General features: G+C 61.7%; 172 protein-coding genes, 3 tRNA genes and 1 riboswitch (1 of these 176 running past the window's edge). Of the genes, 73 read left to right on the plus strand and 102 right to left on the minus strand.

Translation table 11 applies throughout. The features are described from left to right. Positions 1-871, plus strand: the 3' portion of a protein-coding gene (locus RBH19_RS01920; RefSeq protein ID WP_306727111.1) for a SulP family inorganic anion transporter. Its footprint begins 623 nt before the window's first position; 871 of the gene's 1,494 nt are visible here — the last part of the coding sequence; the start codon falls outside the window, past its left edge; its stop codon occupies positions 869-871. Here RBH19_RS01920 and RBH19_RS01925 read toward each other — a convergent pair. From RBH19_RS01925 to RBH19_RS01950, 6 genes are all read right to left on the minus strand, one after another. Then, positions 868-1,521, minus strand: coding sequence for an NADPH-dependent FMN reductase (locus tag RBH19_RS01925; RefSeq protein WP_306727112.1), 654 nt, complete (start codon positions 1,519-1,521; stop codon positions 868-870). The two genes, RBH19_RS01920 and RBH19_RS01925, sit on opposite strands and share 4 nt — an antisense overlap. A 64-nt stretch (positions 1,522-1,585) precedes the next feature. Next, positions 1,586-2,002 (minus strand): arsenate reductase ArsC, encoded by a 417-nt coding sequence (locus RBH19_RS01930; RefSeq protein WP_306727113.1) that lies wholly within the window; start codon positions 2,000-2,002, stop codon positions 1,586-1,588. Then, a complete protein-coding gene (gene arsB / locus RBH19_RS01935; RefSeq protein ID WP_306727114.1) occupies positions 1,995-3,122 on the minus strand; it encodes an ACR3 family arsenite efflux transporter in 1,128 nt (375 codons plus the stop codon). Before arsB ends, RBH19_RS01930 begins: the two co-directional genes overlap by 8 nt. Before the next feature lie 76 nt (positions 3,123-3,198). After that, complete coding sequence (locus RBH19_RS01940; protein ID WP_306727115.1) at positions 3,199-3,513, minus strand: ArsR/SmtB family transcription factor; 315 nt, start codon at positions 3,511-3,513, stop codon at positions 3,199-3,201. Between the two features lie 102 nt (positions 3,514-3,615). Continuing rightward, complete coding sequence (locus tag RBH19_RS01945) at positions 3,616-4,197, minus strand: sigma-70 family RNA polymerase sigma factor (protein WP_306727116.1); 582 nt, start codon at positions 4,195-4,197, stop codon at positions 3,616-3,618. Positions 4,198-4,204: 7 nt separating this feature from the next. Further along, complete coding sequence (locus RBH19_RS01950; RefSeq protein ID WP_306727117.1) at positions 4,205-4,669, minus strand: ArsI/CadI family heavy metal resistance metalloenzyme; 465 nt, start codon at positions 4,667-4,669, stop codon at positions 4,205-4,207. Positions 4,670-4,923: 254 nt separating this feature from the next. On the opposite strand from RBH19_RS01950, the gene RBH19_RS01955 reads away from it, so the two are divergent. The 5 genes from RBH19_RS01955 to RBH19_RS01975 all read left to right on the plus strand — a co-directional run bounded on the left by RBH19_RS01955 (position 4,924) and on the right by RBH19_RS01975 (position 8,628). Next, a complete protein-coding gene (locus RBH19_RS01955; RefSeq protein ID WP_306727118.1) occupies positions 4,924-5,889 on the plus strand; it encodes a zinc-binding metallopeptidase family protein in 966 nt (321 codons plus the stop codon). Positions 5,890-6,107: 218 nt separating this feature from the next. Further along, positions 6,108-6,482 carry an MbcA/ParS/Xre antitoxin family protein gene (locus tag RBH19_RS01960; protein WP_306727119.1) on the plus strand — a complete coding sequence of 125 codons (375 nt, stop codon included), beginning with the start codon at positions 6,108-6,110 and terminating at the stop codon, positions 6,480-6,482. Further along, positions 6,454-7,197, plus strand: coding sequence for an RES family NAD+ phosphorylase (locus RBH19_RS01965; protein WP_306727120.1), 744 nt, complete (start codon positions 6,454-6,456; stop codon positions 7,195-7,197). The genes RBH19_RS01960 and RBH19_RS01965 overlap by 29 nt, the downstream gene beginning before the upstream one ends. 188 nt (positions 7,198-7,385) lie before the next feature. Then, positions 7,386-8,048 (plus strand): PAQR family membrane homeostasis protein TrhA, encoded by a 663-nt coding sequence (gene trhA, locus RBH19_RS01970; RefSeq protein ID WP_306727121.1) that lies wholly within the window; start codon positions 7,386-7,388, stop codon positions 8,046-8,048. Next, the gene (locus RBH19_RS01975) at positions 8,038-8,628 is read left to right on the plus strand and encodes a DODA-type extradiol aromatic ring-opening family dioxygenase (protein ID WP_306727122.1); all 591 of its coding nucleotides are present in this window, start codon (positions 8,038-8,040) and stop codon (positions 8,626-8,628) included. Before trhA ends, RBH19_RS01975 begins: the two co-directional genes overlap by 11 nt. An 8-nt stretch (positions 8,629-8,636) precedes the next feature. On the opposite strand, the gene RBH19_RS01980 is transcribed toward RBH19_RS01975, so the two are convergent. The 4 genes from RBH19_RS01980 to RBH19_RS01995 all read right to left on the minus strand — a co-directional run bounded on the left by RBH19_RS01980 (position 8,637) and on the right by RBH19_RS01995 (position 11,613). Further along, on the minus strand, positions 8,637-8,996 hold the full coding sequence (locus RBH19_RS01980) for a hypothetical protein (protein WP_306727123.1): 360 nt from the start codon (positions 8,994-8,996) through the stop codon (positions 8,637-8,639). A 516-nt stretch (positions 8,997-9,512) separates the two neighbouring features. Continuing rightward, complete coding sequence (locus RBH19_RS01985; RefSeq protein WP_306727124.1) at positions 9,513-10,151, minus strand: hypothetical protein; 639 nt, start codon at positions 10,149-10,151, stop codon at positions 9,513-9,515. Positions 10,152-10,315: 164 nt separating this feature from the next. Further along, on the minus strand, positions 10,316-10,558 hold the full coding sequence (locus RBH19_RS01990) for a hypothetical protein (protein ID WP_306727125.1): 243 nt from the start codon (positions 10,556-10,558) through the stop codon (positions 10,316-10,318). A 50-nt stretch (positions 10,559-10,608) separates the two neighbouring features. Then, the gene (locus RBH19_RS01995; RefSeq protein WP_306727126.1) at positions 10,609-11,613 is read right to left on the minus strand and encodes a virulence RhuM family protein; all 1,005 of its coding nucleotides are present in this window, start codon (positions 11,611-11,613) and stop codon (positions 10,609-10,611) included. 197 nt (positions 11,614-11,810) lie between these two features. Here RBH19_RS01995 and RBH19_RS02000 point away from each other — a divergent pair, with 197 nt between their 5' ends. Beyond that, complete coding sequence (locus RBH19_RS02000; protein WP_306727127.1) at positions 11,811-12,815, plus strand: transposase; 1,005 nt, start codon at positions 11,811-11,813, stop codon at positions 12,813-12,815. A gap of 366 nt (positions 12,816-13,181) precedes the next feature. Here RBH19_RS02000 and RBH19_RS02005 read toward each other — a convergent pair whose 3' ends face one another. The 6 genes from RBH19_RS02005 to RBH19_RS02030 form a co-directional block, all read right to left on the minus strand. After that, entirely contained in the window at positions 13,182-13,946 is a 765-nt protein-coding gene (locus tag RBH19_RS02005) for a DUF6339 family protein (RefSeq protein WP_306727128.1), read from the minus strand. Next, the gene (locus RBH19_RS02010; RefSeq protein WP_306727129.1) at positions 13,936-14,832 is read right to left on the minus strand and encodes a hypothetical protein; all 897 of its coding nucleotides are present in this window, start codon (positions 14,830-14,832) and stop codon (positions 13,936-13,938) included. Before RBH19_RS02010 ends, RBH19_RS02005 begins: the two co-directional genes overlap by 11 nt. Then, the gene (locus RBH19_RS02015) at positions 14,825-16,657 is read right to left on the minus strand and encodes a hypothetical protein (RefSeq protein ID WP_306727130.1); all 1,833 of its coding nucleotides are present in this window, start codon (positions 16,655-16,657) and stop codon (positions 14,825-14,827) included. The genes RBH19_RS02010 and RBH19_RS02015 overlap by 8 nt, the downstream gene beginning before the upstream one ends. Then, positions 16,650-17,657: a PD-(D/E)XK motif protein gene (locus RBH19_RS02020; RefSeq protein WP_306727131.1), complete on the minus strand. Its 1,008-nt coding sequence runs from the start codon at positions 17,655-17,657 to the stop codon at positions 16,650-16,652. Before RBH19_RS02020 ends, RBH19_RS02015 begins: the two co-directional genes overlap by 8 nt. 31 nt (positions 17,658-17,688) lie before the next feature. Continuing rightward, positions 17,689-20,313 carry a Z1 domain-containing protein gene (locus RBH19_RS02025; protein WP_306727132.1) on the minus strand — a complete coding sequence of 875 codons (2,625 nt, stop codon included), beginning with the start codon at positions 20,311-20,313 and terminating at the stop codon, positions 17,689-17,691. A gap of 122 nt (positions 20,314-20,435) precedes the next feature. Beyond that, the gene (locus RBH19_RS02030) at positions 20,436-20,900 is read right to left on the minus strand and encodes a very short patch repair endonuclease (RefSeq protein ID WP_306727133.1); all 465 of its coding nucleotides are present in this window, start codon (positions 20,898-20,900) and stop codon (positions 20,436-20,438) included. A gap of 65 nt (positions 20,901-20,965) precedes the next feature. On the opposite strand from RBH19_RS02030, the gene RBH19_RS02035 reads away from it, so the two are divergent. Further along, positions 20,966-22,525, plus strand: coding sequence for a DNA cytosine methyltransferase (locus RBH19_RS02035; RefSeq protein WP_306727134.1), 1,560 nt, complete (start codon positions 20,966-20,968; stop codon positions 22,523-22,525). A 149-nt stretch (positions 22,526-22,674) separates the two neighbouring features. Here the strand turns inward: RBH19_RS02035 and RBH19_RS02040 are convergent, their stop codons facing one another. The 7 genes from RBH19_RS02040 to RBH19_RS02070 all read right to left on the minus strand — a co-directional run bounded on the left by RBH19_RS02040 (position 22,675) and on the right by RBH19_RS02070 (position 31,429). Further along, entirely contained in the window at positions 22,675-23,487 is an 813-nt protein-coding gene (locus RBH19_RS02040; RefSeq protein ID WP_306727135.1) for an HNH endonuclease, read from the minus strand. A 77-nt stretch (positions 23,488-23,564) separates the two neighbouring features. After that, positions 23,565-24,413, minus strand: a complete 849-nt coding sequence (locus tag RBH19_RS02045) for a hypothetical protein (RefSeq protein WP_306727136.1) — start codon at positions 24,411-24,413, stop codon at positions 23,565-23,567. 105 nt (positions 24,414-24,518) lie between these two features. Beyond that, entirely contained in the window at positions 24,519-25,253 is a 735-nt protein-coding gene (locus RBH19_RS02050; protein WP_306727137.1) for a hypothetical protein, read from the minus strand. Between the two features lie 87 nt (positions 25,254-25,340). Then, complete coding sequence (locus RBH19_RS02055) at positions 25,341-25,991, minus strand: hypothetical protein (protein WP_306727138.1); 651 nt, start codon at positions 25,989-25,991, stop codon at positions 25,341-25,343. A 345-nt stretch (positions 25,992-26,336) separates the two neighbouring features. Further along, complete coding sequence (locus RBH19_RS02060) at positions 26,337-27,383, minus strand: 2-oxoacid:ferredoxin oxidoreductase subunit beta (RefSeq protein ID WP_306727139.1); 1,047 nt, start codon at positions 27,381-27,383, stop codon at positions 26,337-26,339. Between the two features lie 281 nt (positions 27,384-27,664). Then, positions 27,665-29,476: a 2-oxoacid:acceptor oxidoreductase subunit alpha gene (locus RBH19_RS02065; protein ID WP_306727140.1), complete on the minus strand. Its 1,812-nt coding sequence runs from the start codon at positions 29,474-29,476 to the stop codon at positions 27,665-27,667. A 132-nt stretch (positions 29,477-29,608) separates the two neighbouring features. After that, a complete protein-coding gene (locus tag RBH19_RS02070; protein ID WP_306727141.1) occupies positions 29,609-31,429 on the minus strand; it encodes an FAD-dependent oxidoreductase in 1,821 nt (606 codons plus the stop codon). A gap of 151 nt (positions 31,430-31,580) precedes the next feature. On the opposite strand from RBH19_RS02070, the gene RBH19_RS02075 reads away from it, so the two are divergent. Then, the gene (locus RBH19_RS02075; RefSeq protein ID WP_306727142.1) at positions 31,581-32,186 is read left to right on the plus strand and encodes a hypothetical protein; all 606 of its coding nucleotides are present in this window, start codon (positions 31,581-31,583) and stop codon (positions 32,184-32,186) included. Here RBH19_RS02075 and RBH19_RS02080 read toward each other — a convergent pair. Beyond that, a complete protein-coding gene (locus tag RBH19_RS02080; RefSeq protein ID WP_306727143.1) occupies positions 32,183-33,142 on the minus strand; it encodes a hypothetical protein in 960 nt (319 codons plus the stop codon). The genes RBH19_RS02075 and RBH19_RS02080 overlap by 4 nt on opposite strands. Before the next feature lie 135 nt (positions 33,143-33,277). Between RBH19_RS02080 and RBH19_RS02085 the strand changes: the two genes are divergently transcribed. After that, positions 33,278-34,150: an alpha/beta fold hydrolase gene (locus RBH19_RS02085; protein ID WP_306727144.1), complete on the plus strand. Its 873-nt coding sequence runs from the start codon at positions 33,278-33,280 to the stop codon at positions 34,148-34,150. 8 nt (positions 34,151-34,158) lie between these two features. Here the strand turns inward: RBH19_RS02085 and RBH19_RS02090 are convergent, their stop codons facing one another. Both RBH19_RS02090 and RBH19_RS02095 read right to left on the minus strand, forming a co-directional pair. Next, positions 34,159-34,689, minus strand: coding sequence for a lipocalin family protein (locus RBH19_RS02090; RefSeq protein ID WP_306727145.1), 531 nt, complete (start codon positions 34,687-34,689; stop codon positions 34,159-34,161). An 82-nt stretch (positions 34,690-34,771) separates the two neighbouring features. Next, entirely contained in the window at positions 34,772-35,245 is a 474-nt protein-coding gene (locus RBH19_RS02095) for a YaiI/YqxD family protein (protein ID WP_306727146.1), read from the minus strand. 126 nt (positions 35,246-35,371) lie between these two features. Between RBH19_RS02095 and RBH19_RS02100 the strand changes: the two genes are divergently transcribed. Then, entirely contained in the window at positions 35,372-35,800 is a 429-nt protein-coding gene (locus tag RBH19_RS02100; protein WP_306727147.1) for an OsmC family protein, read from the plus strand. A 91-nt stretch (positions 35,801-35,891) separates the two neighbouring features. On the opposite strand, the gene RBH19_RS02105 is transcribed toward RBH19_RS02100, so the two are convergent. Next, on the minus strand, positions 35,892-37,277 hold the full coding sequence (locus RBH19_RS02105; protein WP_306727148.1) for a S8 family peptidase: 1,386 nt from the start codon (positions 37,275-37,277) through the stop codon (positions 35,892-35,894). A gap of 231 nt (positions 37,278-37,508) precedes the next feature. Between RBH19_RS02105 and RBH19_RS02110 the strand changes: the two genes are divergently transcribed. From RBH19_RS02110 to RBH19_RS02160, 11 genes are all read left to right on the plus strand, one after another. Further along, the gene (locus tag RBH19_RS02110) at positions 37,509-38,069 is read left to right on the plus strand and encodes a hemerythrin domain-containing protein (RefSeq protein ID WP_306727149.1); all 561 of its coding nucleotides are present in this window, start codon (positions 37,509-37,511) and stop codon (positions 38,067-38,069) included. A gap of 23 nt (positions 38,070-38,092) precedes the next feature. Continuing rightward, positions 38,093-38,635: a hemerythrin domain-containing protein gene (locus tag RBH19_RS02115; RefSeq protein ID WP_306727150.1), complete on the plus strand. Its 543-nt coding sequence runs from the start codon at positions 38,093-38,095 to the stop codon at positions 38,633-38,635. Between the two features lie 97 nt (positions 38,636-38,732). Continuing rightward, a riboswitch (molybdenum cofactor riboswitch) is annotated at positions 38,733-38,887 on the plus strand. Positions 38,888-38,958: 71 nt separating this feature from the next. After that, positions 38,959-39,978: a GTP 3',8-cyclase MoaA gene (gene moaA / locus RBH19_RS02120; protein ID WP_306727295.1), complete on the plus strand. Its 1,020-nt coding sequence runs from the start codon at positions 38,959-38,961 to the stop codon at positions 39,976-39,978. A 208-nt stretch (positions 39,979-40,186) separates the two neighbouring features. Further along, positions 40,187-40,678, plus strand: coding sequence for a cyclic pyranopterin monophosphate synthase MoaC (gene moaC / locus RBH19_RS02125; protein WP_306727151.1), 492 nt, complete (start codon positions 40,187-40,189; stop codon positions 40,676-40,678). Then, complete coding sequence (locus RBH19_RS02130; protein WP_306727152.1) at positions 40,675-41,811, plus strand: putative sulfate/molybdate transporter; 1,137 nt, start codon at positions 40,675-40,677, stop codon at positions 41,809-41,811. The genes moaC and RBH19_RS02130 overlap by 4 nt, the downstream gene beginning before the upstream one ends. Positions 41,812-41,828: 17 nt before the next feature. Then, on the plus strand, positions 41,829-42,086 hold the full coding sequence (locus RBH19_RS02135) for a MoaD/ThiS family protein (RefSeq protein WP_306727153.1): 258 nt from the start codon (positions 41,829-41,831) through the stop codon (positions 42,084-42,086). A gap of 219 nt (positions 42,087-42,305) precedes the next feature. Further along, positions 42,306-42,746, plus strand: coding sequence for a molybdenum cofactor biosynthesis protein MoaE (locus RBH19_RS02140; RefSeq protein WP_306727154.1), 441 nt, complete (start codon positions 42,306-42,308; stop codon positions 42,744-42,746). Next, positions 42,724-43,305 (plus strand): molybdenum cofactor guanylyltransferase, encoded by a 582-nt coding sequence (gene mobA, locus RBH19_RS02145; protein WP_306727155.1) that lies wholly within the window; start codon positions 42,724-42,726, stop codon positions 43,303-43,305. The genes RBH19_RS02140 and mobA overlap by 23 nt, the downstream gene beginning before the upstream one ends. Next, on the plus strand, positions 43,302-44,531 hold the full coding sequence (locus RBH19_RS02150) for an MFS transporter (RefSeq protein WP_306727156.1): 1,230 nt from the start codon (positions 43,302-43,304) through the stop codon (positions 44,529-44,531). Before mobA ends, RBH19_RS02150 begins: the two co-directional genes overlap by 4 nt. Before the next feature lie 82 nt (positions 44,532-44,613). Beyond that, a complete protein-coding gene (locus tag RBH19_RS02155) occupies positions 44,614-45,687 on the plus strand; it encodes a HesA/MoeB/ThiF family protein (protein ID WP_306727157.1) in 1,074 nt (357 codons plus the stop codon). 115 nt (positions 45,688-45,802) lie between these two features. Then, a complete protein-coding gene (locus tag RBH19_RS02160; protein ID WP_306727158.1) occupies positions 45,803-46,030 on the plus strand; it encodes a YjfB family protein in 228 nt (75 codons plus the stop codon). Positions 46,031-46,150: 120 nt separating this feature from the next. Here RBH19_RS02160 and RBH19_RS02165 read toward each other — a convergent pair whose 3' ends face one another. Further along, a complete protein-coding gene (locus RBH19_RS02165; RefSeq protein ID WP_306727159.1) occupies positions 46,151-47,338 on the minus strand; it encodes an alginate export family protein in 1,188 nt (395 codons plus the stop codon). Between the two features lie 107 nt (positions 47,339-47,445). Between RBH19_RS02165 and RBH19_RS02170 the strand changes: the two genes are divergently transcribed. Further along, positions 47,446-48,147: a Crp/Fnr family transcriptional regulator gene (locus RBH19_RS02170; protein WP_306727160.1), complete on the plus strand. Its 702-nt coding sequence runs from the start codon at positions 47,446-47,448 to the stop codon at positions 48,145-48,147. A 35-nt stretch (positions 48,148-48,182) separates the two neighbouring features. On the opposite strand, the gene RBH19_RS02175 is transcribed toward RBH19_RS02170, so the two are convergent. After that, positions 48,183-48,794 carry a Crp/Fnr family transcriptional regulator gene (locus RBH19_RS02175; protein ID WP_306727161.1) on the minus strand — a complete coding sequence of 204 codons (612 nt, stop codon included), beginning with the start codon at positions 48,792-48,794 and terminating at the stop codon, positions 48,183-48,185. 309 nt (positions 48,795-49,103) lie between these two features. On the opposite strand from RBH19_RS02175, the gene hrpB reads away from it, so the two are divergent. After that, positions 49,104-51,572 carry an ATP-dependent helicase HrpB gene (gene hrpB / locus RBH19_RS02180; protein ID WP_306727162.1) on the plus strand — a complete coding sequence of 823 codons (2,469 nt, stop codon included), beginning with the start codon at positions 49,104-49,106 and terminating at the stop codon, positions 51,570-51,572. A gap of 37 nt (positions 51,573-51,609) precedes the next feature. Here hrpB and RBH19_RS02185 read toward each other — a convergent pair whose 3' ends face one another. After that, positions 51,610-52,413 carry a TlpA disulfide reductase family protein gene (locus RBH19_RS02185; protein ID WP_306727163.1) on the minus strand — a complete coding sequence of 268 codons (804 nt, stop codon included), beginning with the start codon at positions 52,411-52,413 and terminating at the stop codon, positions 51,610-51,612. 145 nt (positions 52,414-52,558) lie between these two features. Here RBH19_RS02185 and RBH19_RS02190 point away from each other — a divergent pair, with 145 nt between their 5' ends. Next, entirely contained in the window at positions 52,559-53,305 is a 747-nt protein-coding gene (locus RBH19_RS02190; protein ID WP_306727164.1) for a serine aminopeptidase domain-containing protein, read from the plus strand. Between the two features lie 202 nt (positions 53,306-53,507). Beyond that, a complete protein-coding gene (locus RBH19_RS02195) occupies positions 53,508-53,918 on the plus strand; it encodes a DUF4168 domain-containing protein (protein ID WP_306727165.1) in 411 nt (136 codons plus the stop codon). A gap of 532 nt (positions 53,919-54,450) precedes the next feature. On the opposite strand, the gene RBH19_RS02200 is transcribed toward RBH19_RS02195, so the two are convergent. From RBH19_RS02200 to hemN, 5 genes are all read right to left on the minus strand, one after another. Continuing rightward, the gene (locus tag RBH19_RS02200) at positions 54,451-55,767 is read right to left on the minus strand and encodes a DEAD/DEAH box helicase (RefSeq protein ID WP_306727166.1); all 1,317 of its coding nucleotides are present in this window, start codon (positions 55,765-55,767) and stop codon (positions 54,451-54,453) included. Between the two features lie 271 nt (positions 55,768-56,038). Further along, on the minus strand, positions 56,039-58,069 hold the full coding sequence (locus tag RBH19_RS02205; RefSeq protein WP_306727167.1) for an NADPH-dependent 2,4-dienoyl-CoA reductase: 2,031 nt from the start codon (positions 58,067-58,069) through the stop codon (positions 56,039-56,041). A gap of 79 nt (positions 58,070-58,148) precedes the next feature. Continuing rightward, a complete protein-coding gene (gene fnr, locus RBH19_RS02210) occupies positions 58,149-58,895 on the minus strand; it encodes a fumarate/nitrate reduction transcriptional regulator Fnr (RefSeq protein WP_306727168.1) in 747 nt (248 codons plus the stop codon). Positions 58,896-59,088: 193 nt separating this feature from the next. Continuing rightward, entirely contained in the window at positions 59,089-61,080 is a 1,992-nt protein-coding gene (locus RBH19_RS02215; protein ID WP_306727169.1) for a pyridoxal phosphate-dependent decarboxylase family protein, read from the minus strand. A 79-nt stretch (positions 61,081-61,159) separates the two neighbouring features. Continuing rightward, positions 61,160-62,551, minus strand: a complete 1,392-nt coding sequence (hemN, locus tag RBH19_RS02220; protein WP_306727170.1) for an oxygen-independent coproporphyrinogen III oxidase — start codon at positions 62,549-62,551, stop codon at positions 61,160-61,162. Positions 62,552-62,659: 108 nt separating this feature from the next. Here hemN and RBH19_RS02225 point away from each other — a divergent pair, with 108 nt between their 5' ends. From RBH19_RS02225 to RBH19_RS02235, 3 genes are all read left to right on the plus strand, one after another. Then, on the plus strand, positions 62,660-63,580 hold the full coding sequence (locus tag RBH19_RS02225; RefSeq protein WP_306727171.1) for a universal stress protein: 921 nt from the start codon (positions 62,660-62,662) through the stop codon (positions 63,578-63,580). 73 nt (positions 63,581-63,653) lie between these two features. After that, on the plus strand, positions 63,654-64,841 hold the full coding sequence (locus tag RBH19_RS02230; RefSeq protein WP_306727172.1) for an MFS transporter: 1,188 nt from the start codon (positions 63,654-63,656) through the stop codon (positions 64,839-64,841). A 279-nt stretch (positions 64,842-65,120) separates the two neighbouring features. Further along, positions 65,121-67,676: a TonB-dependent receptor gene (locus tag RBH19_RS02235; protein WP_306727173.1), complete on the plus strand. Its 2,556-nt coding sequence runs from the start codon at positions 65,121-65,123 to the stop codon at positions 67,674-67,676. Between the two features lie 87 nt (positions 67,677-67,763). Here the strand turns inward: RBH19_RS02235 and RBH19_RS02240 are convergent, their stop codons facing one another. Both RBH19_RS02240 and RBH19_RS02245 read right to left on the minus strand, forming a co-directional pair. Next, positions 67,764-68,915 carry a PQQ-dependent sugar dehydrogenase gene (locus RBH19_RS02240; protein WP_306727174.1) on the minus strand — a complete coding sequence of 384 codons (1,152 nt, stop codon included), beginning with the start codon at positions 68,913-68,915 and terminating at the stop codon, positions 67,764-67,766. Between the two features lie 696 nt (positions 68,916-69,611). Further along, positions 69,612-69,701: transfer RNA gene (locus tag RBH19_RS02245), tRNA-Ser, on the minus strand. Between the two features lie 262 nt (positions 69,702-69,963). On the opposite strand from RBH19_RS02245, the gene mltF reads away from it, so the two are divergent. Then, complete coding sequence (gene mltF / locus RBH19_RS02250) at positions 69,964-71,361, plus strand: membrane-bound lytic murein transglycosylase MltF (RefSeq protein WP_306727175.1); 1,398 nt, start codon at positions 69,964-69,966, stop codon at positions 71,359-71,361. Here the strand turns inward: mltF and tadA are convergent. The 3 genes from tadA to guaB form a co-directional block, all read right to left on the minus strand. Beyond that, entirely contained in the window at positions 71,349-71,810 is a 462-nt protein-coding gene (gene tadA / locus RBH19_RS02255; protein ID WP_306727296.1) for a tRNA adenosine(34) deaminase TadA, read from the minus strand. The genes mltF and tadA overlap by 13 nt on opposite strands. A 176-nt stretch (positions 71,811-71,986) precedes the next feature. Next, entirely contained in the window at positions 71,987-73,561 is a 1,575-nt protein-coding gene (gene guaA, locus RBH19_RS02260; protein ID WP_306727176.1) for a glutamine-hydrolyzing GMP synthase, read from the minus strand. 122 nt (positions 73,562-73,683) lie between these two features. Further along, positions 73,684-75,150: an IMP dehydrogenase gene (guaB, locus tag RBH19_RS02265; RefSeq protein WP_306727297.1), complete on the minus strand. Its 1,467-nt coding sequence runs from the start codon at positions 75,148-75,150 to the stop codon at positions 73,684-73,686. 186 nt (positions 75,151-75,336) lie between these two features. Here guaB and xseA point away from each other — a divergent pair, with 186 nt between their 5' ends. Both xseA and RBH19_RS02275 read left to right on the plus strand, forming a co-directional pair. Next, positions 75,337-76,716: an exodeoxyribonuclease VII large subunit gene (gene xseA / locus RBH19_RS02270; protein ID WP_306727177.1), complete on the plus strand. Its 1,380-nt coding sequence runs from the start codon at positions 75,337-75,339 to the stop codon at positions 76,714-76,716. After that, entirely contained in the window at positions 76,713-77,582 is an 870-nt protein-coding gene (locus RBH19_RS02275; RefSeq protein WP_306727178.1) for a peptidoglycan DD-metalloendopeptidase family protein, read from the plus strand. The genes xseA and RBH19_RS02275 overlap by 4 nt, the downstream gene beginning before the upstream one ends. A 179-nt stretch (positions 77,583-77,761) precedes the next feature. On the opposite strand, the gene RBH19_RS02280 is transcribed toward RBH19_RS02275, so the two are convergent. Genes RBH19_RS02280 through metX form a run of 4 tightly spaced genes read right to left on the minus strand, consistent with a single transcriptional unit; the run spans position 77,762 to position 80,922 of the window. Continuing rightward, complete coding sequence (locus RBH19_RS02280) at positions 77,762-78,400, minus strand: hypothetical protein (RefSeq protein ID WP_306727179.1); 639 nt, start codon at positions 78,398-78,400, stop codon at positions 77,762-77,764. Between the two features lie 10 nt (positions 78,401-78,410). Continuing rightward, positions 78,411-79,166: a CPBP family intramembrane glutamic endopeptidase gene (locus RBH19_RS02285; RefSeq protein ID WP_306727180.1), complete on the minus strand. Its 756-nt coding sequence runs from the start codon at positions 79,164-79,166 to the stop codon at positions 78,411-78,413. A gap of 32 nt (positions 79,167-79,198) precedes the next feature. Beyond that, positions 79,199-79,804, minus strand: coding sequence for a cysteine dioxygenase family protein (locus tag RBH19_RS02290; protein ID WP_306727181.1), 606 nt, complete (start codon positions 79,802-79,804; stop codon positions 79,199-79,201). Between the two features lie 17 nt (positions 79,805-79,821). After that, positions 79,822-80,922, minus strand: a complete 1,101-nt coding sequence (metX, locus tag RBH19_RS02295) for a homoserine O-acetyltransferase MetX (protein WP_445353958.1) — start codon at positions 80,920-80,922, stop codon at positions 79,822-79,824. A 257-nt stretch (positions 80,923-81,179) separates the two neighbouring features. Here metX and RBH19_RS02300 point away from each other — a divergent pair, with 257 nt between their 5' ends. The 3 genes from RBH19_RS02300 to RBH19_RS02310 all read left to right on the plus strand — a co-directional run bounded on the left by RBH19_RS02300 (position 81,180) and on the right by RBH19_RS02310 (position 83,748). Then, positions 81,180-81,737 (plus strand): nicotinamidase, encoded by a 558-nt coding sequence (locus tag RBH19_RS02300; RefSeq protein ID WP_306727183.1) that lies wholly within the window; start codon positions 81,180-81,182, stop codon positions 81,735-81,737. A 74-nt stretch (positions 81,738-81,811) separates the two neighbouring features. Beyond that, positions 81,812-83,188, plus strand: coding sequence for a nicotinate phosphoribosyltransferase (locus tag RBH19_RS02305; protein ID WP_306727184.1), 1,377 nt, complete (start codon positions 81,812-81,814; stop codon positions 83,186-83,188). A gap of 80 nt (positions 83,189-83,268) precedes the next feature. Further along, on the plus strand, positions 83,269-83,748 hold the full coding sequence (locus tag RBH19_RS02310) for an FKBP-type peptidyl-prolyl cis-trans isomerase (RefSeq protein ID WP_306727185.1): 480 nt from the start codon (positions 83,269-83,271) through the stop codon (positions 83,746-83,748). A gap of 138 nt (positions 83,749-83,886) precedes the next feature. On the opposite strand, the gene RBH19_RS02315 is transcribed toward RBH19_RS02310, so the two are convergent. The 13 genes from RBH19_RS02315 to RBH19_RS02375 form a co-directional block, all read right to left on the minus strand. Further along, positions 83,887-84,108: a hypothetical protein gene (locus RBH19_RS02315; RefSeq protein ID WP_306727186.1), complete on the minus strand. Its 222-nt coding sequence runs from the start codon at positions 84,106-84,108 to the stop codon at positions 83,887-83,889. 74 nt (positions 84,109-84,182) lie between these two features. Further along, positions 84,183-85,784 (minus strand): phytoene desaturase family protein, encoded by a 1,602-nt coding sequence (locus RBH19_RS02320; protein WP_306727187.1) that lies wholly within the window; start codon positions 85,782-85,784, stop codon positions 84,183-84,185. Positions 85,785-85,852: 68 nt separating this feature from the next. Then, positions 85,853-87,241 carry a ribosome biogenesis GTPase Der gene (gene der / locus RBH19_RS02325; RefSeq protein ID WP_306727188.1) on the minus strand — a complete coding sequence of 463 codons (1,389 nt, stop codon included), beginning with the start codon at positions 87,239-87,241 and terminating at the stop codon, positions 85,853-85,855. Between the two features lie 15 nt (positions 87,242-87,256). Then, complete coding sequence (gene bamB, locus RBH19_RS02330; RefSeq protein ID WP_306727189.1) at positions 87,257-88,420, minus strand: outer membrane protein assembly factor BamB; 1,164 nt, start codon at positions 88,418-88,420, stop codon at positions 87,257-87,259. Continuing rightward, on the minus strand, positions 88,420-89,052 hold the full coding sequence (locus tag RBH19_RS02335) for a YfgM family protein (protein WP_306727190.1): 633 nt from the start codon (positions 89,050-89,052) through the stop codon (positions 88,420-88,422). The genes bamB and RBH19_RS02335 overlap by 1 nt, the downstream gene beginning before the upstream one ends. Positions 89,053-89,079: 27 nt before the next feature. Beyond that, positions 89,080-90,354 (minus strand): histidine--tRNA ligase, encoded by a 1,275-nt coding sequence (gene hisS, locus RBH19_RS02340; protein ID WP_306727191.1) that lies wholly within the window; start codon positions 90,352-90,354, stop codon positions 89,080-89,082. 57 nt (positions 90,355-90,411) lie between these two features. Next, positions 90,412-91,476 carry a RodZ domain-containing protein gene (locus RBH19_RS02345; protein WP_306727192.1) on the minus strand — a complete coding sequence of 355 codons (1,065 nt, stop codon included), beginning with the start codon at positions 91,474-91,476 and terminating at the stop codon, positions 90,412-90,414. Continuing rightward, positions 91,469-92,230 carry a type IV pilus biogenesis/stability protein PilW gene (pilW, locus tag RBH19_RS02350; protein WP_306727193.1) on the minus strand — a complete coding sequence of 254 codons (762 nt, stop codon included), beginning with the start codon at positions 92,228-92,230 and terminating at the stop codon, positions 91,469-91,471. Before pilW ends, RBH19_RS02345 begins: the two co-directional genes overlap by 8 nt. After that, complete coding sequence (rlmN, locus tag RBH19_RS02355; protein ID WP_306727194.1) at positions 92,227-93,333, minus strand: dual-specificity RNA methyltransferase RlmN; 1,107 nt, start codon at positions 93,331-93,333, stop codon at positions 92,227-92,229. The genes pilW and rlmN overlap by 4 nt, the downstream gene beginning before the upstream one ends. A 43-nt stretch (positions 93,334-93,376) precedes the next feature. Then, positions 93,377-93,802, minus strand: a complete 426-nt coding sequence (ndk, locus tag RBH19_RS02360) for a nucleoside-diphosphate kinase (protein WP_306727195.1) — start codon at positions 93,800-93,802, stop codon at positions 93,377-93,379. Between the two features lie 196 nt (positions 93,803-93,998). Beyond that, positions 93,999-94,325, minus strand: coding sequence for an iron-sulfur cluster assembly protein IscA (gene iscA / locus RBH19_RS02365; protein WP_306727196.1), 327 nt, complete (start codon positions 94,323-94,325; stop codon positions 93,999-94,001). A gap of 2 nt (positions 94,326-94,327) precedes the next feature. Beyond that, positions 94,328-94,744 (minus strand): hypothetical protein, encoded by a 417-nt coding sequence (locus RBH19_RS02370; RefSeq protein WP_306727197.1) that lies wholly within the window; start codon positions 94,742-94,744, stop codon positions 94,328-94,330. A gap of 33 nt (positions 94,745-94,777) precedes the next feature. Next, positions 94,778-95,983, minus strand: coding sequence for an aminotransferase class V-fold PLP-dependent enzyme (locus tag RBH19_RS02375; protein ID WP_306727198.1), 1,206 nt, complete (start codon positions 95,981-95,983; stop codon positions 94,778-94,780). Positions 95,984-96,173: 190 nt separating this feature from the next. On the opposite strand from RBH19_RS02375, the gene doeA reads away from it, so the two are divergent. Next, complete coding sequence (gene doeA / locus RBH19_RS02380; RefSeq protein WP_306727199.1) at positions 96,174-97,340, plus strand: ectoine hydrolase; 1,167 nt, start codon at positions 96,174-96,176, stop codon at positions 97,338-97,340. A gap of 22 nt (positions 97,341-97,362) precedes the next feature. Here the strand turns inward: doeA and RBH19_RS02385 are convergent, their stop codons facing one another. Next, complete coding sequence (locus tag RBH19_RS02385; protein WP_306727200.1) at positions 97,363-99,387, minus strand: putative bifunctional diguanylate cyclase/phosphodiesterase; 2,025 nt, start codon at positions 99,385-99,387, stop codon at positions 97,363-97,365. Between the two features lie 212 nt (positions 99,388-99,599). Here RBH19_RS02385 and RBH19_RS02390 point away from each other — a divergent pair, with 212 nt between their 5' ends. Together RBH19_RS02390 and RBH19_RS02395 are read left to right on the plus strand one after the other, a co-directional pair. Beyond that, positions 99,600-101,627, plus strand: coding sequence for a S9 family peptidase (locus RBH19_RS02390; protein WP_306727201.1), 2,028 nt, complete (start codon positions 99,600-99,602; stop codon positions 101,625-101,627). A 112-nt stretch (positions 101,628-101,739) separates the two neighbouring features. Continuing rightward, a complete protein-coding gene (locus tag RBH19_RS02395; protein WP_306727202.1) occupies positions 101,740-101,958 on the plus strand; it encodes a hypothetical protein in 219 nt (72 codons plus the stop codon). 10 nt (positions 101,959-101,968) lie between these two features. Here the strand turns inward: RBH19_RS02395 and RBH19_RS02400 are convergent, their stop codons facing one another. From RBH19_RS02400 to RBH19_RS02415, 4 genes are all read right to left on the minus strand, one after another. Continuing rightward, a complete protein-coding gene (locus RBH19_RS02400; RefSeq protein ID WP_306727203.1) occupies positions 101,969-104,518 on the minus strand; it encodes a sensor domain-containing protein in 2,550 nt (849 codons plus the stop codon). 89 nt (positions 104,519-104,607) lie between these two features. Then, positions 104,608-105,525, minus strand: coding sequence for a transporter substrate-binding domain-containing protein (locus tag RBH19_RS02405; RefSeq protein WP_306727204.1), 918 nt, complete (start codon positions 105,523-105,525; stop codon positions 104,608-104,610). Then, positions 105,503-107,905: a bifunctional diguanylate cyclase/phosphodiesterase gene (locus RBH19_RS02410; RefSeq protein WP_306727205.1), complete on the minus strand. Its 2,403-nt coding sequence runs from the start codon at positions 107,903-107,905 to the stop codon at positions 105,503-105,505. The genes RBH19_RS02405 and RBH19_RS02410 overlap by 23 nt, the downstream gene beginning before the upstream one ends. 115 nt (positions 107,906-108,020) lie before the next feature. Continuing rightward, positions 108,021-110,093: a LysM peptidoglycan-binding domain-containing protein gene (locus tag RBH19_RS02415; protein WP_306727206.1), complete on the minus strand. Its 2,073-nt coding sequence runs from the start codon at positions 110,091-110,093 to the stop codon at positions 108,021-108,023. Between the two features lie 242 nt (positions 110,094-110,335). Here RBH19_RS02415 and pepQ point away from each other — a divergent pair, with 242 nt between their 5' ends. From pepQ to RBH19_RS02430, 3 genes are all read left to right on the plus strand, one after another. Further along, positions 110,336-111,667, plus strand: a complete 1,332-nt coding sequence (pepQ, locus tag RBH19_RS02420) for a Xaa-Pro dipeptidase (RefSeq protein ID WP_306727207.1) — start codon at positions 110,336-110,338, stop codon at positions 111,665-111,667. A 24-nt stretch (positions 111,668-111,691) separates the two neighbouring features. Next, positions 111,692-112,675: a DUF4438 family protein gene (locus tag RBH19_RS02425; RefSeq protein WP_306727208.1), complete on the plus strand. Its 984-nt coding sequence runs from the start codon at positions 111,692-111,694 to the stop codon at positions 112,673-112,675. Positions 112,676-112,761: 86 nt separating this feature from the next. Next, complete coding sequence (locus RBH19_RS02430) at positions 112,762-114,117, plus strand: Na+/H+ antiporter NhaC family protein (protein ID WP_306727209.1); 1,356 nt, start codon at positions 112,762-112,764, stop codon at positions 114,115-114,117. A gap of 360 nt (positions 114,118-114,477) precedes the next feature. Here the strand turns inward: RBH19_RS02430 and RBH19_RS02435 are convergent, their stop codons facing one another. From RBH19_RS02435 to RBH19_RS02485, 11 genes are all read right to left on the minus strand, one after another. Continuing rightward, complete coding sequence (locus RBH19_RS02435; protein WP_374728945.1) at positions 114,478-115,164, minus strand: YiaD family glycine zipper/OmpA-like lipoprotein; 687 nt, start codon at positions 115,162-115,164, stop codon at positions 114,478-114,480. A gap of 76 nt (positions 115,165-115,240) precedes the next feature. Next, the gene (locus RBH19_RS02440) at positions 115,241-117,283 is read right to left on the minus strand and encodes a hypothetical protein (protein ID WP_306727211.1); all 2,043 of its coding nucleotides are present in this window, start codon (positions 117,281-117,283) and stop codon (positions 115,241-115,243) included. A 19-nt stretch (positions 117,284-117,302) separates the two neighbouring features. Further along, positions 117,303-117,379, minus strand: a tRNA-Met gene (locus tag RBH19_RS02445). Positions 117,380-117,506: 127 nt separating this feature from the next. Beyond that, entirely contained in the window at positions 117,507-118,598 is a 1,092-nt protein-coding gene (gene ychF, locus RBH19_RS02450) for a redox-regulated ATPase YchF (RefSeq protein WP_306727212.1), read from the minus strand. 24 nt (positions 118,599-118,622) lie between these two features. Further along, positions 118,623-119,201: an aminoacyl-tRNA hydrolase gene (gene pth, locus RBH19_RS02455; RefSeq protein ID WP_306727213.1), complete on the minus strand. Its 579-nt coding sequence runs from the start codon at positions 119,199-119,201 to the stop codon at positions 118,623-118,625. A gap of 84 nt (positions 119,202-119,285) precedes the next feature. Beyond that, the gene (locus RBH19_RS02460; RefSeq protein WP_306727214.1) at positions 119,286-119,954 is read right to left on the minus strand and encodes a 50S ribosomal protein L25/general stress protein Ctc; all 669 of its coding nucleotides are present in this window, start codon (positions 119,952-119,954) and stop codon (positions 119,286-119,288) included. A gap of 113 nt (positions 119,955-120,067) precedes the next feature. Beyond that, entirely contained in the window at positions 120,068-121,024 is a 957-nt protein-coding gene (locus RBH19_RS02465; RefSeq protein WP_306727298.1) for a ribose-phosphate pyrophosphokinase, read from the minus strand. Between the two features lie 99 nt (positions 121,025-121,123). After that, a tRNA-Gln gene (locus tag RBH19_RS02470) sits at positions 121,124-121,198 on the minus strand. A gap of 140 nt (positions 121,199-121,338) precedes the next feature. Continuing rightward, the gene (gene ispE / locus RBH19_RS02475) at positions 121,339-122,208 is read right to left on the minus strand and encodes a 4-(cytidine 5'-diphospho)-2-C-methyl-D-erythritol kinase (RefSeq protein WP_306727215.1); all 870 of its coding nucleotides are present in this window, start codon (positions 122,206-122,208) and stop codon (positions 121,339-121,341) included. Beyond that, positions 122,205-122,861, minus strand: a complete 657-nt coding sequence (gene lolB / locus RBH19_RS02480; protein ID WP_306727216.1) for a lipoprotein insertase outer membrane protein LolB — start codon at positions 122,859-122,861, stop codon at positions 122,205-122,207. Before lolB ends, ispE begins: the two co-directional genes overlap by 4 nt. Continuing rightward, a complete protein-coding gene (locus tag RBH19_RS02485; protein WP_306727217.1) occupies positions 122,840-124,489 on the minus strand; it encodes a tetratricopeptide repeat protein in 1,650 nt (549 codons plus the stop codon). The genes lolB and RBH19_RS02485 overlap by 22 nt, the downstream gene beginning before the upstream one ends. Before the next feature lie 123 nt (positions 124,490-124,612). On the opposite strand from RBH19_RS02485, the gene hemA reads away from it, so the two are divergent. From hemA to RBH19_RS02500, 3 genes are all read left to right on the plus strand, one after another. Beyond that, positions 124,613-125,884, plus strand: a complete 1,272-nt coding sequence (hemA, locus tag RBH19_RS02490; RefSeq protein ID WP_306727218.1) for a glutamyl-tRNA reductase — start codon at positions 124,613-124,615, stop codon at positions 125,882-125,884. After that, a complete protein-coding gene (gene prfA, locus RBH19_RS02495; protein ID WP_306727219.1) occupies positions 125,881-126,966 on the plus strand; it encodes a peptide chain release factor 1 in 1,086 nt (361 codons plus the stop codon). Before hemA ends, prfA begins: the two co-directional genes overlap by 4 nt. A 183-nt stretch (positions 126,967-127,149) precedes the next feature. After that, positions 127,150-128,166 (plus strand): cysteine synthase A, encoded by a 1,017-nt coding sequence (locus tag RBH19_RS02500; protein ID WP_306727220.1) that lies wholly within the window; start codon positions 127,150-127,152, stop codon positions 128,164-128,166. On the opposite strand, the gene RBH19_RS02505 is transcribed toward RBH19_RS02500, so the two are convergent. The 4 genes from RBH19_RS02505 to RBH19_RS02520 are packed head-to-tail and all read right to left on the minus strand — an operon-like array spanning position 128,079 to position 131,840. Further along, the gene (locus RBH19_RS02505; RefSeq protein WP_306727221.1) at positions 128,079-128,786 is read right to left on the minus strand and encodes a 2OG-Fe(II) oxygenase; all 708 of its coding nucleotides are present in this window, start codon (positions 128,784-128,786) and stop codon (positions 128,079-128,081) included. The two genes, RBH19_RS02500 and RBH19_RS02505, sit on opposite strands and share 88 nt — an antisense overlap. Then, positions 128,779-129,261, minus strand: a complete 483-nt coding sequence (locus RBH19_RS02510; RefSeq protein ID WP_306727222.1) for an SseB family protein — start codon at positions 129,259-129,261, stop codon at positions 128,779-128,781. The genes RBH19_RS02505 and RBH19_RS02510 overlap by 8 nt, the downstream gene beginning before the upstream one ends. Before the next feature lie 25 nt (positions 129,262-129,286). Further along, positions 129,287-130,456, minus strand: a complete 1,170-nt coding sequence (locus tag RBH19_RS02515) for a cystathionine gamma-synthase (protein ID WP_306727223.1) — start codon at positions 130,454-130,456, stop codon at positions 129,287-129,289. A gap of 10 nt (positions 130,457-130,466) precedes the next feature. Then, positions 130,467-131,840, minus strand: a complete 1,374-nt coding sequence (locus RBH19_RS02520; protein WP_306727224.1) for a pyridoxal-phosphate dependent enzyme — start codon at positions 131,838-131,840, stop codon at positions 130,467-130,469. Between the two features lie 104 nt (positions 131,841-131,944). Here RBH19_RS02520 and prmC point away from each other — a divergent pair, with 104 nt between their 5' ends. The 4 genes from prmC (at position 131,945) to RBH19_RS02540 (ending at position 136,118) form a co-directional block, all read left to right on the plus strand. Further along, positions 131,945-132,796 (plus strand): peptide chain release factor N(5)-glutamine methyltransferase, encoded by an 852-nt coding sequence (gene prmC / locus RBH19_RS02525; protein WP_306727225.1) that lies wholly within the window; start codon positions 131,945-131,947, stop codon positions 132,794-132,796. A 452-nt stretch (positions 132,797-133,248) separates the two neighbouring features. Further along, a complete protein-coding gene (locus RBH19_RS02530) occupies positions 133,249-133,995 on the plus strand; it encodes a HesA/MoeB/ThiF family protein (protein WP_306727226.1) in 747 nt (248 codons plus the stop codon). Continuing rightward, complete coding sequence (locus RBH19_RS02535) at positions 133,992-134,489, plus strand: YiiD C-terminal domain-containing protein (RefSeq protein ID WP_306727227.1); 498 nt, start codon at positions 133,992-133,994, stop codon at positions 134,487-134,489. Before RBH19_RS02530 ends, RBH19_RS02535 begins: the two co-directional genes overlap by 4 nt. Before the next feature lie 69 nt (positions 134,490-134,558). Next, entirely contained in the window at positions 134,559-136,118 is a 1,560-nt protein-coding gene (locus RBH19_RS02540; RefSeq protein ID WP_306727228.1) for a vWA domain-containing protein, read from the plus strand. A gap of 76 nt (positions 136,119-136,194) precedes the next feature. Here RBH19_RS02540 and hslO read toward each other — a convergent pair whose 3' ends face one another. The 4 genes from hslO to gatC all read right to left on the minus strand — a co-directional run bounded on the left by hslO (position 136,195) and on the right by gatC (position 140,514). Continuing rightward, the gene (gene hslO / locus RBH19_RS02545; protein WP_306727229.1) at positions 136,195-137,079 is read right to left on the minus strand and encodes an Hsp33 family molecular chaperone HslO; all 885 of its coding nucleotides are present in this window, start codon (positions 137,077-137,079) and stop codon (positions 136,195-136,197) included. A 13-nt stretch (positions 137,080-137,092) separates the two neighbouring features. Then, complete coding sequence (gatB, locus tag RBH19_RS02550; RefSeq protein ID WP_306727299.1) at positions 137,093-138,532, minus strand: Asp-tRNA(Asn)/Glu-tRNA(Gln) amidotransferase subunit GatB; 1,440 nt, start codon at positions 138,530-138,532, stop codon at positions 137,093-137,095. A gap of 158 nt (positions 138,533-138,690) precedes the next feature. Next, positions 138,691-140,142 (minus strand): Asp-tRNA(Asn)/Glu-tRNA(Gln) amidotransferase subunit GatA, encoded by a 1,452-nt coding sequence (gene gatA, locus RBH19_RS02555; RefSeq protein WP_306727230.1) that lies wholly within the window; start codon positions 140,140-140,142, stop codon positions 138,691-138,693. A gap of 84 nt (positions 140,143-140,226) precedes the next feature. Then, a complete protein-coding gene (gatC, locus tag RBH19_RS02560; RefSeq protein ID WP_306727231.1) occupies positions 140,227-140,514 on the minus strand; it encodes an Asp-tRNA(Asn)/Glu-tRNA(Gln) amidotransferase subunit GatC in 288 nt (95 codons plus the stop codon). Between the two features lie 238 nt (positions 140,515-140,752). Between gatC and RBH19_RS02565 the strand changes: the two genes are divergently transcribed. From RBH19_RS02565 to lipB, 11 genes are all read left to right on the plus strand, one after another. Continuing rightward, positions 140,753-141,796 carry a rod shape-determining protein gene (locus tag RBH19_RS02565; RefSeq protein WP_306727232.1) on the plus strand — a complete coding sequence of 348 codons (1,044 nt, stop codon included), beginning with the start codon at positions 140,753-140,755 and terminating at the stop codon, positions 141,794-141,796. A 76-nt stretch (positions 141,797-141,872) separates the two neighbouring features. Beyond that, positions 141,873-142,808 (plus strand): rod shape-determining protein MreC, encoded by a 936-nt coding sequence (gene mreC, locus RBH19_RS02570; RefSeq protein ID WP_306727233.1) that lies wholly within the window; start codon positions 141,873-141,875, stop codon positions 142,806-142,808. After that, the gene (mreD, locus tag RBH19_RS02575; protein ID WP_306727234.1) at positions 142,805-143,293 is read left to right on the plus strand and encodes a rod shape-determining protein MreD; all 489 of its coding nucleotides are present in this window, start codon (positions 142,805-142,807) and stop codon (positions 143,291-143,293) included. The genes mreC and mreD overlap by 4 nt, the downstream gene beginning before the upstream one ends. A gap of 1 nt (position 143,294) precedes the next feature. Continuing rightward, a complete protein-coding gene (gene mrdA / locus RBH19_RS02580) occupies positions 143,295-145,175 on the plus strand; it encodes a penicillin-binding protein 2 (protein ID WP_306727235.1) in 1,881 nt (626 codons plus the stop codon). Beyond that, positions 145,165-146,295 (plus strand): rod shape-determining protein RodA, encoded by a 1,131-nt coding sequence (gene rodA, locus RBH19_RS02585; RefSeq protein ID WP_306727236.1) that lies wholly within the window; start codon positions 145,165-145,167, stop codon positions 146,293-146,295. Before mrdA ends, rodA begins: the two co-directional genes overlap by 11 nt. Before the next feature lie 170 nt (positions 146,296-146,465). After that, the gene (gene mltB, locus RBH19_RS02590; RefSeq protein WP_306727237.1) at positions 146,466-147,449 is read left to right on the plus strand and encodes a lytic murein transglycosylase B; all 984 of its coding nucleotides are present in this window, start codon (positions 146,466-146,468) and stop codon (positions 147,447-147,449) included. Further along, the gene (locus RBH19_RS02595; protein ID WP_306727238.1) at positions 147,436-148,227 is read left to right on the plus strand and encodes a septal ring lytic transglycosylase RlpA family protein; all 792 of its coding nucleotides are present in this window, start codon (positions 147,436-147,438) and stop codon (positions 148,225-148,227) included. The genes mltB and RBH19_RS02595 overlap by 14 nt, the downstream gene beginning before the upstream one ends. 106 nt (positions 148,228-148,333) lie before the next feature. Then, the gene (locus RBH19_RS02600) at positions 148,334-149,479 is read left to right on the plus strand and encodes a D-alanyl-D-alanine carboxypeptidase family protein (RefSeq protein WP_306727239.1); all 1,146 of its coding nucleotides are present in this window, start codon (positions 148,334-148,336) and stop codon (positions 149,477-149,479) included. A 2-nt stretch (positions 149,480-149,481) separates the two neighbouring features. Beyond that, positions 149,482-150,363 (plus strand): D-amino acid aminotransferase, encoded by an 882-nt coding sequence (locus RBH19_RS02605; RefSeq protein ID WP_306727240.1) that lies wholly within the window; start codon positions 149,482-149,484, stop codon positions 150,361-150,363. Then, positions 150,360-150,635, plus strand: a complete 276-nt coding sequence (locus RBH19_RS02610) for a YbeD family protein (protein WP_306727241.1) — start codon at positions 150,360-150,362, stop codon at positions 150,633-150,635. Before RBH19_RS02605 ends, RBH19_RS02610 begins: the two co-directional genes overlap by 4 nt. An 11-nt stretch (positions 150,636-150,646) precedes the next feature. After that, the gene (lipB, locus tag RBH19_RS02615) at positions 150,647-151,297 is read left to right on the plus strand and encodes a lipoyl(octanoyl) transferase LipB (protein WP_306727242.1); all 651 of its coding nucleotides are present in this window, start codon (positions 150,647-150,649) and stop codon (positions 151,295-151,297) included. A 188-nt stretch (positions 151,298-151,485) separates the two neighbouring features. Here the strand turns inward: lipB and RBH19_RS02620 are convergent, their stop codons facing one another. From RBH19_RS02620 to RBH19_RS02630, 3 genes are all read right to left on the minus strand, one after another. Further along, a complete protein-coding gene (locus RBH19_RS02620) occupies positions 151,486-152,253 on the minus strand; it encodes a DUF429 domain-containing protein (RefSeq protein ID WP_306727243.1) in 768 nt (255 codons plus the stop codon). Between the two features lie 87 nt (positions 152,254-152,340). Then, the gene (murU, locus tag RBH19_RS02625; RefSeq protein ID WP_306727300.1) at positions 152,341-152,997 is read right to left on the minus strand and encodes an N-acetylmuramate alpha-1-phosphate uridylyltransferase MurU; all 657 of its coding nucleotides are present in this window, start codon (positions 152,995-152,997) and stop codon (positions 152,341-152,343) included. A gap of 11 nt (positions 152,998-153,008) precedes the next feature. Continuing rightward, positions 153,009-154,010 carry an aminoglycoside phosphotransferase family protein gene (locus tag RBH19_RS02630; RefSeq protein ID WP_306727244.1) on the minus strand — a complete coding sequence of 334 codons (1,002 nt, stop codon included), beginning with the start codon at positions 154,008-154,010 and terminating at the stop codon, positions 153,009-153,011. Positions 154,011-154,194: 184 nt separating this feature from the next. Here RBH19_RS02630 and RBH19_RS02635 point away from each other — a divergent pair, with 184 nt between their 5' ends. The 13 genes from RBH19_RS02635 to RBH19_RS02695 all read left to right on the plus strand — a co-directional run bounded on the left by RBH19_RS02635 (position 154,195) and on the right by RBH19_RS02695 (position 167,780). After that, a complete protein-coding gene (locus RBH19_RS02635) occupies positions 154,195-156,495 on the plus strand; it encodes an LPS-assembly protein LptD (RefSeq protein ID WP_306727245.1) in 2,301 nt (766 codons plus the stop codon). A gap of 15 nt (positions 156,496-156,510) precedes the next feature. Beyond that, a complete protein-coding gene (locus tag RBH19_RS02640) occupies positions 156,511-157,800 on the plus strand; it encodes a peptidylprolyl isomerase (RefSeq protein WP_306727246.1) in 1,290 nt (429 codons plus the stop codon). 2 nt (positions 157,801-157,802) lie between these two features. After that, the gene (gene pdxA, locus RBH19_RS02645) at positions 157,803-158,798 is read left to right on the plus strand and encodes a 4-hydroxythreonine-4-phosphate dehydrogenase PdxA (RefSeq protein ID WP_306727247.1); all 996 of its coding nucleotides are present in this window, start codon (positions 157,803-157,805) and stop codon (positions 158,796-158,798) included. Further along, on the plus strand, positions 158,795-159,574 hold the full coding sequence (gene rsmA / locus RBH19_RS02650) for a 16S rRNA (adenine(1518)-N(6)/adenine(1519)-N(6))-dimethyltransferase RsmA (protein WP_306727248.1): 780 nt from the start codon (positions 158,795-158,797) through the stop codon (positions 159,572-159,574). The genes pdxA and rsmA overlap by 4 nt, the downstream gene beginning before the upstream one ends. Before the next feature lie 187 nt (positions 159,575-159,761). After that, positions 159,762-160,220, plus strand: coding sequence for a universal stress protein (locus RBH19_RS02655; protein ID WP_306727249.1), 459 nt, complete (start codon positions 159,762-159,764; stop codon positions 160,218-160,220). A gap of 96 nt (positions 160,221-160,316) precedes the next feature. Beyond that, positions 160,317-160,700 (plus strand): Co2+/Mg2+ efflux facilitator ApaG/CorD, encoded by a 384-nt coding sequence (gene apaG / locus RBH19_RS02660; protein ID WP_445353959.1) that lies wholly within the window; start codon positions 160,317-160,319, stop codon positions 160,698-160,700. A 19-nt stretch (positions 160,701-160,719) separates the two neighbouring features. Then, a complete protein-coding gene (locus RBH19_RS02665; protein WP_306727251.1) occupies positions 160,720-161,571 on the plus strand; it encodes a symmetrical bis(5'-nucleosyl)-tetraphosphatase in 852 nt (283 codons plus the stop codon). 260 nt (positions 161,572-161,831) lie between these two features. Further along, positions 161,832-162,620, plus strand: a complete 789-nt coding sequence (locus RBH19_RS02670) for an SDR family oxidoreductase (protein ID WP_306727252.1) — start codon at positions 161,832-161,834, stop codon at positions 162,618-162,620. Positions 162,621-162,864: 244 nt separating this feature from the next. Next, positions 162,865-164,307 carry an aldehyde dehydrogenase gene (locus tag RBH19_RS02675; RefSeq protein ID WP_306727253.1) on the plus strand — a complete coding sequence of 481 codons (1,443 nt, stop codon included), beginning with the start codon at positions 162,865-162,867 and terminating at the stop codon, positions 164,305-164,307. A gap of 224 nt (positions 164,308-164,531) precedes the next feature. After that, positions 164,532-164,966, plus strand: coding sequence for a RidA family protein (locus tag RBH19_RS02680; protein ID WP_306727254.1), 435 nt, complete (start codon positions 164,532-164,534; stop codon positions 164,964-164,966). A 292-nt stretch (positions 164,967-165,258) separates the two neighbouring features. After that, a complete protein-coding gene (locus tag RBH19_RS02685; protein WP_306727255.1) occupies positions 165,259-165,774 on the plus strand; it encodes a 3-hydroxyanthranilate 3,4-dioxygenase in 516 nt (171 codons plus the stop codon). A 165-nt stretch (positions 165,775-165,939) separates the two neighbouring features. Continuing rightward, positions 165,940-166,959: an amidohydrolase family protein gene (locus RBH19_RS02690; RefSeq protein WP_306727256.1), complete on the plus strand. Its 1,020-nt coding sequence runs from the start codon at positions 165,940-165,942 to the stop codon at positions 166,957-166,959. Next, positions 166,956-167,780: a cyclase family protein gene (locus RBH19_RS02695; protein WP_306727257.1), complete on the plus strand. Its 825-nt coding sequence runs from the start codon at positions 166,956-166,958 to the stop codon at positions 167,778-167,780. Before RBH19_RS02690 ends, RBH19_RS02695 begins: the two co-directional genes overlap by 4 nt. Here RBH19_RS02695 and RBH19_RS02700 read toward each other — a convergent pair. The 7 genes from RBH19_RS02700 to RBH19_RS02730 form a co-directional block, all read right to left on the minus strand. After that, positions 167,777-168,136: a VOC family protein gene (locus tag RBH19_RS02700; protein ID WP_306727258.1), complete on the minus strand. Its 360-nt coding sequence runs from the start codon at positions 168,134-168,136 to the stop codon at positions 167,777-167,779. The genes RBH19_RS02695 and RBH19_RS02700 overlap by 4 nt on opposite strands. Continuing rightward, positions 168,133-168,981: an alpha/beta fold hydrolase gene (locus RBH19_RS02705; protein ID WP_306727301.1), complete on the minus strand. Its 849-nt coding sequence runs from the start codon at positions 168,979-168,981 to the stop codon at positions 168,133-168,135. Before RBH19_RS02705 ends, RBH19_RS02700 begins: the two co-directional genes overlap by 4 nt. Before the next feature lie 68 nt (positions 168,982-169,049). Then, positions 169,050-169,217 carry a VOC family protein gene (locus RBH19_RS02710; protein ID WP_306727259.1) on the minus strand — a complete coding sequence of 56 codons (168 nt, stop codon included), beginning with the start codon at positions 169,215-169,217 and terminating at the stop codon, positions 169,050-169,052. Positions 169,218-169,232: 15 nt separating this feature from the next. Continuing rightward, positions 169,233-169,646 carry a YciI family protein gene (locus RBH19_RS02715; RefSeq protein WP_306727260.1) on the minus strand — a complete coding sequence of 138 codons (414 nt, stop codon included), beginning with the start codon at positions 169,644-169,646 and terminating at the stop codon, positions 169,233-169,235. A gap of 37 nt (positions 169,647-169,683) precedes the next feature. Continuing rightward, on the minus strand, positions 169,684-170,055 hold the full coding sequence (locus RBH19_RS02720) for a nuclear transport factor 2 family protein (RefSeq protein ID WP_306727261.1): 372 nt from the start codon (positions 170,053-170,055) through the stop codon (positions 169,684-169,686). 97 nt (positions 170,056-170,152) lie between these two features. Next, positions 170,153-171,427, minus strand: coding sequence for an RNA polymerase sigma factor (locus RBH19_RS02725; protein ID WP_306727262.1), 1,275 nt, complete (start codon positions 171,425-171,427; stop codon positions 170,153-170,155). Between the two features lie 42 nt (positions 171,428-171,469). Continuing rightward, positions 171,470-171,814, minus strand: a complete 345-nt coding sequence (locus RBH19_RS02730) for a YciI family protein (RefSeq protein ID WP_306727263.1) — start codon at positions 171,812-171,814, stop codon at positions 171,470-171,472. A 147-nt stretch (positions 171,815-171,961) separates the two neighbouring features. Here RBH19_RS02730 and RBH19_RS02735 point away from each other — a divergent pair, with 147 nt between their 5' ends. Next, positions 171,962-172,711: an SOS response-associated peptidase family protein gene (locus RBH19_RS02735; RefSeq protein WP_306727264.1), complete on the plus strand. Its 750-nt coding sequence runs from the start codon at positions 171,962-171,964 to the stop codon at positions 172,709-172,711. Positions 172,712-172,734: 23 nt separating this feature from the next. Here RBH19_RS02735 and RBH19_RS02740 read toward each other — a convergent pair whose 3' ends face one another. The 11 genes from RBH19_RS02740 to RBH19_RS02790 form a co-directional block, all read right to left on the minus strand. Further along, positions 172,735-173,247: a c-type cytochrome gene (locus RBH19_RS02740; protein WP_306727265.1), complete on the minus strand. Its 513-nt coding sequence runs from the start codon at positions 173,245-173,247 to the stop codon at positions 172,735-172,737. 1 nt (position 173,248) lies between these two features. Further along, complete coding sequence (locus RBH19_RS02745; protein ID WP_306727266.1) at positions 173,249-173,782, minus strand: cytochrome b; 534 nt, start codon at positions 173,780-173,782, stop codon at positions 173,249-173,251. A gap of 186 nt (positions 173,783-173,968) precedes the next feature. Continuing rightward, positions 173,969-174,493 (minus strand): DUF2306 domain-containing protein, encoded by a 525-nt coding sequence (locus RBH19_RS02750; RefSeq protein WP_306727267.1) that lies wholly within the window; start codon positions 174,491-174,493, stop codon positions 173,969-173,971. A 149-nt stretch (positions 174,494-174,642) separates the two neighbouring features. After that, a complete protein-coding gene (locus RBH19_RS02755; protein WP_306727268.1) occupies positions 174,643-176,187 on the minus strand; it encodes a glutamate synthase-related protein in 1,545 nt (514 codons plus the stop codon). Positions 176,188-176,556: 369 nt separating this feature from the next. After that, on the minus strand, positions 176,557-177,099 hold the full coding sequence (locus RBH19_RS02760) for a phosphatase PAP2 family protein (RefSeq protein WP_306727269.1): 543 nt from the start codon (positions 177,097-177,099) through the stop codon (positions 176,557-176,559). Next, positions 177,092-178,321: a glycosyltransferase family 4 protein gene (locus tag RBH19_RS02765; protein ID WP_306727270.1), complete on the minus strand. Its 1,230-nt coding sequence runs from the start codon at positions 178,319-178,321 to the stop codon at positions 177,092-177,094. Before RBH19_RS02765 ends, RBH19_RS02760 begins: the two co-directional genes overlap by 8 nt. 56 nt (positions 178,322-178,377) lie before the next feature. Continuing rightward, positions 178,378-179,178 carry a phosphonate ABC transporter, permease protein PhnE gene (gene phnE / locus RBH19_RS02770; protein ID WP_306727271.1) on the minus strand — a complete coding sequence of 267 codons (801 nt, stop codon included), beginning with the start codon at positions 179,176-179,178 and terminating at the stop codon, positions 178,378-178,380. A 10-nt stretch (positions 179,179-179,188) separates the two neighbouring features. Beyond that, complete coding sequence (locus RBH19_RS02775; RefSeq protein WP_306727272.1) at positions 179,189-179,995, minus strand: phosphonate ABC transporter ATP-binding protein; 807 nt, start codon at positions 179,993-179,995, stop codon at positions 179,189-179,191. Between the two features lie 87 nt (positions 179,996-180,082). After that, positions 180,083-180,943 (minus strand): phosphate/phosphite/phosphonate ABC transporter substrate-binding protein, encoded by an 861-nt coding sequence (locus RBH19_RS02780; RefSeq protein ID WP_306727273.1) that lies wholly within the window; start codon positions 180,941-180,943, stop codon positions 180,083-180,085. Positions 180,944-181,171: 228 nt separating this feature from the next. Continuing rightward, on the minus strand, positions 181,172-181,705 hold the full coding sequence (locus RBH19_RS02785; RefSeq protein ID WP_306727274.1) for a putative glycolipid-binding domain-containing protein: 534 nt from the start codon (positions 181,703-181,705) through the stop codon (positions 181,172-181,174). A gap of 161 nt (positions 181,706-181,866) precedes the next feature. Beyond that, positions 181,867-183,075, minus strand: coding sequence for a hypothetical protein (locus RBH19_RS02790; RefSeq protein WP_306727275.1), 1,209 nt, complete (start codon positions 183,073-183,075; stop codon positions 181,867-181,869). Between the last annotated feature and the right edge of the window lie 112 nt (positions 183,076-183,187).

Consider the following 183,187-nt stretch of genomic DNA (forward strand, 5'->3'; position numbering starts at 1 on the left):
CGCGCCCTTCTTCCACCTTCCCAATGTACCCTTCACATTGGAAACCCTGATGATTATCCTGCCCACGGCCCTGACGCTCACCATTGTCGGCCTGCTGGAATCCCTGCTCACGGCCTCCATCGTGGATGACCTGACCGACACCCCCAGCAAGAAGAACAAGGAAAGCCGGGGTCAGGGCATCGGCAACATCGTCAGCGGCTTCTTCGGTGGCATGGCCGGCTGCGCCATGATTGGCCAGTCCATCATCAATGTAAAATCCGGCGGGCGCGGGCGCCTCTCCTCCCTGGCCGCCGGGGTCTATCTGCTTTTCTTTATTCTGGTCCTGGGCGATCTGGTCTCCATGATCCCCATGCCCGCCCTGGTGGCGGTCATGATCATGGTGGCCATCGGCACCTTCGACTGGAGCTCCTTCGGGATGCTGAGAAAGATGCCCCGCACCGACGCCCTGGTGCTCATTGTTACTGTCGCCACGGTGGTCATCACCCATGACCTGGCCAAGGGTGTGTTCGCCGGCGTGCTCATGAGCGCGATCTTCTTCGTTCGCAAACTGGCCCGCCAGATCCAGGTCGAGGCCATCGACAGCGATACCGGACAACACCGCACTTACAAGGTCCGCGGCGTGCTGTTCTTCGTGGCGGTAAACAACTTCATGAAGGGCTTCGACGCCGACAACCCCATCCCGAATGTCACCATCGACCTGAGTACCGCCACCCTCTGGGACAGCTCAGCCGTGGGCGCGGTGGACAAGATCGTCGGCAAGCTTCGCCGCAACGGCAAGACCGTGGAGGTCATCCACCCGGAAGGACAAGGCTCGGAGATGATGGACAAGCTGGCGGCCTATGATCAGGCCGGGGGCGGCAGTGGGCACTAAGGGGCATTGCGCTGGGATGGATTACGCTGGAAAGCCGGTGCATCCGAGGCCGGGTCCCGGCGATCCCACTGGGCCTGGCAGGCCTCGGCCCACCACGCGAGCTGCGAGAACGTCCGGCCAAAGTAGCCGGACCAGGCCTCGCCATCCTCTCCTGCCGCAAAGTCTCCGTCTTCGGTCAGGGCTTCACCCGCCCGGGGCACATGAATCATGGCGGAAACGGGCAGACAGCCCAGCTCCGAGAGAAAGGCGCGCATGGCCACGGCGGCCCGGGTTCCGCCCCATTGGCCCGCCGAGTAACTGACGATCGCGCTAGGCCGGTAGGAGAACAGCGAACTGCCGAAATGATTGAGCAGATCGGCCAACGCCGGGCTCATGGAATGATTGTATTCCGGGCTGATCATTACATAGCCGTCCGCCGAACGAATCTGCCCGGCCAGGGCATCCAGCGCCTCCGGCACCCGCCCCTTGGGATAACTGAAATGGGGTCGGAAGTTTTCCTCTCTCGGCACCGTCAGGGGGTCCACAAGCGTTGTCCTGACACCGCCTTCCTCAAGCAAGCGCAGGCAAGCCTGGGCCACCCGCCACCCCAGGCGAGTCGGTCGCGGCGCGCCTTCCGTGCGGGTGGAACCAAGAAACACCAGATAATGCATCACCTTCTCCCATGATTTTCCAAAACGGTGCCCGGAGACAGCCGCCCCATCAGTGGGCGCCTACTCAAGCGAAAGTCTCGCTGATCCGCTCACGGAGTGCATCCCTCACCGCCCGGAAAGGCGCAAGATCGTCGGGCCCGGCGCGATCGCCGGCCGGGTCGGGAAATGGCCAGTGACGGCGGGTAAAATCACCCATGGCCACCGGGCAGACTTCGTCCGCGCACAGGGTCACCACCTGATCGAAATCGGCCAGGCGTATCTCGTCCACGGACTTGGAATGATGGTGTTGGATGTCGATGCCTTGCTCCGCCATCACCGCAACGGCCCGAGGATCAAGCTGGCCCGGGCTCGATCCTGCCGAGGCAATACGGACTGTCTCGGGTAACAGCGCCCGTGCCAACCCCTCCGCCATTTGGCTGCGGGCGGCATTGGCCACGCAGAGGAAGAGGATGCCCCGAGGCTTGGATTTTGAATCAGGCATTGTCCTGGCCTCCTCCGGTCTCGCTGACCGTCCGGTTTCTATCCACCGCGCCACCGGTCCATTCTTCACCCGTGAACCAGCGACGCTTGAGCCACAATGCCACATTCACCAGGGCAATCAGCACCGGCACCTCCACCAGCGGGCCGATGATGGTTGCAAAGGCCACCGCCGAACCCAGGCCGAACGTGGCAATCGCCACGGCAATGGCCAGTTCGAAATTGTTGGAAGCGGCCGTGAAGGCCACCGCCGTGGTGCGCGGGTAATCCGCTGAGATGAGCCGGCCCATGAAAAAACTCACCATGAACATCACCACGAAATAGATGCCCAGGGGCAAGGCAATGCGCAGGGCATCCAGGGGCAGTTCCAGCACTGCCGAACCCTTGAGGCTGAACATCGCCATGATGGTCAATAACAACGCCACCAGGGTCAGCGGGCTGATGCGGGGAATGAAGCGGGACTCATACCACTCCCGTCCCCGCCGTTTCACCAGCCAGCGACGGGTCAGAAAACCGGCGGCAAAGGGAATGCCCAGATACACCAGCACCGCCTGGGCAATGGTGGCAAAACCCACGTCAATCACCTGGCCTTCCAGGCCCACCCAGCCCGGCAGCACGGCCAGAAAGAACCAGGCATAGACACTGAAGAAAACCAACTGAAAGAGGCTGTTGAAGGCCACCAGGCCGGCCACATACTGATTGTTACCGCCCGCCAACTGATTCCAGACAATCACCATGGCAATGCAGCGGGCCAGGCCGATCAGAATCAGGCCGGTCATGTACTCGGGATAATCCCGCAGGAAAATCACCGCCAGAGCAAACATCAGAACCGGCCCGATGACCCAGTTCTGCACCAGCGACAGGGTGAGCACCCGCCAATCTCGAAACACCTGGGGCAGCTCTTCATAACGCACCCGGGCCAGAGGCGGATACATCATCAGGATCAGCCCGATGGCGATGGGAATATTGGTATTACCCACGCTCATGGCATCCAGTGTCGCGGGCAGATCGCCAAACACCGTCCCCAGAGCCACCCCCACGGCCATGGCCAGGAAGATCCAGACGGTCAGGTAGCGGTCCAGCCACCCCATGCGCTTGCTGACAGACGCTTGACCTTCATCCATCACAACGGTTTCTCCACATTAATTCGTTTATCGTCGATTTACGATTGTCGCTTGATAAAAAAAACAGCCCCGGCTTTCACAGGCTGTTCAACAAATCCCGCAGGCGGGCCATGGCCTCTGGCTTCGGCCGATAACAGGTCCGGGGCGGCTGGGGCTCGGCCTCGATCAACCCGGCCTCGCGCAGAATCCGCAGATGTTCAGAGACCGTGGACTGCGCCAAGCCCACTGATTCCACCAGCTCCGCGCTGATGCACTCCCGGCGTCCGGCAATCTGGCGCAACAGCTTGACCCGGGCCGGATGCCCCAGCGCCCGGGCATATCCGGCCAGGGCCTCGTCCCGACCCTCCGGCGTCAGATCCAGATTGTCCGGGTGCTCACAGCAATCTTTCATGGCGCATTTCCAGGCACGATCCGTTAATCGTCGAATGGCGATTATAATGCAAATGAGCGTTTGCGTAAAACCATGTCAGGGCCATTCCGTGGCGCGCCCGGTCTAGGGCTTTCCGAATCGCCGGCGATACTCGAGGACCTCCCCGTTGGCACTGGCCTCGATGTGGCAGCAATCCAGGATGGCTTCCCGGAGCATGGCGCGGCCCCGGGCCATGCGGCTTTTGATGGCCGAGGGCGTGAGGCCGAGTTCACGACTGAGCTGTGCGCCGGACTTGCCTTCCAGAGTCGTCGCGTACATCACCTGGCGGTACTTGGGCGGCAGACCGTTGATGAAGGGGATCAGGCAGGCGGCCATTTCCTGCTCCGCCTGGTTATGGCCCGGCCCATCGTCGGCCAGATCGACCGGCAGCGCTTCCGTGGGACGGGCCCGGCGATAATGATCCGTCAGGGCGTTGGCCGCAATGGTCCGCAGCCAGGCGGGCAGATTGCTCGGGCGTGCGCCCCGATCCAGGGCGTCGAGAGCCTTCAGGAAAACCTCGTGCAGCAGATCCTCGGCCACGACCGGCTCACTGAGCTTGCTCCTGAGAAACGCCAGCAACCCCTCCCGAAAACGTGGGTAAGCGGCGGCCAGCTCACGGCTGGCCGCCCTGCTTCGGTCTGTCTGCTTCCGGCTTTCATCACTCATGACAGCCTCAGCCACAACCACAACCACAACCCGCCCGGCGGGTCCGGACCTGCTCAGCGCCAGCCGCCTCCCCAATCAACTCCACCGGGCCATGGTCGCCATATTGCTCGGCATCACCAATAGTCAGAAAATGCTCCCAGGCCACCCCCTGGGGATCCACGCTCCAATGCTTCTCACTCTGTGCATAGCAACAGGTCGTCTGCCCCTCGTCAATCAGGCCTTCGGCATTGGCCGCCTCGGCCCGAGCGCGCAGCTCGGCCAGTTCTTCCTCGGAATCCACCTGGATGCCCAGATGGCTGACCCCCGGCTCCCCGCAGCGACTGGAAATCGCGAAGTTGACCCGCGGCTCCTCCAGCATCCACTTGGCGTATCCAGACTCCTCCTTCGTCGGCCCCGAACCGAACAGGGCCGTGTAATAGCGAATACTCTTCTCCAGATCACTGACCCCGACATGGACATGCAGGCGTTTCATGGCGTGCTCCTCTTGCAGTTCAACTTGTATATACCCGATCGCTCGGGCTCTATTCCCAATGACGCAGGAAGGGCTGAATGGTCGCAAAATGATGCACCGCTGGCGGTGGATGGTCTCGCAATAAGGTGGGGGTCTTGGTGCTTTTCTGGCTCGATAGATCGGGATTCTTGTTGACGCCTGACGGCGGGAGGAGGAGCATGAATCGGTGATTGATTCCGCTCCGTACTGCACGATCAATCAGGAGTCCTCGCCAAATGCGTGTCTTTGCCAATCCGGTCGGTGCCGGCCAGCTCTGGTTCGACAATCTCGCCACCAACGACGGAACGCCTGTCGCCTATGATCCCCAGGCCCGTGCCTTCGTGGTCATGCCACCCTTCTGTGCCAACCGGGAGCGCATCGGCTGCAACTGGATCGCACCGGAACAGGGGGCTTTCTGCCGCTCCTGCGCCATGACCGCCCTGGCCCCGGACCCCGGCATCCCCAACGCCATTCCCAACTGGGCCCAAACCGAGGTCGCCAAGCGTTGGGTGCTGGACAATCTTGGTCGCTGGCACTGGTTCCGGCCGGAAGACCCGGGCACCCGCCCGGTTTTTCACCTGCTCGCCGAAGGGCCGACACCGGTCCCCATGGGGCACGCGGAGGGCGTGGTGACCGTCAGTGTCGCCGAGATGGATCCGGTTCTGGTGACGGCTCGCCGCCAGGCACTGGAAGAACCCTATCGCACCATGATCGGGCATATGCGCCATGAAATTGCGCACATGCTGTGGTGGCGCTTGAGTCTGCGAGACGACTTTCTCGACGCTTTCCGTGCCATGTTCGGGGACGAGCGCGCGGACTACCAGACAGCTCTCCAGAACCACTACGAGAACGGCCCACCAGCAGACTGGCGGACGCGCTTCCTGACCACCTACGCCTCTTCACACCCCCATGAGGACTGGGCCGAGACGGCTGCACACCTGCTGCATCTGACAGATATTGTCGATAGTTTCGTTGCGGCGGGCCTGTCTTCACCGGAGCTGCCGGGCCAGAACTGGGATCCCTATTCGGAACCGAACCCCTATCGCCTGATCCATGTTGCGGCCACCCTCACAATCGGGGTCAATCACATCAATCGATCGATGGGCCTCTCGGATCTTTACCCCTTCGTTCACTCAAAGCCGGCGCTTGAGAAACTCGCCTTCGTACACGACTGGTTACGCCGCGGCGCTCAGGGCCTCTGACCGAGCCGGAATGTAATGGGCGCAGCCAAGGGCCCATTCCACCCGTGTTCACATCCAAAGAAACCCACGAACAGGCGCTTGCCGTTGATTCGGGACCTGGGTGTCTGGGTTGTTAAGGCGCCGAGGCCGGGGCCACTACGCCCCGTGAAGAGAGAATTCGCCAAAAGGCGATAAATCGTCTATATTTAGCCAAATGGCGAATATCGCAGGAGTGTCCCATGGGGAACATACGCCATAGCACGGCAAGCGATGGTCGGCTCGTCACAACGGCGTTTCTTCGGGCGGCGAAGATTCTTGGGCTCGATAAAAAACGAATGGCCCAGGTCATTGGCGTGGGCGAACGCACCCTGGACCGAATGAGGTCTGGGGATAAGACCCTAAAGCCGGATTCCAAGGAATGGGAGCTGGCCTTGGCACTCATTCGCCTGTATCGCAGCCTGGATGCTGTATGTGCGTCCGATGAGAAGGTGGTGCGCCAGTGGATGCAGAACCCCAACAAGGACCTGGATGCCGTTCCGGCGGAGCGCATTGTCTCCATTGAAGGTTTGATGTCGACGGTGGATTATGTGGACGCCTACCGAGCTCCGGGCTAATTTCCAGTGGGGGAGTGGGACACTCTGGCGGGCCGTCGAGAATCAATTCAAGGCCAGCACACGCCGGATCACCGACACCCTGGATGAGCAGAGTCGACTGGAAGAACTCGTCGAAGGTAACAAGCCGCCGGTGCCTGAATCGGCCCGGGGCCTGGATTATCTGCTGATGACCCCGTTTCGGTACCGCCCCCCTCATCCAAGAGGCAGCCGCTTTCGTCGGCCCCATGCGCCCTGGGGCCTTTTCTATGCGGCCGAAGCCCGGCGCACGGCGCTGGCGGAGCTGAGCTACCACCGGTATCAATTTTTCCTGGCTTCCGAGGGGACGGAACTGCCGGCCACGGAATCCCTTCTCACCCTGTTTTCGGTGTCCTATGCGGTGAAATATCAGACTGACCTAAGCCGCCCGCCGCTGGATCGAGACAAAGCCAACTGGACCGATCCAAACGATTACAGTGCCACCCAGGCCCTCGCCGAGGCCGCCCGCGAGGCGGGAGCCCAAAGTATTCGCAATGAATCGGTTCGGGATCCGGAACCCGGAAAGAATGTGGCCTTGCTGGATCCGGCCGGGTTTCGGACCCAGGCCCCATCGAAGAAGGAAACCTGGAAGCTTCATTTGGGTGACATCGAGGCGGCCGCCATTCCGGCGATTGAGGGCGAGGTTGAGCCCATTCGGTTCAAAAGGGCGGATTGGGATCTACCCGAACCGCCGGAATAAGGGAATCGAGCAAGTGGATTGGAGCGGCCGGATTGCGCGGGAAGGCAAGCGGGGCGCAATCCCGGAGAATCCGCTGCCCATTCTGGAAACAATGCAAGGTGTCGATTTTTGCCCCAGTGACGAAACACAACTACCCTGAAAGGCAGACTTCATTTTCAGGTTAACGCAAGCACTGGCACCACTGGCTCATGACTCAGGTGACCACAAAGGGAAAACGCCGGCGAAGCCCGGGCGAGGAACGGGCCAACAGCCTGAGTCACGGTGTGGCCCTGCTCGCCATTCTCGCGGCGGCTCCCTACCTCATCGTGCACGCCACGCGGGAAGGGGACGGACTGGTCACACTCGGCGCAAGCATCTTTGCGGGAACGCTGGCTTTCCTCTACGCCGCCTCGACGTTCTACCACGCCCTGCCGGGAGGCCGCTTCAAAGCGATATTCCAGAAGGTCGAGCATGCCGCTATCCTGTTGTTGATTGCAGGCACATATACCCCATTCAGTCTGGGCATTCTTTGGGGCGAGGGCGGCTGGCTCCTGCTCCTCGTGCTCTGGGGCCTGGCCCTCATGGGCATCGCGCTAAAAATCTTCCGTGGCCAGACTCACCCGGCCCTGTTCGTGATCCTCTATGTCGGCATGGGCTGGCTGATGGTCATCGCCTTCAGACCGCTAATGCATCTGCTTCCGATGGAGGACCTCATCTGGCTTCTGGCCGGCGGCATCGCCTACACCGCGGGACTTGTTTTCTTTGTCGCTGACCTGCGCCTCCGGTACGCCCACTTCTTCTGGCATCTTTTCGTGATCGCCGGAAGCACCTGCCACTACCTGGCCGTCCTCTGGTACGCCCATGGCGGATGAGCGCCAGGCTGTCGATCCATCACGAAACCGACCGCGGCGGCGTGTCGCTGGCGGTGGCGGAGACCCATGGACTGCCGAGCTGGCACCCGGGCAGCAGCTCGACCAGGCGGCCCTGCTGCAAGTCTTCCCCCACCAGAAAGTCCGGCTGCAGGATCACGCCATGGTCCCTGAGCGCGGCGACGCGGCCGGTGCCCTTCGCCTGGGCCAGGCGCTCGCGCCTCTGCGCAACCGCGGTGTGCTGGTAATGGGCTCGGGCAGCCTGACCCATAACCTGTACGAATTCCGCCGCCACGTGGACGACCCCGAGTACGCGCAGATCTTTGCCGACTGGATCCATGACGCCGTGGCAGGCGGCGATGTCGATGCCCTTGTGCACTACCGTGACCGCGCCCCGCACGCGGAACGGGCCCACCCCACCGAGGAGCACTACCTGCCGCTGCTGGTCGCCCTGGGCGCGGCCGAGGTGGAAGAGACGGGTGTCTTGCTGGAAGGCGGCATGACCGACGGCACGCTGTCGATGGACTCATTCGTCTGGGGCGCTGCGCCCGGCCGCCGGCCTGACGGCACGCACCAGCGCTGAACCCGGCCTTAGAACTGCCGGCGCCCCAACTTGTCGCGGTGCACGACCTCGTAGTGATTGACCGTCGGCACCAGGGCTTCAAGGAAATCGGCATCACGCGGGTAATAGCGCGCCCGTGTCGTGTCCTCGCCGGCAAAGGCCCGGATCGCGTCCATGTCACGCCACAGCGTCAGGGTGACGAACTCCGTGCGCCCCGCGTCCAGTGGCCGGCACAGCAGCAGCACCCCGGCATTACCCGGCGTGGCCGCGTAGTCCCCAAGCCCGGTTTCATGCAGGTACTCGACATAGGCCTCCCGGTCCGCCGTGCGGGTCACCCCGCGCCACTCCCGCAGGATCAAGACCCCGGGTTGTTTGGACGACTCAGGCATCACGCGGCTCCTGGCAGATAACCAACAAAACGGCTATAGGTAGTAAAAAACATAGACCAGCTGATTCGACCAGAGAATAACCCCAGATATGCCGCTTCCTCTACTGTCGCCCCCTTCCAAGACAATCAAAGGGGCATTCCACCCGGGCTCACGCCCAAAGAAACCCCACGAAAGCGCGCTCGCAGCTAATCCGGGAGGTGGATGTCTCGGTTGTTGCCCATTAGGGAGGTGGGTGTCTGGTTTCTTTCTTGCTCAAAGGGCTGGGCTTCGCCAGAACCCTCTTCCCGGAGCCTGGCTAGCCACTCCAGCCTACCTCAACCGATTCGCTCACTATGCCGCCCAAGACGGCTCGCCCCTGCCCGAGAAACGCCAAATACTACCCTCACCTCGAAAAAGAACAGAGAAACCGGCTGAATCCGCCTCAGAACGGCCTGCACCGAATGCGCAAAGCCAGCAAGAACCCCAGGTCAACCAATTTTGGGTCCTTTAGCGAGGTGAGTGTCTTCGTCCTTTCGCTCAGTAGAAACGAGCCGAGTCCGGGGGAGGCGTTACTCCTGGACATTCTGGCCCGATAATAACGCCTGTGACTCGAAAATCTTCTTTGCCGGGAAGCTCTTCCATTTCCTCCGGCGCAACATCGTCGTAATTCCAGTACCTTGGGTCCGTATTGAGCGCCGGATCGACCTTGAATTGGCGCATTCCCGGACCGTACGGGCTGATAATCCTCATATTGCCCCAGGTTTCTCCTGGCTTGATATAGACGCCCCAGAGCGCCTCGGCAAGCACGCTAATTCCATAATCACCCCTGTCGGCACGTATTATCGCAGGCGTGTAGGCTATTCCGTGCTCTTCGGGTCTTCCAATACCCATGTTTCTTGGGTCGTCATCACGTTGTTCCTGCAAGCCCTGGTCATCGAGTTCCTGGTCGCATTCAAGGTCAACAAACAAAGTAGATACAATGCCTTTGCTGTCCTCAGGATTGCTAATTACATAGTCATACTGATAGAACCCATCGTCGCGCCTAGAATATTCGACATCAACAACGACGCCAGAAATATCTTCGTCACGCTCCCAAGGGTCAGCGCGGTCGTCCACTGCCCACGCGCCGAATGACATGACTGATGCTAATACACATATGCAGACCTGGCTTTTCATAGTTCAGCCCTCTATCCGCGCCGACAATCTAAAATGCATTCCCGCTGGCGGAACCCTGGTAAAACCACTGTTCAGAGCGCGATTCTCTAATGGTCGGGAGCGAGGTGGGTATCTTCGTCTTTTCGTCCTGTTAACCCGGCATATGGATCACTCGGCTTCCGCTGTTAGGAACTCCCGCCCCTGAGATGGGCGGAAAAGCCCTCTCTGGCTTCGCGCGTAATCGGTGCCAGTGCTTTGGCGGGCTCCCGCCGAACCGTGATGCCCATGGCAGTGGCCTGCCGAACAAGGTCATCGGCCACTTGCTCGGAGGCAATGTACAGAAACTCCGGTCGGGCGCCGGCCTTGCCCTGGGCACTGATCAGCAGCCAGGCCTGGTTCGGCGTAAATTGTGTGGGGTCTATCGACAATTTTCACTCCAGTATCATTTTCGGTCACCGGATGCGTGGTGCGCGAAGCGTCAAGGCTCGCTTTCCTTCTTGATCCGCTCCTCCAGCGCCTCCAATTCCCGCAACTCCTCGGCATCGGCCTCCAGCGCCTCATCCCGTCGCCGTTGGGCGTCAAATTGCTCGTAACGCTCGTGCGCAATCTGCTCCATGCGATCGCGGCTGATGCTGCCGGCCCCGTCAAGAATCGGCCGTTCGTTGAATTCCAACAGCCGATCTACATTGTTGCGCCAATAGTTCAGGGTCAGGTCCTTGCGCTCCTTGGCACGCAGCTCGGCCTGTTCCAGGAAGATCACCACCAGACGGTTCAGGGTGTCCACCTCGTCGGCGCTCAGGTAGTTCTTGGCGATGGTGACATCCTGCTTACGCACCCGTGCGCCCTGCCAACTGGTCAACGCCATATTGGGAGAAGCGGCGTCGGCGCGCTGCACCACGATCTCGGCGGCAGTAAGGCGGGTGACCGCATAGAGCAGCTTGTTCTGCACTTCGGCGAAGAAGGTCTGCGCGTCGTGGTCGTCGGGCCGGTAGTCGCTGGACAGAGCGAAGAGATCGCGCACCTTCTGGTAGAAGCGCTTCTCCGAGGCACGGATGTCGCGAATGCGGGCCAGCAGCTCGTCGAAGTAATCCCAGCCACCGGGCTCCTTCAGGCGCTCATCGTCCATGACGAAGCCCTTGACCAGGTATTCCTCCAGATGGGCGGTGGCCCACTGACGGAATTGGGTGCCCCGGGCGGAGCGAACCCGGTAGCCCACGGCCAGGATCATGGGCAGGCTGTACCACTTGACCCGGTAGCGCTTCCCGTCGGCGGCAGTTGTCAAGTTTTCCTTGACAACTGCCGCCTCGGATAACTCCCCTTCTTTCAGGGTGTTACGGATATGTAGGCTGACATTCTGCTTGGTGGTGGCGAACAGCTCCGCCATCTCCGCCTGGGTCAACCAGACGGTCTCCCCCTCCACACGAAGCTGGATTTCGGCCAATCCGTCGTCACTTTGGTAGAGAATCAGTTCGCCCCGGCTCATTCCATCTCCCCGTTGAACCAATCCAAACCGCGCCTTACGACCTTCATCACCTGGAACCCTCCCCATGGTTACCGGGCAAGTTATTTGGCACTGAATTTCCCCCACTGATTCTGACATACCCAATCAGAATACGCCTACACCAAAACACACGCGAATCACAGACACTATCCCCAGGTACCAATCGGAAAGGATCCACCATGCCCACAGCACGAAAGGAACTCGTCTGTCTGGACGCAACGCCCTACTACCATGTGGTCTCACGCTGCGTGCGGCGGGCCTTTCTGTGCGGGGTGGATTCCGTTACAGGCCGATCCTATGAGCATCGCAAGGAATGGATCGTGGAGCGGCTCACCGAACTGTCGGAACTCTTTGCCGTCGATCTGTGCAGCTACGCCGTGATGAGCAACCACACGCATCTCGTGCTGCGCCTGGATCCCGAGACTGCCGAACGATGGTCCGAAGAGGAAATCATGGAGCGCTGGGACCAGCTGTTTTCTCTGCCGGTGCTGGTACAGCGCTACCGCAAGGGGCAAACCACCTGCCGGGCCGAGATTGAAGCCGCTCAGAAGAAGATTGAGGCCTGGCGAGAGCGGCTGTCTGACTTATCGTGGTTCATGCGCTGCCTGAACGAACCCATCGCCCGTCAGGCCAATGCCGAGGATGGCTGTACCGGTCGGTTCTGGGAGGGTCGATTCAAGTCCCAGGCGCTATTAGATGAGGCCGCCCTACTCACCTGCATGGCCTATGTGGATCTCAATCCCATCCGGGCCGCCATTGCCGGCACACCGGAACAGTCCGACTTCACCGCCATTCAGCAACGCGTCCGCGAAGTGATGGCCCTCAAAGACCGAAAACCCCCGGCAAACGGGCCTCGCCTGCTGGATTTCGCCGGCGACGAACGCTGGAACGGCCCGGATGGCCTCCCCTTCTCCCTGGACGATTACATCCAGTTAGTGGACTGGAGCGGCCGAATTGTGCGGGAAGGCAAGCGGGGGGCAATCCCAGAGGACCTGCCGCCCATCCTGGATCGCCTGGAGATTGACGCCAGAACCTGGCTCAGAGCCATTCGTCGGGGCCAGCGTCTCAAATTCCACCATGCCGTGGGCAGAGCCTCGGCCATCAAGGTAGCGGCGGAGCAATTCGGGCGAAGCTTTCTGAAGGGGCTGGGCTTCGCCAGGACGCTATTCCCAGAACCCGGCTAGGCAAACCCTCGTAGCCTCGGAATGACACACAAACTGCCGCCCACGGCGGCCTGCCCCTGTCCGCAATAACTAGAACTGGGCAATATCCCGCCATTTCATCCCGCGAAACGGCTTCTTTTGCCAGCGAAAGGGTCTTTCATCGGTCCTATCCCGCCAAACAAGCTATCGCACGAGTGAATCTACCCGATCAGGGAGATGGCTGTCCTTGTTGTTGTCGTGGTCGCCAGCCCCTTCCAAGCCATCCAAACCGCCATTCCAGCCGTACTCACGCCCAACGAAAACCCACGAAAACGCGCCAGCAGCTAATCCGGGCGATGGATGTCTCGGTTGTTGGCTTTTCTCTTTCTTGTTCTTTCCCCGGACGACTCAGGCTGCGGCCTGACGAGCAGCCACCAGAAACACTTCCTTGAATGTTTGCTCAAGTTCACGCGCTGGAAGCACATCAAAATTGACTACGCGACGGTACGCCAATAAGCTTTTCAATGCCTCCCTCGTTATCTCCTCCATTCGTCCCTGGCCAAATTCATCTGCCAGTTCCACCCACGTCTCTGCCAATAGTCGCGCTACCTGGGGCTCCGCTGAAAGACCGGTCCGGTCCAAAATTTGCACAAACGCATCCTGCGTCAACCTATCGACATATTCCCATCCCGGTGGGCCATCTCCATGGGGCAATCCGATCAAATAACCTCGCCGCCACAGTGTTTCAAAAGTGTTCCTCATTCCGCCTACCCAACGTTCACGCGCCCCGAGCGAAAACCGCCACGCAGTCACATCCGGCAGCAGGATGATGCAAAAATACGACCAGATTTCTCTCCGACAGGCCTCTGGGAACGGAATTCTCGCCTCTTCAGCAAGGTATCTGGCACAAGCAGCATCAAATCGGGTCTTTTGACGATCACCTGCCGGCCCTGGGAATCCATTCTGGCTCGCCAGATCCAGGATCTGCTGTCGTATTCCCTCCAGGCGCGCAGTTTCCACACGACGTCCTCCAGTGGCAGTCCAGGTTACCGCCTCATGGTGCGCACCTTCATACTCCGGCAGCCTCTGACCTTCATTGCCATATTCCTGAAGCTGCTCCCACAATTGCTGAGCTGCAAACCCGGTCAAACGCGGGAATAGTTCAATCGCCATGATGCCCACCAAAGGTGGATGACAGAATTGCTCTGAATTTGGCAGGCGCTCGCTTCCTCATGGCCATGATTTCATCAAGCCCCTCTTCCGGAAACGCCTGATCAAGCCATTGAGATACTGTCCATCCGATGGATTCCTCCTCGTAATCATCGGATTTTCCGCTGTAGTCATCCCAATCCATGACTTGAGAGATCAGATGGTGAACCAGTTCGTTGGTAAGGCGCTCCAAAATTGCAGTATCGGAGTTGTGGATAGCCTCTATAACATCACCCCGGTGACTGTTAAGTCGAACCTGAAAGTGGCCTAGAAAACTCGCGTCCAAGTCTGAAGTTTCGAGATGAAACATCCACGGCGCCTTGCCTAGGCGCGGATCAACAGCTGTAAAATCCGACGCCTCCATTGGCAAACGCCCACCGCCCCCCTCCAGCTGGCAGACCAATCGATCATCCCAGATCCGACTCCCCGGAAACGACGGAGCAAGACGGTTTTTCGGCTCGCCGTCGACCAGGGACACTGACGTCATGAGATCGAGATGACCTTGAAGCTCCTGCCCAGGAAGCTCGATACTGATCTCCCTTTCCAACACCCCCTGACCGCGACTTATCAGCAATTCCTCTTTCCAGAGGGATCGCCTTATACCAACATCGCCCGTCGTCAATCCCACTGAAATAACGAACTTTGCTCCATCACGGAGAGCGCATTCTTCCAGCAGATTGTCAGCATGGACATCAAGGTTCCTGCTGACAACAATATCCGTCGTATAATCCCAATGCGGAATCACACCACCAAGTTCCATGAGTCCTTCGTAACCCCGGTACCGCCATGCTGCTGCTGATATCGTTCCAGCCAGTGGACGCAGAAATGGATATGCAACCGTTTCACTCATCCGGCAGCTCCTCGAGCTTCAAACCAGGAGTGATAGCGACATGTGATGGCAAGCGAATCATCACCTCCCCTTGAACCGTACCGCCTGGAAGCTTTGACCTTATGCCTCTTGACCGGTCTTCCTTCTTTCCTTCTCCCAAGCGCCAGCGGACTACTTCTGGCCTTTCGCCCTCGGGGGTTTTCTCCAGCTTCTCTCTGCCTTCCGTCACGATCAGGGGCTGGGCGGTCACCTGCACTTTCCTGCCCGCAGGACCCGCGATCTCAAATTCAAACCGTGCTACAGGCCGTTCCTCCTCTTCTACAAGCCCTGAAAAAACAATATTCCTCAGCCTTACCTTGCGCTGGCTGCCGGATGTCCGGCCCGCATCCCTGGATTGGGGAACTGCGCGATCTCCGCTGTTGTGCAGCAAAACTCCACCCACCCGATCTGCGCTTGCCGCAAACCCACCCATCTCTTCGCTGCGTGGAAGCCTCGTTTCCGGGCTTATTCTCTCCATTTCCTCACGAATTCTCTTGAGAGCCACATTCACATACGTCTTCTTGCGGCTCCCACCAGGTAGGTGCTGAGGAACCCAGTCGTCGTGAGCTGGAGGCTCTGCTTCTGCAAAAGCCGATTCCACTTCCTCCTCATCACTGCAGATGAACACTCCACCCCATTCCATGCGTCTATCTGCCAGCTGATTACCAGTGAGATACTTTACAACCAACTCAGCCGGCCGCATCAAAGCAATGTGATGACAAACCTCCGGAATCTTGGGCTCGCAGTTTCCTCGCATGAACTGGTACCGCTCCTCTCTGAAGTCTCGCTGGGCGGCCATCCATCCCAGATGCTGCTTCGGTCGCTTCGACCGGATCCTGACTGCTGGATCGCTTTGAGAACGAGCAATTCGCAACGCATCGGCAAACAGAGAAAATGGTGCTGCTTCATCAACCTCTGGAACGTGAACAGGCTCACCCTCACAATGCACCCTGAATTCCATCGGAGTACTAATGCCTTCGCTGCCAACCATTTTCGGCCAGAAATACCACATCAATGCTCTGACCATTCTCTCCGCGGCTTCCCTAAGGGTCGAAACCTCATCACCGAGATCGGGCTCGATGATCATGATACTCGTACCTGGCATATTCTTCCGGACCGGCATTCCAAGGCCACAGGCCAGAAACTCTGCATCCTCGCCAATAATTGGATCCACGACACCATCATCTGCTCGGCAACCCCACCAGTGTCTTCCGGTATAGGCTCTTTCACCATCGTGGAACTCCTCACCAGTCCGCGCAGCCATGAATCTGCGCTCCACCATTCCTTGGTGATTTGTAGCTACGCTGTCTACCACAATGGTTTCACAATTACTGACACTGAATAGCGAAGACTTCCCGTATCCATAAGTGCCACCGGAAAGACTCTGCTCTTCTCTCGGTCCTCCTATATTCCTGAGAAACTTCACAAAACGGGAGGTTTCCCCCTTGCCAAGGGCCGAAGATCGAGTAGGCCCGTCGAGACCAGTAGTCTGGTAGTCGCAGATGTCAAGAACTGTTATTTCATCCTTGCTGAGAATTCTCTTGAGCCGGGATTCTGGATCAGTCGACAGGTCTCTGAAAACCACCTCCTTGAAGAATCTCAATTCCTTCTGGTCAAGCTTTCGAAGATACAGTTCATATTTCGGCGTCTGCCCCTTGTTTCGAGCGTCCCAACTGTTCTGTACGCTCTCCCTGATCGCGGTAACAAGCGGATCTGACGACGGCGCGCCAAGAAGTCGCCGCGCCCCTTGCCCTGAAACGTTGCCAAAATCGCTGTACGGCTCACTTGACCGATCCACCCTAATCATCGCTGACAAACCTCGAAAACACCTGATCCATGTGTTTCGGCGAAACCTGCCATTGCCTTATGGAAGCGAGTGAAATCGAATATCTCACGTCACCAATTCCGGCAGGCAATTCCCCACCTGTGATCTCTGTCTTCGTCAACTTCGGGAATCCCTTGCTGACATCAAAACATGTCATGCTTGAGAGCGAAAACCTGTGGTCTTCCCACCGAACAGGTTCTGATGGGTGAAATCCTGAAGCATTCAATCTCTCAATAAAGCCTGATTCGTCATCAACGATCCTCTGAATACTCGCTGATAGCATTGGGACGCTGACATTTCCTTTCGGATCCGGCACCAGGACCAAATGAAACAGGTAAAGGCCCTTTGCCGGCGGATTCAGTTGATCCAGTCCGTGGATCTCAATACGCGATTCTCCTACATGAGCAGATGCCTTGACCTCGATCGCCTGCTCGCCTGACATGAAGTCATGTGTCTCGCCCAGAGGCCCGTTCCATGCCCTCCATGAACCAGGATCTACCCCGACAAGTTTCTCCAGCACAAGGAGTTCACCTACCAGACCAATCGCTTCTTCCATGCCCACACGGGAGGGCAGATCCCGCTGAAGAAGGTTGCGAAAATCCTCGAGAGCCTGCTCGATCGCGCGTCGGCTCGCCAATCCGTTGGAAATGCGCCGAATAACATCCACCGCAAGTTCGGCGAATACAGGCTCGAGAGCCGATTCCTGACAGACAAGCTCGATCACAGGCAAGGGACGACCATCAACCAGGGGGCTTCGGACTGTCACTCCGATGTTTCGCCCCCCAAGGTCGCGAGACACCGCTTCCCTGGGGTCGATCTCCGCAAGAATCGCAGCTTCCCCGTCAAGCCCCAGAGAAATCAGAACGGTGGTATCTGTCTTTGTGTGGAAGGGCTCCGCCACTTCGCGAGTATCTTCTCCAACGCCAGTCGATTCCCGTCGCAACTTATCCCACCAGGCCAGTACCTCACCTGGCGAGATCATTGCACTAGGGTCATCCCGATACGAGTTCATCTCAATCCTCTTCTACTTCCGCATCAATTGCCAAGGCCCGGAGGTCCACCGAAACATAATCCCCGGTTCGACCTTCCGGGAAAACCAGCCCAAGCCCCATGACATCCATGACGGCATCAAGCTGCACTCGGTCGCGACCGGAAACCCTGGGCGGGGAGTCCCTACGGATTGGATAAAGCAAAAGCAGAGGTCGGTGATTTCGGCTCTGAACTTCCTCTCGGTACTTCTTGAATGCCTTCCAGCTCGTCCCTTGTGAAGGAGTGTCTGACACCTTCTTCTGATCTGGCAGATCCACCAGCACATCCCTCTTCGACATCAACGCCTTGATATCTACGGCGTCATCAGGCGAATCCTTCATTTTCGCGCGAATGACTGTTCGGACCTTTCCAAGTGGCCCCAACGGCAACTCTGATTTTTGGCCGCTTGCTGGGCCTATTACCCCAACATTCCAACGGTCCAAGCCCTTGTCCATGTATTCATCGATGTACTTTCGGATAGCTGAAGTGTTGGTTCTACGCTGTTCGCTGCTCGTCCGATAGTTTGCAAGAAACTCGAGGATTATTGTTACTGGGAGATCGTGAAAAACATGCCCGCCAGGGCGCGCCTCATGCTTCGCGCCTTGGTCGGCCGCCGATTCGATCAGCCGTTCAGCAGCATTCCAATTTGATGCCAGCCATTCACGGTTCTTATGGTAGAAGCGGATAGTCTGTACATGCTCGCCGCCATAGGACAACGCGGCGGTCCGCGCATGCTTCATCGCGGCGCGGCGCGTTACAAGCATCCCTGGAACCTGCCTGATTCGAACAGCCCAATCCAGAGGAGTAATCTTGCTCTGTGCATAAACAGAGATATCTTCTCGGATCTCCGCTTCAATCGTGGCAAGCTCGCGAAAATTCGCAGCCGTCTCTGCCGTCATCCATATTCTAGGAAGATCTTCATACCCGTGCCGATATCCAAACCATCGCCCCATTTGCAGGAGGGTGTCGTATTGCCTCGTGTTGCGCCCAAAGTAACTGACCAGTAGCCCGGGCAGCGTGACGCCACGCGCCAACCGGTTTCCCCCGACAACAATAGTCCATGCGGGCGGCCCTTCATCCGGAAACTCGACACGATCGTCACTTACGTAGTTGTCCTCCAAAACCCTGACGCTCCTTGCCACCTCTTCAACACGACTCCAGATGCTATCGATCGATCTCGGCTCGTGGTCAAACCGGTCAGGTTCCACGCGTTTACTTTCCGTATCGAGAAGCAACGCCATTCTTTGCCTGTTGCCATCCAATCGACCTGACTTCAGGTCATGAACAAAGCTCTTCAAGGCATCAGCGATACTGTCATGAGCATCTACCCGAGCGCTGGTATGCACCAGCATGGTGCAGTGAGACTGCCTTCTTTCTTGAAGGATGGCTGCCGAGACAATGAACCAGAGAACCGCATCCTCCAGCGAGTGCGGAAGAGGCTCGTTGGCTCCTGTCTCACAACGCTCGATCTCCCTGATCCTCTGCAGTTCATCGCCACTTATGTTTCGGACCATGTCCAGACCGGATTCCTCAGGTGGCGCCTCTTCTGCAGAAGTCATGTCCCGGCCAAACAGGCTTTCCGGACCGAAATAATCTGGCGGAGTCGGCAGCGAAACGATGAAATCGTCAGGATAGAGCCCTCGAGCGAGGCGCCCCTCTTGACCGGAATCTGCGGGATCACTGAGCACATTGGCGAAAGGGGTGGCCGTGTAGCCGACATAGGAGAACCTGGAAAATCGCTCGAGAATCTCCCGGATCCGCAGGTTGATCGTACTGGGATCTGACCCTTGACTCGGCCGGCTCACGTCCGGACTTGCCTGGTCGGTTTCGTCATCGATGATCAGGGCTGGTATCTGCGCTCGTGTTCCTGCAGGGGTATTGTCGAGGAGTTCACGAAAGCGGCGAAGGATATTCGTATCCTTTTTGATCACAGCAAGGAATGCCGCCTGTCCGGGCATTGAAAGCCATGGTCTGCTGCCTGCCTGGAAGTCCTGTTCGTCTACAGTCAGAAGCTCCCAGAAATCCTGATTGCCTTGGACAAGGTCAGCTTCGAGGCGGCGTTGAGTCTGAGTACGAAGAGAGTCAGTCATGCCGGCGAAGACGAGAATGAGCCGGTAGCCCCGATCTACTGCCTTGGCGATCACCGCCGTCATGTTTGCGGTTTTTCCGCTCTGAACATGTCCGACAACCAGGCCCCGCACGGATGACGAGTCGAGCCCCGGGGGCGACAAACATCCCACGATGGTGTTCGAGTATTCGTCAATGCTCTCGACAGACGCCCTGGACCAGTTCTTTTCGTTCAGTAGTCGGTCCCGCAGGGAAGGCCATAGCCTGTCGCCTTCCTCGGAGCCGCAGTACCACTGGCGCCTCTGTTCGCACGGCTTGCGGATCGTGGACCAGTCGACGGTGCGAATTCTGGCTGCACCAGCCATGACCTCATCCGCGATCCGATCCGCCAGAGCCTCGGCTTCGTCTGGATCGACGCACAGCAAGTCCTCGACTAACCCCTGAAGGTCCCGCTTCGCGCCGTCGAGCCCCAGACCGCTGGCCAAGCCCTTCCGAAACTCTTTCCGAAATCTCTGCAATTGCCGGTCAGATAGGCCTTCCATGGGATCTCCCTAGGCATGTCTTCGGCTGTAAGCCAGAATCGAATGCAATCCGTCCCTTTGCCCAATACTGCCACCGGCAGGGCGGCGGTGGGAAGCCTGGTAGCAGAGCCCGTGGTCCCGGCTCAGACTCTGGAACGGGGCGGACTCTTAGGAATTTCACATATTCCGGAGCTTTCTTGCAAGAGCAAGGTGGTCAGCCTGTCCAGCACGGCTTCCGGCTGGTGACGGACCCCGCATTCCCAGACCACCAGAACCCGCCAGTTCAGCGCCAGGAGCTCCTGCTGGTGACGGTGATCGCGGGCGATGTTCGACGCGAACTTCTCGTCCCAGAACGACTTGCGGCTGGCAGGGGCGGTCGTGTAGTAACAACCGGCGTGCCGATGCCAGAAGCACCCATGCACGAAGATGACCGTCCGGTACCGCGGCAAAATCAGGTCGGGGGTCCCGGGCAGACGGCGATCGTGCAGCCGGAACCGGAAGCCGGACCGATGCAGGGCGCTTCTAATTACCCGCTCCGGCCTGGTATTCTTCCCTCGGATCGCCGCCATCATGCGCGACCGAGTTTCCGGGTCCACTATGTCCGTCATTTCGTTCTGTCCTGCCTTGTTTGCGGGGCGCTCGTGTCAGATTAGCAGGGAGAGCACACGTAATAATGAATAAAATCAAGGTTGTAGATATATTCGCAGGTCCCGGGGGACTTGGAGAGGGTTTTGCAAGCTTCTCCCCTCCCGGCACCGGCGGGGAGCGCCCATTCCAGATCGCATGCTCAGCCGAAAAGGACCCCGCAGCAGTCCGGACCTTGCGCCTTCGCACCTTCTATCGCCTCTGCCGGGAAGCCGGCGACATTCCGGAATCCTACTACGAATACCTGCGCGACCCGGCATGCCCCCCGTACGACATGCATACAGAGCATCTCTGGGAGGAGGCCGACCAAGAAACCAGGCCGCTGGAACTGGGGACATCGGCCGGCACTAAACGGCTGCGCGAAATGCTTGAGAGCAAGCTGGGCCGTGACGACCAGTGGGTCCTGATAGGCGGCCCTCCCTGCCAGGCATACAGCCTGGTCGGACGATCCAGGAACAGGGGAAACAAAGGGTATCGACCGGAAAAGGACAAGCGCCATTTCCTCTACCGCCAGTATCTGAAAATACTGGCCGAATTCCGACCCGCCGCCTTCGTCATGGAGAATGTCAAGGGAATCCTCTCCTCCCGGGTCGGTAACGAACTGATTTTCCCCCAAATACTGAAGGATCTGAGCGAACCCAACGGCCAACAAGGCGCCAGAAATCCAGTCCGGTATCGAATCCATTCACTTGTGACGGATGAGGCCTATTTTCCGGGCGACGACCCGGATGGGATTGATGCAAACAATTTCATCGTTCGTACTGAAGACTATGGCATACCGCAGGCTCGTCATCGGGTCATTCTGATCGGCATCCGTGACGACGGCGTCCAGACTCCGAAACCACGCATACTGAGAAGAGCATCTCAACCGGTCCCAGTTGAATGGGCTATACGCTCCCTTCCCGACGTCCGGAGCGGCTTGAGCAAAGGCGACAACGGCAGTCAAAAGTGGCTTGACGCAATACAAGATGCCATCCGACAGGCCTCCCGATCCGGCCTTTCAGTGACCGACGCCCGCCGAATGCGATCCGCACTTTCCAGAGCATGCCACCTAGCTCACAACTGGGATCGAGGCGGGCGATTCATACGCCAATATCGGATTCCGCTCGGCCGAACGCCTGGCGAAAAGCGACTCCTGAGGCAACTCCAGTCCTTCGCACTCGAGGGAACCGCCAATCATCAGTCGCGTGGACACATGCCCATGGACCTTGCTCGCTATCTATTCGCGTCTACCTTTGCCGAGGACCATGGCCGATCACCGCGCTCATCCGAATTCCCGAAATCCCTTGCACCTGACCACAAGAATTGGACCTCAGGCTACTTCGCAGACCGGTTTCGAGTTCAGGTTACTGGCCAGCCAGGAAATACCGTAACCAGCCACATCTCAAAGGACGGTCATTACTATATCCACCCCGACCCTACACAATGCCGAAGTTTAACTGTCCGCGAGGCCGCACGAATTCAAACATTTCCTGATGATTACTTCTTTGAAGGCAATAGAACTGAGCAATACATACAAACCGGAAATGCTGTCCCCCCGCTTTTGGCAAAAAAGATCGCAAATATAGTCTACAAATCCATTACTTGATTGCACTTCCGACGGTATCGCCGGGAATTTTTTTGTAATACCGGGTGAGGCAAAAAAGTCCGGACAAGGTATCCACTAGACCCAGGAGCACACCCGCAGCACGGACAAACTGTAGCGCAGCAGCAATTTTGTCCCAGTGCCTTCGCTTTTTAGGCTTCTTTAACCTGAAGCTTCTGTTTTATTTCCGGATATTCCAGCCCCTCTTTCTTCATGTAAATATGTACCGCTCTATGGCAGTTTGGACAAAGCAACGCAAAATCATCCCGCCCTACAACGTAAGAAGAAGAGTAGGTAGATATAGGCACCTTATGGTGCGCCTCTATGTACTCGACGCCATACTGCTCGAAAAAATTCATATGACAAATATCGCAAACCGAGGCGGATCTAGCTTTAAGAGCCTTTACGACCTCTTGGTTGCGCTCAGCCATCAGGTGAGTAACGTACCTTCTTCCACCCTCTTGATAAAGCACTTCTTCCTGCGGTGGAGCTTGTTCTGGCGCGAAACCAGATCCGCGCTGCAGTACAACGTACCCTCTCTCAATTTCAGAGACTGAAAAAGTGCCTTCATAAACCCAAGAGTCACCACTCTCTGTGAATAGCATAACAGGATACTTATACTGAGGTTGATTAATTAGTGCCGCGTTCGCCTTTTCCGAATGCGACACTTTGCCGCTGCGGGCCTTGAACGAGTAGTGAAAAGCTGTCTTGTTTTTGCCTGCCCACCCATCCTCTTCATAAGCACCTGGCCGCGTCTTGATGATTACTCCATGACATGCGGGTGGCTCGCCAATCCAATTAACCCCCTGCTGCGGCGTATTCCTTATTTGAACCTCTTCACCTCCCCAGTACTGAGAGTCAACGACCTTGGAGTACTGAATCAGGTCGAAGAGATTGCGCTTAGGGACCACATCTCCCGCGGCGAGCGAAAACAACTCTTGTGGCCTCGCCAAATTCACATTCATACCCTCTCCCATGTAACTTAACGCATTCCTCACCGCTAAATCAGGAGCGTAGCGAGTAATTTACGTGCAGCAAATTGTTATGATCCGACGCCGGTAATGTGCAATTTATGGACAACTACCCCTCCGAACGGGCTCACTGCTTCTTCTACGAGGCAGTACAACGTCACTTGCGGCTTGAGCAACGTATAAATGTATTCTACGTTATCCTGGTTTCCGAAAATGGTGAAACTATACTCACCAAGTGGTATCGCCTGCCCAGCATCAGAGACGGACAGCTTCCCAGCATTCTTGTATTTGTTAAAATCAAATACTTCACACTTAAGCTCCGTCGTTTCTTTCTGTATTTTTGTCGGAATGTCAAAAGCGTCCCGATCGGCCTCACCAAGGTAAATATCATGTTTTGAGCTGAACCGTTTACCAGCAGACACTTCTGTTAATTTTCTATTACCCAGCAAGTGTGCCAAATCTTGGTAATTTGGAAGTGCGAGTTGAGCGATTTGGAATACGGGGCCATGATAGTGATGATGTTCATCGCCAATTCTAAGATCGACATCGCCATTGTTGTTGAACTCATAGGTAGGCTGATTTCCGCTACGTACCGCACCACAAACAAGTTTCAACATAGAGAAAGTGTCTTTGGTTAAATCCCATATGTTTTGCGGACCAAGGCTTGACACGAGCGGTAGCCCTAGCTGGACGCCTTGCAAAGCAATCTCAAAATACGTTAGCAAAGAACCGTGCTTGAACTCAGTCGCCTTTATGTAAAATTTTTCTCTTTCGGATGCGGTTATACGGCTTTTTTCGGCGGTAACAAGATAGGTTTTGTCGACAATGCTTTGAAAGCTACTCAAAGCAGATATCGCTACGGGAAGCGGAACTCCCCCCTTCAGAATAGGGCCATCAATTTTAAATTGTAGTTCTTCCAACGGTTACTCCCTATCTGATTCTAGTGCCCATAACGCCCGCAGCACGCACGGCTTTGTAGTGGAGGCGCAGCCGGAACGAAAAAGCCGTCGCTGTGCCTGCGATTGTTACAGGGCGCTGCCCGATAGCTCATATTTCTTTGTTCCAAGGTCAGAATCTGAAAGATGAAGAAAATAGCCAATATAGCCTAGGTATCTCCTTACCTCTACTCCAATCTTTCCTATTGTATAAAGCCTGGCGAGCGCTCTCGCAAACCTTTCAAGTCGAGAAACAACTTCATTATTAATTTCTATATGGACTCGATTGCTTGCAGGGTTATTTGTAATTTCATCCATTAGGTCTTTGCGAGCCAAAAGTATCTCAGTCTCAAGCCGTTGCCACGCAGCGTCCGGATCATCCGTTTGCACATTCCGGCCAACGACCACATCCAAATTGTAGTACCGCGCCGCTTGCCCAAAGTCGCTAAGCACAGAAATAAATGACAGAAGCTCCTTTGAATTTAGGTATTCGACGTCTGCCTTTGCTACAGGGATATTGTCTACGTAATCATCTAAAAAGCATTCAGCACGAACTCTTTCGAGCAGGCATTTGAGGTCATGTCCGTTTCGCCCGGATGGTAAAGCTTTGCTGGTCGGAAAACTGCCATGCACCTCAAGCCAACGGAAGCATAACGTAACCTTCATGAACCGCTCGAACCCACTTGCCAAAGTTAATAGCGGTAGGTGATAGAAGTCATTGCCCGCATTGAGCGTCTGAAGCTGCCCAAGACCTGCTTTGATAAGCCTCACCGCATTAAAAAGCTCTTGGTCTAAGGCTAGTGTTTTTTGAAGCTCCGTGGTCATGATCTAGCCCTGTAACGCCCGCAGCACGGGCAAAATTGAAGCGCAGCGAAAATTTTGTCCCTGTGCCTGCGATTGTTAGGTATTTAATCAATACGCCTGCCTGGGATTTCCAATCATCCACAGCACCTTATCTATGATCCTGATGTCGTACGGGTAGGTCACGCCGTATTTGTTTCGAAGATTGTTCAGGAGTTCGCGATGGACGGACAACAGTTGGTGGACCATGGCGTAATAGTTCATGTAATGCCGAACTGCTAGCGCGATATCTGCCTCACTGCCTATCCGCGGTGCTGCTCCGATTCTCGGAAAGTCCGCAAGATCATTATCTAAACATTGCATAACCACCAGTGCACGATGTACGAAAGCGTCATAGATAACAGCCGTCTGTGGATAGAGACACCAAAGGAGTTTTGAACTCGCCGACACCCAACTTCGTGGTACTTGCCGATGAAGAGCAGTAAGAAGCTCTGTGAATAGCGCCTCAATATCAGCGGCAGACGGTTGGCGACCGGTTCGCTCATGCTGCCGCGCAAAGTGCAGGAACTGTTTCACGACTGCATTTCTGTTCTGCGTCGTGATGCCTTGGAAAAGCCCGTAGTCTCTCATCCATGTGCGAACAAGGTCTGCGTCCTGCGGTCCACTCGTGAGCATCACGACCATCTCTTGGTCACGGTAAATCGCCTCCTGCATTACAGAAGCAGTCGTGTATTTATTTTCAAGATATCGTCGAAAACTCATACCAGTCCTAACAGTTGATTATACGGCTCGCGGTGTATCCCATATTATCGGGACTGCAGTATAAGCCGGTGGGCATGGGAGCGCGGATTTGCTTATTTTTCTCGTAGAAACATAAAGTTGGGAAAATCTGCGGATTCGCCGGACGGTGTTATATTGCACGGCGCTTTTTTTTGCGATTTCGATAATGTCCCGGCACGCCAACCGTGTGGCGAGATAGCTAGGTGATTGGATTGGGGGCTGGTTCATGGCGGCCTCGTCCCTGGCTATGGATTTCAGCTTAGCCTACTCTGTGCTTATGTCCAATCCCGCGTTGGCGTTTCGAGCCAGCTTGCAGGATGCGCATTCTCAGCGACTTGTCGACTGAAAGGTTTCCAAAATCTTCTTTGGATCCCTAATCGCAGCCCCACCCGTCAGACTCTTAGGCGGCATAACATCCCCTACCCCACCCCCATGATCCTCATTAACATAAAGCAACCCAGTAACAATCTCCTGAGCCTCCCGATGCCGCTCCAAATACCCAATAGCCGCCGCCCGATTCGTCGGCTCATGATCCACATCAATCTTCCTCAGCACGATGGTCGACCCGTCATGCAACTCAATGGGCATGGCCTTGCCCTTCTCATACTCCACCTTGATTTCTTCCCGGGGCGGGATGAAGTCGGTGTGAATGGCGGGATGGAAGTATTCACGAGTATGGGCATAACTCTTGGTGCTCCCCTCGTGGTCATTGAAGGCCACACAGGGGCTGATGACATCGATGAGGGCGAAGCCGTTGTGCTTGAGGCCCGCCTGAATCAGCGGAATGAGCTGATCCTTGTCGCCGGAGAAGCCTCTTGCGACGAAGCCGCAGCCGAGGGTGATGGCGGTGAGTACGGGGTCGATGGGTGGGTTTTCGTTGACCTGGCCGTACTTGGCCTTGCTGCCGACATCGGCGCTGGCGGAGAACTGGCCTTTGGTGAGGCCGTAGACGCCGTTGTTTTCGATGATGTAGAGCATGTTTACATCGCGGCGGATGGCGTGGGCGAACTGGCCGAAGCCGATGTTGAGGGAGTCGCCGTCGCCGGAGACGCCGATGAAGTGGAGTTCCGGGTTGGCGGCCTGGGCGCCGGTGGCGATGGAGGGCATGCGGCCGTGGACGGCGTTGATGCCGTGGGCTTCGCGCAGGAAGTAGGCCGGGGTTTTGGAGGAGCAGCCGATGCCGCTCATCTTGGCGACCTTGTGGGGTTCGATGTCCAAGGCCCAGACGGCTTCGATCAGGCCGGCGGTGATGGAGTCGTGGCCGCAGCCGGCGCAGAGGGTGGACATGCCGCCCTCGTAGTCGCGGGTGGTGAGGCCCAGTTTGTTTTTGGGGAGGTTCGGGTGGTGGACCTTTGGCTTGGTCATGAAGCTCATGGGTCAGACCTCTACATTCAAAAGATTTTTCTCGCGCAGAGACGCTGAGACGCTGAGAAAACCTGAAGAAGGGCTTGTGGGTTTTGTTTGGGTGGAAGATTGGGGTGGCTGCGGGTCAAGTGCGATTGCCGGGGCAGCTGGCAGATTGTCAAGGCTGAAGCCTCTCCCACCACTAAAACCAGTTCCAGAATGGAATTTTTTCTTTCTCTGCGACTCTGCGTCTCTGCGCGAGAAACAGCCTTTGAATTTCCTGGCGTCTCTGCGCGAGATAGCAATGGTTTTCATGATGCCTCGGCCTCTCGGAAGTGGTCCTCGATGGCGGCTTCGATGTGCATGGAGGCGATGGGGAGGCCGTTGTAGTGGAGGATGGGGACGAGTTTGCGGGCGTCGGCGTCCAGTTCGGCTTGCAGCATGGCTTTTAATTGGGCGTCGCGGTTTTGTTCGATGACGAAGACGGTTTCGTGTTCGTCGATGAACTGGCGGATGTCGTCGGTGAAGGGGAAGGCGCGGATGCGGCAGTAGTCGAATTCGGTGCCCTTACCCTTGAGATTGTGTCTTGCTTCCTTCACGGCCAGGTCGCAGGAGCCGAGGCTGATGATGCCGGCCTTGACGGGTTTGCTGCGGGCGTAGTCGATGTAGGGGGCCGGGACGAATTTCCTGGCGGTGTCGAACTTGCGGCGCAGGCGGTCGAGGACGCGCTGGTACTCGGCCGCGTCTTCGGTGTAGGTACCGTGCTCGGAGTGGCCGGAGCCGCGGGTGAAATAGGCGCCCTTGGGGTGCACGCCGGGCAGGGTGCGCCAGGGAATGCCGTCACGGTCCGGGTCCTGGTAGCGGCCGAAACGGCCTTCCAGTTTGTCTAGATCGCCGGCGGAGAGGACCTTGCCGCGATCCGGGCGGTAGCTCTCGTTCCACTTCAGTTCGGGGACCATCCATTCGTTCATGCCGATGTCGAGATCCGAGACCACGAAGACCGGGGTCTGGAAATGCTCGGCCAGGTCGAAGCTTCTGATGGCGAAGTCAAAGGCCTCGCGGGGGTCGGCCGGGTAGAGGCAGATGTGGCGGGTGTCGCCGTGGCCGGCGTAGGCGCATTCGTTGATGTCGGACTGCTGGGTGCGGGTGGGCATGCCGGTGGAGGGGCCCACGCGCTGGATGTCGAAGATCACGGCCGGGATCTCGGTGTAATAGCCGAAGCTGATGAACTCGTTCATCAGGCTGATGCCGGGGCCGGAGGTGGCGGTGAAGGCGCGGGCGCCCATCCAGCCGGCGCCGAGCACCATGCCGCAGGCGGCCAGCTCGTCCTCGGCCTGGATGATCTTGTACTGGGGTTGGCCCTGGTCGTCGTGGCGGTGCTTGGCGCAGAAGCTGGTGAAGGCGTCCATGACGCTGGTGGACGGGGTGATGGGATACCAGGCGGCCACATTGGCGCCGGCGAGCATGGCGCCCAGCGCAGCTGTGGTGTTGCCGTCGACGATGACATGGCCTTTTGTCATGTCGGCCTTTTTGACATGCAGGGGCAGCGGGCAGTCGTAGTGCTTCTTGGCGTAGTCGTAGCCGATGTGGACGGCTTCCATGTTGGGCTCGACCAGCTTGGCCTTCTTCTCGCCGAAGGTTTCCTTGAGCAGTTGCTCGATGATGTCCAGGTCCAGATCCAGCAGTGCCGCCAGGGCGCCCACATAGGCGACGTTCTTCATCAGGATGCGGGTGCGGGGTTCGACGAAGTGGTGGTTGATCATCTCCGCCAGGGGCACGCCGATGACGGTGATGTCGTCGCGGGTGATCTCGCGGGTACGCGGCCAGGTGCTGTCGTAGAAGAGGTAGCCGCCGGGGGCGATCTCGGCCTGGTCCTTGGCGAAGGTTTCGGCATTCATGGCGACCATGAAGTGGACCTGGCCGGCGCGGGTGAGATGGCCGGGGTCGGTGACGCGGATTTCGTACCAGGTGGGCAGGCCCTGGATGTTGGAGGGGAAGTAGTTCTTGCCCATCACCGGGACACCCATGCGGAAGATCGATTTCATCAAGAGGCCATTGGCGCTGGCGGAGCCGGTGCCGTTGACCGTGGCGATCTTTAGGGTGAAGTCATTGACCTGGGGCATTACTCTTCCTCAAAGGGGATTCTGGTCCGCTGGGGTGTTTGATCCCCCTCTGGCTCCCCCTTCCGAGCGGGGCTCGCAAGGGGGAGGACCTGGTGGCTGGGCTTGGGAGGCCTTTGTGGTTGTTGCTTTTCATCAGGCTCGTTTCTTTTCGGGTGTGCGGGCGGCCACCTCGTCGCCGACTTTGGGGATGAAGACTTCGCCGTGTTTCATGTCCCAGGCGGCGGTGGGGCAGCGTTCGGCGCAGAGGCCGCAGTGCACGCATTGGTCTTCGTCCTTGACCATGTGGCGTTTGGTCTGGGGTAGCTTGGCGGAGACGTAGATGGCCTGGTCGGGGTTTCTGGCCGGGACCTTGAGGCGGGCGCGGACGGATTCCTCGCTCTCCTCGTCTTCAATGTGCAGCATGGTGAGGCATTGCGTCGGGCAGATGTCGATGCAGGCGTCGCACTCGATGCATTTGTCGTTGAAGAAGATGGTCTGGATGTCGCAGTTGAGACAGCGCTCCACTTCCACCGCCCACTCTTCCTGGCCAAAACCCAGTTCCACTTCGATGTTCACATTCTTGAAGCGCTTTTTCATGTCCACATGGGGAACCAGGCGGCGCTCTTCCGGGGCATACTGGTTGGAGTAGGCCCATTCGTGCTGGCCCATCTTGACGGTGTGCACATCCACGGCATTGGGCAGGCGCTGGGTGATGTCTTCGCCGTTGACGTATTTGTGGATGGAGATGGCGGCTTCATGGCCGTGGCGCACGGCCCAGATGATGTTCTCCGGGCCGAAGGCGGCATCGCCACCGAAGAAGACCCCGGGACGGGTGGACTGGTAGGTGATCTTGTCCACCACCGGCACTTCCCAGTCATCGAATTCGATACCGATGTCGCGCTCGATCCAGGGGAAGGCGTTTTCCTGGCCGATGGCGAGGATGACATCGTCGCAGGGCAGAAAGATTTCATCGACGACCTTGCTCTTCTGGCGGCCATCTTTTTCAAAGTATTCCAGCACTTCGAAATGCATGCCCTTGAGCTTGCCGCCTTCCACCACGAAGGCCTTGGGGGAATGGCAGGTCATCAGTTCCACGCCCTCTTCCAGGGCGTCTTCCAGTTCCCATTCCGAGGCCTTGAGCTGGTCGGCGGGTTTTCGCGCCATGACGCGGACGTCATTGGCGCCCAGGCGCAGGGAGGTGCGGCAGCAGTCCATGGCGGTGTTGCCGGCACCGATGATGAGCACCTTTTCGCCAATGGATTCGATGTGCTCGAAGGCCACCGATTCCAGCCAGTTGATGCCGATGTGCACCCGGCCGGTGTTCTGGGCCTCGTCCCGGCCATCGAGTTTCAGGTCCTTGCCGCGGGGGGCGCCGGCGCCGACGAAGACGGCGTCGAAGCCTTCTTCCAGCAGGGCCTGCATGGATTCGATGGGGCTGTTGAGGCGCAGGTCCACATCCATGTCGAGGATGTTGTCGATTTCCTCGTCCAGGACTTTGGGCGGCAGGCGAAAGCGCGGGATGTTGGAGCGCATCAGGCCGCCGGTGACGTCGAGCTTTTCGAAGATGGTGACTTCATAGCCCAGCGGGGCCAGGTCATTGGCCACGGTGAGCGAGGCACAGCCGGCGCCGATGCAGGCAATCTTCTTGCCGTTCTTTTTCTTGGGGGCCCTGGGCAGGCGGTCGCTGATGTCGTCCTTGTAGTCGTCGGTAACGCGCTTGAGTCGGCAGATGGCCACCGGCTTTTCATCGTCCACCCGCCCGCGCCGGCAGGCGGGTTCGCAGGGGCGGTCACAGACGCGACCGAGGATGCCCGGGAAGACGTTGGAGTCCCGGTTGAGCATGTAGGCGTCGGTGTAGCGGCCCTGGGCAATGAGGCGGATGTAGCCCGGGACGTCGGTGTGCGCGGGACAGGCCCACTGACAATCCACGACCTTGTGGAAATAGTCAGGGTGATAGGTGTCGGTCGGTTTCATGCCCTTCTCCGACAAGACGGGCCGTCACGATTGCGGCCCGCTGTACTCATTAAACTAGACCCGCACCGTGCGGCGGTCAAGCGGGCGGCGGCGTGGCAATCCCGCCGCCAAGGGCCTAGGATGGGGGTTTCGTCCACGCCGGAGACCCTGCATGAATCTGCCCCTCAAGCGCCTGACGGCCACCCTGCTCCCCGCCCTTCTGATGGCCAACCCGGCCCTGGCCGGACCAGAGACCCTGCCCGAGGAACAGCGGGCCTTCTGGGAGCGTTTCCAGGCCCTGTGTGGCCAGGCGTTTGCGGGGGAGATTTCGGATGTGACGCATTATTACGCCGACGGGGTCGAGGGCCGTGAGATGCGCATGCAGGTGATGGAGTGCGAAGACGACCGCATCCACGCGCCTTTTCATATCGACGATAACCATTCCCGCAACTGGATCCTGACCATCGTCGACGGCACCATCCGGCTCAAGCACGACCACCGCTATGAGGACGGGACCGAGGAGGCCATCAGCCAGTATGGCGGTGATGCCCCTACTCCTGGCCTGCCGACGCGTCAGATCTTCCCGGCGGACGAGCACACCGCCGAGATCCTGCCCAAGCGGGCGGACAACTTCTGGTTCTTCGACTTCGTGGACGAGGACACCCTGCAGTACGGGGTGCACTGGCCGAAGTACGGCCACTCCATCCGGGTGGAATTCGATCTCTCGGAGACCATCGAGACGCCGCCACGGCCGTGGGGTTATGACGACGAGGACTAGGGACAGGACGCCAGCAGGGAATCGGCCCACTCGCGGGCCTGGAGTTCTTCCTCGGCGGTGAGCAAATGCTGGCTGTCGCGGGCCTGTTCGGCGGGACGACCATCATCATTCAGGCGGGCCGCGGCGTAGCGATGGGCGAAGGCATCCATGTGGCGGGAGGTGTGGTCATCGCGGCCCCAGTCGGTTTGGCGATCCAGCGTGCCGACAATCGCCGAGCCCCGGGCCAGATGCATGCCCGTTGAATGCAGGCTGCGCGCATGACAATTGTCACGTAGTCGTTCGTAGATTGCCTGTTCACGTGCCAATTGTTCTTCGCGGGCATCGTCATTGTCGGGACGCATTCGGCGTACCCCGGCAAACAGGGTGCGATACATGGCCTCGGCATGACCGGCGTCAGCGGCCTTTTCCAGCCAGCGGTCGTTTTCCGTTATCAGCTTTCTCGGGTCTGCCAGACTACTGGCCTGACAGCGTGTCTCCATGGACGCCGCGCGCTGATGCAGTTCAGCCATGTTCGTCCGGCGATCCGGATCCACTTCCTCATCAATGCCTGACCCCATATCCTCAATGGCAAGGGTCAGTATGCACAGCTGCGCGATCTCATACAGCTGATAAGCCGCGTGGACGTCACCCGCTTCAAAGGCACGAATAAGTGCCTCGCGCGTCTCATCCACATCAGCGATGGCATCCCAGTCCGGCGACTCGGAGTTCAGGATCAAGCCGTTGCCTTCTGTCGCGCCAGGGTCTTGCTCGTCGTCGTCACTGGGCCCCGGCTGACTGTCTGCCGTTCGGGCAGGGGCATCGTCTTTCGCGCTGGCGTCGCTGGATGGATGCCCATCCGAGGCGGGTTCAAGGCCATTAACTTCAGGTATCGCGGTTTCTTCGTCAGGCAGCACCCACCACAGCGCGGCGCTCAAGGCGAGGGCGGCGATTGCCAGAACCATCCATCGTGAATTCATTCCCTTCCCCTGGATTGAAGGCCGCTTCCCCTCGGCCATGATGTTTGACGAGCGAGACATAGCCTGTCGGATTCACGCCGGCCGGGTCAAATCTGGCATGCTGTTGCGACGGCCAGGAATCGCGGAGTACAGGCGATGAAGCAGGAATGTACCTTCAGCAGAGGACGCACGCGGCTGTTCTATCGCCGATGGCAGCTGCCCGGTGATCGGCAGACCCTGCTGATGTGCCATGGCCTGGCCAGCAACGGCACCCGCTGGAGCGAGTTCGCCGAAGCGACGGTGACCGAACGGGAATGGAATATTTTCTGCCCGGATCTGCGCGGGCACGGGGGCTCGGCGGTGCGCGGGCGCATCAATCTGGATATCTGGGCCGATGACATTGCCGCTCTGCTGGATGCCGAGGGGGTGGAGCAAGCCGTGGTGGGCGGCCATTGCCTGGGGGCCAATCTGGCCCTGCATTTTGCCCGCCGTTATCCGGATCGCTGCAAGGGCCTGGTGCTGGTCGAGCCCATGTTTGCCCAGGCCCTGGGGGGCGTGCTGGGGCGTGTGCGCAAGGTGCGTTACCTGCTGCCCCTGCTGGCGGGAGTGATCCTGCCCTTCAACAAGCTGGGCCTGTACCGGCGTCAGCTGCCGTCACTGGATCTCACCGAGCTGGACATTCAGTCACGCCGGGCGGTGGAAGAAGCGGGTGACCCCTCGGCCATCACCGGACGCTATGCCAAACCCGGCAAGGACATGTTCTACATGCCGAGTGCCGCCTACCTGCAATCTCTCAATCAGGTGCTCAAGCCCATGAAGGGGCTGGAACAGATTCAGGCACCGGCGCTGGCCCTGCTCTCTTCGGGTGGCTTGTTCGGCGACCCGCCCATGACACGACAGCTTCTCGGCCAGTTACCCCGGGTGACCATTGATGAAATCGACGCCCTGCACTGGATTCCCACCGAGCAGCCGGTGGCCATGCGCCAGCACATCGAGGCCTGGCTGGATGCCCTCGGCGAACGGGGTTGATGCCGGGCTCAGTCCCAGCGATGCGGTACGCGACGCAGCTCCCCGATGTCATAACCCCGATCGGCAATGAACTGCACCAGGCGCTGGTAATCGGCTTCGTCCATCGCCGGCTCACGGGCCATGAGCCAGACGTAGTCGCGTTTCGTGCGGCCGATGATGGTGTGCTGGTAATCCTCGTCGAGATAGATGATGAGAAACTCGCCCTTGAAGGGCCAGATGAAGCGCATGCCCCATTCGGCGTTGTTCTCGCTGCGCACGAAACCGGTGGGGTTGTATTCGCGCACACGCTCATCGAAACCGCCCCGCCGCATGGTGAAGGTGGTGGCGATGGTGCCGTCTTCGTTCAGTTCATATTGTTCCAGGGCGTTGTGGGCATCCCGCTCGATGAACGTGGGGATGTGGGCGATGACGTACCAGTCGCCCATGAAGCGCTCGATATCCACGTAGTCCACGGTCTGCATGGGCGGGTTGCTGGAGCAGGCCGACAGGGCCAGGGCCGCGAGGCCGAGAAGGAGCGATGGCTGGTTTTTCCTGTTCATTGGGCGGGCTCCGCTGTGAGTGTATTGCAGGGTGGAACAGCGGTTTCGAGCCGCCGGGGATAATGAAGGTTCCCCACCCGCCTCAGGCCGATTTTTCGGCCCGGGTCAGATAACGATCGAGGTGATTGGCGAAGGCCTGGCGGTCAGCCTGACTCAGGGCGGGCGGGCCGCCAGTGTGAATGCCGCTGGCGCGCATGCTGTCCATGAAATCCCGCATGTTGAGGCGCTGGCGGATGTTGTCCTTCGAGTACCACTCGCCACGGGGGCTCAGGGCGTGGGCACCTTTTTCGATGACCTCCGCCGCCAGGGGGATGTCGCTGGTGATGACCAGATCACCGGGCTCGGCACGGCGGGCGATTTCATCGTCGGCCACGTCAAAACCGCTGCCCACCTGCATCTGGCGAATCCAGCGCGAGGGGGGCACGCGGATGGGCTGGTTGGCCACCAGGGTGAGTGGTACGCCCCGCCGATCGGCCGCCTTGAAGAGGATTTCCCGCACCACCACCGGGCAGGCATCGGCATCCACCCAGATTCGGGCGCCATTTCCCTCATTCATTCCATGTTCTCCCTCGCCCCGGAATCATTTCCCGAGGCCTGTGTTTTAGTTGATACAGATCAACTCCATCGGACGGCCATCCCCTTAAAGTGTATACCCGAGCCAATAGCGAAATGAGCACAGACCATGCAAGGCATGCCCCATCTCTACAAAGCCTCCGCCAACGGCGGGCCCAACGGTATCATCATCGCCAAGAGCCCCGGGTTGAAGGATCTGGAAACCGATTCCCCGGCCCAGTTCGGTGGCAGCGGTGACTTCTGGTCGCCCGAAACCCTGCTGGTGGCATCCATCAGCAATTGCTTTCTGCTCACCTTCCGGGCCGTCAGCCGCAAGTCCAATCTCGGGTGGACGGATCTCTGGGTGGACACCGAGGGCACCCTGGACAAGACAGAGGACGGCCTTCAGTTTACCCGCTTTGTCATCAGCGCCCGCCTGAGAGCGGACGATGGCGAGGAAGAGGACATTGCCGTGCTGCTGGAAAAGGCCAAGCAGCACTGCCTGATCAGCAATTCCCTCAAGGCGAAATGCGAGCTCAGGATCGAGATCGAGGTCTGACGGCGAGCAGGCAGGACACGGAAAAGGCCCGGCGAATGCCGGGCCTTTCTGTTTGCGGGTCAGACACGAGCCACCCGAAGCAACACCGTGTTCAGTGAATGGCGGCACGGGCATCGACGATGCCACTGCCAAACTCCTGACGGTTCCCGTGAATGCGATCGGCGTCCCGCTGCAGACGATTGACGGCCTGGCGGGCACTCAGATCGGGATTCTCGTCTCGAATGAGACCGACCACACCGGCGGCATGGGGTGAAGCCATGGAGGTGCCGGCCTTCCAGCCGAAACCCAGTCCGCAGGAGGCGGTCTGGGCACAGGCCTCGTTGGGAAAAACAATGGTCGAGAGCACCAGATACTCGAACCAGTCGGCCGGACGGGTCGCCGGGTCACAGATACCGATCTGGCCACAGTCACCACCCGGTGCGGCCACATCAATCGCCGCACCATAATTGCTGTAGAAGGCGCGCACATCGAAGGAAACGCCCGGCTGATAACGCGGAGCGGGCTGGATGCCACTGGCGCCGACGTTGACGATGCCGGGCAGGCCACCGGGCAGGTTGATGAGCGTGCCGTTGAGGTTCAGGCCCGCGTTACCGGCCGACGCCACGATGGAGGTTCCCGCCGAGACCACCGCATTGGCGATGCGGTTGTCCGCCGCCACGAAGGTGGCCAGGCCGTCGGTGCCCTGCCCCTGGCCGTACCGCCCCAGAGCACCAAGACTCATGTTGATGACCTGGAAGCCACGGTCCGCCGCATCCAGCATGGCCAGCCAGCGGGATGAACTGAAGGCGCACAGGCCACAACCCGGGATTATTTCAAAGGTGTTGTAACTGGCGAGCGCCAGATTCGGGCCGACACCCACCGCCCCCGCTCCACCAAAGGCGGCCGCTACCGTACCGGCCACATGGGTGCCGTGGTCTGACTGGCTGGGATAGGGATTGCAGGGTGCGCCCGCCACCCAGAGCCCTTCGTGATAGCCGGCCGAGCTGTAGCAGGCCACATGGGTCACATTGGGCGCCAGGTCCGGATGATTCCAGGCGATACCGGTGTCGATCACCGCCACCGTGGTGTTGTGCGAACCGGTCACGCCGGCGGCCCAGGCTTCGGGGGCATGCACCCGTTCGATGCCCCAGAGCAGGCCATCGTTGAACAGCCAGTCATCGGCGGTCGGGCCACTGTTCGGGAATTCCACCTGACTGACATCCGGCAATGCCATGGCCGGCTCAATGCCCACCGAACGCACACGATTGTCACCGGCCATGAGGTCGCTGAAATTGGCGTTGTCGGATCGGGCTATGGCAATGCCCAGGTGATCGAAGCTGGTCAGCAGCTCACCGCCGGCGGCCTCGATACTGGACACCAGGTTCTGGGGCACGTTGTTCTGTTTGTACAGGATGATGTAGCGCTCGGCCATGGCCGAGCCGGCAAAGGTCAGAAGAATGAAGAAGGCAATCAGGGGAAATAGCAGTTTTTTGCGCATCGTCGAATCCCTCCACTGGAATTTCACACGACTCCCTGCGGGGTGCAGGTCAATGAAATCTAGTTCATGAGCGGGCGGTGACAAGTGGTATTTTCACGACGACGAACGGTCAGTGGCCGGGGGGCGAAAAATGTCATTCGATTGAGCCAGATCAAATCATGGGGCACGGGGCCGGCGCATGCTGAACTCAGGGAAATGGCCGTTCGGCCGAAAGCCGAGGGGGTAATGTGAATGAGCCGTGCCATCGAACAGTTGCAAGCCGATCACAGGGCGTTCACGCGCCTGATCGAGCACATGGAATCCGCCATGGAGCGCTGCCTGCAGGGCGATGACATTGATCTCATGCTCATGAGCGAGTTCGTGGATTACTGCTCCGGTCATGCGGACGATTTCCACCACCCGCTGGAGGATCGCGTCTTTGATCGCCTGCTGGCCAGAGATCCGGGCCTGGGGCCGATCATCCGCCAACTGGAACAGGAACATCTGCACCTGCGCTGGGCAACCCGCGAGCTGCGGGACATGCTGGAAGCGGTGAACTCGGTGGACTATGTGCGTCGCGACCGCTTCCTCGAGGCGCTGGGCGAATACCTCGGGCTGTTCCATCACCACATCAGCACGGAAGAAGAGCGCCTGTTCAGGCGGGCTGACCGGCTTCTGACCGAAGAGGATGTGCGGCAACTGGATGCCTGGCTGGACAGCGCCCCGGTGACTGCCTTTGCGAGACGGGACGGCAATGATTTCCAGCGACTGGATCCACTGCTCCACGCCGTCGAACCCACCACAACGCGCTGAAGCGGCGCCGGGAGCAGGCCGCCATGAACACCGTCATACAGAAACTCAAGAACGATCATCGCCGCTTCGCCCGACTGATCCGCCGCATGGAATGGGAGCTGGATCGCTGCCATCACGGCGAGGGGCTGGACACCGACGCCATGGCCGCCTTCGTGGACTACTGTTCCCGTCACGCCGACGAACACCATCATCCGCTGGAAGACCGGCTGTTCCAGCGCATGCTGGATCGTGACCCCGGCCTGCGTGGAACCATTGAACAGCTGAATGCCGAGCATGTGGAACTGGACGAGGCCACCCGAACTCTCCACCAATTGCTTGAGGCCATCCGGGCCGACAACCACGTCTCCCGGGACGAGTTCCTGGGCGCGCTCGCCCGCTATCTCTTCCTCTATCACGGTCACATGGATGTGGAGGAATCCGAGCTCTTTCGCCGGGCGGACTCCCTGCTGTGGGAGAGCGACTGGCAGGCACTGGAGCGCTGGCTGGCGGAACAGCCACCCTCCCCCTTTGAAGATGCCAGCAGCCATGACTATCAGCGCATCGAGCGCCTGATGACCAGCTTCTAGTGGGTCACCGCGCCCCACGGCGCGATCCCCCGGCCGCTTGACCTCCGTCAAGGTACGCCCGTCGATTCGGCGGCACACTGATTGCGAGGCTGTGGTAACGCAGCCTGACTCCGAGCATCCGATGCCTGCAGCCCCCCGGGTATGGCACGGATGCCGCCGAACGGCGGGGATCTTCCCGCCGGTAGCGGCCAGGGCAGCGCGCGGAAACGCCACTGCCTCCCGGCATTGGAAAGGAGTGCACAATGCAAGCTTCAAACCCGCAACGGCCCGCCCCCGCGCAGGCCGCCGACGCTGACACACCTGCCGAGCCCCTGCCGTGGCCGATGCCCCGCCGGGCGCCCACCGTGGATCGCGGCCAGGTTCCGGATTCCGAACTGGAAGACCGTTTCGGCCGGCGTTTCGCCTATCTGCGGCTTTCCATTACCGATGTCTGCAACTTCCGTTGCGAGTACTGCCTGCCGGACGGCTATCAGGGCCGGCCCACCGGTTTCCTGCACCAGGCCGAAATCGGCCGGCTGGTGCGCAGCTTCGCCGAGCTGGGCATCCGCAAGCTCCGCATTACCGGCGGCGAGCCGCTGGTGCGCAAGGATGCCCTGGCCATCATTGCCGAGGCCGCCGCCACCCCGGGCATCGAGAAGGTGGCCCTGACCACCAATGCCTTCAATCTGGCCCGTCAGGCCGAGGCCCTGCGCGAGGCGGGCCTTTCCGCCATCAATATCAGCCTGGACAGCCTGAACCCGGAAGGCTTCGAGCGCATCACCGGCGACAAGCGTTTCGACAAGGTCATGGCCGGCATCGACGCGGCCATTGCCGCCGGCATTCCCAGTGTGAAGATCAATACCGTGCTGCTGGGCGGGCTCAATGATCATGAAGTGCCTGACTTCATGGAGTTCGTGCGTGAACGCCCGGTGGCGGTGCGCTTCATCGAGCTGATGCAGACCGCCGACAACGGCGAGTATTTCCGCCGCCGCCATGTCAGCGGCCAGACCGTGGCCGACCGCCTTCAGGCCGCCGGCTGGGTTCCGCAGAAGCGCGGCGAAACCGATGGCCCGGCGGTGGAATACACCCACCCGGACTACGCCGGCCGCATCGGCCTGATTGCCCCCTACGCTCCCGGTTTCTGTGACGGCTGCAACCGCCTCCGGGTCACCGCCCGTGGCGGCCTGCGACTGTGCCTGTTCGGCAACGGTACCCACGACCTGCGCCCCCTGCTCCAGGACGACGCCGACATGCCCGCTCTCAAGCGCAGCATCTGCCAGACCCTGGTGGGCAAGGAAGTGTCCCATCATCTGCATGAGGGCGATTTCGGCGATACGCCGCACCTGGCGAGCACGGGCGGGTGAGGGCGAGTGAACAGTGAACAGTTCCCAGTGAACAGAAAACCGGGTCTTTCCTGTTCTCCTGTGGGAGGGGCATTCCTGCCCCGACATAGGCTTCGGCGGAGCCCCAGTCGGGGCAGGAATGCCCCTCCCACAGACAACTGGTACAAGCCCACTGTTCACTGGGAACTGTTCACTGTTCACTTAATTCAATGACGAGGACTCAGAAGCTATGACCGAGCCAAACTACCGCATGGTGGATGTGGGCGAGAAGCCGGTGACCCGCCGGCGTGCCATCGCCACGGGGCGGATTGTGGTGGGCCCTGAGGTGATGGCGCATCTGCGTGAGGGCGAGCTGCCCAAGGGCGACCCCCTGCGGCTGGCCGAGGTGGCGGCCATTCTGGCGGCCAAGCGCACGCCCGACCTGCTGCCCCTGTGCCATCCCCTGATGCTGGATCACGTGGGATTGATCTGTCGCTTGAACGAGGCCGAACAGGCGGTGGATGTCTTTGCCACCGTGGTCACCAGTGCCCGTACCGGGGTGGAGATGGAAGCCCTGGCGGCGGTCAATGCGGCCCTGCTCACCATCTGGGATCTATCCAAGCCGATTGAAGCGGCGCTGGAGATCGGCGGTGTGAAGCTGCTGCTCAAGGAAGGCGGCAAGTCCGGCCGCTGGGAACACCCGGATGGGCTCGCCGGCCTGCCGGCGGAGCTTGCCGCATGAGCATCGCACCGGCCAGGCTGCGGGCCCGGCTGGGCGATGTCAGCGGCGCCTTCGCCGATGGCGCCGTGCTGTTTCCCCTCTTGCTGGCCCTGGCCTGGCAGACCGGCGCCTCGGTGGTGATCATGCTGGCCACCACCGGGGCCGCCTATCTGGTCACCGGCTGGCTGTTTCGCCTGCCCATTCCGGTGCAGCCGCTGAAATCCCTGTCCGTGATGGCCATTGCCGCCGGGGCCAGCGCCCAGGAACTGCAGGCCGCGGGCCTGCTGCTGGGGGCCATCTACTTCAGCATCAGCTTCATGAACGTGAACCGCCTGGCCGGGCGGATTCCCGATGTGCTGATCCATGGCTTTCAGCTCGGCCTCGGCATTCTCCTGCTGATCACCGCGGTCCGGCTCATGGGCGGTACCGTCCAGGAAATGCTGCTGGTGGCCTTCGCCGCCACCCTGGTCATCGGCATCACCCGCTACAGTGGCCTGCCCCTGCTCGGCCTGATCGCCGTGGCGGGGCTGATGTGGGGCATCTGGCATGCCGAAGTGCCCCTTGGCGGTGGCCACGAGGACGGGCTGAGGGCTTCCATCGTTGCCTTGATGGTGCTGCCGCAAATTGCATTGACCCTGACCAACTCCGTGCTCGGCACCCAGCGCGCCGCGCAGGCCTATTACGGCGAGGCCGCCTGGCGGGTCAATCCGCGCCGGCTGCTGACTTCGCTCGGGCTCGGCAATCTCATCGTGGGCGCCGTGGGCGGCATGCCCTACTGCCACGGCTCGGGTGGCGTCACCGCCCATTACCGGGGCGGGGCCCGCAGCTGGCTGTCCAATGTGGTCATGGGCAATGCCCTGCTGCTGCTCGCCGCCCTGTTGCTGATCGGCGGCGGCGGCCTGCCGGAATATCCACCGGCGCTGCAGGCCCTGCTCCTGGGGGTGATTGGCGTGTTTCACATCCAGCTGACCTACGCCAGCTGGCGCAAGCTCGACACCGCCCTGATTCTGGTGGTCATGGGCACTACCGCCCTGCTCGCCCAGAGCATGCTCTGGGTGCTGGTGGCCGGGGTCATTGCACTCACCCTGCGCGCCCTCTACCAGCGACTCACGCCCCGCCGGAACGATACCGGCCGGGCCATTGAAAGCGATTGAACGTGAGGAGAAAGACCATGTCCCGGGAAGTGGAAATCAAGCTGTTCGGTGCCTTTCGCCAATACAGCCCGGAAACCGCCATCGCCGTCAGCCTGCCGGAGTCGGCCGATGTGGCCACCCTGCGCCAGGCCTTTGCCGACAAGCTCGGGGACGACAATGCCCGCGCGCTGCTCCAATCCTCGGCCTTTGCCACCGACGAGGCCGTGTTGAACGAAGGTGACACGGTTCCGGCGGGGGTGCGGATTTCAATTCTGCCGCCGGTCTGCGGTGGGTGAGAGAGTTCTGAGTTCTGAGTTCTGAGTTCTGAGTTCTGAGTGCTGAGTGCTGAGTGCTGAGTGCTGAGTTCTGAGTTCTGAGTGCTGAGTGGGGCGGTGGTTATCGGCAGCGTAGGCGCGGATTCATCCGCGCAATGGCCTGAATCCGGCAAGGATCCTTTTGATGGATGCCCCAGAATTCGTGCGCGGGGCGAATCTGGAAAGAACAGGAATAAATTGATGACAATTCATGTAGCAACGAAAGACAAGGTACTGTCCACCGAGGCGGCGCTGGCGCATTGTTCGGCGCCGGGGCACGGGGCGGCGGATCTGTTCATTGGCCGGGTGCGAGACCTGAATCAGGGGCGGGATGTGAATGCGGTCAGTTACGATCTGCACCCGGTGCTGTGCAAGAACGTCTTTCGCGAAATCTGTGAGGAAGCCCGCAAGGAATGGGGTGAGTCACTGCACTTCTGGCTGGAACATCGCCAGGGTCGCCTTGCCGTGGGCGAGGCCAGCGTGGTGGTGGCGGTGAGTTCACCGCATCGGGACGAATCCTTCCGCGCCTGCCGCTACATCGTCGAGCAGATGAAGCATCGTGCCCCGATCTGGAAGCAGGAGCATTACGTGGATGGCGACAGTGAATGGGTGAAGGGCCATGCCCTCTGCAGCCATGGCTGATTTTGCCGGACTGGTTCTGGCGGGCGGTGCGTCCTCGCGCATGGGCGAGGACAAGGCCCTGCTGCGTCACGGTGAACACAGCCTGCTGGAGCTGGCGGTGCGGCGGCTGACGGCCGCCGGGGCCGATCCGGTGCTGGTGAGCGGTGACCGGCCCGACTATGACTGCGTCCCGGATAGCCGGCCCGGCCTCGGGCCCCTGGGTGGACTGGTCTCGGTGATCAATGAGCGCCCCGGGCTGGGTAATCGCCTGCTGCTGGTCACCGCCGTGGACACGCCCGGCCTGTCCGCGGATAACCTCTTGGCCCTGCTGCGATCCATGCAAGCCGGCGACAGCGGCATCCATTTCGACGACCACCCCTTGCCACTGGTGCTGCGAGTCAGCGACGCCCTGCACCACGCCCTGGATGAACTGCTTGCCGACGGGCAGGGTGCATCCGTGCGTGCCCTGGCCGAACGGCTTGAATGCCGCACGCTTTCGCCCGCCGAATCGGATCTGCGCAACATCAACACCCCCGCCGACTGGACGGCCTTCAACCGGGCCGGGGAGCTGGCTGTTTGAGGGCACCGCTTCCGTCGACGTCGCTGTGGCCCATCGGACTGGCCATCTACCTGCTCATGCTCCCGGTCACCGGTGTGGTGCCGGTACTGGAAGAACTCACCGGCGGCCGCCACCCCGGCCTGAGCGATTTCAGCAAGCACCTGTTCATGGTGGCCAATATGCTGGCAGCCGTGCTGCTGGCGCCGTTGGCAGGCCGGCTCTCCGACCGCCTGGGACGTCGTCAGCCCATCATCGTCAGTGTCATGCTGGCCAATGCCCTGGTGCTGATGGTGCTGAGCCTGGACGCACCCTACGGAGTGCATTTGCTGCTGCGCTTTTTCGATGGGGCCCTGCACATCACCGCGCTCACGCTGCTGATGACCATGGCCATGGACCGGGCCAGGGATGCACGCAAGGGTGCATGGGGACAGCCGGGCCGGATTCCGGGAATGGGACGGGCCATGGGGGTGGCCGGTGCCGGCCTGACACTGGGGACGGCCACCGGCGCACCGCTGGGCGGCTGGATCGGGCAGGACAATGCCCTGCATGTGCTGCAGGCCGGTGCAGTGCTGTCGCTGCTGCTGGCCTTCTGGGTATCCACCCTCCGGGAGCCCGGGCATCAGCCGGCCACTCCATTGCCCCGGCGCGGGACAAAAGACACCGGCCTGCCCCTGCGTGAGCTGGTCGTACCCTATGTCTTTACCTTTGCCGATCGCCTGTCGGTGGGCTTCATCATTTCCACCATGACGCTCTATCTGCGCACGGTACTGGGTGCCGAACCCGGGCAGATCGGTCTGCTGATGGGCAGCTTCATGCTGCCCTTTGCGCTGTTGACCTATGTCTTTGGCCGCCTGGCCAGTCATTTCCGTCCCCTGGCCATGATGATGGCGGGCAGCACCCTGTATGGCCTCGCCCTGCTTGCACTGGCCTTCGCACCCTTGCCATTGTGGTGGTGGCTGATGCCTGCCGGCGGTGTGGCCGCGGCGCTGATGTTTGCCCCCTCCCTGGTGATGACGGCCCGCGCCGCCGGCGACGACAACCGGGCCATGGCCATGGGCGGCTTCCATGCGGCGGGATCGCTGGGCTTTCTGCTGGGCCCGCTGACCGGAGGCACCATCCTGGCCGTGGCCTCGCTGCTGGATCGGGAGGGCTGGCTGGCCGCCTTCCTGATCATGGCCTGCCTGCAGTGGTTCTGCGTGCTGCTGTTCCTGCCACGGCTGCGGGCCGAGATTCGCGCGCGCAATTGATGTTGATCAACTCTATCGCCCTGCGGACACGGCACCCTTTGGAGCTGAACATCCCTGAACAGCCATCGAGACCGTCAATACCATGAGCCGATACGACCGCCAGACCATGCTTCCCGAGATCGGGCCGGAAGGCCAGGAGAAACTGGGCCGTGCCCGGGTGCTCTGCATTGGTGCGGGCGGGCTTGGCTGTGCGGTGCTGCCCTATCTGGCCGGTGCCGGCGTGGGCCACATCACCATCATTGATGATGACGTCATCGAGGCCAGCAACCTGCATCGTCAAGTGCTGTTCGGCGATGATGATCAGGGCCGGGCCAAGGCGGAAATGGCGGCTCTGCGCCTGAAGGAAATCAACCCGGAGATCGGCACCCACGCCATCGTGGACCGCCTGAATGCCGGCAATGCCCAGCGTCTGTTCGAAGATCATGATGTGGTGGTGGAAGGCAGCGACAACTTCGATACCAAGTTTCTTGCGGGTGACGCCGCGGTGAAGTTCGGTGTCCCGCTGGTGTATGGCTCGGCGGTTGGATTCGAGGCCCAGGTTACCGTGCTCGACAGTGATCGCGGGCCCTGCCTGCGTTGCCTGTATCGAAGCCCACCCAGCGGCTGGGTGCCCAACTGCGCCGAGAACGGCGTGCTCGGCCCCCTGGTGGGCGCGGCGGGCTGCGTACAGGCATCGGAGGTCATCAAGCTGATCGTGGCCGAAGGACGCAAAGTTCCGCTGGAGCATCTGATCGGCCGGCTGTGGATGATTGACGGATACGACATGCAGAGTCACAGCCTGCGCTTCGAACGCCGGCCGGACTGCCCCTGCTGCAGCCGCGAGCCGGCCGAGATCAGCTTGCCCAGGCCGGAGAAGGATCCTTCGCTGGGAATCAGTGTCGATGAGGCGAAGCAGCTGGAGAATGCCATTTTCATTGACGTTCGCAGCCATGAAGACTGGGAACGGGGGCATATTCCCGGCGCCCGCCACCTGCCGCTTCCGGCGCTCATGGATGGCGCGACACCGGTCATCGAGAACGGCGAGACCTGCGTCGTCTACTGTGAACGGGGCAATCGTGGCCAAATCGCGGCCAGACTCATTCACGATGCCACCGGGCAGGATGTACGCAATCTGCGCGGTGGCCTGGCGGCCTGGCCGGATCCCCCCGGCGAATAAGCAACCCCACTCATCGGCCACTGCCGACCGGTAATCGCCACAAGGCAGAAAGCTGCTCGCACAGGCCTTCCTCGCCTGCTACGCTCAGGGCAAGTCATTCCTACAGGGAGCCTCCATGGCCGACGTCAGCTCCATCGCCGCGCTCAGCACCGGTCTCAGCCAGATGCAGCTGCGTGCGGAAGCGGACGTGGCCGTGCTGCGCAAGGCCATGGACGCGCAGCAGGCCCAGGCAGCGGCCCTGATCGAAAGCCTTCCCGATGCCAACCCGGTGAGCCCGGCCTCGGCCAGTGGCAGTGCCGACCTGACCCAGCTGCTGGGCAGCCTGGTGGATGTGCGGGCCTGACGGCCTGCGGCAATACCTCAAGACAAGCGAGCGTGAGCCTGGGGCTGAATCCTGCGATTCAGCCCCTTTTTTATGAATGCTTCGCGGACTGGTCGGGTGGCGGCCCGCCAATTTCTGTTCTCAGAACCGGGCGGAGAGGGTCCACCAGACCTTGCTGACATCGACGACACCATCGTCGCCGTCGAAATGGGCCAGCTTGATCTCCGTGGCCCAGGGGCCGGGCAGCTTGTGGCCGGCGGAAATGTTCAGCTCCCGGCCCCAGGCGTCTCCGCCGGTGTCGGCACGAAAGTCGTGCAGTCGAGCCAGCAGATTCCAGCCGTTGAATCGGGTTCCGACACCGATCCAGGTATCGCGCAGGCCGTCATCCGGCGTGACGAGGAAACGGTCGGCCCAGCCGTTGTGGGCGTGCAGCGTGGCAAACGGCGTCTGAAAGGCACGCTCACCATCGCCGCTGAGCCGCTCGTGACCCAGGAACCAGCGCCAACCCTCCAGGGCCTGGCTCAGTGAAAGGTGAAGATAATCCTGCGCATCCAGGTCAGACAGTTCATTGATCGGAGTCTGGCGAGCGTACTCCAGGCGATAGGACAGGCCGGTATCACCCGGCAAGGGGCCGCGCAGGCGCAGGCCGATATTCTCATGGGAGGCCGACCGATCCTCGAATTCGAAGCGATGGGCATAGAGATCCATGTCCATGCCGGCGAAGCGGCGACCAAGCACCACGACCCAGCTGTCCAGATCGGCCGTGCTCATCAGGGGATCGGGATGATGGGGGCCGAACACACGATGCGCGCGGTCAAGATACTGCAGCGACAGGCGCCAGTCCGGCTGTGGACGCCAGGCGACACTGAGTGCGTCGAAGGTCTGTTCCAGCTGACGGAAACCCACATTGCCGATGAAGCGGGCATTGTCATCAATCAGGCGCTGGCGCCCGGCCACGGCTTCGAACTGCTCGCCGGTGGAATAGCGCAGCCAGGCCTGGGAGATACCGGTGTCCGCCGGGTCCGCCACTACCGGCCGATCGGAAGGGGTGACGGTGTCGTTGTACAGGCGGTTGCCGATGACCCGGTTTGCCTGCAGGCCCAGGCCTGCGTCCAGACCCCGCCAGGTCGGGCTGCGCAGCAACAGACGCAGGCTGGCCGTGGAGGCCACTGCATCCCGTTCGATGCCTTCCTGGTCCACGAACTCCAGGCGATAACGGAGATCCAGTTCATCCAGGGCCGGGGCAGCCGCCTCCCCCGTCGTGGCGAACGCGGGGGTACCGGCAATGGCCACCAGTAGACCGGCGGCCAGTGAACAAGACTTGAACATCGCGACACTCCCTTTGCTGAAGGTGTGTGGCCAGTCTGAACAGGATCGACCGAAAAGGACTTGATCCATGTCATGAGTGGCATCGTCACATCGACTAGAATCAAGGCATGAGCCAAAGCAACCGCCCCAGTCCGGAGAACGTGGACAACCATCCCATCTTCTCCGCTTTCACGCCGGCCCAGCGGGAGCGCGTCCTGTCCCGGGCCGAGACCGTTCACGTGGATCGGGGCGAAACACTGTTTCATGAAGGGGATCCGGCCCGCCGCATCTTCCTCTGTGAATCCGGTCAGCTGAAACTCTATCGTCTTGCCCCCAGCGGCAACGAAAAGATCATCGCCCTGATCCAGCCCGGCAGCACCTTTGCCGAGGCCACCATGTTCATGGAAGAGCGCAATTACCCGGTGAACTGCGAGGCGCTCAAGGCCAGCCGGCTGATTGCCTTCGATGCTGATGACTGTGTGGCCATGCTGCGCGAGGACGTGGATTCCTGCTTCAGCCTCATGGCCATGTTCAGCCGCCGCCTGCGCCAGCGCCTGACCGACATCGAGGCCCTTTCGCTCCAGAACGCCACCCTGCGCGTGGCCAATTACATCCTGCAACTGCAACAGGCCCAGGGCGAGAGCGACACCCTGGATCTGCCCACCTCGAAGAAGCACATCGCCGGCCTGCTGGCCCTGCAACCGGAGACGCTTTCCCGCGTCTTTGCGCAGCTGCAGGATACCGGCGCCCTGCGCGTGGAAGCCCGCCGCATCACCATCCTCGACCCTGAACGGTTCCACAACATCGCCTACGGCCTGGAAAACGCCTGAAGCAGGCCGGCCGATGTCATCCGACCGCGTTCGGGTCAGTGAAGTGCAGCCGTGCCCTCAACCGAAACGCTACGCAGCCTGTCCGGATCATGAATGGTGACCGCTCGACGATCGAAACTCACCAGGCCCAGGTGGGTGAGACGGCGCAGACAGCGACTGACCGTTTCCGGTGCCATGCCCAGATAGCTGCCCATGTCACGCCGTGACATGGCCAGCTGGTAGGCAACGGCAGACCAGCCCCGGTCGGCCATGCGCTTGCCGTAGTCCAGCAGAAACTCCGCCATGCGCGATTCCACGCAGCGCTCCAGATCACGGCCCATGGCGTTGGACAGCTCCCGGCTCGCCAGATCCAGCAGGCGGAGCTGAATGCGGTTGGCGCTGGCCGGCAGCATTTCCAGTTGACGCAGCGACAGGCGACAGACACTGGATGATTCAAGCACCGCGGCGCTCTGGCAATGCCGGCCGGGATACATGCCTTCCAGGCCCAGCAGGTCGCCCGGCAGGTAGAAGCCAAGAACCTGACTGCGGCCGTCACCCAGATCCCGATACGTCTTGATCGAACCGGAGTGCACCATGAACAGTGTCCTGAAGGCTTCACCCTGGCGGAACAGGTGATGGCCGGCCGGAAGCGTCGGGGAATGGCGCACGATCGGGTCCAGCGAATCAAGCGCTTCACGATCCATCGAGGCGGGGAGGCAGTGTTGGCGATGACGGCAGGAACTGCAGTGACAATTGAATGATGAAGTTGCCGGGCCAGGCGCTGACAGTTCCGTTTCCGCCATGGGTGTCTCCTGACAAAAAGTGCGCATTCGTTTTGCACAGATGAATCACCGGTAAGGAATAAAGCTAGTTCAACTTCCTTCCCTTTCAAGGGCATTCCCACCCAAAAGCGCTTTCGTCGCCTTACCGCCGCCTTGTGTATCATGCTGGCCGGTTCAGACCAAGCGTGAAATGCAATGCCCGATGCCCCCATCAACAGCCTGCTGCCGGAGTTGCGGGAAACGCTCCGTGCCGGCAACACGGTGATCCTCGAGGCACCACCCGGTGCCGGCAAGACCACCGCTGTTCCACCGGCGCTGCTGGACGCGGACTGGCTTGGCGGGCGCAGGATACTGCTGCTGGAGCCACGACGACTGGCGGCACGGGCAGCGGCACGGTACATGGCCTCGCAAATGGGCGAGGCGGCCGGGCAGACCGTGGGCTACCGCACACGTCTGGACAGCCGGGTATCCGCGGCCACCCGCATCGAAGTCGTGACCGAGGGCATTCTCACGCGCCTGCTGCAGGCCGACCCGGAACTGCCGGCCTATGGGGCCATCCTCTTCGATGAATTCCACGAGCGCTCCCTGCAGGCGGATCTGGGCCTGGCCCTGGCCCGGGAAACCCAGCAGGCCCTTAGGCCGGATCTTCGGCTGCTGGTCATGTCCGCCACCCTGGATACCTCGGGCATTGCCACCTTGCTGAGGGATGCGCCGGTGATTCGCAGCGAGGGGCGAAGCTTTCCCGTGGAGACCCGCTATGCCGGATCACCCGCCAGGGGCGATCTGCTGACTTACTGCGCCCGCACCATCCACCAGGCCCTGACCCATGAAAGCGGCTCACTGCTGGTCTTCCTCCCCGGCGTGGGCGAGATTCGTCGTCTGCAGGGCTTGCTGACCGGGACACTGCCGAAGGATGTCCTGCTGACGCCGCTCTACGGCCAGCTCCCGCCGGAGGAACAGGACCGGGCCATCCAGCCGGCGGCGGACGGCGTTCGGAAAGTGGTGCTGTCCACGGCCATTGCCGAATCCAGTCTGACCATTGATGGCATCCGCGTGGTGGTGGATGCGGGCCTGGAGCGGGCCCCGCGTTTTGATGCCGCCAGTGGCATGAGCCGGCTGCAGACCCGGCGGGTATCGAAAGCCTCCGCCGATCAGCGCCGGGGGCGTGCCGGCCGCACCCAGGCCGGGGTCTGCTATCGCCTGTGGGGGGAAAGTGAACAGGCTGGCCTGGCCGCGCACAGCCCCCCGGAAATACGGGAAGCGGACCTCGCCCCCCTGGTTCTGGAGCTGGCGCAATGGGGTGTCAGTGACCCTGGGGAACTGCTATGGCTGGATGCGCCACCCGCCGCCCACTGGCAACAGGCCCTGGATCTGCTGCAACAGCTGGAGGCCATCGAAGCCGAGGGCCGCATTACCGCACATGGACAGGCCATGCTGCCCCTGGGCCTGCATCCGCGCCTGGCCCACATGATCCTGAGGGCCAGGGAATCCGGGCTGGGGCAACTGGCCGCTGAGCTGGCCGCGCTGCTGGAAGAGCGGGATCTGCTGGATGCCCGTGCCGGCAGCGATGTGGAAACCCGGCTGCAATTGCTGCGGGGTGAGACCCGAGAGGCGGGTCTGTCCCGGAAACGCCTGGATGCCATCCGGCGCCAGGCGAGGAAGCTTCAGACCGGGGACGGTCAGGGCGGCGAAGCGCATCAGGCAGGGCGCCTGCTGGCTCTGGCCTTTCCCGATCGCATTGCGCGTCGCCGCCCCGGGCAACGGCCCCGCTACCAGCTCAGTGGCGGGCGCGGGGCCTGGCTGGCGGAAGATGATCCCCTGTCGCAGCAGGAGTGGCTGGTGGCCGCCAGTCTGGATGGCGAGGCGCGGGAGGCCCGTATCTTCCTGGCCGCGACGGTTTCCCTGCCGGAGCTGGAAGAGGCGCTCCCCCATCATTTCAGTGAGCATGAACAGGTGGGCTGGGATGATCGCCGCGGCACGGTGACCGCCCAGAGGGAACGGCGGCTCGGCGCCATTGTGGTTGCCAGCCAGCCGCTGGCGAAGCCGGCGCCGGAACACATCCAGGCCGGTCTTGTCCAGGCCATCAGGGAACGCGGCCTGGCCGCCCTGCCCTGGTCGGATATGGCCATCCAGTACCGGGCCAGGATGGGGTTGCTGCACAAGCACGAGCCGGAGCAATGGCCGGCGGTGGACGATGCCAGTCTGGAAGAGAATCTGGAGAACTGGCTCGGCCCCTATCTGGCCGGCATGGAACGCTGGCGGGACCTGGATGCGCGCCTGCTGCTGCAGGCCCTGAAGGGCATGCTCGACCATGGCCGGCAGACACGCCTGGAGGCACTGGCACCGGAACGTCTGGCGGTGCCCAGCGGCCACTCACCCCGCCTGGACTACACGGCCGAACAGGGGCCGGTGCTGGCCGTGAAGCTGCAGGCCCTGTTCGGGCTGAAAGCCACGCCGAGGATTCTGGATGGCCGTCTGTCCGTGGTCTGTCATCTGCTCTCCCCGGCCGGACGGCCCCTGGCGGTGACCTCCGACCTGGCCAGTTTCTGGCAGCAGGCCTATCCGGAGGTGCGCAAGGACATGCGCGGTCGCTATCCCAAGCACCCCTGGCCGGAGGATCCCCTGTCAGCCACGCCCAGCATGCGCAGCAAGCGACGCTCCTGAGCGTCTTGCCACCATGGGCAGGACGGGCGGCGACGCTTCAATCGGCCAACAGTCGCGACAGGGCCCGCTGCCCCATGAAACGATCCTGCTGCCGGCCGTCGGCATCAAACAGCACCGTGGTGGGCACGCCCAGAGCCTGCCAGTCGTCCAGCAGGCGGCTGCGGGGATCGAGCAGCCACTCCAGGTTGTCCGGCAAGGGGCCGTGCTGTTCATGCTGCTGCCGGTAGTCGTGCACGGTTCGGGGTGATTCCCCCAGGTTCACCAACAGCCAGCGGCTGTCGGGTTCGCGTCTCGCCGCCTCGATCACATCCGGCATCATCTGGCGGCAGACCCCACACCAGGTGGCCCAGAGGAACACCCCGGTCTTCGCCTCGCCCTGCAGCTCTGTCAGCAGCACCGGCTCGCTGTCCAGGCGCTGCAAGGCCTGCCCTTCCAGCTCGATCCCCTGTGGACGGATCATCTGAAGGGTGATCACGCCGACCACCGCCAGCAACAGGGCCGGCGTCGCGGCGGCGGCGACCCAGCGCAGGGCCAGTTGTCGTCGCGACAGGTACCAGGTGGTCACCGCCAGCAGACCGAGCACCGCACCCCAGAGGGAATAGCCGTCGCGCCAGAGGTAGAGCGCTTGCCAGGGCGCATCCAGATACAGGCCGGCATTCATGCCCACATGCAGCAGGCGACCCCCGACGATGGCGGCAATCAATGACCAGGTGACCCAGTCATTCAGGCGTGGTGCACGCCGCTGCAGCAACCAGGCCGACAGCATCAGGCTGCCGGCCACCAGCAGCACCAGCAGGCGATCCAGGGGCAGGACCAGGGGGCCAAGACTGACAGCGTCCATGATGGGCATCCGAATCAGAGGTGTCCATGACAAATGGAGCGGGATTGCCGCGTGCATTCGCCAGCGCAGGAAGAACATGATATCAAGAGCGGACATGCTACAGCGTGGAACGTAACCATCACCCCGGCGAACAAGGATGACTGACATGCGACTGATCGGCCTGATTGCCGCTTGCAGCGTGTTTTCTGCCTGCATGATCGCCCCGCCTACCGATAACCCCATGCCCGTGGAGTACGCACAGACCGAAAAGAGCGCTGATACGCTGGTCGTGTTCCTGCCCGGTCGCTTCTCTCGCGAGGACGAATTTGGTGCCAACGGTTTCTTCGACCTGGCCCGCGAGGCCGGACTGGATTCGGTCGCCGCCGATGCCCACTTCGGCTATTACCGGGAACAGAGCATTACGGATCGCCTGCATGAGGATGTGATTCAGCCGGCCATTGAGCAGGGTTACGAGCATATCTGGATTGCCGGCATCTCCATGGGCGGCATGGGGGCGGTGCTGTATGTGGACGATTATCCGGATCAGGTGCGTGGGGTCATTCTGTTCGCGCCCTATACCGGAGGCCGAGCGATGGTACGGGCCGTGGATGAGGCCGGCGGCTTGAGCCAGTGGACCGGGGAGACGGAAGCCGGTGAAGTACACGAGCGCCGGACCTGGCGCCGCCTGCAGGCCATGAGCCGGAAAGACCCGGCACCGGTCATTCTCGCCTACGGCCTCAGTGACCGCTTCATGAAGCCCAACACGCTGCTTGCCCGGAGCCTCCCGGAAGATCAGGTCTTCACGATTGAAGGTGGGCACAACTGGGCGGCGTGGCGACCGCTGTGGGAAATGATTCTGGCGGACGACCTGCCACAACGCCTGTCGACCCTGGAAACCACTGTTTCCAAATAGATCATGTCACAGTCTGCAACACGACACTCCGGTCTCGATCTGGAACAGATACGGTCTCGACAATTGTCCGCGAATTGACATCTCCCGCCCCGCGGCCCGTCATGAAGGGCTCCGGGGCTTTTTCCCCGACGGCCGGCAAACCTGGCACGCAAGCTGCACCCTCCAGACCTGAACTTCGATGTTCAATCCAACTGGAGGAATCATGACTATTCGCAAGACGCTGATCGCATTTGCCGCTACCGCTTTCGTGGCCTCCCCCCTGGCCATGGCCCAGGGCCAACCTCCGCAGCAGCAGCAACAGCAGCAGCAGGCCCAGCCGATGCCCCAGGAACAGGAGGCTCCGGAAGTCAGCGACGCACAGGTTGAAGCCTTCGTCGATGCCTATGTGGCGGTGAACGAGGTGCGCGAAGAGTACACCGAGCGACTGCAGAATGCGGCTGATCAGGAACAAGCCCAGCAGCTGCAGCAGGAAGCGAACGAGGAAATGACCGCGGCCATCAACGACAGCGGCATGGATGTCGAGGAGTATCAGGAAGTGGCCATGGCCGTGAACGCGGATGCCGACGTTCGCGAACAGGTCACCGAGATGCTTGAAGAGCGTGGTGCCTTGTAATCACGCGGTATTCCTCAGGAAAGGCATCGGGCTCTCCCCCTGCCCGGTGTGAGAGAGGCCGGGTTCCCCTCCCCGGCCACCCCCGGAAAGCCTCGCCCCCTGGGCGGGGCTTTCTTTTCAAGCAACCCCGCAAAGCCCCAGCACCAAGCATCGTTGTCGTAATCGTAGTCGTAATCGGCTTTTCGATTTTCTAATCGGTGCCTCTAGCCCTCCGAACACCAACCCCAAACACCTCGGCTCCGTTCAGGTCGTTAGTGCTTACACGGAGAACACGGAGCTTGCGAGAGTGTCGGCTTCGTTAAACCTCGCGTGTCGATGTGGGTTAATTGGCATCAGATGGCTTGATCGCGGCTGAAAGCCGCTCCCACAGCTATCTAGAACCGTGATTCCAGAAATTCATCTGTATTTATCCGTGTTCATCTGTGGCCAATAAATCATTCCACGACGAATGCCGTTGAAATCGTCTGTCTTCCACCCCAAAAAAATGGCCGGCTAAAAGCCGGCCATTCTTTCAATCAACATTCACTTGCTTTCAGCTCTTGCGCGACGGCCTGGCCGACGCCGAAGGACGGCGCTTGCGGTTACCACCGGCCGGACGCGGCTTGCGCGAACGGGCGTGCTTGGGCCGCTCCGACTTGTTGTCGTTGTGGCGGTGACCACCCGGACGGCGACGGGCACCCGGCTTCTTGAAGATCGGCTGCGGACGTTCACTCGGGTCGGGTTCAAAACCCTCGACCACCTGGCTCTCGATGCGGTTGCCCAGCAGCTTCTCAATGCCGTGCAGCAGCTTGTTCTCATCCACGCAGACCAGCGAAACAGCGACACCTTCACGTCCGGCACGACCGGTACGCCCGATGCGGTGCACGTAGTCTTCCGGGACGTTGGGAAGCTCGAAATTGACCACATGGGGCAGATGATCGATGTCGATGCCACGGGCCGCGATGTCCGTCGCCACCAGGATGCGAACCGAGCCCTGCTTGAACTGGCGAAGGGCGCGACCACGCGCCGCCTGGGTCTTGTTGCCATGAATGGCCACGGCGGACAGTCCGTCTTCGTCCAGCTGCTTCACCAGGCGATCGGCACCGTGCTTGGTGCGGGTGAACACCAGCACCTGACGCCAGTTGCCATCGGAGATGAGATGGCTCAGGACGGCACGCTTGTCGCCGCGACTGACCGGATGCACACGCTGTTCCACGCGTTCGGCCGCGGTGTTGCGAGCCGCCACTTCGATCTGGGTCGGCGTTTTCAGCATGCCGCCGGCCAGCTTGCGAATCTCGCTGGAGAAGGTGGCCGAGAACAGCAGGGTCTGACGCTGCTCGGGCAGCGTGCGGATGATCTGGCGGATGTCGTGAATGAAGCCCATGTCCAGCATGCGGTCGGCTTCATCCAGGATCAGGGTCTCGACCCGGGACAGGTCGGCATTGCCCTGGCGCAGATGATCCAGCAGACGACCGGGGGTGGCCACCAGAATGTCCACGCCACGGCGCAGGGTCTGGATCTGCGGGTTCATGCCCACCCCGCCGTAAATGGTGGCGGACTTCAGGGGCAGATGCTTGCCGTAGGTGTGCACACTCTGCTGAACCTGCGCCGCCAGCTCACGAGTGGGCGTCAGGATCAGGGCACGCACGGTGCGGCGGCCACCCTTGGGCGGTTCGGCCATGAGCCGTTCCAGCAGGGGCAGGGTGAAACCGGCGGTCTTGCCGGTACCCGTCTGGGCGGCGGCCATGACATCACCGCCGGCGAGAATGGCGGGAATGGCCTGGGCCTGAACGGGCGTAGGGGTATCGTAACCCTGTTCCTGAATGGCACGGGTCAGCGCGGCCGAAAGGCCGAAATCAGAAAAATTCATTATTTGAAAAGCTCCTGGGATGCCTGCCCACGAGCGGCCAATGGCCGTCATGTCGGGGCCCGGTCCAGGCGAAAATTAAAAAAACAAATCGGGGAAGGCCCTTGGGAGGGGAAAACCGCGAATGCCCGACGCAGACCGGATCGCGTCAGTGGCGGGCACTATAACAGAAAACGGCCCAAAGCACGCAATTTTCTGCATGGGGCGTGCCAGCCGAGCAATTGTGATCGCGGATAAATCCGCTCCTACGGTGCCAAAAGCCGGCGAAGCCGGCCTAAAGCCGGGCGGCGAGGCGGGTGCCTTCGTCGATGGCGCGTTTGGCATCCAGTTCGGCGGCCAGGTTGGCGCCGCCGATGAGGTGGGTGGACACGCCCGCTTCCGTCAGCGGCCCATGCAGTTCGCGCTGGGTGAGCTGGCCGGCGCAGAGAATCACATTGTCCACTTTCAGCACCTGTGGCTCTTCATTGACGGTGTAGTGCAGGCCTTCATCGTCAATCCGGTCGTAGCGAACACCGGCGACCATCTTCACACCGTAATGCCGCAGGGATAGGCGGTGGATCCAGCCGGTGGTCTTGCCCAGGTTCTTGCCCGGCTTGCTGGCCTTGCGCTGGAACATCCAGACCTGGCGGGCCGGCTCGTCGAAGCGTGCCTTCATGCCGGCCACGCCACCCCGCCGCTCCAGGCTCATGTCCACGCCCCACTCCCGGAAGAAGTGATCGCGATCCGGGCCGGATTCGGGATCGGGATGGACCAGAAATTCCGACACGTCGAAACCGATGCCACCGGCACCGATTACCGCCACGCGCTGACCCACCGGCTTGTTGTGCAACAGCACATCAAGATAACTCAACACACTCGAGTGATCCTGACCGGGAATGCCGGGATCACGCGGTGTCACGCCGGTTGCCAGGATCACTTCGTCATAACCCCGGGCCAGCTCCTCCGCCGACGCACGATGGCCCAGGCGAAGATCCACGCCGGTCAGCTCGATCTGGCGACTGAAGTAGCGCAGGGTCTCGTGGAATTCTTCCTTGCCGGGGATGCACTTGGCCATGTTGAACTGCCCGCCAATGCGCTCGGCCGATTCAAACAGCGTCACCGCGTGACCCCGACGGGCGGCGGTGGTGGCCGCCGCCAGGCCGGCCGGCCCGGCGCCCACAACGGCGATGCGTTTCTTTTCACTGGCCGGCCTGATCACCACTTCGGTTTCATGGCCGGCACGGGGGTTGACCAGGCAGGACGCCACCTTCTGCTCGAAGACGTGATCCAGGCAGGCCTGGTTGCAGGCGATGCAGGTATTGATTTCGTCCGGGCGCGCTTCGGCCGCCTTGTTGACCCACTCCGGGTCGGCGAGAAAGGGCCGGGCCATGGAGACCATGTCGGCATCACCATCCGCCAGCACCTTCTCCGCTGTTTCCGGCATGTTGATGCGGTTGGTGGTCACAAGGGGAATGGACACGGCCTCCCGCATCTTGCGGGTGACCCAGGTAAAGGCCGCCCGGGGCACCATGGTGGCAATGGTGGGAATGCGGGTTTCATGCCATCCAATGCCGGTGTTGATGATGGTGGCTCCGGCCTCTTCGATGGCCTTGCCCAGAGCAACCACTTCATCCCAGCTGTTGCCATCACCCAGCATGTCGAGCATGGACAGGCGATAGATGATGATGAAGTCCTCACCCACCGCTTCGCGGGTGCGGCGAACGATCTCCACCGGCAGACGCATGCGATTGGCGAAATCGCCGCCCCACTCGTCCTCGCGGGTGTTGGTGCGCGGCACCAGGAACTGATTGATGAAATAGCCTTCCGAACCCATGATCTCGATGCCGTCGTAGCCGCCGGCCCTGGCCAGGCGTGCGCAGCGGACGAAATCACGGATCTGTTTTTCCACGCCGCGGCTGCTGAGGGCCTTGGGCTTGAACGGCGTAATGGGCGAACGGATGGCCGATGGGGCCACCGAAAAGGGATGATAGGCATAGCGCCCGGCATGCAGGATCTGCATGCAGATGCGCCCCCCGGCTTCATGCACGGCACGGGTGAGCTTGCGATGGCGCGGCAGCTCCAGGCGATTCGTGAGCTTGGAGGCGAAAGGCGCCAGGCAGCCACGGCGGTTGGGCGCAATGCCGCCGGTCACCATCAGGCCGGCACCGCCCCTGGCTCGCTCCACGAAATAAGCCGTCAGTCGATCCCAGTGCCAGACCCGGTCTTCCAGGCCGGTGTGCATGGAGCCCATGAGCACACGATTGGGCAGGGTGGTAAAACCGAGATCCAGGGGCTTGAGGAGATTGGGGTACTGTTCGCTGCTCACGTTGAAGGCCTTTCTGGCAAGGTAGGAAATTCAGATTCAGGGTACTGGCCGGCCCATTACCCGTCGGTGTCCAGGCACCTCACTGCGCCTCGCCGTCATCGCCCTTGACCATGGACTTCAATGCGGTGGAATCGACAATCCGGATATCGCGTCGATCCACTTCGATCCAGCCCTCATCCTGGAAACGCCGCAGTACCCGGCTGACGGTCTCGGTGGCCAGCCGCAGGTAGTTGGCCACGTCCTTGCGCGGCATGGACAGGCGCAGATCAGAGGTGGAATAGCCCCGCTCGCCAAGACGGCGGGAGAGATCCAGCAGGAAGCCCGACATGCGCTCCTCGGCCGTGGTATCGGCCGCGCGTGGCACCATGCTGCTGATCTCCTTGCTGAGCAGACGCATGATCTGGCGCTGCAGGCCGGGAATGCTGGCGGCCAGTTCACTCAGTTGCGAAAAGGGCATGATGCAGGCGGAGGCGGTGTCCAGCGCCATGACCGAGCATTGGTGGTGATCCGGGTGGATGGCGTCCAGGCCCACCAGCTCGCCGGGCAGATGAAAGCCGATCACCTGCTCTTCCCCGTCCCGATTGATCACATAGCTCTTGAAGGTACCGGAACGCACGGCGTAGATGCTGCGCATGGGGTCACCCTTGCGAAACAGGTGATCGCCATTGTGCAGGCTGCGTGAAGCTTCAACGACCTTGTCGAGACGCTCCACTTCGCCGCGGTTGAGCCCCATGGGCACACACAGCTCCTTGAGGGAACAATTGCTGCAGACGCGCTTGAGTTCGCGCAGATCCAGTTCCCGGGCCTGTCCGGTCGCAGAAGACATGACACTCCTTCGCTGATATGCCGAGAGTCAGAACGCCGCGGAATCCACTGTGCCGATACTCGAGCGACAGGGGCGGAATCCGGGTTTCGCCTACTTTAAGCCATCCGGCATACGCAAAAAAGCCTTCCGGCCCCGATTGGGGGCCGAAAGGCGGGCTGGGTGGGCCAGAACAGCTCTGACTCCAAGAGGTTGTCTAAAGGCGGGAGAGCAGCAGCCGTTCCAGGTAGCGGCAATAGCGATCCAGGTAATTCATGCCCTCCGACGTGCTGCACAACCAGGGATTCATCAGGGTGTGGCGCAGCAGGAAGATGTAGTTGCTGCTGCGCTCCCCGTCTGCTTCAGCCGTGAAGGTGGCCGCATCCAGACCCAGACGATCGGTCAGGGTGGCCCGGGCTTCCTCACTCAGGGCGTGGTGGAAGACATTGGTGCGGGAACCGAAGTATTCGCGCATCTGGGGCGGCTGGTCGGGCACCACCCGCAGTTCCTCGTAAATTCGCCGGGCATAGCGGTTCATGGCCGGGACACTGTGATTGCCTTCCGGGTTGACGGCAATGCAGATGAGGTTGCTGTCCGGTTCGAAGGGCAGCACCAGCCGCACCTTGCCCTTCAGGCGCTCGGCGGTTTCATGCAGGCGGTCATAGAGGTACTCGGTATTGCGCACGGTGACTTCGGTGAGGCGGCCGAAGTGCTTGTAGTCCAGGGGAAACACCTGGTGCGTGACATAGGTGGCGGCAGCCATGGAACCGGGTTTGGAACCTTCCATGATGTAGCGGCCCAGATTGCGCAGCAGGGTATCGGTATCGGCCTTCTCATCCGCCTCGTCGAATACATAGGCGGCTGACTCACCCAGCAGGGCGGTGATTTCCCGGTTGCGGGCGATGAAGGCGCCCACACCAAAGGGCAGATAACCCAGCTTGTGGGGATCCACCGTGACGGTATCCACATGACGAATGGCGGCAAAGGCCTGGTGGACGTCGCTGGAGGGGAAGTAGCGGAACTGGGCGGCCACCTCCTCGCGCTGTCGCAGCCCGCCGCCGGGCTGGCGGAACAGGGTGGCCATGTAACCACCCCAGGCCGCGTCCAGGTGAATGCCGAAATCCAGCCCCTGCTTGCGCCACTTCTGGCGCAGGGCAACGATGTCGTCGATGGGGTCGATGGTGCCGTATTCGGTGGTTCCCAGAACCCCCACCACGGCCAGTACCGCCCTGCCCTCGGCCTTGAGCTCGGCCAGCTGACGATCCAGGGCCTGGGGATCCAGGCGCATGCGATCGGTGACCGGCACCGAAACCAGCTGGGCGGAGCCGAAGCCCATCAGCTTCATGGCCTTCTTCCAGCTGTAGTGAGCCGTCAGCGGCACCATGACCACCGGCGGCTTGAGCCCGGCATGGCGGCTGTGGAAATCCATCGGCCCCAGGTGCTCGATACGTGCCTGCTCCAGGCGATCCGACAGGGCCTGACGGCGCTCCGCGGGCTGCCCGCTCAGGGCCTCGGCCACGGCCTGTCGAAGCCGGATCACGGCATCCACGTCCAGATTGAACCAGGGCCAGGGATCGGGATCATCCAGGGACAGGGGGCGCCGGGTCACAGCCGCGGGGTCCACGTCCAGTTCGGGCAGGATCTCCCGCGCGGCCAGGGGGTAGTACTTGGCGGCGCGCAGGTTCCAGAGCCCCTCGTAATTGGCCACCGTGCCACCGGAGGTCAGGTGCCCCCAGGCACAGGGATGGCTGCCGGGCTGGGTGTTGAAACCCATCATCTGCGCCAGCTGGCGCCCCGCCGCCAGTTCCAGCCGCACCGTGGCGGGTGCCGCTTCCTCGGTGACGTTGTTGGGGTTGTAGAGGGTGGTGACCAGGTGGGCAATCAGGCCTGGCAGCAGCAGGTCGGACGCCATGTGACCGATGTAGCGCGGGTTGAAGAAGGGCGCGGACGTCTTCAGGCGTGCCGTAAGACGATGCAGCTCGGTCTTGGTGCGATCAACGAAATCCAGATACTCCTCGGAATGCAGCACCCGGGTCGGGATGGGCGGGGCATCCTCCGGATGCAGGTTCCGGCGCCAGTACACATGGTCACGGAAGAATTCCAGGATCAGCTTTTCGAACAGCTCATCATTCTCGCCGTAAGCACCGAGAAAGAAGGGACTGAGAAACGCTTCCAGATCGCTTGCGGGTTTCTGTGCCGGATATTCCACGTTCACTACTCCTGACAGCCGGCCCACTGATCCCGGGGGAGCAGTGGGCCAGACGTTGAATCGGTTGTTTGACGGCCCTTCAGATCACCCGGGAGAAGCGTGATTCACTCCGGCCGGGGCCGTTATAGGCATCAAAGAGCATGGCCACGTGACGCAGCAGGAAGCGCCCGGCGGACGAGACCTGGAATCCGTGACTGTCGAAACTCAGCAGTCCGTCGTCGGCCATCTGGCGCAGCATGGGGATGGTGGCGGCGAAATAACTCCAGAAGTCGATGTGATGACGGCGGGCCACATCGCGGGTGTCCAGATGGCCGTTGCACATGATGTTCTGGATCACCTGCTGCCGAATGCGATCGTCGGCCGACAGTGACAGGCCGCGCGCAATGGGCAGTCGCCCGTCCTCCAGTGTCTGCTGCCATGTGCGGATGTCAGCCAGGTTCTGGCTGAAGCTGTCACCGATCTTGCCGATGGCGCTGGCGCCGAGCCCGATCAGGTCACATTCGGCATGGGTGGAATAGCCCTGGAAATTGCGGTGCAGGCGACCCTGATCCCTCGCCCGGACCAGGGGGTCGTCGGGGCGGGCAAAATGATCCATGCCAATGTGTTCGTAACCCGCTTCCGTGAGTTTTGACACGGCCGTGGCGAACAGATCCAGACGCTCTGCTGCGCCCGGCATGGCGTCTTCATTCATCAGGCGTTGCACCGGGAAACGGTCCGGCATGTGGGCATAGCCATAGATGGAAAGGCGATCCGGCGCCAGCTCGATGACGGTGTCCAGGGTGCGGGCGAAACTCTCCGTATTCTGATGGGGCAAGCCGTAGATCAGGTCAAAACTCAGGCCGCGCGCCCCGGCTTCCCGAACCGCCGCCACCTGTCGCCGCACGCTCTCGACCGGCTGAATGCGGTTGACCGCCTGCTGAACCCTGGGGTCGAAGTCCTGGATGCCCAGCGACATGCGATCAAAGCCGATCGCCACCAGGCCGCGAATATCGTCTTCACTGACGGATCGCGGGTCGATCTCCACCGAAAACTCCCGCTCCGCTGCCGGTGCCATCTGGAAGGCCTGGCCGAGGCTGTTCATCAGCCAGCCCAGCTGTTCCAGGCTGTGGTAAGTGGGGGTTCCGCCGCCCAGGTGCAACTGGCGCAGGGTGCGATCCGGATCGAACAGGGACGACTGGCGATGAATCTCGGTGGCCAGATGGGTCAGGTAGGCATCCGCCCTGTCCTTGCGCTGGGTAATGCTGCGATGGCAGGCACAGTAATAGCAGGCCTTCTCGCAGAAGGGTAGATGCACGTAGATGGATAGATCCCGGGGAATGGGTTCTTCATTGGAGGCCGTGGCGGCTTCGCGATAGGCAGCCTCGTCAAAGGCGTCGCTGAACTGCAGCGCCGTGGGGTAGGATGTGTAACGTGGGCCACGCACATCGTAGCGCCGCATCAGATCCATATCGAACATCATGACTCGCCTCAAGGTTCCCGCAGGGGCCGAATGACAGGGCCTCAGCATAGGCGCAAAGGGCCGCGGGCCCATTGACCTGTGTCAAGGCGGAGGCAGGCTGCGGGGAACGGGAGAACTGGCATGCAAGACAGCCGTATTCACCTGGAACACATTGCCGTGCTGCTTCCGGACAGCCTGCGCCTGTCCAGGGCGGTCGAGACGGCGGTCAAGCTGGCCGAACGGGAAAAGGCCCGCCTCACGGTGCTCGTGCCGGGAAGCGAACTCGAGCGGACCCTGGCCCGGCACACCCTGGACGTGGACACCCTGGATCAGCTGGTCTCCGAGCACGATCTGGCCCGGAACCGGCACCTGGATGAGCTTCTGGCCGGTATTCGCCCGCGGGTCGCTCAGGTCAGCTACCAGGTGGTTTCCGGGCGGCGGCGCCATGAAGCCATTCTGGAGTGGATGCAGGCAAGACGGCCGGATCTGCTCGTCAAGGACATCGGCAAGGGCAGCCGCCGGGTGGCGCATCTGTTCACGCCGCTGGACTGGCATCTGATGCGCGGCAGCCCCTGTCCATTGATGCTGCTGGGGCGCGGTGTGGCGCACGGGCCGGTGGTGGCCGCCCTGGATCTGGTGGGTGCGCGGGAGAAACCGCTGTCACTGGATCAGCAGGTCATGACCTGGGGGCAATGGCTGAGTGACTGGCAGCAATGCCCCCTGCACACGGTGCATGCCTTTGAAACCGTGGAAAACCTGCGCCTGCCCTTTGGCATGGATCGCCTCATGCCGGAGGATGACCTGAAGCGGGTCGAGACGGAACACCGCCAGCTGCTGGATCGAGCGAGTGCATCGGTGAACGTTCCCGAACAGAATCGCCATCTCATTCACTCACCCCCCGGCCGCGCCATTCCCGCCCTGTGTGATGAACTGGATGCCCGAATGCTGGTACTTGGAACCGCCCGCCGGGGTCGCCTGGAAAGGCTGGTGATGGGCAGTACGGCCGAATCCATCATTCACGCTCTCGACGGTGACCTGCTCGCCATTCCCCCAATCGATTGAAGCCGGACCCATCATGCTGAAGGATTATGTCGGCCTGATCCGCCAGCAGCCAGCCTTTCTGCTGTTTGGCCTGTTGGCCGCCGCCCTGTCCAGCTTCGGACAGACTTTCTATATTGGTCTGTTCAGTGGCGAGATTCGTGACGACTTTGATCTCAGCCACGGTCAGTTTGGCCTTTACTATTCACTTGCCACATTGGCCAGTGGTTTTGCCATCCTCTGGGTTGGCCGCCTGGTGGATCGACTCGATCTGAGAGTCATCAGCGCCCTCACAGTGTCCACTTTCGGCATTGCGTCGATCATCATGGCTCTGGTGGTTCACCCGCTGTCCCTTCTCGCCACCCTTTTTCTGCTACGACTGCTGGGACAAGGCATGATGGGGCATATTGCCATAACGGCCATGAGCCGCTACTTCACTCAGGCAAGAGGCCGGGCGATCGCCATCGCTGCCAGTGGATTCCCGCTGGGTGAAGCCGTACTCCCCCTTGTTGCCATCAGCCTTACTGTCACCATCGGCTGGAGAAACACCTGGTTGACGTCGGGCCTGGCTCTTCTGTTCATCGGGCTGCCCCTTCTGTTGGCCCTTTTGCAACATCAACCGCGTCGCGATCGATTATGGCGACTGAAGCAACATCGCCAGCAACGCCCCGGGCACAGGGCTTCACAAAGGCAGTGGGCAGTCTCGGACGTACTCACGGATGCACGCTTCTGGCTACTGATGCCAATCATCCTGAGCCCGGCATTTTATGTCACCGGCTTTTTCTTTCACCAGGTTCATTTGGCGGAGGCAAAAACATGGCCATTGCAGTGGCTGGCGGCATGCTTTGCCGTGTTCGCCGCAACTCAGTTCACCGGTCTCATGACAGCTGGCTATCTCACCGACCGAATCACTGCACGACGCCTGCTGCCTTTCTACCTTCTTCCACTTGCCGGCGGCATGATCGTCATCTGGCTTGGCAACAGCATCTGGTGGATGCCGTTGTATATGGCATTGTTCGGGCTGACAGCAGGTACCAGCGCCACGATTGTTGCGGCAATATGGGCGGAAATGTACGGCACCCGTCACCTGGGCAGCATCCGCTCGATCTACACGTCCTTGATGGTATTCTCCACAGCCGCCTCGCCGTGGCTCATGGGTTCAATGCTGGATGGTGGCCTTCACATGGAAGAGCTGGCGATGCTTTCCTTTTTCTGGTTGCTGGGTGTTTCATCGCTGAGCTTTCTGCTTGGCCCGGCCTTATCGAAACGACAAAGACACGCTTGACCACTCGATTCAAGATATCAAAAAGAACAATGTCTGCCCGATACGATTAAACATAAAACAAGTATCACTGATACGACGACAAGGTATCCCATCATTCCAACTTGCATGCCGGAATTCCTCTGCCATCTTATAGGACTGTTGCCTGAAATTTTGCCCTGTTACGGCCATTACTGAAGGCAACAACTCGCATCAACAATCACTAACATGGACTATTAAGGAGCAGAGGGTATGTACTCGCACCTTGGAGGGAAGCTATTGCTTGCCGCGTCTATTGGGATAGTGTTCGCCGGAACGGGCACATCCACAACGGCGCTTGCAGACGAAACCGAAGCCCGCGACCTGGATCGCGTCATTATCACCGGTACGCGACTGTCACGACTGGAGATGGAGGAGATCAGTCCGATTACGACCATTGATCGGGCACAGATGGAACGAGAAGGCATCCAGACCACACAGGATCTCTTTCAGCGGATCCCTGCCCTGGGGGCGGGCAGTTTCACAGAAACCGGGGATTCCAATGATGATACCGGCCCGGATACCTCAGCCGCAGCACTTCGCGGCCTTGAAGCCAATGCAACGCTTGTTCTCATCAATGGCCGCCGAACGGCCAACTCCCCGTTTGCAAAAGGCATCACCACGTCGGCCGTGGATCTGAACACCATCCCCTTCGCCGCCATCGAACGCGTCGAAGTCATGCGCGATGGCGCCTCGGCGATTTATGGCACGGACGCCATTGCAGGTGTGATCAACATCATCCTGCGCAACGACATGCAGGGCGCGGAGATTCATGCCAATACCGGCATCTCCTCAAGCAGCGACGCCCAGGAAGACCGCATCAGCATGGTGTGGGGTTCAGCCGGCGGGGAGAGTCGCTTTACCACGACTCTGGACTGGTATAGCCGCGGCGCGATCTGGAAGAAGGATCGTGAGTACTCCCAGAGTGCAAACAAGACCACGCTGCATCCGGATGGACTCGATTTCCGTTCGAGCCTCGGCTCCAATCCCGGCGCCTATTTCCTGCTGGATGACGAAGAGTTCCAGCCAGACCCGGATTGCCCTGCTGATCGGCTGAATGCCAGCGGTGAGCTTTGCCTGTTCGATTACTCGCCGGACATGCAGCTGCGTCCCAATTCAGAGCGAACCAGTCTTTTCCACGTCTCTGAGTACGACCTGAGCGCCAATGCCATGATGTATGGCGAGTTCTGGGCCCATCACCGGAATAGCGAGATCGTGGGCGCTGCCACACCGAGCGTGGATGAACTGTTCATCTCGGAAGATCACCCTGACAACCCCTTTGATCAGGACGTGCGCGCCCGCTATCGCTTCACGGATGCCGGCCCGCGAGTCCAGCACCAAAACCATACCAGTCTGCGTGCAGTGATCGGTGTGACCGGCCTGTTTGCCAACCCGGACTGGGATTACGACGTGGCTGCGGGTTATACACGGCATGCTGCCGAACAGCATGGGGTGAGCGGCTTTATCAATCTCCACGATGCCCAGGCAGCGTTGGATGACTTCAGCTACAACCCCTTTGGGGCAGAACCCAATGATCAGGAAGTCATCGACCGGATTTCGACCCGGACCACACGCACCGGTGTTTCACGGCAATCCTTCCTGGATGCCGGCGTCAGTGGCCAGTTCGGTCTGTTGCCGGGTGGACGCATTGGTCTGGCCGCTGGCCTTCAGTACCGGGATGAGTTCATCCGGGACATTCCCGATTACCAGTTCCGGACCGGCCAGATCATCGGCACCGAAGCCACCCAGGCGGAAGGTGGCCGTGATATCACCTCCGCTTACGTGGAGACTGCCCTGCCGGTCATGGAGAACATGAATATCCAGCTGGCCATGCGGCATGATGACTACTCCGATTTCGGTACCACCACGAACCCGAGAATCGGGATCAGCTATCAGCCCACGGAACGCCTTGGCTTCCGTGCCAGTTATTCCGAGGGCTTCCGTGCCCCGAGCATTCCCGAGATCGGGCTGGGAGCCACGGAGGAAAGCCCCATTCTGGTGGACACCACTCGCTGTGAACTGACGGGTGATGACCAGGATTGCGGGCCGACCGAGTATATTGTCCGCTTCGAGGGCAACCCCTTCCTGGAGCCGGAAACCAGCGAAAGCCTCAACTTCGGTATCGTCGCGGAGCCGCTGGACTGGATGTCGGTGAGCCTTGACTACTGGAAAATCCGGCACGAGAACCTGATTGCCTCCGACACCCAGTTCATCCTGGACAACGAGAATCAGTTCCCCGGTCGTGTAGTGCGCCTGGATCCCACGGCCCAGGAGCAGGCCGACGGTATCCCCGGGCGCATCGATTTCATCAACGACACCTTCCTGAACTTCGGCATGCAGGAAACCGATGGTGTGGACCTGGATGTACGCATTCAGTGGGAGCAGTTTGGCGGCGCAATGAGCCTCAACACTTCCGCCACCTATGTGCTCAGCTTCGACCGCCAGCTACGGGAAACGGATCCCGTCCGCGAGTTGGCTGGTACGTTCGAGCGGCCCAAACTGCGCGCTGTGTCACGCCTCAACTGGGACACGTCCCAATGGGGCTGGACCCTGGGTCTCCGCCATGTGGGTTCCTACAGCGAGCGTTTCGATGGATTCGGCCTGCATAATGTCCTTCCGGATCGCAGCGTAAGCTCCTGGACGGTACTCGATGCCTCAGTACGCTGGCGTGTTGCCGAGAATTTCGACGTCATGGGCCGAGTGCATAATCTGCTGGATGAGGATCCGCCCTTCCAGCGTGGCAACATCTGGGGTTATGACCTGAGAAACCACGACCCGCGCGGGCGTTTCATGAGCGTGGCCGCAAGCTATCGCTTCTGAAACCTCGAGACAGTCGGGCAAGCCATTGCCCGAGGTAAAAAAGGGCGCACCCTCGGGGTGCGCCCTTTTCACTTCTGCCCGCCAGGTTTATCGGGCCGGCTCGATCCGGTACAAAGCGGCATCCGACATGTCGTTCACGATGTAGATGTACCCATCCGGGCCCTGCCGGACATCGCGGATGCGACCGATCCGTTCACGCAGCAATTCCTCCGCGTGTACGACGGTTTCATCCTCGATCACCAGGCGCAGGATCTTCTGGGGACGCAGGCCACCGGCCAGCAGATTGCCCTCCCAGTTGGCAAAGCGATCACCATGAACCAGGGCCAGGCCGGACGGTGCCAGAGTGGGGAGGAATTCGAATACCGGGTCCACCATGCCTTCCCGGTGACGGGCTTCAGCGTGGGGGAACTTGTCCTCGGTGCGATAATCCCGTCCAAGGGTGGCGGTGGGCCAACCGTAGTTCTTGCCCGGCTCGATCAGATTCAGCTCGTCACCACCGCGGGGGCCGTGCTCGGTAGCCCAGATCAGCCCCGTCTCCGGGTGCTGGACGATACCCTGGATGTTGCGATGGCCGTAGGACCAGATTTCCGGCGCATAGTCGTCATCGCCGACGAAGGGGTTGTCGTCAGGCACACTGCCATCATCGTTCAGGCGCACAACGGTGCCGGAATGATCCAGGGTGTCCTGTGCCCGTGGCGGCTCAGCCCCCCGATCCCCGATGGTCATCATCAGGGTGCCATCGTCCAGGAACAGGATCCGGGAGCCGTAATGGCGGCCGGGAGAGGTGTATTCATTGGATTCGAACAATGCTTCCACGTCCACGAGTCGATTGCCCTCCAGGCGGCCACGCGCCAGGGCGGGGACGGTGCCGTCCGAATCACCCTTGGAGTAGGTCAGATAGATCCAGCCATTGCTCTCATAATCCGGGTGGACCACCACATCAAGCATGCCGCCCTGATTGGTCGCGAAGAATTCCGGCGTACCTTCCACCCGCGTCTTCTTGCCCTCTTCGATCAGGTACAGGCCGTTGGGACGCTCGGTAACGAGAAAACGGCCATCCGGCAGGAAACCAACAGCCCAGGGATGGCTGAGACCGTCCACCAGCTTGACCAGGCGAATCTGCTCGTATTCGGTTCCAATGCTTGATGCCACCACTTCCCTGGCCTGGGCCTGGCCGGCCGCAAGGGCGATCGCCGTCGACAGGCCCAGCAGCAAGGAACTCCGCAATGCGGTTTTCATGGTGCAACCTCCTGATTTTTATTCTGAAATGGATTCGAGGGGAAAATGCAGGATCGCAAGAACCTGTGAACTGTGACAGACAGCATAGCTGATGGTTCGTATTCCTACCGCCACTGACCGAAGGGGTGGTAGGAATGGCGATTTGTTCGAAAAGGGTTCTCATCGGGCCTCCCTCTCCGCCACACGAAAAAGGTTCTTCGCGGAAAAGCGGGGAGGAAGTTCGGGCGTGGTGGCCGGGGCGGGTCTTGGTGGCCCTGCCCAGAACGCGCCGTGAATACGTCCCTGTAGGCTCGAGGGAAACATCCCTGTTTCCCACGGTTCTGGGCAGGGCCACCAAGACCCTTTCCAGAGCGGTGATTCGGCGGGTTGGTGGGGGCGTGACCGGAAGCGTAAGGGGAACCACTGCCCGCTCCCACCAACCCGACGCCCCTAACCGCTCGGCGCCCCCCCCCGCTTTTCCGCGAAGAACCCAAAAAAAAGCCACCCGGTGCGCCGTACTGGTTATTCACCTGGTGCCTGCTCGACCGTGGGGATTGCCAGGCGCATCCCTGCGCCTGGCCCTCCGCTTCGCTCCGGGCTCCGCGCATGCGCGCTACGCGACAAATCGCTCCCGGCGATTTGTTCGAAAAGGGTTCTCATCGGGCCTCCCTCCCCGCCACACAAAAAAAGCCACCCGATTGGGTGGCTTTCCTTGTGTGGCGGAGAGGGAGGGATTCGAACCCTCGGACCCCGCGAGGGGTCAACGGTTTTCGAGACCGCCCCATTCGGCCGCTCTGGCACCTCTCCGGAAAACATTTGTCCAAAAACCGCAAGTCACCCGCTGGCGTCGCCGTTGGTCGGTGCGCCTGCCCCGACAATCGCGGGAAGTAGCGGGCAGCCCCCGCTTCGGGGGACAATATGGTCATCCTCCCCCAATCAGGGGGTTGAGGACGGCAACCGGAAGCCGCAGATTCTAACAAAGGACCGGGGCTGGCGCGAATGATATCCGTCTCTCCGCCCCTGGGTTATTACATAAGTCCGTATTCGGAAAAGGAGCACTCACACAGGCATGCGCGCCATCATCGCCACCGGACTGGCCCTGATCCTGGGCACCTGCTCCCTGCCTCCATCCCTGCTGGAGCAGGTACAGGCCCGTGGTGAGCTGCATGTCCTGACGCGCAACAGCCCCACCACCTACTACCTGGGCCCGGAGGAGCCCACCGGACTGGAATATGACCTGGTACGCCTGTTCGCGGATCATCTGGGCGTCGAACTGCGGGTGACCGTACCCGATGGCCTCGGGGCGATGTTCAGCCAGCTGGAGCAGGGAAAGGCCGATCTGGCCGCTGCCGGCCTGTCAGTCACCGACGATCGTCAGGAACGGATTCGATTCGGGGCACCCTATCACGAAGTTACCCAGCAGCTGGTCTATCGATTCGGCAATCCGGCTCCCCGGGCTCTGGATGAGCTGGACGGTGTTCTCAAGGTGGTGGCCGGCAGCAGCCACGAGGAGACGCTCAAGAAATTGGCGCAGGACTATCCGGATCTGGCCTGGGAGGCAGTGGACGGCCTGGAAAGCGAGGATCTGCTGATTCAGGTCGCTGACCGGGAACTGGATTACACCATTGCGGATTCGGTGGATCTCAAGATGAACCGCCGCTATTACCCGGAACTGCGCGCTGCCTTTGATTTGGCGGAACCGGAGCCCATCGCCTGGGCCTTTCCACCCGGCATGGATGATTCCCTACGGCGGGCGGCCGACGACTTTCTGGCACGCCTGGAACGACGCGGTACCCTGGCGCAGATTCGGGACCGGCACTTTGGTCATACCGAGCGTTTCGATTACGTGGGCACACGCATCTTCATGCGCCACATCGACAACCGCCTGCCGACCTATCGACACTGGTTCGAGACCGCCGCGGACGACTATGATCTGGACTGGCGCCTGCTGGCGGCCATCGGTTACCAGGAATCCCACTGGAATCCGCGCGCTGTCTCACCCACTGGCGTGCGCGGCATCATGATGCTGACCCAGCGCACGGCTGGCGACATGGGCGTCACCAATCGGATCGATCCTCGCCAGAGCATCTTCGGCGGTGCACGCTACTTCAACCGGGTTCATGATCGCATGCCCGACCATATCGAAGAGCCCGACCGGACCTGGATGGCCCTGGCTGCCTACAATGTGGGCTTCTATCACCTCATGGACGCCCGCATCCTCACCGAACAGCACGGCGCCAACCCGGATCGCTGGCTGGACGTTCGGGATCATCTGCCATTGCTGAGCCAGCGTCAGTACTACACCCAGACGCGCTATGGTTACGCCCGTGGCCGGGAACCGGTCATTTATGTGGACAATATCCGGCGCTACTACGACATCCTGGCCTGGCTGATGCCGCAAAACGGTGAAGCGGAAACGCTGGTGGAAGGCGAGGAAGAAAGTGAAACGGACGATCAGTCCGGCTGATCACTCCCGTTTCGGCCGGCCGCCCGTTTCGCCCGAAAGAATTCACGCAGCACCCGGCCGCATTCCTCGGCCATGACCCCGCCCTCGACTTCGACCCGGTGATTGAGCCGGTCGGTACCCAGTATGTCGAACACACTGCCCGCCGCACCGGTCTTGGGATCCGCTGCCCCGAACACCACCCGGGCAATGCGTGCATGGATGATGGCACCGGCACACATGCTGCAGGGTTCCAGTGTGACGTAGAGCGTGGCACCCCCGAGGCGATAATTGCCCTGCCTCGCGGCCGCTGCCCGGAGTGCCGCAATCTCGGCGTGGGCGGTGGGATCGTGCAGGCTGATGGGGGCATTCCAACCTTCACCGATAACCTCGCCATCCTGGACGATTACCGAACCGACCGGCACTTCGCCCGCGGCCTCGGCATGGCGGGCCAGCTTGAGAGCATGCTGCATCCAGTGCTGGTCGATGGGATCGCCGGGATTCAATCTTCGACTCCGTGACAGAAAATCCGTTGTCGTTGTCGTTGTCGTTGTCGTTGTCGTTGTCGTTGTCGTTGTCGAAAGATTATGGCACCCGTCGATTACGACTACGATTACGAGGGCTGATCGGACAGGCTTGTCCGATCAGCCTACTCCCATTCGATGGTCGCCGGCGGTTTGCCGGAGATATCGTAGGTCACCCGGGAAATGCCCCTGACCTCGTTGATGATGCGGCGTGAGACGTGGTCCAGGAAATCGTAGGGCAGATGGGCCCAGCGGGCGGTCATGAAGTCGATGGTCTCCACGGCACGCAGGGCCACCACCCAGTCATAACGGCGACCGTCCCCCATGACGCCCACGGAACGCACGGGCAGGAAGACGGCAAAGGCCTGGCTGGTCTTGTTGTAGAGGTCGTGATTCCAGAGCTCTTCGATGAAGATGGCATCAGCCTTGCGCAGGATGTCAGCGTATTCCTTCTTCACTTCACCCAGAATGCGCACACCGAGGCCCGGGCCAGGGAAGGGATGCCGGAAGAGCATGTCATGGGGCAGGCCCAGTTCCACGCCCAGGCGCCGGACTTCGTCCTTGAACAGTTCACGCAGGGGCTCGATCAGCTTGAGCTTCATGTGCTCGGGCAGGCCACCCACATTGTGATGGGACTTGATGACCTGGGCCTTGCCGGTCTTGGAGCCGGCGGATTCAATCACGTCCGGATAGATGGTGCCCTGGGCCAGCCATTTCACGTTTTCGATCTTCGCGGCTTCCTCGTCGAAGACTTCGATGAAGGTGCGGCCGATGATCTTGCGCTTCTCTTCCGGGTCTTCAACGCCCTCGAGGGCGGAGAGGAAACGATCCTCGGCATCCACGCGGATGACATGAACCCCCATGTGCTCGGCAAAGGTGGCCATGACCTGATCACCCTCGCCCAGGCGAAGCAGCCCGGTATCCACGAATACGCAAGTGAGCTGATCACCAATGGCCTTGTGCAGCAGAGCGGCCACCACGGAGCTGTCCACGCCGCCGGACAGCCCCAGCAACACGTGATCATGCCCCACCTGTTCACGCACCTGACTGACCTGGGTCTCGATAATGTTGTCGGACTGCCAGTCAGCGGCACAGCCGGCGATGTCGTGCAGGAAACGCTCCAGGATGCGACCGCCCTGGGTGGTGTGGGTCACCTCGGGATGGAACTGAATGCCATAGAAGCATTTTTCTTCGTGGCTGATCACGGCATAGGGGGCATTCTCGGAGCTGGCCACCACCTCGAAGCCCGGCGGCAATTCCGCCACCCGGTCACCATGGCTCATCCAGACGTCCAGACTGGGGATGCCGCCGCTTTCAACATGATCTTCAATCCCTTCCAGCAGACGACTCTTGCCACTCACCCTCACCCGGGCGTAGCCGAACTCCTGTTCATCGCTGGATTCGACACGGCCACCCAACTGGGCGGACATGGTCTGCATGCCGTAACAGATCCCCAGCACAGGCACGCCCAGTTCAAACACCGCCGCCGGTGCGCGCGCCGTATCCTGTTCGGTCACGGAAGCCGGGCCACCGGAAAGAATCACGGCACTGGCGCCAAACTCGCGAATGGCCTCATCACCCATCTCGGGATCATGTATCTCGCAGTACACTCCCAGTTCGCGCACACGACGACCGATAAGCTGGGTGTACTGGGATCCGAAATCGAGAATCAGGACTCGATGGGCATAGATGTCGCGCATGGCTGGATTTCCTTTTGGAAATCAGGAACAAGGAGCAAGGAGCAAGGAGCAAAAGGCCCAACAGTGCCACTTTGGCAAGTCTGTCGGTTTTCGCTCCCTGCTCCCTGCTCCCTGCTCCTGAATTATTCCGTTCTGTAATTCGGGGCTTCTTTGGTGATGGTGACGTCGTGGACATGAGATTCCTTGACGCCGGCACCGGTGATCTTCACAAACTGTGGCTTGGTGCGCATTTCCTCGATGGTGGCGCAACCGGTGTAGCCCATGCTGGCGCGCAGTCCCCCCATCATCTGGTGCACGATGGCTCCCAGCGGGCCCTTGTAGGGCACCCGGCCCTCGATACCTTCCGGCACCAGTTTCTCCACTTCCTCGGTCTTGTCCTGGAAATAACGATCGGAAGAGCCGTGACGGGACGACATGGCTCCCATGGAACCCATGCCGCGGTAGGCCTTGTAGGAACGACCGTGGTAGAGCTCCACCTCGCCCGGTGATTCTTCCGTGCCGGCAAACAGGCCGCCGATCATGATGCTGTGGGCACCGGCCACAATGGCCTTGGCCAGATCGCCGGAGAAGCGCACACCGCCATCGGCAATCAGGGGAACGCCGGTGCCTTCAAGGGCCTTGGCCACATTGGCCACGGCGGTGACTTGGGGCACACCCACACCGGCCACCACGCGGGTGGTGCAGATGGAGCCGGGTCCGATACCCACCTTGACGGCGTCCGCACCGGCCTTGACCAGATCCTTCGCCGCCTCGGCGGTCACGATATTGCCGCCGATGACCTGTACCTCCGGATACTGCTTCTTGATGCTCGCCACCCGATCCAGCACACCCTTGCTGTGACCGTGGGAGGTATCCACCACGATCACGTCCACTCCGGCGGCCACCAGGCGCTCAACACGCTCGTCGGTATCGCCGCCGGTTCCCACGGCCGCGGCACAGCGCAGGCGACCCTGATCGTCCTTGCAGGCGCTGGGGAAATCGGTGGCCTTCTGTATGTCCTTCACGGTGATCATGCCGCGCAGCTTGAAATCGTCACTGACCACAAGAACCTTTTCGATTCGGAACTCGTGCAGTTTCTCAAGGATCTCTTCCCGGCTGGCCCCTTCCTTGACCGTCACCAGTTTGTCCTTGCCGGTCATGATGGTTGTGACCGGAGCGTCGTACCGGGTCTCGAAACGAAGATCGCGACTGGTGACGATGCCCACCAGCTCTTCACCGTCCACCACCGGCACACCGGAGATACCATGCCGACGGGTCAGTTCCATGACCTCGCGGATACTGCGATCGGGGCTGACCGTGATGGGATCCTTGATGACACCGCTTTCGTATTTCTTGACGTGGCGAACCTCGGCGGCCTGCGCCTCCGGCGACATGCTCTTGTGAATCACGCCGATGCCGCCTTCCTGGGCCAGGGCGATGGCAAGACGGCCTTCGGTGACCGTGTCCATGGCCGCGGAAACCAGCGGAATGTTGAGCGTGATGTCGCGGGTGAGCTTCGTGCCCAGGCTGACCTGGTGCGGCAGAACCTCGGAATGTGCGGGCAGCAGCAGAACGTCGTCGTAGGTGAGGGCTTCTTCGGCGATGCGGATCGACATGGGTGCAATTTCCCGAAACTTGTGTCGATTGAACCGGCGGCGGGACCACCAGCGAGAAAGTTAATCGGCGAATTATACGCGTCCTGGCGGCATGGGGTAAAGGCGGCGATCCGCGCTCCCACCGGCCTTGCGCTGGCGGCAGGCGCCGTAGTCCGATCACGGCAATGGTAAACTGACGAAATGAGCCGATCACTGCTGCAACCGCCGGACCCGGCGGAAATCTGGACCGTCTCCCGCCTGAACCGGGAGGTTCGCTTTGCCCTGGAACAGGGCTTTCCGGCCCTGTGGATCGAAGGCGAGATCTCCAATCTGGCCCGCCCCGCTTCAGGCCATCTGTATTTTTCCCTGAAGGATGCCTCGGCCCAGGTTCGCTGCGCCATGTTCCGGCCCCAGCAGCGCAGCATGCGCTTCCGGCCGGAGAACGGGGAAAAGGTTCTGGTTCGGGCCCGCATCGGCCTGTACGAGGCACGTGGTGAGTTCCAGCTCAAGGTGGAAGCCATGGAGCCCGCCGGCCTGGGGGCCTTGCAGCGGGCATTCGAGGAGCTCAAGCAGAAACTGGCCGCCGAAGGCCTGTTTGACGAGGCCATCAAGCGTCCACTGCCGGCCATGCCGGAACGAATCGGCGTTATCACCTCCCCCACCGGCGCGGCCATTCGCGACATTCTCACCACCCTGAAGCGGCGCTTTCCCCTGGCCGAGGTCGTTGTCTACCCCGTCCCCGTGCAAGGCGAGGGTGCCGGGCAGAAGATTGCCCACATGCTTGCCGTGGCCGGAAGACGGGCCGAGTGCGATGTGCTCATTCTGGCCCGTGGCGGGGGCTCGCTTGAGGATCTGTGGGCCTTCAATGAAGAGTGCGTGGCCCGCGCCCTGCGCGCCTGCCCGATCCCCGTGGTGGCCGGGGTGGGCCATGAAGTGGATTTCACCATTGCCGATTTTGCCGCTGATCACCGCGCGCCAACACCCACTGGCGCCGCTGAGGCCGTCAGCCCGGATGCCGGCGAGTGGCGTCAGCGTCTTGATCGTCAGACCCAGCGCATGATGCTGGCGGTGAACGGGCACCTGCAACGGGCCCGCGAACACTATCGCGGCCTCAGGCGTCGTCTTGCCCTGCGCCACCCCGGGCAACAACTGCAGCAACAGGGGCAGCGCCTGGACGAGATGGCCCTGCGCCTGACACGCCTTGTCCGGCGTCAGCTGGATCATCAGGCCCGGCAGTTGAATCACCTCGGTCAGCGATTGCGGGCCGCCAACCCCGGCCAGCATCTCCAACGCCGCCGTGACCGCCTGGCGGAGATTCGTCGCCGACTGGGGCAGGCCATGCAGCACGGGCTGCAGGATCGGCGGCAGCGCCTGCAGAGCAGTGCCCGGGCCCTGAACACCGTCAGCCCGCTGGCCACCCTCGACCGGGGCTATGCCATTGTGCAGCGGCCGGATGGCGGTATCATCCGGAGTGCTGGCGAGGTGATGGCCGGGGACGAGATCACCGCCCGGCTGGCCAGAGGCCGAATCAGCGCCCATGTCATAACCGTGGATCAGGATCAGGACAAGGAAAATTCATGATGATGAAACGGATGTTCTCCGCCGTTACCCTGCTGCTGACGGTGGTCGCGGCCGCGGCCGCCACCGCCCATGAGCTACCCCGCCACAAGCCGGTTCCCGGCGGTGTCGCGGTGATCGACCTGCCCGGTGACCGTGGCGGCCGCCCCGAGGTTCGCTACCGGGATCGCCAGGGCCTGGTGGTGCCCAACGGAGATGATTACCGGGCCATTCTCGGCATCCCCCTGGGCACGTCACCCGGGGAACAGCGCTTCGAGGTTCGCTTCCCCGATGGCGAATCCCTGCAGAAGCGCTTCCATGTCGAGCCCAAGGAATATGCGGAATCCCGTATCACCATTGCCGATGAACGCCTGGTCACACCGGACGCGGAGGCATTGGAGAGAATCAATCAGGAACGGCCCCGGATTCGGCGCGCCCTGGCCACACACAGCGAGGCCGACTCGGTACCACTGGCCTTTGCTTTGCCCGTGGAAAACGTGGAGACCAGTCCCTTCGGCCGCCAGCGCTACATCAATGACCAGCCCCGCAATCCCCACAGCGGCATTGATATCCGCGGCGCCACCGGTACCCCCATCTACGCCCCCGCCCCGGGCCAGGTGATCGAGGCCGGCCATTTCTACTTCAACGGCAAGACCGTCTTCCTCGATCACGGCGAAGGCCTGATCTCCATGTTTGCTCACATGGACGAGATCAAGGTATCGGTCGGCGATGAACTGGACACCGGGGAATTGGTGGGAACCGTCGGCATGACCGGCCGCGTCACCGGCCCGCACCTGCACTGGTCGGTGTCACTGGGCAACACCATGGTCAACCCCCGCTATTTCCTGATCGACGAATCGCCCCTCGATCGCCGGGAAAACGCGGAGTGATGAAAAAAGCGCCGCGAAATGGACGCAAAATAGACGCGAAATAAGGAAATGAAAATGAATTAGCCACAGATAAACACAGATGGACACAGATGATTCGCAATTGAAGTGCCAGGGAACACTTTATCTGTGGCTAATTCGCTTCTTTATCTGCGTGCGTTTTGCGGCTCAGGGTATTGGCGTCAATCCTCGCTGTCGGTGGCGAGGAAGAGGCCGAACCAGCCGGCATCGAGATTGATGATGGCGTAGGCGATATCGTATTCGCCGTCACAGAACCAGCAGGAAAAGCCGGGATCGAGACCGAACAGGAAGACATCCTCGTCGCCGGCTTCTTCGAACAGGGCATCCAGGTATTCGCCGGTCATGCGCTCGGCCTGATCTTCGGCCAGGCCATCCCCCAGAACGCCCCCCTCCTTGAGCGCACGGTAGACGGCGTCTCCGAACTGCTGCCGGGTTTCGGGCCAGACACGTTCATCGGCCAGCCAGGCGATGGAGCAGCCGGCGATGTCACTGGGCAAATCCTGATTGTCGGCCAGGCTCCAGAGCAGGCTGATTACCGTCTCCGGCCCCGGATCATCGGCCGCCTCTGCAACGTCGCTGTCGTCCAGCTCGTAGGCCTGGAAAACGACGCCGCCGGTGACCCAGCTGCGGCGAATCTCCCGATGCACGGCTTCCATGACCTGGCGACGGGGCGTGGGGATGGCGATGGGATCGCCGGTGGACATATCCACTTCATCGATCAGTTCATCATCCACCAGCAGGGTTTCGCCGGGTTCCGAGTGAAAACTGCCGCTGTACTCATGCACGGACCAGATGGCCATTTGCCGCTCCTTAGCCGGGCTTGCCTGACTGCTGCCGGCGAATCAAGAATACCCCGATCACCATGATGGTCAATGCGGGGGGAATCGTCCAGAGGGACAGGGGTTCTGAAAACCCGAGATGGTCCAGCCCCAGTGTGGTGCCATTGTACGCACAATGCAGGGCGATGGCGGGCCAGATACTGCGACCGTGAATGACCAGAAGGGCGCAGGCGAGACCCAGTACGGCCGTGATGGTGGCGTGCACCGGATGGCCGTGCAACATGGCAAACAGCGCCGTACTGATCAGAATCGCCGCCCAGGGCGGAAAGCGCGCCAGCATGCCACGCAGAATCAGGCCGCGAAACAGGAGCTCTTCAGCCAGGGGCGCCAGAATCACCACCACCATGGCCAGACCCAGTGGCCCGATGCGCTGTGTGGTCTCACGCAGGACTTCATCAACGGCACGCGCGTGCTCTTCGGCTTCACCAAGGCGGTAAAGGTGGGCCAGCGTGGCGGCGATCAGTAGCGACAGGGCAAGGCCGATGAGCAGACTGCCGGCCACGGCCCGATGGTGGCAGGCATACAGGCCGAGACTGTGGCGCCAGCCCAGGCTGCCGAGGATGACCACCAGGACGATGGCCAGCAGACTGCCAATCTGCATGCCACCCACGCGACCCAGTGCGGAGGCCACGCCGCCCAGGGCTTCGCCCAGAACCAGCAGAATCAGGCCAAGCACCAGCGCCAGGCAATAGGCAGTCAGGGCATGCAGGGGGCGAACCGCTGTCATGGCACCTCCGGGAAAGTGGCCCGGTCCCGCCGTCAATCGTAGCTCAGGCTGCGGCGTTCCCGCTGATACCAGTCACCACTCCGGGGAAGGAAGACATTGCAGCAATTCATCTCGCCGCCATAGATGTGCAGGGTCACGGCCACATCATCTTCCCGGTCATTGAGGATTCGATGATGATCATGGGGTGGTATCAGGCAACCGGCTCCGCCCACCTCGGACGTCACGACTTCTTCCAGTCGAAAGCGATCCTGGTCACCGCGGCTTTCCCGGTGGGAATACTGTTCAATGCGAATACGGCCGTGACAGACGCCCTCCACGCACCAGAGACCGGAGTGATCATGCAGGGGCGTACCCTGCCCCACGCCCCAGGTCATGGCGACAATGGAGAATCGATCATCGGGAGCGCGGTACACCAGGCGGCGGGCGTAATGATCCTCTTCGGCTTCCAGGAAACTGGCAGGCAACTGGAATTCCGGGGAAGAAATGAGTCGGCACAGCCGATTCTTGACCGCTTCGGTGATGGCATCGGGGTCGTTCAGGGCCGCCGCTTCACTGACGCCATCGATCAGGGCTCGGGCTCCTGGAAAGTCCTCCGCGGGCCGCGGGGCGCGTTGGTCGACGGCGTATTCGGTGGTCATGCTTCACTCCCTGCCTATCAGATACCGGCCAGGTAATCGGCGATCACCGGGCCAAAGCGTTCGTCGTCCACCAGAAAGGCATCGTGCCCCTGAATGGAGGCGAGACCGTGAAAACGTGTCGCCACGCCCACGTCAGCCAGATTGTCGGCCAGTGCGCGCTGCTGCTGCAAGGGAAACAGGATATCGCTCTCCACGCCCACGACCGCGGCGGATTCCAGCTCCGCCAGGGCCTGCAGTGGCGACTGGCCATCACGGACATGGTCGTCCACATCGAACAGATCCATGGCCCGGGACAGATAGATATAGCAGTTGGGATCAAAGCCGCCGACGAAGCGATCCGCCTGGGCCGCCAGATAGGATTCAATCTCGTAACGCGGCCCGAACCCGGGATCGGGTTCCGCCATCTTGCGGCGGCCGAATCGCTCCGTCCATTCCCCGGGGGAGCGATAGGAAATCATGCCCAGCTTGCGGGCCAGCCGCATGCCACTGGCCGGCTGGGCGTCAGAATCGTAGTGGCCACCCTGCCAGGCGGGATCCGAGCGCACGATTTCACGCTGCAGTGAACGCACGGCGATGGCGAAGGGCAGGGCCCGCTCGGCGGAGGAAATGCTCAGCAGATGCCGGGCGCTGCCGGGGTAGCGCAGCAGAAAGGCCAGTGCACTCATCCCGCCCAGGGAAGGGCCAACGATGGCGTGAAGCTGCCGGATGCCCATGACATCCAGTGCCGCCCGAGTGGCCGCCGCAATGTCCTCCACCCGCAACTCGGGAAAATCCAGGCGCCAGGGCTCGTCGCCGCCGGGCCTGGGGCTGGCCGGGCCGGTGGAGCCGAAACAACTGCCCAGGGAATTGAAGCAGAGCACGTGAAAGCGTCTGGTATCGATTGGCTTCCCCGGCCCGACCATGGCTTCCCACCAGCCATCCGACGGATCCTGTTCGCTTGATGCAGCATGGGCGCTGGGTGACAGCCCGGTAAACAGGAGAATGGTGTTGTCGCCATTGCCCCGGCGCTCACCCCAGGATTCACAGACCAGGCGGACACCGGGCAGGGAGTCTCCGCACCAGGTTTCAAGCGGGTCGGGCAATTCAATGACGCGGGATGCGGGCGGCTGGCTGGGCACGTTCACGTGGCTTCCTGCTGTCCTTGACTGGATGAGACGGTCACTGGCGGTGGCCGTCTTACACGCCCACACGCCCTGCAAGCGCAACATTGTCCGGGATGCGCCCGGCGATTGCCACCCCGGCCTGCCCGCGAACGGCCGACGACCCCCAAACCATGGCCGTAAACCGCACCTTGATACACGCCCGTCCCATCCCCACATTCAGGGGTGAGTAAGGCAAGGAACCTCGAATGAGATTCCCTGACAGGAGGGACGCCATGCGACCCGATTATGCGCCAGATGACGCCTTGCTGATCGTGGATGTCCAGAACGACTTCTGCCCCGGCGGTGCCCTGGCCGTGGAGGAAGGTGATCAGATCATCCCCCGGCTCAACGAGGCCATCGAGTCGGCCCGCTCGCAGGGCATCCCCGTGATCGCATCACGGGACTGGCATCCTCGCGGCCATTGCAGCTTCTCCGAACAGGGTGGTCCCTGGCCGGAGCACTGCGTGCAGGACACGCCCGGAGCGGATTTTCACCCGCGGCTGGCGCTGCCGACGGATGCGGAAATCATCTCCAAGGGCCAGTCGCCGGATCGTGACCAGTATTCGGCGCTGGAGGACACCGGTCTCGCTGAGTCGTTGAAGGATCGCGGCATCCGCCGCTTGTGGATCGGTGGCCTGGCACAGGATGTCTGCGTTCATGCCACCGTAATGGACGCACTCAAGGCCGGCTTCGAAGTGAAATTGCTACGAGCCTCCACTCGCCCCGTGGACGCCGCCAAGGGCCGTGAAGCCCTCGAGGAAATGCGTGCCGCCGGTGCCGAGCTGGTCTAGGGAACCTCTACTCAGGCCGAGCTTTCCAAGTTCAGGAGTTTCCGATCCGAAGTCCCCTCAAGAAAGGACACGGCATGCCCGAGCCTGCGCTCTCACCCCACCGACCCGCCAGCGCCCTGCTCACCGACCTGTATGAACTGAGCATGGCGACGGTCTATGATGCCGAGGCCATGGAAGAAGAGGCCGTGTTCGAACTCTTCTTCCGTGAGCTGCCGGCTCATCGCAATTTCGTGCTGACCGCCGGTCAGGATGAATGCATCCGCTTCCTCAGTGGTTTCCATTTCCATGAAGGGGAAATTGACTGGCTGCGCTCGCTGGATCGATTCCCTGAGCACTTTCTTCGCCGCCTGGCATCCCTGCGTTTCACCGGCGATGTCTACGCCCTGCCGGAGGGCAGTGTGGCCTTTCCCATGGAGCCAGCCATCCAGGTGCGCGCGCCCCTGATCGAAGCGCAACTGGTCGAGACCTTCCTGCTCAATCGCATTCACTCCCAGAGCGTGCTGGCAAGCAAGGCGGCCCGCATCGTGCTGGCGGCCGACGGCCGCCCGGTGATGGATTTCGGCGCCCGCAAGGCCCATGGCAGTGATGGCGCCCTGGCACTGGCCCGCTGCAGTTATATCGCCGGGGCTGCCGGCACGTCGAACCTGGAGGCCGGCATGCGCTACGGGATCCCCGTAATGGGCACCATGGCGCACAGTTACGTACAGGCCTTCGAGGATGAAGAGCGGGCCTTCGAACGGTTCTGCCGGCAATGGCCGGAAACCACTCTGCTCGTGGACACCTGGGATACGTTGCGGGGCGTGGAACGGGTAATTGCACTCATCCAGGCCCATCCAGGGCCCGGCAAGCTCCCGGTTTCCGCCATTCGCCTGGATTCGGGCGATCTGGGGAAACTCGCCTGGCAGGCCCGCGAGAAACTCGACGCGGCCGGACTGGAAGATATCCGCATTCTCGCCTCGTCCTCTCTTAACGAGTACCGGATAGCCGAGTTGCTGCGGGAAGGCGCACCCATTGATGGCTTCGGTGTCGGCACCGAATGGGCCGTGAGTCCGGATGCCGCCGACATCGACTTTGCCTACAAGTTGAGCGAATTCGCCGGCGAACCCCGCATGAAGGCCTCGCGTGACAAGGCCACCTGGCCGGGCGCCAAGCAGGTATGGCGTTCCTGGCATCGTGGCAGCATGCAGGGTGACCGGGTATGCGCTGCTGACGAAGCACCGATCAAGGGCAGCGAAGCCCTGCTCAAGCCGGTCATCGAGGGCGGCGAACGCCTGGCCGGGGCGCTCGGCACCCTCGAGGAAACCCGCGAGCACGCGCGCAAGCAGCTGGCTGCCCTGCCGGAAGCGCTGAGGCAGCCTGAACAGGCAGCCAGCCCCTATTCCGTGAGCATCAGCAAGCAGCTCGAGGCCGACAAGGAGGCCATGCTGAGACGCTATCTTGACGAACGGTGAACTCCGGCCTTTACGCAGGCCCTGTGGGGATGAGACCCTATTTGGTCATTCTGAATCAAAGATAATTCCGAGAGGTTTCAATGGAAGTCGCCAACAAGCGCGTGGTCGAGATCGACTACACCCTGAAAGATGCCGAAGGCAATGTCCTGGACAGCTCCGAGGGCCGTGAGCCCCTCGCCTTTGTGCATGGCACCCAGTCCATCATTCCCGGCCTGGAAAAGGCCATCGAAGGCTGGAATGAGGGCCAGGAAGGCGCCGTGACCGTGGAGCCGGCCGAAGGCTACGGTGAGCGCAATGACGAGCTGCAGCAGGAAGTGCCGCGGGACATCTTCCAGGCCGACACCGAGATCGAGCCGGGCATGCGCTTCCAGGCCGTCGGTGAACAGGGTACCCAGATCATCACCGTGATCAAGGTCGAAGACGACAAGGTGCTGATCGATGCCAACCATCCCCTGGCTGGCCAGACCCTGCATTTCGACGTCAAGGTCACCGGCGTCCGTGATGCCACCGATTCCGAACTGGAATCCGGTCAGCCGGACGGCGTGGACGAAGAGCAGTAAGCGCTCCGCCAGTCAGAAGCTGAAATCAAAAAGGCCCCGGTGAAATCACCGGGGCCTTTTTGTTCGTCGCGGAAAAGCGAGGAGGAACTTCGGGCGTGGTTGCCGGGGCGGGTTGGTGAGCAAGCGGCTGCGCCACTCTCAGGGCCCCGGCTCGGCCTCATCCAGCCGCTGCAGCAGCTCGTCGTCGCTCAGGCCGTCGATTTCGCTGTCGGCATCGAGGGCATTGTCCGCGAAAATGTAGGACTTCATGACCCGCTGATCACGGGTGCAACAGAACAGGATCACCATGGCCCCGTAGGATTCATGGCCACGAACCACTTCCCAGGTCTCCCCCGATTGATCCTTGATGGTGCGCAGCATGGACGCCTCCCGCAGCCGCCCGAACGGCGATCGATAGCGTGGCCGATGAGGCCACCGTAACAAGCCCGCCCCGCTCAGACCAGACGCTCGTACCAGCGGCGATCACGCAGGATTTCACGAGCGGCGTTGTGTCCCGGTGCCCCCGTCACGCCACCACCCGGATGCGCCCCGGAACCACAGTGATAGAGCCCCTTGATCGGCCCGCGGTAATCGCCGTAGCCGAGCATCGGGCGGGCGGAATACAGCTGATCCAGCTGCAGCGCACCGTGGAAGATATCGCCACCCACCAGACCGAATCGGGCCTCGAGGTCCGCCGGACTCAGGGCGAGCTGGCCGACAATGCTGTCGCGAAAATTGGGGGCAAACTCGTTCACTGTATCGAGGATGGCATCCACGGCCTGCTGCCGGGCCTGATCGCTCCAGCCACCCGGCGGACCCTCGGGGGCAAAATGCTGGCAGAACAGGCTGGCCACATGCTGGCCCTCCGGCGCAAGGCTGTCATCCAGCGTGCTGGGGATCAGCATCTCCACCACCGGCCGCTTGGCCATGCCCGTCGCGCGGGCATCCAGCCAGGCCTGATCCATGTAGCGCAGCGACGGGGCAATCACGATGCCGGATGACAGGTGCGGACCGGTTTCCGGGCGGGCCGTGAATCGGGGCAGTTCCGACAGGGCCACGTTCATGCGGAACGTACCGGAGGCACAACGGAACCCTTCCATGCGGCGGCGGAAATCCGCCGGCAGGTCATCGGCCTCGATCAATTCCAGATAGAGACGTTTCGGCCCCACATTGGCCGCCACCCGGCGGGCCGGCAGGAAACGCCCGTCCACCAGTTCCACCCCCTGCACAGCCCCCTTCTCGCTGCGCAGTCGCGCCACCGGGGCTTCGATCTCGATGACCACGCCCAGCCGTTCGGCTTCCCTGGCCATGGCCTGGGTAATGGCCCCCATGCCACCGATGGCATGCCCCCAGGCGCCCGGCTTGCCATTCACCTCACCGAAAACATGATGCAGGAGCACATAGGCGGATCCTGGCGTATCCGGGCTGGCGTAATTGCCCACGATGCTGTCGAAGCCAAGAATGGCCTTGACCGCATCGGACTCGAACCATTGATCCAGAATGTCGGTGGCGCTGCGGGTGAACAGGGCGAGCAGGTCACGCCGCGCTTCCGCGTCCATGCGCGCGAACTGGCGACCGTCGCGCAGGGCATGGATCAGGTCGGTCAGGCCGCCGCCCACATTGGGTGGCGTCTGCAGGATCATGTCCCGCAGGGCGGCCGCCGCACCGTCCAGCATGGCCTCGAAGGCCGGCCATTGCCCAGCATCCCGCCTGGAAAAACGTGCCACTTCATTCAGGGTGTCCTGGCGGCCGGGCCCTAGGCACAGGGCATCTCTATTCTCCAGCGGCAGGAAGTTGGACATGGGCCGCTCGACAATCTTCAGGCCGTGCTCATGCAGGTTCAGATCACGAATGACCTTCGGGTTCAGCAGGCTGACGGTGTAGCTGGCGGTGGAGTTGCGAAACCCCGGGTGGAATTCCTCGGTGACCGCGGCACCGCCCACCACGTGACGGGCTTCCAGTACCCGAACCCGCAGGCCGGCCCTGGCCAGGTAGCAGGCACAGGTCAGGCCATTGTGGCCGGCGCCAATGATGATGATGTCGTCGGGCTTGCTCATCGGCGCTTCCAGGGGCTTGTGGTGATGAGAGTGTTCATTGGGATGAAACGATCACGGGGTCATTGGACCTACTTGCCACGGGTGTGGCGCTTGAGCCGCTTGCGCTTCTGGATCTGGCGATCCGTGAGCTTGTTACGCCGGCCCTTGAAGGGATTTTCCGTGCTGCGGAATTCAATCTGGATGGGCGTACCCTGGAGATCGAAGGTCTGGCGGAAGTAGTTCTCCAGATACCGGCGATAGGCCTTCGGGGTGCGTTCCGTCTGGTTTCCGTGGATCACGATCAGGGGTGGATTCTTGCCACCCTGATGGGCATAGCGAAGCTTGATGCGGTGCCCGCGAATCAGGGGTGGCGCGTGGCGACTGACGGCATCTTCCAGTGCGCGGGTGAGTACCGGCGTGGGCAAATCGCGATTGGCGGCTTCCCAGGCCTCATTGACCGATCCCAGCAGTTCGCCCACACCGGTGCCGTGTTTGGCGGAAATGAAGTGCTGTTTGGCAAAACCGAGGAAGGGCAGCTTGAGATCCAGCTCCACCTTGGTGCGCTCACGGCGATCCGGTGCAATGCCATCCCACTTGTTCACGGCCACCACCATGGCGCGCCCGGCTTCCAGTGCCAGCCCCATGATCGAGGCGTCCTGATCGGTGATCCCTTCCGAGCCATCCACCAGGGCCACCACCACATTGGCATCCTCGATGGCCTGAAGGGTCTTCACCACACTCAGCTTTTCGACGTATTCATGCACTCTGGCACGACGACGAACACCCGCCGTGTCCACCAGTACGTAATCCTGGCCGTCCCGGCTGAAGGGAACACGAACCGCATCCCGGGTGGTGCCGGGCTCATCGGAAGCCACCATGCGCTCCTCGCCCAGCCAGCGATTGATGAGTGTGGATTTGCCCACATTGGGGCGGCCGATGACCGCCACGCGGATGCCATCCTCGTTGTAGCCCTGCTCGCCCTCGAGTTCGGGCACATGGGAAAGGGCGTCTTCAATCAGGGGCTGGATGCCGCGTCCGAGGGTGGCGGAAATGGCTCTTGGTTCACCCAGGGCAAGCGCGTGAAATTCGGCGGTGACTTCATCCCGCGACTGGCCCTCGGCCTTGTTCACCGCCAGCAGCACGGTTCTGGATTGCTTGCGAAAGGCGCGCGCCAGCTGCTCGTCGGCCGGTGTCAGGCCCTGGCGACCATCCACCACGAAAATGGCAATATCGGCTTCCTCGAGCGCACGCAGGCTTTGCTGCTCCATCAGCTCCTCGACCGGACGCTCGGCCTCGCCGATGCCTCCCGTGTCGATGACGATGAAGGGGCGCGGCCCCACCCGGCCGATACCGTACTGGCGATCGCGGGTGAGGCCGGGCGAGTCTGCTACCAGGGCGTCACGGCTGCGCGTGAGCTGATTGAAGAGCGTGGACTTGCCCACATTGGGGCGGCCCAGCAGGGCGACGACTGGCAGCATGGCTTTGGCTCTTGCTCAGTTTCTGTCGCGCAGTTGCAGGGCGCGCACACGGCCGTTGCCATCCTGCACGACGATGGAATCACCGACAATGACCGGGGCCACATTGATCCGCTTGCGGGAGACGCGGGTACGGGCCACCAGCTCACCGGTCTCAACATCCAGGAAATGGACATAACCATCCAGATCGCCGACCACGACCGTATCGCGGTAAACCACCGGCGCTGTCACCTGGCGGGCACGTAGCGCATCCTGGATCCACACACTGGCACCACCCGCGAGCCCAAGACCATGGATCTCGGAATTGCGATCACTGAGGTAGAGCATGGACTCATCGATACTGAGACCGGCGAGACTGCCGATGTCCCGATCCCAGCGACGGCTGCCCGTCATGGAGATGGCCGCGAGGCGCCCGTCAGCGGAGGCGGCGTAAACCATATCCTCGCTGGCGGCCATGAGGGGAGCAATATCGGCGATCTGGTCCAGTTCCGTTCGACCGGCCGCCACACCCACGGAGTCGCCCCAGAGGCTCTGGCCGTCACGGAAGCTGATGGCCCGCACCCGCCCATTCTCGAAGCCCACCAGCACGCGATTACCGCGGATGATGGGTTCGGCGTTGCCACGCATTTTCAGCGCGGGGGGATCTTCCGAACGGGACCAGAGTTCGGCACCATCATCGATCGCCAGACCGCGAACGCGGCCATCCGCCGTCTTGACGATGACATAGCCCCGACTCACGGCAGGCGCGGCAAGGATCTCGCCGCCCACCTGGGTGGACCAGCGCTCACGGCCATCTTCGGCATCCAGCGCAAACAGGCGCCCGTCGAGGCTGCCCACGAACACCAGACGTTCACCAAAGCGGGGGCCACCGGCCAGCTCGGCATCCAGATCCACTGACCAGACGGTACGCCCGCGATCCGCGCTCAGCGCCGCAACCCGACCACCGTGTCCGGCCACGTAGACCCGCTCACCATCCGTGTCCGGCCGCAGACCGAGGAACAGGCGTTCCGCCCGGCCCCTGGCGCGGTGGGTCCAGACCGTGTTGACGTCATAACGGGCGTCGAACGATTCCAGTTCGCGAGGCTCCTCGATGGCACCCTTCTGGGCGCAGGCCGCGGCAAACAGAACGATCAGCAATGCGATGAGGGATCGCAGATCCTTTCTACGCTGAGAATTAGGCATCAGTCTTCATAACCCGCCAGGTCGTGGTACTTCATGTCCAGCGCGCTGCTCGCAGCGAACTGCTCATCGTCGGCCGCCAACGCCCGGCCGTAGGCGGCACGTGCCGCGCTACGGTCACCCTTGGCGTAATGCGCATCACCCCGCAATTCATCAAACAGGGGCCCGAAGCGGCCAGGCTCGGGGATATCCAGAACGGCGAGGGCCTCATCAGGACGATCGCCGGCAACCAGAACTCTTGCCAGACGGACACGGGCCAGCTTCTCGAGTTCCCGATCCCGGGTATTGTCGATCACCCAGCGCAGCTGTTCACCGGCAACGTCCAGCTCACTGTTCTGCACGGCCATGGAGGCCACACGGAGGGAAGCCTGGCTGGCATAGGCACTGCGACGGAAGTCGTTCTGCAGCTGTTCGGTGAAGCCCATTACCTGTTCACGGTCTCCGGCCTGGGCGGCGACGGCCACTCGCTGATACAGGCCGGACGCCTCGCGGGCCTCACTTTCCAGGGAGGCCTGCCAGAAACGCCAGCCGGCAATCAGGGCAATACCGATCACCAGACCGGCGATGATGTAACCACCGTTTTCCTTCCACCAGCTTTTTACCGCCTCAAGGGCTTCTTCGTCTGAACTGAACACGACTGACCTCGCCTTTTTTTTTCGATGCTATTGATTCACGTGGCCGGCGAGAAATTCCGCCAATGCCTCGTGGCTACAATGAAACTGTTCGTCGCCGCTGCGCAGGGGCTTGACGGCCACCTCCCCGCTCTCCACCTCGGATTCACCGAGAATCAGCGCAAAGTCCGCGCCGCTTCGGTCCGCCTTCTTCAGCTGCGACTTGAAGCTCCCGCCACCACAATGGGCGAGCAGGCGCAGACCCGCGACCTGATCCCGCAAGCGCTCGCCGAGAACGAAGCCAATGTCCTCGGCGGCCTCGCCCACCATGACCAGATAGGCATGTGGCAGAGTGGCACGCCGTGGCGCCTCATCGAGCGCGAGCAAGGCGATGAGGCGTTCCATGCCAAGCGCCCAGCCCACGGCCGGCACATGCCGCCCGCCCAGCTGCGAAACCAGGAAATCGTAACGTCCGCCACTGCAGACCGCATCCTGAGCGCCAAGGCGGTCGGTTGTCCACTCAAACACCGTCCGGGAATAGTAATCCAGACCCCGAACCAGGCGCGGGTTGACCGTGTAGTCGATGCCCTGGGCATCCAGTCGCTGGCGAAGACCGGCGAAATGCGCCTCTGACTCCGGATCCAGGTGATCGAGAATGCTGGGGGCGCCCGCAATGATGTCCGCCAGATCCGGGTTCTTGCTGTCCAGAATCCGCATGGGATTGCTGTCCAGACGGCGCAGGCTGTCCTCGTCCAGCTGGTCACGGTAACCCTGGAAATAGGCCACCAGCTTTTCCCGATAAGCCTGCCGGGCCTCGGGGTTGCCCAGGGAGTTCAGCTGCAGGCGAACATGGGAAAGCCCGAGCCGCTTCCACAGGCGAGCGGTCAGCAACAGCATCTCGGCATCGATATCCGGCCCGTCCAGGCCATAGGCCTCGACGCCCAGCTGATGGAACTGGCGATACCGCCCTTTCTGGGGGCGTTCGTGCCGGAACATCGGCCCCTGGTACCAGAGACGCTGAATCTGGTTGTGAAACAGGCCATGGCTCATGCCGGCCCGCACGCAGCCGGCGGTGCCTTCCGGACGGAGCGTCAGACTGTCACCGCTGCGGTCCTCGAAGGTGTACATTTCCTTCTCGACCACATCGGTGACCTCACCGATGGAACGCACGAAAAGCTCCGTCCGCTCCACGATCGGCATGCGAATCTCGCTGTAACCGTATTCCTCGAAGACCGACCGAGCCACATCTTCCACATACTGCCAGAACGGGCTTTCTTCCGGCAGGATGTCGTTCATGCCTCTGACGGCCTGAATACCCTTGGACACAACTGCTCCCTCATTCACACCCCGGGGTGTGAAATCCACTGAATGGAATTCCCGTGATCAATCCTGGCCTGGGGACCCTTGGTTGCCTGCGTCGACGCGAATGCGCGCGGTGTTATCGCGCCGGATACGGGCGCTGAAATCGACCGTTTCACCATCGGCCTGAATCGTCACCGCCGGCGCATTGCCCATGAAGACACTGATGGGGGCTCGCCCCTCCACGCGGACATCCTCACCCTGAACCGCCAGACCGTAGTACAACTGGCGGTCATCGGCGTCATGAATTTCCAGCCAGGAGTCGTCGTCCAGTGACAGCAGCAGAATCCGGCGCTCTGCCGGATCCACGTCTTCCAGGGGCGGAATCGGCGCTGGCACGGTTTCAACATCGTCAACCTCCGCCGGCATCGCCACGGCCTGGCGCGAAACGGCATCGGTCTCTTCCGCGGTTTCCGGGGCGGCTTCCCGTGCCACGGGGGGCTCCGGATCCGCATCGTTCCTGCCGGCATCACCCTCGTCAATCAGGCTGGCCGGCTCGTCCGCCAATTCGTCAACGGATGCCCCTTCCGTCTCCGTGACCGCCGCCTCTGCCACTTCACGCTCGACATCACCCTCATCACGCGGCGACGATTGCCGCTGGGTCACCGTTTCCTCGGCAACGGCCGGCGTGGGCCGTTCCTGATCGATGGCGATCGTCTCGCGATGGGGGCCGGCGTACCACCACAGCCCGCCCATGACCAGCATGGTGAGAACCACCAGCCACGCCACCGGCGCAACCCATGCCGGCGTCTGAGCGTCCATGGCCGGCCCACCCTTTCGTCCCAGTCTCAACTCCGGTGTGGAATGGGCGGGCAAAGTGGCATCGTAGGCCGCGACGATCTGATCCACCGGGAGATCGAGCAGCCGGGCATAATTCCTCAGGTGACCGCGCACGAAGATGGGGGCTTCCAGCACCTCGTAACGATTCTCTTCCAGTGCCTGAAGCACGCCCTTGAGGATACGCAGCTCCTGCGCTACCTGCTCCAGGGTCAGGCCCAGTGACTCGCGCTGCTCCCTCAGTCGCTGGCCGGGTCCATGCGGTTGTTCATCCTGATCCGCCCTGTCATTCCGGGTAGGCTCATCAGTCATAACCCAACTCCGCCAGCCTGTGCTTGAATTCGGAATCCGGATACTTGGACTTCAGGCGATTCGCGTGACGTCGGGCTTCCATGCGATCACCCAGTGCGTCCTCGATCCGCACCCCAAGGTACAGCGCGGCCGGTTCAAGCTCGTCCTGTTCCGCCAGGCGCTGGAAAAAGGCACGTGCACTGAGATATTCCTCACGCTCGTACTGCATGTCCGCCATGGACCAGAGTGCGTCGGTGTAATTGGGGCGAACGCGCAGGGCATTGCGGAAATGGGATTCGGCGGCTTCATAATCCGGGATGCGCCGGACACAGCTTCCCGCATTGGTCCATGCCACTTCCGGGGTCTCGTAGAGGCGATTGCGGGCCGCGCGCACCAGCTCTTCTTCCGCTTCCCGGTAATCACCGCGACGGCAGAGGAAGGTGCCGTAATTGTTGCGAATGGAAGGGTCGTCCCCGTCCAGCCGCAGGGCCCGTCGATAATGGCGCTCGGCAAGCCGAAAATCATTGAGCTGCTCGTAGAGCAACGCAATGGTGGCGTGGGTCATCGGGTTGCGGTTATCCAGGCGCAGTGACCGTTCCAGGTTATCCTTGGAGGCGTTCAGACGCCCCTGGCGCATGTAGTGGATACCCAGCTGGAGATGATTGAGGGCCGCTTCCTCGTCGTCGGTTCTTGGCTGCTCCGGGCCGCTACCGGCACACCCCCCCAGCAGGGACAGCAATACCAATACGTACAGCAGTCTTGTCACCACTTTCATGAGGCCACTCCCACCGCGGCAGCCGCCCGTCTTTCCTGACGACGGCTGCGATCCATGACCTGACCTGCCAACTGGCCGCAGGCCGCATCGATATCATCACCCCGGGTCTTGCGGGTGATGGTGTTGAATCCGCGCTGTTGCAGTATCTCCCGGAAGCGGGCAATGCGCTCATCGCTGGAACGACGATAGCGGGCGCCGGGATAGGGATTGAACGGGATGAGATTCACCTTGGATGGAATCCCGGCAAGCAGCCTGGCCACACCTTTCGCATGGGCCTCGCTGTCATTGACGCCATCCAGCATCACGTATTCCCAGGTAATGTGCCGCCCGGGATGTTTCTCAATGTAATAACGGCAGGCCGCCATCAATTCCTTCAGCGGCCACTTGCGGTTGATGGGCACGATCTCGTCCCGCAGCTCGTCGAAGGGTGCATGCAGGGAGACAGCCAGCGCGGCTTCCGACTGATCGGCAAAGCGATACAGATTGGAGACCACACCCGAGGTGCTCAACGTGACGCGGCGCTTGGACAGCCCCAGTGCCAGGTCATCGAGCATGATGTTGATGGCCGGAATGACATTGCGGAAGTTGGCCAGCGGCTCACCCATGCCCATGAGCACCACATTGGTCAGTCGACGGGCGTTGTGCTCGTCACGCCCGAGCAACTGGTTCACGTACCAGACCTGGCCGAGAATCTCGGCCGTGGTCAGGTTGCGGTTGAAGCCCTGTTCTGCGGTGGCACAGAACTGGCAGTCCAGGGCACAACCGACCTGGGAGGAGATGCACAGGGTACCCCGCCCCTCTTCCGGGATGAACACGGTTTCCACGGAGTTGCCTGCGTCCACCCGCATCAGCCACTTGCGGGTGCCGTCACTGGACACGTGATCGGACAGCACCTCGGGCGGGCGCACCTCGGCCGTCTGCATCAGGTGATCACGCAGCTTGACGCTGAGATCCGTCATCCGGGAGAAATCGGTTTCTCCCTGCTGATAGATCCATTTCATGATCTGCCGGGCACGGAAGGGCTTCTCGCCAATACGCTGGAAATACGCTTCCAGACCGGCGCGATCCATCCCGAGCAGATTGTTTCTGAGCAGTTCCGGCACCTTGCTTACGCTCCACCCTCGCCTGCGAGGGGAATGCCCCGCCTTAGCGGGAGTGGATCTCTTCCGGCTTGAAGAAGAAATCGATTTCCGTCCGGGCGGTGTCTTCGCCGTCGGAACCGTGCACCACATTGGCGTCGATGGTCTGGGCGAAGTCGGCACGGATGGTGCCGGCCTCGGCTTCCGCCGGGTTGGTGGCGCCCATCAGATCCCGGTTGCGGGCAATGGCGTCCTCGCCTTCCAGCACCTGCACCATCACCGGCCCGGAGGTCATGAACTCCACCAGGGCGCCGAAGAAGGGACGCTCCTTGTGCACGGCATAGAAGCCCTCGGCCTGAGTCTGGCTCAGATGCATCATGCGGGCGGCAACAATCTTGAGGCCGGCCTTCTCGAATCGGCTGTAGACCTCACCGATGATGTTCTTCTCGACACCGTCGGGCTTGATGATGGAAAGGGTGCGCTGCACGGCCATTCAATATTCTCCTGGGTAACTACCTGTCATGACTGGAAAAAACACCTGAAAAAGCGCTGCCTGCCGCCCGACCGCCGACACGGCGGGAACGGGCGGAGCGGCCCAGCCGGCTATGGTACTCGGCCGACGGGCATCACGGCAACGCAAATACCGGAATGAACAGGGAATCATGGCCCGAAACGGGCCGGTGAGCGGATCACGAGACGGTGAAGCTCTCTCCGCAGCCACACTCGTCCTTCACGTTGGGATTGCGGAACTTGAAGGCCTCGTTGATGCCTTCGCGGACGTAATCCAGCTCGGTGCCGTCCAGATGGCCAAGATGATCCCGATTCACGATCACCTTGACGCCGCGATCTTCGAACACCACGTCGTTCTCGCCCTGCTCGTCGGCATAATCGATGACATAGGCCCAGCCCGAGCAGCCGGTTTTCTTGATCCCCAGGCGCAGCCCGATCCCGTGCCCACGTTTCTCCAGGTGGGAACTCACCCGTCGGGCCGCAGATTCGGTCAGGGAAATGGACATGTCTACACCTCGTTGTTCGCCGTCTGTTGTTGCAGCCTGGCCAGGAGCGCCTGCCAGGCGTCTTCCACGGTAATGAATGCATCCAGGCGATCCGGTGGCGCCCCCAGCCTGTCGCTGAGACCGTGGGCATCGGGCACCGGTTCCCCCGCCTGCCAGCTTTCACAGCAGAGCTCGGCCGCCGCCACCAGCCACGGTCCACCGTGGGCCAGGAACCAGGCGGCCCTGGGCCGGGGCTGGAGCCAGAATCGAACCTCCGCGTCGTCGGCACGCCCGGTGGCTACGGCAGTGACCATGGCCTGGCCCGGCGCGGGCGGACCGACATGCCGGGGCTCGCGGAAACGCCGCCAGCAGGCCGCGCTGTAGGGGCTGTGCGCGGGCAAGGCAGCGCCTTTGCCCCGGTCACGACCATTACGGTCCATCCACACCTCGCCAGCCACCATCAGACCACCATGTTAACCCGAGACCACGCTGGCGGACGAATCCCCCGCCCGCGGCGACAGGGCCCGGAGACGGGGGACGGCCTCGCGGAACACGGCAATGGCCTGCTCCACCTCCGCCTCGGTGGTGAAACGCCCAAGGCTGAGCCGCAGGGAGCGTTCGGCCTCGGCATCACTGCGCCCCAGGGCGCGCAGGACATAGGAGGGCGCCACATGGGCAGAGGTACAGGCCGACCCCCCGGAAACGGCAAGATGCGGTTCCAGCCAGGCCTTCAGCGCCTCCCCGTGCAATCCGCCAAAGTGCAGATTGAGGATGCCGGGTACGCACTGTTCGGTGTGCCCGTTCACGCTCACGTCCGACAGGGCCAACAGGCCGTCCAGCAGGCGTTGACGCAGGCTCTGCAGGCGCGCGTGCTCCCCCGCCTGTTCCTCGCGGGCAATTTCGGCCGCCCTGCCCAGACCCACGATCTGGTGGGTGGCCAGCGTGCCGGAACGCAGGCCGCGCTCGTGCCCGCCCCCGTGCATGAGGGCCTCGACACGGGCCCGGGGCCGACGACGCAGGAAAAGCGCGCCGACCCCCTTGGGTCCGTAGAATTTGTGCGCGGAAAGCGAGAGCAGATCCACCGGCCACTGATCCAGTCGGATGGGCAGCTTGCCGGCCGACTGGGCCGCATCCACATGAAAGAGTACGCCGCGCTCCCGGGCAATGGCGGCGAGGCCGGCAACATCCTGGGTGACGCCGATCTCATTGTTGACGTGCATGAGGCTGACCAGAATGGTGTCATCGCGCAGGGCGGCACGAAGCTGCCCGGCATCCACCAGGCCGCGGCGGTCAGGCTCAAGCCAGGTGATCTCGAAACCTTCCCGTTCCAGAGAGCGGCAGACATCCACGACCGCCTTGTGCTCGGTGGGGCTGGTGACGATATGCCGGCCGCGATCGCGGTGAAAGCGAGCGGCACCGGTAATGGCCAGATTGTTCGATTCGGTGGCGCCCGAGGTGAAAATGACTTCCCTCGGCTCGGCGCCGATCAGCCGCGCCACCTGCTCCCTGGCCTGCTCGACCCGTTCCCGCGCCGCTCGCCCCGCCGGGTGATCCGACGCCGGGTTGGCGTAACAGCCATCCGGCCCCAGGCACTCCATCATGTCCGCCACCACCCTGGGATCGGCCGGTGTGGTAGCGGCATAGTCCAGATAAATGGGTCCAGCGTCCTGATCAGGCATGGCGGGGCGCTCCCTCGGCATATGATCCCCCATCATACCGTGAGCCGGTCGAACCGTCTGTCCCTCCCCGGCCGCCGCCGGACGGAATCAGCGGACGGCGGCCAAAGGGAGAGCGGCCAGGTACTTGACGACATGGCAGACGATTGCGTACTGCTTTTGGCAGAGGCCACCACCATCGAGGATCACCGGCATGCGGGATCATGAAGGGCTGAGTTTTTCCCTGCAGGAGTACGAGCGACGCCTGCGGGCATTGCGGGAACGCATGCAGCGGCGGCGCATTGAAGTCGCCATCATCACCGATCCTGGCAACCTCTTCTATCTAACGGGCTACCAGACCACCGGCTATTCCTATTTCCAGGCACTGGTGGTTCCGCTGGAAGGCGAGCCGTTCATGGTCACCCGCCGCCTGGAGGAAACCAATGTCCGCCCCCGCACCTGCGTGGAGCTCACCCGACCCTACAGCGACACCGGTGACGCCATTGAGACCCTCTGGCACGCCCTGCAGGAATTCAATCTGCACGACTGCTGGATCGGCTACGAACGCAACAGCTATTTCTTCCCCGCCTATCAGCAGGAACGCATGCTGGCGAGCTTTGATGCCAGCCACTTCGTGGATTGCTTCGGCATCGTGGAAGCCGGACGCATAACCAAATCCGAGGAGGAACTCCGGCTCATGCAGCAGGCCGCTCATGCCACGGAAATCGGCATGCAGGCCGGTATCGAGGCGGCCGTGCCGGGGGCCACCGAGAACGATGTGGCGGCCGCGGTTCACGATGCCATGTACCGGGCCGGCGGGGAGTATCCGGCCGTCTCCCCCTACATCGTCTCGGGCCCTCGCTGCATGCTCGGGCATGCCACCTGGGAAGGCCGACGAATCGAGAAGGACGAGGCGGTTTTTCTGGAGATCGGCGGATGCATGCGCCGCTACCACACGGCCATGATGCGCACGGTCTGGACCGGAAAACCACCGCCGGTGATGCGCGAAGCGGAAGCCATCGCCCGGGAGGCCCTGCAGGAAATGCTCAGCATCATCCGGCCCGGGGTCACCTCGGCCGAGGTGGATCATGCTGCCCGTCACGTTATCAGCGCCAACCGTCTGGGTGCCGAACTGATCACCCGTGCCGGTTACAGTATCGGCATCGCCTTCGCACCGAGCTGGGACGAAGGCTACATGCTCAGCCTGAAACCCGGTGACCGCCGCCCACTGGAACCCGGCATGACCATGCACCTGATTCCCTGGCTATACGGGATCGAGGGTGACAAGGTGCTGGGTATCTCGGAAACCGTTCGGGTAACGGAGGATGGCTGCGAATCCTTTTTCAGCCGCCCGGAAAGGCGTCTGTTTACCCAGACCTGAGGGGGCATGCCACCCGGCCGGTTCAGGGCGAAACCAGATGCAGGCGATTGCGCCGGACAAAGGCTTCCAGATCCTCGGCGGGTAGGGCGGCGCTGAAATGAAAACCCTGGAAGAGATCGCAGCCCAGACCGTGCAATATCTGCCATTGCCACTCTGATTCCACGCCCTCCGCTGTCGTCCTCAGATCAAGGGCATGAGCCAGGCCGATGATGCTTTCCACCACGGCCTGTCCCTGCGCCTCGCTCATTTCAGCAATGAAGGAACGGTCAATCTTCAGGCGGTGAACCGGAAACTGTCGCAGCCAGCTGAGAGAACTGTAGCCGGTGCCAAAGTCATCCAGCGACAGGCCCACGCCAAGCGAGCGCAGGCGCCCCAGACTGGCATGTCCGGTCTCGGTATCGTCCATGGCGACCTGTTCGGTCAGTTCCAGCTGGACCAGCTCCGCGGGTGCCCCGCTGCGACGAAGGATTCGCTCGACCCGCGCCGGCAACTCCGGTTGCTCGAACAACTGTGCCGACAGGTTGACCGCGATCCCGAGTGACAGACCCCGCTTCTTCCACGCCGCCAGTTGACGACAGGCCTGTTCCAGAACCCAGTAATCCAGTTGCGGGCTAAGACCCATGGTGGTGACCAGAGGCAGAAACTGCTCCGGCGTCAGCAAGCCCCGTTCCGGGTGTTGCCAGCGAACCAGGGCTTCGACACTCGCCACCCGACCTTCCCGATCCATGATCGGCTGGTAGTGGACGAGCAGTTCGTCCTGACTCAGTGCCCGCCGCAACTCGGCTTCCATGATGAGACGCTCGCTGGCGTCGGACTCCATGCCGGGCTGGTACCTCAAAAGCAGTTCCCCCTTGCGCTGACGTGCCCGGGAATGGGCCAGATCGGCCGAGCGCACCAGTACCTGCTCCCCTCGTCCGTCATCGGGAAACAAGGCAAAGCCGCAGGAATAGCTGAGATGAATATCCTGCCCGTGAACCCGGATGGGTTCGCGAATCCCTTCCATGAGGTAGGTCAGATGGCTGCGCGCTTCCTCCTCGCCGCGCAGCTCCGGCAGTATGAAGGCGAACTCGTCCGCCCCCACCCGGGCGACCGTTCCGCCTTCCGGCAGGCGGGTCAGAAGGCGCCTGGCCAGTATCCTCAGCACTTCGTCGCCGCTGGCATGCCCCATGGAGTCGTTGAGGCGACGAAAGCGCTCCACATCAGCAAAGGCGAAGGCCAGCTTGAGATCCGTGTCCCGAAGGGTACGAATCGCACGCTGCAGTCGGGTCTCCAGGTTCCGGCGGTTGGGCAATTCGGTGAGCGGGTCATAGAAATTCAGCCGGGAGGCTTCGCTGCGGGCCGTGCTGGCCACTTGCTGCTCCTGCTGCAACAGCCAGATCACCAGACCGAGACCGATGAGGGCGTAGAACAGCAGGTCCACGAGGGGCAGGTAGGCCAGATAGGGAATGGCCAGATGAAATCCGACCACCAGAATCTGCGCCAGCAGGCCGTGCATCAGATGCAGACCGTAAATGAACATGACAATGGCCAGGAAACCGGCGCCGGAGCTGAGCTCGCGGGTGCTGTGCCGCCAGATTACCCAGGCGGCCAGCAGAAAGACCGCCCCCAGCATCACGTGCCGCATGCCCACGCGCACGAACAATCTCAGCTCGGCCGCCCCGGGGTCGAAGGCACCGATCAGGACGCTGGAGGCGCCAAGCAGCGCCACCATGGCCACGAGAACGATGAGCCGGCGTGGAATCACTCGCCGCCCGATGCTCAGTGCCACCACACCGGCCAGCAGAAGTGCGGCCTGGGCGTAGAGACTGGCCATGGAGACTGCCGACACCAGGGTGCGCGGCCCCGTGCTCACGTCGAGAGCAAGCAGCACCAGCACCAGCGCCGCCGAGAAGACGTGCATCGCCATGGCAACGAAGCTCAGACCCCAGTGAACCAGGTAGGCGTGGCGATAATCGCGATAAAAACGGAAGAAGAATGCAGAAAGAACCAGGGCAAGAATACCCTGCGCAGCATAGACCGCTGTCACCATCTCAATCTGCGGATTCACGGATACCCCCTGACAACGGCGCCGGGGCCGTTCCCCTGAAGATAGCAATCCGCAGCCAGGGATGCACCTCTGCCGCCAATCCGGCAGGCCGGTGCCCTTACGCTGGCGTTCCCGGGCCGCCTTCCCTATCCTGTAGCCCCCCGGGCCGTCGGCCGCCCGGCTCGTCAATCGATAGGGAATCCCGTCAAAACGCCGATTTGGGAGCGTGAACAATGAATTTGAGACGAAATATCATCTGCCTGCTGGCCCTGGCTCTGACCGTGGGCGCCCAGGCCGTGATGGCCAAGGGAATGGAACTGGACGACCTGTATCGAATTCAGCAGGTCACTCAGGTGGCCATCTCACCTGATGGCGAACATGTCGCCTACCTGAAACAGGTTCAGCGCAACCCCTATGAAGACGAGAACGGACCGGCGTGGAGTGAGCTGCATGTGGCCCGGGGCGCCGATGACAGCCGCGCATTCATCACCGGCAAGGTCAACATTTCAGCCATCGACTGGCTGCCTGACGGTTCGGCCATTTCCTTCCTCGCCCGGCGGGACGGAGATGACAGCCGTGCCCTGTACACCATCCCCCTGGATGGCGGTGAAGCCCGCCGTGTCTATCAGCACGACAGCGGAATCCGCAGCTACAGCTGGCACCCGGACGGCAAGCGTTTCGCTTTCCTGGGCACCGAACCACGCAGCGAACAACGTCGCAGCCTGGATGAGCGGGGCTTCAATGCCGTGGTGCACGAGGAAGGCCTGAACCCGGTGCGTGTGTGGATTGGCGAACGGGACAGCGGGAATGACGCGGAAATGCTGGATCTGGACGGCTCTGCCTCCGAACTGCACTGGAGCCCGGAGGGTGACCGTCTGGCCATGATGATCGCCCCTACCCCGCTGATCGATGACCACATGATGGCGCGCAAGCCCCAGGTCGTTGATGCAGAGAACGGCGATGTTCTGGTCTCCTTCCAGACCGAAGGGAAACTGGGCTCCCTGGCCTGGTCCCCGGATGGCCGGCACCTGGCCTGGGTTGGCTCGGCCGATCTGCACGATCCCCGAGAAGGGCGCCTTGTGGTCGGCAATGTCTCCAGCGGTGAAATCCGCACCATTCGGGGCGAAAGCTACCTGGGGCATGTCCAGTCCATGGACTGGCTGGACGAAGACACCCTCGTCTGGCTGGGCCACCGAGGCACCTGGAGTGAACTGGAGCGGGTCGGTATCGACGGCCGCGGCCGGGAAGTGCTGATCGGTCGGGAACAGCCCATCCTGCGCAACATGAGCCTGGCGGCCAACGGTGAAACCCTGGCCTTCGCAGCCGACCGCCCTGAACATCCGCGCGAGCTGCATGTCCTGAAGAACGGTGAGCTCAAGCGCTGGACGGATTCCAACCCCTGGCTCGCGGAGCGGGAGCTGGCCAGACAGGAGGTGGTCACCCACGAAGCCCGGGATGGCCTGGATCTGGAAGGGATTCTCATCCGTCCCCTGCAAGAAAACCGTCGCGGTGGCCATCCCCTGATCATGGTCATCCATGGCGGTCCGGAAGCGCACATCTCCAATGGCTGGAACACGAACTATTCCAACCCGGGGCAGGTTGCGGCCGCCAGGGGTTATGCCGTCTTTTACCCCAACTACCGGGGCAGCACCGCCCGGGGCGTTGAATTCAGCAAGCTGGGCCAGGCCGATGCGGCCGGTGCCGAATTCGATGACATTGTCGATGCGAAAGAACACCTGGTGGAAACCGGCCTGGTGAACAGTGACAAGGTGGGCATCACCGGCGGTTCCTACGGTGGCTACGCCTCAGCCTGGGGCGCCACGGCACAGACCGAGCATTTCGCCGCCAGCGTGATGTTCGTCGGCATCAGCAACACCATCTCAAAGTTTGGTACCTCCGATATTCCCCAGGAGCTGATGCTGGTGCATTCCCGCAAGTGGCCCTGGGATGACTGGCAGTTCGCCCTGGAGCGCAGCCCGATCTACCATGCCGAGAAATCCCGAACCCCCATTCTCATCATGCATGGCGAAGCGGACACCCGGGTTCACGTGAGTCAGTCCATGGAGCTGTTCCGCACCCTGAAGGTGCAGGGGAATACCCCGGTTCGAATGGTCACCTTCCCGGGCGAGGGTCACGGCAACCGCAATGCCACCAGCCAGCGGGATTACGCCATGCGCCTGATGCGCTGGATGGATCATTTCATTCGGGACGGGGCCGACACTCTGCCGGCGCCCGAGCTGAATCACGGCGACCGGCTCTGATTCCGCCCCATCATTCGCGGCGGTCGGGCCTCATGTGGCCCGGCCGCTGTTATAATTTCTCCCCACTTCATTCACTAACGGATCAGGGCGACTGGCCCGAGAACCCAACGCCATGACTAACGACAGCAACAAGCGCTTCGGCATCCGCATCACCCTGCCCCAGGGCGACCCCATGGCCCTGCCTCATTTGCTGGGCAGTGACTGGGAAAGCTATCGCTGGTACACGAGCCCCGAAGCCCGGGATCGAGCCCTGAAGGACATCCCCCGGGAACACCAGTTCTCGCGTCGGGGGGATCAGCCCTGGATCGTCTGCGAGCCAGTCGACCGCTAGTAAAAGGTTTTCAGGGAAGGGGCTTGCCGTTGCGAAGGAGCTTGATCACGTCGTCGGCGCGACGCGGGCGACTGAAGAAATAACCCTGCGCTTCATCGCAGCCGATAGCGGCCAGCAGATCCCGCTGGGCCGCGGTCTCCACGCCTTCAGCAATCACTTTCAGGTTGAGATTGTGCGCCATGGCCACGATGGCACGGACGATCGCCAGTGCGTCTTCGTCCTCCGGCAGACCCATGACGAAACTGCGGTCAATCTTGAGAAAATGAATGGGGAAATCCTTGAGATAACTCAGGGAGCTGTGACCGGTTCCGAAATCGTCCACGGCGATGTCGATGCCCATCTCGGCCACTTCCCGAAGGGTAGTCAACGCCCGTTTCGGGTTCTCCATCATCATGCTTTCGGTGATCTCCAGATGGAGGTCGGCCGCCACCATGCCGCTTTTTGCGATCACCTCCGATAGTTCCGCCACCAGGCGACGACGATTGAATTGTCGCGCCGAGACATTCACCGCCACTCTCAGGGGTGGCAGCCCCATGCTCCGCCATTCGGCCGCCTGACGACAGGCTTCGGAAAAGACCCACTGCCCCAGCTCCCCGATGAGGCCATTTCGCTCGGCCAGGGGCACGAAGGCCGACGGCGGAATCAGTCCCTGCTCCGGATGCACCCAGCGAACCAGCGCTTCCACCCCGGTAATGCGGTAATCCTGGAGACTGACCGAGGGCTGATAATGCAGCACGAACTGTCGCTCATTGAGCGCGTCACGAAGGGCCTTGGACATCAACAGTTCTTCATAGGCCCGCGCATTCATGTCAGCGGCAAAGAACTGATAGCTGTTGCGCCCCTTCTCCTTGGCGCGGTACATGGCGGTGTCGGCATTGCGCAGCAGTGTGGCCGGACTGTCGCCATCCTGGGGATAGCAGCTGACACCGATGCTGCAGGAGGTGATCAGCTCATGGCCGGAGACCTCGATGGGCTCTGCCAGGGAAGCGAGGATCTTGCCGGCGATGCCGGCCAGATCATCCGGACCCTCGATATCCTCCACCAGCACGGCAAACTCGTCCCCCCCGAATCGAGCCACAATGTCACTGCTGCGAAGCAGGTGGGCGAGTCGCTCGGCAACGGCGACGATGAGGCGATCACCAACCGGATGGCCAAGCGAATCATTGACCATCTTGAACTGATCCAGATCGAGAAAGAGTATGCCGGCAAAATCACCGCGGCGACTGGCCCGGGCAATGGCGTGCTGGCACTCTTCCTCGAAACGCGCCCGGTTCGGCAAGCCCGTCAGGGCATCGTGATGGGCCAGGTACTCCAGGCGTTTCTCGTATTCCTTGTTCTGGGTGATGTCATTGAAGATGCAGACGTAGTGCGTGAGCTCCCCTTCCGCATCCTTGACCGTACTCAGACTCAGTAATTCCGGGTAGGCTTCTCCGCACTTGCGCCGGTTCCAGACCTCACCCTGCCAGTGACCATCCGCCTTTAGGGCATTCCAGACAGCATCACCAAGCGGCTCGCCGTTGGATTCCACCGAGCGCAATGGCATGGGACGACCCAGCACTTCCTGGCGGGAATAGCCGGTGATGCGCGTGAAGGCCTTGTTCACCGACACCACCTTGCGATCCTGGTCCAGGATCATGACCCCTTCCGCCGTGTTCTCCAGCGCGGCGGCGGCGAGACGATACTGATTTTCTGCTCGGCGCTGGTCGGTGACATCCCGGTAAATGCCGTACACACCGATCTGGTCTTCATCGATGTGTATGGGCGCCCCGAGTATGGACACCTCCACAAGGCTGCCGTCCTTTCGGCGACGGACCGAATCGGACTGTATGGACTCGCTTGAAAGGACACGTTCGGACAAATGCCGGCCCTCTTCGCCGGCCGAAGCTGGAACGATCAGCTCATTGATCTCGTGACCCAGAACTTCTTTTGCCTGATAGCCGAAGAGCTCGAGCCAGGCGCGGTTGGCGCGAAGTATGCGATCCTTCCGATCCAGAAGCACGATGCCCTCGGGCGAAGCATCGAACAATTGCTTGAAGAAGGAGCGTTGGTCCTCGAGTGCCTTCTCGGTACGCCGCAGTGCTGCCAGATCCCGCGCCAACTCATCATTGGCATGCGCCAGCTTTTCGTTCTGCTGAACCAGACGCTCTTCGAGACTGCTGGCCTTCTTCTGTAGGCTGTCCTGGGTTGCCTTCTCGTGGCTGATATCCCGCACGGTGGCTCGCAGCAGCGGCCCATCACTGAAATCCAGCCGGGTGATAATGACTTCACAGGGAAAGGGGGTTCCGTCGGCACGACAGTGAGTCCACTCGAAGCGGATGTAGCCCTCATTGAGCGCCTGGCGAATGTGCCGTGAAGCAACATCCCGCGAGGATTGGCCACCCGGCTGCTTCGGCGGAGATAGCTCGCTGGGATGGAGACCGATGAGTTCTTCCCGGTCGTGGTAGCCAAACAGTCGGGCAGCCGCCGGCGTCGATGCCACGACCTGATTGGATGCCAGCACCAGGACGGCATAGCTGGACGCCTCGAACAAGGCGCGGTAAAGCTTTTCATCGCTCGGCAATTGCCGGGCCACTGTAGTGCGAGGCTTTGACATATACCTGCAGTATAGAGGAATCCTGCCGGGCGCCAACAGCCCGGGATTCTTCCCTTTCAGTCCCCGACCTCGTGGTGGCGAAAAACCGGCTCAAACCAGAGTTCGGCGACATCCAATGGCGTCTCCTCAGGAAGATCCGGGTTATTCAGCCAGATGATGGGGCGAGGGTTGGCAAAAAACCGCTCGATGGCTTCACGGTTGGCGGGGTGGGTCTCGAAGCGATGCCGGAACTCGCCACTTTCGATCAAGCGATTCAGGCCGTATTCCAGACGCTCGGCCAGGGCACTATTGTCCGCGGCAACGAAAAAGTAGATGGGCGCGGTATAGGCAAGCAGGAAGTGATCGGCGATCACGAGGTCATGACGTTGGTACATGGAGCGCTCCCCCCAGACCTCGGCCACCGAGCGGGGAATGTAATCGATCCTTCCGCGAACCAGCATTCTGAACAAGCCTTCGTAACTGGAGGCGGTTTCCACGCGAATGCCATTGGCGCGAAGGATGGCCGTATCCGGCCAGTCATGACCCTGCCCGGGGATCAGTTCACTCAGGGTCTCGAGGGTGTCGACCCCCTCCAGTCTGGCGGCCTGGCCGGCCGGGACCACCGCGGCTCGAACCCCGAGCAACCCCCGAAGCAGAGGGATGCGAACCGGCCGAAGCTCGGTTTCCCGATCAGTGCTGGTCATGGTCCAGATGACATGGACATACTCATCCCGACCCATTTCATGCATGGCCCGGCTTTGAGTCATCTGTACCGGTGCTTCCACCAGACGGTAGGGCCCGAAGGTTTCCGAACTGGCCGCCAGAGCCGCGTCCAGCAGTTCCAGAAAATAGTCGCTGCGCTGATCCTCACCCACATCCGGGCGGATGTGGCCCACCTCCAGGACTTCCGCCACGGCCAGGGCTGGCTTCAAGGCCAGCATGAAGAACAGGACGGCCAGAACCGACTGTCGCCTACCCCAGTTGGACATGGTCATCACGACTTTCCAGATAGACCCTCAAATCAGCCAGTGGCATGGGTCGGGCCAGGAGATAGCCCTGGGCCATCTCACAACCCAGTGCCTTGAGATAGTCCAGCTGCTGTTTCTCTTCCACGCCCTCGGCCACCACCTGAATCTGCAGGTCGTGGGCAAGGGAGACGATGGCCCGGGTCAACAGGGCGTCGTCTTCATCCCTGTCGATGTCCCGGACAAACTCCCGATCCACTTTCAGGGCATGCACGTTCAGTCGACGCAGATAACTCAGGGCAGAATACCCGGTGCCGAAATCGTCGATGACCAGATTCACCCCCCGGCTTGCCAGATCCGCCAACAGTCGACGGGTGTGGATGTATTCCTCAAGGAAAAGACGTTCAGTCAGCTCGAGCTGCAGGGCCGACCCCGGCAGGCCGCTGGCCCGCAGCTCGCGCTCGACCATCCCCATGAAATCCTCCTCCAGCAGCTGCCTGGACGAGATATTCACGGCCATGTGCAGCCCGGCCATGCCCTCCATGCGGCGGAGGGTGGCCAGATCCTCCAGAGCGGTGGCAAGGACCCACTCGCCGATGGGGACAATCAGGCCGTTTTCTTCCGACAGGGCAATGAACTCCTCGGGAGACACCAGGCCCCGCTCCGGATGATCCCAGCGGATGAGAGCTTCCAGGCCCACCACCTGGCCACTGTCCAGTGCGATGATGGGTTGATAGTGCAAGGCGAACTGTCCCAGCGCCAGCGCCTGGCGCAAGTCGCTCTCAAGCGTCAGCCGATGCTGGGTTTCCCGCCCCAGCTCCGCCTGGTAGAAACGCAGGGTATTCTTGTGTGCCTTCTTGGCGGCATACAGCGCCGTATCCGCGGCCTGGAGCAGTTCCCGAGCCGTGCCACCCACCTGCGAGGAAAGCGCCACCCCGGCGGTAGCCGAGAGATAGAAGGTCTCCCCCTCCAGTGCCAGGGGTTCACGCAATTCAGCCAGTACCCCTTCAAGTCGCCGGGACAGCACCACGGCTTCGGCGGCCCGCGGGATCACAATCAGAAACTCATCACTGCCAAAGCGGGCCAGCACCCATTCCGGATCACACAATCGCCGAAGCCGGTTGGCCACGGCGGTCAGCACCCGATCTCCGATTTCATGCCCGAGGCTGTCATTGATGTACTTGAAATTGTCGATGTCCAGGAAGACCAGCGCGGTGGTATGGCCGTCGTCACTGCCCCCTATTTCACGGCTCAGGTGCTCATAGGCCAGAACCCGGTTGGGCAGCTCGGTGAGGGTGTCGAAATGGGTATGAAAGTCCAGACGCTCCTGGACGGTGCGCAGCTGGGTAGTGTCTTCGATGAGGGCAATGAAATAGGGCCGCCCACCGTCACTGACGGCCTTGAGGGAAGTCCAGGCCCAGCGATAGTGACCGTCTTCGCGGCGGAAGCGGATTTCACCCTGCCAGCTCCCGCCATCCTTCATGGCCTGCCAGGGATCACCGGCTTCTGGCGGCACACTGACGCGGCGGCGAAGACAGCCCCCTTCCTCGAACGCCGGCTGACCGATCAGTTGCTCCGGGCTGCAGGCACTGAACTCGAGAAAACGCGGGTTGGCGTATTCCACCACACCATCCCCCTTGATGATCAGCACGCCTGCCGGTGACTGCTCCAGTGCCCGGGCCAGCAGATCACGCTCCCGCTCGACAACTTCCCGCGTCTCCACATCCCGCCGGATACGTTCAACTGCGTGGCCAAAGGCATGGCTCACGGCGTCAAGCTCATCCGGCCGCAACCAGCCCCTTGCCGGGCGCTCCAGTCGCGGCTGGATGTTCAGGCGGTTGAGGCGCAGACGCTTGGCAAACGTGGCCAGCGACTGCAGATGGCGAGTGACCATGAGATAGAAGGCAGACAGTATGAGCACGGACACGGAGAATGTCTTGAGCCCCTGGGCCACCAGGATCAAAAGGGCACGATCCCAGACGGCCGCGTGGATGCCTTCCAGATCGGCAACCACATGCACCTCTCCCAGTGCATGCGTCCGCCCGTCCACACCCGTGTGACGAATGGGAAAGCGGTGATCGATGCGATAGGGATAATCACGGCTGTCACCGACGGAAAGCAGCAGATCACCTTCCACCCGGATCTGGTGCACATGAGGCAGCTGAAGAATCCCCTGAAGCTGGAGCAGCACCTGCTCTTCATCCAGGGCCCACACACTGCGTCCGAGGCTTTCCGCGAAGGTGTACTCCGCCTGTTCCAGACTGCTTTCCAGCCCGGTCACATCCCGACGGTACTCACTGTAAAGCTGGTAGGCGGTGATCAGCAGCGTGAATACCGAACTGATCAGCAGGATGACCAGCACCACACGCAGGCTGAGTCGACGGTGGCGCAGCCACCGAGGCAGGCTCATGCTTCTCACCAGAGGCCACTCCCATCACACACGGTGCCACCCCCCCCAATCGCGGCGGATTCCCTGCCCGGCACGCGCTTTCCTTCAGACTAGCACCCCGTGACCGACATTGCCCTCAATCCCGGGCCACCACCTCCGGCAAGCGAATGACCTGGCCCGGTCTGAGACGCTCCATGTCCACATCCGGGTTGTACTGCAGAATCAGCCATTCCGGCACCCCGGACCGACGGGTCAGGCGCCAGAGCGAATCACCCCGCGTCACGGTGTAATCCTCACTGCCCACGATGCGGTTGGCACGGAAAAAGGCCTCCTGCACCCGCTCGTGGAAGGCGACACGCCGTTGCTCGTATTCACCGGGTGATACCCGGGCGAAGTCCAGGCGCAGTCGCTGCCCGGTCACCACGGGCTCACCGAAGGCGAGACCATTGAGATGACGCAGGCGCTGGGTGGGAATATCAAGCCAATCCGCGTGGTGGCCGAGGGTCTCACCCCATTGCAGGACAATGCGGCCATCGGCGGCGACGGAATGATCGCGGGGATCGGCGGCCAGCTCCGGCTGGGTCTCCACGGGCGTACCCGGCGCCTCTTCCACCAGGGCCACGGCAGTCTCCACGACGTCTGGGGCGGACGGTGTTGCCGCCACGGTTTCCAGCGCCTCCACGGGCGAATCGTCCTCACCCCCGGCGGCTGCGATCACGTCTTCCTCCGGACGCAGACGAAGCACTTGCCCCGGGTAGATGTGATCCGTCTGCTCCAGTTCATTGATCGCCCGTAGCGCCGCAACAGTGGTTCGGAAGCGGGCGGCGATCAGGGAAAGATTGTCGCCACGGCGCACCTCGTAAACCCCATCCTCCGGCATGGTCTCGACCCGCAAGCCCGCCGTGCGACCAGCCGGAAGCGTGAGACGCTCACCGGCCCGCACCCGGTGGGCGCTGCGCAAGCGGTTGATGCGCACCAGCTCGGCAACGGACGTGCCGTAACGATTCGCCACATGGGACAGGGTCTCACCGCGCTGAAGCACGTGATAGCGGTCCGGCTCCTGGCGCGCAAACCGCTGCCCCGCGGGAATCAGGGAAAGCAGCTCGCTGGGCGCCGGCGAATCCGCATTCGGCGGCAGACGCAAGGCGTATCCCCGCGGCACCAGCTTGCTGCCGTTCCAGACCGAGGACAGGAGCGCCGGATTGTGGCGCCTGAGCTCTTCCTCTGAGGTCCCCAACACCTGGGCCAGCTCACTGACGGGCACATAGGCCGGCATCTCGACACCGTTGGGCTGCTGGGCCGGCTCCAGGCTCAGGGGATCGAAAAAACGCTCGGGGTCAGCGTGAATGTCCAGTGCGGCAAGAAAGGCCGGGTAGAAATTGCGGGAGGCAAAGCCGAAGCGGCGACCTTCGTACTGTCTGGCGAGGGTCACGATATCGTCGCTCCCCATCACGGAAACCGCCCGCCGTACTCCAGCCGCGCCGTGGTTGTAGGCCGTCAGCGCCAGTGGCCATGAACCGGTAACCTGGTAGTTGTGGCGCAGCAGCTGGGCGGCCGCCTCGGAGGATCGCCAGGGATCCAGCCGTTCGTCCACCACATGATCCACCTGCATGAAACGCTGCCCGGTGCCCCGGGTGAACTGCCACATCCCGGCCGCACCGGCCCGTGAACGGGCGTAGGGGGTAAAGGAGGATTCCACATGGGGCAAGGCCACCATGCCCTCGGGTACGCCGTGCTCACGCATGACCTCCCGAATCCAGGGATCCCAGCGCCCGGAACGCTCCAGGCCCGCCAGAAAGCGATCGCGCTGCCCGAGCTGGAATCGGATACGGTCGGCCGCGGCCCTCAGTTCCGCCGGCCCGGCCTCGTCGCCCCAGAGCGCCCGCAGCTCCCGCGACAGGCGATCATCCGCCTGTGGATCACGGGCCAGTTCCAGCAGGCCGTCCCGAATGCGACTGCGGGCCTCATCCACCACCCGTGAACGGGTCTGGCTGCCGGCATCGTCCGGAAAGCGAATGACCTCATAGACCACATCCAGATGGCGGTTGTCGTGCAGCAGACCACCATCGGTTCCAACCTCCGTGTAGATGCGCTGCCAGAACCGAACATCGGGCTCGAAGGCTTCCGGACGCGGGAAATCGTCTCGGATATCCGCTCGACCGACCACGGCCAGCAGTAACAGGCTGATCAGGAGGATCATTCGGGACATTTTTCTGGGCACTCCTTGCGTTCTGTTTGCGGGCACGGTCAACCGGAAGGCAGCGGGAACCGGTCTCGATACTGTGACCATCGGAATACGCCGATGACTCGCCCACCGTCAGCGCCAGGCCCCTCCGGGCGCTCTGCGGCTGAAACCATCCCCCGGCCGTCCGGTCGGATAGACCTGCGCAGGCCATCGCGACTGCGTTATCCTGAGAGGATATTCAATTTCGACCGAACACAGGAAGCCCTATGCACGCATCACCCCAAATCGCGGGCAGTGACCATCACACGGCCCACGTTGAGACCGTCTGCGAACGCTTCGATGCCGCCCTCCGACACACCGGGCTCAGTACCGCCATCGTCGGCAGCGGGCGTGTCGGCAAGCGATTCCTTGACGATATTGCCTACCCCTTCAAGGTCAACCCGCTGTTCAACTACTGGGTTCCCCTTACCGCCCACCCGGACAGTTATGTGGTGTACCAGAGCGGACAGCGGCCCAGGCTGCTTTTGCATGCACCTTCGGATTTCTGGCACAAGACGCCGGAATCCCCCAGCGGTACCTGGACCGAGGCCTTCGATATCGAGCTGTTCGACGATGCGGGCAAGCTGGAAGCGGCCCTGCCCGACGGCGAGGCAACGGCGCTGCTGGCCGAAGATCGGCCGGATGGCCTGACCAAGGCCCGACAGAACCCGGAGGCTCTGATCAACTTCCTGCATTTCGACCGGGCCTGGAAGACGGATTATGAAAAGGACTGCATGCGCGAAGCCAATCGCCTTGGCGCACTGGCTCACCGAGCGGCGGAAAAGGCCTTCCGAGAGGGTGCGAGCGAATACGAAATTCATCAGGCCTTCTGCACCGCTTGCGGGCATACCCAGAACGAGCTGCCCTACCCGGCCATCATTGCTCTGAACGCCAACGGCTCGACACTGCATTACGACCGCCTCGAGCGTCAGTCCCCCACGCCCCTGCTGTCCTTCCTGATCGATGCGGGGGCTGCCCATGCGGGATACGCCTCGGACATTACCCGCAGCTACTCCGCCGCGGACCGGGAGTTTGCCGAACTGATCGAGGCGCTCGACGAACTGCAGCGGACACTGTGTGACGGTGTGCGCCCGGGTGTGAGTTTCGGAGACCTGCATGACCAGACACACCGTCTTCTCGCCACTGTGCTCGCCGACTGGTCTCTGATCACCGTGTCCGCGGAGGAAGCCTTCGACAGCGGGCTGACCCGCACCTTCTTCCCCCATGGCCTGGGTCACTTCATCGGCCTGCAGGTACACGATGTGGGCGGCCACATGGCGGATCACGAAGGCAACCGTGCACCTCCACCCCCGGCCCACCCCTATCTGCGAACCACCCGTGTGCTGGACGAGGGGCACAGCCTGACCGTCGAACCGGGTCTGTATTTCATCGACAATCTGCTCGACCCGCTGCGGGAAAAGAAGGAGGGTGCCGCCATCAACTGGTCACGGGTGGATCACTTCCGCCCCTATGGCGGTATTCGCATCGAGGACGACATCCTGGTCACCGCCAGCGGTCATGAAAACATGACCCGTGACGCCTTCGCCAGTCTGGATTGATCGCAAGTCATCAAGGAGTTTCCAATGAAAGCACGGCATTCAGTTCGCCACCATCATGTCATCGCCATCGTGGCCGCCGGCGTCCTCATGGGCTGCGGCAGCGAAACGGCCGCCAGCGACGTGACACCGCTTGAGATCAACCGTGACCAGCTGGTGGAACAGTCCGTGGTGGGGGCCATCACCCAGCCACACCAGGCCAACCCGCCACTGCGGGTAGCGCCGGATGGCACGGTGAAGACCCTGCCGGGCACCGGGGGCATTACCTATAACTTTCGTACCGGCGATTCGGCGGTTCACATGGCCGGCGATCATGTGGAACCGGCCGTCAGCATCCGTCATGGTGACCCCGGTGATACCGCCAACCATGCGCTCAATGTGCTCAGCCAGATCGGCAACCGGGTACGGATTCTCGACGGTGAGGCCGCCGGAGCCGAAGGCCGTGTCATCGGCAAGCACGGCGGTATCGAGAATGTCATGGTGGATTTTCCCGGTGCAGTCTATGACGATCTGGTGGTCGGCGACCGCATGCAGATCCGTGTCATCGGCCTGGGAATGGAAGCGCTTAACGTGGATAACATCCACCTGCGCAACATGAGCCCCGACCTGCTGCACGCCATGACCGAACGCGGCATGGGCGTGAATGAGGCCGGCCAGCTGCGCGTGCCGGTGGCGCTGCGCATTCCAGCAAAGATCATGGGGTCCGGTCTGGGTCGCAACCATGTGGCCACCGGTGATTACGACATCCAGCTGTTCGACGAAGAAGTGGTGGAACGATACGGCCTGGACCGCCTGCGCTTCGGCGACATCGTGGCCATTACCGATGCCGACCACAAGTTCGGCCGCATTTATCGGGGTGGCGCCATCAGCATTGGCGTGGTGGTGCACGGGATCAGCCGGGTCGCCGGTCACGGCCCGGGTGTCACCAGCCTGATCACGTCACCGTCGGGTAACATCGAGCTGGTGGATGATGAGGACATGAACCTGATCAATCTGCTACCCATTCGCTGAATGCCTGACTCATCGACCGCTCACCGGCAACCCCATTGTGGGCTGCCGGCGAGCGCGCGGTGTCCATGTTGCCGGGATTGCCTGATATGGAATGGTTGAGCCTGCTGCCACCCCTGGTGGCCATCGCCGTCGCCATGTGGAAGCGGGAAGTGATCGTGGCTCTGCTGGCGGCGCTGTTCGTGTCGGAATTGCTGCTGGCGGGCTTCAATCCCGGTGGCGGCTTCACCGGCCTGATTGACCGTACCACGGATGTCTTTGCCAACCCCAACAGCACACGCATACTGCTGTTCAGTCTGCTGGTGGGCGCCCTGCTCTACTACATCCAGTACTCCGGTGGTGTGGCGGCCGTGGTGCAGATGCTCACACGCGGCGGCTACACCACCAATGCCCGGCGGGCCGGCCTGCTGCCGACCTTCACCGGCTTTGCCATCTTCATCGAGACCAACATGAGCATCCTGACTTCGGGCATCATCGCCCGAGGCCTCTTTGACCGCTTCAGGATGAGCCGGGCCCGCCTGGCCTACATCATCGACTCCACCTGCGCCCCGGTGGCCATCCTCATCCTGCTCAATGGCTGGGGGGCCTACATCCTGGGACTGATCGACGAGTTCGACTATGAAAGCCCGGTCGCGGTTCTGGTGGCCACCATCCCCCTCAATTTCTATGCCCTGCTCACGCTGGCACTGGTGCTGTACACCGTCCTGACTACCCGGGTTCACGGCCCCCTGAAAACCGCGGAATCCCGGGGCGAGGAGATCCAGGACCGGGAAGACATCAAGCCCACCCGCGCCCGCTACATGCTGCTGCCGGTGGGCACCATGATCGGTGGCATTCTCTTCTTTCTCTGGCTCACCGGCGATGGCAGCCTGCTGGCCGGGGCTGGCGCCCAATCCGTGCTGTGGGCGACTGCCCTGGCCGTGATGGTGGCTTATGTGCTGTTGCGGGTGGACGGAGTGTTTGAACACCGGCGGCTGGTGGAGCTTGGTTTCCAAGGCATGGGGCGGCTCCTGCCCGTGGTGGCCACCGTGCTGCTGGCACTGGCCTTGGGCAGCAGCATGCGATCCCTGGGTACCGGCGAGTTTGTTGCGGCCATGCTCGGCCCCGCCCTGCCGGTCTTTCTGCTGGCACCGCTGACCTTTCTCGCAGGCGCCATCATTTCCTTTACCACCGGCACGTCCTGGGGCACCTACGGCATCCTGATCCCCATTGCCCTGCCCCTGGCCGCTGCCATGGGCGTTCCCCCCGCCCTGGTGCTGGCGGCGGTCATGGGTGGTGGCGTATTCGGCGACCATTGTTCACCCATCTCGGACACCACCATCATTTCCTCCCTGGGCGCAGGCTGCGACCACCTGGAGCATGTGCGAACCCAGCTGCCCTATGCGCTGGCGGCCGGGCTCGTGGCCCTGATCGCTTATGCGCTCATGGGGCTGATCATGACTTGAGGGCAAAAACGGGCTTGGCGGGTTAAAAAGGTTCTTCGCGGAAAAGCGGGGAGGAAATTCGGGTGTGGTTGCCGGGGCGGGTCTTGGTGGCCCTACCCAGAACACGCCGTGAATACGTCCCTGTAGGCTCGAGGGAAACATCCTTGTTTCCCACGGTTCTGGGCAGGGCCACCAAGACCCTTTCCAGAGCGCTGATTCGTCGGCTTAGTAGGGGCGTGCCCGAAAGCGTAAGGGGAACCACTGCCCGCTCCCACCAAGCCGACGCCCCCTAACCGCTCGGCACTCCCCGCTTTTCCGCGAAGAACAAAAAAAGGGCCCTCGTGGGCCCCTTTTTCCTTGCATGCGGAATAGCGCCGATGATCAGTCTTCGGTCACCGGCACCAGAGTCAGCTCCACACGTCGGTTCTGGGCACGGCCTTCGTCGGTCTCGTTGCTGGCAACAGGCTGGTCTTCGCCGTAGCCGACCACCAGCATGCGCTCTTCCATGATGCCCTTGCCCAGCAGATATCGGGCAACGGACTGCGCGCGACGCTCGGACAAACGCTGGTTGTAACTGGCGGCGCCCACGCTGTCGGTATGGCCCGCCACCTCGATGATGGTCTGATCGAATTCACGCAGTACCAGGGAAACCGAATCCAGCACGTCATGGAAGTCCCGGCGCAGGCTGTCATCGTCAAAACCGAAGGTGATGTCACCCGGCATGTTCAGGTGAATGTTGTCACCGTCCCGGGTCACGGACACACCGCTCCCTTCCAGCTGTTCCCGCAGTCGGGCTTCCTGCCGATCCATGTAGGCACCCACCGTGCCCCCGGCCAGGCCACCCAGACCGGCACCAATCAGCATGCGCCGCTTGCGCTCGCGACGATCGCTGGCCGTCGCCGCACCCAGTATGGCACCACTGACAGCGCCAATGACGGTTCCAGTGGTGGCACGGGCTCGCTGCTCCTCACCGGTGTAGGGATCCAGCGTGGTGCAGGCGGCAAGCCCAATCGTGAACAGGGCAGCGACTGCCAGGCCGGCAATACGGACAAAAACTCCATTGCACATCATCTTCTATCCTCCTGATCACCTGATCACCTGGCCACCGGCCCAACCGATTCACTGGAAGCCGGCGACGGTCTCCTCAATATCCACCCCCCGTACGATTGTCGACTTCACGATCAATCACGGTTTCATGCAGGGAATTCATTGGCCTTGCCTGTAGATTGCCCGTTGAGCCTGATCCTGCACGTTCAAGATAATAGAAACGGAAGTATTCGGCTGTATCGGCCTCTTCCTGGAAGCTGTTCTCCGCCCATGCCTGGAAATGTTCAGTTACAAGGTAGAAATCGTCCCGAATATCCACCAGGTCCCAGCTTCGTCGGCGGTATCGATCACACTCCGAATCACTGACGGGTTCACGGGTGAGCTCCAGCCAGCGGTTTTCCTCGTCATCACCACAAGCCCGCATGATCAATTTGCCGTTTGTCACGACCCATCCAACATTGATGGTTCGATTACCCAGTACCTCTTCACCGCTACCATCGTCGGCAAGGTCAAATCGGAGATCAGTCGTTTGGGAGGGCGCCTCCAGTCCGGCCCAGGCAAGGTACTCAGCGGCCACTTCCGCATCAGAAAATTCCATTTCACCCTGGTCAATCAGGTCCACTGAAGCCGACAAGAGCTCACCGGCATCATCATATTCCCGTACCAGCCCGGCCCAGCTGTATGGGAGCTCCTTGAGGAAGCGCAGTTCGAGTCGAGAATTATCGCCAGCCGTCAGAGTGAGGTCACTTCCATCGGCCGACCAGTTGATCGCCTGCCCTTCCTGCCAGCCCCCCTTTCGGACTTCCCCTGCACCATTGGCATCAAGCGCCACGCGAACAGCCCCCGAACGCTGCTGCCGACGTGGCAGGTTGAAGGCCCACACGCCTTCTGCGTCAAATGGCAGCTGATCAAGCTGTCCGGAAAAGGCTCGATAGACTGAGTTGGGCGAGCGGGTTTCGTCGTCGAGATCCTCATCATCGAATTCACGGAGTATTTCGGAACGGAGCAACACAATATCGGATTCAACCCCGGCCACGACACGGTGCAACTCAAGGCTCAGATAGCGTTCCGTGTAGGAGAATGCCTGAACCGATCCATCGGCAGACATTCGTGTTTCAGAACCCCGCCAGCTCATCTCACCCTCAGGTTCGATCATGGCTACACCGTTCTGGAAAAACCATTGAAAGTCGTCGCGACCTTCGGGTGCAGCGAGCCGCCCATAACCACTTGCATCCAACTCCAGCAACTGACCACGCTCGGCCGGAAAACGGGGCAGGAAAAGTGCAAGACGAGCCGGAAGGTCATCTTCACTGTCCCAGCCCACACGGGATTCCGTCGCACTGAGGGCGCGCGCGCGGGCCGTGGCAAGCAGATCCGGCCGTTCCTCTGCGGCACGAGCAATGATCTCGTCAATCAAGGCCGTGTCGGCGAGCAGGTCACTGACGGAAGCAATTTCGTCTGATAACGACGGCCCCCCGGAATGAATACCCAGAAAAAGAGCCGTGGCGCCGTCCAACAACAGGACCGGATCCAGCTGCTCACTCAACTCATTGAAGCGATCCACGCTGCGTACAGGCTGATTGTCGTTGAGCTCAGCCAACATGCTCGACTCAACCGCTCTGAGTGCCGTGAACAGCAAGCGCGGCATCTCGTTCGGTGTCACGATGGTGTTTTCTGCCGCTGACAGGAGGTCACCATACCTGCCCACCAGCATCTCCAATGTCATGCCGGCACCCGCATCCACTTCAACAGTCATCCAGAGAAATGTGTCCGGCTCAGGCTCATCCTCGCTCCGTATCCGGATACGGAAGACGCCGTTGGGCTGGCTGGTTGCACTCCATTCACTCTCTCCATCGTGGAGCGTGACGGTTTGACCACTGTTATCACCGAGCTCCAGCCCTGAGCGAAGGTCGAGTACCACCGGATCCTCAACAGATTCGCAGGCCAAGAACAGTGGCAGCATCAGAATCAGCAGTACAAGCCCACTGAGGGATCGAGGAGTGGACCATAACTTGAACATGAAGACCTCCGAGCGAAGATGGCAATATCTGTAAACCGGCATTGTCGCTCCCCTGAGAGAACGAATAAAGAGGTCCGGCTCAAAGCCGCCAAAAAAAAAGCGGGCCGGCCTCGTGGCCAACCCGCTTTTCCCTGATGTCTGGTGGCTATGGGTGGGCTCGAACCACCGACCCCAGCATTATGAATGCTGTGCTCTAACCAACTGAGCTACATAGCCTTTTTCTTTTCGTATCCGCTGATCGCCTGGCAGCGCCAGCGAGGGCGGAATTTTCCCTTCCGGAGCCCGTCCTGTCAAGCCCCGAATCCACCGCCGGTCGCGACATCGCGCAGGCTAACGCTCCCTTTCAGACGTTGAAGCGGAAGTGGATGATGTCACCTTCCTGGACGATGTATTCCTTGCCTTCCAGGCGCCACTTGCCGGCATCCTTGGCGCCCTGTTCCCCGCCACAGGCGATGAAATCGTCATAGGCGACCACTTCGGCCCGGATGAAGCCCTTTTCGAAGTCGGTGTGGATGACGGCGGCGGCTTTCGGTGCCGTGGAGCCGGCTTTGACCGTCCAGGCCCGGACCTCCTTTTCGCCCGCGGTAAAATAGGTTTCCAGCCCCAGCAGGCGGTAACCGGCACGGATCACCCGATTCAGACCGGGTTCGTCCATGCCCGCATCCGACAGGAATTCGCCCTGCTCTTCCTCCGGTAGCTGGGCAATTTCAGCTTCCAGGGCCGCGCAAACCGGCACCACCTGGGCGCCTTCCGCCTGGGCACGCTCACGCACCGCGTCGAGATGCGGGTTGTTGTCGAAACCCGATTCATCCACGTTGGCGATATACATCATCGGCTTGGCCGTCAGCAGATGAAAATCACGGATGGCCAGACGATCGTCGTCGGACAGATCCATGCTGCGAACCGGCAGGCCTTCATCAAGATGATTCTTGAGGCGCTCCAGAATCACCAGGCGCGAACGCGCATCCTTGTCACCGGATTTGGCAATCTTCTGGGTTCGCTGGATAGCCTTTTCGACGGTATCCAGATCGGCCAGGGCAAGCTCGGTGCCAATGGTCTCGATATCGGCAATGGGGTCGATACGGCCATCCACGTGGGTCACGTCATCATCCTCGAAACAACGAACCACCATGGTGATGGCATCCGTTTCCCGGATGTGGGCAAGGAACTGGTTGCCCAGGCCCTCACCCTTCGAGGCACCGGCCACCAGGCCGGCAATATCCACGAATTCCATGGTCGTGGGCAGAATCTTCTGCGGCTTGACGATGTCGGCAATGGCCTGCAAACGCGGGTCCGGCACCTGAACCACGCCCACATTGGGGTCGATGGTGCAAAAGGGATAGTTCTCGGCCGGGATTTCCGCGGCGGTCAGGGCGTTGAACAGAGTGGACTTGCCCACGTTCGGCAGGCCGACAATGCCGCATTTGATACCCATGTCTTTCTCCAGAAATGAATTCGTTCAGGCCCGGCTGTGCAGGCGGTTCATGCCGGCTTCAAAGCCCTGGGCAAGCATATCCGGCAGGGCATCACAGGCGGCCGCAATGGCTTCCCGGATCAACCCTTCGTCCTCACTGCTCGCTCGCTTGAGGACATAGCCCACCACGGCCGATGCCTTGCCGGGATGGCCGATCCCCAGACGCAGGCGTCGATACTCCCGCCCCAGGTGCTGATTCAGATCACGCAGGCCGTTATGACCGCCGTGGCCGCCGTTCCACTTCAGGCGAACGACGCCCGGCGCCAGGTCCAGTTCGTCATGAGCAACGAGAATCTCTTCCGGCTTGAGCTTGAAGAAATCCATCACGGCCCGCACGGACTGGCCGCTCCGGTTCATGAAGGTCATGGGCTTGAGCAGGCGCAGGTCATGCCCGGCAACATGAATGCGGGCGATGTCGCCATGAAACTTGCGCTCACCCACAAACTGCCCACCATGGCGGGCTGCCAGTTCGTCCACGAACCAGAAGCCGGCATTGTGGCGGGTATCAACGTAATCGGCCCCGGGATTTCCGAGGCCGACAACAAGCTTGAGCTGTTCGGACATGCCGTGTTGCTCCCCGGGAAGAGAGGACGGTCCCGGCCGAAAACCGGGACCGTTTCCGGATGTCGTCGGAGAAGGCGGGCGGTATTACTCGCCGCCTACCTCCTTCTTCTCTTCGCCCTCGGCCTTCTCCTCGGCCTCGGCTTCCTCTTCTTCCACATCTTCCTTGGCAGCGCGTGGCTGGTGGATGGACACCACCTGCTGGTCGTGATCCGCGCCGTGCATCAGCTCCACGATTTCCACGCCGGACGGCAGCTTGATGTCCGACAGGTGGATGGAGTCGCCCAGGTCCAGCTCGCTCACATCCACTTCGATGTACTCGGGCAGATCCTTGGGCAGACAGGTCACTTCCACGTTGATCATGTTGTGGGTGATCACGCCACCACGCAGCTTGACCCCGGGGCAGGTCTTTTCGCCTTCGAAGTGCAGCGGCACGGTCATGCGCAGCTTTTCCTTGGCGCTGACACGCTGCAGATCGATATGCTCCACCACGGTGGGCTTGTAGACGTGGCGCTGAAGATCCTTCAGCACGGCCTTTTCCTTCTTGCCGCCCACCTTGATCTCAAGCACGTGACTGTAGAAGGCTTCATGCTTGAGATGGTTGATCAGTTCGTCGTGATCCACGGAAATCGGGGTCGGCTCCTTGCCGCCACCATAGATGATCCCCGGGATACGGCCCTGACGACGCAGGCGGCGGCTCGCACCTTTCCCCTTGTCGTCACGAGCCTCGGCATTGAGGCTGAATTCGTCAGACATGTTTCACTCTCCGTATCGGACTTGGCCGATCTGTCGTTATCGAAGCACTGTTTCCGCGACCAGAAACCAGGCTTCGCTCCACCCGTTCCCGGCACGGGAAACGGGTACCGGTCTCACTCTGCGTAGAGGGAGATCACCGATTCTTCATCACTGATCCGGCGCATGGTTTCCGCCATCAGATCCGCAATGCCCAGCTGGCGGATGCGATCACAGCCGGCAGCCGCGTCGTGCAATGGAATGGTGTCGGTCACCACCAGCTCATCCAGCACCGATCCGCTGATGTTGTCGATGGCCTTGCCGGACAACACCGGATGGGCAATATAGGCCTTGACCTGGGCCGCGCCCTTTTCCTTGAGGGCGGCGGCGGCCTTGCACAGCGTGCCGGCGGTATCCACCAGATCGTCCACGATGACGCAGACCTTGCCGTCGACGTCACCGATGATATTCATGACCTGGGATTCGTTGGCGCGGGGTCGGCGCTTGTCAATGATGGCCAGGTCGGAATCACTCAGGCGCTTGGCAAAGGCACGCGCCCGGTCGGCCCCGCCCACGTCCGGCGACACCATGATGAGCTCGCGGCCGTCCTGCTCGGCCTGCTCCCGAAGGGTGCTCATGTCTTCAAGCAGCACGGGCGAGGCGTATACGTTGTCCACCGGGATATCGAAGAAACCCTGGATCTGATCAGCATGCAGGTCCATGGTCAGAACCCGATCCACCCCGGCCGAAGTCAGCATATTGGCAACCAGCTTGGCGGTGATGGGTACGCGAGCAGCACGCGGGCGCCGATCCTGGCGGGCATAACCAAAATAGGGAATCACCGTGGTAATGCGCCCGGCGGAAGCCCGATACAGGGCATCCACCATCACCAGCAGCTCCATCAGGTTTTCATTGGAGGGCGGGCAGGTGGACTGGACGATGAACACGTCACGGCCGCGCACATTTTCGTTGATCTCAACGGCTACCTCGCCGTCACTGAATCGATCCACCCGGGCCTGACCCAGGGGCAAATTCAGCTTTTCGGCAATCCGTGCAGCCAGATCCGGGGTCGCATTCCCGGCAAAAACCATCATGTTCGCTACAGACACCGTGCATCCCCTTGTTGGCCAGACAAAACCACCACCCACAAACGCCCGGCCGCACCACCGGATGGGGTGCGGCCGGGCTGAATATGGCTGGGGCGGCAGGATTCGAACCTGCGCATGACGGGATCAAAACCCGTTGCCTTACCGCTTGGCTACGCCCCAGTCGAACACTGTCTTCGGCAGCGGCCCAGTCGGTCGCCGCATTTCGCTGTCCCGCCGAAGTGAGCGCGAGATTATAGCAGCCGGGCTCCACTTCGTGTACCCCGCCCCCGGATGCGCCTGTACGTAGCAGGAGACAAGGCTCAGCCGGCCTGTTCCGCCAGGGCATCCAACAGGGGGGAGCGATTGCGCCCTCGGGCAAGCCAGGCCTGCCAGCGACCGGGCAGGGTCTTCAACGCCGTTTCGCCAGCCGCGCGAGACGCCAAGGCCACGAATACGCAGGAACCCGTACCGGTCAATCGCGCTTCCCCAAGGTCGGAAAGCCACTCGAGTGCTTCGGCCACGGGCGGATGGAGTGCACGGGCGATGGGCTGAAAATCATTGCGGCTGCGGCCAGCGAGAAAATCCTCCATGGCAATGGCCGGGCTGTCGCGACGCAGCTCCGGGTGCGCGAACAGCGCCCCGGTGGCAATGGCACAATCCGGGCGTACCACCAGGTACCAGGGCTCGGGCAGATCCACCTCGCTCAAGCGCTCCCCTCGACCCTCCGCCCAGGCGGCCCGGCCGCGAACGAAAACCGGCACGTCCGCACCCAGCGTCAGGCCGATCCGCGCCAGCCGGGACGGGGAGAAAGCAAGCCCCCAGAGATGATTCAGTGCGACCAGGACGGTGGCGGCATCGGAGCTGCCACCTCCGAGGCCCGCCTGACTCGGTATTTTCTTGTCCAACTCCACGACTGCGCCAAGAGCGGGCCGGCCGGCCGCCCGGCGCAGGGCGTCGGCCGCCCGAATGACAAGATCGTCGGACTCGGGCACATCCACCAGCCCGCCCCGGCGCTGCAGAACGCCATCATCGCGGAGCTCGAAGCGCAGCTGGTCTCCCCAATCCAGGAACTGGAACAGGGTCTGGAGATCATGAAAGCCATCCTCGCGACGTCCGGTCACATGCAGGAAAAGATTCAGCTTCGCCGGCGCCGGCCAGGTACCGGCAGCGGGTTGATACAGGGCAGTCATTCAGCGCTGTCGTCTGTGGCGGAAAAATCATTGTCGGGGATGGCGTCACCGAGCAGCCAGTTCCGGATACTGACACGCAGGCGGACATCGCCATTTTCGACCGTGACACGGCCGGGCAGCATCAGACCCTCCTGGGTATCATAGCGTTCGTAGTAAATCCGCCAGCCGGATTGAACCAGGTAAATCAGCAGGCCATCGTCATTGACCTGGCGGGTCTGTGGCGGGCTGCCTGGCGCCGGCATCCCCACCATCCACCAGCGCAGTTCGGAGAGGGGAACCCGCCAGCCCATCTCCCGCTCCAGCTCGACTTCGGGGCGGGCGGTCTCCCATACATCGCCGCGGCTGTTCTCGATGATCATCCAGTCCTGGCTGCCACGCACCCGCGTGGTGCCGATGCCGAAGGTCCCGCGCAGGCGAAAATCCATGTAATCCTGCCACTGGGACCATTGCAGCGAGGCCGTCCAGCCATCATCCGGAGTGCGCAATGCAGCCCGGCCGTCCAGAGACCAGGCCTGCAGGCGCTCCAGTGACTGGCGGTGAGCCTGCCAGGCCGCCTCGTCGCCCTCGGCGTCCGGCAATTCCGGCAGACGCGCACAAGCCGCCAGCAGCAGCAAAAATGACGTGGCAAAAATCAGTTTCCCAGTCGTTCCCATGTCGCCCTCAGACGCTCATCCTCTGGCCAGCGGTCACTGGCCTCCTGGTAAAGACGGCGGGCGCCGTCCCGATCCCCCGTCACCCAACGAACCTCGCTCAGATTGGCGGCAATCTCGGCGGACGGCTGGCGCTGCCAGGCTCGCTCCAGCCACTTCAGCGCCTCCTGATTCCGGCCCAGGCGATATTCCACCCAACCCATGCTGTCCTGAATCGCGGCACTGTGGGGGCTTTGTCGCAGGGCTTCCCGTATCAGCCGCCGGGCATGGCGCAGTTCAACGCCCTGGTCGGCCAGGCTGTAGCCGAGGGCATTGCGCATGGCCGGCTCATCCGGCCAGCGGGCATGGGCTTCGCGCAGCCAGCCCAGCCCCACGGAACTGCCACGGTCTGCCTGCAGCAGGGCAATCCCGCAGCGATAATGGCTCTCCGGGTTGCCGGCCGGTGAGGCCAGCACCTCACGACAGATGGCAGTGGCCATGTCGCGGTAGCCCCGGGTCGCCAGCACCGGTGCCAACTCCAGGAGAAACTCGCGGCGCTGTTCACCCAGTCCCTCACCCAGCAGCTCAATGCGCTCCAGGGCTTCCTCTTCGCGGCCCAGAGCCAGCAACATGTCGATGCCGCCGACCCGCGCGGAAAGGTGATCCTCACCGGAAAGGATACGGTCGAAACCCGCCAGCGCGGATTCGTAATCACCGGCCTGGCCGGCAACGCGGGCCCTTTGGTAGATGGTTTCCCTGACCCGGAAACCACGGCCTATCAGGCGCTCCATGTCGGCCACGGCTTCCTCGTACTGCCCGAGAAAGGCGTGCAGCAGACCGCGAGTGTAAACGAGTGCGGAGGCTTCCCCGTCACTCTCGATCCTCGCGGCGACAAAGATCATGGCCTCCTCGCCCCGGTCCAGATCCCAGAGCAGGGTCACGAACTCCAGGGCATCTCCCAGGTCGCCCTCGGCTGCCAGCAGACGCGCCTCGGCCAATGCCGACGATAGACCGAGAACCGCCTCGGCCCTGAGTCGGAGCCATCGTGCCGACTGCCGTTGCGGATCCGACTTCTCGGCACGCGCCGCCAGCCGGGCGGCGTCTTCCGGACGGTGCAGGGACAGGGCAACACGCGCTCCCGCTTCCAGCACCGCCGGATTCCGCTGATCCTGCATCAGATCCTGCATCAACCGCCATGCCCGCCACTGCCGGGGCTCGGACTGCAACTGCTGGGCCAATACCATCCAGTCTTCGTCACCGCCCCCCTCCAGCCAGCCCCGGAAGACGCGTTCACTGGCCTCCCGGCTTCCGGCCAGAAGTTCCAATCGCCCCACATACCAGAGCGCCTGCGGGCTGTCCGGGTTCAAGGCATGCCAGCGGCGTGCCATCAGCAGCGCATCCTCCCAGGCCAGGGCCTGAAGGGCATAGAGAGTGGCATCACGGGCGTAATCGGCCGATGTCGTGGTCGGCATGGCTCCACGGTAATAATGCAGCGCCTGGTCCACATCCCCCCTGGCGCGCGCCAGCTCGGCCAGCAGAATGCGTTCACTCTGCTCCACACCCTCGGGCTGGTACGGCCTCTCCGGTGCGGCGCAGGCCACCAGCAGCCAGGCCAGCAAGGGGATTAATGTATAATGTGGCGAAATTTTCATCCGTTGCCCCGCTACGGATCCGAATTGATTTGAGGCTGGGAGAGACAGCGGAATGTCATCGAGCACCGTGCCGGACAGCAGCTGGCGACCCGCAACCACCATCAGTCACATACCTTCCCGTCCATGCCCCTGATTGCGCTTGGAATAAACCATAACACGGCCCCGGTCGAGGTCCGTGAACAGCTGAGCTTCGATCCGGGTGAACTGGGCTCGGTTCTGACGGCCCTGTCGGCATTGCCCGGGGTTCAGGAAGTGGCCGTCCTCTCCACCTGTAACCGCACCGAGATCTATTCCAGCCTGGACGAACACGGCAGTGATGCCCTGCTGGCCTGGCTGCGGGAGCGGGGCGTGCGCGACCCGGAGCGGCTGAATCAGGCACTCTATCAGTACCAGGATGCCGACGCGGTTCGCCATGCCATGCGAGTCGCCTGCGGGCTGGACTCCATGGTGCTGGGTGAACCACAGATCCTCGGACAGATGAAACAGGCCTACGAAGCGGCCCAGGCAGCGGGCACCATCCAGCGCGGCCTGCATCAGCTCTTTCAGGGCAGCTTCTCGGTTGCCAAGCAGGTGCGCACGGATACCGGCATCGGCCACAACCCGGTGTCGGTGGCCTATGCCGCGGTGGATCTGGCCCGGCAGATCTTCGCCGACTTCGATCGCCACACCGCATTGCTTCTGGGGGCGGGAGAGACCATCGAACTGGCCGCCCGTCATCTGGCACAGCGGGGCATCGGCCGCATGATCGTTGCCAACCGAAGTCCCGAACGGGCCCGTGATCTGGCCGCTGAACACGGGGGGTACGGCATCGCCCTGAACGAGATCCAGCATCACCTGGCGGAGGCCGATATCGTGATTGCCTCCACCGGCAGCCGGGAACCCATCCTGACCCTGCCGATGATGAAGGCCGCCTTTCGCAAGCGCCGCCACAAGCCGGTGCTCATGGTGGACATTGCCGTGCCGCGTGATATCGCCCCCGAGGTCAGTCAGCTGGCGGACGTCTTTCTGTACACCATTGACGATCTGCAGGAGACCATTCGCGAAAACCTTGCCTCACGGGAACAGGCGGCCGCACGCGCCCTGGAAATCGTGGAAGCCCGCTCGCGACAGGTGGCCGCCACATTGGCGGGCCTGGATGCCGTTCCCGCCATTCGTCAGCTGCGTGAAGACGCCTTCGCCCAGCGCGACCGCAGTCTGCGCCAGGCACGCCGGATGCTGGCGGCCGGTCGATCTCCGGAGGAAGTGGCCGAGCACCTGGCCCACACGCTGACCAATCGCCTCATACATCACCCCACCGTGCAGTTGCGTGAGGCCGGTGAGCAGGGGGATGAGCCATTGCTGAAGGCGGCACGTGCCATTTTTGGTGTGGATGATGTGGAGAAGAAAAAGCAATGAAGGACAGCATCCACCAGAAGCTGGATCAGCTCGAAGATCGCTTCGAAGAGATTTCCGCCCTGCTGGCGGAACCCGACACCGCTGGCGACCAGGAACAGTTCCGCAATCTGTCGCGAGAGTATGCCCGGCTCGAGCCGATCATGAAGGCCTTCCGGGACTACCGCGGGCAATTGGCCGATCTGGAAGCCGCGCGGGAAATGAGCCAGGACAGTGATCCCGAGCTGCGTCAGATGGGCGCTGAAGAAATCAGCCGGGGCGAGCGGCATCTGCAGGAACAGGAAGAACGGCTCATTCACCTCATGGTGCCCCGGGATCCCCACGATGACAGCAACCTCTTCCTGGAGATTCGGGCCGGTACCGGGGGCGATGAAGCGGCGTTGTTCGCCGGCGACCTGTTTCGCATGTATTGCCGCTATGCCGAAAGCCGCGGCTGGCAGGTGGAAATACTGAGTGAAAGCCCCGGTGAAGTGGGTGGCTACCGGGAAGTCATCAGCCGAGTAGCGGGTGAAGACGCCTATGCCCACCTGAAGTTCGAATCCGGCGCCCACCGGGTGCAGCGGGTGCCGAAAACCGAATCCCAGGGTCGCATTCACACCTCGGCCTGCACCGTCGCCGTCATGCCCGAACTTTCTGCCGCCGAGGCCATCGAGATCAACCCGTCCGACCTGCGAGTGGATACCTACCGCGCAGCCGGGGCGGGGGGCCAGCATGTGAACAAGACCGATTCCGCCGTCCGCATCACCCATCTGCCCAGTGGAATCGTCGTGGAGTGCCAGGACGAACGCTCACAGCACAAGAACCGGGCACGCGCCATGTCGCTGCTGCAATCCAGGCTGGAAGCCGCGGAAGCGGAAAAACGCCAGCAATCCGAATCGGAAACCCGACGCAAACTGGTCGGCAGCGGCGACCGCTCCGAACGCATCCGAACCTATAATTTTCCCCAGGGCCGGGTCACGGACCACCGCATCAACCTGACCCTGCATCAACTGGAAAGCATCCTCGAAGGCCAGCTGGATCCGGTCATCGATGCCCTGATGCAGGAAGACCATGCCGAAAGACTGGCGCAGATGGCGGGTGATTGATCCCCCCCCCCCAACCCGGAATCCATCGCACAGCATCGTTGTCGTTGTCGTAATCGGCATTTTGCTGAATTCAGCGAATGCCGATTACGATTACGATTACGATTACGACAACGACAACGACAACGACAACGACAACGACAACGATTGTTGCATTCACGGGCACAGACACGGCAGGTGACGGTCATGGACATTCGTGAGGGCTTTGCCGGGGCAGTCGGCAAGACACCGCTGATCCGTCTGAAAGGGCTTTCCGAAGAATGCGGTTGCGAGATACTCGGCAAGGCGGAATTTCTGAATCCGGGCGGCTCCATCAAGGATCGCACGGCACTGGGCCTGATTCTGGATGCCGAGAAGCGGGGACAGATCCGTCCCGGCGGCGTGATCGTGGAAGGCACCGCCGGCAATACGGGCATCGGCCTGGCACTGGTGGGACGCGCTCGTGGCTACCGCACCGTCATCGTCATGCCGGAAACCCAGAGTCGCGAGAAGATTGAAATGCTGCGCCTGTCCGGAGCGGAGGTGCGACTGGTTCCCGCCGTCCCCTACCGCAATCCGGAGAATTACGTTCATCAGTCGCGCCGGCTGGCCGAGGCCTTGTCACAGGAGGAAACGGCCGGTGCTTTCTGGGCCAACCAGTTCGACAACACCGCCAACCGGGATTTTCACGCGGCCACGACAGGTCCGGAGATATGGCAGCAGACAGACGGACGGGTTGACGCCTTCGTCTGCGCCGCGGGGACCGGCGGCACCCTGGCCGGCGTGGGACGTTACCTGCAGTCGCAGCGGGCCGGGATTCAGACCGGCCTGGCCGACCCGGCGGGTTCCGCCGTCTGCAGCCTGCTGCAACGCGGCGAGGCGGTCACGGAAGGAAACTCCATTTCGGAAGGCATCGGCAACAGCCGCATCACGGCCAATCTTGAGGGCGCGCGCATTGATCAGGCCTGGACCATCCCCGATGAAGAATCCCTGCCCCTGGTCTGGCGCATGATGGAAGAAGAAGGCCTGATGCTGGGCAGCTCCAGCGGAGTGAACCTGGCCGGCGCCCTGCGCATGGCCGAGTCACTGGGTCGGGGGCATACCATTGTGACCATGCTTTGTGACAGTGCCCTGCGCTACCGCGCCAAGCTGTTCAACCCCGATTTTCTGCAGGAAAAGGGTCTGCCCTTTCCGACCTGGTTGCGCGACGCCGTCAAGCCGTGAAGCCTGGATGAGTCGCGGCGAAACCAGCCCACGACCGAGAGCCGTTCCCGCCGGGTCTCGATCACTTCATGGGGAAGTCGGTCACTGAGAAAACAGACAAAGCGCCCCGGCGAGGGGTAGAGATCGACCGCTGACTTTCCCTCCGGATACAGACGGAGCTGACCGCCGTACTCCGGCCGCCATCGGCTGTTCAGGTACAGCACGGTGGACAGGACCCGGGCATCGTCATCCCGGAAGCGATCCACGTGACGAGCGTATCGCGCACCAGGGGGATAAACAGCGTAGTGCCCTTCCCAGTGCCGTATGCCCAGCATGAGGGCCTGGTTGAGACTCAGGCGCAGCTGTTCAATACGCTCCTGCCAGGCGGCTTCCATGCCACGCCGGGCTTTCGGGTTCAGCCAGCAGATACGATCACCGCGGATGGCCTGGACACGAGCCCGGGAAGCCGCCCTTCCCACCGCCGCATCACGGAAGCTGCCAAGCTGAAGGCGCCGACGGAGGTTTCGCCGAAAACGTTCCACCTCCGTCGGCAACAACAGATGATCACTGACGGCCCAGCCCTGATCAATCAGCGAATCAAGCAGCTGATCAAACAACGGCGATACTGGCGTATCAGGCATTGCCGCCCTGACCACCTTCCATCGGAGCCGGGATGTTCTTGAGAACCGGCGGACCGAAATCCCGACGCAGACCACGCATCCCTTCCGCGGTGATCTGAATACCCACGGCAAGCCCGGGGTTGATGACAAGGCCCATGTCGTCACGCATGTTGTCGATGAGAAGCGGTGCCGGGAACTGGGTGGGATGATCGTAACCCGGGTGCTTGCCAACAAAGGACTCACAGCGCTCGCGGCCGGTGAAAATCGTCAACAACTGCTCACCCTGATCATTCTCAACCATCAGGCTCTGCACGCTGCCGAGGTTGTCGCCTTCGTTCACTTGCGAGTCCAGCACCATGTAGACATGGGAACGCAACAGTGCCTGAAACAGCGTGGCCAGTGAGATCTTGCCTTCCCGGCCCGCCTGCAACAGGAATTCCAGCTCACTCTTTATCTCGAAATCCTGCTCATTCGCCGCGTTTTCATTCTCTGCCATTTTCTCAGTCTCCAGAAATCAGATGTCACTTGATGGCGGACAGTGCCCGCTCCAGGTCAGCCTTGAGGTCATCCAGGTCTTCGATCCCGACCGACAGCCGGATCAGCGTGTCACTGATACCCAGCTTCTCGCGATTGGCCTTCGGAACCGAGGCATGGGTCATGATGGCTGGATGCTCGATCAGACTTTCCACCCCCCCCAGACTCTCGGCCAGGGCAAACAGCTCGGTGTTCTCCAGGAAAGTACGTGCTTCATCCAGCCCGCCCTTGAGCCAGATGGTGATCATGCCGCCGAAGGCCTTCATCTGGCGCCTGGCCAGCTCATGCTGAGGATGACTCTCCAGACCTGGATAGGCCACCTTCTCGACCTCGGGCCGCGCCTCCAGCCAGCGCGCCAGCTCCAGGGCACTCTGGCAATGACGCTCCATGCGCAGCGCCAGTGTCTTCAGGCCCCGCATGGCCAGGAAGCTGTCAAAGGGGCCACTCACCGCGCCCACGGAGTTCTGTAGATAGGCCACACGTTCGGCAAGCTCGTCATTGTCCCCGATCACGACAACGCCACCTACCATGTCGGAATGGCCGTTGAGGTATTTGGTGGCTGAATGCATGACGATGTCGAAACCCTGCTTAAGGGGTTGCTGGACATAGGGCGTGGCAAAGGTGTTATCGGCCACGGTCAGAATGCCGTGCTTGCGACCGATGGCGGCCACGGCTTCCATGTCCACCAGCTTGAGCACCGGGTTGGTGGGGGACTCCACCCAGATCATGCGGGTCTCCGGGCGAATGGCCGCTTCCACCGCCGCCGGATCGCGCATGTCCACAAAACTGAAATCCAGTCCGGCGGAACGTTTGCGCACGTTCTCGAACAGGCGGTAGGTGCCACCATAGAGATCGTCCATGCAGATCACATGGCTGCCACTGTCGAGCAGCTCCAGCAGCGTCCCGGTGGCCGCCATGCCGGAGGCAAAGGCGAAACCGCGGCTGCCTTCTTCCAGGGAGGCCACGCAGGCCTCATAGGCGGCACGCGTGGGGTTCTGGGTACGCGAATACTCGTAGCCCTGATGTTCGCCCGGGCTCGACTGCACATAGGTCGAAGTGGCGTAGATCGGGGTCATGATGGCACCGGTGCTGGGATCCGGCTGCTGACCGGCGTGAATGCCCCGGGTTGCCAGGCCGTACTGCTTCTTTTCGCTCATGATGCTGTCCTTACTGCTCGATTTGCTTGCCCCGGCGCAAATAGCCGAGGAGGTCGCTGCGGGTCACCATGCCCAGGAAGTGGCTGTCGCGAACCACCGCCAGGGCGGTATCGATTTCCAGGCGTTCGGCCAACTGGATCATCGGCAGATCCACCGACACACTGGGGAAGTTCCGGTTCATCACCTCGCCCACCGGCCGTTCGAAACCCTGTTCGCTTTCCCTCACGCCACGGATCAGGTCGCCCTCATTGACGCCCCCCATGAGGCGATCTTCCTCGACCACCGGCAACTGGGAAAAGCCGTTGTCCCGCATGCGCTTGTGGGCGGTGGCCACGGTATCCTGGCGAGAAACGGCCACGGTGGCCCGATCCTCGTGGGGGCGGCTGATGAGATCGCGCAGATCGCCGTATTCCTCGCGCTCGATGAAGCCCTGCTCCCACATCCAGAAATCGTTGTACAGGCGGGAGATATAACGATTGCCGGTATCACAGGCCAGGGTCACCACGTTCTTTGGCTCGGTCTGCTCCCGGCAGTATCGAAGGGCGGCCGCCAGGAGGGTGCCCGAGGAGGATCCGGCCATGATGCCTTCCACGGCCAGCAGCTCCCGGGCGGTCAGAAAGGCTTCCCGATCCGGAATGGCATACGCTTTCCTGACAAAGCTCAGATCACAGACCTCGGGAATGAAATCCTCGCCGATACCTTCCACCAGCCAGGAACCGGCCTCGCCGAGCACACCTTCATTGATGTAGCGGGTCAGCACCGAACCCTCCGGGTCGGCGACAATCAGCTCCACATCGGGTGCATGCTCGCGAAACCAGCGACCCAGACCGGTGACCGTGCCACTGCTGCCCACCCCGATCACTACCGCATCCACCTTGCCATTCAGCTGCTCGTGGATTTCCGGGGCCGTGGTGCGTTCATGGGCCAGGGCATTGTCCGGATTGCCGAACTGGTTGATGAAATAGGCATTGCGCTCCTCGGCAATGCGCAGGGCCAGGTCCTGGTAATACTCCGGATGCCCCTTCTGCACGTCCGAGCGCGTCAGAATCACCTCGGCACCCATGGCCCGGCAGCTGGCGATCTTCTCCGGGCTCATCTTGTCCGGAATGATGAGCACCAGGGGATAGCCCTTCTGGCGGGCCACCAGAGCCAGACCCAGGCCGGTATTGCCGGCCGTGCCCTCGACAATGGTGTCACCGGGCTTGAGATCCCCGCGCTTCTCCGCCTCTTCGATCATGGTCAGGGCGATGCGATCCTTGACCGAGTGGGCCGGATTGTTCAGCTCCAGCTTGGTGAACAGGCGACAGGGGCCTGTATCCAGCCGGGTCAGTTCCAGCATGGGTGTGCGCCCGATCATCTCCAGGGCATTGCGGTAAATCTGCATGCGTCCTCCGCGAGGGCCTGAGGGTACCGTGGAAAGCCCGCTATTGTACGGCATGGCGGCCGCGAGAGGCACACCGGGGGTGCAGCCCGGTTACAATACATCCCATGAAGGAAGCGGAATCGCAGAATCCCTCGGCCGGCGCATTGCTGGCATTGGCCGAAAACGCCCTGGAGGGCATCGTGGACGATGCCCGACGGGAGGCCCGATTGTTGCTGCGCCTGGCCAGCGGGGTGGCGGACACGGTTTTGCTGGCCTTTCCCGAAAGAACCTTTCCCCTTGAGACCGTTTCGCATTTTCAGGCCATGCTGCTCAGGCGTCAGGCGGGCGAACCACTGGCCCATATCACCGGTGAGCGTGAGTTCTGGAGCCTGCCCCTGAGCGTCACCGCCGATACCCTGATTCCACGCCCCGACACCGAACTGCTGGTTTCAAGCGTTCTGGAGTGCCTGCCCGGCCACGAACAGCGGCTTGTCGATCTGGGCACGGGCAGCGGTGCCATTGCCCTCGCCTTGGCCAGTGAACGGCCGCAGTGGCAGGTCAGCGCCATCGACCGCAGCGAGGCCGCCCTGGCCGTGGCGCGGCGCAACGGCCATCGTCTCGGGCTGAACGTGGAGTGGCTGCAAGGCGACTGGCTTGCGCCGGTGGCCGGGCGCCGTTTTCACCTGATCGTGTCCAACCCGCCCTACATCCCGGATCAGGATCCCCACCTGGGCCGCGGGGATGTCCGTTTTGAACCCCGGGAGGCGCTGGCGGCCGGGCACGATGGACTGGATGCTATCCGTCGCATCGCCCAGGACAGTCCCGCCTGTCTCGAGCCCGGGGGCTTTCTGCTGTTTGAACATGGTCACGACCAGGGTGCAGCCGTTCGCCGGCTCCTGCACGCTGCCGGCTTCCAGGGGGTGCGGACACGCCGCGACCTGGCGGGCCACGAGCGGGTCACTCTTGGCCAACGCTGATCCTCTCCCTGAAGAACGCCCCCTCGATAGGCTCAAAGCCCTGTATTCGTTTCAGAACCCGCGTCAGGCAGGCTGCTTCGCACCTGCCCGGACGCGGATAGGCACGGACATTTCACAATTTCACTTGCATTTGTCTCATTTTAGTATAGTCTTTTGTATAAGTCTTGAACAAAGGCGCCCGGTCGTGCCGCGATGGTCTTCCCCACCCCCCCATCCGGCCCGATAGCCGCCAGGCCCACCCTCTGCCTGGCGGCGCCATAACAAGAAGCCGGAGCATCCGGTCACCCTTCCGACAGGCGAGCGACGCAGGGATGCGAGAGAAAGCAAGTGAGTAACTCCCCACAGGGCTTCGGATTTCGAAGCCCTTTTTTTTGGTTCATCGCGGAAATGGGGAGTGGATATGGATTGGATTCGGAATGGGGCGAGATGGGTGGGATTGGTAGAATGGGGGAATGAACGACACACGATATGCCCGACATCACGCCCTCCCCGGCTTCGGACCGGATGCGCAGGCCTTGCTGGCACGTAGCCGGGTCCTCGTCATTGGTGTCGGCGGCCTCGGCTGTGCCAGCGCCGCCTACCTGACGGCGGCCGGTGTGGGTGAACTGATGCTGGCCGATTTCGATACCGTGGACGAGGCCAATCTGCAGCGCCAGATCCTGTTCGGTGATGCCGAGCTGGGGCGGCGCAAGGTGGAGGCTGCCGCCGAGCGTCTGCATGCCCTCAATGGGCAGGCCCGCATTCGCTGCCTGGATCGGCGCCTGGACGAGCCAGCACTGCGGGCGGCGGCCGAAGAGGCTGATGTGATCGTCGACGGCAGCGACAACTTCCCCACCCGCTTCAATAGCAATCGCGCCTCCCTGGCCACGCGGACTCCGCTGGTATCAGGCTCTGCCATACGCTGGCAGGGCCAGCTGGCCGTATTCGACCCCGTACGACCGGCTTCCGGCTGCTACGCCTGCCTGTTCGACGAATTGGCACCGGATGAGGACATGGGGGATTGCGCCCGCAATGGTGTATTGTCGCCGCTGGTGGGTGTCATCGGCAGCATGCAGGCCGTGGAAACCATTAAATTGCTTACCCATTGCGGCGATTCTGTTGGCGGGCGACTGTTACGCTATGATGCCCTGAGCGGGCGCTGGCAGGAGAGCCGATTCGCCCGAGACCCGGAATGCACGGCCTGTGGAGATTGTTCATGAGCAATGAAGCCGATGCGCCTGAGGATTGTCTCGCCGCCCTGGAAGCCTCCGACAGCCCCGAGGCGCTCCAGCGCTACCTGCTTGACTGCATCCCCCTGCTGCAACACATGGAAGTCTCCGTAAATACCGTCCAGCGGGATGGCGTCACCCTGAAGGCACCGCTGGCACCCAACAGCAATCACATCGGAACCGCCTTTGGCGGCAGCCTCCACGGTCTGGGGACACTGGCGGCCTGGGGCCTGCTCTGGGTTCTGCTGAGGGACCAGCCCGATGTTCACCTGGTTATCCGCGACAGCCGCATGCGCTACCTGGAACCGGCCGAGGGGGAACTTACCGCACGCTGCCCTACCCCCAACATGGGCCTGATCACCCAGTTTCTGCGAGGCATCGCCCGTCGCAGCAAATCCGCCATCGAACTCCACAGCACGGTTGAAGCCAATGGCCGCGTCTGTGCCGAATTCGGCGGTGTTTTTGTCGCCATCCGACGGAAATAACCCCCCCTACGAATCCCCCCATACGGGGGAGAGACCACCTTCCCTCCCGGTGCTACCGTAATAACGGTGATGCATGCCGTCTATGCACTCATCAAATACTTCAAAATTTTCCCGACAGGGAATTGGGAGCAAAAGGTTATGAACAAACATCTGATCGCGGCGGTTGCCGTCGCAGGCACATTCGCTTTGGGAGGCTGCTTCAGCAGCAGCTCTGACGACCCGAACCACATTGAGGGCCAACTTCTCGCACCGGCGGGAACCCTGGATGGTGACGGTGATGGGGATGGATCGGGCATGATGGGTCATCGCCCTGCATCACTGCGTCCAACCGCTGGCGGCAGCATCCTTGCTGCGGCCGGAAATTGCGCGGACGTTCCAGGTGGCTACGAGGCACTGGCCGATGCCACCATCGAGTTCCTGGACGACAGCGGTGTCGTGACCGGCGAAGCGATTGAAGCCGATGAGTGTGGGGAATTCAGCGCCAACCCGCCGGCCGATGCTGTTGCCATTCGCGCAACCCGCGATGGCTTCCGTCCGATTGAAGCGGAAGTCGCCAACTTTCGAAGTGGCGGGGCGGGCTATGCATCCACAATCCCATCCAACTGGAGTTACCGCATCGGTTCGATGCAGGTACAGAGTGATGGACGCGTCGCCTTCACCCTGGTCGATGACCAGCGCGGGCTGGCCGTCATCGGACTGCCGCCCCGTACAGTGGAGGCCCTGGTCAACCAGACACAGGTCACGACCGGTAGCCTGACCAGTAGCGCGGCCACACAGGAAGCGGCTTCAGTATCCGTTGTGCTTGACGCCAGTGGTTCCATGTATCAGTGGGCCTATACCGATGAAGATACCGGTGAAAGCTTCGACCGCTTCCAGTTGACCACATTGGCCACCCACGAGTTTCTCGATATTCGTGGCGCCAACGATGAAGTCAGCTTCACGATTTTCGATGGCTCGGTGCACCTCATCAATGATGAGTGGATCGAGCAGAACTGGACACTCGAGGATAACCAGGGATCGGAGATTGACTTCACCTTCAGCGCCTCCGGGTTCGCCTCGGATGAAGCGCCACTGCGTCTGATCACGGACGCGTTCAACCCGCACTCCGGCATCTGGCTGAACAACACGGATCCTCAGACCATCGCCGATGAGCCACACGCGGCTACTCCGGATCTTCAGATCGCGAACTGGTACAACTGGGGCGGCATGACTGCTCTATACGATGCCGTCGACGCCGGCCTTGATGTACTTGAAGATGCGGACAATGAACGCAAGATTCTGGTGACCATGGGTGATGGTGGCGACAACAGCTCCATTGAAACCAACAAGCAAGAAGTCATCGATCGCGCCAACGCACTCGGCATTCCGGTTCTTTCCATCGGCCTGGCCGTCAGCGGATCCGCGGAAGACAATCTGCGTGATCTGGGGATTGACACGGGCGGCGATTACTTCTCGGTTGATGACATCGATATCTCTGATGCCTTCGTCAGCATTCAGAGTGGCATCCGCTTTCAATATCTCCTTGAGCTTCCGGGCGTGAGCCTTTCCGCCGGGGATATCCTGACTCTGCGCATTGACTATAACGGTGTCGTGACTGAACGGGATTACACGGTTCCCGACAGTCCCTGATCACTTCCTGAGCGCAAAAAAGAAGCGCCAATGCGGTTACCCGCATTGGCGCTTTTTATCAGCTGGAGTGAATAACTTAGTGGCGGGTCGTGCTCTGTCCTGAACTGGCATCGATAAATAGTGCCGCGGCATCCACACGATCGAAGTAGTAATGCCGGCCACAGAATTCGCAGGCCACTTGCACCTGCCCCTGCTCTTCAAGCACTTCCTCGATCTCTTCCTGTCCGAGGCGGCGCAGGACATCGACGATCTTTTCACGGGAGCAGGTACAGCGAAAGCTGACCGGCCTGGCTTCGAATAGACGCAGGTTTTCTTCGTGATACAGGCGATGGAGAAGCTGTCTGGCCGGCAGCACCCGAAGCTCCTCGCCCTTGACCGTATCCGCCAGCGTGATGACCCGGTTCCAGCCTTCGCCACCCTCATCTTCTCCGGGAACAAGCTGAAGCAACAATCCGGAAGCCGCGTCGCTATCCGCTGTCAGCCAGAGTCGGGTGGGCAATTGTTCGGAGCGATCGAAATAGGCCTCCAGGCAGGTGGCGAGATCATCCCCTTCCATGGGCACGATTCCCTGATACCGCTCGGACTGACCTTGCTGCTCGATGGTGATGGCCATGGTGCCCTCGCCCAGCAACTCGCGAAAGCCGGCCGTGGAGGCCACTTCTGACTGAACCTGAGCCGTACCCCGAATCACCAGCTCGCTGCTGCACTGAACCACCATCAGGCTGACCGGCCCATCCCCCTGAACCTGGAGAGTCATGGCACCCTCGAACTTCAGAGTGGACGCCAACAGGCTGGCCGCCGCCATGGCCTGGCCAAGCAACGATCGCACCGGCGCCGGATAATCCGAATGTTCCAGCGCCGCTTGCCAGCTACTGTCCAGATGCACCAGTTCCCCGCGCACGGGGGCCTCCTCGAACAGGAAGCGATGAAGACTGTCCGCCTGTTTTCCAGATTCACTCATGGCGCGCAAAAGCTCAGAGTTTCTTCTTCAGCAGTTCATTGACCTGCTGCGGGTTTGCCTTGCCCTTGCTGGCCTTCATGACCTGCCCGACGAAGAAGCCGAACAGCTTGTCCTTGCCGGCACGGTACTGTTCGAGCTGCTCGGGATTGTTGGCGATTACCTCGTCAATGATGGGCTCGATGGCCGAGCTGTCCGTGATCTGCTTCAGGCCCTTCTTGTCGATGATGGTGTCGGCATCGCCTTCACCGTTCCACATGGCTTCGAAGACGTCCTTGGCAATCTTGCCCGAAATCGTCTTGTCCTCGATGCGCTTGATCAGGCCGGCCAGGCCTTCGGCCGTCACCGGCGCTGCCTCCAGCTCCACTCCATCCTTGTTCATGAAACCGGAAAAGTCACCCATGACCCAGTTGGCGGCCAGCTTGGGATCGCCGCCACTGGCCTTGACCACGGCCTCATAGAAATCACCCATCTCACGGGTGGCGGTGAGCACACCGGCATCGTAGGCATTGAGGCCATAGTCTCCCTGGAATCGAGCCTTCTTCTCGTCCGGCAATTCCGGCAGATCAGCGCGCACGGTCTCCACGAAGGACGATTCAATTTCCAGCGGCAGCAGATCCGGATCCGGGAAATAGCGGTAATCGTTGGCTTCTTCCTTGGTTCGCATGGAGCGGGTTTCACCCTTGCCCGGATCATAGAGACGGGTTTCCTGAACCACGGTGCCACCGGACTCCAGCAAGTCGATCTGGCGTTCCACCTCGTATTCGATCGCCTTCTCCACGAAGCGGAAGGAATTGACGTTCTTGATCTCGGTGCGGGTGCCGAACTCCTTCTGGCCTTTCGGCCGCACCGAGACATTGGCATCACAGCGGAAGGAGCCTTCCTGCATGTTGCCGTCACAGATTTCCAGGTAGCGCACCAGGGAGTGCAGCTTCTTCATGTAAGCCACAGCTTCCTTCGGTGAACGAAGATCCGGTTCCGAGACGATTTCCAGCAGCGGCGTGCCGGCACGGTTGAGGTCGATACCGGTCATGGTCTCAAACCCTTCATGCAGGGACTTGCCGGCATCTTCTTCCAGGTGTGCACGGGTGACGCCGATTGTCTTGGTGCTGCCGTCATCCAGCTCGATGTCCATGCTGCCTTCATACACCACCGGCAGTTCGTACTGACTGATCTGATAACCCTTGGGCAGATCCGGGTAGAAGTAGTTCTTGCGGGCGAAGACCGACCGCTCCGAAACCTTCGCACCAATGGCCAGGCCCAGCTTGACGGCCATTCGAACCGCTTCCTTGTTGAGCACGGGCAACATGCCGGGGTAGCCCAGGTCGATCAGTGAGGCCTGCGTGTTCGGTTCCGCCCCGTATGCCGTGGAGCTGCCGGAAAAGATCTTGCTCCGGGTCTGCAGCTGGGCGTGAACCTCGAGACCGATAACGGTTTCCCATTCCATAATGAAAATCCTGATAAGCGTTGTCAGCGAACGGCTCCCGGAATGAACCGGAATGTTCTCAAGCCACTATTCAATCCCAACAGTATCCGACAGCCAGTTCACCAATCCGGCGCAACGCCATGTCGACTGGACGGCATTCTGTTCACTGGCGTCTGTTCACTGTTGGCTCAAATCCCCTCCGGCATCCGCCGGTGCCAGTCCGTCTGCTGCTGGAACTGGTGCGCCACATTCAGCAGACGCCCTTCATCGAAGAACTTGCCAATGATCTGCAGGCCCACCGGCAGCCCGCCGGCAAATCCGGCCGGCACGGACACGGCCGGCAGACCGGCCAGGTTCACCGCAATGGTGTAGATATCATTGAGATACATGGTGATCGGGTCATCCGTCTTCTCGCCAACACCGAAGGCCGGGGTCGGCGTGGTCGGGCCCATCAGCACATCCACGTCTTCCAGGCAACGCATGAAGTCGTCGCGAATCAACTTTCGCGTCTTCTGGGCCTGCAGATAGTAGGCATCGTAATAGCCGGCGGACAGAACATAGGTACCGGTCATGATGCGGCGTTTGACTTCCGGGCCGAAGCCCTCGCCACGGGAACGCTCGTAGAGGTCCAGCAGATCCCTGGGATCTTCGCAGCGATAACCAAAGCGCACACCATCGAATCGGGACAGGTTGGACGAGCATTCCGCCGGCGCCACCACATAATAGGTGGGAACGGACAGACCCAGGTTCGGCAGGTGCACTTCCCGTATTTCGGCACCCATCCGGCGATAGACATCCAGGGCATCCTCGACAGCCTTGCGGGTCTCGGCTTCCAGGCCATCGTCAAAGAACTCGCTCGGCACGCCCACCTTGAGCCCCTTGAGGTCCGCCCCCAGGGCCGCCATGTAGTCCGGCACGTCTTCCTGGGCACTGGTGGAATCCCGCTCGTCGAAGCCGGCCATCACCTGAGTCAGCAATGCAGCGTCTTCCGCACTCAGGGTCAGCGTACCGGCCTGATCGAGACTGGAGGCAAATGCGATCATGCCGTAGCGGGAGACCCGCCCGTAAGTGGGCTTGAAACCGGTCAGACCGGTCAGGGCCGCCGGCTGGCGGATGGAACCACCGGTGTCGGTACCGGTTGCGGCCGGAGCCATGCGTGCCGCCACGGCGGCGGCCGAACCACCGGAGGAACCGCCCGGCACCTTGCTGCGATCCCAGGGGTTCTTCACCGGGCCGTAGTAACTGGTTTCATTGGACGAGCCCATGGCGAACTCGTCCATATTGGTCTTGCCCAGCATGACCACGCCGGCGGCGGCCAGACGTTCAACCACGGTGGCGTCATAGGGAGAAACAAAGTTGTCCAGCATTCTCGAGCCGCAACTGGTCTTCACCCCCCGCGTGCAGAAAATATCCTTGTGAGCCAGCGGCAGGCCGGTCAACGGCCCCGCATTGCCGGTGGCAATGCGCTGATCGGCCTCGCGGGCCTGGGCAAGGGCCTGCTCGGGCGTGGGCGTGATGAAGGCGTTGAAGTCGCCATCCATCTTCTCGATACGGTCGAGGTAGTGGCGGGTCAGCTCCTCACTGGAGAAATCCCCGGCCTTCAGGCCGGCCGCCAGTTCTGACAGGGTCTTGTCATGCATGCTTGATAATCCCGTGTTTCAGCATCGGGCCCACCGCGGCGGGCTACTGTTGCTACAGCTGCGCAAAGGTCAGGAATCCGGGCCTTACTCGATCACCCGGGGGACCAGATACAGGCCGGCCTCCGTGGCCGGCGCGTTCTGCTGGTACTGATCGCGGTGATTGCTCTCGGTCACCTCGTCTTCCCGCAAACGCTGGGCCATGTCCAGCGGATGCGCCATGGGCGTGACCGAAGCCGTATCGGCCTTGCTCAATTGGTCGACAAAATCGACAATACGGGAGAGATTGTCCGCGTACTGGTCGATATCTCCGTCTTCAATGCGAAGTCGTGCCAGGTGGGCGATATGGCGAACCTGGTCGGGACTGAGGGACATGGGCGAAAGCCTCCGCTGCCGTGAAACAAGCGGTGAAATCTACCACAAGCGGCCCGTGGGCGTCATGGCCCGACTGGCGGGGCAAATCCGGAAAACGCCGTTACCGATTGCCCAAACCGGGGTCGGTTGCTAAAGTACGCGCGGTGCGCTATGCGGTTTTTTTCCCAGACTGCGAAGCGCGGAACACATCGCTCACGGGCCGACGGTTCGGCCCTACTGACAAAGAAGAATCCCCCCGATGTTCAACAGTGTTCGAGGCTTTTTCTCCAACGACCTGTCCATTGATCTGGGCACGGCCAACACACTTATCTATGTCCGGGGCAAGGGCATCATCCTTGATGAGCCCTCGGTCGTGGCCATTCGTGACGATCCGGGCCGGGGCAGCAAGACTATCGAAGCGGTGGGCGTGGAAGCCAAGCGCATGCTGGGCCGAACCCCAGGCAATATCGTTGCCATCCGCCCCCTGAAGGACGGCGTGATCGCCGACTTCACCGTCACCGAGAAGATGCTGCAGTTCTTCATTCGCAAGGCCCACGGCACCCGTTACTTCCGACCCAGCCCGCGTGTCGTGGTCTGCGTCCCCCATGGCTCCACCCAGGTGGAACGACGGGCCATCCGCGAGTCAGCGGCCGGAGCCGGGGCCCGCAAGGTCTACCTGATCGATGAGCCCATGGCCGCCGCCATCGGGGCGGGCATGCCGGTGCACGAAGCCAAGGGCTCCATGGTGCTGGATATCGGTGGCGGCACCTCGGAAGTGGCCGTGATTTCCCTCAACGGTATCGTCTACGCCGCCTCCGTTCGCATCGGTGGTGACCGTTTTGACGAGTCCATCATCAATTATGTCCGCCGCAATTACGGCACCCTGATCGGGGAAGCCACGGCGGAACGCATCAAGCACGAGATCGGCTCCGCCTTCCCCGGTGAGGAAGTGCGGGAAATCGAGATCAAGGGGCGCCACCTCTCGGAAGGGGTTCCCCGGGCTTTCACTCTCAACAGCAATGAAATCCTCGAGGCGCTCCAGGAACCGCTGGCCGGCATCGTTGGCGCGGTGAAGACGGCCCTGGAACAGACGCCACCCGAGCTGGGCTCCGACGTGGCTGACCGCGGCATCGTTCTGACCGGTGGTGGCGCCCTGCTGCGGGATCTGGATCGCCTGCTCATGGAGGAAACCGGCATTCCGGTGGTGATCGCCGATGACCCGCTCACCTGCGTCGCCCGCGGTGGCGGACGGGTGCTGGAATTGATGGACGAACACGGCAGCGAGCTGTTTTCAGTCGAATGAGCTTGAATCCCGTCGACGGCCCTGTACAGGGCCGGGCAACCCGCCCGGCCCTTCCAGCCGTCAGTGAGGACAGGTAATGGGCACCGCCTTCGGTGGCAATCGAAACACCAAGCTGTTCGGGCACGGACCCTCGCCGGTGGTTCGGGTCGCCCTGCTGATCCTGCTCTCCATTGTCATCATTGCGGTCGACCACCGCGAAGGCCATCTTGACCGGCTGCGCCAGGCGCTTTCCATCGTGACCTATCCCATCCAGCTGATGGTGGATCTGCCCTCCGCCGCGCTGGAGCGGGCCAGCGAGACCCTGGCCACACGTGGCCACCTGATGGAAGAGAACCGCCGACTGCGGGAACAGCAACTGGAGCTCAGCGCCCAGAACCAGCGTCTGGCAAGCCTGGAACAGGAAAACGAACGCCTTCGGGAGCTGCTGCAGTCCGGCGCCCGGGTGGGTGAACGTCTGCTGGCCGCCGAGCTGCTCCAGGTCAGCCTTGATCCTTTTCGCCACCGGGTGGTAGTGGACAAGGGCAGCCGTCACGGCGTCCATTCCGGGCAGCCGCTGCTGGATGCCGATGGCATCATGGGCCAGGTCACCCATGCCGGCCTGTTTGGCGCCAATGCCATCCTGATTACCGACCCCAGTCACGCCATCCCCGTGGAGGTCAACCGCAACGGTCTTCGCACCATTGCCCTGGGTACCGGCGACATCACCCGACTGGATCTGCCTTATCTGCCCAATAGTGCAGACATCCGGACGGGCGACCTGCTCGTCTCCTCGGGCCTGGGCATGCGTTTCCCGAGAGGCTATCCGGTGGCCGTGGTGACCGAAGTCCGCCGCCGACCCGGGGAAACCTTCGCCGAAATTCACGCCGAACCCGCTGCGGCACTCAATCGCAGCCGGGAAGTGCTGCTGGTCTGGCGGGAAGACAATCTGCCCTTTGACCATGATCCCATGCAGCTGGAACGTCACGATGGCGCCCGCGAAGGCGACGGCAATGAGGGGAGAGACGGATCATGACGGACGCACCGGCACAGGGCCGCTCGGTGGTCTTCGCTTCCCTGTTGATGGCGCTGATGCTGACCATCTGGCCGCTGCCCGAGGCCATCGCCCCCTTCCGGCCGGACTGGTCGGCCCTGTTCCTGATCTACTGGATCATGGCCCTGCCACACCGCTTCAACGTGGGCACGGCCTGGTGCGTGGGCCTGATTCTGGATGTGCTGACCGGCAGCCTGCTGGGCCAGCATGCCATTGCATTGGCCATTACCGGCGTGCTGGTCGCCATGAGTCATCTGCGTGTGCGGGTTTTCCCGGTCTGGCAGCAGGCCATGACGGTGATGGTGCTGCTGGCCGTGAATGAACTCATCCTGATCCTGGTGGAAGGCGCCACGGGACAGTTGTACGATCTGGAATGGCGTTGGGCACCCATTGTCACCGGGATGCTGTTCTGGCCGTGGGTGCTGTTTTTCCTGCGCTCCCTGCGCCGGCGCTTCGATGTAAGCTGACGTGTCTGTTCATCTTCACATTCGGGATCAGGAACAGGATCGACGCCTGTTCATGCGACGCGGCATTGTGGCCGCCGTGCTGGCCACCGGCCTGCTTCTACTGCTGGTGGCGCGTATGTTCGTGCTGCAGGTGGTCGATCACCAGCATTACGCCACCCTGGCTGATGGCAACCGGGTGCGGGTGGAACCCATTCCACCCACACGCGGACTGATCTTCGACCGACGAGGCGAGATCCTCGCCGAAAACGTGCCCAACTACCAGCTCGAGCTGATCCCGGAACAGGTGGAAGACATCGGCGCCACCCTTGACGCCCTGGGCGCCATGATCGAAATCCGGGAATCGGACAGGGAACGGTTTTTTCGCCTGCTACGCAGCCAGCGGCGCTTTCAACCGGTTCCCATTCGCCAGAACCTCACGGAAACGGAGATCGCCCGCTTCTCGGTTGACCGGCAGAGCTTCCCCGGCGTCGAAATCCGTGCACGCCTGGCCCGACACTATCCTCATGGTGAATTGACCTCGCATTTGGTGGGCTATCTGGGCGCCATCAGCCGGGAAGACCTGAACCGCATCGATCGCAGCCGCTACAGCGGCACCACCCAGATCGGCAAGACCGGCATCGAATTTTCCTACGAACCCATCCTGCACGGTGGGGCAGGGAGCCGGCGGGTGGAGACCAATGCCCAGGGTCGCGTGATTCGTACGCTCGATGTCCGGGAGCCAGCCGTGCCGGGCGATGACCTCTACCTCAGCATCGATCTTCGCCTGCAACGTGTCGCCTGGGATGCCATGGAGGGAAAGCAGGGCGCCGTGGTGGCCCTGGATACCCGGGATGGCAGTGTGCTCGCCATGGTCAGCCGCCCGGGATACGACCCCAACGTGCTGGCCACCGGCCTGGATCGGACGGCCTTCCGGGCCATGGAAAGCGATCCGGCGCGTCCCCTGTTCGACCGCGCCACCCGGGGACGCTACCCCCCCGGCTCCACGGTCAAGCCATTCCTCGGCCTGGCGGGCCTGGATGCCAATGCCATGGATCCGGATCATCAAGTCAACTGCACCGGTGAATTCTTCATTGACGGCCGCGACCGCCCCTTTCGTGACTGGCGGCGGGAAGGCCATGGCCCCACCGATTTCAAGCGTGCCATGGCCGAGTCCTGTGACATCTACTACTACATGCTGGCGATGGAACTGGGTATCGACCGCATCCACCATTATCTGACCCAGTTCGGCCTGGGCAGCCGCGCCGGTCTGGACATCCCTGGCGAAAGCGCCGGCCTGATTCCTTCCCGGGAGTGGAAACGCCGGGCGCTGGGCGAAGGCTGGTTTCACGGCGAGACGGTGATTGCCGGCATCGGGCAGGGCTACATGCTGGCCACGCCCTTGCAGCTGGCCAAGGCCACCGCCGCACTCGCCAACCGCGGCGAGCTGCGCCGCCCCCGCTTGCTGCATGGCCTGCGCAATGCCTTTACCCGTGAGTTCGAGGCCATGGCCGCACCGGAGCCGTATCGCTCGGAGCTTCTGGACCAGATCAACAGCAACAATTGGCAACTGACCGTGGACGCCATGGTGGAATCCATTCACGGGCCCCGGGGCACAGGCCGCTCCATCGGCTTTGGCGCGCCCTACCGCATCGCCGGCAAGACCGGAACGGCCCAGGTCTTCGGCCTGGGCGAAGACGAGGAATACGAACACGAGGAGGTCGCCTTCCACCTGCGCGACCACGCCCTGTTCATCGCCTTCGCCCCGGCGGAGGATCCGAAGATCGCCATCTCCGTACTGGTGGAGCACGGCGGCAGTGGTGGCGGTGTTGCGGCCCCGGTGGCCCGCAAGGTAATGGATGAGTTCCTGCTGCATCGGCAGGAGGAGAACGACAATGGCCGCTAACTACCTTGGCAGCACCCTCAACAGCGGTGGCTCTTCAGGCAACGGTGTCCTCAGCACCCTGCGCCTGGACGGTCCGCTCCTTCTCGGGCTGCTCATCCTCTGCTGCTTCGGCCTCACGGTGGTCTACAGCGCCAGTGGCGAGGATACGGGACTGCTGCTCCGCCAGCTCATCCGCATGGGCCTGGGTCTGGCTGTGCTGGTAACCCTGGCACAGATCCCGCCCAGCCTGCTCCGGGCCTGGTCACCGTGGGTCTTTCTCGGTGTCATTGCCCTGCTGCTTCTGGTACTGATCATGGGCGAAATGGGCAAGGGCGCCCAGCGCTGGCTCAGCCTGGGCTTCATTCGCTTCCAGCCCTCCGAGATGATGAAGCTGGCCATGCCGCTTGCTCTCGCCTGGTACCTGCATGATCGTCACCTGCCACCGCGCTGGTGGCAGATTCTGCTGATGCTGTTCGCCATCGCGGTGCCGGTCGCACTCATCGCCCGCCAGCCAGACCTGGGCACGGCCCTGCTGGTGGCCTCCGCCGGCTTCTTCGTTCTCTTCCTCGCCGGACTGCGCTGGCGCTACATGATAGGTGGCCTGTTTGCCCTTGCCGCCGCCCTGCCCGTCCTCTGGTCTCATTTGCACGACTACCAGCGCCAGCGCGTACTCACCTTCCTGAATCCGGAATCCGACCCCCTGGGGGCTGGCTATCACATCATTCAGTCCAAGATCGCCATCGGTTCGGGTGGCTTCTTCGGCAAGGGCTGGACTGAAGGTACCCAGTCCCAGCTCCAGTTCCTGCCCGAACGCTCCACGGATTTCATTTTCGCTGTCCTGGGGGAGGAATTCGGCCTGCTGGGTGTGGGCCTGCTGATCCTGATCTACCTCTTCGTCTTCTGGCGCGGCATGGTGCTGGCCCTGCGCGCCCAGGACAATTTCGGCCGTCTTCTGGGTGGCAGCCTGATGCTGACGTTCTTCGTCTACATCTTCGTCAACACCGGCATGGTCACCGGCCTGGTGCCGGTGGTAGGGGTTCCCCTGCCGCTGGTCAGCTATGGCGGCACGTCCATGGTGACCCTCATGGCCGGTTTCGGTATTCTCATGAGCATCAACAGTCATCGACGGTTCATGTCGTGATCTAAATCGTAGTCGTTGTCGTTGTCGTTGTCGGGTTTTTGAGATTTTTTCGTCGCTCGTGGCCTGATGAAAACCCGATTACGACAACGACAACGACAACGACAACGACAACGACAAAAAGCATATTCGGCGCTCGACACTTTGGATCCAACGGAGTCACTGGCAGACAAATGAAAAGCACTCTGGCTATCACCGCCCTTCTGGCTTTCATGCTCAGTCCCCTGACGCTGTCAGCCGCCAACTGGCTGGAGCGAGAGGATGTGCAGGCCTTCATCGAGCGCATGGATTCGGAACACGACCTGGACCGCGACTGGCTCGAATCCGTGTTTGCCAATGTCATTCGCCAGGATGCCGTACTGGAAGCCATTGCCAGCCCGGCCGAGGCTCTGCCCTGGCATCGCTACCGGCCGATCTTCCTCACCGAGGCGCGCATCCAGGCCGGCGTGGACTTCTGGAAGGCCAACGAAACCGTCATCCGTCGCGCCAGCCGGGAATACGATGTGGATCCGGAGATGCTGGTGGCCATCATCGGCATCGAGACCTACTACGGGCGTCATCAGGGTCGGCACCCGGTGCTCGATTCCCTGGTCACTCTGGGCTTCGACTACCCGCCCCGCGCCGCCTTCTTCCGGCGCGAACTCGAACAGCTGTTCCTGCTTGCGGACGAGGAAGATCTCGACATTCACGAGCTGCGGGGTTCCTACGCCGGGGCCATGGGGCTAGGCCAGTTCATTTCCTCCTCCTGGCGGGCCTACGCGGTGGATTTCAGCGGCAGCGGCAATCGGGACCTGCTAAACGACATCGAAGATGGCATTGGCAGTGTGGCCAACTACTTCGCCCGGCATAACTGGAAAGGTGGCGACGCCGTGGCCGTACCGGCAATCCTTCCCGACGACCGCTCCTTCAGCGTCAACAACCCGCTACAGCGCAAGCGGGCTCATGAACTGCGTGCGGCCGGACTGATCTTCAGCGAAGGTGTGGATGACGATGAGCTGGTATTGCCGGTGCAGCTGGATACGGGCAACGGTGATGCCTGGTGGGTGGGGCTGAACAATTTCTGGTCCATTACCCGCTACAACCACAGCCCCCTTTATGCCATGGCGGCCTGGGAGCTGAGCCGCGAAATCGCGAGGGAGAAGGATGGCCGTCGTTAAACGTTCACCGGGGCTCCCGCGAAGCACCCTTTTCCTGGCCGGGCTCACCCTGCTGGTGGCGGCCTGCGCCCCCTTCGAGACCCGTGACAGTGGCCCGACTGCACCGCCCCCCGGGCTGGACAATATCCCCGAGCCCGTACCCCGGAATGAACCGCGCAGCCGGTACGGGAACCCTTCCAGTTATGAAGTCTTCGGGCGGACCTATTACGTCATGGATTCTGCCGAGGGCTATTCCGAGGAAGGCGTCGCCTCCTGGTACGGCAAGAAGTTTCACGGCCAGCGCACCAGCAGCGGCGAGGAATACGACATGTACGCTCTTACCGCTGCCCATACCCGCCTGCCCCTGCCCACCTATGTGCGGGTGACCAACCTGGAAAACAATCGCAGTGTGATCGTGCGTGTCAATGATCGCGGGCCATTCGCCCATGACCGCATCATCGACCTGTCCTATGCGGCTGCCCATCGTCTGGGCCTGGTGGATGCCGGAACCGGCCGGGTTCGAGTGGAAGCCCTGTCCCGCCACCGGGACGGCATGGGCATTCCCTCGGGCCGGGTTCGAATCCAGGTCGGGGCCTTTGGCGAGGCGGGCAATGCCCGCGCCCTGAAGGAGCGGCTGGAACGCGAGGGCATTCGACCTGTCCATATCCGCTCCGAAAGCGGGCGCCGGGGTGTCCACCGGGTTCAGGTCGGCCCCCTGGAGGGTGAACAGCGAATCCAGGCCATGCTCGATCGACTGGCCCGGGCCGGCTTCGAGGACACTCGCTTCGTCCACGACTGAGGCGGCCGGCTTTTGCCGTCACCTGGCCCATCATGGGCCCTGGCCCTGTTAAAATGCGGGACTGGCTTCCGTTTCCACCCATCGGTATTCATCAGGTGTACAAACGATGATTTCATGCGTTCGCTCTGTTGTTCCGGCCCTGCTGGCCGCACTCGTTCTCGTCGCCGGGCCGGCCCTGTCCAGTCCGATCCCTTCCGCCCCGTCCGTGGATGCGGAAAGCTATGTCTTGATGGATTATCACAGTGGCCGCGTACTGGCCGAGAAGGATCCCGAAAAGGTGGTCGAGCCGGCCAGCATCACCAAGGTCATGACAGGCTATGTGGTCTTCAATTCCCTGCGCACCGGCAGCATCGCGCTCGATGATGAAGTCATGGTCAGTGAACGCGCCTGGCGCATGCCCGGATCGCGCATGTTCATCGAGGTGGGACGGCGTGTTTCCGTGGAAGATTTGCTCCAGGGCATGATCATCCAGTCCGGCAACGACGCCAGCGTTGCGCTGGCCGAACACGTGGCCGGTTCCGAGGCTGCCTTCGTGGACCTCATGAATCAGTACGCTCAACGTCTGGGCATGGAGAACACCAGCTACGCCAATGCCACCGGCCTGCCGGACGAAAGCCAGTACACCACGGCCATCGATACTGCCCGGCTTACCCGGGCACTGATTCAGGAATTTCCGCAGTACTACAGCTGGTATTCGGATCGGGAATTCACCTTCAACGGCATTCGCCAGAATAATCGCAATACCCTGTTGTGGCGCGATGATTCCGTGGACGGAGTCAAGACCGGCCATACCAGCTCCGCCGGCTACTGCCTGGTCACGTCCGCCGAGCGCAATGACAGTCGCCTGATTTCGGTGGTCATGGGGTCGAGCAGCGAACGCTCTCGTGCCGATGCCAGCCAGTCCCTGCTCAATTACGGTTTTCGCTTCTTCGAGACCCACCGCCTCTACACGGCCGGTGAAAGCCTGGCTGAAGAGCGGATCTGGGGTGGTGCCCGCGATTACCTGAACCTGGGCGTGAACGAGGATCTTTTCGTCACCATCCCCCGAGGCACCTACCGTGATCTGGATCCCGTCCTGAATCTGCGCGGCCGCCTGGATGCGCCCATTTCGGCGGGAGACCCGGTGGGCAAGGTCAGGGTACGGCTCAATGACGACGTGATTGCCGAGCGCGAAGTGCATGCCCTGGAGGACATTCAGTCTGGCAGCCTCTGGCAGCGCATGGTCGATCGCGTGAAGCTGTTCTTCGACTGATCATGGCGATCCCCCACGAAACAGCCTGGCTCAACGGCGAATTCCTTCCGCTTCAGGAAGCCAGAATTTCACCACTGGATCGGGGTTTCCTCTTCGGTGACGGCATCTACGAAGTGGTGCCGATCTATGACGGACAGCCCTTCGAACTGGAGGCCCATCTGGATCGCCTCGAATACAGCCTGGGGGAAATCCGCCTGCGCAACCCCCTGAGCCGGGCTCAGTGGCGATCCATGATTGCCGAACTGGTCGAGCGAAACGGGGGCGGTGACCAGACGGTGTATTTCCAGATCACCCGGGGTGCTGATTCCCAGCGCGACCACGGATTCCCGGATCCTGACCTGGCCCCCACCTGCTTTGCCATGAGCAGCCCCCTGGCGCCGGCCCCTGCCCGTTTCGCCAGCGACGGAGCCCGCGCACATCTGGTGGAGGACATTCGCTGGCGACGCTGTGACATCAAGGCCACCGGCTTGCTGGCCAACGCCATGGCAAAGCAGGCCGCCCGCGACGCCGGCGCCGATGAAGCCCTGCTGCACCGGGACGGCCAACTGATCGAGGGCAGCTCCATGACCCTGTTTCTGGTTGAGAATGGTGCCCTGCTGACGCCGCCGAAAGGCCCGTCGATATTGCCGGGCATCACCCGGGACGTGGTCATCAATCTGGCACGTGACCTGGGCGTGGCTGTGGAAGAGGCCCCGCTGGCCATGACACGGCTGCAAAGCTGTGATGAACTCTGGTTCACCAGCTCCAGCCGCGAGATCATGCCGGTGACGCAGGTGGATGGCATTACCATTGGTGACGGTCGCCCTGGCCCGGTCTGGCAACGTTTCCAACAGACTCTCTCGGAAAGAACCCGTGTGCAGTCGAGTACGGTGAAGGTTTCATGAAGGATATCGACGAGAACAACACCCCCCTGGAATTTCCCTGCGACTTTCCGCTCAAGATCATGGGCCGGGACGAAGACGGCTTTCGCGAGCACGTCATTGCCATCATCAGCCAGAAGGCCGGCGCTGACGCCGTGGTGGGCATTCGTGACCGGGAAAGCAAGGGCGGGCGCTTCATTTCCCTCACGGTGACCGTACGGGCCGAAAGCCGCCCTCAGCTGGATGACATCTACCGGGAACTGCACGCCTCCGATCGCGTGCTGATGACCCTCTGAAACGGCGAAAAATGGCGTCTACCGCGACCACCAGTCAGGACATCCCGCCACCGGAATTCCGGGAGCTGGGCCGGCGTGATTTCGACCCCGTGTGGGAAGAGATGAAGCAGTGGACCCTCGCCCGCAGCGGCGATGAAAGCGACCGCATCTGGCAAGTGGAACACCCCCCGGTCTTCACCCTGGGGCTGGCCGGCAAGCGCGAGCATGTACTGGCACCGGGTGATATCCCGGTCATCGACATCGACCGCGGCGGCCAGGTGACCTATCACGGCCCCGGGCAGCTGGTGGTCTACCCCCTGATCAACCTGCGCCGGCTGAAACTCGGTGTACGCGCCCTGGTGGAAGCCCTGGAACAGGCCGTCATCGACACCCTGGCCGGATACGGTATTGATGCGGCCAATCGCCGCGATGCCCCCGGCGTCTACGTGGAAGGCCGCAAGATCGCCGCCCTCGGCCTGCGGGTACGCAACGGCTGCACCTACCACGGCCTGGCCTTCAACGTGAACATGGATCTGGAACCCTTCCAGCGCATCAACCCCTGCGGCTATGAAGGCCTGGAAGTGACCCAGGTCACCGACCTCGGCGGCCCCGCCGACCCCATGACCGTATGGCGGGACCTGCAGCCGCATTTGCTGCGTCGCCTGGGTTATCCGACCCCCTAGCCCAACGAGCCAAGGCTCTCGTAGTCGTAATCGTTGTCGTAATCGGCTTTTCGACAGCAGCAACAAGCCCCGGGCAGCAATCCGCAAACGAAAAGACGAACACCTCGCAGCCTCAGGTTTTTTCGTAATCGTAATCGGCTTTTCGAACGGAGCGAGGAATCAAAATCCGATTACGATTACGACTACGATCACGCCGGGGAAGGGGCGCTTCCCCGGCGTGTCCATATCCACCCTTCCTTTGCCAGGTCCTCATCCAGACGCGGTGGCGCCATGGCCTGGCCTTCCAGGAAATCGATGCCGGCCAGGATGCAGACAGCGGCATCCAGGACATCCGCCTGGGTGCGCAGGGCCTGAGTGGCCGCTGAGTGGGCTCCGGGCAGAGCCAGTGTCTCGCCGAAGCCTTCCATGATGATATCGCGCCGCTCCAGTTCGGCGGCCGGCTTGTAGCGGCGCCAGGGCAGCTCGTGCATGCGCAGGGTGGCGGCGGGATAGACCTCGATGACGCCACCCTCGTCCCCGGCCCCGGGATGCCAGAGCAGCGGCAGATGCCGGCGACTGTGTTCACGCACCTCGGCCAGCAGACCCAGGGCCGCCCTCGCCGTGCGGGCGATGAAATTCGCGCCCACCTCCATGGGGCGGCAACCGGTTCGTTCGTGGATGAAGCTGTCGCAGCGGCGGTGAAACAGTTCATCCGCCCCGGGGCCAATCCCGGCCCCGGCACGGTGTTCGGCCAGTGACTGCCCCAGCGCCACCGGCCAGCCCAATGGTGCGTCAATGCAGAGCAAGGGCCGCTCGGCAGCGGATATCCATTCGGCCACCTGCTCCACCGGCACCACCTCGGCCCCGGACATGGCTTCCACCAGCACCCAGCCGGCCTCCCCCCGCACCGCGCGGGCCAGCCCGGTTTTCTCCGCCGCCGTGGCGCAATCAATCCCGATGATGCAGTCCCAGGTCATGGGCCAAACTCCCTGTCAATCTGGCAGTACCCTCGTTGTCGTTGTCGGCTTTTTGATTCCTCGCTCCGTTCGATAATCCGATTACGATTACAAACTGCTCAGTTTGCGATTCAACTGCTCCAGGCGGTCGGGGGTTCCGACATCGACCCATTCGCCGGTGTGATGAATGCCCGCCACGCGGCCGGCACTGACTGCGTCACGCAGGCGGGGAGCCAAGGGCCAGGCACCCGGGGGAGCATCGGCGAACAGCTCGGGGTGATACAGGCCGATGCCGGCGAAGGTCAGGCGTGGCTCCCCCGCGGTTTCAACGCGACCGTCTCGCAGGGCGAAGTCACCGCCGGGATTGTGCGCCGGGTTGTCCACCAGCAGCAGGCAGGCCAGGTCTTCGCGCCCCAGTTCAAGCTGCCTGAAATCGGTATCGCACCAGACGTCACCGTTGACCACCAGGAAGGGCTCCGGCCCCAGCAATGGCAGGGCATGGCTGATGCCGCCGCCGGTTTCCAGAGCCGGCCAGCCCTCCGGCGAATAGAACAGGCGGGCACCAAGGCGGGCGCCATCGCCCAGCGCGGTTTCCAGCGTCTCACCCAGCCAGCCCAGATTGATCACAATCTCGGGCCAGCCGGCCGCTACCAGGCGCCGGATCTGGTGCTCGATCAGGGGCCTGCCATCCACTTCCAGCAACGGCTTCGGGCATCGATCCGTGAGTGGACGCATGCGTTCCCCGCGCCCGGCCGAGAGAATCATGGCTCGACGCCTCACGCCGATGCTCCCCTTGCCGCGCCCGGGCTCCAACGCTCGATCAGTGACTGCAGGGGCCGCAATGCCGGTTCCGCCGCGGCGGCCTGGCGCAGATAGGCAAAAAATCGCGGAACGTCGCTGAGGTAATGGGGTTTTCCGTCGCGATGAGCGATGCGGGCAAAGATGCCGATGACCTTGAGGTGCCGGTGTACCGCCATCCAGCGGCAGTCATCCAGAAAATCCGAGCGGGAATGGGGAACCGGCAGCCCGGCCGCCAGCGCCTGACGGTGGAAGCGACTCAACCCGGCTTGCACGGTGGCGGCGGGGAAGCTGTGAAAGGCGTCCATGAACAGGCAGACCGGATCGTAACTGATGGGGCCAAGCACGGCATCCTGGAAATCGATCACCCCGGGTGCCGGGTGGGATGCCATGAGATTGCGGGGCATGAAATCCCGGTGCACGAAAACCCGGGGCTGGGCCAGGGCGCGATCACAGAGTTCCCTGAACAGGCTTTCGAGCAGCTCACGCTCCTCACCGGGCACGTCGATACCGCGCTCCCGGGCCAGATACCAGTCCGGGAAAAGGGCCAGCTCCCGCATGAGCAGATCGCGGTCGTATTCCGGCAGCCCCTCGGTCTCGGTTCCCGACTGCATGCGAACCAGGGTATCCACGGCGGCCTCCATCAGGGGCGCCGGATCACGGTATGAGAAGGCCTCCAGATAGGTCTCCCGGCCCAGGTCCTCAAGCAGCAGAAAACCCTGGTCGATATCGGCGGCACGAATGGCCGGCACACGGATGTCCGCCCGGGCCAGGCGCTGTGCCACATCCCGGAATGGCGCCGTGTCCTCTCGGTCGGGCGGCGCATCCATCACGATCAGGCTGCCCGACTCCAGGCCACTGACCCGGAAATACCGCCGGAAGGACGCATCCGCCGAGGCCGGCGCGAGATGGAATGGACATTGCGGATACAAGCCTGCAAGCCAGGCTTTCAGGGCCTCCAATCTGGCATCGGCACTCATTTGCACTCCCGTTCCCTGATGCGCTGGCCCTGGTGGCCGTTTGCCGTTGAACACCGCGGGCATTTGTGCGATTTTACCGCGCGCTCATATCCGGTCATCATACCTGCTTGCCGCCCGAGAACCAGCCAGCCAGGCTGGGCCGTGGCTCATCGCCGAATCAGGGATCGAGGAACAGGATCGCCCCGTGCAGCCAAGGCCGAAACCCGACCGTCATTGCCCGGAACCGCCGCCTGCCAGCGCCAGCTGGCTGCTGTTGCTCGTCCTGCTGCTTCCCGCGACCACGCCGGCCATGACACTGGAACGGGAGGAGCCCCAGCCCTGGCGTCTCTGCCCCGCCTGGCCGCCGGAGCGCCCCCCCGAGACCATTGGCCCGCCACCCACGGCCGAGACACCCGTGGACATCGAGGCGGACGAGATGGACGGGGTTCTTGAGGAGTATTTCGTCTACCGCGGTGACGTCATCCTGCGCCAGGGCACCCGTCAATTGCGAGCGGAGGAACTGCTCTATCTGCCGCAGACACAAGAAGCGCGGGTCAGGGGAGATGTCAGCTTCCTCCAGAATGACCTGGCCTTCAGCGGCGTCGAAGCCAGCTTCGATCTGGGCAACGACAGCGGTGTCTTCGATCAGGCCGGTTTTCGCCTGCTGGATCGCCACGCGCGGGGCGAAGCCGGACAACTGGTTCGGCAGGATGAGAACACCACCTTGCTGGAGGATCTTTTCTATACCACCTGCCCGGACGACAACCGGGACTGGGCCCTGAATGCCCGGCGCATGCACATGGACCATGACAGCGGCCGCGGGGTGGCCCGTCACCTCTGGCTGGAGTTCAAGGGTGTGCCTTTCTTCTACAGCCCCTGGCTGAGCTTTCCGCTGGATGATCGTCGCAAGAGCGGCTTCCTGTTCCCGGATTTCGGCCGCTCGGAACGCCATGGAACCGAGATTGCACTGCCCTTCTACTGGAACATCCATCCACAGCTGGATAGTCTGCTGACACCCCATCACCGCAGTGAGCGCGGCACCCAGCTTTACACCGAAACCCGCTACCTGACCCGCAGCACCCGTGGCAGTCTGCAGGCGGACTACCTGCCGGACGACTCGGTATTCGGTGATGACCGCTATTACCTTCAGTACCGCCAGAGCACCCGGTTGCCGGCAAACTGGCGGGTGGCTGCCAATATCCAGCGCGTCTCCGACACCGAGTATTTCCTGGATCTGGACGACTCGCCCGGCGCTCGATCAAGAACTCATCTGCCACAGTCACTGACCATCAGCCAGAATACCGACTGGTATCGCTTCCAGAGTCGATTCCGCATTTTTCAGACCATTGACGACGCCATCGAAGACAGCCGCCTGCCCTACCGGGAGCTGCCGGACATGCGCCTGGATTCCGACCTCCCCATTGGCGGCAGCGGCTTCCATGCCGAACTGGGCAATCGCTTCACCCGCTTCGAGCGCGCCGACTCCCTGGAGGCCGACCGCCTGCACCTGCATCCGAGAATCACTGGGCGCTTCGGCACCCCGGGCTGGTTCGTTCAGCCTTCCATCGGCGGGCAATACACCCGCTACGACCTGAACAATCCGACGGCGGAAACCCGTCGCAACAGCGGGGCCGAACTTGAACCCGGCGAAGACCGAACCCTGACCCGCAGTGCGCCTGTCTTCAGTCTCGATTCCGGGCTCATCCTCGAACGCCCTTTCGCCGATAGCCTGCATCTGCGCCAGACCCTGGAGCCACGGCTGTTCTACCTTTACGTGCCCTACCGGGATCAGAGCGCCTTCCCGCGTTTCGATACCCGCGAGATGGATTTCACTTTCGCCAGCCTGTTCATGGAAGATCGATTCATCGGTCCCGACCGCCTTGGTGACGCCAATCAGGTGGGGGTGGCCCTGACCTCGCGAGTTCTCGACAGCCGCTCGGGGCGCAGTCTGCTGACCGGCAGCCTGGGACAGATCCATCACTTCGACGACCGGGAGGTTGGTCTGGGTAGTGGCGATCCCGTCACCACCCAGCGCTCCGAGCTGGTTGGTGAAGTGCAACTGGCACCCACCGAAGCCTTCAGCGCCAGAACCACCGTCCTGTGGGATCCGGAAGATCGACAAACCCAGCGTAGCGCGATACAGTTCCAGTACCGCCCGGAAGCGCGAAAAGTCCTGAATCTTGGCTATCGCAACCGGCGCGACCGACTCGACCAGGTGGATTTTTCCTTTGCCTGGCCCATCACAGACCGCATCCGCGCCTTCGGACGCTGGAATCACTCTCTGCAGGATGACGAAACCCTGGAACGTTTCGGCGGTCTGGAGTATGAGAGCTGTTGCTGGGCCCTTCGATTCACCACCCGGCGGCACATTTACAACCGCGATGGCGATGTGGATCGCTCCTTCATGATCCAGCTGGAGCTCAAGGGCCTCGGGGGAGTTGGCCAGACCGTGGATGATTTCCTTGACGAAAGCATCATGGGCTATGGCTATCGTGATTACGACTGAAACAATGGAACGCAAATGCGCAAGATGATGATCGGCGGCCTTGCCGCCCTGCTGACGCTGACGGCATTCTCGGCCGCGGCCAACACGCCGCTGGACCGTATCGTTGCGGTGGTCAATGACGAAGTCATCCTGAACTCCGAGCTGGAAGAGCGCATGGATACCATCCGCATGCGCATGGGCGGACCCGGTGCCCAGATGCCGCCGGAGCAGGAGTTTCGCCGCCAGGTGCTTGATTACATGATTGACGAGGCGGTGCAGTTGCAGCGCGGGCGCATGGGCGGGCTGCGTGTCAGTGATGACGAGGTCAACCAGGCGCTGGCCCGGATCGCCTCCCAGAACAACGTCACCCTGGCCCAGTTGCCCGAAGTCATGGAGGCCGAGGGCCTGGATTACGCCACCGTTCGGGAACAGATTCGCCGTGAACTCATGCAGCAGCGGGTACAGCAGCGCATGCTGCATCGTGAAGTCACCGTCTCCGATCGTGAAGTCCAGGAATTCCTGGCCGAGATGGAAGCCCGGGGCGATCTGGACAGCGAGTATCTCGTCTCTCACATCATGATTGGCACAGGCGCATCCGATGACGCGGAAGCCCTGCGGGAAGCGCGCGAAAAGGCCGAAAACGTTCATCAGCAATTGCAGGAGGGCGCCGACTTTGGCCAGATGGCCGTCACCCATTCCGACAGCCGCACCGCCCTGGAAGGCGGCGATATGGGCTGGCGCGCCGGGCCGGAACTGCCCACGGTATTCGCCGAACGGGTTGTGGGCATGAATGCCGGTGACATCACCGCCCCCTTCCGCACCTCCAGCGGTTATCACATTCTCAAGCTCCAGGATGTCCGTCGTGGTGACCAGCTCATCGTGCAGGAACGCCGCTCTCGTCACATTCTGATCCGGCCCTCGGAAGTATTGCTCCCGGAGCAGGCTCAGCTGAGGCTGGTTGATCTGCGCCGCCGCATTGTCGAAGAAGGGGAAAGCTTCTCGGAGCTGGCACGCGAACACTCCCAGGATCCCGGCTCGGCGTCCCTCGGCGGCGACCTGGGCTGGCAGACCCGTGGCCAGTTCGTTCCGGCCTTCGACCAGAAGCTGGATCAGATGGAAATCGGCGAAATCAGTGAACCGTTCCAGACCCAGTTCGGCTTCCACATCGTGCAGCTGATGGAAACCCGGGAACGCGACCGCACCCTGGACGCACGCCGCAACCAGGCCCAGCAGTTCATCCGCGCCCAGAAGGCCGAGGAACGCATGGATGCCTGGCTGCAGAAGCTGCGCGACGAGTCCTACATCGAAATCCGCCTCGGGGGCTGAACATGCCCCTGTCGCGGCCGATCGCCCTCAGCTGCGGGGAACCTGCGGGTATCGGTCCCGACCTGGCCCTGAGCCTGGCCCAGCAGGATCGGGATTATCCCCTGGTTCTGCTGGGTGACCGCTCGGTTCTTGCCGAACGAGCCGATGCCCTCGGCCTGACCGTCCAGTTGCACGCGTGGGAGGACGGCGATACTGCCCGGGAAGCCGGCCACCTCTCGTTTCTGCACATCCCGGTTCATTCGCCCGTCCGGGCGGGCCATCTCGACCCGGTCAATGCCGCGCACGTAATCCGTCTGCTGGAGATTGGCTGCGATGGCTGCCTCGGTGGCCGTTTCGCCGCCCTGGTCACGGCGCCACTCCACAAGGGCGTGATCAATGAGGCCGGCCGCTCGTTCTCCGGCCATACGGAATTCCTGGCCGAGCGCAGCGGCGCCGCCCAGCCGGTGATGATGCTGGCCTGCCCCGGCCTGCGCGTGGCTCTCGCCACCACGCATCTGCCCCTGCGCCAGGTGGCCGATGCCATCAGCCCGAAAGGGCTTGAAAGCGTCATCCGTGTCCTGCATGCCGACTTGCGACGGCTATTTGCCATCGACAACCCCCGTATCCTGGTCTGCGGCCTGAACCCCCATGCCGGGGAAGGCGGGCATCTGGGCCATGAGGAAGGCGAGATCATTGCACCCCTGCTGGAACGTCTGCGCCGTGAAGGCATGCAGTTGAACGGCCCCCTGCCGGCAGACACTCTGTTCACCCCCAAGGTACTCGAACAGGGCGATGCGGTGCTGGCCATGTTCCATGACCAGGGCCTGCCGGTACTCAAGCACAAGGGTTTCGGCAAGGCCGTGAACCTGACCCTGGGCCTGCCCATCATCCGCACTTCGGTGGACCACGGCACCGCCCTGGATCTGGCCGGCAGCGGCAGGGCCGATGCCGGCAGCCTGCAGGCCGCCATTGGCCTCGCCGTGGAACTGGCGGAAAACCAGCCGGAAATACCGTCATGAATGAACATCGCGCTCGCAAGCGCTTCGGCCAGCACTTCCTGCACGACCGCAATATCATTGGCCGCATCGTCGATGTCATCGACCCGAAGCCGGGCGACAGACTGCTGGAAATTGGTCCTGGCCTGGGCGCCATCAGCGGGCCCCTGATGGAGCGCCACGGTGACCTGGATGTGGTCGAGATCGACCGCGACGTCATCCCCCACCTGCAGGAGAAATGCGCCGGCCTGGGGGAGCTTCGCGTGCACAACGTGGATGCGCTGAAGTTCCGTCTCGACAGCCTTGGGCCCGGTCCCTGGCGGGTAGTGGGCAACCTCCCCTACAACATCTCCACCCCGCTGATGTTCCATCTCTTCAGCCAGATCAGCGCCATCACCGACATGCACTTCATGCTGCAGAAGGAAGTGGTGGATCGACTGGTGGCCGAACCGGGCACCTCCGATTACGGCCGTCTGGGCATCATGAGCGCTCTGTACTGCGAAGCCGAACACCTCTTTGATGTCCCGCCCGGCGCCTTCAGCCCTCGCCCCAAGGTGCAGTCGAGCATCGTGCGCCTGCGTCCCCGCGCTACCCCGATCTGCCCTGCCGACCATCAGGAGGTGCTGGCCCAGCTGGTCCGCCAGGCCTTCTCCAGGCGCCGCAAGACCCTGCGCAATGCCCTCAAGGGCCTGGTGAACGCCGATACCGTGGAACAGCTTGGCATCGACCCAGGCGCCCGTCCCGAAACCCTGCCGCCCGAAGCCTTTGCGAAGCTGGCGGAACGGGTGGTCGCGGGGTGATGAGGATTGCGCCACATGTAATGGCAAAACGTCGGATTCTGGCCATTGCGCGGATGAATCCGCGCCTACAGAGGGCAATCGGTGAATTATTGTAAAGTTCCCACCGCCTCAGAATTCCTCATAGGTTTTTGCCGCCCCTACCCTCGCCTATACTGACCGCAGGATATCCGCTCACTGGGGGAAACACATGAATGTCTATCAGCACATTCTGGTAGCGACGGATCTGGCCGAAGACAGCGACCAGGTGCTGGCTCGTGCCATGCAACTGGCGGAAACCTCGCGAGCACGCCTGTCCCTGCTCCACGTGGTGGAGTACCTGCCGGTGGATCCGGCCGGGGAGGCCCTGCTGCCGCCGCCGGTGGACATGGAAGAGGAATTGATCAACAGCGCCCGTGAGCGCATCCAGGGCCTCATCCACCGTCAGCAGCTGGAACCGTCGGAAGTACTGATCGAAATCGGCCAGACCAAGGCCGAGATCAAGCGCGTGGCCGGCGAAATCGGTGCGGATCTGATCGTGCTGGGCAGCCGTGAGCGGCACGGCCTGGCACTGCTGAGGGGGGGCACCCAGCGCTCGGTGGTTCACAACGCACCCTGCGATGTGCTCGCCGTGCGCATCCAGGAACCAGCGGATGGCGAGGGCGATTGAGAAAGCGCTGATTCATTCCTCCTCTCCGCCAACGCCGAGCCACGGCATTCGGGTAGAATGGTGATTTCCGTCATTTCTCTGGCAGACTGGTTTTCCATGGACACCCCCAACAACCACAACATCCTGGTCGACGTGAGCACCCGTTTCCTGCAGAGCGAGTCTGACCCGGTTCAGGGCCGTTATGTATTTGCCTATACCATCACGCTGCGCAATGACGGGCGGATTGCCGCCAAACTGCTCAAGCGACACTGGGTCATTACCGACGCCAATGGCAAGGTGCAGGAAGTCCATGGGGACGGGGTGATCGGGGAGTACCCTTATCTGCAGCCGGGCGAGAGTTACGAATACACCAGTGGCACCATCATCGAGACACCCGTGGGTTCCATGGAGGGCAGTTACCTGATGGAGGCCGATGACGGGCAGTCCTTCGACGCCCCCATCGCGCCCTTCCGTCTGGCCGTCCCCGGCGTCGTCAACTGAATTCCACCCCGAGGCACAAATGGCCATTTTTGCTATTGGCGACATTCAGGGCTGTTATCGAGAACTGGAACAGCTGCTTGACCGAATCAATTTCGACCCGTCCGAGGACAGCGTCTGGTTCGCCGGCGACATCGTCAACCGGGGGCCGGAATCCTTGCAGGCCCTGCGCTTCGTGCGCAACCTCGGTGAACAGGCCATCACCGTACTGGGCAACCATGACATGCATCTGCTGGCCATGGCCCACCGGGATGAGGCCAGCCTCAAACCCAAGGACACCCTCGCCGAGATCCTGGACGCGCCGGATGCCGGTGAACTGCTGGACTGGCTGCGCCACCGCCCCTTCCTGCACCATGATCGGGACCTTGGCTATGGCATCGTCCACGCCGGGCTTCCGCCGCAATGGGACATGAGCGAAGCCCTGGCCCGATCGCGGGAACTGGAAGCGGCACTGCAGGGCCCCGACTACCGGGATTTTCTGGCCCATATGTACGGCAACGAGCCCGACCAGTGGGATGAGTCCCTCAGCGGCCATGACCGCCTGCGCTACATCATCAACTGCTTCACCCGCATGCGCTTCGTGGATGCCAACGGTCGACTGGACCTGGGTCTGAAATGCGGGCCGGGTGAGCAACCCGACGGTCTTTTCCCCTGGTTTCAGGCACCCGGCCGTCGAAGCGCCAACGACCACATCCTGTTCGGGCACTGGTCCACCGCCGGCCAGTCCAGCAAGGTCAACTACAGCGATTTCAACGTCTACGCCCTGGACACCGGCTGTGTCTGGGGCGGTAGCCTCACCGCCTTCCGCCTGGATGAAGACGGCGGCTGGGCCAGCATCAGCTGCCGCGGGCAGCTCACGCCCGGCGAGGCTTGAGACCAAAAGATGGGAACCACCGAAGACACCGAATACGCCGAACAATGAAGCAAGGGCTTGAGCCGCGGGGCTTTGGATCATGACCCGTACGGAAAGAACGGGTGTGGGAGAGGCTTTAGCCTCGAAGAATCGTTCGATTGGCATTGATCGCGGCTAAAGCCGCTCCCACAGAAGTTTGTCGGTGTTTTGTCAGTGTGTTCGGCGTCTTCAGTGGTTCCAATGTTTCCCGATTTTCCTGAATGAACAAGGGAGCCGGACTGATGGATTTGAATCTCGAAGGCAAGCACGCGCTGGTCTGCGGCAGCAGCCAGGGAATCGGCAAGGCCACGGCCGAGACGCTGGCGGAACTGGGTGCCACGGTTACCCTGACCGCCCGCAATGAAGAGGCCCTGAAAGCCGTCTGCGATGGTCTGCCCCGGCCGAAGGGCCAGGCCCATGACTGGTTCAGTTCCGATTTCGACCGCCCCGAGGCCCTGGAGACCCAGATCCGTGCCCGCGTGGATGGGGGGCAGCGTTTTCACATCCTGATCAACAACTCCGGCGGGCCCGCCGGTGGGCCCGCCCACGTGGCGAAGAAGGATGAGTTCAGCAACGCCTTCCAGCGCCACCTGATCTGCAACCAGATTCTGCTGCAGGCCCTCTTGCCGGGCATGCGCGAGGACGGTTACGGGCGCATCATCAACATCATCTCCACCTCGGTGAAGGAACCCATTCCCGGCCTGGGGGTATCGAATACAGTGCGTGGCGCCGTGGCCAGCTGGGCCAAGACCATCGCCACGGAACTGGCTCCGGACGGCATTACCGTCAACAATATCCTGCCCGGCTTCACCCGTACCGGGCGCCTGAAAAGCCTGTTCGAAGGCAAGGCAGACAAGAGCGGGCAGAGTTTCGATGCCGTGGAACAGGCCGCCCTGTCCCAGGTTCCCATGGGCCGCTTCGGCCAGCCCGAGGAATGCGCCAACGCCATCGCCTTCCTCGCCAGCCCGGCCGCCAGCTACATCACCGGCGTCAGCCTCGCCGTCGACGGCGGACGCACCCGGGGCATCTGAAACCCGTACACAGGCGAGGCGAACACACCAGAAAGCGAATTGGCCACAGATGAACACAGATGGACACAGATTGTTTCTGGTGGCCTTGGGAAGCGTCTGGGCGACCGATGAACCCTGCTGCCTGACTGACAGCTTGGAGGCGGCAACAGGCAGAACATCCGTGTTTATCTGTGTTCATCTGTGGCTTTAATATTATTTCGCGTGCATTTCGCGGTGCCTTTACCCAGCCTTGCAGGAGTGAGCAGTGGATCGGATTGAGCATTACATTGCCGGTGAGCTGAGGAGCTCGGAGGCTTGGCTGGAGAATTTCGAGCCGGCCACGGGTCAGGTGTCGGGAAAGATCGCCGATGCCGGCGAGGCGGAGCTGGATGCGGCCATTGCGGCAGCGCAATCAGCCTTTCCGGCCTGGCGGCGGACGCCCGGGGCTGAGCGGGCACGCTGGCTGAATCGTCTGGCCGATCTGATTGAAAGGGATCTGGAAGCGCTGGCGCGGGCGGAATCAGAGGATACCGGCAAGCCCATCACCCTGGCCCGCTCGGTGGACATTCCCCGGGCGGCGAGCAACCTGCGTTTCTTCGCCGCCGCCGCCACCCAGTTCTCGAGCGAATCCCATCTGATGGAAGACGGGGCCATCAACTGGACCCTGCGTGAACCGCACGGCGTCGTGGCCTGCATCTCGCCGTGGAATCTGCCTCTGTACCTTTTCACCTGGAAGATCGCCCCGGCCCTGGCCGCCGGCAACTGCGTGATTGGCAAGCCCTCGGAAGTTACCCCGAAGACGGCCTGGCTGTTTTCCAAACTCTGCATCGAGGCCGGCCTGCCGAGTGGCGTGCTCAACATCCTGCACGGCCGTGGCCCGGGCATTGGTGCAAGACTGATCGATCACCCGGCCATCAAGGCGATTTCCTTTACCGGGGGCACAGCCACGGGGGCCGAGATCGCTCGGGTGGCGGCACCCCGGTTCAAGAAACTGTCCCTGGAGCTGGGCGGCAAGAACCCGACCATCGTCTTCGAGGACTGTGACTGGGAACACACGCTGGAGGAGACCCTGCGGGCAGCCTTCGCCAACCAGGGCCAGATCTGTCTGTGCGGCTCCCGTCTGCTGATTCAGGCCGATATCTACGAGGCCTTCCGGGATGCCTTCGTCGAGAAGGCACGAGCACTGAACCCGGCCGACCCCGCCCTGCCCGAGACCCGCCAGGGGGCCGTGGTCTCCAGGGCCCATTACGAGAAGGTGCTCGGCTGCATCGAACAGGCCCGGGAGGACGGCGCCCACATACTGGTCGGTGGCGAAGCCGCCCAGGTGGGTGGACGTTGCGATCAGGGCTGGTTCATCCAGCCGACAGTCATTGAAGGCCTGTCACCGAGCTGCCGCAGCAACCAGCAGGAGATCTTCGGGCCGGTGGTCAGCCTGATGCCCTTCCGGGACGAGGAAGAAGCCCTGGCGATAGCAAACGGCGTCGACTACGGCCTGGCCAGCAGCATCTGGACAAAGGACATCAGCCGCGCCCACCGCATGGCAAGAAACATCGAATCCGGCCTGGTCTGGATCAACTGCTGGATGCGCCGCGACCTGCGGGTGCCCATGGGCGGCATGAAACAATCCGGCGTCGGCCGAGAAGGCGGCTGGGAAGCCATGCGCTTCTTCACCGAAGCCAAGAACGTCACCGTGGCATTTGACGGGTAAGACATTTAGCCGCGAAATGCACGCTAAATTCTTTTATTTGCCACAGATGAACACAGATAAACACAGATGTTTTGGCCAATGCCACGTCGTAGGTGTCTGACAGATGCCTGCGTTAATCAATTGCCCAGGCGTTTGTTAAGTCCACCACAGCACGATCTGCGTCCATCTGTGTTCATCTGTGGCTAATCTCCCTGCATTATTAATTGTTTTTTCAGGAGTCAGGCATGAGCGATCAGGACAGTATTGTTAACAGTGGCAAGGCACCCAAGCCGGTGGGTCTGTACCCGCATGCGCGGCGGGTGGGGAATCTGCTGTTTCTGTCCGGGGTAGGGCCGCGTTCGGCGACCAGCAAGGATATCCCCGGTGTAACCCTGGATGAGGCGGGCAATGTGGTGGATTACGACATCGAGGCCCAGTGCCATTCGGTGTTTCAGAACGTGCGCCATATCCTGGAAGAGGCCGGCTCGAGCTGGGATCGGCTGGTGGACGTGACCGTGTTTCTGACCGACATTCCCAGGGATTTCAAGGCCTACAACAAGATCTACGCCGAGTACTTCGCGGACAATCAGGCCTGCCGCACCACGGTGGAGATCAACCGCCTGCCCACGCCCATTGCCATCGAACTGAAATGCATTGCTACAATTGACGAGAGCGAGTGAACAGTGAACAGTTCCCAGTGAACTAGCGGGCCGTGCCTGCCGAAAGACCTACTGTTTCCTGGCGGACAGCCGCCATGCAGCGCGCGAAGCTAGGCAATTAGCTATGGGAGATAGCTGTGGGAGAGGCTTTAGCCTCGATAAAGGGATCGATCAGCCCCCTATCGGGGCTAAAGCCTCTCCCACGAGACAAGAGCAACACACCCACTGTTCACTGGGAACTGTTTACTTCTCTTATACTTTACGAGTAGATAGTGGCAAACCAACATCCGGCTAAAACCGGAGGAGGCCAACCATGCCCCTGCCAAGCGCCTTCAACTTCCAGAAATGGATTGACGAGCACCGCGACGAGCTCAAGCCGCCGGTGGCCAACAAACGGGTCTTCAAGGATTCGGAGTTCATCGTCATGGTGGTGGGTGGCCCCAACACCCGAAAGGATTATCACTACGACGAGGGTGAGGAGTTCTTCTACCAGCTCGAAGGCGAGATGGTGCTGAAGATCCAGGAAGACGGCAAGGTGCGGGACATCCCCATCAAGGCCGGCGAGGTCTTCCTGCTGCCACCAAAAGTGCCCCACTCCCCCCAGCGCTTCGAAAACAGCATCGGCCTGGTGATCGAACGGGAACGGCGGCCGGACGAACAGGATGGCCTCATGTGGTTCTGCGACAAATGCAACCACAAACTCTACGAAGAGTACTTCCACCTGGAGAACATCGAAACCCAGTTCCCGCCGGTCTTCGACCGCTTCTTCGGCAGCGAAGCACACCGCACCTGCGACAACTGCGGCCACATCATGCCGGAGAAACCCTGAAAACCGTTAGCCGCGAAATGCATGGAAAATTCTTGTATTAGCCACAGATGAACACAGATAGACACAGACTAAGATCACCACAACACAATCTGTGTCCATCTGTGTTCATCTGTGGCCAAATTCTTTTTCTTAAGCTTCGTGGCGCTTTTAAAAAAGTGATCAGATATGACTCGCAGCCTGAAGATTGATATTCACACCCATATTCTGCCCCCGGACTGGCCGAATCTGAAGGAGCGCTATGGTTATGGCGGCTTCATCCAGTTGGAGGATTGTGGGCCTGGCTGCAAGCAGATGGTCAAGGATGGGGAGAAGTTTCGGAAGATCGAGGCCAATTGCTGGGATGCCCAGGCGCGCTTGCATGACTGTGCCGAGCATGGGGTGGACGTTCAGGTGCTGTCCACTGTACCGGTCATGTTCAGCTACTGGGCGAAGCCGGAACACACCCTGGATCTCTCGCGGCTTCTGAATGACCACATTGCCACTGTGGTGGCCGAGCAGCCCAAACGTTTCATTGGCCTAGGCACCCTTCCCATGCAGGCACCGGATCTGGCCGTGAAGGAGCTGGAACGTTGCGTCCGGGAGCTGGGTCTGGCGGGCATTCAGATTGGCTCGCACATCAATGACTGGAACCTGAACGAGTCGGCCCTGGATGAGATCTGGGCCGCGTGCGAGGAACTGGGTGCCTCGGTATTCGTGCATCCCTGGGACATGATGGGCAGTGACAGCATGAAGCGCTACTGGCTGCCCTGGCTGGTGGGCATGCCGGCGGAAACCACTCGGGCCATCTGCTCCATGGTCTTCGGTGGCGTGTTCGAGCGTTTCCCGAACCTGCGTGTGGCCTTTGCTCATGGTGGGGGTTCCTTCCTGCCGTCCATCGGCCGTATCGAGCATGGCTTCAATGTGCGACCGGACCTCTGCGCCATCGACAATGAGGTCAATCCGCGTGACTACCTGGAGCGACTCTACTTCGACTCTCTCGTCCATGAGCCGAAGGTGTTGCAGCTGATGCTGGACATGGTGGGGCCGGAACGCATCGCCCTGGGCACGGACTACCCCTTCCCGCTCGGGGAGCTGGAACCGGGCAAACTGATCGACTCCATGGGCCTGCCTCTGGACACCCGGGATCGCCTGCTGCACGGCACGGCCCTGGAGTGGCTCAATCTGGACAAGGACCGCTTCCTGTGAGCGCCGCCATCCTCGACTGGGCCGGCGTCCGTTTCGACATGAATCCGGCCCGTGCGGTGAGTCTGGCCATTACCCTCGACTTCGATGGCCCCCAACCCGGCTTCTTCGGCGCGCCCTCGGCGCGGCGCAAGGCAATGCAATCGGGCGGTTTCACCGGCGACACCCGGCAAGGCGGAAGCTGTAACTGTGAAGTGCTGGAGATCACACCCCACTGCAATGGCACCCATACCGAGTGCGTGGGCCATATCACTGAAGCACGGGCCACGGTTTCACAGCAGATCGGCACTGTACTCTGCCCGGCCCTGTTGCTGAGTATCCAGCCTGCCCGTCTCGACAGCACGGAGGACAGCGGCCCCGGAAAGGCTGATGGCAGTGATCCGGTCATCTCGAAAAAGGCCCTGGAAGCGGCCTGGCAGCTGCAGGCGCCCGCCACGCCCCCGCAGGCCCTGATCCTCAGGACACTCCCCAATTCGCCGGACAAGGCCCGGCGAGACTGGATGGAAGGCCCCACACCACCCTGGATCACCCGTGAGGCGGCGCAATGGATTGTCGACCAGGGCATCGACCACCTGCTGGTGGACATGCCCTCGGTGGACCGGGGCGATGATGACGGCGAGCTGGTCACCCACCGCATCTTCTGGGGCCTGCCGGCCGGCTCCCGGAAGCTGATCGAGGCAGAACGCCCGCAAGCCAGTGTCACGGAGATGATCTTCGCAGCGGACGCCGTGTTGGACGGGTTTTACCTGCTCAATCTCCAGTACCCCGATTTCTCCACCGACGCCACACCCAGCAAGCCCCTGCTGCATCCGCTGGCCGACTAACCCTCGCCTGCATCCGAGGCAAGCAGATGAATGATGTTGCTCGGGCTTGAAAGCCAGAAGGCATGGAGCCCTTCCGGCAAGGGTTCGATATCATCCCGACGCGTGATTCCCTCCGCCTTCAGGTAATCGGCGGCCGCCTCGATATCATCCGTGAGCACTTCAAGCCAAATCTCGGCCTGGCTAAGCGTTTCCACACGATCGATCCATAGCACCTTGTCGCCGAAGCGAAAGCGGGGCGTTTCGCCGGGGAGCAGCTCGAACCGCAGCACATCCCGGTAAAACCGCAAAGTGGCTTCGTATTCATGGGCCGGCACTTTCATGGCCATGTTTCTACCCGGACAAAACTGCACTGTCATCTTGGTCCCTCCGTATGGTCATTGAGCCAGGTCAAGAGGCACTCATCGAAAGTCTGCGCCTGTTCCAGTTGAGGCGTATGGCCACTGCGTTCCAGGCAATGGCGGGTCAAGGACCAGAAGGGAGCATCATGCTCGTCCCAGAGTGATGGCGGAACGATGTAATCATGTCGGCCGGTGATGGCCAGCACCGGCACGGTGACCTGCGCGGCAGCGCGAGCAAAATCCTGCGCCACGAAAAAACGCTTGAACTGCGTCAGAGCCGTGGCATTGATGGGTACGCCCTCCCAGAGCCAGGTGGCGTCATAGCTCGGGTCGTACCAGTAAAGGGGTGCGTCGGCCACATAACGGCTGACGAAATCCGCATCGGGCTCAAGGCAGTCGCGGCGAATCGTCAACAGGGATTTTCGCCGGGCATCCGCCTGTTCACGCCAGTAGCGCTCACTGGCCGCCAGGGTCTCCGCCACATTGCAGGGTGGGGTCCCCACCAGAACCAGCCCCGCGATTGAATCGGGAAAACACCGCGCGTACTCCAGCGCCAGATTGCCGTGATGGGAGTGACCGAGCAGGACGACGTCCTCCAGGCCAAGCGTTTCACGGATCGCCTCGATGTCATCCAGATAATCATTCAGATGAAGGGCCTGCTTCGCGGCCGGTCCATTCAGCTCCGCAAAATGCCGCATGTCGGCAAAGTGCATTCGACAGCTGCGTTTCAGCGACTCCGAAAAGGTGGGCGGGTAATAACGAGAGGAGCCGATGACAAACAGAGGCCTGCCCTTGCCCTCGCTGCAATAACGAAGGCGGCTGCCGTCACGGTCCAGGAAACCCTGGCTGGTATCCGGGTGCATGGTCACTATTGAACCACTCCATCTCGCCTTCCACCATCACCGAAGCGGAAACTATACGCTACTCGCCCTCATTGATCATGGGCGGGTTTCAGCGCCTGCAAATCCAGTTTTCTCATCGCCGGAATAACCTGCATGACAGCACCGGCTTGTCGTCGATCAGGAAAGATGGATGCATGAAACCCTGCTCTATCCCAGGCCTGACCATCGAACCGCAGAGAAGTGGTCATGACTTTCATCACATTCTCCTCCGGTCACGAGTTTCCGACATTGATGCGCCGCATGCGGTCGATGGCTTCGGTCTGCTCAAAATCTTCCAGTTCAAACATCAGTCGCACTTCAATCTCGCAGGGAATTCCTTCCCCCTTGGGATTCGGGAAACGGCGCGCCCACTCTACGGCCTCTTCATGGGAGCTCACATTGATGATGGTATAGCCGGCAATAAGCTCCTTGGTCTCGGCGAAAGGCCCGTCCATCACTACCCGCTTATCATTCTGGTAGCGTACCCGAAATCCCCTGGCGGTGGGCTGCAGGCCCGAAGCACCGACCAGCACACCGGCCTGTTCCAGCGCTTCGTGATAATCCGCCATGGCCTGAATTTCGGATTCCCGGGGCATGGCGCCACTTTCCACTCGTTCATCACCTTTGACAATGATCATATATCGCATGGCAAAACTCCTTGCGGCCATCAAGCCATCCCGGTCCTCAATCGGATTTCACTTCCATCACATAGGCAGTCAGAGCCTTGACCCGGGGTGATGAACCAGGAGCCAGTTCGTAAACGTCGCAGAAAGCGTAGGTGGTGAGCTTCTGCGCTTCCGGCGAACGGCATTCGATCAGGCCGTTGACGGCGGCCCGCTCACCACTGAGGATCACCTGCTCAATCGTGAGCTTGAATCCCTGGCCACTGCCACTCATTTCCCTCAGCATTCGGCCAAAGTCTTCCTTGCCCTGCACACCCTTCTCACTGGCCATGCGAAAGCGAATGTCATCGGTGACGCCATCCAGGACGGTCTGCACGTCTTCGCGCAGCCAGGCTTCATTGAATTCACGCAGGAATTGCTCGGTCTTGTTCATGATCACTTCTCCGTTCTCGCCCATTAATTGATTGCTAACGCCGTTGCCTTCGGAGAGTAGTCGTCGTACCTGGCTGCAAATCGACAGGGAAAGTGCGTCATTTCTCCAATCGGGCGTCGGCTTGTACAAGACGTTGCAGGCGCTCGCTCAGAAAACGCCGCTCCGGCCCCTGCTGGGTGAGCCCCAGGGCCGCCTGGAAGGCCTGGCGGGCATCATCCAGGCGCCCCAGGCGTTCGCACAGGTCGGCGCGGGCCGCGTGGGCCAGATGGTAGGCACGCAAATCACCGCGCGAGAGGATGGCGTCGATTTCCGCCAGGCCCGCTTCGGGGCCATCCCGCATGGCCAGGGCCACCGCCCGGTTGAGACGGATCACGGGTGAAGGCTGCATACGCAGGAGAATGTCATACAGCCCCACGATCTCGCCCCAGTCCGTCGCTTCCGGCGAGTCGGCATCGGCGTGTACGCCAGCGATGGCCGCCTGAATACAGTAGGGACCGAAGCGACGGCTGCGCAGGGCATTGGTGACGAGTGCCTGGCCTTCACCAATCAGAGCGCGGTTCCAGAGGCGACGATCCTGATCCTCCAGGCGGATGATGTCGCCCTTGTCATCACTGCGGGCCCCGCGACGGGATTCCTGCAGCAACATCAGGGCCAACAGCCCTTTCACTTCCGCCTCCGGCATCAATGTGTGCAATAGCCGGCCCAGCCGAATGGCTTCCACCGAGAGCTCGGCTTTGGTGAGTTCGTCGCCGGCTGAGGCGGAATAGCCCTCGTTGAACAGCAGATAGACCACCTGCAGCACCGCATCCAGGCGTTCCGGCAACTGCTGGCGATTCGGTACCTCGTAGGGAATGGCCGCGTCCCGGATTTTGCGTTTGGCGCGCACGATGCGCTGGGCGATCGTGGCGGGGCGGGCCAGAAAGGCGCTGGCGACCGCCTCGGTACTGAGACCGCAGACCTCGCGCAGGGTCAGCGCCAGTCGGGCCTCCAGGGCCAGTGCCGGGTGACAGCAGGTGAAGATCAATCGCAGTCGGTCGTCCTCCACGGCCGCTTCGCCCAGTGCCTCGAGCGGATCCGGGGCCGCCTGCTGAACAGGCAGTTCCTGACGAATCAGTGCCTCATGGCGGGTACGACGGCGCAGACGGTCAATGGCCTTGAACCGGCCCGTGGACACCAGCCAGGCGCGGGGATTGTCCGGCAGACCATCCCGCGGCCACTGATCCAGGGCAGCGGCGAAGGCATCCTGCATGGCCTCCTCGGCCCACTCAAAATCCCCCAACAAGCGAATCAGCGTTGCAAGCACACGGCGAGACTCGTCGCGGTAGATTTCCTCCACCGCGGCGCGCAGGTTCTTGTCTGGCCGCACGTTCACGGCAGACCTGGAAGACGGGTGCCCATGGCAGAGGCACTCATTTCAGATATCCAGCTGGCGCACTGGCCGCACTTCGACGCTGCCCACGCGAGCAGGCGGAATCTTCGCGGCGATGCCGATGGCCTCGTTCAGATCACGGGCTTCGACCAGGTAGAAGCCGGCCAGCTGCTCCTTGGTCTCGGCAAAGGGGCCGTCGGTGATCGAGACATCACCGCCTCGCACACGCACCGTGGTGGCCGTACTCACCGGCTCCAGGGCTTCGGCCGCAAGCATTCGGCCACTTTCAGCTATCTTCTCAGCGTAGGCCCAGCATTCCGTGTCATTCGGACTGTCCGGCATGGAGTGGAGAGCGTCCTCATCGCTGTACACCAGGCATAGGTATTTCATTATTGAGTTTCCCTGTAATCGCTAATTTTCATTGAATGATCGAATCCGGGCGCGAGATTTCGACAGACAGGTACTGGAAAAGCTTAGCAGGGGCCGGGAGAATAACGACGGCGATGGTTAGTTGACTGCCAGCGGAGGGTTTCTGGCATGTGCGGTGGGTTCTATCTTCAGCAGTCGCCCCGCTTGCGGGAATACTTCGGCATTCAGAGCCGGGAGGATCTGGCGGAGTTCACGGCCGGGCGAGCAGAAACGGATCCCTGGTGGTACTTCGAGGCGGCCGCCGAGGGCGAGCGGCGAGTATTCCGGCCGACGGATACGGTGCCCTTCCTGGCGCGTGCCCGGGATGGGCGCTGGGTACTGAAGAGCGGCACCTGGTGGCTGGCCATGGATGAGGATGAAGATGGCTGGCGGCCCAATCAGCGTCTGGTCAGTTTCAACAGCCGCATCGACAAGGTCACGGGCAGTGGCCCGAGCATCCATCAGCGCCCGCCTCGCTCCTTTCGGGTGGTGATTCCGGCGACGGCCTTCGTGGAATGGCATGAGAAGGTGCCGCATCTTTTCCGTCACCCCGAGGGCCAGCCCCTGGCTCTCGGGGGCATGGCCAAGGCCTACCCTCTCGAAGACCCATCCGGTGGTGCCAATGCTGACGGCCATCACTACGCCGTTTCCATTGTCACCCTGCCCGGCCACCCGGCCACGCGCCACATCCACGAGAAATCCGTGCCACTGATGCTCGACCGGGAAGGCATGGCGGCCTGGCTTGATCGCGGTCGCCCCCACAGTGACTTCACCCACCTGCTGGCACCGACTCTGCCCCACGCTCTCAGCATCCAGGCGGTTCAGGATCTCAAGACCATGCAGCCGCTGGCGGAGGCCGAGCAGGTAAAGGCCGGTTAGGGGCATCGGCTAGCGGTTAGCGGTTAGCGGGGCTGGCTCTCGCCGACCTTGCCAGGCGTCTTCTCATCGGCGCGCCGCTCGGCGATCTCCTTCGCCGCATAGGGCTCGAAACCGGCGGACAGCTCATTGTCGTTGCCCCAGGCATGAGCGAGGTAGTTCAGAATCCTGGCGATGTCCTGATCGGCGAGCTGAGGCATGCCGGGCATGTAACCATCGTAGGTGATGCCCTGCACCTGGGTCTCGCCGGTGACACCAAACAGGATCACGTCAATCAGGTAGGCCCGCCCGCCATCCCGGCCCAGCATCTCCGGCACATGGTCAGCCAGGGGCGGAAAATGCCCCCGGCGACCCTGTCCCTCGCCACCATGACAAGCCATGCAGTTGGCCTGGTAAAGCTCGAATCCCACCTCATGGCCAGAGGGCACCGACGCGCCATCACCAGCAGGCGACTCGCGATCACCGGCGAGGAAGAGAAAACTGCCCAGGCCTGCCAGTCCGGCGAGCAGGGCAGCCAGTATCAAAAGCCCACGCGACATGTCAGTTCCACATGCGCGGCAGCACGTTGGTCTTTTCCGGGTCCCGGTGGCGCCAGATGGCCATGGCTACGTGACCGACGATGAGCATGAACAACAGATAGCCAAACCAGCTGTGAAACGTATTGGCCGGCACCATCATCCATTCGATGCGATCCCCTTCAAAACCGGGGAACAGGGGAATGCCAAAAGGCTCGAAGGCACGACCGGAACCATACTGGCGCAGCAGTGCCGCTGCCGGAATGCCCAGCATCAACAGGTACAGCACGATGTGGCCGACCTTTGCCGGCAGGCTCACCGAAGGAGGCCGTTGTCGAATATTCACCAGTGCCCAGATGCCACGCAGGATCACCAGGGTGAAGATGAGAAAGCCGGTCTCCCGGTGCGTACCCCAGAAGAATCCATACATGGCAGATTCATCGTCCAGCAGCACCCTCGCCAGCACGGTGAATAGTTGCCAGAGAATGACCGCCGCCATGCCCCAGTGCAACACGCGACTGACCATCCCGTAACGCTCACGGTTATCCCATATCTGCATTGCTACCTCCATGGCTCGCCCGTAAAGTCGATCGTCGGCTCATCGTGCTGGATTGGCGCCCCAGGTGCAACGTAATGATGGGCCGTGCTCACCGATCAGCTCTGAACCAGCCGATAAGCCCCGAGCGATGCCCAGCCCAGCCTTGATGCCTGCTTCAGCCAATCCGGCATAACACCCCTTGGCATTTCAGGCCCCTTCGCGCAGCAGAACCCATTCCACGAACAAGAGATTCACCACCCAGCTGGCCCAGGCGGCCATGGCATAGACCTGATCGAATGGCAGGCCGGCCAGGGGCACCCCAAGCCCGAGATAGATGCGCAGAGTCACCGCCCCAAAGGTCAGCGCGTATGAGCGCATCATCCAGGCCTGATGCACTGGATAATTGCCCTGCAGCACGGCACGCAGGGCCAGAGCACCGGTGAGCAGCCAGAGAACGGCGAGCAGAAAGAAACCACTGGTGGCCGCCACGCCGCCCGGCGTGAAGAAAGCCAGCCACAGGCCAGTCAGACCGCTGATCAATATGCACAGCAGATAGACCCGACCGCTGATGCGGTGGAGCCGTGGATACCGATTACGCAGGCGACTGAGAAACTGGAAGGGCCCAAGGGCCAGAGCGACAGTCCCGGCCAGGGCATGAACAATCAGGGACTGGCGAAGAAAGCCATCGCGCCGGGCAATGAAGTCGATGGTATCCGGGCTCCAGGCAGCCATGGATGTATACCCGGCCACCCCCAACGCCAACAACGTCATGACGCCCCAGGCGCACCCCAAGAGCATTCGTTGCGACACGTTATTTCCCCCATTCCGGCCGGGGCCCCACCCCGGTTCCGGGCAGTATAGCCTGCCGCTCCAGAATCCGCTCAGTCGAGCGAGCTTACCCCTGCATAGGGTATGCCGGAAAGCCGCGCCATGTCGTGATGCCAGGTGGTGAGATCATCGCGATCGAACTTGCCCAGGGCATCATGGCCGCAGGCGCGGGCCATCACCTGCATGAGGGCCACGGAGGCACCGAGGAAGTTGTTCAGGCGCTGGGCGGAGGCTTCTACATCCAGGCGACGGCGTAGGTCTTCACGCTGAGTGGCGATACCGGCCGGGCAGTTATTGGTGTTGCAGATGCGCGCACCCACACAGCCAATGGCCTGCATCGCGCTGTTGGCCAGGGCCACTCCATCTGCACCGAGGGCCATGGCCTTGACGAAATCCATGGGCATTCGCAGCCCACCCGTCACGATCAGGGTCACCCGGCCACTGGCCTTCTGGGCATCCAGATAACGCCGTGCCCGTGCCAGGGCGGGAATGGTGGGCACGCTGATGTGGTCCCGGAACATGGACGGTGCCGCCCCCGTGCCCCCGCCCCGGCCATCCAGGATGATGTAATCGGCGCCGGCATCCAGGGCGAACTGGATATCCTTCTCGATGTGCTGGGCGCTGAGCTTGAAGCCCACCGGGATGCCGCCGGTGATGTCCCGCACCCGGGCCGCGAAGCGGCGGAAATCCTCCACCGAGGCCAGATCCTCGAAGGTGGGCGGTGACACCGCCGGCTGGCCCTTCGGAATACCCCGAACCTGGGAGATCTTGCCCGTGTTCTTATTGCCGGGCAGATGCCCGCCGGTGCCGGTCTTGGCACCCTGCCCACCCTTGAAGTGAAAGGCCTGCACCTTCTCCAGCAATTGCTCCGAATAACCAAACTTGGCGCTGGCCAGCTCATAGAAATAGCGGCTGTTCTCGGCCTGCTCTTCCGGCAGCATGCCGCCCTCGCCGGAGCAGATACCCGTCCCGGCCAGTTCCGCGCCCCGCGCCATGGCCACCTTGGCCTCTTCGGACAAGGCACCAAAGCTCATATCGGACACGAACAGGGGGATATCGAGCTCCAGGGGCTTCTTCGCTTCCGGGCCAATCACCAGGCGGGTATCCACTGCCGCCGCCTCCTTCAGGGGACGACGGTCCAGCTGGCCGGTCAGGATCTGAATCTGATCCCAATGGGGCAGCTCGCTGCGGGGCACCCCCATGGCGGTCATCGATCCATGATGCCCAATGCCCGACAGCCCCTCCCGGGCCATCTCATGAATCAGCTCCACCGTGGGCTCTTCCGCCGTGGCCTTCGGCGACGGAGCCCCACTGCCATCGTCATCACGCCCCGGGCCTTCCTTGCCCACCTGTTCCTTGTCGAACTGCTTGTGAGTGCCGTCGCAGTAAGGCGAGTTGCCCGTGTGCTTGCACTGGCAGAGGTAGGCATCGCCCGTCTCTTCCGCCTTGAAGCTCTTGGGCTTCATGCCGGTGCCGGCATGGGAGCCGTCACAGAAGGGCTGATCCCTGGAGCGCCCACAGACACAGAAGGTGTAGGTCTCGCCCTTCTTGAGCTCGACCTTTTTTGGCTTGTTATCGGCTATGACGGGGTTGCTCAAAACGTGCTCCTTGGGGATAGGCAGGGCGCCCTGGACATCAGCGCCCGATTTGACGACGGCGGTTTGAGAATCGCCACCACAACCGCACCATACCGTTGAACAGTAACAGTGCCAACGGCACGACAATCATAGCCAGAGAGTAGTACACCCAGATGGACCACCAGAAAGACGTGATACCCGAAAAGGTGGGGTGATCGAAGATGACAAGGGAGAACGGCAACCAGGCCATGGCCAAATAGTGATACTGACGGGAAAACGATTATGGGAGGGTACGCTTGTCCCTGTCCTGTGGACAAGTCAGCCGTACGGGCAGGTTACTTCGAGGCACTCCGGGATGGCACTCGCGGCAGGGGAAGCTATGGGCCGGACTCACAGCACGGCGAGAATCGCCACCGAAACCCAGGCCAGCGAGAAACCAAGCAATGCGCCCGCCAGCACGTCTGAGGGGTAATGCAGGCCCAGGACCACTCGAGACAGGGCAACCAGGAGCGTGAACGGTGTTACCGTCCAGGCAATTGCCGGGAAACTGGCGAACAGTATGGTGGTGAATGCCACCGCGTGGAGAGTGTGTCCGGACGGGAAGCTATAACGATCCAGGGCCGGTGTGCCGCAGTGAATGAATCGCCAGGAAACGAAGGGACGTTCGCGAACCAGCCTGGCCTTCAGCTTACGATAAATCGACAGGCCCACCAAACCAACGATGACCATCTGCAGGCCGACCTTGAACCCGGCCACTCCGTACAGGAACGGCAGCAAGATCATCAGTCCATACCAGAACAGCCCGTCACCCAGCCGGCTTACAGCGATGAAAAAACGTTCCACGGCCCGATGTCGGCTGATTCGATTCATTCGGCGGCACAGCCCCAGCTCCAGCAGGTCAATCTGCTGAAAGATCAGACGCATTTCAGCCATGAGCATTACCCTCCCGCATGCTGCCCCTCATGACCGTCGTACCCGGGCGCAACAGCTGTTGACGGAATCGGGCGGCGATCGTCGGCCACTCCAGGCGCAGGACGTTGGCGCGGGCGGCTATGCCGGAGCCGCCGTATATGGAACGATGGATCAGCGCCTGTTCGACCCGATCCAGGAAGCTGTACTCGTCGCCGTAATGGGCCAGGAAGCCATGCTTGTGGTGACGGATGTACTGCTCGGCAGCGGCATAGTTGAAGGCACAGACGGCCAGACCGCTGGCCATGCCTTCCAGCACGACGTTGCCGAAGGTTTCGCTGAGGCTGGGCACCAGCAGGAGATCCGCCGAGGCGTAGTGCCGGGCCAGATCCGTACCGGTACGCATGCCGGCGAAGTGGGCCTGCGGGCACATCGCCTGCAGGCTGTCACGCAGGGGCCCGTCACCGACGAAGACCAGCTTCAGACCGGGGAACACGGGAGCCATGGCTTCAAAGGCACGAATGGCCAGCTCCGGATTCTTCTCCGGCGCCAGTCGCCCCACGTGAAGCATGACCTGCTCCTTGTCACCCACCCCCCAGGCCTGCCGGAGCCGGCGATCACGGCGCGCGGGAGAGAAGAGCCGACAGTCCACGCCCCGGCCCAGCATGGCCGTAGGGCCGAAGCCATCCTGGGTAAGTGCCTTCCCCTGGGCCTCGGTGGGTACAAGTGTCAGGTTGCTGCGCCGATGAAAGCGGCGCAGATAGGCCCAGGCGGCCTGCTTGAGCAGACCAAAACCGTAGTGACCAAGATACTGCTGGAAGTTGGTGTGAAAACCGCTAACCACCGGCAGACCGAGCTGCAGGGCGGCAGTGACCGCGGCCCATCCAAGCGGCCCCTGGGTTGCCACATAAACGGCCTGGGCATCGAATTGGGCGAGGTTCTGCTTCAGCTGGCGGATAGCGGGCAGACCGAAGCGAAGACCGGGATAGCGGGGAATGGGGAGACCCGGGATCAGGCATTCCTGCCAGCCCCGGCGATCCAGGTTTTCGGCCGACCCGTCACCGGGCTGTCGAGGGCGAATCACCAGAACCCGGTCACCCCCCGCAATCAGTTCCCGAGCCAGGTTCGAGAGGGTATGAGCGACACCATTGACCTCGGGCGGCCAGGTCTCGGTGATCAGCGCAATCCGGGCCGCTGGCGAACCGACGGGTTCCGGGAGGACAGGGATGTGGGCCTGCGTTTCCATGCTGCCATCATCCCCGCCTCCCTTTACGGTTACGCTGCCATTACGTGAAGAGTTGCTTACAGCACCCTGCGACGAATCGCGGAGGAGAGCTGCTCCACACCAATCACCACCACGAGAATGATCATGATGATGGTCAGGGCCTGATCGTAACGGAACATGGTCATGGCGGTGTTGAGTTCAACGCCGATGCCGCCGGCACCCACCAGGCCCAGCACCACGGCGGAGCGGACGGCCTTCTCCACCGCAAACAGGCTGGTGGCGACAAAGGACGGAAAGGCCTCGGGCAGCACCGCACCGGTGATGACCTGCATGCGCCCGGCACCGGTGGACGCCAGGGCCTCCGACGGACCGGGCCGGATCTCCTCGACCCGCTCGGAAAAGAAACGGGCACAGAAGCCGATGGTATCCATGATGATGGCGAGGATGCCGGCCAGAGGCCCAAGCCCCACGGCGACCACGAATATCAGGGCCCAGACCAGATCCGGGATGGTCCGGAGCGTGGCCACGATGCCGCGACAGACAACCCGGACGGGTGCCGCCGGGCTGGTATTGCGGGCACACAGCAAGGCCATGGGCAGGCTGAGGATGACACCGAAGGTGACACCCACCAGGGCCATCTGGAAGGTCTCGTACATGGCCTTGGCAATGGGGCCGATGCGGCTGAAATCCGGTGGCATGGCCTGGGCGAAGAAGTTGCCAAGATTGCCGGCACCCCGCAGCAGGCGATCCGGGGTAAACCCGGCACCGCTCAAACCCTGTATGAACAGGGCCAGAAAGATCACCAGGATGATCCACGTGAAGATCGAAGGTGCGGCCACGCGCGCGGGCATGTCGCGGTATTGTGACGGTTGGTTCATTGCTGGTTTCTCAAGCGTTGACAGCGAGTGGCACGGAAAGGCCGGGCGCGTCGCCATCATCCTCGGCGGTGTCGGCGTCGGCATAAAGCGCTTTCAGGTCGACATCCGACACCTTCGCGGCGGGCGCATCGATCACTTTCCGGCCGGAGACCAGGGCAATGAATCGCTCACCATAGGTCCGGGCCACCGACAGGTTGTGCAAGGTGCAGATCACGGTCATGCCCTCGTCCCGGGCCACCGACCACAACAGCTCCATCACCCGCTGACCGGCCTTGGGATCCAGGGCCGCGATGGGTTCGTCGGCCAGAATCACGGATGGCCGCTGCATCAGGGTGCGGGCGATGGCGACCCGCTGTTGCTGTCCCCCGGACAGGGTATCGGCTCGCTGGGAGGCCAGATGGGCCATGCTCACCCGCTCCAGGCAATGCATGGCAAAGGCGCGGTCCTCGGCCGAGGCGGTGATGGACAGGCTGCCCAGCAGGCCCCGCTGTCGCCCCATGGCACCAAAAAGTACGTTCTGGAAGGCGGACAGATTGGGCACCAGATTGATGCGCTGGAACACCACACCGATGTCACGGCGCAACAGTCGGAGAGACGCCCCCCTTGCACTGGTCAGGTTGATGCCACCCACCTCGACCCGGCCGGCCGTGGGCCGCTCCAGGGCGTTGAGGCAGCGCAGCAAGGTGGACTTGCCGGAACCGTTGTGGCCAAGAAGCACTGCACTCTCGCCGGCGCCAAGCTCAAAGCCGACCTTGTCGAGTGATCGGGTTCCATTGGGAAAGACCTTGCTGATGTCGTGAACACGGATGTCGCGCATGACGGACCTCGTCGAAAAACTCAGATATCAAAGGCAAAACGGCGAACCGGGCGGCGGCAAGAAGCCACCGCCCGGTCCACAAGCCGATCAGATGTCGAATCCGAGCAGGGCATAGGCCTGACGGACAACGTCGTACTCTTCTTCCGTCAGGTCATCCACGAAGCGCGAGTTGCGATACTTTTCACGCTCACCCGGGGCCAGGATGGCCTGCATCAGCTCATCGGAATTGGTCATGATGACCTCCCGAATGGCCGCCAGGTAATCGTCAGCCAGGCTGGCCCTGGCCACGAACACATCCCGGGGCATGGTGTCGCTCTCGGCCAGAATTCGGAACTGGCCGGGGGCCCGCTGCTCGATGCGACGGAAATCGCGAACACCGGAACCCAGGGCATGCACATCCCCGTTGATCAGCGCCTCGAGGCGAGCGCCATCCAGCAGCAGGATCTCGGCGTCACGGTCCAGATCAAAACCGGCTTCGTGCAGCATCCAGCTGGGGGTGATATGCCCGGTGGTGGAACCCGGATCCTTCATGGCAATACGCTTGCCCTTCAGGTCCTGCAGGGTGCGGGCCGGGCTATCCATGGGCACCACGAAGGCAGTGCCATACTCGGCGCGTTCAATACCCACGAGCTTTTTCACGTCCAGACGCGAGGCCATGGCCACGTACTCAGACGGGCCGGCGAGAACGATGTCCACCTGACCATGCTGCAGGGCGTTGACGGCTGCGGTGCGATTGGAAACCGGGAAGAACTCAATTTCGATATCGAGCTTCTCTTCCATCGCCTCGGCAAAGGCACCGAAAGTACGGTTGAGTTCTTCCATCCCCTCGATGCCGGTGTCGGCGAAACGAAGAGTGGTGGGGTGACTGCTTTCGCCGGCATCCTGACTGGAACAGGCGGATACCAGCAGTACGAAAATGGCGAGCAGGCTAATGAGGTACTTGTTCATGGTACTGACTCCGGGTGACCGATGACGTGCGGAATTCCCGATGAATTCCCTAATGCATGCGGCACTTTAGGGAGCGAGGATTTCAGTACCTTGAAAGGCGTGTTACAGAATCATGACAAGTGGGAGGGGATCAAGCACTACACTGTTGCCGGGGACGGGTGTCCACTGAAGTCGAAGAACTACAACGCCCGCTGTAGCGCGAATCGCGGAACGAACTTGAGCGATTGATTATGTGGCGGACTCCGCTCGCCATAATCCAGGATAGTCTATTACGAAGCCAATATCATCAACGGCCAGTACACTTTTAAAGGCTCCTCCCCCTGATTCATATCGGTAAATATTACCCCCCTCTCGATGGTATACCTGGGTCAGACTCTTCAATTCAAAAGAGGGGAATTGCAACCATGCCACTTTGATCTCTGCCTTCTCATCCACATCAAGCGCAAGACGCCGGATGGGGAGGATGTTCGTAGAAGGACTAAAACCAAGATCCACATCGACACATCCGAAAACTTCTGCTTGGGCAACACCATTGCGTTTCCATGACTGGTCAGAATCCACCTCCAAATCAATCGTGAATCTCTCGCTTCCCATCATTCCGGAGACGTTTACCGATCTAGTTGACCATGACGAATCGCAGATGACCAAATAATCAATTCTGGTGGGGTGACCTTCATGTACAAAAATAACCGTCCCGGAAAGCTCCCAAACATCTTCTCTTGCGACCAAACTTGCGAACTCGTGGCCCTGTTCCTTGAGCATTCTCCAGATTATGGAGTCAGACATTTTTCCTCCGCATATTTCGGCCATGGCTTAAGACACATAACGCCCGGCTCACGCGCCGGTTTGGAGCCGCGAAGCGGCGGAAAATCGGTCGTCGTGCAGCCGATTGTTAGCTGTCTTGTGGCTCTGCCTCAGAACACTCACCAATCCATGTTTGCCGCATTGTCGAATTCATGCGTCAGATATTCAACAAACTCCTTCATCGATTCGTCCGACTCCATCGCGCGCTCGTATGTGCCATCCGCGACATAAGTAAGAATACTTGGAAGGCTACTGAATAGGTGATGCTTGGCTGGCTCGAGAGGGCCCGACCACAAATGCTCCAAGAATGCTTCAATCTCTCCCAGTGCCCAGGATTCATCGAATGCGGGTTTCCCCGTGAGGGCGTATCGATGCCGTTGATCGTCAGTGAGCAAGACTGGCACAGCCCCAGCGCCGGAATGAAAATGGAATGCTTCACCGCGCTTCCCGAAGGCTCCGTGCGCCAGGAAGTTGCGGAGCTGTGCTCTGATGTCCAGTAGCGTGTCGTAGTGCGTTTTTGTTGCCTTGTCCGTTAAATCCAAGGCCGCCTTGAACTTTTTCTTCCAATCGGATTCGGCGAGTTGGGCTACATCGTCGCCCGTGCGCAGGCACCCTTGAAGAATGGCCAAATGAATAAAGGCGTGCTCCGTCCAGCTGAAGAATGCTTCAATGGCGGCCTGCGCGTTCCATTCAGCCTCTATATGTGGTGAGAAGGAAGGATAGAAGGCACTGGTGACCTCCGTGCCATCTCCCAGAGCCTGCTTTTCAAAATGATGTTCGTCCTTCTTGGCCTCCTCCTCCCTGCTTAGGGCTCGACACCGGTCACGAAAGAATTCATATCGCTCGAAAAGCGACCCATTCTTGTTGGAGACATTAAGCTGATTTCCCGAAGCGGCTTGCTCGGCGCGCCATTCGAAGTAAGGCTTCGCGATCGTTATCGCTTTCTGAATCAGCGCGGTTATCTCCTTGGCATCCGCCTCCTGATCGTCGGTCGGGCGACCACTTCTTGTCGCTTTCGGATCCAAACATGGTGCAAATACGCCAAGGCCCATCTTGCGATGCTCTATCCCATAGAGCCGCCCTCGATATCGAATGGGCACCGTCCAGGCGCTCTTTTCCCACTTCCCCATGTGCGGGAAGGCAAGAAGGTCAACGAGCAGGAAATAGACGAGGTAGTACGGGGGAAGACTTCGCCCGCCATCCGTCCGAGAGGACAGCATTAACGCGTGCGGCTCATCGCCAGTCACCGGCGATCCAGCTGGCTCAACTTCGCCAAGAGCCTTCAGCGCCGCCTCACGGATTCGTTTCATTTCAGGTGGCAAAGACATGAGCTTTTCCGTAGATCTCTTTGGGGTGCCGGTAGATGCTGGCCGCTGCCTCATGACAGCTAACGCCTGGGCTTAGCGGCCGGTTTGGAGGCGCACCGCGCCGGAAAAGCGG

The organism is Natronospira bacteriovora, assembly GCF_030848495.1.
Classification (GTDB): domain Bacteria; phylum Pseudomonadota; class Gammaproteobacteria; order Natronospirales; family Natronospiraceae; genus Natronospira; species Natronospira bacteriovora.

Excerpts from the sequence above, each read along its gene's own strand:
- RBH19_RS01975 (WP_306727122.1), top strand. The coding sequence starts at position 8,038 with ATGGCGGATGAGCGCCAGGCTGTCGATCCATCACGAAACCGACCGCGG.
- RBH19_RS02460 (WP_306727214.1), bottom strand. The coding sequence starts at position 119,954 with ATGTCTGACGAATTCAGCCTCAATGCCGAGGCTCGTGACGACAAGGGG.
- RBH19_RS02160 (WP_306727158.1), top strand. The coding sequence starts at position 45,803 with ATGGCCGACGTCAGCTCCATCGCCGCGCTCAGCACCGGTCTCAGCCAG.
- RBH19_RS02005 (WP_306727128.1), bottom strand. The coding sequence starts at position 13,946 with ATGGCGATTGAACTATTCCCGCGTTTGACCGGGTTTGCAGCTCAGCAA.
- RBH19_RS02060 (WP_306727139.1), bottom strand. The coding sequence starts at position 27,383 with ATGAGCTTCATGACCAAGCCAAAGGTCCACCACCCGAACCTCCCCAAA.
- lolB (WP_306727216.1), bottom strand. The coding sequence starts at position 122,861 with ATGGGAACGACTGGGAAACTGATTTTTGCCACGTCATTTTTGCTGCTG.
- RBH19_RS02740 (WP_306727265.1), bottom strand. The coding sequence starts at position 173,247 with ATGTCGCGTGGGCTTTTGATACTGGCTGCCCTGCTCGCCGGACTGGCA.
- RBH19_RS02050 (WP_306727137.1), bottom strand. The coding sequence starts at position 25,253 with ATGACCACGGAGCTTCAAAAAACACTAGCCTTAGACCAAGAGCTTTTT.
- RBH19_RS01960 (WP_306727119.1), top strand. The coding sequence starts at position 6,108 with ATGGGGAACATACGCCATAGCACGGCAAGCGATGGTCGGCTCGTCACA.
- RBH19_RS02170 (WP_306727160.1), top strand. The coding sequence starts at position 47,446 with ATGAGCCAAAGCAACCGCCCCAGTCCGGAGAACGTGGACAACCATCCC.
- RBH19_RS02605 (WP_306727240.1), top strand. The coding sequence starts at position 149,482 with ATGGCGATCCCCCACGAAACAGCCTGGCTCAACGGCGAATTCCTTCCG.
- RBH19_RS02540 (WP_306727228.1), top strand. The coding sequence starts at position 134,559 with ATGCATGCCGTCTATGCACTCATCAAATACTTCAAAATTTTCCCGACA.
- RBH19_RS02075 (WP_306727142.1), top strand. The coding sequence starts at position 31,581 with ATGAATCTGCCCCTCAAGCGCCTGACGGCCACCCTGCTCCCCGCCCTT.
- RBH19_RS02375 (WP_306727198.1), bottom strand. The coding sequence starts at position 95,983 with ATGCCTGATCAGGACGCTGGACCCATTTATCTGGACTATGCCGCTACC.
- hrpB (WP_306727162.1), top strand. The coding sequence starts at position 49,104 with ATGCCCGATGCCCCCATCAACAGCCTGCTGCCGGAGTTGCGGGAAACG.
- rodA (WP_306727236.1), top strand. The coding sequence starts at position 145,165 with ATGGCCGCTAACTACCTTGGCAGCACCCTCAACAGCGGTGGCTCTTCA.
- RBH19_RS02285 (WP_306727180.1), bottom strand. The coding sequence starts at position 79,166 with ATGACAGCGGTTCGCCCCCTGCATGCCCTGACTGCCTATTGCCTGGCG.
- RBH19_RS02790 (WP_306727275.1), bottom strand. The coding sequence starts at position 183,075 with ATGTCTTTGCCACCTGAAATGAAACGAATCCGTGAGGCGGCGCTGAAG.
- RBH19_RS01955 (WP_306727118.1), top strand. The coding sequence starts at position 4,924 with ATGCGTGTCTTTGCCAATCCGGTCGGTGCCGGCCAGCTCTGGTTCGAC.
- mobA (WP_306727155.1), top strand. The coding sequence starts at position 42,724 with ATGCCCTCTGCAGCCATGGCTGATTTTGCCGGACTGGTTCTGGCGGGC.
- RBH19_RS02030 (WP_306727133.1), bottom strand. The coding sequence starts at position 20,900 with ATGACGGACATAGTGGACCCGGAAACTCGGTCGCGCATGATGGCGGCG.
- RBH19_RS01930 (WP_306727113.1), bottom strand. The coding sequence starts at position 2,002 with ATGCCTGATTCAAAATCCAAGCCTCGGGGCATCCTCTTCCTCTGCGTG.
- RBH19_RS02785 (WP_306727274.1), bottom strand. The coding sequence starts at position 181,705 with ATGCTCAAGGAACAGGGCCACGAGTTCGCAAGTTTGGTCGCAAGAGAA.
- gatA (WP_306727230.1), bottom strand. The coding sequence starts at position 140,142 with ATGCATGACAAGACCCTGTCAGAACTGGCGGCCGGCCTGAAGGCCGGG.
- RBH19_RS02670 (WP_306727252.1), top strand. The coding sequence starts at position 161,832 with ATGGATTTGAATCTCGAAGGCAAGCACGCGCTGGTCTGCGGCAGCAGC.
- RBH19_RS02620 (WP_306727243.1), bottom strand. The coding sequence starts at position 152,253 with ATGACCTGGGACTGCATCATCGGGATTGATTGCGCCACGGCGGCGGAG.
- pth (WP_306727213.1), bottom strand. The coding sequence starts at position 119,201 with ATGTCCGAACAGCTCAAGCTTGTTGTCGGCCTCGGAAATCCCGGGGCC.
- pilW (WP_306727193.1), bottom strand. The coding sequence starts at position 92,230 with ATGAAAGTGGTGACAAGACTGCTGTACGTATTGGTATTGCTGTCCCTG.
- fnr (WP_306727168.1), bottom strand. The coding sequence starts at position 58,895 with ATGTCTTCTGCGACCGGACAGGCCCGGGAACTGGATCTGCGCGAACTC.
- RBH19_RS02240 (WP_306727174.1), bottom strand. The coding sequence starts at position 68,915 with ATGAAAACCGCATTGCGGAGTTCCTTGCTGCTGGGCCTGTCGACGGCG.
- RBH19_RS02565 (WP_306727232.1), top strand. The coding sequence starts at position 140,753 with ATGTTCAACAGTGTTCGAGGCTTTTTCTCCAACGACCTGTCCATTGAT.
- RBH19_RS01940 (WP_306727115.1), bottom strand. The coding sequence starts at position 3,513 with ATGAAAGATTGCTGTGAGCACCCGGACAATCTGGATCTGACGCCGGAG.
- RBH19_RS02010 (WP_306727129.1), bottom strand. The coding sequence starts at position 14,832 with ATGAGTGAAACGGTTGCATATCCATTTCTGCGTCCACTGGCTGGAACG.
- RBH19_RS02070 (WP_306727141.1), bottom strand. The coding sequence starts at position 31,429 with ATGAAACCGACCGACACCTATCACCCTGACTATTTCCACAAGGTCGTG.
- lipB (WP_306727242.1), top strand. The coding sequence starts at position 150,647 with ATGGCGTCTACCGCGACCACCAGTCAGGACATCCCGCCACCGGAATTC.
- RBH19_RS02515 (WP_306727223.1), bottom strand. The coding sequence starts at position 130,456 with ATGAGCGAAAAGAAGCAGTACGGCCTGGCAACCCGGGGCATTCACGCC.
- moaC (WP_306727151.1), top strand. The coding sequence starts at position 40,187 with ATGACCGAGCCAAACTACCGCATGGTGGATGTGGGCGAGAAGCCGGTG.
- RBH19_RS01995 (WP_306727126.1), bottom strand. The coding sequence starts at position 11,613 with ATGAGCCGGGGCGAACTGATTCTCTACCAAAGTGACGACGGATTGGCC.
- RBH19_RS02745 (WP_306727266.1), bottom strand. The coding sequence starts at position 173,782 with ATGCAGATATGGGATAACCGTGAGCGTTACGGGATGGTCAGTCGCGTG.
- RBH19_RS02080 (WP_306727143.1), bottom strand. The coding sequence starts at position 33,142 with ATGAATTCACGATGGATGGTTCTGGCAATCGCCGCCCTCGCCTTGAGC.
- rsmA (WP_306727248.1), top strand. The coding sequence starts at position 158,795 with ATGAATGAACATCGCGCTCGCAAGCGCTTCGGCCAGCACTTCCTGCAC.
- RBH19_RS02715 (WP_306727260.1), bottom strand. The coding sequence starts at position 169,646 with ATGCGATATATGATCATTGTCAAAGGTGATGAACGAGTGGAAAGTGGC.
- RBH19_RS02040 (WP_306727135.1), bottom strand. The coding sequence starts at position 23,487 with ATGAATGTGAATTTGGCGAGGCCACAAGAGTTGTTTTCGCTCGCCGCG.
- RBH19_RS02320 (WP_306727187.1), bottom strand. The coding sequence starts at position 85,784 with ATGAGCAAGCCCGACGACATCATCATCATTGGCGCCGGCCACAATGGC.
- RBH19_RS02730 (WP_306727263.1), bottom strand. The coding sequence starts at position 171,814 with ATGAAATACCTATGCCTGGTGTACAGCGATGAGGACGCTCTCCACTCC.
- RBH19_RS02530 (WP_306727226.1), top strand. The coding sequence starts at position 133,249 with ATGAACGACACACGATATGCCCGACATCACGCCCTCCCCGGCTTCGGA.
- RBH19_RS02655 (WP_306727249.1), top strand. The coding sequence starts at position 159,762 with ATGAATGTCTATCAGCACATTCTGGTAGCGACGGATCTGGCCGAAGAC.
- tadA (WP_306727296.1), bottom strand. The coding sequence starts at position 71,810 with ATGCAGCATGCTCTCAAGCTGGCCCGCCATGCCGAGGCCGCGGGCGAA.
- RBH19_RS02310 (WP_306727185.1), top strand. The coding sequence starts at position 83,269 with ATGGAAGTCGCCAACAAGCGCGTGGTCGAGATCGACTACACCCTGAAA.
- RBH19_RS01945 (WP_306727116.1), bottom strand. The coding sequence starts at position 4,197 with ATGAGTGATGAAAGCCGGAAGCAGACAGACCGAAGCAGGGCGGCCAGC.
- RBH19_RS02190 (WP_306727164.1), top strand. The coding sequence starts at position 52,559 with ATGCGACTGATCGGCCTGATTGCCGCTTGCAGCGTGTTTTCTGCCTGC.
- RBH19_RS02735 (WP_306727264.1), top strand. The coding sequence starts at position 171,962 with ATGTGCGGTGGGTTCTATCTTCAGCAGTCGCCCCGCTTGCGGGAATAC.
- RBH19_RS02115 (WP_306727150.1), top strand. The coding sequence starts at position 38,093 with ATGAACACCGTCATACAGAAACTCAAGAACGATCATCGCCGCTTCGCC.
- RBH19_RS02485 (WP_306727217.1), bottom strand. The coding sequence starts at position 124,489 with ATGAAAATTTCGCCACATTATACATTAATCCCCTTGCTGGCCTGGCTG.
- RBH19_RS01950 (WP_306727117.1), bottom strand. The coding sequence starts at position 4,669 with ATGAAACGCCTGCATGTCCATGTCGGGGTCAGTGATCTGGAGAAGAGT.
- RBH19_RS02130 (WP_306727152.1), top strand. The coding sequence starts at position 40,675 with ATGAGCATCGCACCGGCCAGGCTGCGGGCCCGGCTGGGCGATGTCAGC.
- RBH19_RS02185 (WP_306727163.1), bottom strand. The coding sequence starts at position 52,413 with ATGGACGCTGTCAGTCTTGGCCCCCTGGTCCTGCCCCTGGATCGCCTG.
- ndk (WP_306727195.1), bottom strand. The coding sequence starts at position 93,802 with ATGGCCGTGCAGCGCACCCTTTCCATCATCAAGCCCGACGGTGTCGAG.
- RBH19_RS02090 (WP_306727145.1), bottom strand. The coding sequence starts at position 34,689 with ATGAACAGGAAAAACCAGCCATCGCTCCTTCTCGGCCTCGCGGCCCTG.
- RBH19_RS02200 (WP_306727166.1), bottom strand. The coding sequence starts at position 55,767 with ATGAATTTTTCTGATTTCGGCCTTTCGGCCGCGCTGACCCGTGCCATT.
- RBH19_RS02305 (WP_306727184.1), top strand. The coding sequence starts at position 81,812 with ATGCCCGAGCCTGCGCTCTCACCCCACCGACCCGCCAGCGCCCTGCTC.
- mreD (WP_306727234.1), top strand. The coding sequence starts at position 142,805 with ATGACGGACGCACCGGCACAGGGCCGCTCGGTGGTCTTCGCTTCCCTG.
- pepQ (WP_306727207.1), top strand. The coding sequence starts at position 110,336 with ATGCACGCATCACCCCAAATCGCGGGCAGTGACCATCACACGGCCCAC.
- doeA (WP_306727199.1), top strand. The coding sequence starts at position 96,174 with ATGCGGGATCATGAAGGGCTGAGTTTTTCCCTGCAGGAGTACGAGCGA.
- RBH19_RS02410 (WP_306727205.1), bottom strand. The coding sequence starts at position 107,905 with ATGAGCCTGCCTCGGTGGCTGCGCCACCGTCGACTCAGCCTGCGTGTG.
- RBH19_RS01980 (WP_306727123.1), bottom strand. The coding sequence starts at position 8,996 with ATGCCTGAGTCGTCCAAACAACCCGGGGTCTTGATCCTGCGGGAGTGG.
- apaG (WP_445353959.1), top strand. The coding sequence starts at position 160,317 with ATGGACACCCCCAACAACCACAACATCCTGGTCGACGTGAGCACCCGT.
- RBH19_RS02690 (WP_306727256.1), top strand. The coding sequence starts at position 165,940 with ATGACTCGCAGCCTGAAGATTGATATTCACACCCATATTCTGCCCCCG.
- RBH19_RS02500 (WP_306727220.1), top strand. The coding sequence starts at position 127,150 with ATGGACATTCGTGAGGGCTTTGCCGGGGCAGTCGGCAAGACACCGCTG.
- RBH19_RS02085 (WP_306727144.1), top strand. The coding sequence starts at position 33,278 with ATGAAGCAGGAATGTACCTTCAGCAGAGGACGCACGCGGCTGTTCTAT.
- RBH19_RS02275 (WP_306727178.1), top strand. The coding sequence starts at position 76,713 with ATGATGATGAAACGGATGTTCTCCGCCGTTACCCTGCTGCTGACGGTG.
- RBH19_RS02105 (WP_306727148.1), bottom strand. The coding sequence starts at position 37,277 with ATGCGCAAAAAACTGCTATTTCCCCTGATTGCCTTCTTCATTCTTCTG.
- murU (WP_306727300.1), bottom strand. The coding sequence starts at position 152,997 with ATGATTCTCTCGGCCGGGCGCGGGGAACGCATGCGTCCACTCACGGAT.
- RBH19_RS02510 (WP_306727222.1), bottom strand. The coding sequence starts at position 129,261 with ATGGCAGAGAATGAAAACGCGGCGAATGAGCAGGATTTCGAGATAAAG.
- RBH19_RS02630 (WP_306727244.1), bottom strand. The coding sequence starts at position 154,010 with ATGAGTGCCGATGCCAGATTGGAGGCCCTGAAAGCCTGGCTTGCAGGC.
- RBH19_RS02680 (WP_306727254.1), top strand. The coding sequence starts at position 164,532 with ATGAGCGATCAGGACAGTATTGTTAACAGTGGCAAGGCACCCAAGCCG.
- guaA (WP_306727176.1), bottom strand. The coding sequence starts at position 73,561 with ATGCGCGACATCTATGCCCATCGAGTCCTGATTCTCGATTTCGGATCC.
- arsB (WP_306727114.1), bottom strand. The coding sequence starts at position 3,122 with ATGGATGAAGGTCAAGCGTCTGTCAGCAAGCGCATGGGGTGGCTGGAC.
- RBH19_RS02395 (WP_306727202.1), top strand. The coding sequence starts at position 101,740 with ATGACTAACGACAGCAACAAGCGCTTCGGCATCCGCATCACCCTGCCC.
- moaA (WP_306727295.1), top strand. The coding sequence starts at position 38,959 with ATGCCCCGCCGGGCGCCCACCGTGGATCGCGGCCAGGTTCCGGATTCC.
- RBH19_RS02640 (WP_306727246.1), top strand. The coding sequence starts at position 156,511 with ATGCGCAAGATGATGATCGGCGGCCTTGCCGCCCTGCTGACGCTGACG.
- RBH19_RS01925 (WP_306727112.1), bottom strand. The coding sequence starts at position 1,521 with ATGCATTATCTGGTGTTTCTTGGTTCCACCCGCACGGAAGGCGCGCCG.
- iscA (WP_306727196.1), bottom strand. The coding sequence starts at position 94,325 with ATGTCCATTTCCCTGACCGAATCTGCGGCCCGACGGGTGAGTTCCCAC.
- RBH19_RS02035 (WP_306727134.1), top strand. The coding sequence starts at position 20,966 with ATGAATAAAATCAAGGTTGTAGATATATTCGCAGGTCCCGGGGGACTT.
- der (WP_306727188.1), bottom strand. The coding sequence starts at position 87,241 with ATGCTGCCAGTCGTCGCCCTGCTGGGCCGCCCCAATGTGGGCAAGTCC.
- RBH19_RS02595 (WP_306727238.1), top strand. The coding sequence starts at position 147,436 with ATGGCCGTCGTTAAACGTTCACCGGGGCTCCCGCGAAGCACCCTTTTC.
- RBH19_RS02140 (WP_306727154.1), top strand. The coding sequence starts at position 42,306 with ATGACAATTCATGTAGCAACGAAAGACAAGGTACTGTCCACCGAGGCG.
- RBH19_RS02505 (WP_306727221.1), bottom strand. The coding sequence starts at position 128,786 with ATGCCTGATACGCCAGTATCGCCGTTGTTTGATCAGCTGCTTGATTCG.
- RBH19_RS02135 (WP_306727153.1), top strand. The coding sequence starts at position 41,829 with ATGTCCCGGGAAGTGGAAATCAAGCTGTTCGGTGCCTTTCGCCAATAC.
- RBH19_RS02520 (WP_306727224.1), bottom strand. The coding sequence starts at position 131,840 with ATGCAGATTTACCGCAATGCCCTGGAGATGATCGGGCGCACACCCATG.
- RBH19_RS02100 (WP_306727147.1), top strand. The coding sequence starts at position 35,372 with ATGCAAGGCATGCCCCATCTCTACAAAGCCTCCGCCAACGGCGGGCCC.
- RBH19_RS02345 (WP_306727192.1), bottom strand. The coding sequence starts at position 91,476 with ATGACTGATGAGCCTACCCGGAATGACAGGGCGGATCAGGATGAACAA.
- RBH19_RS02750 (WP_306727267.1), bottom strand. The coding sequence starts at position 174,493 with ATGGCTGCCTGGAGCCCGGATACCATCGACTTCATTGCCCGGCGCGAT.
- RBH19_RS02535 (WP_306727227.1), top strand. The coding sequence starts at position 133,992 with ATGAGCAATGAAGCCGATGCGCCTGAGGATTGTCTCGCCGCCCTGGAA.
- RBH19_RS02165 (WP_306727159.1), bottom strand. The coding sequence starts at position 47,338 with ATGTTCAAGTCTTGTTCACTGGCCGCCGGTCTACTGGTGGCCATTGCC.
- RBH19_RS02155 (WP_306727157.1), top strand. The coding sequence starts at position 44,614 with ATGAGCCGATACGACCGCCAGACCATGCTTCCCGAGATCGGGCCGGAA.
- RBH19_RS02290 (WP_306727181.1), bottom strand. The coding sequence starts at position 79,804 with ATGACCACCGAATACGCCGTCGACCAACGCGCCCCGCGGCCCGCGGAG.
- RBH19_RS02065 (WP_306727140.1), bottom strand. The coding sequence starts at position 29,476 with ATGCCCCAGGTCAATGACTTCACCCTAAAGATCGCCACGGTCAACGGC.
- RBH19_RS02110 (WP_306727149.1), top strand. The coding sequence starts at position 37,509 with ATGAGCCGTGCCATCGAACAGTTGCAAGCCGATCACAGGGCGTTCACG.
- RBH19_RS02775 (WP_306727272.1), bottom strand. The coding sequence starts at position 179,995 with ATGCGCGACATCCGTGTTCACGACATCAGCAAGGTCTTTCCCAATGGA.
- RBH19_RS02430 (WP_306727209.1), top strand. The coding sequence starts at position 112,762 with ATGGAATGGTTGAGCCTGCTGCCACCCCTGGTGGCCATCGCCGTCGCC.
- RBH19_RS02760 (WP_306727269.1), bottom strand. The coding sequence starts at position 177,099 with ATGGCTGAAATGCGTCTGATCTTTCAGCAGATTGACCTGCTGGAGCTG.
- RBH19_RS02465 (WP_306727298.1), bottom strand. The coding sequence starts at position 121,024 with ATGATGGTTTTTGCCGGGAATGCGACCCCGGATCTGGCTGCACGGATT.
- mltB (WP_306727237.1), top strand. The coding sequence starts at position 146,466 with ATGAAAAGCACTCTGGCTATCACCGCCCTTCTGGCTTTCATGCTCAGT.
- RBH19_RS02665 (WP_306727251.1), top strand. The coding sequence starts at position 160,720 with ATGGCCATTTTTGCTATTGGCGACATTCAGGGCTGTTATCGAGAACTG.
- mreC (WP_306727233.1), top strand. The coding sequence starts at position 141,873 with ATGGGCACCGCCTTCGGTGGCAATCGAAACACCAAGCTGTTCGGGCAC.
- RBH19_RS02020 (WP_306727131.1), bottom strand. The coding sequence starts at position 17,657 with ATGATCTCGCCAGGTGAGGTACTGGCCTGGTGGGATAAGTTGCGACGG.
- prfA (WP_306727219.1), top strand. The coding sequence starts at position 125,881 with ATGAAGGACAGCATCCACCAGAAGCTGGATCAGCTCGAAGATCGCTTC.
- ychF (WP_306727212.1), bottom strand. The coding sequence starts at position 118,598 with ATGGGTATCAAATGCGGCATTGTCGGCCTGCCGAACGTGGGCAAGTCC.
- mltF (WP_306727175.1), top strand. The coding sequence starts at position 69,964 with ATGCGCGCCATCATCGCCACCGGACTGGCCCTGATCCTGGGCACCTGC.
- RBH19_RS02610 (WP_306727241.1), top strand. The coding sequence starts at position 150,360 with ATGAAGGATATCGACGAGAACAACACCCCCCTGGAATTTCCCTGCGAC.
- RBH19_RS02195 (WP_306727165.1), top strand. The coding sequence starts at position 53,508 with ATGACTATTCGCAAGACGCTGATCGCATTTGCCGCTACCGCTTTCGTG.
- RBH19_RS02425 (WP_306727208.1), top strand. The coding sequence starts at position 111,692 with ATGAAAGCACGGCATTCAGTTCGCCACCATCATGTCATCGCCATCGTG.
- RBH19_RS02315 (WP_306727186.1), bottom strand. The coding sequence starts at position 84,108 with ATGCTGCGCACCATCAAGGATCAATCGGGGGAGACCTGGGAAGTGGTT.
- RBH19_RS02095 (WP_306727146.1), bottom strand. The coding sequence starts at position 35,245 with ATGAATGAGGGAAATGGCGCCCGAATCTGGGTGGATGCCGATGCCTGC.
- RBH19_RS02765 (WP_306727270.1), bottom strand. The coding sequence starts at position 178,321 with ATGGAAACGCAGGCCCACATCCCTGTCCTCCCGGAACCCGTCGGTTCG.
- RBH19_RS01965 (WP_306727120.1), top strand. The coding sequence starts at position 6,454 with ATGTGGACGCCTACCGAGCTCCGGGCTAATTTCCAGTGGGGGAGTGGG.
- RBH19_RS02390 (WP_306727201.1), top strand. The coding sequence starts at position 99,600 with ATGAATTTGAGACGAAATATCATCTGCCTGCTGGCCCTGGCTCTGACC.
- RBH19_RS02435 (WP_374728945.1), bottom strand. The coding sequence starts at position 115,164 with ATGTGCAATGGAGTTTTTGTCCGTATTGCCGGCCTGGCAGTCGCTGCC.
- prmC (WP_306727225.1), top strand. The coding sequence starts at position 131,945 with ATGAAGGAAGCGGAATCGCAGAATCCCTCGGCCGGCGCATTGCTGGCA.
- gatC (WP_306727231.1), bottom strand. The coding sequence starts at position 140,514 with ATGTCCCTCAGTCCCGACCAGGTTCGCCATATCGCCCACCTGGCACGA.
- RBH19_RS02415 (WP_306727206.1), bottom strand. The coding sequence starts at position 110,093 with ATGTCCCGAATGATCCTCCTGATCAGCCTGTTACTGCTGGCCGTGGTC.
- hemA (WP_306727218.1), top strand. The coding sequence starts at position 124,613 with ATGCCCCTGATTGCGCTTGGAATAAACCATAACACGGCCCCGGTCGAG.
- RBH19_RS02015 (WP_306727130.1), bottom strand. The coding sequence starts at position 16,657 with ATGATTAGGGTGGATCGGTCAAGTGAGCCGTACAGCGATTTTGGCAAC.
- RBH19_RS01985 (WP_306727124.1), bottom strand. The coding sequence starts at position 10,151 with ATGAAAAGCCAGGTCTGCATATGTGTATTAGCATCAGTCATGTCATTC.
- ispE (WP_306727215.1), bottom strand. The coding sequence starts at position 122,208 with ATGACTGCCCTGTATCAACCCGCTGCCGGTACCTGGCCGGCGCCGGCG.
- RBH19_RS02280 (WP_306727179.1), bottom strand. The coding sequence starts at position 78,400 with ATGGCCATCTGGTCCGTGCATGAGTACAGCGGCAGTTTTCACTCGGAA.
- phnE (WP_306727271.1), bottom strand. The coding sequence starts at position 179,178 with ATGAACCAACCGTCACAATACCGCGACATGCCCGCGCGCGTGGCCGCA.
- RBH19_RS02600 (WP_306727239.1), top strand. The coding sequence starts at position 148,334 with ATGATTTCATGCGTTCGCTCTGTTGTTCCGGCCCTGCTGGCCGCACTC.
- RBH19_RS02710 (WP_306727259.1), bottom strand. The coding sequence starts at position 169,217 with ATGAAAGTCATGACCACTTCTCTGCGGTTCGATGGTCAGGCCTGGGAT.
- RBH19_RS02300 (WP_306727183.1), top strand. The coding sequence starts at position 81,180 with ATGCGACCCGATTATGCGCCAGATGACGCCTTGCTGATCGTGGATGTC.
- RBH19_RS02720 (WP_306727261.1), bottom strand. The coding sequence starts at position 170,055 with ATGAACAAGACCGAGCAATTCCTGCGTGAATTCAATGAAGCCTGGCTG.
- RBH19_RS02685 (WP_306727255.1), top strand. The coding sequence starts at position 165,259 with ATGCCCCTGCCAAGCGCCTTCAACTTCCAGAAATGGATTGACGAGCAC.
- RBH19_RS02000 (WP_306727127.1), top strand. The coding sequence starts at position 11,811 with ATGCCCACAGCACGAAAGGAACTCGTCTGTCTGGACGCAACGCCCTAC.
- RBH19_RS02225 (WP_306727171.1), top strand. The coding sequence starts at position 62,660 with ATGCAAGACAGCCGTATTCACCTGGAACACATTGCCGTGCTGCTTCCG.
- xseA (WP_306727177.1), top strand. The coding sequence starts at position 75,337 with ATGAGCCGATCACTGCTGCAACCGCCGGACCCGGCGGAAATCTGGACC.
- RBH19_RS02705 (WP_306727301.1), bottom strand. The coding sequence starts at position 168,981 with ATGCACCCGGATACCAGCCAGGGTTTCCTGGACCGTGACGGCAGCCGC.
- RBH19_RS02780 (WP_306727273.1), bottom strand. The coding sequence starts at position 180,943 with ATGAACAAGTACCTCATTAGCCTGCTCGCCATTTTCGTACTGCTGGTA.
- RBH19_RS02405 (WP_306727204.1), bottom strand. The coding sequence starts at position 105,525 with ATGACCATGTCCAACTGGGGTAGGCGACAGTCGGTTCTGGCCGTCCTG.
- RBH19_RS02055 (WP_306727138.1), bottom strand. The coding sequence starts at position 25,991 with ATGAGTTTTCGACGATATCTTGAAAATAAATACACGACTGCTTCTGTA.
- RBH19_RS02700 (WP_306727258.1), bottom strand. The coding sequence starts at position 168,136 with ATGACAGTGCAGTTTTGTCCGGGTAGAAACATGGCCATGAAAGTGCCG.
- RBH19_RS02370 (WP_306727197.1), bottom strand. The coding sequence starts at position 94,744 with ATGGACCGTAATGGTCGTGACCGGGGCAAAGGCGCTGCCTTGCCCGCG.
- hslO (WP_306727229.1), bottom strand. The coding sequence starts at position 137,079 with ATGAGTGAATCTGGAAAACAGGCGGACAGTCTTCATCGCTTCCTGTTC.
- bamB (WP_306727189.1), bottom strand. The coding sequence starts at position 88,420 with ATGCCTAATTCTCAGCGTAGAAAGGATCTGCGATCCCTCATCGCATTG.
- RBH19_RS02025 (WP_306727132.1), bottom strand. The coding sequence starts at position 20,313 with ATGGAAGGCCTATCTGACCGGCAATTGCAGAGATTTCGGAAAGAGTTT.
- pdxA (WP_306727247.1), top strand. The coding sequence starts at position 157,803 with ATGCCCCTGTCGCGGCCGATCGCCCTCAGCTGCGGGGAACCTGCGGGT.
- trhA (WP_306727121.1), top strand. The coding sequence starts at position 7,386 with ATGACTCAGGTGACCACAAAGGGAAAACGCCGGCGAAGCCCGGGCGAG.